Here is a 181718-nt window from a genome sequence, read left to right on the forward strand (position 1 = left end):
TAAGAAGATAAGAAGATAAAAAAGCCAGAAGTGAGGACCTCTGGCTTTGATGTGTTGGGTTTCTATTTACTGTGCGACTTCATCGACCAAATACAGAATAGACTGATAAGGAATACCGCTGTGGTGAGATAAGCCAATTTCACAGGTTCTACTATTACTAAACCCACGCGTGCAGTGTGCAGGCACTTGTTCTCTTAATGGATGAACCGCCGCTTGATTGAGCTCTGGAGTGGTAAACCCTTTATCTCCAGCCCAACCACAGCATTGAATATGCTCAGGAACAATAACATCAGAGGCACATGCGCTGGCAAGTTTGAACATATCAGATTCCAGTCCCATGCGACGAGAACTACAAGTCACATGCAACATCACCGTCTCTTCAATCGGGGCAAGGTTGAGATATGGCAGTAAGTATTGAGTGACAAATCCTGTGGGTTCTAAAATCGTCATCGGCTGGGTGAATTGCTCAATGCTACGTTTGGCGCAAGGGCTGGTATCCATCAATACTGGGTATTTCCCTTGCTGACTTGCTTGCCATAGCGACGCTTCTAACTGCTGAGATTTCTGCTGCGCGACATCATTCATCCCTTTGCTGTCATAGGGCATACCACAGCATTGATCATTAAGCTGGTTTGGAACGATAACCTCGAAGCCGGCTTTTTTAAGTAGTGACAGCGTAACCTCTGTGAGAGGGCGTTGATCACTCGCATCTTGTTGTTGCCCCATGGTTCGGCTCGCACAAGAGGGCATATAGACGACTTTCTTATCTTCGTTTTCTTCTGTCGTGTTTTTCTGCTGAAATGCTGATTTTGAAATATCATGAGAGTTAGATTGCGGATACTCTGGTAGCCAAACCGGTGTTTTACCGTTAGTCAGGGAGCGAACACCATTGGTTAGCTTACCAACGGCAGCTTTCCCGATGATTTTAGTCGCAATTTGATTACTCTTAAGACCCTCTTTAGTTAACGTGGTGGTGGTTTCAAAATGATCGGCTGTCCATTTTGCAATAGGCGTAAATTTTTGATATTTGGCGGTACGCAGTTGTTTGACTAAGTCACCAGTATTGATTCCTACTGGGCATCGCTCGGCACAAAGCCCAGTTGCTGCGCAGGTATCGATACCTTGGTACTCAAATATCTTTTCGAGCTCGCTGGCTTCAACTGTCTCTCCTGCCGCTCGTCTGCGCTGAAGCTCCCGATAAAGAACAATACGTTGGCGAGGAGAGAGAGTTAAAGTTCTTGATGGGCACACGGGTTCGCAGAAACCACATTCGATGCAGCGATCAACAAGTGGATCGGCTGCTGGCATGGGTTTAAGGTTTTGAATGTGCGAATGTGGGTCGTCATTGATGATAACGCCTGGGTTCAACAGACCTTGTGGATCAAATAAAGCTTTGATCTGCTGCATGAGCGCGTAACCATCTTTTCCCCACTCCAATTCTACATAAGGAGCCATGTTACGACCGGTGCCATGTTCTGCTTTCAGTGAGCCTTGATATTTCACGGCAACCAATTCAGCAACATCATCCATGAAACAACCATAGCGATCGATCTCTTCTTGTGAGTCAAAGCCTTGAGTGAACACAAAGTGTAGGTTTCCCTCTAGAGCATGACCAAAAATAATCGCCTCATTGTAATAGTACTTATCAAATAGAGCCTGTAGATCGCGCACACCATTGGCGAGGTTTTCAACTGGGAAGGCAACATCTTCAATGATAACGGTTGTGCCCACTTCTCGAACTGCACCCACCGCAGGGAACATGCCTTTTCTGATCCCCCACAAGGTAGCAACGGTTGAAGCTTGGGAGGTAAATGGAATCGATTCGATGATGCAAAATTCAGTCAGAGATTCCATGATGCATTTACATTGTAAATCCAACTCTGCTTGATCACTGGCATGAGACTCCACAAGAATAGAGGCCGCTTCTATATCTAGGTGTTGAATAAATGCTGGCATTCCCGGTTTGTCTGCTACCGAACGCATTGCTCGACCATCCATCATCTCAACTGCCGCGACAGGGGCGTGAGAAAGTTTGGTTACGGCTTGGCTTGCTTCTTCTATATTCGAAAATACCAATAAAGCTGATGCTTTGTGAGAGTGTTCGATGACGGTGTTATAAGTGATTTCGGCGATAAATCCGAGAGTGCCCTCTGAACCAATCATCAAATGTTCGATGACTTCAATCGGGTCGCTATAGTCGACTAATGCGTTAAGCGCATAACCCGTAGTATTTTTTAAACGATATTTATGACGAATGCGTTCTGTTAGCGCGGGATTATTTTCTGTCTCCGCACATAAGTTTTCTAGTCCTTCAATAAGCTCAGGACGAATCGCTTTAAATGCGGCAATACTCTCTTTGCAACCGGTATCTAGGATGGAGCCATCACTAAATACTATTTTCATACTATCGACCGTTCGGTAAGAGTTCTGTGCAGTACCGCAACACATACCACTGGCGTTGTTTGCTGCAATACCACCAATTTTACAGGTATTAATTGAGGCCGGATCAGGGCCTATTTTTCTCTGGTATGGCGCAAGGTATTTGTTTGCATCAGCACCGATAACGCCAGGTTGGAGGATAATTTTGTTTCCATTGTCGAGGATCTTGTGATCTCGCCAGTCGTCAGTTAGTGTGATTAAAACGGAATCGGATACAGCTTGGCCTGAGAGACTAGTGCCAGCGGCTCTAAATGTGCAACTGATGTCTAACTCACGGCAGCTTTGAATAGCAAAAATAACTTCATCTAAATGGGTTAACCGCAGAACAATTTTTGGGATGAGACGATAGAAACTGGCATCAGTGCCATAAGCGAGTCGCTTCGCTTCTTGAGTGATAATTCGTTTAGAGTCTATTTGCGTGGCAAGCAACGCTTCTAAAGTCAAATAGCGATCTCGTTGCTCATTCGTCTCTGGTTTGTTCATGCTAAGTTCCTGTGTATTGGTTTCTCAGTTTAAAGACTGATTGTTGTTTATTTATATTCTAGTAATAACACGGTCTGTGAGTTAAATCCGTGAGCCCCGCAAGTCGCCCCGATGATCGCGTGTCGTTATGTCCAAAAGGGGTGACATTAAGGCCTAAGGTCTGCCTTGTTTCTTCACTTGGTTAAAGCAAGAAACAAAACAAGTGTCGGGGTAAACAGGCCCTAATGTCATTTTCTCAGCTTATGTGTCAATTACTCGATTAGTTCATTAATGCATCGGTTAAGTGGACGCCATAAATAAGCACTAAACCAATTAACCCTGTTGCGATTAAATAGTAGAAGGTTGGGATGATGGTTTTGCGTAAAGTGGCACCTTCGCGACCAAGCAATCCAACGGTTGCCGATGCGGCTACCACATTGTGAATTGCAATCATGTTACCTGCTGCGGCACCTACGGCTTGCAATGAAACAACCACCGCACTTGAGATAGACAGGGTTTGAGCTACCTCGAACTGGAATTGGCTGAACATCATGTTAGAGACGGTATTCGAGCCTGCGATAAAGGCACCTAATGCACCAATGGTGGCACTGAGCATTGGGAATGCTTCGCCCACTAGCCCTGAAGCAAAGTTGGCGGTTGTGACAGGCATACTGGCTAAATCTGCGGCATTGACACCCGAGTTAATGAAGATTCGCACCATAGGAATGGTAAACACAAGAACGAAGCCGGCACCGATCAATGTCTTACTTGACTCGCCAAATGCTTTAGCCAGTGGCGCAGCACTACGAGCTTGGAATATCACCGCGACAAGAGCGACAAAGACGAGGATTCCACCGGGTAGATAGAGAGGCTGAATGGCTGCACTGATCCCTGTTTCACCAAGAATATTGCTAAAGGATAAACTGACACTTTTCAGTAATCCTTTGAACTCAGGGCTGACTCGGCTCGCGACTAACGTGACGGCTAGAAGAACATAAGGTGCCCATGCGACAGCAATGTTCATTGGCTTTGTTTTGTCATCATTAAGGTCGATTTTAAGTGATCCTAACCATTCTGCTGGCCATTTATCTTCGCTTTCAAAATCCCACTTTGTTTTAGGTACTAAGAAGCCTTTTTTAGCTGCGGTAACGACGATCGCAAGGCCGATCAATCCACCGATTAGAGAAGGGAACTCTGGCCCAAGAAAAACGCCCGTTAACGCATATGGAATCGTAAAGGCAAGACCAGCGAAAAGAGCAAACGGTAGAATGTCTAATCCTTCCGTCCAGCTTCTGTTTTTACCAAAGAATCGTGTCAGCATCATTGCCATGAGAACTGGCATTAATGTCCCGACGGTTGCGTGAATCATCGCGACATTAGAGGTGATTTGTTGCAGGTAAATGTCCCAAGTTGAGCCATTTGCAACCAGCACTTCCCCAATTCCATGAGTGTCTAACCCACGGTTTACCCCAACAATGATTGGTGTTCCTACCGCCCCAAATGAAACTGGGGTGGATTGGATCATCATGCCCATCAATACCGCTGCAAGGGCTGGAAAACCAATCGCGACAAGTAAAGGTGCTGCGATAGCCGCAGGGGTTCCAAAACCAGAAGCCCCTTCGATGAACGAACCAAAACACCAAGCAATGATGATGGCTTGAACACGTCGGTCGGTTGAGACATCAGTAAAACCGTTACGGATGGTGGTGATGGCTCCGGTGTGTTTTAAAGTGTTTAATAAAAAGATAGCGCCAAACACAATCCAGAGTACTGATACGGTGATACCTAAACCTTGAAAGACAGACGCTAACACACGGTTAACGGACATGTCCCAAAAGACGAGGGCAATGATAACCGTCAAACCAAAGGCGACGGGCATGGCTTTTTTGGCTGGCCAATTAAGACCAACAAGTAAAATTGCCGCAATGACAATTGGCGAAAAGGCGAGTAGTGCTAATATTGTTTCACTCATGGGTACTTCCTCGTACAACATTTCCTATCGGACTATTATTGTTTTTATCGTTATGGGTAGATCTAATTTTTGTCGTTATGGGCAAAATGTTTATTGTTGAATTATTTACACTTAATTTAACAAATGTGACTGGGTTGTTAATTTCAGGTGACATTACCCCTTTATTTTTTATTGATATAGGGAAATAATGAAAAAGATTGATTCCAAAAGTGATGTAATAGAATGAGAGCAGATGACTTAATCCTTTTCTCCCAAGTGGTAGAGATGGGCACTTTTAGTAGGGTGGCAGAGCAGAATAACCTTACAAATTCAGTAGTTAGCAAAAGAATTGCGCGGCTTGAAGAAGATTTAGGGGTTCAATTATTATATCGAACAACGCGTAAATTAACGCTTACCGAAGCGGGTAAAGCGCTGGCGCATGGTGCGAAAACTGTGAAGCTCGCCGCTGGTGAGGCTATGGAAGCAGTTTCAGGCTTTGGGGAGAATGTGACAGGGCATATTAAAATGTCTGTCCCGAGTATTTCGGGAGATTTGATCTTGGCGGATGCGGTAGCTGAATTCTGCAATATGCACCCAGGTTTGAGTGTAGACATGTCGTTAGATAATAAGTTTGTCGATCTTATTGATGGCGGCTTCGATTTAGTGATTCGAACGGGTTACTTGGAAGACTCAAGTTTAAAAGCAAGGCATATCATTGATTCTCAATGGGTGGTGTGTGCTTCACCTTCTTATATTGCGAAGAACCGAAAACCATTAAAGCCAGAAGATTTGGTGGAACATAATTGCCTTCAGTATGCTTATCAAACCACGGGAGCGTCAGAGTGGGAGTTTAAAGGGAAAAAGGGCAATTACATTGTGCATGTATCAGGGAGCTTTTCGACCGATAATGCGACTGCGCTAAGAAAAGCGGCACTTGGTGGCCATGGCGTGGCGTACGTACCTCGATGCTTGGTGTATCACGACATTCGTAACGGTCAGCTGGTGGATATTTTTCCTGATCTTGTCGGTAAAAAACTTGGGATTTACGCGGTATACCCTTTTACGCGACAACCGCCTAATAAGGTAAAGCTACTGATTGAGCATATACGGACACGATACCTCACCATTTCGCATTATTTCTAGAAATTAGGTGGTTTCTTATTGTTTATTGATCTTGTTGATAGTTATCATTTTGCATTCAGATGATAATTATACTCATTTACCCTTGTGTGTTGTGAGGGTATAAGGATTTGTCGAGAGCCGAAGGTGCTGAGATCCTCACTGACGTAATAATATAGGAACAGGAAATGAATGAATTTGACCGCTTTGTCATTGCTCGGGCGCTGCATGTGTTTGCGGTTGTGCTTTGGATTGGAGGCGTAGCATTTGTTACTACCGTTTTAATCCCTGCCCTTAGAAAGATGCCAGAGAAAGAGAGTCGACTTGCCTTGTTTGAACAGTTGGAAGGCAAGTTTAGCTTTCAAGCTAAGATAACCACATTGTTAACTGGGCTATCGGGTTACTACATGCTCGAAGTGATGGATGCGTGGGACCGATATTTGCACCTTCAATTTTGGTGGATGCATCTTATGACGTTTGTCTGGGCTATTTTCACTCTGGTGTTGTTTGTGTTGGAGCCTTTAGTGCTGCATAAGTGGTTTCATAAACAAGCAGAAACTGACAGCGACAAATCATTTTTCATGCTGCATTTAATGCATAAGGTACTGCTGACGTTGAGCTTAGTTGCGGTAGTTGGCGCGGTAGCGGGTGCTCACGGGTATGTGTTTACGTTTTGAGTTAAGTTTTTGTAAAAGAAAACCACCGCGTCCATGCGGTGGTTTGGTCGGCGGCCAAACCGAGTGTTAACAGAATAGTGGCGAGAATTCGGTAAGATCGAGATTCAAGAAATTTAGATTACGCAGCATCCTCATTCGTGCTTTCATCCAGATCAAATGACGCATCAATTAAACGCTTGGTGTAGTCATGCTGAGGTGTATTGAAAATATCTTCTGCTGTTCCTTGCTCCATGACCTCTCCTTTTTGCATCACCAATACACGATCGGACAGTGCTTTTACGACACTAAGATCATGGCTGATGAATAAGAAGCCAATATTGTGTTTCAATTGAATCTCTTTAAGTAGTTCGATCACGGTAAGTTGAACGGAACGATCCAAGGCTGATGTTGGTTCATCAAGTAAGATAAAAGAGGGTTCTAGAATGAGTGCGCGTGCGATGGCGATTCGTTGACGCTGCCCCCCAGAAAACTCATGTGGATAACGATTGATGGCACTCGTTTCGAGGCGAACTTCCTCAAGTGCTTTGCATGCTCTTAATAGACGCTCCGATTTTGATAGGTGTGGCTGGTGAACCATTAAACCTTCAGTGATGATTTCCCCTACAGTCATACGTGGAGACAGTGAACCATATGGATCTTGGAAAACCATTTGAATATCTTTTTTCAGAGAAAAACGCTCTTTGTCTGTTAATAAACTGACATCTTGACCCTTGAATTGAATCTTTCCTGAAGAGGGGAGTAAGCCAATGAGAGCTCGTCCTAGTGTTGATTTACCTGAACCCGATTCGCCAACAATGCCTAAAGTTTCGCCTTGCTTTAAATTTAACGAGATGCCTTTAACCGCTTCAAAATATTGATTTCTACTTTCGATGAAATGAGGTTTTATGAGAAATTTAACTCGAATGTTTTCAGCAGAAAGCAACATTGGAGCCCCTGTTTCTACTGGAGATTTATTTCCTTTTGGGATCGAGTTGATTAACATCTCCGTATATTCATGAGTGGGGTTTTGGAAGAGAGTTTGAGTGTGCCCTTCTTCAACCACATCCCCTTTACACATCACGATCACTCGATCGGCAAAGTGTTTAACTACGCCTAAATCATGGGTAATGAACAAAATCGCCATTCCCATTTTCTGCTGAATCTCTTTGATTAAATTAAGAACCTCAGCTTGCACCGTTACATCAAGTGCCGTTGTCGGTTCATCTGCAATGAGTAAATCAGGCTCGTTGATTAAGGCCATCGCAATCATGATTCGTTGCAGTTGCCCGCCAGAAAATTCGTGTGGATACTTACTGTAAGCTTGCTCGGGCCTAGGGAGGTGTACGAGTTCAAACAGTTCTAAGACCTTGATCTTTGCTTGGCGTTTATTGATTGAACGATGACACATGATCGCCTCTGCAACCTGAATACCAACGCGCATATACGGATTCAGTGATGTCATGGGTTCTTGAAAAATCATCCCAATTCGGTTTCCGCGTATCTTTTGCATCTGCTTATCATTTTTTGCAAGTAAAGGTTCACCTTCAAACATAAGGCTCGATTCAGGATCGACAATGGCATTACCTGGCAATAAACGCATAAGCGCACTGCTGGTCACCGATTTCCCCGATCCTGACTCCCCGACGATCGCGAGTGTTTCATTCTTATTGAGGTCGAAGCTGACCTGATTTACAGCGTTAACTACACCATCATTAGTCGTAAAACTTACGGAGAGATTACGAACTTCTAAGAGAGCATGAGACAGCATTGAATATCCTTATCAATTAATCACGCATGAGCGGGGTGGTAGGTCTGAGTAAATTTTGAGTTTATTAAATTGTTGATGTGTCTGTTCAATTTCGCCGAACGTCACTAACCATTGAGCATCTCGTTGAGCATGGCAGAACACGGCCATATGATGGAGTAGATCATCACAATGTTTAGAAAGGGCGGAGTGGACGCTGGCAATGATTCTCGAAGGCTCTATCGATAAAAACTGTAACAGAGCGTAGGATTGATTGAGTGATGTAAAGGCCTGATTAGGACGCCCAAGTTGATTATATATTTGGGATTGAGACACGGCGGCATCTTTTAAACCTGAAAGTAAACAAGCAAATTGACAAGGTTTAACATGGTGATCATTCACCGCAGTTTGAATATGAGTCGGCAGGTGGTGTAGGACATCTTCATACAAATAATGGGCTTCGGGCCAGTGTCCCTGTTCCATAAGTTGCTCGGCTTTTAAGTAGCGAGTCCAGCACTGTTGCAATTCCATATTGAGTCTCTCCATCGTTCATTCTGCGCTTATTAGAATGCAAATTAATCTCAATTGCAAATAGTTATCATTACATTTATTGAAAGTGAATTGTCTAATTAATGTCCAGTTAAACGCGAATGTTGCCTAAGTCACTAAAATACTTATGAATTGCATCTACACTGAACTTATATGAAGTATTTTTACAGGATGTAGGAGGCGGTAATGGCGATTAAACAATTATCTTCAGAGCAGTTATATCAAGTAGCAGATCTTGAAATGCTACCGTGTAAATCGACCAAAGAACTGGCCCCCATTGATGAAATCGTAGGACAAGAACGCGCCCAAAAAGCGGTTGAATTCGCGATGTCGATCAAAGAGAAAGGCTATAACATTTACGCAATTGGGCAAAATGGCCTCGGTAAACGCACCATGATTTTGCGTTACTTGAATCGTCATCCACATGAAACCGAGCAGCTGTTTGACTGGTGTTATGTCACTAATTTTGATGATGTGCGTACGCCGAAAGTATTGAAGCTTCCACAAGGCGTAGGGAAAAAGCTTAAACAAGATATTGAAAAGTTGATGACCAAATTGGTCAAGGCGATGCCTTTGGCTTTTGATAATGAAATGTACTTCAGTCGTGCGGATAAACTGAAAACACAACTTGATAAAAAACAACAAGTTGCTCTTGAAGGGATCAGCAATGAAGCCAAAAGCAAAGGTGTGAGTTTAACTCTGACGAACCAAGGGGACTACCAGTTTGTCGCTATGAATGGCGAGGAGTTACATACTGAAGAGAGCTTCGATGAGTTATCGCCTAAGCAGCAAAGTGAATTTGATAAGACCATTGATTTCCTTGAAGTCAGCTTACGCAATATGTCTCGTGATTTAACGGAGCTTGAAGAGACTTTCGCTGAAAAAATTCAAAAGCTGAATGACGATGTAACGCTCGATGTGATTACCCATTTTATTAAGCAGCTAAAAGCCGATTACAGTCAGTATCCAGAGATAAAAAAACACCTCACTGAACTGCAAAAAGACATTGTTGAAAATGCCGATATTTTCCTTGAAGAGGGGAATGAGCAAGATGAAATTGCCACCGCTTCTTTGGATAAGAAATTGCCTCGACGCTACAAGGTGAATGTTCTCGTGAGTCAGGCCGAAGGCAAGTATCCTATCGTGGTCGAAGAGAACCCAAATTATCATTCTCTGTTTGGTTATGTTGAGACCGCGACGTTTAAAGGGACGGTATTTACCGACTTTTCATTGATTCGTGCGGGGAGCCTGCATAAAGCAAACGGTGGCGTTCTGTTGATGGATGCGGTCAAAGTGCTTGAGCAACCTTATGTATGGGATGGGCTGAAACGCGCGCTACGTTCAAGACAGCTAAGCTTTACCTCATTAGAGAAAGAGGTCACGCTGACTGGAGCGGTCTCATTGGATCCTCAGCCTATTCCGCTTGATGTGAAAATTATTCTGTTTGGTGATTACCGCACTTATCAATTACTTCAACATTATGACGCAGAATTTGGTGAGCTATTCCGAGTGACGGCTGATTTTGAAGATGAAATGACGCGTACACCGGATTCTGAAATTCACTATGCGCGATTCATTTCGAGTATCGTTCATGACAACAATATGCTGCACTGTGACCGTAAAGCCATCGCAAGGATCATTGAACATAGCTCTCGCCAAGCGGGAGATCAAAGCAAGTTATCACTTCATTCTGCTCACATTGCCAATCTATTGCGCGAGTCTAATTATGTGGCTAAAACCGCTAAATCGAATTTAATCCGCTCTAGCCATGTAGAACAAGCACTGGATAACCAGCAGTTGCGAGTCGGTAGGTTGCAAGACAGTGTGATGGAAACATTTGTCAATGGCACAACGCTTATACGCACCTCCGGCGAGGCGATTGGGCAAGTGAATGCACTGTCGGTGTTAAGTACCAGCGATCATATGTTCGGCGCACCTAACCGAATAACCGCGACTACCGCTTATGGTGAGGGTGAAGTGATCGATATTGAGCGAAATGTTGATCTTGGAGGAAGTATCCACTCTAAAGGCGTGATGATTTTGTCGGCGTATCTTTCATCAGTATTCGGTAAAACGGCACGAATACCACTGACCACCAATATTACGTTTGAGCAGTCTTACGGTGGAGTCGATGGTGACAGTGCCAGCATGGCTGAATTTTGTGCGGTAGTGTCCGCCTTTTCAAAGCAGCCAAATCGGCAGGATATTGCGATCACGGGTTCGATGAATCAATTTGGTGAGTCTCAGCCCATTGGTGGCGTAAATGAAAAAATTGAAGGTTTCTTTGATGTTTGTGTCATCAAAGGGCGTTCAGCAGAGCAAGGGGTGATCATCCCTCAATCCAATATCCATAACTTGATGTTACGATCTGACATTGTGAAAGCGGTTGAGAAGGGGGAGTTCCATATTTGGGCAATTGAGCATGTGACGGAAGCGATTGAAATCTTCACTGGTAAAGAAGCGGGTATCGCAAGCGAAGAGGGAAGTTATCCGATCAATACTATTTTTGGTATCGCACAAGCTAAACTCAATGCACTGCGTAAGTAATCGAAGCTCAAGAAATGAAAGCAATAAGTTGCATATGTGGATCTATGAATTACATTATATGCGTATAGTGTGCTATAGATAATATTTGAGCAATCAAAAGGAATTGTAATGCTTCAAGATTCTATCAATGAAATTTTACCAAGCAGTCGTTTGGATGATCTCGATGTTTTTATGTTGAATCAAGCTTTCGCGCATATCAGTTCAGCGGTAGTTGTGGCGGATCTTTCTCGGAACATTGTAATGGTCAACGCAGCGGCAACGTCGCTTTTTGGCTATTCCGAGCAAGAACTGCTCAACCAAAGTACGCGAATGCTGTATGCCGATGAAAGTGATTTTTACAAAACCGGTAAAGATCGCTTTAATCCAAAAGCAAAGCTGGAAAATGAAGCATCTCATGTGCAGTACCGTTGTAAATCTGGGCGTATATTCCAAGGGCAAACAACGGGTGGTGCGATAAAGAACATTTCGGGGAATAATGCTTTTTACATTGGTATCATTTTAGATGAGTCTTATCGGCTTAGTGCAGAAGATACCTTGAATAAGTTGCATAAAGTGACCTCATCTCGGGAATTAAACTTTTCCGAAAGGGTTCAAGCTATTTTGGAATTAGGTTGTGCGCATTTCCAACTGCCCATTGGTATTGTGAGTAAGATTTCTGGCAACCATTACGAAGTGCAACATGCCACTCACCCCGATGACGCATTGTCGGCAGGTATGGTTTTCGATTTGACGGGAACCTATTGTTGCCACGTATTTAAGGCAAATGATGTCCAAGGCTTCCATCATGTCGCGCAGAGCTCAATTGCAAGACACCCTTGTTATGAAAATTTTGGATTAGAAGCGTATTTAGGGACTCCCATTTTTGTTGATGGGGAGCGCTACGGCACGCTGAATTTTTCTAGTGTGACAAAAACACGCTCGTTTATTCGCCAAGACTATGAACTCATCCGCCTTTTTTCTGAATGGATTGGGCATGAAATTGCACGAAATAAAGATCTATTTGCACTAGAAATTGCTAATACCAAATTAGTTAAAGTGGCAAGTACTGATGAACTGACGGGATTGGCAAATCGACGAAGTATCGAGCAAATACTGAATGAACAGTTATCATATTGTCAGTCACTTGGATCCAATATGTCGGTGGCATTGATTGATTTCGACGATTTTAAGGTAATTAATGATACATACGGTCATACCATCGGTGATGATTCCTTAAGGCTATTTTCTGACATTGCGAAAAGCCATTGTCGTAAAAATGACTGTTATGGACGATGGGGGGGAGAAGAGTTTCTAGCTGTTTTACCCCAAACTGATCTTTATGGGGCATCGCTACAGATTAAAAGAATACAAGACAGCTTGAAAAATAGTTGTCTCATTCAAACCGATTCCGCGATTAATCTGACTTTAAGTGTGGGGATTACGGAGTTTCATCCTAATGATCGCTTTGAAGATATTTTGATGCGAGTGGATAAGCTAATGTACCAAGCGAAGCGGCGAGGAAAAAATTGTATTGAAACGGGTTAATGATCTTTTGGAATTGCTATTTTTATAGGGGAGTTACGTCGTTATCACGATCAATCGTTAACGACGTTTAACTGAAGGTTATTTACGCAAGACTAATTTAGCCCCATCGAACTTGAGCTGGCTCAATAGGTTTTTGGCATTTACCTTGCCATTATCATCAAACTCTAGGCCATATTTCGAGTAGTGAGTCGATTTTTGTAAGTTACATACCCGCCCTTTTAATGGCGCAAATACTTGACCTCTGCGAGCACCTACCATGATTTCTATTGAGATGTCATCACCGATTTGAATTGGTCTTCCTACCGGTGGGGTTACAAACCGACAACCACTTTTCGACAGATCACGGACTTCACACTCAACTTTATGTCCACTTACAAACGCTTTAGCAGCAAGGTTAACGTCATATCGAATCTCTTTTCGTAACTGAGTTACTTGCATCGTATTCGGGATACTGAGCATAATGAGTGGGATAGGTTCTAATATCTTATGCAAGAGCTGACAGCGAAAATGAATGATCGCACCTTCACCACGATGAGAAAGAGCTCTTACGTTGACCCAAAATCCTGGTTGGAAAAAGAACTCTAAATCATCATCTGACACTTTGGGTATTTCAATAAGGATACACTGATCCGAATGCGTGCCTATGAAGCTGGTGGTCGTAAGAAACTTAGTCCCAACCGGGGTGGAAATATTAAGCGTTAATTCACTGCTATGTTCAACCATCCCAAGCGCATCGGTACTATTGAGTGTTGATACTGTCTTGTTGTGAACTTGCGGCTTCATTAGCGGTGAATTCATCTAGCCTGTCTCCATTTTAGCAATGCGCTTTAATTATCATTTTTATATACTCAAGCTAATTGATATTAAGTTTTGACATGAATATTTACAATAAGCGCATTCGATAAATTAGAAAACTTGGAGGTTTAGCATGCATAACGTGACACATGACATTGACGGTGAATGTTTTTTGGTCGATTTAGAGCAAGGAATGCACGCAACGGTTAAGTACAAACGAGACAATAGTGTCATCACGATCACGTCAACAAGAGTCCCTGATGAGCTACAAGGCAAGGGGTATGGCAAGGTGATGATGGAAAAGGCATTGGCTGAAATTGAACGCTTAGAGTTTACGGTGATACCGGAATGTAGCTATGTGGTTCATTATATGAATAAGCACACTCAGTGGTCTCATTTGCTAGCCAAGTAATAAGAACCGAAGTAATAAGAACTGAAGTAATAAAAATGAGTGCTCCCCCCGATAGGATGACCTACGGGGGGATAAAGTATGGCTAGAGTTTGTTCTTTACTCTTGCCATGAAGTAAGTATCAATATATTCCCCATGACGGAAGCAAGAATCGATAGCTTTTCCTTCTATCACAAAGCCTAATTTTTTATATAGGCCAATGGCTTTCTCGTTGTCAGTATTGACCTCAATCTGAATTCGATGAACATTGAGCCAGTTATCTGCCAGCTCAATGACGGTTTCAATGAGTTGTCGGCCAATGCCTAAGCCGTGATAATCATCATGCACACCAAGTCCAAAACTCGCACAATGCTTAGTCCTAGGTCTTTGGGAGTGTTGGAATCCAATATTACCTACTATCTTGCCATCAACTTCTGCAACGTAGCTGTAAACGCCTTCCGGTATATCGGTTAGCCTTTTTTGCCATGAACTCAGTGTTGGAAGTGGCAATTGTAAGGTTTGGCTCTGAGCAAGCGGTTGTGAGTAAAGTTCACATAGTCCAGATGCATCTTTGATGTCGCTAGGACGAATTATTATTTCCATATTCTTGCTCCAAAGTGATCAAATAACCAATAATGTAGCGGTAACTTGATGAAATGAATAGCGTTAAATAAGCATTGTTAATTATTCGTTACTGAGAGTATGATCATTTTTTTAAAGCAAGGAAGAGTCATGCATAGCCCTCCTCAACAGGCTACTTGGAAAACGCCACAAAATTTCCTCTTAATCATCTCAATTATTGTCCCTATCGCATTTGCTAGTTGGATGGCGCTGCTGAATAATTTTGTTATTGAACGTGCAAACTTTAGCGGCGCTGATATTGGTCTGTTGCAAAGTGTCAGGGAGATCCCAGGTTTTTTAGCTTTTACCGCAGTGTTTGTGCTGTTATTTCTACGTGAACAGAAATTTATGATCATCGCATTGATGATGTTAGCGGTTGGCGTTGCGATTACAGGGCTCTTTCCATCGGTGACCGGGTTGCTCTGTACGACACTACTGATGTCTGTGGGCTTTCACTATTTCGAAACATTGAAACAGTCGTTGTCGCTGCAATGGCTCTCGAAAGAGGAAGCTCCCGAAATGTTGGGTAAGCTCATCTCTATTGGGGCTTTGGCTTCGCTATGCACTTATGGTGCGCTATGGGTGATGCTTGAAGTATTTCAGCTAGATTTTAAGTGGGTTTATATGATCACTGGTGGCATCGCGTTCATTCTGGTGGTTGTGATTGCCGTTAGTTTTCCTGAGTTTAAAACAGAAACACCACAGAATAAGAAGTTGGTTTTGAGAAAGCGTTATTGGCTCTATTATGCATTAACCTTTATGAGTGGGGCTCGCCGCCAAATTTTCACCGTTTTTGCTGGGTTCTTGATGGTCGAAAAGTTTGGTTACTCCGCGGCTGATATTACGCTTCTATTTTTGATTAACTACCTGTTCAATTTTTTGTTTGCTAAGAAAATCGGCAAAATAATCGGTATTGTCGGCGAGCGAAAAGCGCTAATGTTTGAATACATTGGGCTGATTTTTGTGTTCATCGGCTATGGATTAGTTAAGAGCGCTGAGTGGGCTGCGGCCTTATATGTGGTCGATCACCTCTTTTTTGCTTTGGCTTTAGCGATTAAAACGTACTTCCAAAAAATTGCGGATCCGGCAGACATGGCTTCGACGGCTGGGGTGTCGTTTACGATAAACCATATTGCGGCCGTGGTGATTCCTGTCACTTTTGGCTTAATTTGGTTGGTATCGCCATCAAGTGTTTTTTATATCGGTGCGGTTATGGCTGGCTTGTCACTGGTTCTTTCTTTGAATATTCCTGTACACCCCAAAGCAGGTAATGAAGTAAGACGGTTTAGTTGGAATTAAATAGATCGGACGGCTGCGATTCAATTACTATTTGAGTAAAGAAAAACCAGTGACCTATGCCACTGGTTTTTTGTATCTAACAGTCAATGCATAGCGAAAATGAAACTATTCCGCGTGGTGACTGTATCGTTATTTAGCGCGATTGAACGTCACGGTTTCGTAGCTTAATGGCGTTAATGATTTGAGTGGTGTTAGGGTTTCAACAACCGATTGAGCATCGGTATTACACTTCACGTTCTCAGCTTTACAGTTAAGAGCTTGGCCTTGGTACACGACTGACTTTCTCATGACCATTTTGCCTTTTTTCATCTTCTCTTTAAGCTCTAGTTTGGAGACAGGGAAAGCAGTTAAGTTTCCGTCTACGTAAGCGAGGTCAACACGTCCTGATTTCTCTGTTTGAGAATCAAATACAATGCCCCATCCGTCATTACCCGTTGCATGGTAAGCATCCATCGCGACGTTATAGGTCTCTTTGTCTTGCACAGCGACCCATTTTGGTGAAGAAGGTGTACCGGTATTGATTTCAATTGAGCTCAGCTTTCCTTCAACACCAGAGATGGTTTCATCAAAGGTGTAACGAAGGTTACCGCCGTAAGGGAATTTACCAGCATGTGCACCTTCAGGAAGGGTTGCTGTAATGCTTGAGCTGATCAATGCCTTAATGTTCTCACCGCTCATTGGAACAATAGATAAAGCATTAGAGAAAGGAAGCAGCTCAAGAGAGATATTTCCTTCGCGTAAATCACCAAACGCGATATCTTGACGTACGCCACCTGCACCGACTAGTGATAGATCAGCTTTGATGCCAGCAACCTTAGCGACTTCATCAGAAGCAGCCCAAGCGTATTGACCCCACGCTACAATCGGTGCGACATCTGAACCATGAGCATCGGTTCCGCCATCATTTGGACGTCTTTCGTGGTTAATTGTATCTGGAACAAAAGTGATCACATCACCATAAGCTTCATTTAGGTGAGGTTGGTATTTTTGATCAATCAGCTTACGTAATTCGCTGTTCTCTTCTGTGATCGTAATGTTTTTGGTGTTATCGATGAATGTTTCAACTTTTTTCGTCTCTTTGGCCGCGAGTTTGTTGGTGCGATATTTATCGCCATAGAACTCATCGTTACTTAATAGAGTATTGTGGCCATTACAGCTGGTGATGGCACCTTGATCATTGAAGTTTGCCTTTACAAGACCGATAGCCTGCGCTGATTCACCCGCTTGAACGATACATGTTTTACCGCCATCAGGGTTAGCAACAAGGTTTGCGTATGTTCCGTTATCGGCTTTACCTAGGTTTGTGAAATCACCAAGTAAAGTATGAGAGTGACCACCGACAATTAAATCAATACCGTTAACTTTTGACGCTAATTCAACATCCTTTGCATTGCCAATATGAGTGACCGCGACGACTTTAGTAATGCCCATCGCTTTCAATTTATCGACACTTGCTTGAGCCGATATCACCATGTCTGAAAATTCAACGCCGCCCGTTTTGCTGGCGATATCTTTCATATCATCCAGAGCCAAGCCAATAACGCCAACTAAGTCGTCGCCTTTTTTAACGCTTGTCATGTCTGTGATTTGAGTTTTTTTGTTGCCGTCAAATTGGTAAATCAGGTACGGCTGGATATTTTTGTTGCCGTTTAAATACTCGTCACCTTCGATATCGATATTGGCTGCTAGCATTGGGAAATTGATAGATGAAACAAACTCAGCAAGCTTTTCAGTACCAAGATCAAATTCATGGTTACCCATAGCCATTGCATCGATGCCCATCTTGTTAAGCAAATCGGCATTCATCGCACCGTGGTTAAGCTTGAAGTAAGCGCTGCCTTGGAATGCATCACCACCATGAAGAAATAGGAAGCTATCGTTAGCGTCTTTTGCTTGTTGCTTATAAGCGAGTGACTCTTGGTAAACTCGTGGGTAACCACCAAATTCATTGTAAACAAGTTCTTCATTTACTTTGAAGCTTGATTTAACCGCATCAAATGCAGAGTGAGTATCGTTGACGTGCGCGACAGTGAGCTCAAAAGAGTCTTGGGCAATAGCTTGTGCGCCATGCAGGCAAAAGCCAACAGATAATGCAAGAAGAGTGTGATTGAGTTTCATCAGAGAACCTTATTGATTTAATAATGGCGTTTTTATAAATCAATTAGTTACATTAAAAAGTGATCGAGGTAGTAAAAATTTGATTGCTTACTCTATTTTTCATTTATAAATGCGATGAAAGTTTTGCTTTCAATAATAAGAGTAAGCATTGGATGATGTTTGAACAGTCTTAAAGGAGGCATGCAAAGTGAAGGCGTATGAAAAAGGCCGCATGTTTATACGGCCTGTTTTCGTTCTTATAAGGATGGAGCGAACGCCATTAGAATGGGTACCAAAATAGGGTTGGCTCGATAACTCGTTTGGTAATGGCTAACATAACGGTAATGCCGATTATAGCCAATAGAATATAGTCGGTTTTAGTCATAGCTTTCAGGCTATACCATGTCCGTGACTTGTGACGACCAAACCCACGTAGTGTCATCGCATTCGATATTTCATCTGCTCTGTCTAAACTAGAAAAAATCAGCGGACCCAGAATTTTGGCCACGTTTTTCATTCGAGTGAAAAAGGGGGCTTTTTTCGATAACTCCACTCCACGTGCTTGCTGAGCATGCATAATATTGACAAAGTCTTTCTTTACTTCTGGCAAATAACGCAGCGTTAAACTCACGGCATAAGCAATCTTGTATGGCACACCTAAGCGATTTAGGCTTGCCGCGAATTCCGTTGGGTGGGTTGTAAACACAAACACCAAAGCGATAGGGAACATGCTGAAGTATTTTAGAGTCACCGTTAACAAATAAAACAGTGTCTCTTGTGTCAGCGAATAACCGCCCGGTAGAGCAAGCAGTATGGTTTCACTGCCCATGAATTCAGTCCCTTGACTCGGTGCGAGCAAATACATAAATAGGGCGTTGAGTAGCAATACGCTCGCCGTGCCTATGAGAAGTGGTTTGTATACTTGTACTGGGACTTTGGTCATTTTTAATAGCCCCAATCCAACCACTAACAAGCCTGTGATCATACGCAAGTCAAATGTAGTGAGAACTACCGTTACCCATGCCAAAAATAGGATGAATTTAGTGATGCCATTTAGAGCATGCAAAGGGGAGTTGGTATTAATGTAGTTAATACCAAATTTCATTTTAGATGCTTTCATGCTGACCTCTTTCATGTTGAATGAAGTGCTGCATAAATGCGTCCGTTTGGGTGATACCCACCTTAAGTGCGAGTTCGTATAAGCTCGTTGTTGCTAAGTTTGCACTATCCAGTAGCGCTGGTTGGCTGAACACTTGTGTCATTGGAGCATCTGCTATCAGTTTGCTGTCAGAAAATACGATAGAGCGGGTGGTGTACTCCAAAACTAAATGCATATCATGAGAAATGATAACCACAGTAATACCCAACTCACGGTTTAGCTTTTGAATGAATGCCAGCATTGAGGTGTAATTTCGATAGTCTTGACCTGCGGTTGGCTCATCTAAAATCAGAAGTTCAGGCTCAAGAACCAAGATAGACGCGATAGTGACACGCTTTTTCTGCCCGTAACTCAGAGCTTCGATTGGCCAATTGCGATACTTGCTTAATCCACATAGTTCTAATATGTGCATGACTTTCTCTTGAACTTGCTCTTCACTCACTCCTCGGTTACGTAAACCGAAAGCAATCTCATCGACGATCATATGGTGCGAAATCATGTGATTTGGGTTTTGCATGACTACGCCAACTTTCTGGCTTCGCTCAAAAATAGATAGAGTATCTAGATTGATCCCATTAAGTGATATGTTGCCTTCATCAGGATCGATAACCCCCATGATAAGCTTAGTTATGGTGGACTTACCTGATCCATTTTTGCCTAAGATAGAGACAAACTCGCCTCTGTTGACTTGAAAGGAAACGTCTTGAAGGGCGTTCTTCTCACCATCATAAGAGTAAGTCAGATCTTGAATCGATAGAAGTGGCTCAGTGTAGGGCGTAGGTGTTGTTTCTGGGCGAGCATTAAACCAATTATTCAGTGTTTGCTGGTGTTTCTCGATATTGAATGACACGAGTGACGATAAGTTTTCGTCAGCACTAATTGAAGAGTTTGCCGCTTTTAGTGCTGATAAATAGAGCGGTTCACGGATACCATGTTGCCCTAAAAGAGGTGAAGCAAGCAGCTCATTCGGCGTGCAGTCAGCAACGATTTCACCTTGCTCCATCAATATAATTCTATCAACATGGCGATGTAAGACATCTTCTAAGCGATGTTCAATAATGATGATGGTTTTGTGAGTGCTCTTATGCAGTTGATCAATGATTTCAATCGTCGCTTTACCCGTTTTTGGATCTAAGCTTGCCAATGGTTCATCGAACAAAAGTGTGTCGACATCATCAACGAGAACACCACCAAGTGAAACTCGCTGCTTCTGCCCACCAGAAAGATCATGTGGAGAGTGATCGAGCATCTCATCAAGATCGACCATTTTCGCAGTATTGGTGACAATACTGTGCATTTCATTGGTCGCCATCTGCTGGTTTTCCAGAGCAAACGCGATATCTTCACCAATACTAAGCCCAACAAACTGACTATCCGTATCTTGTAATACGGTTCCAATTTGTTCGGTAAATTCATGCATGTCGAAATGACGAGTATCGTGATTATTGAGCGATAGTGTGCCCGATATTTCGCCTTTTATTGCATGTGGAATCAGACCATTTAAACATTGGCCAAGTGTTGATTTACCGCTACCACTTGGACCAATAATGACGATTTTCTCCCCTTGCTCTATCCGTAGATTGATATTTTTTAGCGTCGGTTTATCCAGCGACTCATATCTAAAAGAGAAGTTCGAAAATTCTATTGTCATTGCCGTTTACGCCTCAGTTAGGTTACGGCTTTGTTTGTTTCTTTTCGCCACAGATTTAAGTATGAAGTAACCAACGATAGCGATAAGAACGGTGTTCCCAGCAGCAATAATCGATAACTGAGTAAACACTTTAGTAAATGGTTCTGCATATAAAATGGTATCGAGGAACGCTGAACATCCGTAGCCTGCGATGTTACCGACTAGAGCAAGTAAAACAAATAGAATGAAATCTTTATGATTAAAGTCGCCTTTCTCAATGCGGTTTTGAGTCAATTTAGGGAAAAAGCCAATGACTAAACCAACAATGCCTGAGCCAAGAACCCAAGTGATCCAGACGCCCCAACCTGCAAAAAGGTCAGTGACCCAGTGACCGATGAACCCAACTAAAAAACCGACTAATGGCCCAAAAAGTACAGAGAAAAGGGCTAAAACTGCCATTGCTGGTTTAAGTGTAGTGTTGGCAAAGACTGGTACGCCAAACATTGGCAAGCCGCCAATACCGTAAAGGGCTGCGCCAATTGCGATAACAACCACGGTTTTTGCTGAAAGATTCATAGATAACCTTAATTACTAAAATGTTCTTTTTAAAGAGCGGAATGGATCTGCTTTTATTTGCATTTTTCTATTGAGATTAAATAATAAACAAATAGAAAAATAAGCCGCGCATTATACAGGACAACTGACACCCAAGGGAACCTATGTGTCTAGATGTCTAAAAATAAAAAAAGGCAGCTGAATGTCAGCTGCCGTATACATTTTTTCAGAATGTTTGTATTTAAACCGATTGAGTTACCGAGAGGCGTAGCAAGTAGTTTAGACATCGCTAGTGGTCTAGACGTCACTAATGTCTAAGTACAACTAATGGTTTAAATACAACTAATGCTTTAAATACAAGTAATGGTCTAAATGCAACTAATGGTCTAAATACAAATAGTTTTGCCAGCTTTTCATTCGTATTAACACTTTCCGCATGATGGAGACATGAGTAAAGCTATCGGAATAAACAGCCACTTCGACCGCGGTACCGAGCGGTAAATGGTAATCTGACAGGTCATCATTGACTTTCAATTTCACCAGTACACGACCATTGGTACGTAAAGCTTCCGTTCCAACCAAAGTTCCACGAGCTTGAAATTGGCTCTCACCTATAGCAGGGAGCACATCAATAATCTCACCCTGAAAGACTTTTCCAGGAAGCGCTCTGAATAGGAACTCAGCAGCAAAACCAGGTTGCAAGCGCTGTAATGAATTTTGTCTAAAGGCGGCAGTATAGATTTTTTCTTCAGTGTGGACAAAGGTCGCAACAGGTGCCAAAGGCAGGGGAACCGCCATTACACCAGGTCTTAGGGCCAGTTGAGTCACATAGCCATCAGTGGGTGCTCTGACAATCGTTTGATCTAAATTGAACTCTGCTTGCTGAAGGTCGGCCAGTAATTTTGCAACAGCGGTATTTTCACCACCAATCTCTGAGCTAAGCGCGATTTCAGCTTGATCAAGTTTCGCTTGTGTGACGTTTACAGTCGCTTCGGCCGCTTTATAAGCTTGGCGGCGGGTATCAAGTTGTTGTTCAGTGAATGCGCCTTTATCGTACCCTTTTTGATAACGTAAGAACTCCCGCTTGGCTTTGTCTTTTTCAGCAACGGCTTTGATCTTTGCTGATTCGGCTTCAAAGACATCAGACTTTAGCCCCAGAGCACCTTGGCTTGCTTGTTTTATCTGGGCTTCAATTTTCGCCACTTCAGCCTCAAAAGGAATGGGATCGATTCTAAATAGAACATCTCCTTGCTTAAGCTCTTGGTTCGGCAATACTGGCACTTCCACAACTCGCCCACGAACACCAGACACGACAGGTGTGGTGGTGAACACTTGGTTACCAACTTGGGTGAAAGGGTGATTGTAGTTCATCAACAAAATTAGAGTACCGATTAATACAACACCGCCGAGTACCGCGGTGGGTACCGTCCACTTGTTTAGTGGGATTTTAAATACTTTAAATATCGTGATACACAGAGCGGCATAGGTCATTATCAGAAGTAAGTCCATTATTTATCCTCCTGATTTTGTTGTGCGGTTTGAGATGATGCTAAGGTCGTTTGCCTAGAATCTTGGGCTCGCTCTTGCGAGTCAGGTTGCGAGGGTGCGAATTGGGCGATTTTGATATCAGAGAGCTCTTTTTCAAGTGCCGCAACTTGATCTATCAACACGTCTACACGGTGATGAATATCTTGTTGCTCTTCTTTTATTTTTGCAAATCCCCAGCCTCGATCTTTGCGCCATAATGTTGCCCAAATCCAAAGAAATGGCCAAATCGTATGTAGGGTAAATAGGCTTACCCAGCCTGATACATGAATCGCATCTTGGTGTGGGTGGTCTCGCTCTTTTGCAATCTCATATGGGATGTCATGTATGACGATGACACCATAAAAAATCACAAGAGCAACAAAAATCAAGAGCCCAAGGGCAAAATAGTCTAAAAACATACAGCATCCTTGTGTTTAGTGAAACAGTAAGAAAACGTCTCACATAATATTAGTTAAGTATTTGTTGTAAAATATAAATAATCAACAAAAAGAACTGTGACATATGCGCTAATTCATATTTTGGGTAGAAGAAAAACAGTAACGGTGATATGTCATTGGGTGCTTAGGGGGCGGAGTATGGAGATAATCAGTGAAACGGAGCAATGTGAATGAAAGGCCTAGAACCCAGTTGATCCTAGGCCCAGCCTTACTCTTCTAAACAGACTTGATTACGCCCATTCGCTTTCGCTCTGTATAGCGCTTTATCTGCTCGATAGAAGGTGCGTTGTGTATTTTCACCTTCACGGTGCGAGGTAATACCGATACTGACAGTGAGTCCTCGCTCACCTAGGATCTCATGCCATCCATACTGGAAAATACGTTCACGGTAGTTCTCGGCATGCATTTCGGCTTGTTGCATGTTGACGTTTTCTAAAATCACAAGGAACTCTTCTCCACCAAAACGAACGCATGATGCACCGCTGAATCTAAAGTAGGAGGAGAGTTCATTAGAAACACTGACGATCGCTTTATCTCCGACTAAGTGGCTCAACTCATCATTAATGGACTTAAAATGGTCAATATCGACAACCATTAATGAAAACGTAGTGTCGTGTAGGAGTAAATCTTTTAGTTTTACATCTAACCAACGGCGGTTGTGTAAATTTGTCAGAGGGTCTGTAAATACATCTTGCTGTAGTTGAGCAACGGCATTCTTTTGATTTTCAGTGGTTTCTTTTAACTCACGGTTTTCTTGCTCAGAAAGAATCAACTTGAGTTGTAATTCAAAGCGAGACAGCCTTCGTAACTGAGTCGCTCCCAGTTCACTGATAGGAATATGCTTCATTAAATCAGATTCAATGCGGTAGCCTTTTTTTTCATATTCAAGTGCTTCTTGATACTCATTTTGGCTGGCACTGATGTGGCTTAATGTGTCATAAAACTTCTTTACAACCGCCGATGAAGATTGAATTTTTATACGTTTATGAGTGGTATTCAATACGATAGTGGCCAGTTGTTGCTTACCATCTATGCAGTTTAAACATAATGCTAACTCTAAACGAATCATCAAGGATAACCAACTAGATGAAGCACTGCTAATCGAGTATTGGACTTTTGATAGGGCGAGCAATGCATCGTGATACTGTTTTTTCTGACGAAAGATTTTGGCTTGGTAGAGACGAATTTGGCCGGCTAAAATTTTGTCACTGACGAGAATACTGAGCTCTTCACACTCTAAGAGTAAGTCGTTGGCTGCGTTGATGCGTTTTAGGTTGATGTAACAGGCAACGATATGAAGTTTGTATCGAAGTCTCAATGACCGACTACTTATTGCATGATCAATACTGTCAATCTTTTGGTAATAACGTAGTGCGCGACTGTGGTCACCATAAGCATCGCACAAGTTCCCCATACCTAAAATTGATGCGACATAATCGTCAATAAAGCCATGTTCTACAGCAATGTTAGAGATGCTGATGTATTCAGATAGTGCTGAAGTGTAATCACCAATATCCATTAAACGTTCACTGAGACTCGCTTTTATTGTCAGAATATCATCGACGTCTTCGGGAATGTTTAGTAAGTTAAGCGCACGGCGAAGTTCATCAATACTGGTGCTATGTTGCTTTAACTTTGCGCGGTATTCTGCGCTGATTAAATAGCAATGAGCACGTTCTTTACCTGTCGTCGCGATATGTTTACAGATATGTTCCCAAAATATAATGGCATTTTCACCAGACACGGAAGAAGGATCTAAGCCAGCATCGGAAATTTTGTTGAGTAGCGTTTCCATGATAGTACCTTCTATTGGCTTTCTTCTAATTGCTCAAGGGTGAATGGAAAAGTGAGAATGTCTTGTAGTGTCAATTTTGGTAGTTCGCCTGTTAAACCTTTACGATGCCAAGGGTAGATTTCAATCATTTGACTGAGAACGAGAAATAGCTGGTGTGCCGCGTCACCTTTCTCCGAGACTAGCATCGCAATGCGCTTGCTACTTAAGCGAGAGAGCAGATCATTGTGGTTACACAGTGTATGAGCAATCTCTGTACATACGTCTAAATAAGCCGGATCAGAGTGTTGAAGCATAATTATGGCGTGATTGGAGTGTTTAAGTTCTGTTTTAAATAGAACCAATTGCTCCCACCAGAATGTTTCAGAAACAACGTTTGAATAATGTTTCTGTGGGTCATATTCGTATTGACCACGGATTCTGTTAATTAGCTTACGTGCACGCTGCTCAAGTTGGCGCTTCGAACCTCGAGCTTTATCTAAGCTGACTCGAATGGTTTGTTCATTGAGCATTTTAATAGAGTGCTGGCGGTATTTTTTAAAGGCGATCAGTGCGGCTTCAAAATCACCTTGTTTTTCAGCGACTAAAGATTGTTGAAAGCAAATTTGACTGAGAAGTTCACCATTATCAAAAAGAGAGGCCGATTGTTCAGCATCCAAAAGTAATTTTGTAGCTTCTTTTGGTTTTTTCTTTAATAGTTCAAGCCTTGCTCTGCTGATAAATGAGTGAGCTTTAATCCATGTTAAATTGTGTTTCAGAGCAAGGTCATGAGCTTTTTTCGTTGCAATTTCAGCATCATCTAGCCGCTCAAGACCAAGTAAAGCTAAGCCTCTAAAATCCCATACTTCAGCTTGCCATGTTTTGTCTTGATGACCTTCCAAAGCATCCTGGGCACCATCAAGTACTGATAGCATTTCAACGTAATTATTGAGTAGGTAATAGTCCCATGCGAGAAGAATGCGAGCCTTACCTTCAAGCCAGCCAATTCGAGCACTATTTGCAACGGTGACAGCAAGCTTGTGGGTTGAGCTGGCCAGTTTATGTTCGTTAGTGATTCGCCATACGTTGCCCAGCCCAATAAGACATTCAATTTGAATTTCGACTTCATCAACAAGGGCAGATTGCTCTAACGCATTAATCCAAAATTGTTGCGCAGAGTAGTATTTGGCTTGCCCCCAATATTGCAAGGCATGTACGTGTAGGATTTCAGGGAGGTAGTTATCAGTATCGAGGCGACTTTGCTTAGAATAAGCTTCTTTGATGGTTTTCAAGCCTTTCCTATAATCCATCAAAGACCAATAGCATCGCGCCATAATCATTAATGACTGGATAGCGCCTTCTTGAAAAAGAATCTGCTCTGAACGAACTAGGCACTGTTCAGCGATACGTAATGCATCTTTAGGCTCTGAATCAATGCGTGATTTCAGTTGTTCTATTTCGATTTCTAAAAGAGACTGATTTTTATCCAAAAGTAATATCCATGACTACCGAACATATTGATAATGTGATCATTATATTAGCGTGCTCCTCGATTAGCACTATTTATGGACTTATAAAGGTAAAGTTTGATGTCTAAGCAACAATAATTAGTGCCGACTCACACTTAATACAGCAAAGTGATGAATTGAGATAGCGACAAACTTTCGCCATATCATTAGATTCTAGCCTTAAAGTACTAAGACAGGAGCTGTTTTAATGTGAGAGGATGCTCTGTAAGCTCTAATCTTTGTGCCGCTGTAAGCCCATGCTTATCTTGGTAGCATAAATTGTGCCAAGCTCTGAATATATCGAGAAGAGGAAGTAATCCTCCAGGGCGCAGCTTGCGTCTTGGCTCGTTTATGAAGTTATCAAAAAGAAGTTGGAAGCGTTGCTGGTAAAACTCAGTCTGTTTTACTGACGCCTTGCTAAGCCAATGTTTTGGCGCATGGTTTTCACCTGCAAGATAGCAAATGCCTTTATGAGCAGAGCCTTGATTGGATATTGCCCAACGATCTCGCCACCATCCCATATGCACGATATCTGTTTTTTCAAATTCAGTATCGTTGCTCCAGCCGTTATCTTCTTCCACATACATTAAGTCAACGTTTTGACTCAATATTCGCGGTAAGCATACGCTAAGAGCGGCAGAACGAAGAACAGGATCTTGTGGCATATAAATCGAAACGCGCTTATTTTCGTTACACATATCTAGCACATGTAGAAAATGTGCATATGACGTATAAGGCGGTCGAATAAGTGCCCCTTTTGATGGATAGTTGAATATTGTGAGGTTCCCCATTGGGTCCTCGACATTTCCACGAGCCAAAATGGTTTGATACTGTTGGTCTATTCTTTCACGTAATAGAGGTGAAGGTGCCGGCGTTGGTAAATTCGCTTCTGAAGAGTGGTCTCGAGAGACAAACCGTGAAGGTGTGCTGTAAGGGTCATGATCGACTGAACCTTCAGGTTCTTCACCAGAAGAGTAGTTTACGTGTTGACATAAAATGTAGCCAGAGTGGGCTTCGCCTGTCGCAATCCATAATACGCCATTACTGCTTTTAGGTTGCAATGGCATATAGTGAGAAGCAAATTCAAATGATTCTGCATGATTTACCCAACGAGCATCGATCATCGCCAGTTTACGACGGCAGCGACTTGCAATATGGTCAACATGGTCGTAGAACGTCTTTGGGTTGATTGAGAGTTTTCGGCAGATTTCACGTACGGAGTAACTCATAAAGAGCAACCCAAGTAAGTTTTCTTGAAAGGCTAGTTTTTTATTGATACCAGACCATTTGTCAACAAACGTGGATTGGCACTGTTTGCAACGGTATCGCTGACGATCACCACTGAAACCAAAAGCATGGTAGAGGTGTTTGTGGGTGTGAACGGATAGACCAAAGTTCTCACACTCGCCGTTACGACAAGCGGGAAGGCCATCACTATGAAGTTGTCTTAACCTATGTAACTCGTTAAGAACTTCTTGGTTGTTAAGTAAGGGGGGGAAAGCTCCACACTCACGACAAACCATCGCCGGACGCTTAGGGTTCGCATGTTGCAAAACGTAACGTTTTGCGTCGCTCAATCCAAAGTTGTCACACGCCAATGTTTTACAAAAGTTGAGTTGTAAACCATCTGCGTCTTTTGGCAGTTTGCCGTTGGACACGATCGCCCCCTCGGGATATTCAGGCTGCCAAGTTTTACCTCAGCAGCAAAATGAATTTTTATTAGATGTTGATTGCTGTTTCTAGAGCAACTTTCATCATGTCATTGAATGACTTTTGACGATCTTCAGAGCTTAGTTTTTCGCCACGGATGATGTGGTCAGAAACGGTAAGGATTGTCAGTGCTTTTGCACCTAAGTCAGCAGCAACACCGTAGATACCCGCTGCTTCCATATCAACACCTAGGATACCTAGTTTTTCCATTTTGCCGAATAGGTCAGCTTCAGGAGTGTAGAAAAGGTCTGCAGAGAATACGTTACCAACTTTAACTGGAACTTCTTGTGCACGAGCTTGGCTTACTGCTTCTTCTAGAAGACCGTAATCAGCAATTGCAGCGAAATCGTGGTTGTTGAAACGAATACGGTTCACTTTAGAGTCTGTAGAAGCACCCATACCGATAACAACGTCCATTAGTTTAACGTCATCACGTACAGCGCCACAGCTACCTACACGGATTACATTTTTAACACCGAATTCTGCAATAAGTTCGTGAACATAGATGCAGCACGATGGGATACCCATACCGTGACCCATTACTGATACTTTTTTACCTTTATAAGTACCTGTGTAACCAAACATATTACGAACGTCACATACCTGTTTTACATCATCAAGAAAAGTTTCTGCGATGTATTTAGCGCGTAGTGGGTCACCTGGCATTAGTACTGTTTCAGCGAAATCACCAGCTTGAGCATTAATATGAGGGGTTGCCATAGTTGTATCTCCAAAGTTTTTATCGTGGTGACAAGGATTTAAAATTCAAATCACCAATTCTGTTGAATCTGTTTCTGTCTGTTGAAGCAATAATAGCTAGATATTACGGCCTACCTTGAGACATTCATCACAGAATAGTGCAAGGTGCACTACATTGCCAATATTGATAACTCTTTTTGTTGAAAGTTGTAAGGCAATCGATTTGCTGTGTGAATTACTAATAGTGGTTGTACGAAAATATTTTTTGTACAATCAGTTTTGGCATGCTATAAGTTATACGTAGGTTAATTTTGTATAGTTTTGGGGGTGTTTATGTCGCATATTGAGATCGGAGTGAGTGCATGTATCATTGGAAATCCAGTCAGATTTGATGGAGGAAGTAAATTAAATCATTTTCTTGCTCGGGATCTTGTTGACTATTTTTCTTTTGTGCCCGTTTGTCCTGAAGTTTCTATAGGTATGCCGACACCAAGACCGGCAATACGGTTGGTTTCTGACGAAGAGCGAATTCGCTTACTGCAAAGTCAAGACAGTTCGAAAGACCATACCGACAATATGATTCAGTTTTCGAAACAGAAAGTTCAAGATCTTGGTAAAAAAGAGCTGTGCGGTTATGTTGTATGCGCTAACTCTCCGACATGCGGCATGGAGCGTGTAAAAGTTTACCAAGGTAACCAAGCGCAAAAAAATGGTGTTGGCTTATTTACACAAGAGTTGATGGAGCAAATGCCGTGGTTGCCTGTAGAAGAAGATGGAAGGTTACAAGACCCTGTATTACGCGAGAATTTCATTACACGAGTCTATAGCTTGCGAGATTTCTATGATTCGATGGGGGGCGATCCAACGCCCGGAAAAATCGTTGCTTTTCATTCTCGCTATAAATTGAGCTTGATGGCTCACCATCCTGAGTCATATAAATCACTAGGTCGTTTGGTGGCACATATTAAAGATTACGATGAGAATGAGTTTTACCAACGTTATCGTACTGAATTCATGCAAGCGATAAGAAATCGAGCAAGCAGAAAAAACAATACTAATGTTCTGATGCATATCCAAGGCTATTTCAAAACACTGCTTACTGGGACGCAAAAAGCGGAACTGTGCCGTGTGATAGATCAATACCGAACCGGCTTGCTTCCGATCCTTGCACCGTTAACTCTAATTAATCACTACTTAGAGGCGTTTCCTGACTCGTATTTACTACAGCAAAAGTATCTCCAACCGTATCCGCAAGAACTAGGATTACGCTATGCACTATGAATCTGATCATGAAAAATGTGAGTCAGAAGATCATAAGTTGTATGCCATACGCGAAGTGTCTGAGTTAACAGGAGTTAAACCCGTGACACTTCGGGCGTGGCAGCGACGCTACAATTTAATTAAGCCCCAACGAACCGAAAAGGGGCATAGGCTTTATACGCAGGGTAACATAGAGACGATTAAGTCGATTCAAAGCTGGCTGGCGAAAGGCATCTCCATAGGGAAAGTTAAACCGCTGCTTGAATCTGAGCAGATAAATAGTGCCGGGGCCGGAACTCAAGCAAGTACCTCACCGGTTTTAGAAGACGTTGATACATTGATCTCAGCATTAGCCTCTTTAAATAATGGGAAGGCAGAATCGATCGTTAGCATGGTATTAAAAGAGTACCCGTTAGACATCGTGACCGAGCAATTTGTATTCCCTATTTTGGATGCGCTGGAGCTTGTCAAAGGCCCGCAGCGAACCATTCAAAAAAGCCTGTTTCAGTCAATTATGCTCACGCGATTGATCTCAATTATTGAGGCGGAGAGGAAAGCGGCACATAAAGGGAAATGTTTATTTGTCAATTTGGATCCGATTGGCAGTATACCGGCATGGCTTTCGTGCTTGAAATTGAGTGAAATGGGTTTTTACATGGTTATGCTAGATGGGGTAGAAAGTGTATCTGCTTTACTCAAGCATGAAACCGTTACCAGCTTTTCTCATGTACACTTTTTTTCTAATCGAGCATTGGCAGATAAACAAGTCGCAATATTGACAGCGTGGATGAGTCACGCTGAGCAGGAAGTCTCGGTATCTGACGTTATTGATAAGCTGTATCTGCCATCCGAAGAAATAGCGAGCAGTGACTGAATTTAAGCAGTATGGATGCAGGGAAGCACTTTGTAAGATCAACTATCTCGCCTCAATAGTTGATAAAACAGTCGAAAGAGAGATAACCTTGTAAAAGATAAAGTGCTAAGGAATAACGAAAAATGCTGCGATTCAAACCGTTAGGGCTACTACTAACACTCATTTTAGGCGTGACAAATGGAAGCCATGCTGCCACGTTTGAGTTACCTGAAGATGACAGCCATATCGTTGGTCGTTTGCAACTGCATGTTGTTGAAAAAGGCGAGACCTTAGCCAAAGTGGCCAAGCAATATGATGTTGGTTTTTTATCATTAATGGCTGCAAACAAAGGCGTTGATCCCTTCCTACCCCTTGAAGGGTATGTACTTACTATCCCCTCACAACTGATACTTCCTCAAGTTCCGCGAAAAGGTATTGTCATTAACCTTGCTGAATTGAGGCTTTACTATTTTGAACCTTCCCTGAATCAAGTCCATGTTTTCCCCGTTGGCATTGGCAGGGTTGGACGCGACACACCAGAAATGGAGACGAAAATTAGTCAAAAAAGAGCGAATCCGACTTGGACTCCTCCCACCTCAATCCGCAATGAGTACTTAGCAAAAGGCGTTGAGCTACCCGCGGTTGTGCCGGCAGGTCCCAACAATCCGTTAGGGGAGTTTGCTTTGAGACTTGGGTATGGCGCTGGAGATTATTTGATCCATGGAACTAATAAAGAGTTTGGTATTGGCTTGAGAGTGAGTTCTGGTTGTATTCGTATGGAACCTCAAGATATCAAGTGGCTTTTTGAAAAGGTAAGTAAAGGCGAGAAAGTGAAAGTGATTAATCAGCCGATTAAAATCGCCCTTGAACCGGATCGGAGCGTGTTTATTGAGGCTCATGAGCCATTAACTCGCAGTGATGGAACGCAACAACCTCTTACCCTTCCTATTGAGTTAAATTGGTGGTTGGAAGAGTTTCAACTGTCAGATAGTAAAGCGAAGGCTGTCATTTTGGCGCAAAACGGTTTGCCTGTAGAAATAGCAGCACCTACTGAATAGCAGGTGCTGGAACAAAATAAGGACGCTTATTTTGTGTAAGACTGCGCAATGTTATCGATACGCTCATTTGCACGAGCCGCTTCTTCTTGTGCAGACATTGCCGCGTCCGCTGCCATTTTTGACTTCATTTCAGCGTCAGCTTGCTCACCTTTAAGAGATGCCACTTCTTGGCTTAGTTGAGACACTTTGTTATTTAGTTCATCCATCTTTGCCATGCTCGCTTCATCTGGCCCTGAAGCACACCCAGCAAGAAGTAGTACTGATGTTGTTGCAGCAGCAAGTAACATTTTGTTCATAGGAACTCCTTGTTCAATAAGTATCGAATCGCGCGCTATACATTCTTCATCATATAGTCGCATCACCTTGATTGTAGCGACTAATTATCAATACACCTAGTTATCTGATGATAAAAAGTTCAATAGTTGAAGTAAGTATCGTTCAGATATTGAACATTCTTATATCTGAGAATCAACAGAGGGAGGCTGAAGGCGGTACTTTCAATTCCATATAATTTTTATGTGATCTCTATCTATAATGGCTGCTTTTGCGTTATCATATCGTGTTAACCAATTTTTATATCGAATCATTAAGACTGGAGAGTCCATTGCACTTTAAAGATTTAAGCCTAGACAATCGCTTACTTAAAAATCTGAAACACTACGACTTTAAAAAAGCGACAAAGATCCAACAACAAGCGATTCCTGTTGTTATTGCAGGAAAAGATTTGTTGGCTTCGTCAAAGACGGGATCAGGCAAAACCTTAGCATTTGTTTTACCTATGCTGCATAAGGCTCTCAAAAATAAAGCATTTTCTGCAAGAGATCCTCGTGGTGTGATTTTGGCTCCGACACGTGAACTGGCGAAACAAGTTTACGGTGAGTTGCGCTCAATGCTGGGTGGATTGTCTTATGATGCGACCCTAATTCTTGGTGGTGAAAACTTTAACGATCAAGTTAAAGCGTTACGCAAATACCCACGCTTTATTGTGGCTACTCCTGGTCGTCTTGCCGATCACCTTGAGCACCGCTCTTTGCATTTAGATGGTGTCGATACGCTTATTCTTGATGAAGCGGATCGTATGTTAGATTTAGGCTTTGCACCTGAATTACGACGCATTCATAAAGCGGCAAAACACCGTCGTCGTCAAACGTTAATGTTTTCAGCAACGTTGGATCACGCGGAAGTTAATGATATTGCATCTGAAATGCTTGATTCACCAAAACGTATTTCTGTTGGTGTTTCGAACGAAGAACATAAAGACATTACTCAAAAATTCTATCTTTGTGATCACTTAGATCATAAAGAAGCAATCCTCGACCGTATTATTGAAGAAGCTGAATACCGTCAGGTCATGATTTTTACAGCAACTCGTGTGGATACTGATCGTTTAACTGAAAAGCTAAACGAGAAGAAGCTTAAAGCCGTCGCTCTGAGTGGTAATTTAAACCAAACTCAACGTAATGCGATCATGAGCCAATTTGAGCGTGCAGTCTTTAAGATCCTTGTGACTACGGATGTCGCTTCTCGTGGTATCGATATTCCAAACGTGAGCCATGTTATCAACTTCGATATGCCAAAGCATACGGAAGAGTATGTTCACCGTGTAGGTCGTACTGGCCGTGCTGGTAATAAAGGGGATGCTATCTCTCTAGTTGGACCAAAAGATTGGGATAGCTTCAAGCGTGTAGAAACCTACCTACAACAAGATTTAGCTTTCTCTGTACTAGAAGGATTGAAAGGTAAATTCAAAGGTCTTCGCCCGCGTAAGCCTGCCTTTAAGAAAGGTGGCCCTGCAAAAGGTAAAGCGAAAGCGAAATCAGCACAGACTCCGAAAAAACCAACTCAACGTGATAAGAGCTTCCATAAGAATGTTGCAGTGGGTGATTCTGTCTTTATTCCAAAGAAAAAACCTGCGAAGCCTGCGGTAGATAAGCCAGCAGAAGAGTAGAGTTTGAATTAAAAAAAACCGCCAATTTGGCGGTTTTTTTGTTTCTAGTGTTTAGCTTTTTCTTATGTGTATTACTTAAACTTTAAAGTAATCAAGTTCCAGTTTTTGCTTCTCAGCAAGGTTGGATAGCTCATGGCTAGCCGCTGCTGCTTGAGTGACGCCAGTTACGTTTTGACTAACTAAATCGTAAATGTTTGAAATGTTGCGATTAATATCTGCTGTTACATGGCTTTGCTCTTCTGCTGCCGTTGCAACTTGAGTATTAATCGAAGCAATATCACCGACTGATTCGCTAATCTCAGATAGTGCGTGGTTCACTTGATTTGCAAGCTGTTGGTTCTCTTCTAACGTGGTTAAACTTGAAATCATGCTCTCGTTAGCTGAGCCAGACTGATGTTGGAGCTCTTCGATGATGGCCTGAATTTCTTGTGTTGATGATTGAGTTCTTGCTGCTAGTAAGCGAACTTCATCAGCAACGACAGCAAATCCACGGCCGCTTTCGCCTGCGCGAGCCGCTTCAATTGCCGCATTAAGCGCCAGTAAGTTCGTCTGTTCTGATATGCCTTGAATCACTTCAATCACATTGCCAATTTTTTCAGACTGTTCTTTCAATGAGCTAACAACACCCGCAGCGTCGCCCAACTGGTCTGCCATTTTCACATTTGCGCGGTTACTCTCTTCAAATAACTTCATGCTGTGTGAAGCACTTTCATCGGCTCGTTTTGATGCTGCATCGGCATCTACGGCATTGCTGTTTACGTTAGATGCCGTGCTTTCTAATTCATTGACCGCAGAAGCCACTTGTTCCACTTCTTGCTTTTCTTGATCTGAATTGGCACTTGATTGAGTCATGACCGCCGCCAATTCTGTTGATGCAGACGCTACTTCAACACTGATGCGGATAAGGGAGTCTACAGTATGACGCAGTTGTTCAACCGTTGAGTTTACGTCATGACAGAGATCGGTAATTTCATTCTTGCCTTCAATATCTGCTTTCACACGCAGGTTACCTTTGGCGATCTCTCGCATTGTACCTTGGAGTTTGCGAATTGGAGTCACAATGATGCCTGCTAATAACCAGCCGCTTATCAATGCAATGGTAAGAACAACAATCAAGCCAATAGTGATCGCGCTAAGAGTACTTGTGTGTTTTTCGGTATTGATGCGTAAATCATCAAGAGAGATCCTGTTTAACTTATTTGAAAGTGCGTCAATCGCGTTAACCATCTTCGCACCAGCATCGCGATATTCAGCCGATGCTCGATTGTATTGTTGTTGGAAACTGTCCGTTAAATTTGTCGCGGAATGCTTGGTTTTTAATAGAGGGATCATGGTGTTGCGTGAGTAGTCGACGTAGGCATTCATCGCTTCACGCATCGCTTTTACTTCAGGTTGTAATGATGGAACACGGTCCAGAACATCAAGCTGATCTAGGTTTGCTTGCTGATTTGTCTTCAATTTTCCTGAAAGCAACTCGACTTCATTTGGATCAAATAAGCTGTAAATTGCGCTGATACGCATGGCATAGGTATTGTCGACAATGGTGCTCAGCCCGTCTTTATACACGATGACATCTTCAGTCGATGTTGTAACGTCATTGAATGCTTCTTCTAATTTTTGACCACCAAACGTGATTCCAATAAGCAGAAGAACAACTGTGAAAAGGACAGGGACAATGACCTGCACCTTTATGGATAGATTACTGAGTAGTTGACGCATAAAAGCCTCTATTTAACGTTGTATAAATAATAGAAAATTATTCTGTAATGTTCGAAAACGAAAGTGTTATTGGCTCAATGATCTTTGCCTATGTAGTCGATAACACTGTGATGTTGCTTCCATTGAAAGATAAGTTTCAGACTAACACTATTTATCTTTCTACCCAATAAGTAGTAATCATTCATTTTCGTTATTTTTCGTATTGATCGATAAATTCAAAAAATAATTAAGGGAGTAAACGGTATTTACGCTGTCATAGAGGCTTCAACGAACTGAAACACAACTGTCACATAACCTGCCTAAAGTGAGCATCGTCAAATGAAACACAACGGCAATAAGGCCACTAAAGGAATTTGTGATGAAAAAAACAGTAATCGGCGCAATCGCTCTATTCGGTGCTTTAACAGTGACTTCAGTTTCAGCAAAAGAAACTATTTCTGCGGTAGGTTCCAGTAGCGTAACACCGCTTATGGAAGTGTTTTCTGAAACATACATGAAATCGAATTCAAATGTTTATATTGAAGTGCAGGGGCCGGGTTCTTCTGCAGGCGTTAAAGCGGCAAAAAATGGGTCAGCAGATTTAGGGATGTCATCTCGCAATCTAAAAAGCTCTGAAAAGGAACCTGAATTAAAAGAACTGGTCATTGCTCGTGACGGTATTGCGGTCGTAGTAAACCCTAAAAACGGCATTCAACAGTTGACGGCTGAACAGGTTACAGCAATCTATAAAGGCGAAGTGAGTAACTGGAAAGATGTTGGTGGTGCAGATAAGCCAATCGTTGCGATTACTCGTGATACCGCGTCAGGCACTCGTGGTGCATTTGAAGATATCATGAATTTGAAAAAGAAAATATCAGGTGTAAAAGTGTCAGCTATTTCGCAACGAGCACAAGTTGCTAATGGTAATGGCGCACTGAAAACAATGGTCGCTTCTAACCCATATGCAATTGGCTATATCTCTTTAGGTACAGTGGATAATTCAGTACATGCATTACCTATTGATGGTACTGCCGCGACAGTAAGTAATGTTAAGAATGGCTCATACAAAGTAGCTCGTCCATTCCTTGTTCTTTATAAAGAAGGCAAGCCTTCAGCTTCTACACAGCAGTTCCTTGACTGGATGGTTACCGATGAAGCTCAAGCATTGGTTGCTAAAAAAGGTTACATCTCAGTTAACTAGAATAAATCATTATTGCTCAGTCCACATTTCGGGCTGAGCCTTTTTTACCCATATCGAATTATCGACATATGAGTATTTGGTTATGACCATCGCAACAAATAGTGAAAAGCTTATGAATAGCTCATCGATCTCAGTTAAACGTGGATTACGGACGAAAAAGCGGGTTGATTGGAAAGAACGTATTTTTCACGGTTTATTTTTAACCAGCGCGATTATCGGCATTGTGTCATTGTCCGTTATTGCTTATTTCATTTTTAAAGAGAGTATCCCTGCATTTCAAGCGGTCGGTGTTTCAGGCATCGTTCTTGGACAAAACTGGCTTCCACCTGCGCTTTATGGTGTTGCAACAATGATTGTTGCCTCTGTGGTTTCAACGTTAGGTGCAGTGGTGGTTGGAGTCCCAATTGGCTTACTAACCGCGATCTTCATTGCTGAAATTGCACCAAAGCCACTGGCTAATATTATTCGTCCTGCGGTTGAGTTACTCGCGGGTATTCCTTCGGTGGTATACGGCTTTTTTGGTTTGGTGATCATCGTCCCTCTTATTCAGAATATATTCCAAGTTCCTGCGGGTAATACGATTTTGGCTGGAATTATTGTATTGGGTATCATGATTCTGCCAACGGTTATAACGGTATCAGAGACGTCAATACGCGCCGTTCCAAGTGCTTACAAAGAGGGTTCTTTGGCGCTAGGGGCATCAAAGATATTTACTATTTTTAAACTATTAGTTCCTGCCGCTCGTTCTGGGATCATGACGGGTGTGATTCTTGGTATTGGCCGTGCGCTAGGAGAAACGATGGCGATTATCATGGTGATGGGAAATGCGCCTGCAATGCCTGAAGGCATTTTAGACTCTGCTCGAACGTTGACGGCCAATATCGCAATCGAAATGTCTTATGCCAGCGGGATCCACGCGAATGCACTGTATGCGACTGGCGTTGTATTACTGGTTTTCATCATGTCACTAAACGCTGTTTTACTGTATTTAAATCGTGAAAAAGCGAGGTAACTATCATGACTTCACAAAATATGACCACCTCAGAGAAAAAAGCGATGTCGGCGTCAACAGCACCCGATAAATTGAAAAGTACAAAACTTAAAAAACAGCGTCAGTTCAAAGATAATGTATTAAGTGTCTTTATTTGGGGCGCTTCAGCATTAACAGTAGGCTTCCTGTTTTGGATCATGTGGTACATCCTTTCAAATGGTTTGCAGCATGTTGATTGGAATTTTGTTACCGATGACTACACACGAACAGGGGATGAACACGGAATTTTCCCGATGATTATCTCGACGATCTATATGGTGATCGCGTCGATTTCAGTCGCCGCACCGCTTGGGATCATGACGGCAATCTACTTAACGGAATACGCCAAAGTGGGCAGTAAATTGGTTAAGATTATCCGTTTCTGTACCGAATCATTAGCGGGAATTCCATCGATCATATTTGGTCTATTTGGTATGACTTTCTTCGTGGCAATACTTGGGTTAGGTTTTTCCATTTTGTCGGGAGCATTAACGCTGAGTATTTTGATTCTTCCTGTCATTATTCGAACAACGGAAGAGGCTCTAATGGCAGTGCCGCAAACGTATCGAGAAGGATCTTATGGGCTAGGCGCTCCAAAAATTTATACGATTTGGCGTTTAATTCTACCAAGTGCCATGCCTGGGATTTTGACTTCCGTCATTTTGAGTATTGGCCGTGTTATTGGAGAGTCGGCACCTGTATTTCTTACCGCAGGTATGGTGGCGCGTATCCCAGATAGTTTATTGGATTCAGGAAGAACGTTAACGGTTCACCTGTATAAGCTCACCACGGAACTATTTTCTATTGAAGAGTGGAACCAAGCCTATGGCACGGCAACTGTATTGATTGTAGTGGTGTTACTGATCAACACCCTGACCAAACTGATAGCCAGTCGCTTTAATACTGCAACGTATTAAACATTGAGTACTTCAAGTACATAGTCGCTATCAGCCACAACAGAATTTAAGAGAACTTAAAATATGAACAAATTTGATATTCAAGACCTCGATCTTTTTTACGGTGAAAATCAGGCACTAAAAACCATTAACTTACCTGTACCAGTGCGCCAAGTTACGGCATTGATTGGTCCGTCGGGCTGTGGAAAATCAACATTACTTCGGTGCTTAAATCGAATGAATGATTTAATTGAAGGTGTGAAGATCACTGGTCGACTTGAAATGGATGGTGAAGATATTTACGGCAATATTGATGTCGCCGATCTCCGCATCAAAGTCGGCATGGTATTTCAAAAACCGAACCCTTTTCCTATGAGTATTTACGAAAATGTTGCGTATGGATTACGAGCTCAAGGCATCAAAGATAAGAAGCATATCGATTCCGTGGTTGAGCGTTCGCTACGTGGTGCCGCGCTTTGGGATGAAGTAAAAGACCGATTGAAATCACATGCCTTTGGTTTATCTGGCGGTCAACAACAACGATTATGCATTGCTCGTACTATCGCAATGGAGCCTGATGTCATTTTAATGGATGAACCAACATCCGCGCTTGATCCTATTGCAACCCATAGAATTGAAGAGCTGATGGAGGAGCTGAAAAAAGAGTATACGATCGTTATCGTGACTCACTCAATGCAGCAAGCAAGACGTATCTCTGATCGTACGGCTTTCTTCTTAATGGGAGAACTAGTGGAACATGATGATACTGCCGTTATTTTCAGTGAACCTAAAGATGACAGAACAAAAGGCTATGTTAATGGTGATTTTGGTTGATATGCAATCATGCGCTAGTAGTAAATTCTAAGAAATCACTATAAAAATATATGCGATGAATTTTGCCTCACTTTATGTGGGGCTTTTTTTTGGAAACAAAATCCCAATAATGTCTAAGTACTCTAGGATGTTGCAAATAGAGTTTCAAAAATGCGGTGCATTTAACAATCGACATTTAACGCCATTGATTGCATATGGTTTTTTGAGCAATGATCCAGCCATTAGATGACATTATTGGGGTCCCTTGGTGTATATAAAAACGTTCTCAAAACAAGTTTCAGCAGTAAGAGATCATAGAGTGTTGGCTGAGGTGTTATTTGCTTACCTTCAAGAGGAGCTAAGTATCGAGGGCGCGCTCATTTTTCGTGATCCTATTTATAGTCCACGAACTGTCCCGTTATTCTCAATTGGTACTTTTTCATCACTCATCTCTTATCCATCTACTTTTTGGAAGTGGGCGGCACAGTTTGATACTGCGGAAGGATTCATACCTATCGCCATGAATAGCTGTATATGGGATGAGAAACCAAAGCATGAATGCTCTTATGTCATGATGCTGGATAATTCAACGGCTTCTCGAACTTACATTATCATTCAAGGTATTAAAGATGAGAGTGTCGAAAAAATATTTGAATCTACATTTGAGTTTTTACAAATTGCGGCGGCAAAATGGCAATGCGTGCGAGCTGAAAAAAATGCGGCTTTAGAGATTAAAAATCGAGATGTACGTGAAGCGCAATACCTCGATGAGATTAAAATGCGCGAACAGTTTGTAAACAACATGAAGTTGGTACAAAAGGTCGCCTTAGAGCTGTCTAATCCAAAATCCCTTGATGAATTATATAAAGCAGCAGTCGAAGCGGTACGTGATCAGCTTGGCTTTGATCGTGCGGTATTCATGTTACTTGATATGAAGAAGCGATGCTTCAGTGGGACTTATGGAACGGACGAATTTGGGAAAACAAACAGTGAACATCAGACCCAGTATGATATTCATCAGCTAGAAGAAGAGTACATTGAAGGGTTATTCAGTAAAAAAAAGAATCTGGTTGTGATCGAAAATGCCCCTCTCTACACGGCTGGTAAAGTGGTCGGGCAGGGGTGGAATGGCATGCTGATTTTAAGAGAAGCGGGAGAGGCTTTTGGTTGGATCGCAATGGATAATTTGGTTCATCGCAATGCAATTACTGATTATCAGAAACAGATGTTGGAGTCTTTTGGTTCGCTTCTGGCGCAAATATATATCCGTAAGCGCCAAGAGCAGAGCGTTCGTATGCTGCACTCTAGTATTGTCGAGCTTTCGAGGTGCGCGACGGTAAGTGAAGTTTGTAAGTCCGCCGTCACCTTTGCGATTCAACATTTAGGTATCGATCGTTTAGCCGTTTTTCTAACCGATGAAAAATGCTCTTATATGCAAGGTACATGGGGGACTGATACTCAAGGCAATGTGGTGGATGAATCCTACTATCGAAGTGAAACCACGAATAAATCGATCGTGAATCAAGCGAGATCGGTACCAAACGAAGTGGCTTTTGAAGAGTCAGTTCCTGTTTACCATGATTGTAAAATTGTAGGTTTTGGGTGGACATCAATGACGATGCTGACCAGTAATAGTGGTGTCCCTATCGCTTTTATCGCCGCAGATAATTTGCTAACTCGTAGTCCATTAACGTCCCAGTTGAGAGAAATGATCCGTATGTTTGCGTCAAGCTTAGCCGAAGTGCTTCAGCGAACGGAAGCGCAAGAGGCGATCCGAGAGTTGAACGAAAACTTGGAGCAAGAGGTCTCTAAACGAACTCATGAATTAGAACAAGTGAATAGGCAGCTTGAGGTGCTTTCAAAAATGGATCCTCTGACCCGCTTAGGCAACAGAAGAATGTTGGATTATCACTTGGAAAAATTATGTGAAATAGAGAGCGAGAGGGAACTCACTTTTGGGGTCATCATTCTTGATATCGATCATTTCGGGCTGTTCAATAATTATTATGGTCACCTTGAAGGGGATATCGCCTTGATTCGAATCGGCAATATCCTTGAGCGATATGCTTCAGGTGAAGATCAAACATTTTGCCGCATTGGTGGTGAAGAGTTTGCATTATTACTTGTAGATACCACCGAAAGAGAAGTGGAAGAGAAAGCGGAAGCGATACGTCAAGGTATCGAGAATGAGAACATTAGGCACATTGATAACCCTGACAATACATGCTTAACGGTATCCATCGGGTACACATGGACCACAATGACATCGGCGAACTTTAATTTTGACTCGCTATACAATAAAGCTGACGAAGCTCTATATCATGCCAAAAGGTCAGGACGAAATTGTGTGAGTTGTTTGGACCTATCGAGTGAAAATGCTTAGTTGAGTGGAATGCTTAGTTGAATGAAAATACTTAGTCGTGTGACGCTGACATAGAAACATTTGATTTATCTTAGTTGGAATGTCGAGAAGGTCAGAGTTTCGGGATGTAACGAGGTAGCTTGTTTTGCTTCTGCTATGTTTAATAAATATCAGGTTTATTAAATATCAAAAGCATAAGGGCATCAAAATGGAATTTGATTGGGTTGAATGGTTTGGTTATTTAGCTTCGCTTGTGGTACTCGTCTCATTAACCATGACGTCGATTATTAAATTACGGGTGATTAATTTTATTGGTTGTTTGTTATTTGCGGCCTTTGCCTATTTCATTGATTCATACCCCACCATGTTAATGAACCTTGGAATAGCGGGGATTAATGTGTATTACCTCTACAAAATTAGCCACACCAAAGAGAAGTTTAAACTGATTTCGGCGTCGGTTGGTTCTGAATATTTTGAGCACTTCATTACAGCAAACCGCGAAGATATAGAGCGGCAAATATCGACAGAAGAGTTACAGTCAGCAGACACCGCTTTTTATATGCTTCGTAATAACAGTATTGCAGGGTTGTTGGTGGGGAAGAGAGAGCAAGATGGAGTACTGAACGTCTTACTTGATTATGTCACGCTAGAGTATCGTGATTTCAAAATTGGCCAGTATTACTTTAAAACGCATCCTGATGTGATAAAAAGCCGAGGGTTCAATTCGTTACACGCGCACGCAAATAGTGATGAACACCGCACTTACTTAGAAGCGGTAGGGTTCCTGCCTTCGGACGCGGATGATCAGTTATTTATTAAGTATCTGTAATTTCAATTACCCTAATGAATCAGATAAAAGGGAGCCAAAAATTCATTTGGATCCCTTTTCTTCACTTTAACTGCTATCTCGTATTAATAACTATCTCACCTCAAAAGCGACCACCTCACACCAATCTGTCATGCCGCAGTTGTGATAGTTATCTTCATTTAAAGTTTCGCTAGCACTGATTTGTGTTTCGACTCTTGCGCTGTAGCGCTGGTTTTCATCACTTTTTTAATCAATTTAAGCAATGACTTGTTATTCCACTGAGACCGAATTTCCCCATAGTGGCTTTCATGCATTCGCTGAAGTTCATTCTCCATCGCATGGCGAACATCTATGTCTAAATTGACTTGGGAGTTCATCCAACTAGAGACAGCTTGTTGAATACGAATCGGATCACCGGCATCAATGGTTTGCAGTATGCCAAGGTCTTGAGGGGCGAGCTCGGCTTTGCTTGCTTGTGTTCCGACATTTTTTGGCTTGGTTCTCCAAATCTTGATGGCAATAAGCAAGGTGATTAGCCATAACGTGGCAAACATATAAGTCAGATATGGCCAAATGCCGGCATCAATAACCGTGATGGTTTGTGTTTCAACAGGCACAGCCTTAGTTGGCGCGTTTGGCAAAGTCAGAGCCGTTTCGTTACCCGGTTTTACCTCTAAGGTTAGTCCATTAATATTCGCTGTTTCCTGTTGTTTTAACTGAGTATTCCACCATGGGATTTTTACAGAAGGAAGTGTCACACTGCCTGTCGATTTCGGGATCAACACTTGCTTCACTGTCATTACGGTTTGACCCTGATCGGTGATGTCAAATTGAGGTTTTTCATCATAGACTCTAAGAGAGTCTGGATACGTTACATTCAAATTCGGCAATTGAGTTTCAGACAATCCATCAACGGTTAAAGAGATGGTTCGAGTGAGTGATTCACCAACTTTGGTATCGAAAGTCGAGGCAGGATCGAGATTTTTACCAGACTCATCTTGCCAAGTCTGTTTGAGTGTTAGCGATGGTGTTGGTAGCCAAAATCCACGGTAATTATCGGGTTTGGCTAATACTTTGATCGTGTAGGAATCGGCTTTGGTATTCAGTTGGATTAGACGTGTGGAGCCATTGCGGTTCCCTCCATAAACCACGGCACCTTTCAAACTTGGACCTAACAGTGTCGCGTTAGTGTGCCCATTATCATCAGCGGTTATGTGATAGCTCTGATCGACAATCGTCACTTCCATTCCATCGATAACGCTTTGATATTGCTTGGAGTCCCCAATTGCTTCGATACGGACTCCGGTTGCTTTCGGTTGGATTATTTGTGGGTTTTGTAAGCGTCGCGGATCCGCCTTAATAATCAGTCGGGCATGAAACCGTGTACTTTCATTCGGGTAGAGCTCATTTTTCTCTAGCTGAGTTTGAAATTCAACCATGTCGCTTTGGCTAGGAGCCGATGCGTCGATGCTTGATTGAATAACGATAGGCTGAGTTGATACACCCCCGACAGAAAAACTAGGGATTGTCAGTGTTCCTAATTTGAGTGCCGCGAGAGAGACCGTCCATTCACTGCGGACACTCCGATCACCATTGATGATATTAATCGCCGAACCGAAACTTGGGCGACCTAGATAGAAATCGGACTCTAGTGATGTAAAGTTAATATCTTCAGAGCTGAGCTTATGATCCGCGACAATTTTAAGCTGAAACACTTCATCTTTGGCGACTCTGTTTTTACTTACGCTTGCGACTAAGGACTCAGCATGAGCGATTGAGCTTAGGCCTAGCACTAGGCTAAAGAGCATCGTGGAGAGTACTCTTATGAAAAATGGATAGGTGCGTTTCATTCTATTTACCACTTTTTATTGTTTTGTTGAGGGGCGTTTCTTTGTTGCGCTTGTAACAACATTTGCGCTCGTAATAATCGACTAGGATCGCGAGCACTTTCGACTTGTTCTAATCGCCTAACATCTGGGTCAACCTGTTGTACTTTACTGTTCTCTTCTGGAGAGGAGTCAGTTGATGGACGGTTGGCTGTTTGGGGATCGTTCAGGTCTTTCTCTTCAGGCAATTGAGTACCTTCAGAGGGCTTATCCTGTGAAGGCTCAGTTTGTGACTGCTCCGCTTGTGGAGACTTAGCCTGTGGAGACTTAGCCTGTGGAGACTTAGCCTGTGGAGACCTAGCTTGTGAAGATCCAGCTTGTGTATCATTCTCATCACTAGGTTCCGGTTTAGGTTGCGAGCCCGAATGATCGCCTTTTTGTTCGCTGTCTGATTTCTCGCTTCCTTTATGAGGCTCAGAACGATCATTCTGTGCCGATTCGTTTTTTGAACCTTGCTGACCACTCTGTTTATTCTGTTGAGATGACTGGTCTTTGTCCGATCCTTGTGACTGAGAAGCGTTGTCATTCTGCTCTTGGTTCTGTTTAGAATCTTGTTGCTGTTGCTGTTGCTGTTGCTGTTGCTGTTGCTGTTTAGCTTGTTCAACAATGTCCAAGTTCTTCTTTGCAAGTGCATGGTTTGGATTGTTTTTTAGCAGCTTTTGATAGTGTGCAATAGCGTCATCTAGCTGACCGGATTGAGCATATGCATTGGCAAGGTTATATTGATCATCTTCACTGTTTAGAGGTGTTAACGTCTCTATCGCGGATTGATAATCTCCCGCTTTATACTGAGCTGCACCTTTCCAACTTTGATTTGAAAACTGCTGAGCGGCAGATTGGAAATCTTCATTTTTAAATGACTGGTAGGCTTGCTGATCATCCGTTTTCCAAGGGTTCGCTTGACTTGGTGTTGGGTAAGCAAGTGGTAAAAACAGTAATGCGACACTCCAGATGCCACCTTTTCTAAATAGAAATAAGCCAGGGATCAACAGTAGAGGAACTAGCCAGAAACCATTATTGACTCGTTCGGTCAGTTGTTGGTCACTGTGCTTTTTAGCGCGGCCTTGGTTGCTAAGTTTTTGATTTGCAATCAGCTCTACATCACTGTTTGAGTGCTGAAAAGGCGCAAAAACGCCACCTGTTGACTGGCTTAATGACTGCATATTACTCAGGTGAGATTTCGCGATAACGGTAGCCCCTGAGCTCTGTTTAAGCAGGCTTCCATCACTGAGTTTTATTGGTGCACCCTCTTCTGTTCCAATGGCTAGAAATGAGAGTTCCCACTGTTGGTTAGAAGTGAGAGCCTGAATCTCTTGATATTCACGGTCATCAATATCGTCACTGATGAGAATGATCTGACCTTGATGATTGCCTGCATTGGTTAACATCTCGATGGCGAGTTTCACTGCTGAAGCTGCATCGGCTCCTTGATATGGCATGATTTCAGGAGATAAGTTAGGAATGAGAGCATGCAATGTATTCGTATCGCTTGTCAGTGGGCTGACCGTATAAGCATCACCGGCATAAGCGATGAGCCCTGTTGTTCCCTCTTTCCAAAGCGGAAGTAGATCCAAAGCTTTATAGCGTGCTTGGGTTAGCCTATTGGGTTGAATGTCGGTGGCATAGAGAGACATCGACATATCCATGACGAGAACGCGTGCCGTCGCTAGGTCGAAACTCGGCTGCTCTGCTTTTTGAAAACTAGGGCCAGATAAAGCAACAATGGCCACAATACCGCTTAGTGCAAGACCAATAGAGAGTGGTTTGTGATTTTTAGTTTGATTGAAACCGAGCTGATTGGCTAAATGCGGTGCAATCAGCCCTGTTGAGTTTTTGCGTCGAAATAGCCAAAGGCAAAGTATGAAAAGTGGAATGATCGCCACTAGCCAGTAGGGATAGAGAAAAACGAAACTAGCCATGATTTCTCCTAAGAATGATTAATATCAGAGAAAGAAGCAGTGCGAATGACAAGGGGAAGCCAAACCATTCACTTTGAGGTCGCCAAGTTTGTACTGCGGCACTGATCGGCTCTAATTGGTTGATTGTGTCGTAGATGGTGGAGAGTTCTTGGCTATTGCGAGCTCGGAAATACTGCCCACCCGTCATGCTAGCAATCTCCATCAGCGTTTTCTCATCGAGATCCTGAGCAGTATTCACTTTGCGAGTCATGAAGAACTCTTTGACGACCATTTCACCTGCGCCTACGCCAATGGTGTAAATCGTGGTATTGAATTTCTTAGCAATGGTTGCCGCTTCAAGCGGGTCTAACACGCCAGCGGTGTTGCTGCCATCACTGAGTAAAATCATCACTCGTTGTGGCGCATCACTGTCTACAAAGGTTTTCGTTGCAAGCCCGATCCCATCACCAATGGCAGTTTTAGTCCCAATTAAGCGCAAAACGGCTTGATTCAGTTGTTGCGAAATGGTGTTTCTGTCTAGGGTGAGTGGGGTTTGTAAATAGGCGTGATCAGCAAAAAGAACTAAACCTAAGCGGTCGCCTTTACGTTTATCAATAAACTCAGACAGAACATTTTTTACCGCACTTAAACGATCGATAAAGTCGTCACCTTGCTTCATGTCTTGTTGGTTCATGGAGTAGGAGAGGTCAACCACTAGCATCATGTCACGATGCTTAGGTTGAAAATCGACAGGCTCACCATACCAAACTGGCCTAGCACTTGCGCACACAAGCAGTAGCCAGATGGCACAAGCAAGCACTCTTGCCAATAAAACATTTGGCGTTTTGGCTGTTGATTGTTCTGGCAAATAAGGCAGTTGAATGGCTGCTCGCTCTTTTACTGCGGGTGCAAAAAAATAGATTAAAAAAGGCAAGGGGAGGATGAAAAACGCTCCCCACCAAACGAATTCAAGACTAAACCAGTTACTCACGGCCACCTCTCTTTGGTGGTAGAGCTTGTTCGATCCAAATTTGGCAATCTTCAATCAAGTTTTGTTGTGTCTCTGAGGACGGTTTCTGATAAAGAGCTTGCTGCCATACTACGCTATTTGGGACAAAGCGAGGCTGGCTGATTTGAGAGTCCAAAAATGCATACCACTCTTCGCCAGACAGCATAGCAATGCGCTCTCTTGGGTAGTAACTGAGAGCCGCTTGACGCAAGAGTTCGATCGCTGCTGATGGGGTATGTTCCAGAGCTTGGTTGGTAATGATTTTCAGAGCCGCTTTTTTTGGTGCTAGTTTCTTCTTGCGCCAACGCAAATAAATAACAACAAGTAACACCGTAAAGCAGGCCAAAGCCATTAATGACCACCAACCCCATGCGAGCGGCCACCAACTTGGAGCGTCAGGCAGTAAAGCCGGGTTTAATGGTAACGTAGGGGGTTGGGCTGTTGTTGATTGTGTCATGAATGTGTTCCAGTAATTTGCTCAACTAAAGATGTTGCACTTGAGATAGAGGTGTAATTGATTGCGAGAGAGCAACATAAATCGTTCAATTTATTCTGTTCTTTTTGAAAAGCAGCTTCAATATTACGACGGGTATTCGGCGATGAAAAATCAAGCCATAACGCTTTGAAGCCGTTTGATACTTTTTCACTTCCGCGGTAATGGGTTTGACCTTTTTCTAAAGGATCGTAAATATGCACTAAGCGAAGTCGGTTGTGTTTTCGTAGTTGAGTGAGTAGTGCTCTATCTGATTCTTGATAGCGCATGAAGTCACTTAACAGGATGATTTCACTTCCTTTGGGGCAGAGCTGGTGCAATGTTTTTAAACCAGAAGCCATCGACGGCATGTCAGAACCGCGTTGATTCAGCTTGTTTTCCTGCAGCGATTCGCTATGTGCGGCGACTAATTGCTGCATGATTCGAAGAGGGCTACTGGTGCGAGAAGAGGGGCGAAATTCAAACCGTTTATTGCCAGTGTCTATAATGGCTCCGATACGGTCTTTCTGCGCTACGGTTAACCAACAAATTAGACTCGCGATATGAGCAAGTTGTACCGACTTTAGTACCAGTTGAGAGCCGAAAAATAGGCTTGGGTTGAGATCAATATATAGCACCACTGGCTGCTCGCGCTCTTCGCTAAACAGCTTGGTGTGAGGCTTACCTGTTCGTGCTGTCACCCGCCAATCAATACTGCGGATGTCGTCTCCAGGTTGATATTGGCGGACTTCAGAAAAATCCATCCCTCGACCTTTTTGGCGGCTTTGATGCTGGCCACTTAATTGAGACCATAAACTGTTCGCTGGGGGTAACCAGCGTACAGTTTGAGACTTATAGTGCAGGAGTTCATCTAAACAGAGATTCACACCATCACTATGTGGGGGTAATTGGTTATCCATAGAAATACTCAAATTCTTAAGCTCGACTTACTTCTTAAGCACTATCCACTTGTTAATCACTATCCAGCCACTTTTTAAGCACTACCGACAAGGGTCAGAAGTTGAGAAATGACAGTGTTTGGGTGAACGCCTTCTGCTTGAGCGTGATAGCTTAAAAGCAGGCGATGCCTTAAGACTGGAAATGCCATCGCTTGTACATCTTCTGGCGTCACAAAATCTCGATTTGACAGCCAAGCATGAGCGCGTGCACAGCGATCAAGGGCGATCGTTGCTCGTGGGCTAACCCCCATTTCTAACCACTGATCCAACTGTTCTGCGCCAGTGTTGTTGGAGTAAGCTTTAGGCTTTCTGGTCGCCATGACCAAGCGGATAATGTACTGCTCAACACTTTCCGCCATATGAATTTCCAACACCTCTTTACGGGCTTGGAAGATATCTTTCTGGCTCAGGTGTGCAGGTTGAACTGGCGTCGTACCAAGCGCTTCGCCTCGATTAAGACGTAAGATCTCTAGTTCACTTTGAGCATCAGGGTAGTTGACATCGAGATGCAGTAAAAAACGGTCGAGTTGGGCTTCAGGAAGTGGGTATGTCCCTTCTTGTTCAATTGGGTTTTGGGTGGCCATTACCAGAAAGAGTTCAGGCAATTTATAGGTACTTCTACCGACTGAAATTTGTTTTTCGGCCATCGCTTCAAGCATCGCAGCTTGTACTTTGGCTGGCGCTCGGTTTATCTCATCAGCAAGGACTAATGAGTTAAAGATCGGCCCAGGTTGAAAAATGAACTCGCCCGTTTCAGGTCTAAAGATATCAGTACCCGTTAAATCTGAAGGTAAGAGATCAGGTGTAAATTGAATGCGGTGAAAATCGCCCTCAATACAGTCAGCCAAAGACTTAACCGCACGAGTTTTAGCTAAGCCAGGTGGTCCTTCAACTAAAATGTGCCCGTCTGCTAGTAGAGCGACAAGCAGTTGTTTTACTAGCTCAGTTTGGCCGATGATTTGAGATTCTAAATATTGCTTAAGTTGAGTGAAGGCTTCGGACTGCATGAATGTTCTCTCTGTTATTTGTAGCATGAGCTACGTTGTGCTCGAAAATACATCTATTGGTTGATATTAAAAGGGAAAAGTTCCTTAAATCGGCCAACTTTTTCATGTCTATTATTATGGGGACAGATTTAAGCGATCCAACCATTCAGAATTGAAAGATTAAATTTAAAAAACAATTTCAAAATGTCGCAGACAAACTAAAGTTAGTTATACTTTTGCCGATAAAAAAAGATCAAGTGATTAATCCCCCAACAGAAGGGCATAATGATGTTCAAATTGAGCTCCATGAGTATCAAACAAAAAGTTGTTTTAGGCATGACATTTGCCGTACTTGCTTCCACTGTCATTGTCGGTGTTATGGCTCAGCGCCAAGCCCGTGAAGTTCTTACCCATCGTTTAATTGATATTGAATTACCAGCCATGTTGGAGAAGGTTAATTCTGAGATCGACCAAGAAGTATCAACCCTACTTTTTGCTGCTGAACAAACCGCTAATAACGAATTCATCAAAGAGGCTGTCTCATCAACCGATCGCGATCCAAGTACCGAAGCGATGCTGGTTAAGCAGCTGAATAATATCCGTAGCCAATATAAACTAAACGATGCGTCGGTGGCTAACCGCCAAACTGCTTATTATTGGAATCAAGGTGGCTTTTTGCGCCAATTGAACCAACAGCAAGATGGTTGGTTCTTTGGATTTACTCAATCTGGACAGCAAACAATGGTGAGCATGTTCCAAGAGGCGAGTGGCGAAGTGAAAATGTTTGCCAATTTCCAACAGGTCAATGGCACAACAATGTCTGGGCTATCGAAATCGATGGACGATATGGTGCGTCTACTTAATGGCTTCAAAATTGAATCGACAGGTTTTGTTTTCTTAACGGATTCAAAAGGTGCGGTTCAAATTCATCGTCAATCAGACAAAAGCCAGTCTAATTTAAATTCACTGTATGGCTCTGCATCCAATCAGTTACTGAATAAATCAGGCTTTAATTTGATTACGACGGAATACAATGGACAAGATGTGTTTATCGCAAGTAACTACGTACCTTCAATGGATTGGTTCGTGGTTGGCGTAGTACCAGTTGATGAAGTCTTTGCTGATTTGAATGCCACAGCACAAAAAATGCTGATGACGACCATTATTGTGGCGCTTATTTTCATTGCGATGGGTGTTCTACTCGCAAATAGCATCGCAAGCCCAATCAAACTGATATCGGAACGCTTCACTGATTTAGGCAAAGGTGATGGCGATCTGTCGCAAAGAATTGAAGTGAAAGGCAATGATGAAATCGCCCAGTTATCTCAAGGCTTTAATGGTTTTATAGAGAAAATTCACGAGTCGATGAAAGAGGTCGCTTCAACCAGTCGAGCATTGCAGTCTGCTTCTGAAGGCGTCTCGAATAAAGCACACATCACTCGTGATAACAGCCACGAGCAGCGTGATCAAACCATTCAAGTTGTTGCTGCTGTCAACCAGATGGGTGCGACGATCAGTGAAATCGCGTCTAATGCGGCGACGGCGGCAGAAACCGCGAACCATGCATCAGACAATACAGAGATGGGGCGTAGCGTTGTCACTCAAGCGAAAGATGCGATCAGCCGTTTGGCGGCCGATATTGAGAACACGGGCTTAGTGGTACAGCAATTAGCATCAACTACTCAAGATATCGGTTCTATTCTTGACGTTATTCGTGGGATCTCTGAACAGACTAACTTGTTGGCACTCAATGCGGCGATTGAAGCGGCACGTGCTGGTGAGCAAGGTCGTGGCTTTGCGGTGGTCGCGGATGAAGTGCGCAACTTAGCGAGTAGAACGGCTGATTCAACTGAAGAAATTCAGAAGATGATCAACCAACTGCAAAGCGATGCGAAAGATGCGGTTTCAGCGATGGAAGCAGGTAAAGCCATTACGTTAGAAGGTGTATCTTCGTCTGATGAAGCCGTTGGTGTATTGGTGACGATTTCAGAGCGAATTATTGATATTTCAGATAGAAACACTCAAGTTGCCACCGCAACAGAAGAGCAGTCAACGGTAGTACACACCATTAATCAGAATATCGAAGAGATTAACGCGATTAACGAAGTGACGACTGGGACGGCGGAGCAATTAGCCGAAGCGAGCCAAGAACTGCGTGAATTATCCGCTCGTCTAGATAATATGGTCGGTAGCTTTAAGCTATAAGTGATTTATAACCTTATTAAATTTTAGGTTATGAGTGGTAGAGGTGCGTAGGTCGCAGTGCCGCGCACTGTCACTCAATAAGACTCGATCAAATTTGTCACGAGTCATGTTGATTACAGTGATCAGTCGGTTTGGTTTAGAAAAACTATTATGTTCTAGAAACTAAAACTATAAATAGGTAAAATTCAAATCAGATATGATGATTAGGTAAGTAAAATGAGCGATTTTGAAAAAGAACTGGCTGAGTTTTCACAGCAAGCGAGTAACGAGCCAGAAGTAAAACTACCTTCTCTAGAAGAGCAAAAAGCGGTAGTTGCTGAACTAAAGAGATTGGAAGCGGAAGGTAAACTTACACCAGAAGTGCTAGAGCAGCATTTTGGTAAATTTCAGTCTGATAACGATGCACCGATTCACTAGTAAAGCGATTAAGTTATTCAATTTAAAGGCACCTTATTGGTGCCTTTTTTATTTGCACTATTTCGTGATAGAAATAATTACGCTGTCTTCTTAAATATAAGAATTATTAATCAAGCGTATGAAAGCGAAGTATATTCTTTATGACTTTTGTCTAGGTTGGCTATTACAAAACTTGACGATTTGAAAGAGTTAACCACATTATTAACTGCAAAAGACGTTGGCTATTGGAGTAAATTATGGAAAAGCACTCAAAAGTTAAAGGCTCAGCATTTTTTATTGCTGAAAACAGTTTACAGTCTGGGTTACTCAAAGACTCACTAGAAGAGAAACTAAATTTAGCGTTTAGGCTTGTTACAATAAGCAATCTGTTTGATATAAATCATAATGAAATATCAGAACCAGATTTTATGATTATTGATGTTTCTTCGTTGTCTGAGCAAGATATTATTCACTACTTTCAAGTTCGTAATGCTAAATTTCCTAATTGCTATGAAGTTTTGATTAATTGCAAAGATGAAATTGAATATAGAGAGCTAATCAAATGGAAAAATCTTGTGGGTGTTTTTTATACGAATGATACGTTAGAACTGTTAATTCAAGGTATTACGAAAGTTTTAGACGGTGAGATGTGGTTTAGTCGTAAATTAGCACATGAATATATTCGTTTCTACCGAGAAAGAGAATGTTCTAATACCAGTTCTAGCTATTCACTCCTTACAAACCGTGAGCAACAAATCATTAAACTATTGGGTAACGGTGCCTCAAATTCAGAAATTGCTGAAAGCTTATTTGTGAGTGAAAACACGGTTAAGACTCATCTACATAATGTGTTCAAGAAGATTAATGTGAAGAATCGTTTACAAGCACTTATTTGGGTCAAAGAGAATGTGGGCTCAGAAGAGTTTGTATGATAGATAAGAAAAAGGTACCTCATTGAAACTAGGTACCCGTTTACTGAATTCGATTTAACTGGTTAGTGTTAAGGTGGGTGGTGTTGTCTGATTTGGCATACCTGAACTGCTGGCCTGTTGTTTTTTGTTGTCTTGATTTTGTTGGCGTGCAAACCGGATAGCCTCTTTACGGCAGTTTACATTTATCTTTTTGTAGAGCTTGTAGATGTGTGTTTTGACGGTGCTTTCAGCAACAAAAAGTTCATTGGCGATTTGTAAATTAGATTGTCCACAAACCAACCTATCTAAGATCTGTTGCTCCCTTTTTGTGAGTTCACCTATGCTATTTTTAGTCGATGGGGCATAGGGTCTACAGCGTGTTAGCATCTGCGCCATTAGGTTGCGTGGTAGCCATAGATCGCCTTTAGCGACAACCTCAACGCAACGTGTGAGATGATCCACAGGCGCGTCTTCATATAAAATCCCTTTCAGACAGCACCATGAGACAATGGTGTCGCAGAGTAGATCGACAGGCACGTCATAAATGACAAGATTAAAATCAAAGGTAGTTGCTGAAAGCAAATCAGTGTAAAGCCCATCTTTTATATAGTGGTAACTCATTAAAATAACAGAAATATTTTCAACCGAATAAGGTTGAGAAAACTGTTTATCTGTTTTCTGCTGTATTACAAATTTATTAGATTTTTCTAACTCACGTTGGATTAATCGAGAATGTATATTTGTACGACTTAGTAATAATATTTTATTTTTTTCTAGTACTTTCCCTTCCATAGTAAACCTCAGCTGACACATATTAACGTTGGACTAATAACATAACTAACAGTTAGTTAGGTATAGCAGTTCTTTATAATTTGAGTTGTATCTAAAATGATACACTCATTAATATACATTTACTTATTCTCTATATTGTTGATAAGTATTAGTATTTACGTCCTATTTTTTCCTACAACTTATCTACTACTTTTTATTTTCTTCATGCTTGTTTAATACTCACAGGTTTTTTTTGAGCATTATAGTTACTTACAAGTTAACGGAACGAAGGGATGACTCATGAATAATATAATGAAAAGTATTCATGCTTTTTTATTATTTATAGCAGCATTATCTTTTTCCAGTTTGGCAACTCAAGGAAGTCAATTATCTGTTTCTATTTCAGGGCATATCGAAAGTTATTGTGAGATCGATTTTACTGATGGCGTGAAAATGGACTTTTCAAACGAAGCTCAGAAAGTGCTTCCTTTTGATATTCAATGTAACCAAGCGTTAAGTATGTCGGTTTACTCTCGGAATGGTGGTTTGCAGTTATTGAAAAGTAAACAGGAGATTCTAACCCCTTATGAAGTCAATATTGACATTACATCACTGGGGTTGAGCCAAACACTATTAAGCCGAGAAATATCGTCACCAAGAATTATTAACAGTTCAAATGTTATTCCATTCAACACTGATGGTGTGATGCGAGTGACGTTGGAAGAAAACCTGCTTTATGCGGGGTACTACGAAGATGTCATTGAGATTGATGTATTTCCGTCAATCCATGGCAGTGGAAAGTAAATCATCTGCTAGTTGCAGAGTGTGGCTCCAGTTTGGAACAGGGCCATGACAAGTACGTCTTAAACTATATAAAGGAATCTATTCATGAAAAAGCTAACAATATGTGCAGTTGCGGTATCGGGTCTATTTGCCGCTCAAGCGAACGCTGGTGATGTTCAATTAGTTGGGTTTGTTGCCCCAGTATGTGAAGTTTCTGGGCTATATACGCAGTTACTCGATTTTGGACAAGTCTCTAGTATCCAGTCTGTCTCAACTGACCTATCCATCCAATGTAATGATGCTGATGGGGCAACCGTAACACTGACGAGTGCCGAAGGTGGTCTTGAGTCTGATGATAAAGAAGACTATGCCATCGGTTATACCGCGACATTATCACCAGATAGTCATGCGGATCTCGTATTGACGACATTAGGCGGCCCTGGCGCGAATGATGTAAGTGCAAGTATGTCTTACTCTGGTTCGCTTGCTTTAGCTGGTGGTGTTCCTACTAGCTTGTCTGTAACGACTAATGAAACCATGGGTTGGTCTGGTGGTTACTCAGATACGCTTACCGTTCAAGTAACAGCGAACTAAAGAATAATAAAAACAAAAGATGGGAGGATAGTAATTGTCCTCCCATCTATTTTTGAGGGGTATAGAGATGAACACGTTTAGAAGGCTCTCTTTAATCTGTGTATGTTTAATCAGCTTTTCAGCCTTTGCTTATAAGGTTCAGCCGATGGTGGCTGAAATGGCACCGATTGGCAAAGGTTCCCAAATGTCGATGCGAATTGATAATACGAGTAATCAACCGCTAACGGTGGAGCTATTCCCACTGTCCATGGTGATGGATGAATTTGGTAATGAAACCACTTCGCCCGCTGAAGATGACCTGTTGGTGATTCCAGTTACTGCGATTATTCAACCAGGACGATCGCAATCGGTGATGGTGCGCTACTTAGGTGAGCCTTCAATTACTCAATCAAAAACCTATCGAATTTCGGTTAAACAAGTACAAGTTAAGAATGCAGAGAAAGATGCAGCAAGCTTAGGTATTCTTCTACAATTCAATACCTTGCTTAATGTTAGGCCTAAAAATACATACTCAGAGTTAAGTGTTCAGAATATAGAAAAGAAAGATGGGAAATGGATGATTGAGGTCGCCAATGATGGAGAAAGTTATGGTCGGTTAACGAATACTAATTGGACCGTTTCAGATCAAAGTCACTCTGTATTTCTTAAAGGTACCGACGTGAGCCAAAGAATTGCTGGGACTTTGGTGCTACCGAAATCTAAACGTATTTTTGTTATGGATCCACTGGATGGGTTTGACGCTAATTCACTCTCAATTGAGATTGTAGACACGGAGTGAACCATGATAACTCGTCGCATGCTCTTAATGGTGGTTGCCGTGTTGTTGAGCGGCGCAGAGGCTCAAGCTGTTATTATTTCCCCCACGGTTTTGGAAATCGATAGTCAATCAAGTGGGCAGTCTCAAGTTATCGTCTCCAATAACACCACTCAAATAACCCCCATCGAGGCCAGTTTGCGCCGTTTAGTATTTCAAGGCGGTGGTGAATTTGTCGCACAGGACGTGATAGACAGTCAGTTGATGGTATTCCCACCTGCGGCAATGATAAAACCTGGCCAATCTCAAGTATTTCGTTTGCAGTGGATTGGTGACGATAGCTCGGCTCAATCGGAGAGCTATTTCCTTCGTTTTAGCCAACCCTCTTTGGGGGCTACTCAGGGAAGCAAATCTGGGATTGCGGTTCAAATTCACTACAACGCCATTATTCATGTGTTCTCTCCAGATCAAGCTCCCAACGTTGAAATGCAAGTGACCAACAGTGGCGAGGCTGTGGTTAAGAATAGTGGTAATCGTTACACCTATTTAAGCTTAACCAAGTTTCTGCCCGCGGAAGAAAGTGCGACCGAATTTGGGCTTACCCGCGTTGAGATGATGACATCGCTAGGCGAGCATTTTCTTCCACCATTTAGCTCTATTGAATTGCCTTCGAATTCATTGCTGAAACCTGGTGTTTATCAAGGAGTCCAACAATGAAAATACACCAAGGATGGTTTCTAAGTTTTATTGTCTGTGTCATGTTCAGTTTTACAGCGGTCGTTGAAGCAACGCAGGAAACTATTCAAGAAATACAACAACCGAAAATAAACCCTACCGGTCGAGATATTGAGCTGATCTCCCTGCTAAAAATCAGTGATAGCGTCGTCGGTGAGGCCGAAGTGACGATCACCGCAGACGATGTGATCTTACTTCCCAAAGAGAGCACTCTTGCCTTGCTTATCCCTTTAATTACTGAGGACGCAATGGAAGTGTTAGAGGCAAGCAACCAGACTGAAAAGCTGTCGCAAGAGGATTTTCGTCGCGCAGGCTTAGATTTAAATTTTGACTTTTCGACACTAGAGTGTGTGGTGACGGTTCCTGCGCAATATCGACGGACTCAACAACTGTCTGCCGCTTCTTCCCCCTCATTTGGTCAAAATTATCTGTCACCAGCATGGATCAGTGGGTATTTGAATGTCTCTCTGTCGGGGACTCAGTCTCAGACGGTTGAGGATATCTCCGAAAATATCACAAGCTTTAATCACCGCTTTGAATCGGCATTAAACATAGGATCGGCGAACTTTGAGTATGAGTCTGCTTATGACGATGTTGAAGGGGACTCAGCCTACGTTCGGCGTGGGACTCGAATGAATCTTGATTTCCCATCTCAAGGCACGCGTTTGGTTGTGGGGGATATGTTCAACTCTGGAAAAAACTTGCAAGATGGCACGGATATTTTAGGTCTTGGTCTTACTCGTGATTTTACGTTGATACCAACCAGAAATGTGCGCCCAAAAGCCACTCAAACCTTTACATTACAGCGAACTTCAAATGTGGATGTGGTGGTAGACGGTGCGATTGTTCAGAGGCTTACATTGAATGCTGGTAGCTATAGTTTGAGTGATATCCCATTGGCGCAAGGCACGAACGATGTCGAATTGGTGATTACGGACTCTAGCGGTCAAGAGGAACGTATTCAATTCTCTGTGGCGACGGGGAATGACCTATTAGACAGCGGAGAGTTTGAGTATAGCGTTATGCTCGGGGTACCAAGTGAAACGGTAGCGAATGAGATCGATTATTTAACGGATCAACAGCTTATTCATGGTTATTTAGATGTGGGTGTCGCGCCTTGGCTAACTCTTGGTGTTAATGGCCAAGTGAGAGAAAAACTCTATCAATATGGCGTATCCAGCTTGCTGGCGAGTGATATTGGTGTGACGGAGTTTATTGTATCCCAGAGTCATCATCCTACGTTAGGTGATGGGCATGCGGTTCGTGTTGCTTACGATGCAGAGTTTTCTGATGAACTCGATTTTAACCCTCAGTTTAGTGTTATTTATGACTATCAATCGGAAAATTTTGCGGGTGTAAATGATGATATGGCTGCCACCCTGCCCCTGAACTCGGTCGAGCATTATGTGTCACTGTTTAGCTCTATGGATGTTACCCCTAGGTTGCGAACGGCTCTTTCTGGGACGTATAGCTCAGGAAGAGAAGATGCCGATAATTTTTGGTCATTAAGTCCCAGTTTCTCAGGCCCATTTTTTAGCACACCTGCTACTTGGAGTGCTCGCTTTAATTACCGTAATTACCAATATAGTGATGACGAGTACAATACGACCCTAACGCTCAGTTGGCCTTTGAGTAGAGCAACACGGGTGGTTGGTCGTTATCAGAGTGATAAGGATTTCGGCTCCCTTGATATGAGTTATAAGAAAGGAATTGGGAACACGGGAGGGATTTCTGCCTTTGCTACGCTGGAAACCGAAAGAGAGACAGACTCAAACATTGACGCGGGCGTGAATTATACCGCTAACCAATTTCAAGTGATTGCTGATCATACCACGCGCTATCAAGATCTCAGTGAAGACAAACGAAACCATAATACTCGACTTGAGATCTCCAGTGCGATTGCGTTCGCAGGTACTTCTGTCGCGGTTGGACGTAAGGTTGGCGAGGCCTTTGCCGTGGTTAAGAAACACCAAAGCTTAGCTGAGAATGAGATTGCGATTGACCCTGAACGAAACACTGATTATGCCCGCGTATTTAGCGTTTCCGATCATAATATGTTGGTTTCAGATCTCGTAGCTTATACCCCACAGTTGATTGGGTACGATGTGGAGGATTTACCTCCTGGTTATGATCTTGGGGATGGGGCATTCTCTATTTATCCAGGATACAAAAGAGGTTATCAGCTAGAAATAGGTTCAGATGCGGTACTCACCATACTGGGGAACCTATTTGATGCGCAGACTAAAGAGCCCATTTCCTTAATTTCAGGTGTGGCTCTGTACCTTGGCGATGAATCTAGCGGTGAGAGTAACAAAAGCAAGCCACTTGAGTTTTTTACCAATCGTACAGGGCGGTTTGCTATTTCCGGAATGCGTCCAGGAGCTTATCGATTGGAACTGAACATGAAACCAAAACGGTCGCTTGAGCTGGTGATCTCAGAAGATGGTGGTGTATTGATTCGAGTAGGAGATCTCTATGTTGAATAACCCTATTATTAGCGTGATGGGCTTGGCGCTTAGCGTGATGACAGGCTCTGCAAATGGCACGACAATGACTCATAGTTCTGGGGCGAATGAAGCGTGCGCCGCAAGCTTGATCAGCTTAGATCCTGTTTCCGCTCAGTCGACTTATGATGTTTTTTCTACTGCGACATCACCCTTGGTAAAAGGGTACCAAGTGAGAGCGGATGTTATGGGGCAAAACTGTTCCATTGTTGTGGAGATCGATGTCGACGACGGCTCGACAGTATTACGAGGAAGTTCTCAGCAAGCGCTTCGCTTTGAGTGGGCCGGTGGTAATGGATACCAAAAAGGAGGGCGCTGGTTTGTCACTTTAACGGATGCGACACCAAATGTGCAATTTCAGTTGAGGTTTCCTTCAGAGCAGTGGGCGACTGCGGGACAATTTAATGGCCAAATGACAGCTTCGATACAGCCGAATAATTCAAATGAGCCCATTTCAGAAGAAGAGGTTTTCCTAGAAGCAGAAGTCGATGTTTTACCCAGTGCGAAAATTCAATTTTATGGATTATCTCAGCGGCATTACGATTTGGACTTAGGGAAATTAGACTCGCATAAAGTTATTCAATCTGCGCCTAATTTATGGGTTCAAAGTACGGGTGAGTATGCCATTTCGATTGAATCAGAAAACCGTGGATACCTTCGTCATGAATCATTGAATACTCAATGGGATGTGGCTTACGATTTTTTGATCAATAATCAGGAAATATCGTTGGTGAATACAAGTAAACAGTGGCGATCTAGCCATGCTACTCAAGGGAAAGCATTACCAATGGCGTTTGTTATTGGAGATATAAGTCAAAGGCCCGGAGGCGATTATAGCGATATATTGCATATTACGATTGAGCCTGAATTGTCTCAAACACCGTAGTAAAAGATAAAAGATAAAAGATAAAAGATAAAAGATAGAAGATAGAAGAAAAAAATCCCTCTAACTTGCGTTGGAGGGATTGTTTATTGGGTTTGCTCAGTGGATTGGCTTAGTCTCTTACTACACCATGCTCATCGAACATACGGCGACAAGCGCGGCCATCACTGTGGAATAGGTGACAACGGTGCGCAGGGATACCAATCGCCAGTTTGTCACCAGGTTCAACTGTTAGAGTATCTGGTTGGCGGTAAATAACATCAGCATCCGCACCTTCAAGGTTTAGGTAAACTTGAGTTTCGTTACCCAGTTTCTCAACAATCATCACTTCACCTTCGATAGTCGCATCACCGGTTTCAGACGAAACCAAGTGCTCCGGACGAACACCTAAAGACATGCGGTCACCAACATTAACCGTTGTACCATCAACAGGAATCCAGAAAGTGAAACCATTTGAAAGTTGAACTTTTACTTGCTCAGATTCAGCTTCTACAATCATCACGCTCATGAAGTTCATTTTTGGCGAGCCGATGAAACCTGCAACAAAACGATTTTCAGGGTAGTGGTAAAGTTCCAGTGGGCGACCCACTTGAGAAACATAGCCGCCATCAAGAACAACAATTTTATCAGCCATTGTCATCGCTTCTACCTGATCGTGTGTAACGTAGATCATAGTACAACCAAGTTGACGTTGAAGCTTAGTGATTTGCGAACGCATTTGAACACGTAGCGCAGCATCTAAGTTAGACAGAGGCTCATCAAGTAGGAATAGGTTTGGTTGTGAAACAAGAGTACGACCAATGGCAACACGTTGACGTTGGCCACCAGAAAGCGCTTTTGGTTGACGGTCAAGTAGGTGACCTAATTGAAGAATTTCAGCCGCGTGCTCAACACGTTTGTCGATCTCTTTTTTGTCAGCTTTCGCTAATTTTAAGCCAAATGACATGTTGTCATATAAGTTTAAGTGAGGGTATAGAGCGTAAGATTGGAATACCATACCAACGCCACGTTTGGATGGCTCTACATCGTTCATGCGCTCGTCGCCAATGTATAAGTCACCTGACGTAATATCTTCTAAGCCAGCGATGCAACGTAAAAGTGTTGATTTACCACAGCCCGATGGGCCAACGAAGATAACAAATTCGCCTTCCTTGACATGCAGATCAACATTTTTAGAAATTAGTACGTCGCCATACGCTTTACAAACATTTTTTAACGTGACACTCGCCATTTAGCTCGTCCTCGAACAATATCAAATTTTTTATAAATCACTGCCTATCATTATATGAGTTTTCTTGCAGGCAATGACAGTAGGAATTGGTAAGTTTTAGAGAAAGAGAGTAAGAAAAAATGGGTGGTGTCTACGAAATGCGTAGAAATGCACCACCCATCAAAGCCAAGAACAAGTTTGTATCCCCCGACACCAATGAAATGCCTCCCCCGTGAGTAATAACTACCACTTGCAATTCAATTGGTGACAACAAACTAGTCCGGCAATGTAAACCAGTACTCTAGAAAAGGTAATACTGGAAAAGGGTTCTTACTATCCACTCTTGGATGACTAAAGTTTCTATTATTTGTCTTCTAGCGTCATCCTCCCATAGAAATATTTTAGAGGGGGAGTAGGAGGGGAGGAGCAAGAAAAGAGGAAATAAGGCGTAGTTGGATCAACTTCAAAAAAAATAGGCTGCAAAGAGTGAAATTGGTCACATAAAGATTCTTTTTTGTGATTGGCGTCTCTAACCTTAATCGATGGTGATCACGAAAATGCGCCATAATACCAAGGGCGTAGCCAGTAGGATGATGAGTAAATTATGATTTTCTTCGATGATATACATGAAATAACGGCTCATCCTCTGTGGTGACCCTACTCAAAAAAAATAAAAAGGATATGAACATGAAAAAAGCCCTAAGCACTGTTGCGCTAAGCACTCTTGTCGCTCTAGGTTCTTTTGGTGCACATGCTGCCATCGAAGAAGGACAACTTACCATTTGGATTAATGGTGATAAAGGTTATAACGGACTTGCAGAAGTAGGTAAACAGTTTGAAGCAGACACTGGCGTTAAAGTGACAGTGGCTCACCCAGACGGTCTTGAAGCTCGTTTCCCACAAGTTGCAGCGACTGGCGATGGTCCTGATATTATCTTTTGGGCTCACGACCGTTTCGGTGGTTATGCAGAAGCGGGTCTACTTGCAGAAATCAAACCTTCTAAAGAGATCAAAGAAGGCGTTGTTGATTTTGCATGGGATGCAGTTCAATTTGACGGCAAGTTAATTGGTTACCCAATTGCTGTTGAATCTCTATCTCTAATCTACAACAAAGACTTAGTACCTAACCCACCTAAAACATGGGAAGAAGTTGAAGCTTTAAATACTAAACTTCAAAAAGACGGTAAGTCTGCAATCATGTGGAACCTAAAAGAACCTTACTTCACATGGCCTCTAATGGCTGCTGATGGCGGTTACGCGTTCAAATACACTTCTGAAGGTTACGACATTAAAGACGCTGGTATCAACAAGCCAGGCGTTAAAGAGTCTATGAACTTCATTAAGAGCCTAATTGAAAAAGGCGTGATCTCTGCAGATATGGATTACTCAGTATCTGAAGCGGCATTCAACAAAGGCAACACGGCAATGACAATTAACGGTCCTTGGTCGTGGGGCAACATTGAGAAGTCTGGCATCAACTACGGTGTGGCTACGCTTCCTAAATTTAAAGGTAAAGCATCTAAACCATTCGTTGGCGTACTAACGGCGGGTATCAGCACTGCTTCACCAAACCAAGATCTAGCGGTTGAGTTCCTAGAGAACTACCTAATGACTAATGAAGGTCTACGTAAAGTAAACAATGATAAGCCACTAGGTGCTGTTGCGCTTAACTCGTTCCAACGTGAACTTGATAGCGATGCACGTATTGCTGCAACAATGGACAACGCAATGAACGGCGAAATTATGCCAAACATCCCACAAATGAATGCATTCTGGGGTGCTGCGAAAAACACTATCGTGAACGTTGTTGATGGTCGTCAAACTGTAGATGCAGCTCTTGCTGATGCAGAAAAGCAAATGGTTAAATAATTTCGGTTTTTCATAAACCTTTTTAAGGAGGGGGTAACCTCTCCTTACTTTTCAATTTTTTTATATATCGCTAGCAGGTTCTTCTATGCAGTCAGTTCAAGGTACAGATGCTGTGTCAGCACCACCAAGCCTACCAACAAGCAAAAATGTATTTATAAAATGGGCGCTTCTTGGCTCCGTTGGTATTATTAATGGCTATGCAACCATCCTAATGTATTCTCGCGGTGAGCTCGCATTTGCGATGCTTACGGTGATTTTAACCACTCTAGCGCTTTACATTTTCGGTAGTAAAAAGACATACGCGCACCGTTACATTTACCCTGGTATTGCAGGGATGATTCTTTTCATTCTTTTCCCTCTTGCATACACAGTCGGTCTTGCATTCACTAACTACAGTGCCAAAAACCAATTATCGCTTGAGCGAACTCAATCGGTTCTTTTAGATAGAACTTACCAAAGTGGCGAAAGTTTCCCTTTCACCCTTTATAAAACAGATAATGGGCACCGCCTATCTATTGATACCGGTGATCAAATCTTAGCAACGAAAGAGTTTGTACTTGAAGGCTTTACAGGTACGAATCTGGATCTTGCTCCAGTACCGTCGGTTTCTGGTAAGAAAGAGTCAATTAAGACGATCATCAAAAGTCGACCTATTCTAGGTGCGATTGATCTTCATACGCCTTCTGGTCAAGCAATTCGAATGAGTGGTCTGCGTAAATTCGCTGCTGTTAATTCGTTATATACAATGCAAGCCGATGGCGAAACATTGATTAACAACGAATCCGGCGAAACGCTTAAACCAAACATGGAAGTGGGCTACTACCAGCCAATTTCAGATACTGGTGAATTCATTGGTAGCACTGTTTCTCCAGGTTTTGTGGTTCAAATTGGTACTCATAACTTTGAGCGTGTATGGACTGATGACGGCATCAAAGAACCTTTCATCAACATCTTTATATGGACAGTGGTCTTCTCGGCAGTCAGTGTCGGCTTAACGCTTGTTATCGGTTTGATTCTAGCAAGTGTTGTGCAATGGGAAGAGTTAAAGGGTCGTGCTATTTACCGCGTACTTCTTATCCTTCCATATGCGGTACCAGCGTTCATTTCAATCCTGATCTTTAAAGGTTTGTTCAACCAAAGCTTTGGTGAAATTAACATGGTACTAGAGAGCATGTTTGGCTTTAGTCCAAACTGGTTCTCAGACCCTGTCATGGCTCGTGTCATGGTATTGATTGTTAACACATGGCTTGGTTTCCCTTACATGATGATTCTATGTATGGGCCTATTGAAAGCGATTCCAGAAGATTTATATGAAGCATCTGCCATTGATGGTGCTGGTCCGCTGATGAACTTTAAACGCATTACTGTGCCGCTAATGATTAAACCATTAACGCCACTTCTAATCGCAAGTTTTGCCTTTAACTTTAATAACTTTGTAATGATTCAGCTATTAACGAACGGCGGTCCAAACATGATTGGCACCTCTGAGCCGGCTGGTTACACAGACTTACTAGTGAGCTACACCTACCGTATCGCATTTGAAGGCGGCGGCGGTCAAGACTTTGGTTTGGCAAGTGCAATTGCAACGCTAATCTTCCTACTTGTTGGTGGCCTAGCACTACTCAACCTTCGTTTCACTAAGCTATCTCAGGATTAAGGAGCAATATAATGGCAATGGTACAAGGTCAATCACTTAAATACCGTGTATGGGCGACCCATATTGCGCTTTGGATATTCCTATCAATGATTATCTTCCCGTTATTGATGGTTATCGCGATTTCATTCCGTGAAGGTAACTTTGCGACAGGTAGCTTGATTCCAGAAAACCCATCATTGGAGCACTGGAAACTAGCGTTAGGCATTGCAGTCACCAATGCAGATGGCACAGTAACACCGCCTCCATTCCCAGTATTAACATGGTTATGGAACTCAGTGAAAGTCGCGGGTATTACTTCTATCTTAGTGGTGTCGCTGTCAACAACGTCAGCATATGCATTTGCTCGTATGCGCTTTAAAGGTAAAGACACCATCTTGAAAGCGATGATGATTTTCCAAATGTTCCCTGCTGTACTAGCGTTAGTTGCGCTATATGCACTGTTTGATAAATTGGGTCAGTACATTCCTTTCTTAGGGTTGAATACGCATGGCGGTCTGATTTTCTCTTACCTTGGTGGTATTGCACTGCATGTTTGGACAATTAAAGGTTACTTTGAGTCGATTGATAACTCGTTAGAAGAAGCGGCTGCTCTGGATGGCGCAAGCCCATGGCAAGCATTCCGTTTGGTTCTGCTTCCACTGTCAGTGCCAATTCTTGCGGTAGTGTTTATTCTGTCATTTATCGGTGTGGTAGGTGAAGTTCCTGTAGCGTCACTACTACTTTCTGATGTAAACTCTTATACATTAGCAGTAGGTATGCAGCAATACTTGTACCCTCAGAACTATCTTTGGGGCGACTTTGCGGCAGCAGCAGTGTTGTCAGCATTACCAATTACCGCAGTGTTCTTACTTGCACAACGTTGGCTTGTTGGTGGCCTGACAGCTGGTGGCGTGAAAGGTTAAGAACAGTTCGAATAATAATAGAGCGATCTTTAGATCGCTCATTTATCGATACTTCTATTACACTTTTGGTTTGGCCGCTGATCAGTAGTAGAAGACGAACACTGGCGTTACGCATAGCTGGCTGTTAGTGAGGTTCCTTACGCCGTTTACACTAACAGTTTTGTAACTCAAGCCTAAGCATCTGCTTAGGCTTTTTTGTATCGGTAACATGCCGTATTCGTTAGCCGTTGAGTATAGAGATTTTACGGTGTCTCAAAAGTGAGTGACTGAACGAGTGCGTGAGACCTCAAATAATAAACTGCAACCGTTCACGTTATTACATAAAACTTAGAGTTCGCGATTAGAAGGGGCGTAGCCTAAATATTGCAGTAACACGTAAATGCTTTCTTGCTTTAATGCGACTTTTCGAAAGAGGTTTGCAAACGTATTATCCCCACCGAAACAGGTCTGAATGTAATGGTCAATTTCCTCATTCGGATAACCTTCAACATACATGGTTCTTACCCACTGATATTCAACGGCACTGGTGTCGATAATGGTCGATTCACTAAGAGTGGGTTTATGTATGCCCAATTTTCATTCCGCCTGAAGATAAATAACTTTAGTTACAGCGAATTAGAACAAATCAAGATGAAAGAAAAATGACAAATCAGTAAGAATTGTTGGATTAAAAAGGCGTTGGAGCAAGGTTTACCACCGCAGAAAATAGAAAGCGGTGGATTTAGAGGGAAATGTTGTCTTAAATTGCGATTACTTGAGTAGCTTTACATGCGCTTCCATCTCTTCACCAATCTGTTTACGCATATTCATCAGTTTGATTGCGGATTCTCGTAACATAATATCTTCCTCTGTTACTGGAACCCACTCCGGGATCTTGGTTGGTTTTCCGTTTTCATCGACCGCAACCATAATCACAATGCAGTGCGTTGTCAGGCGTTTATCTAAATCTTTTGGATCACTGGCCTGCACATCAATCGCAATATGCATAGATGAAGAGCCGGTATAAATAACCTTCGCGCTGACCTCAACTAAATTGCCCACATGAATCGGCGCGACGAAACGGATACCACCAGCATAAGCGGTAATACAATATTTACCACTCCAACCTGCTGAACACGCATAGGCAGCTAAATCGATCCATTTCATGGCGGCACCACCATGTACTTTGCCCCCAAAGTTTACATCGCTAGGCTCTGCTAAAAAACGTAACGTAACATCTCGTTGACCACCACTCATTAGCCATCCTCACTTGAGCTATTTGCATTTAAACAATTTGCATTTAAGTAATTTGTATTTGAACTACTTGTGAATTGATAGTACGCGATATATCAACGCAACAAAAGTGTAAAGTTAATGCAACAAACAATGGCTTGGCAGGCCATAGCTTCGCTTTAATACGCAAATACAGATAATTAGATGAGTTGTGCTTTTATCTGGCCATCTAAGTTGGCACAATCATGCCATCTCCGCTCTAGTTTCATGACGATAACAGAGCTTTTTTATATTGGGATCTTTCTCGCTATGCGCATTCTTCATACTTCCGATTGGCATTTAGGGCAAAACTTTTTCACTAAGAGCCGTAAACAGGAACATCAACAGTTCATTGCTTGGTTATTACAATTAGTTCAAAGCCAAAATATTGATGCCATCATTATTGCTGGTGACGTGTTTGATACGGGTTCGCCTCCTAGTTATGCCCGAGAAATGTACAATCAGTTCGTGGTGGATCTCAGTCAGTTGAATTGTCAGTTGGTGGTTCTTGGTGGCAATCATGATTCCGTCTCAACCTTGAATGAATCCAAGCAATTATTAGCGTGCTTAAATACCCATGTTATCGCCAATACCAGTGATAACTTGTCTGAACAATTGATTGAATTGAAAGATGAGCATCAACAAGTTGGCGCTCTGTTATGTGCCGTCCCTTTTGTGCGGGCGCGAGATGTTGTTGTCAGCCAATCTGGAGCGAGCGGGACGGATAAACAGAAAGCATTGGGTCAGGCGATAGAATCACATTACCACCAACTCTTTGAGTACGCGGTTGAGCAACGATCAGCAAAACAGCTCGATGTTCCAATCATTACTACGGGCCACTTAACCGCCCTTGGTGTTACAACAAGTGACTCGGTTCGCGATATCTACATCGGAACCCTTGATGGCTTTGATGCTAAAGGTTTTCCGCCAGCCGATTACATTGCGCTTGGTCATATCCATCGCCCTCAACTCGTGGCTAAAAAAGAGCATATTCGTTACAGCGGATCGCCTATTCCTCTTAGCTTTGATGAACTGAAGTCTCAAAAACAGGTGGTTATAGTTGAATTTGACACTAGCCGCAATGCACTGGTCTCAACGGTTGAAGTACCCATGTTTCAAGCCATGGCGATGCTAAAAGGCAATCTCGTAGAAATTGAAACCCAATTGGATGACCTTGCGAACACTGCCGAGAATGCCAGCATGTGGATCTCTATCGAAGTGAAAGAGCAAGATTATCTCTCTGATCTACAAGCACGAGTACAAAGCATGGTTGAAGGTAAGCCTTTTGAAGTGCTGCAACTACGTCGAGCTCGTGGTCCAAAACAGGCGAGTTTAACCCAAGAGAAGAGTGAAACCTTAGCTGAACTCACGCCTTTTGATGTGTTTGGTAAACGAATTGAACTAGAGACGTTTGAAGGGGAAGAGGAGCAAGCAAGGTTGGTTCGAATGAAAGATAAATTCCGTCAAATTGTCTCCGAAGTAGAACATAAGGAGGCAGACTAATGAGAATCTTAAGTTTACGTTTTTGTAACCTCAACTCCCTTAAAGGTGAATGGAAGATCGATTTTACTCAGTCCCCATTTGTCGATAATGGCCTGTTCGCGATAACGGGGCCAACGGGTGCAGGAAAAACCACACTCTTAGATGCTATCTGTTTAGGCTTGTACCACAGCACTCCGAGGTTAGGAGCGTTATCGACATCGAACAATGAGGTCATGACTCGCGGCACTGCGGAATGTTTTTCAGAAGTAGAGTTTGAAGTAAAAGGCGTAGCTTACCGTTCGTTTTGGAGTATGCGTCGTTCACGCGGAAAAGCGGATGGTAACTTACAAGCCGCGCAAGTGGAGCTTTCTGAAGTTGAAAGTGGCAAAGTTCTGGCTAATCAGATTAAGAAAAAAACAGAGCTGGTAGAAACTATTACGGGGCTCGACTTCGCTCGATTCACAAAATCTATGATGCTATCTCAAGGTCAATTTGCCGCCTTCCTAAATGCTAAAGAGTCAGAAAGAGCTGAGCTATTAGAAGAGCTAACGGGAACTGAAATTTACGGACTGATATCAGAAAAAGTCCATGAACATTTCAGTACTGCCAAGCAAGAACTGGCTGAGTTAGAGTCACGAGCTCAAGGCGTACAGCTTCTGACTGAAGAACAGAAGAGCGAACTCCAGAAGTCACAGAGTCAGGTTCAAGCTTCAGTCACTCAAGCTCGTTTGCAAGTGGAAAACTGGCTAGCGCATAGAGCCTGGTGGGAGCAAGTTGAGAAAGAGAAAATCAATCTGACTAACGCAGAACTTGAGTTGAAGGGGGCAGAAAACGATAAGGTAGCAGCGCAGGCTGAATTGTTACGTTTGGCTCAAAGTGAACCAGCAGAAAAATTGCGAACGCCATTTACTCTTCTCCAAGACGCTCAATCGCAACAGAGCAAAATTGAGTTGCAACTTACGACCAAGCAGCTGCAATTAGAGCAGATCAATCAACAGAAAACGCTTGCTGAAAATAGACTCAATACGGTGAAAGCGAAACACGAAGAACTTCGATCTGCACATAAAACGCAAGAAAAACTGCTTAATGATCAAGTGATCCCTTTGGATAATCAACTGGCGACGTTGGCATCCCAACTCAGCAAGCTTGCAGAAGAGAAGGCGAAGTTAGAGCAGCAGTTGCAACACTTAACTCAAGGATCCACAGTATTAAACCAGCAGTTGATGGATTGTCAGAGCGCGTTAGAAGTGACAGCGCAGTACCAAGCGCAACATCAAAGTGATCGTGACGTAGCAGAGCAGCTCACTGGATGGAAGCAGCAACATAAGCAGTGGCAAGAGACAGAGAAACAAAAGCTGGAACAAGCGGCGCAAGAAGGAAAATTCGCAGCTGCGATTGCTTCAGAACAGGAAATTCTAGAGGGTAGCACAAAGGCTCAGTTGCAAGCCGATCTCGAATTGAAGCAGGCGAGTGAGCATCATGCTGCCCTGAATCAACAGTGGACGGTATTACTTCAATCGAGTGATAAAACATCTTTAGAGCGTCATTTAAGTCAAATTAATGAAAAGCTAACATCTCGCCATACGTTGACCAATTTAAACAGCCAATGGCAGCAGTACAATAAAGAACGCAACGACAAGCAAGCTGATAATCAAACACTAGAGGCGAAGCAACAGCAGTTAAATTCGACTCGTGAACATCTAAGAGTGCAATATCAGACTAAGAAGCAGCTAATCACTTCTCTTGAGCAACAGGTGGGGCAAGAAGAACATTTAGCTTACTACCGTTCATTACTTAAGCCGAACATGGAGTGTGCGTTATGCGGTTCTGTTGAGCACCCGAATGTGGATTATGCAAATCCGGATCAAACGTCGGATTTATTAGAGCAAAAGCGGAGCGTCGTTGCCGAGTTTGAAAAAGTTGAACAGCAAGGGAAAGAGGTAGCCGTTGAATTAGACTCCATTGCTAGGCAACTGAAAGACAACCTTGAACGCCTAGCATGGCTTAGTACTCAGTTGGATAATGTTCAGCGAGAGTGGCGGAGCCAAACGGCACGTTTAGAGCTTGAGTTAGACATTACACAGCTGGATAAAGTCGCAGAGTTAGGTTCGGTGTTAGAGCAAGAGCATAAGCAGGTAACCCAGCAGCTTGAGCAGCTATCACAATTAGAAAAGCAGTGTCATCAGGCTAACCAAGCTCAGTTAAAAGCGGAGAACGAACAAAATCGCTGTGTTAGCCAAGTACAATTACACCAGCAACTTCTTGCAAATCATCAGCAAGCGCAGGCAGATGCGAATGAATCGTTACAGAGATTCGACGCGACATCAAAAGAGCAAATCGCAGTGCTGCTAGAGGCTATAGAAAGTTTAGGCTACCGCATTGATGATGTATCGAAAATGACGGATTGGTTTGTGAACAAAGAGCAAGACGTCAAATCTTGGCAGGAAAACCAAGATAAGAAGCTTGAGTTAGAAAAGCAGATCGGCGCTATTCAGATGGAGCTGAAACATGGACAGCAGCGCAGTGTTGAATTGACATCTGAAACTCAACAACTGGTCAAAAAATCTGAAGCGCTGACACAGGAGCAGAATGTCGCGACGAAGCAGAGGTATACCCTATTTAGTGACAAATCGGTCTCTCAAGAGCGCTCTAGTTTGCAGCGCCATCTTTCTGAATCTGAAAGTCTGCTTTCGCAACATTTGGCGACAAATAGTGACTTATCGCAGCGTTTTTCAACTATTAGTGGTGAGGTGAACTCTCTAGATGAGTCTCATAAATTGTCCGTTGTGAGTGTCGAGAGTAAGCAGAAAGAGTGGGAGGCATTATTGCAACAGAGCCCATTTTCAACTCAAGCAGATTTGGAAAAATCCTTGTTAAGTGAAGATGAAGTCAAGCGTTTGACTGATCTCAAAGTGGGGTTAACAGCGCGATTTGACGGTGCTGGGGCACTGGTGAAAGCTGCACGAGAGAGATTGGATACCTTACAGCGTCATGAGCAAGCTACACAATGGAGCGCGATTGAGCTTGCTGTAGTCTTAACTGAATGCGAAGTCACTCAACAACAAGTGGAACAGTTGACTAAGCGTGAAGGTGAAATCAGCAATGAACTGCATTCAGACGCGCTTCGACGAGAAGGACAACAATCACTATTTGAACAGATTGACGCTTATCGAAAGCAGTATGATGATATCCAGTATTTACATTCGCTTATTGGTTCGCAGAAAGGGGATAAATTCCGCAAATTTGCTCAAGGGTTAACGCTGGATAACTTAGTGTACCTTGCTAATAAGCAATTGGATCGTTTACATGGTCGATACTTACTTCAACGCAAAGAGAGTGACGGTTTAGAACTTGCTGTTCTGGATACCTGGCAAGGTGATTTATCACGAGACACCAAAACCCTTTCTGGAGGAGAGAGCTTCTTGGTGAGCTTGGCACTTGCGTTGGCGCTGTCTGATTTGGTGAGCCATAAAACCAGTATTGATTCCCTCTTCTTAGATGAAGGCTTTGGTACTTTGGATGCAGAAACGCTCGATATTGCCTTGGACGCTTTAGATAACCTGAACGCATCTGGCAAGATGATTGGGGTGATTAGTCATATTGAAGCGATGAAAGAGCGAATTCCTACTCAATTAAAAGTAACGAAAAAAAGTGGCTTAGGGGTAAGTGTTTTGGATAACCAGTATAGAAATTAATAGTTTGATAAATAAACCATTTATTTTAAACATAAAAAAACACCTAGCTAATGCTAGGTGTTTTTTTAAGCCGATTCGGTACTGTATTTTATTTTAAGGTGTACCTTTTAAAAGCCAACTGACAGTTAGTTATTCTATCAATTTACATTCGATTTTAGTCTAGATATTGAGAATGCGGTACTGTCCGATCGGACAGGTTTGTAGAATGAGATTATTGCGCATTGTTGTATTTCCACATACAAGGAGATACAACAATGACAATACAAATCCATTCACACAACCTCAATGCAATACCAAAGCATGATTACATCAACTTACTGAAATTGCGCTACAAAGTTTTTTCTGCCCGTTTACACTGGGATTTAGAAACCAGCGAAGAGATGGAAACAGACCAGTATGATGTTGAATTAGCTCACTATTTATACGCAATGGAAGACGAAGGTAGTATGGTGGGATGCTGGCGGATCTTACCGACCACAACGGACTATATGTTGAAGAACACCTTTCCCGAACTGTTGGGGGGGATCAGTGCGCCTGTTGATGAGAAGGTGTATGAATTAAGCCGTTTCGCGGTTGATAAAGACTTCTCGCGCAAAGTTGGAGGTGTGAGTAATATCACGCTGAAGATGTTCCAATCTCTTTATTACCATGCACAAGACAAACAGATTGATTCTTATGTCACGGTGACATCTGCAGGAGTAGAAAAGCTGATTAAACGTATGGGGATCCCTTGTTCTCGAATTGGCGACCAAAAGGTTCATATGTTGGGTGACACAAAATCGGTCGCTTTGCATATACCAATGAATAATCACTACCGGGAGAGTGTAGGCGCTTAAACGACGTGTGTTTAGTCATCTAGATAGGTGAATGAATCGTCACTTTAGTTAGGTGATAAAGAAACAAAGCATGAGCACAAGTGATTAATCGCTTTGTGCTCATTTTTAAGGATAGTGTTAACAGAGGATATTGTTAAAGTAGTGGGTTGATATAACCACCTAAAATGGCTTTAGTGATGGCTTGATATCGGTTGGTCGCATTAAGTTTTTTGCAGGCATTACTGATATGGAATTTCGTCGTACGTTCAGAGCAACCAATTATGGTCGCAATTTCCCAAGCACTTTTCCCTTCCGCCGCCCATGTTAGGCACTGGGTTTCTCTAGCAGTGAGAACCGCTCTTGGTGCTGCATCATTATGACACTTAGCGATGTTGTGGATGTTATTAGACAGAAGGGGAACAATAAGCTGCGATATTTCGATGCTACGGTTTTGCAGTGAGTAGGATTTTACATCCGATGTTGCAAAACTAATCATACCAAACTCACCTCGTAGTCCATGAACAGGGATGCTGAAGCCTTTTTTGAGCCCGTTGCAGCGAGCTTCTTCAAATATCTCGTCGCCGCTATTGGTCAGTTCTTTGATTCTATCCCACTGGATTGGCAAGAAGTTATGAATGCTGTATTTCACAATAGGATCAACGTGCATAAAACCAGATTGATCGTATTGTTCGCGCCAGGCAGGAGGATAGTTGTCAGTGAGTAAGGTTTCAGAGGTAGTCAGCGTTGGTTTTAAGGATAACCCAAATAAAAAATACTCATGATCAATGATGTTATTTAGATCAAATAACACACTTTCCAGTTTCTCATGACTTGAGATCTCTCGATTCTCTTCTATTAATCGAAGTATTTTCTTCATCAATAAATAAGACCTTGTGCCAAATATCAGAACTGATTAAATATAAATATATCAGTAATATACAGTATATGCACCTGTTCTGATAAAAAATCATTCCATATTGACACTCACTGGCTCTTACTTGGTGACATCGATGAAGCATTAAGTGGTGTACTAGACGACTTCAATAGTAACGGAGTTCTCTTTTGCAAAGGCATCGATCTCTTCAGGGGGAGGTGTGTCCGTAATGATGATATCGACATCAGCTATTGTGCCCAGTTTTACCATCGCATTTCGGCCAAATTTAGTATGGTCAACCCCTAGTAATACACAGCGGCTATTTTCGATAATAGCTCGTTTGACTCTAACTTCATGATAATCAAAATCAAGCAACGAACCATCGTGGTCGATGCCACTTATTCCTAAAATACCGAAATCTAAGCGGAATTGAGAGATAAAATCCAGTGTCGCTTCACCAGTCACACCACCATCAATATTTCTGACTTCACCACCGGCGAGAATGACTTTAAAGTCGGGCTTGGTCATAAGAATTGTCGCCACATTAATATTATTGGTGACGATCCTTAACTGTTCATGGTTCACTAAAAGTGCTCTAGCGATAGCTTCCGGCGTTGTACCAATATCAATAAATAGAGTGGCGCAGTTGGGGATATGTTTAACCAAAGCGGCAGCGACTTTCTCTTTTTCTGGCTGTAAGGAGACTTGCCTAGATTGATAAGATGAGTTTTCAGAGCTTGATGCTAGTGTTGCACCACCGTGATTACGTCGTAGCTTATTGTCATCTGCGAGCTCATTAAGGTCTCTACGGATTGTCTGAGGACTTACGTTGAATCGTTCGACTAAATCATCGGTACTAACAAAACCATGAGTCTGAACGAGTTCAATAATTTCTTGATGGCGTTTAACTGCTTTCACTAACCAACTTCCTTATTGCGAATATTCATTTTAGTGTACGCTGTGAAGGCGCAATTTCAATAACTTCGAACAAATTCACAGGCTATTGTGCTCGTCTTTGACGTGGATTCACATAAACGAAAGCAAAAAAGAAAATTTACATTGATGTTAAGCTGCACTCTTGGCAATAACGGCAACCTGCTTAGATGTTTTAATTTGTGAAAGAATAACGCCAGATATCACCAAAATTCCTCCCATCAGATGATAGCTCTGGATTGTCTCTCCAAGCAGAGTCGAGGCTAACGTGACCGCAATGACAGGTAAAAGATTCATGAACATCGCAGTAGAATCAGCCCCGATGATTGCAATCGATTTGACCCACATCCAAGGTGCAATGACCGATGCCAGAATGGCGGCATAAGCGATCAAACTATAAGACGCTTGTGTGGGTAGTAACTGGTCACTGGTCAGCCAGAGTGGCGTCAGCATAATCACAGCACATAGCCCCTGCATGTAGATGAAAAGCCAGTTAGAGAAAGGCATTTTCCAACGCTTTAGAAGAACGCAATACACCGCATAAATGCATGCCGCGATCACCATTAAGCCGTCACCCTGAGTGATTTCTTGGCGGGTGAAAAACAGCATATCACCCTTCCCGAGCATGAAAGTTAGGCCTAAAAGCGACAAAACCCCACCTACAATGCTTAAGCCTGATACTTTTTTACCTAATAACGGGACGCTAATGAAGACACTAAGCAATGGAACCAAAGAGATAATAAGAGACATGTTTGATGCAGTTGTGGTAAGTCCTGCGTAGTAGCCTAGTGACTGATTCAATACCATGCCGAGTAGAGCAAGAAATGCGATCTTACGGATATAAGGTTTTATGGTTTTCCATTGGCGAATGAGCGATGGTAAGCAGAAAGGCGTTAAAAGAACCATGGCAAAAAACCAGCGGAAAAAGCTCATGGCACTAGGCTCTATTGCTGATGCCGCCAGTTTATTTACGATGGAATTGCCGCCCCAGATCACTACGGTAAAGAAAGGTAAGAGATAATTCATGTGATATCCATCGAGTAATTAATCGTTGGAGCTAGTGTATTTGGTCGCTATAATTATAAATATCTCCAGAAAGACATTCAGCGTGATAGGAAGACAATTTTGAAAAAAACGCCGAGAAAGCTGCATCGATCCTTATCAACGGAAAATGCACCATCAGATGTGTTTATGAATTTTGAAGCGTTTTTGTCGAATACTGAAACAAGAACTCACAGCCACGAATGGGGGCAAGTTCAGTTGATCAGTGGCGGGATTTTGGAAATGGAAGCTGAAGGAACCCGTTTCCTTGCTCCTCCCCATTTAGCGATTTGGGTTCCCGCAAATGTGATGCATTGCAGTTATAATCGTAAGCCCCTCGACTACTGTTCATTGAATATCGCTCATCAGCTAACCGCGTCGTTTCCAAACCAGACTAGTTTGATAAAAGTCACCCCAATTGTGTCTGCCATTATTGATGACTTACGAAGTCGAGATGTCAACATTGCACAATCGGAATCTGACAAGCGATTGGTTCAAGTTTTGCTTGATCAACTGGCAACGGAAGAGGTTGAACACCACTTTCTACCGTCTAGCAATCATAAATACTTAGCGCCTATTCTTGCAGCGATAGAGGAGAACCCAACCGATGATATGTCACTCGCAGATTGGGCAAGCAGAGTTCACACCACGGAAAGAACGCTTGCTCGTTATTGCCAAAGCGAATTAGGGATGAGTTATACCGAGTGGCGATTAAGGGTGCGATATCTACATTCGATGGAGCTACTGCGCAGCGGTCAGTCGGTTAAAGAGGTGGCCTTAACTCTAGGTTACAACCAAGCAAGCCCTTTTATCACAATGTTTAAGCGATATTCGGGGTTCACGCCGGAGCAATACAAAAACCGTTTGCTGTAAGGGATTACACCAACTGTCAGGTTATTAAGAGATCTGTTTAGAGAAAAAGCAATGGGTATTCTTGAGGCGTTGGCGGAGAAGAGCGTTCTTTTAGTCGTCCATGGAATTAGCGGCCTATGGGGGATCATGGCCGCTAATTTTTATTTTTCAGGCGTTTCTAGTGCTCTGATGGCGACGTTTAATGCATTGTCGAAATCTGCCCTTTTCTCTAGTTTTCCAGAGCTTGCTGGTCCGAGTGCGTTTGAATATAACGTTCTTTGTTTATCTAAAGGTAGATCTAATTGATTATATAAATTTTGTCGAATTTCGGCGTGTTGTTCTGGTTCATTATTCGAAAGGTCTATCAGGGTATCGTAAATTAGAGTGGAAATGGTGTTCATCGTAATCCCTTAATTACTGAATGGGTTGCATATTCGTTATATCTGTAAATTATCCGGACGTCTGCGATGTCAGTCACATAACAATGGGTCTCAGGTTGATGTGTGACTTATGACATTCTTAGCCCCATATTCGTCCAACGAACAAAGCAATTAAGGTTAGATGTAAGCACATGAGAGTGGTGCTTACTGCGTTTGCTTTAAACATTACCTTCTTGTACGGATTGAACTGGAACAAATAGGCTCGCTTATCTATAATGCCACTCCAAAATTTTATAACTCAGGAAATTGTCCTTGGTTGATGTCGTTATTTTAGCCATTGCTCTCAGTATGGATGCGTTTGCTGTATCTATTGGTCTTGGAGCAAAACATATTAAAAATTCTAGAGCTTTAGCGCTTATGTCGGGAGTCTATTTTGGTGCCTTTCAAGGCGCGATGCCGCTCTTGGGTTATCTAGGTGGAAAGGGTGTTCTAGGATTTGCTGAGTCATATGCACCTTGGGTTGCTTTTCTCCTTCTTGTCGTGATTGGTGGTAAAATGATTCACGAATCGATGTCGGACGGAGCAGAGAAAAATATCCGTGATATAACCCATAAAGTGATGTTTTTTCTCGCGATAGCAACCAGTATTGATGCCATTGCAGCAGGCTTCACTCTTTCGGTTCTTGATGTTAATCCGATGATAGCGTGTGCGATTATCGGGCTAATAACCTTCGGATTTAGTTGGGGGGGAATTTTTATCGGTTCTAAATGTGGAACTTGGCTGGAAAGTAAAATGGAATTACTTGGAGGCGTGACACTTATACTGATAGGTATAAAAATTGTTTGTACATAACCGCAGACCGCTCTTTGCCTAATATCGATTCAGTATCTAGAAACACGATTGGATCGCTTCGGCTTCGCTTACTGATAAGTGATAATAAATTATGCTTTTAGCGACGATGCAGCTAAAAGCATAATTAGTTAAATTGAATTACCCTACACTGAGTGCTCAATCAGGTAATTTAACCCACCCACAATGGCTGCGACTTGAGCTTTATTACACTCTTCATCTGTCACCTTCGGGCTATCAGGATAAACTTCTGTTGTTGAACCAAATTTGCAATTCGTCATTCCACCGCAAAGAGAAAGCTCAGTCATTGGGTAGTTGATGACTCCTTCTTGAGTGACTGGAGAGCCAATAATATTGCCGTCAGAATCTGGCGGAGCGATATGAGTCACTTTTCTTACTGAGTCTATGATTGCTTTTTGGAAGGCTTCAACAGGCTGTTCCGAATCTCCCACGGTATAAAACCCATCAGGCACCTCTTCTTCGATATACTCCACACCGTCGCGAGCAGCAAGTGCAGGCATAAATTCAGATTCATCCGTGTCTGTTGTTTCATGCAGGTCTATGTGCATGAGAAAATCTATGTTGAGAGCGTTAACAAATTGCATCACTGATGCGGATTCTTCTGCTGGGCTATTGGCATAAAACGAACGGTTAGGATCGATAGCAAGTGGGTTCCAACGGTTAATCGTTTCGTAACCCCAAGGGCTAATACATGGCGTTACGACAAAATTGAAGCGGTCTAAATAGTGGTGAACCTGAGTTTGTAGAAAGGTCAAAGCCCCTTGAACACCACTGGTTTCATATCCGTGAACGCCACCAGTGATTAAAATGGTCGGTTTTGAGGGATCCCAATTTTTAGTTTTAATCGCAAAAAGAGGGTAGCGGTCAGGGTCGTAGCTCAGTGCTCCGTATTGTTCGATGTCAAAATCAGCGTTTAGTGCTGTGATTTTTGAAACCACTTCTTCTTGGTAAGAGCGTTTGATTGTGACTTGTTCACGCCATGCGTCTTTCTCTTTCTGCGTCCATTTGACGCCAGCGGTTCCGATTGGATAAAAGTATGAGCTTTGCATTGCTGAGCCTTGTTTTTGAGATGCTTGTTTTATGAGAGTAACAGCGGAAATGAATCGAGCAAAAGATTTTTTAAAGTGAATAGATTTCAGGGGCGAATCGGTGCGTAGAGGTGATGAATCTTGATAGATGATAGATGATAGCTATTGATTGTTTCGCTCAGCTGAATGCTAAGTCAATAAAAACAGCAATGAACATTATCGCTCATTGCCGTTATGTCTGAGTTGAACTCTAGATTAATTTAGCACAACGAATATTTACTTAACCGTCCAAGAAATGGTCTCATCAGCTCGGATTGGCACAACAATATCTTGTCCAAAAGGCATGGTTGATGCAACGGTCCACTCTGCTTTAACGAGTGTGATTGTATCGGTATTACGCGCTTGCCCATAAAAATCAGGGCCATTGTGACTTGCAAATGCTTCTAAGTTTTCAAGCTTGCCTTCTTGTTCAAAAACTTCAGCATACAGTTCTAGTGCGGCATGAGCGGTATATGAACCAGCACAGCCACAAGCGGCCTCTTTTTTACCCTTACCATGAGGGGCAGAGTCGGTTCCTAGAAAGAACTTTTTGCTACCACTGGTTGCGGCTGCAATTAAAGCTTGCTGGTGGGTGTTGCGTTTTAAAATTGGCAAGCAGTAAAAGTGAGGTTTAATTCCGCCAACTAACATGTGGTTGCGGTTATACAATAAGTGGTGAGCAGTAATAGTTGCAGCAACGTTGTCGTTTGCACGGTTAACAAAATCGGCGGCATCGGCTGTTGTGATATGCTCTAACACGATTTTTAGGTTCGGAAAGTCATTCACAATTGGAGCGAGAACGGTATCTAAGAATGCCTTCTCGCGGTCAAAGATATCGACATCATGAGCCGTGACTTCGCCGTGAATGAGGAGCAGCATACCAACTTCTTGCATCGCTTCTAAAACCGGATAAATATTTTTAGCACAAGTGACGCCAGAATCTGAATTGGTTGTCGCGCCAGCAGGGTAGAGCTTTGCAGCAACAACAGCACCTGATGCTTTTGCAGCACGAATTTCATCGGTAGTGGTATTGTCTGTTAGGTAAAGCGCCATCAAAGGCTTAAATTGAGCACTTGGCTTTTCTGCCATGATACGCTCGCGGTACGCTAACGCCATTTCAGTATCAGTGACGGGTGGGATGGTATTTGGCATGATCAAAGCACGGCCATTGTAACGGCTAATGTCTCGAACGGTGTCCGCAAGAACGTCACCATCACGAAGGTGAACATGCCAGTCGTCTGGACGAGTGATCGTAAGTGTTGTCATTTATAAGCTCCCACCAATGAAAATAGTTATGTGATTGGAGCCTAAATAGAGCGAAAAGTGTGAATGCAATCGCTTCCGTTTAGGCGACAGGATGATAGAGGAAATACTATTTGATTTCATCTTCTTTCTGACTTTTCCTTCGTATTTCTGGGATGACGGTGAATTCTTTTGTAAGCAGAAGTTTGTTAGCATGGCAAAATAGAAATGTTAGATACTGAACACAAAGGATAGGGTTAGTAATGTCATCTCAAAATACAACACCTCGCAGCAAAGTCACTCAACACACAGACTCCACCCCAACACTTACTCAAATTAATGTTTACCCTGCTAAATCTGTTGGAGGGATCTCGCTTTCAAATTCATGGGTAGAGAAGCAAGGTTTAAGCTTCGATCGTCGATTTATGATTGCGCTGTCTGATGGAAGCATGGTGACCGCTAGAAAATACCCAAAGATGGTGAAAGTGAAATCTTGCTTAGTCGCGGATGGCGTTATGTTTACGTACCCCGGAATGCCTGCCCTAAAACTGGTGTATTCGGAATTCAAAATGCAAGAGTCACCAGCACAAGTATGGAAAGATACCTTTACTGCATATACCACGACGGATTGTGCTGATGATTGGTTTAGCCAAGTTCTCGGATTGCGAGTAGAGTTTCTATTTTGTGGGGAGCAGTCTAATCGAGTGCGCGAAAAACTTGGCCATAATGTCAGTTTTGCTGATGGTTACCCTGTGCTTATTATTAGCCAACAATCATTAGATGAGCTGAACAGACGTAGTCCTGAATTTCACTCAATGGATCAATTTAGAACCAATTTAGTGGTGTCTGGTTCTGAGCCATTCATTGAAGATAGTTGGAAGCGTATTCGTATCGGTGAAGTAGAGTTTGAAGCAGTAAAGCCTTGTGAACGCTGCATTCTGACTACAGTCGATGTGGAAAAAGGCGAATTCAGAACAACGAAAGAGCCGCTGAATACACTATCTCGTTTTCGCGCTAATGAGCGTGGCGGTGTTTTCTTTGGGCAAAACCTAGTGGCAAAAAATGAAGGATTGATCCAAGCCGGAGATGTAATCGAAGTTTTAGAAACCAAAGAGAAAGAGTTCTATCAAGATACTTCAAGCGGGAATGTTGGTGAAAATGAAGGCGTTGACGATCTTCAATTAGTCGCGGCAGAAGAAAAAGCGCTGCAATTGAGTGTGAATGGCTATCTGTTTGAAGGGAATAACCAAGATACATTACTGAAACAAGCCGAAAACGCTGGGTTGTCGATTATGAATAGTTGCCGTGCTGGCATCTGTGGTGCGTGTATGATGACGTTAGAGTCCGGCAAGGTCGATCATTTTGATGCTCCTGCTATACAAGATGAAGAGAGGAGTATGGGGAAAATTTTAGCCTGTTGCTGCGTCCCTAAAACGGATATCGAAGTGATTGATTAAGCTTCGTGTTCATATCTTGTGATTTAAAAAAGGCTAACAACGAGTGTTGTTAGCCTTTATGCTTTTTAGAGCTTAGAGCTTAGAGCTTAGAGCTTAGAGCTTAGAGCTAGTCATAGATCGTAGGAATTGGCTGACGCTTGTGTTGAGTCGCTTTATAAATATTTACTAGACGGTCGGTGACATCTTGTGAAACAGGCTTGCCTTCCAAAAAGTCGTCAATCTGTTCATAAGACAAATCCAGAGCATCTTCATCCGCTTTTTGTGGATCAAGTTCTTCTAAATCTGCGGTAGGCACTTTTTTTACTAACTGTTCAGGAGCACCTAAAGTTGCGGCTAACTCTCGGACTTGGCGCTTGTTTAATCCAAACAGTGGCGCCATATCGCAAGCGCCATCACCAAACTTGGTATAGAAGCCAGTAATGTTTTCAGCTGAATGGTCAGTACCAATTACTAAGCCGCCAACATAGCCAGCGATTTCATATTGCGCTGCCATCCGTGCTCGTGCTTTAACATTGCCTTTAACAAAGTCGATTTTTGCTGAGTCAGTTGGAAGAAGGTTCGTGCCTTCTAAAGCAATATGAGAAGCTGAATGTAACCCATCAACGCCTGCTTTAATGTTGACAGAAACAGAGTGACTCGGTTGAATAAAAGAGAGCGCTAGTTGTGCTTCATCTTCATCTTTTTGTTCACCGTACGGAAGGCGAACGGCAATAAATTGATAAGCCTGCGAGTTTGATTCTGTATTTAGGGCATCAATTGCCAATTGCGCAAGTCGGCCACAGGTTGTGGAGTCGACCCCACCGCTGATGCCAAGTACTAACGATTTACAACCCGATTGTTGTAGCTTGTTCTTGATGAATGCGACGCGGCGATCAATTTCAAAATGAGCATCAATTGATGGGAGAACACGCATTTCATCTCGGATGAGTTGTTCCATTAGAGTTCCTTTTCTGCAAGCAATATAAAAAATAGTGAAATTAGTAGTATCATACCGAATTCATTTGATTAAAAAACTCAATTTAATAGGCGAAAGTCAGGCATGAAGAAAATAGCAGTGTTTGGGAGTGCGTTTAATCCGCCAAGTTTAGGCCATAAGAGCGTTATTGATTCATTAACCCACTTTGATTGCACTTTATTGGTTCCTAGTATTGCCCATGCATGGGGCAAAACCATGCTGGACTATGATATACGTTGTGAACTTTTGGATGATTTTATCTCTGATCTCGCACTTCCAAATGTACTGCGTTCAACCGTTGAGCAAGAATTGTACCTACCGGGGGAAAGTGTCACCACTTTTGCAGTCTTAAATAGAATTCAAGAATTGTACCCACATGCCGATATAACTTTTGTTATAGGACCAGATAACTTTTTCAAGTTTTCAAAATTCTATAAAGCGGAACAAATAATGCATCGATGGTGTGTGATGGCGTGCCCTGAAACAGTCAATGTTCGCAGCACGGATATCCGTAATCGATTAATGGCTGGTGAGGCAATTGATGATCTAACCACGGTTTCGGTTAGTAAAAAGTTGCAACACAGCAATCTGTATTAGATAATTAAGCGCTAATCTAATGAGGTCCGATGACTATGCTAAAAAAGATGTTCATAGCTTCTATGCTAACTGTGGCTTATGCGCCATCGATTTATGCTGGGTGTGACTTTTTTAGTAATGAATCCGTCATGTTGGAGTCAAAATCCAGTTGGTGTGACTCAATAGCCAATGGCGTTGATATGATTAGCTCAAAAGTCTCGACATTAGGAGGCTTGCTTGAAGAAGAAAAAATGCCGAATACTTACTGGGCAGAGTGGGCATTAAGGCCAGAAGATGAGCCTATCTTAACGCAAAATATATCTAGTAATTACATTGGTCTAGGCATTTGGATGCCAGATGAGTTGGCTGAAAATGAAAACCAAATGACCACAGAAGAGTGGCTGACTAATCACGGTTTACAGATCAGTATTGGTCTGGGTGAGAAAAAAAGCGGTGAGCCTAGAATGCGTTTTGATTACCGTTGGCATGAAGTTTATCAAGGCGATGTCATGATGCAGATCGAACTGCCATTTTAGACTTTTAATGATCTAAAAAAGCCGCTAAGAGGAGAGCCTCTCAGCGGCTTTTTGCTATCTAAAGGAATGCTTAAACTAAAGGAATGTTTAAAGCTCACTTCCAAATACAAGCAGACATAACTGCTCAAACTCTTCTTCTTTACCGGAGAAAAGTTGCTCAATAATAAGTGCTTTCTTTTGACCAGATTGAAGACGCTTTTTGCTCTCGCGCATTGTCATGACTAAGATATTTATCTGCTCTAGATCAGAACTCTTTCCAGGCTCCCATTGATTAAACTCACGACTTAGCTGAGTTTCAATTAACGTTGGCTGAAGGGAGAGAACTTCCTCTTTAAGTACCGCTAATAGATCTTTCTCATGCTGTGGAGATAGCTTCTTTTGGGTTAGCTTATTTAATACGGCACGAGAGAGTTCTGATAAGCGAACTAAACCCGATTGGGTTGGGAACTTGTCAGTTAGCCGAATTGAAAAATCAACACGTTGAATATGAGTATTTGGAAAAAAAGTGATTGAAGTTAGGCAATCAAATGGCACCCAGATGGTTTCCCCTTGTTCAATAGCGTATTCAGTTTTTCCAAGCTTAATTAAGAGCAGGCCACTTTGGACGGTGATTAAACTATGCTTGAGCACTTTTTTTCTTGGGGTAATGACCAAGTAAGGGTAGCTAGTGTTCTGGTGTTCAATCGCGTAATTCATAGTGTAAACCTAAATTTATGGGGCGATAAGATTAACGGTTATGATCAAAAATTCCAACTATAAGTCTGATATTTGGAGATAATCTGGTCTGACCTTGTCAAAAGTATGGACTATGTAGCTGCGAGTGTCGTCAACAATGCGTAGAATGAAGAAGCTTTTTTATTTGATGTAGTGAAAAATGACTTCTAATACCGATCTTTATGCTGATATCCGTCCTTACAATGATGATGAGATCCCAGCTGCAATTAATCGTCTCATTAATGACGAAGAGTTTATCAATGCTATTCTAGAACATCGATTTTCAAATCATGCGACTTGGTTTAAAACTTTAATGAGTCCTGTTTTGCGTGTTTACCTGAAAGTTAAGTGGAGTAAATACCGTTCTGTTGATGCTATCCAACTTGAAGTAAAAAAGTATTTAAAAAATACTCTGAATACGACAACGGATGGGGTGACTTACTCTGGGCTTGATGCTTTAGATAAAGATACGGCTTATTTATTTGTGTCTAATCACCGAGATATCGCGATGGATCCCGCTTTGGTCAACTATGGTTTGTATCAAGAGGATCACAGAACAGTTCGTATTGCTATCGGTGATAATTTATTAAAAAAACCGTGCGCCGCAGACCTCATGAGGATCAATAAAAGTTTTATTGTGAAACGATCTGCAAAAGGACCTCGTGAAATGATGAAAATGCTTGGACAGCTTTCTTCATACATCAAGCACTCATTAGAAACTGGAAATTCTATTTGGATAGCGCAGAAAGAGGGGAGAGCAAAGGACGGGAATGATTTTACCGATCCTGCGATCCTGAAAATGTTTCATGTGGAAGGACGTAAGCAAAAGACGCCTTTTTCAGAATATGTAAAATCACTGAAAATTGTGCCAGTTTCAATATCGTACGAAAATGATCCGTGTGATATCGCTAAAGCCCGTGAGCTATATGAAAAAGCGACACATGGCGTTTATGAGAAAGGTGAGTTTGAAGATATCGAAAGTATCATTCAAGGGATCATTGGACGTAAATCTCGTGTACATGTCGCATTTGGCCAAGTGATCGAAGATGATTACGAAACGCCTGAAGCATTAGCAACGGAAATTGATCGTCAGATACACCGCAATTATAAATTATTCCCGATTAACCTTCTGGCTGAAGGTAGGGAAGATAGCTCAATAACAGAGGCGACCCGTAGAGATTTTGAATCAAAATTGGAGCAACTTCCATTGGGGGCGCATCAGTATTTGATTGATAGCTACGCAAACCCGGTGAAGAATCAAGCATAAGAAAGAGAGGAGCGATAAACGCTCCTTTTTTCATGTCTGAGACAGATTATTTTGCAACGGCGCCACCTAGATTGAGTTTTGATGGCCATTTTGAAATGCGATTGCCACCCAGAAATATGTTGCCTTTAACGGTCATAATATCTGGAAACTCGGTAAGACCAGATCCCCCAATATACAGGTCTCCATCTACCTCTAATCCGTTAGGTAATGCGGTCAAAGGCGTTCGGATTAGGCTTAAATCACCTTTTACTTTCAGTCGATTCGGTAATTTGGTTAGCGGTGTATCGGTTAGGTTGAGGTATCCGCCAACTTTAACGCCTTTGGGCCACGACTGAATTTGTGTTCCAATGAAATTGGCGTACCCTTTTATAGACGTACCAGCTTTAATTTGTTTTACCATGCTATTTGAAGCGTCTAAGCTACCAAGGACCTTTAAACCAGCAGGCAAGCGAGTGATACTGGTTTTTGCAATATTAAGATTACCCTTAACTAATAAATCATTTGGTAGCGAGGTGTAAGGTTTATTGCGCAGGTAAAGATTGCCATAGTTATCTAAATGGTTCAGCAGTTGGTAGGAATCTAAGGGTGCGGAATGGATCGCTTGTGATGCGAAAAGCAGAGTGCTGGCAAGTAATATCGTTTTGTACATCAGGGGAGCCTACTTTTCGGTTGCTATCGCTATTGGCTGTAAGCAATAAATATCTATATAGAGTAGTGTAATGAAGTTTTTAAACAAAATCATACTATTTACTGGGATCAGTTTATGTACCAATGCAGTGCAGGCCAAAACCGTTTCAACTCCCAGCGCCGCTCTCATCATAACTGAAGAGTTGGGACAAAGAGTCTGCTATTTCGAAAATAAAGCCTATACCATAGGTGCTGTTATTCAGGTTTCAGATATTTTACTTGAGTGTGTTGCTGAGAAGAGTTTTGAGACCAATGGAGCGTTGAAATGGGTGAAGTTAGACGTTAAAAACGAGCAATAGTGCTCGTTTTATTCGTGGATCTCAGAATTAACTAACGTCTTAAAGAACGAGTCTTTAATTCAAAAATAAGCTTTTCAGCACTGACTTCAAATTTAAAGCGGGCTGTTAGCTCTGTTGACTCATCAGTAGATTTCAAAATGTCATGCTGTACATTTTTGCATACACCTTGGGCTAAACTTAAGTACTTAGCAAACTCAGCGTCCAGTAGTTCTTGGCTAGTTGCGCTAATCATTACTTCAGATACATCATCGCCTTCTTTAATGATAAAACCGATTTCGCCCGCACAGCCACATGCTTCACATACTTCAGTTTCTTTTAGATCAATACTCATAACAAATCCTCTTACAAAATATGAGGCTATTCTAACGAGCAAATGGAGCGACATCTAGAGAAATGAATGATTCTTGTCTATTTAATGAATCGTATGCTATGTTATTTATTAAAGCGGTGGCTTTCTGTACATAGTCGGTTTGTGGTTAATACATGTGTGATCTTAGTCACATTACTGAATGGAGCTATGTCACCTAAAGGTTAGAATGTTAGACAGTTAGTTGCTTCATGAAGGATTTTATAAGATTATCTATGTGCAGAATAGTATTTCTAAAACGAATTAATATTATGGCTTTATATTGTGATCGATAATGTAATTTATTTATATGAAACTTATTGATTACATATTACTCTGTTACGAAGTTTGTTTTAAATGTTAATAATGTTATTGTTAACATCGCAGATAGAAATGTTTTTCTCATATTGATTCTAGGGTTTATTTGTAATACTGCTTAATGTTGTGCTGTTACTTTCTGAAAAGCAGGTAGTAAATTTAAGCTTGCAGTTTATTCTATAAAGAACATAATACGGATAATTACTTTCATGCTGGTTCAGGCAATTGAATTAGATGGATTTACAAAAAAGAAGAGCGTTAAACCATGCCAAAGCGTAGTAAAGAAGATACTGAAATCACAATTCAGAAGATTATGGATGCTGTTATCGACCAGCTATTGAGATTGGGTTATGACAAGATGTCTTACACAACTCTAAGTCAACAGACGGGCGTTTCTCGCACTGGTATTAGCCATCACTTTCCTAAGAAAACTGACTTTACCGCAGCATTAGACGGTCGCATTTTTAAAATGTTTATGGAACATATTGAGTTCGATAAAGATCTTGAAGGCTTTTCAAAAAGCTGGCTTGTTGCTTTGGAAAATGCAGAATTCTTAGCTATTTTACGCTTGCTTTTCCACCATGTAGTTGTATCAGAAAATGCTCATGAATTTGCAGCAAATGGTATTGACCGCTTATACAAACTTGCTGAATCACAATTTGGTTCTGAAAGCTCTAAAGAGCTAGAGTGGCTATTGGGTAAATCTCTGGTTCAAATGAGCAAATAAGCCTGATTACATATTAAAAAAGCCTCATATATTGAGGCTTTTTTTCTATTTAAAGAAAGTTATATTGAAATTAACTTGTTATCAATAAAATGAGTTGTTTGGATACTGGCTAGAAATTGTGAGTGTATGACTTATTTGTGTATGCATATACAATTTAAGTAGTTGGTTATTGTTATTATAGTCATTGAATTTTAAGTGAGTTCTTGAGGTGAAACCTGTAAGCCGTGATTGGGATGAATTCTGTTATCCATTTATTTACGAAGAGAGTCCTGTTTGTGATTTCGAAATAATCGCAGATGAACTATGCAGTCGTGTTGGTTTTGTGCTCTCTATGGAGCTTGATGATTATTCGCGTGATTTATTGAGCCGGGTTCAACCTAATATCTATCATTTGAATGGTTCTGTCCGTGGAAAACTGGCTATTTCTGTAAATGAGCTGGAAGAGTTGAAAAAAGATTATGTTCAACTGAGAGAAAAATTAGACGGAGGCTTTAAAGGCTTTGTGTTACCAGGTGGTCATCCAATCGCAAGCCAGTTGCACCTTTGCCGATGTCAGGCAAAAAAGATTGTTAGAGCTCTGGTTAAGATCGAGCATACTAGTAGTAAGAGCCCCGATCCTATTCTATTTAAATACGCTAACTTATTGGCGAATACAATGTATGCACTTGCCTCTTACACCAATCAGATTACAAAGTCGCCAGAAGTTGAGTTTGTTAGCCGTAGTTATAGCATGCCAAAAAAATAGCCTTAACAAAGGCTAAGGCTATTTTGTTGAACATTAAATCGAATGATTAGCTTGTCATTGCTGCGGACTCTAAGTTCTTAGCGCCTCGTAACATCGCTTCAATTAGTTCACCAGCATTAAACTTTTCTAACGCTTCATGTGCTCCTACTTGCTGCGCCCTATCGACACAAATTTCGCTAGAAAGGGATGTATGTAATATGCGGTAAGATTGGTTTAGAGAGGGATCATTTTGTACTTCGAAGGCTAGCTCATAGCCGTCTAAACCGGGCATCTCTATATCACTTACGAGAAGTTCAATAGGGGTATTGTTCTCAGCTTGCTCTTTCATGACTTTTAAAGCATCAAGGCCGTTATTACAAATTTTGTATGGAATATTAATACTATCTAAGGCATCGGAAAGCTGCTTGCGGGCGATGGATGAATCGTCTACCAGCAAAATATGCAGCGCTTTTAGTCTTTCTCGTTCAATATCGGTGAGCATTGGAATTCGAGCTGAGTCATACTGTGGGTAGATTTTAGATAGCAATAATTCTACATCTAACAGCTGGACGATGTTGTCTTCAAATCGGGTGATTCCGGTAACAAAGACATTATGTCCAGTTACGGTTGGTGGCGGCTCAATAGATTTCCAATCACACTCTATTATTTTGTCGATAGATCGCACCATAAATGCAACCACAGTTCGCAAACAGTCGGTGACAATTAGGAAGCAATTTTCATACTCTTCTGGCTCTATTGGACGAAAACCAATCGCCGCGGACATATCAATGACAGGCACGGTTAGCTCTCTGATGGTGATAGTGCCAATAACATGATGATGAGAGTATGGGATTTTTGTCGTTGGCATATAAGGGACAATTTCTCTTACCTTAAGCGTACCAATGGCAAAGCTTTGCTTTAATGATAGCTTAAACATTAGCATGCCTTGCGATTGGTTAGCCTTACTCTTTGGTCGAGCCATATATATCCACCTATATTAAAATATTCTTATGCAATCTTATCTGATCATAGCTTAACGGCAACTTAAGTCTTAATATTTATGCGTTTTTATTGCGTCTACTCAAATTGGCTAGGTAACGATGAGTGAAGATTTAGAATTGATGAGGTAAAATGGCGTATCGCAACACTTTGAGATTAATTATGGCTAGATCAGCAGCAGCGCTCCACATTTTGGTGAAGCATAAAGAACAAGCAGAAGACATTATCAAACAGTTAAAGAAAGGCGCAAAATTTCAGACGCTTGCAAAAAAATTCTCCACCTGTCCGTCAGGTAAAAAAGGAGGGGATTTAGGGGAATTTCAAAAAGGGCAGATGGTCCCTCAGTTTGATAAAGCCGTATTCACTGGTGAAATCTTAACGCCACTATTGGTAAAAACAAAATTTGGTTGGCATGTTATTAAGGTTTTATACCGAACGTAATTTGATTGAAGTCATCTATAACGAAAACTTAAGAGCATAGAGGTAATTCTATGCTCTTTTTTTTGCCGACGTGTTGTTTGATTGTTTATGTTTCCCCATTTATGACTACTGCTATGAGTGATAAAGATCACAGCTTTGGCTTTGGCTATTAACTGATCCCTAAAATACTTTACGTGGTAGTAAGAGGTTTTCATAAACATCATGAAAAGGAATGGGGTAAGGGCGTTTGTGCTGGCAATTAATTATTCTTTCAATATATCAGAGTGTTATGTCTATTTTTTTTAGAGTGTGCATAGGGGTAAGTTGAAAGCTGAAGCATGAATTATCCAGAATTTCATTCCGTTAACCTTCTACGCCCTAAGGTATCCTCCGGGGTCGCATTGCAAAAGGGGGAGGGAGATTTCATTGCTGATCATATAATCGTTGCATTGTTTGGGCTTGTATTCATTTTTAACCTTGTATGTATAGGTTGAAGCCCAAGAAGATAGGAGAGAAATTATGACGCATTCAGTAGTGCCGAAGCAGAAGAGTAGTGATGTGATTTTACATGCATTCGATTGGACTTATTCAAACATCGCCCTTCAAGCTAGTACCATCCATTCTTTGGGTTACAAATCAGTGTTGGTTTCACCGCCAATGAAATCAGCGAGAACGGCTGAAGGTACGAAATGGTGGCAACGATATCAGCCTCAAGATTACCGAATTATTGACAACCAACTTGGCAATACACATGACTTTAAGGCGATGGTTGATGCTTTAAAAGCACAAGGCATACGAACCTATGTAGATGTGGTCTTCAATCACATGGCTAACGAATCTAAGCAGCGATTAGATCTGCAATACCCTAATGCAGCGGATATGGCGGAGTATGAAGAGAGCAATGGACGGGTTGAGGAATTAAAACTATTTGGCGATCTCTCTAAGCCGCTGTTTGATGAAGATGATTTTGTTGAAGCGTTCGGTATTGAGAATTGGAAAGATAAGTGGGAAGTGCAAAATGGTCGTATATCAGGCGGACCACAAGATCCCGGCTTACCGACTTTGCGCGTGAGCGATTATGTTGTAACTCAACAGCAGAATTACCTTAAAGCTTTAAAAGCTATGGGTGTTAAAGGCTTCCGAATTGATGCGGCTAAGCACATGTCAATTGAGCATCTTAAAAGAGTATGGACTGAGGACATAACTAAAGATATTCATATTTTTGGTGAAATAATCACAGATGGTGGTGCGACAGAAGAAGAGTACGAGATTTTCTTAAAACCTTATTTAGAAGAGACTCGTTTAGGGGCGTATGATTTCCCTCTTTTTAAAACCATTCATGATGCGTTTGCTCCGAAAGGCAGTTTGAAAGCTTTGATTGACCCATACTGCTTTGGCCAGGCGTTGTCACACCGTCGAGCGATAACGTTTACGGTTACTCATGATATTCCAAACAACGATGTCTTCCTTGATTTGGTGATGGATGAAGCAAGTGAACACTTGGCTTATGCATACATTTTAGGTCGTGATGGGGGCGTCCCACTTGTCTACACAGATTTAGATACTAGTGGTATCGTAAATTCAGAAGGAAAACCACGTTGGCAGGATGCTTGGCGCTCAGAAGCAATGATGAATATGATCGGGTTTCATAACCAGGTTCATGGTGAAAAAATGTCAGTGATCGAAGCAAATGACGACATGATTGTATTTTCTAGAGGGAAGAAAGGCCTGGTGGTGATCAATAAGTCGGTTCGAAGCCAAAGTCTACTTGTTCCTTGGGGCGCTGATGTGACCGATTTAATGACTCGTAAAACATTAGAGAATATTGGAGGAAAGTTAAGCTTCGATATTCCAGCAAAATCCTGCATGATGCTAGTTAATAGTTAATAGTTAATAGTTAATAGTTAATAGTTAATAAAAAACGAGGCATTAAGCCTCGTTTTTGTGTATCTAACCAGCTAGCTTTACTTAAACAATGAACTTATTAAGAAGCTCGTCTTGCTGTCTTACATTGCTGATTTGTACTTGCATTGCAGCATTTGCTCCTTCTGCTGCATCTGCCACTAGAGTGGATAAATCTTTAATTTTCACTGTATTGTTGTTTATCTCTTCCGCAACTAAGCTTTGCTCTTCTGCTGCTGAGGCAATCTGGATATTCATGTCTGAAATCTGCTCGATTGCACCACGAATTCGCTCAAGAGAACCATTGGCTTGCTGTGCCTTCTCTACCGCTTCAATGGCTGTATTTTTACTTTGATTCATCGCGTTAGACACTGAACTTGCCCCTGCTTGAAGCTGTTCAATCATACTGCGAATTTCAGTGGTCGATTGTTGAGTTCGCTGAGCAAGAGTTCTCACTTCATCTGCTACAACAGCAAATCCACGGCCAGATTCTCCTGCCCGCGCGGCTTCAATGGCAGCGTTAAGTGCAAGTAAGTTTGTCTGGTCAGCAATGTCATTGATTACTTTAAGAATGGTTTCGATGTTATCTGTTGCTGATTCCAATACTTGTACTTCTGAAACGGCTTCATCAATACGAGCCGACAAGTTATCAATTGCGACCGTTGTGTCACCAACAATGGTATTGCCTTCAATGGTTGCTTCATCAGCGTCTTTCGCTGCGGCGGCGGCACCTTGAGCATTGTTTGCGACATCTGATGACGTTGTGGCCATTTCATGCATCGCTGTCGCAAGTTGTTCAAGCTCTTGAAGCTGGTTTTGCATTGCCGATACCGATTGTTCAGCACCGCTTGCTGTCATTTCCGTATTGCTCATTATCTCCTTACCGATCGTTTTAGATTGAGTAATTTGCATCTGCAGCGTTTCAGTGAAGGTGTTAAAACCTTGGGCAAGTTGAGAGAATTCTTGGTCAGTATTGGTATCTAGGCGTTTCGTTAAGTCACCTTGACCGGAAGCAACGTCTTGGATTGCATCATTCAGTACTTCTAATGGTTTCATTAATGATTTGATCAGTATTAGGAGTATTGCAATGCTGAGCACAAGCGCAATTAAAGTGTATAAAATGGAGCTATCACGTAAGTCGTAAACTGCTTGGAAAGCAATACCTTCATCTAAAATTGCTCCGACGTACCAATCTTCGCCGGGTACTTTAGAGAAATCGACAGCAAAGGTTTTGCCATCAAGATCGACATATTGCGGTGACTCCTTGATGCTCACATTTGGTAAATACTCGCTCATCGGTTTACCATTCATACTGGTTTCAGGGTGAGCAATGGTGGTTCCATTTTCGGATACTAAAAATAGGTAACCGGCATCAAATAGGGTCACTTTATTTACTATTTCTGCAAGTCCAGCCAAGCTTACGTCGTAAAAAATAGACCCGATGAAGTTACCATTCTCACGTACAGGAGTCGCAATCGATACGAGGATCTCATTGGTGGCGGAGTCTGCGTAAGGGGCGGTGATGATCAGTTTATTTGCTTGCTGTGCTGCTTTGTACCATGGGCGAGATCTTGGGTCCCAACTGCTACCAGGATTCCAGGAAGGATCATTATTAATATTGGAACCATCATTTTCAAATCCTAACCCAACAAGTAGAAATGTATCTTTGACTACTGGACGGGTAATCACATCGGAAATGTGCTGAGGTGACAAATCAACTTCAAGCATGCTTGTGGAATAGGCGGCGATCGCTTTACGGTTATTAATTTCGGAAGCTACGGTATTTTTAACGCCATCAATGATTTCTATTACACTTTCGTTCACTTGTGATTGAACTTCAGATTGCATAGTGAAGTATTGTTTTGCGGTTAATAACGATACGGTAACCAATAATAAGATGGATGAAGCGGCAACAATTTTGTGGCTGAATTTCATGTCATGTCCTTCTGAAATTTCATTCTCTATCAGTGTTATAGTTAGAAAACTCAAGAGTAGCCAGAAATAGTTACAACTTTAGTTGAGTTCTTTGATATGAGTAATGATTGGTTGTTGTTTCATATATTATTGTTATAAATACAAAAAGCGAGTGAATGACTCGCTTTTTGTGTGAGTTAGCCAATAAACTAAACGATGAATTTGTTCATGATTGAATCTTGCTCTCGAACATTTTCAGTTTGAACTTGCATCGCAAGATTGGCACCATCTGCGGCTTCTGAAACTTGTGTGGATAGATCTTTGATCTTCACTGTGTTGTTATTGATCTCTTCTGCCACCAAGCTTTGCTCTTCTGCTGCTGATGCTATTTGAATATTCATATCAGAGATTTGGTGAATCGCATCTCTAATCTTATCTAAAGCCCCATTGGCTTGCTGTGAACGCTCAACAGCCTCAAATGCCGTATCTTTACTTTGATTCATGGCATTGGAAACTGAACTAGCACCCGCTTGTAGCTGTTCGATCATACTTTTAATTTCAGTCGTCGATTGTTGAGTTTTTTGCGCTAATGTTCTGACTTCATCTGCGACAACGGCGAAGCCACGTCCGGATTCTCCTGCACGCGCAGCCTCAATTGCAGCGTTGAGTGCAAGTAGGTTGGTTTGATCGGCGATGTCATTAATGACTTTTAGAATTGTTTCAATGTTATCCGTCGCTGATTCCAGAACTTGTACTTCCGATACGGCTTCATCAATACGGCTTGATAAGGCGTCGATAGCCGTAGTCGTGTCTCTGACTACTGATGTCCCTTCCTGAGTTGCTTCACCTGCCACTTTGGCGGCTTCTGCTGCGCCTTGGGCGTTATTGGCTACATCTGATGAGGTTGTCGCCATTTCATGCATTGCGGTTGCAAGTTGTTCAAGCTCTTGAAGCTGAGTATTCATCGCTTCTGCTGAGGCTTTCGAACCTGCAACTGTCATTTCAGTACCGCGCATGATCTCTTCACCTATCGCTTTAGATTGAGTGATTTGGCGCTGAAGAGTTTCGGTGAAAGTATTGAAGCCTTGTGCAAGATCTGAAAATTCTTGATCCGTGTTGGTGTCTAGTCTCTTCGTTAGATCACCTTGACCTGACGCAACATCATTAATTGCAGCGTTTAGGGCATCCAATGGGCGCATAAGGAATCGGATAAGTAAGGTCAACGCGATGATACTTAGAATTAAACCGATAATAGTGAACAGAATTGAGCTGTCGCGCATCTCTTTGATTGATGCGAAAGCGATGTCTTGGTCTATGATTGCCCCAACATACCAATTTTCACTTGGGATAGATGTAAAACTTATCATGAAGGTTTTACCATCAATCTCAACGTTTTGAGGTTGCTCATTCAGTGTTGCCTGAGGAAGGTAACTTGATAGTTTTTCACCATTATTTTTAGCATCTGGGTGAGCAATGGTTGTGCCATCGTCTGTTACAAGGAATAGATACCCAGCGTCGAATAAATTGACTTGATTGACCAGAGTTGCAAGGTTTGTTAATTCTAGGTCATAGAACATGCCAGCAACAAGTTGACCATTTTTCTTAACAGGGGTCCCGACTGAAATGATTACGTTTTTACTTGATGCATCAACATAAGGTGCGGTGACAACAAGGTGCCCTTTTGATTTGGCGTCTTTATACCACGGTCTCTGGCGAGGATCGTAATCAGAGCCAGCGTCCCAGTTATCGTCGTTCTCTATTACAAAGCCATTCTCTTCATAGCCATAGCCGATGGCTAAAAAGCTGTTTTTTAACTTTGGTGTTTCAAGAATCGCCTGAACATAGTCGTGATCGTTTGGAGAGATCTCTAGAATTTCGGTTGTGCTCTGGGCTAGAGATTTTTTTGCTTCCATCTCTGATACAACCGTATTTTTGACCCCTGCCACCAGTTCATTGAGGCTGGAGCTAACACTTGACTCAACTTCCGCGCGAACGGTATATAACTGTTTTATTGACAGCAAGGAGACGGTAACGAGTAATAATGCCGATGAGGCCGCTACAACTTTGTGACTAAACTTCATAAAAATCCCTCTTTAAATAAGCCAGTAAGTAATCCGTTATTCTTCTTATTATGTAATTGTATCGGCAAGTATGAATGAAACTTGATTGGATATCGCTATCAATTCCACGAAATAACAGCATGTGTGAGCTACGCCTCTGAATGGAGTACTATTAATATGTGAATTTCGTTCGAATAAGATGTGATTGTTACGATAAATACCTAGTTAACTGAGATATTTATGCGTATATGCAGTTACTTAATTGAAATTTTAGATGTGTTTATAGCTCGCGAGAACTAGTCTTTATAGAACATTTTACGGATACTAGCCATTAGAGATGTGATTTGGTTTTTTTCGGCCATAAATTTGTTTTTTATAATAAAAAGCCCCGCATTAAGCGAGGCTCTAACTAACTAACTAACTAACTAACTAACTAACTAACTAACTAACTATTTATTTATTTATCTTACTTGCCATATTTCATTTAAAAGATGAAATGGGCTACACCAGCGATAACAGGAAGAGTTATCAACGTACGCAGGATAAAGATAATGAACAGTTCAAAGATATTGACTGGGATACGACTACCTAATAGCAGGGCACCAACTTCAGACATATAAATAAGTTGAGTTACTGACATTGCAGCGATGACAAATCGAGTCATTTCGTTGTCGATCGACGCCGCAAGAATCGCGGGAATAAACATATCAGCAAAACCAACGACGATGGTTTCAGATGCCGCAACCGCTTCTGGAATGCCTAACAGCTCTAAGAAGGGAATAAATGGTTGTCCAAGTACAGAGAAAATAGAAGTGTACTCAGCGATAACTAATGCAATCGTACCTAAACCCATCACCACAGGCAGTACGCCGAATACCATATCAGCAGCATTGCGTATGCCTTCACCGAATACAGATTTAACTGAAGTGACTTTACTTGCTTTATTCAATGCTTGCTCTAATCCCCAAGAGAAAGAGGTGTGGCCCGCAGGAATAGCGTCTGCGTCTTTATCTGGTACAGAGCCATCAATGAAAGTGTTCTTTTTCATTGATAATGGAGGCAGTCGAGGAATAATGATTGCAGCCACGAAACCCGCTAAGCAGATTGCCGCATAGAATGGTAAGAAAAGGTGCTCTAAGTTTACTTGAGCGATAACAACTAAGCTAAAAGTAATAGAAACCGCTGAGAATGTGGTACCGACAACCGCCGCTTCACGTTGAGTATAGAATTTGTTTTCGTACTGTTTACTAGTTAGAAGAATACCAACGCTGCCATCACCTAACCAAGAAGCCATACAGTCGATTGCACTTCGACCTGGAAGGTTAAACACAGGACGCATGATTTTGCTTAGTAGAGTACCGAACAGCTCTAGTAGACCAAAGTTAAGTAAAAGTGGAAGGAGCAAACCAGCAAAAATGAAGACTGAAAATAGAGTAGGTAGCAACCCTTCAAGAACCAACCCACCAGTGTTCTCTTCCCAGATCGCTTCAGGACCAAACTGGAAAAAAGTCATTAGAACCGCAACACCACCGATCACTCTAACTGCTAGCCATAATAGAGAAGGGTTAAATAGACCGTTTAAAAAGCTATGATTAACAATGAAGGATGGTTTAATCAGTTTGGTCAGTACAGAGGCAATAGACATGAAAACGATGATCATCGTTATCATCGGTACTAAGGCGTCACCAAATAGGGCTTGGATTGATTTGGCTAATACTGCAACAGGAATGGTGAGATCCCCATCATAACTAATTGGCGCCATGAAAAGGAACAAACCAATTAGTGAAGGGATGAAGAACATCCCAAAATTACTCTTTTTTACTGGTGCTTCCGTATTTTGCGTATCGTATATCATCATAATCTCAATTACTACTAGTCAACAAATGCCGAATCCTTGGCATAAATATTCACTAAACATCCGTATTTACTCAATGAAAGAGAGATTACCTAGCTTTGCATAGTATTGCAATACTATGCAGGAATATGGGCTAAATATTCAAGATTAAAGATTAAAGATTAATAGAGTTCGTATTTTGAGCGATTTGTTCTGTTTGTGTTACAAGTGTGTTTGTGGTGTTGTTTTTCGATGGTTTTGATGTGAGCTTGTTAACATACAGGAAGATGGAATAGCAAAATGCAATGATGAATGCAAAAGTAGCCGGAAAAGCAAGTGCATACAAATCAAAATGTTTGAATAATGCTGCTCCTAAGGTTCCTCCTGAAACAAAGCCAGCAATAATGAAAAGAAAAAGTGTTGCTTTTCTGCGATCAAAAGGACGACCTTTTAACCTCTCTCCGATCATTATCCCCAAATCCGTGATGAGACCTGTCATGTGTGTGGTTCTAATAATCGCACCACTGTAGGTTGTGATCATCGCATTTTGTAGTCCGCAAGCGGCTGAAGCAAAATAGTGCCCTGTTAATGAGCCATTGACCAATACATACAGAGCGGTAAATAGTAGTGCTCCTTCGGTACATAGAGCAATGCCATAACGACGCCCACGTTTTAAAGCGGTACTTTCAATGTAGAAACCACTAATGGCAGCACCAAGCATAAAGCTCAGTACGATAAACAGTAGATGTAGAGTTAGGTCGTTAGCGTTGTAAAGGCTTGAGCCCAAAAGTGTAACCGTTCCTGATAGGTGGGAGATGGATTGATGCTGGAATCCCATTAAGCCAATTGCATTGACGGTACCTGCAAGCGCTGCAAGTAAGAATGCACCATATTCAATCCAGCGAGGAAGTTTTGAAATCACGATGTTGCCCTCTGTATACCAAGGGCTGGATTATAACGAGGCTACGTAAAGAGACACAGATAAATTGTGCTATTGCGTTTGATCTTACTCAAAAGTAAGCGAAGAAAACGATTGGTTTATTCTTGAGCGTTTCAAAAAGATGCATATTACTCAAGATGTTCCATTTGGCAGTCAAATTTTACCCAGCCATGTTTTCTCTCTTCATATACTGAGAAACTGGGTTCAGGGAAATCTTGTTCTTTAAATAGGCCTAATGGAATGACACTTGATTCCGGTAACGCGCTCAAGGTGAGTTGCATTGTCGTGCCGCAGTGAGGACAAAATTGATAAGTCACTTTATGGTTACTATTGGCTATTCGCGTGTATTGTGAAGTTTCACCAAGAATTGAAACTTGCTCAGCGGGAAAACGCGCTTGCACACCAAATACGCTGCCTGTTCGCTTTTGACATTCAAAACAATGGCAAATAGAAGTACGAATGGGCTCTCCTGTGCAAATGAGGGTAACATTCCCGCATTCGCACTCTGTGGTTCGTATTTTTTTGCTCATAAACATCCCCTTTCTAACGGACAAATATAAATGTAAGGTTACTTAATGAATCTCAAGGTATTATTCATAGTTTAGCGCATATTATTACCCGTCATTTAGGATCCAAAATGAAGAAACGTATTTTACCCATACCTCTTATTTTACTTATTCCCATCCTCTTGTTGATCATCGTGGTCATTGGTGGTGTCTATCGCTTTAGTTTAAGCGATGAAGAGATCTTGGCGAAATATCCTTCGAGTGCAGTGAGTTTCGATCCTGTTGTTAAGGCTGTTTTTGATCTTAAGTCAGTCAACCCTTGGACGATAGAGGTCCCAGAAACGAGTGCGTTTTCGTTTATTGATGAGCTGGACAGCGAACAATATATTGCCTACGGCCACTATGATTCGGGTCTGGAAAGAGGAACCGTTCGAGTTGATATTGGTAAAGTGTTACCCGTTCCTCAAGTAGACTATGCCGCCTATTTAGCCCCTATGAGCGTGTCCAATCAAGGCTCTGGCGTATTCTATTATCTGGCGTTATTTAAGTTTGATACGCAAAGGAGCCGCGTTGTTTTAGCCGATAGCCTTTATGTAGGGGATCGTATTTCTATCACGAGTTTAACGGCTATCGAAGAGGGTTCTATTGAGCTTCAGTATCTCGATAGAACTGATGATAGCGCGATGGCAGATACTCCAACCGTGGAGAAAAAACAGCGAGTCGTAATTTCGGGGCAACTGAAGATTATCGCGAGCGAATGATCGGTTTGTGTTCGAATAATATGCAACTCAATATTGTTAATGTGAGCCAAATTACATATCATCGTCATTAGAAGTATAGAATTGTGAACTAAAACATAAACGTTGATAAATTTTAAACAAATGGAGCTTGCTATGATTAACAAACGTTTTTTCAAGACTAAAGATGAAGTTGAAGTGACTTTTGAACTTGCTGCCGCTGATGCTCAGTCCGTAGCGATTGTTGCCGATTTCCTTGATTGGGAAGCGACACCAATGAAAAAAGTAGTAAAAACAAAAACGTTCAAATTTAAAACGCGACTGCCGAAAGATAGCCAATTTGAGTTTCGTTATTTGGTAAATGAAAATCAGTGGGTAAATGATGGGCAAGCGGATAGCTATATTCCTAACGAATATGGTGAAGATAATTGCCTGGTATCAACAACACAAGTGTAGATAATTTCTTTTTCTAAGTTCTTGTCGTACTGGGTTTTTAAGCTTTTAAAGGGCACATTGTTGCCCTTTTTAAGTGTAAAGATGACAATGCCATGATGATTTCTGGCTCAGAAAAGCATATTCTCTTTCCTTTATTAGTTTAAGATATTGGTTAGATTGTGCCTTTAAAAATACTTACTTCCCGATTCTCTGAATGGTCACTTTACAAAAAATCGTTGGTTTTTTGTCTCCCTTTAGGTGCTGTTCTTGGGCTTTCCGCCTCTTTCCCTGATCATCAACTGCAACGGACGATCGAGCTGAACTTACCTGAATCTTCATTAGTTAGCTCTTTTTTTACCGAAACTAACACCGCAGCACTTCCGCCTGATTTCGAGTATGAAATTCAACCTGGCGATAATCTCAGTAGCATCTTCACTCAGCTTGATTTTACTTATCAAGAGATGATGAAAGTGATGGAGACAGATCTCAACTTCTTGGCATTAGATACCCTTAAGCCAGGGAACCAACTGCGTTTTTGGCGAGATGAATCAACGGGCGCACTAGACAAAATGGAGTTGGTTTTTAATATCGCAGAGAAAGTGGCTTACCAGAGGTTAGACGATGGTAGTTTTGAATATCAAGACATATCCATTCCTGGAGAGTGGAAAGTGATACCGCTAGTCGGAGAGGTTAACGGGAGCTTTTCAGCTTCAGCGAATCAACTGGGGCTGAGCAGTATAGAGATAGATCATGTTGTCGGGCTTTTAAAAGATAAGATCAATTTTTCACGAGACTTACGCGCTGGTGATAAATTTGAAGTTGTGCAGCGTCGTCAATTTGTTGGAGATATCGCAAGTGGCAATCGTGAGATCCAAGCGATCAAAATCTTTAATCGTGGCCGCGTCTTGAGTGCTTATTTACACAAAGATGGTCAATATTACGATAAAAATGGTGATAGTTTACAAAGAGCATTTCAGCGCTATCCGACAAGTCGAAAGTGGCGTTTAAGTTCAAACTTCAATCCCAAACGCCTGCATCCTGTTACTGGTCGAGTTAGCCCTCACAACGGAACGGACTTTGCTACACCTGTTGGGACACCAATATATTCTACTGGTGATGGTCAAGTTATCATGACTCGCAAGCACCCTTATGCTGGTAACTATATTGTTGTTAAACATGGCAGCACATACAAAACGAGATATTTGCACTTAAGCAAAATTTTAGTGCGTAAAGGGCAGAAAGTGTCTCGTGGTCAAAAAATAGGCCTTTCTGGAAAAACCGGACGAGTAACGGGTGCGCATTTGCATTATGAATTGATTGAGCGTGGTCGAGCTGTCGATGCAATGAAAGCGAACATTCCAATGGCAAGTTCTGTGGCAAAGAAAGATATAGCCGAATTTAAAGCGACAACGGATGAGCTTGATAATTTACTGGCAGCTCAAGAAGCAGAGCAGATAAGATCATCAACGCTAGCGAATCACTTATCACAACAGGAAAACGGATCTTAATGCTTTTGATTTAAAGCTGAGTGAATCGGTTGTTTTAAGTCAGCATGAGTATGTATAAAATTGAAGCCGTTAGTATGTAATCAAAGAGATTGCACACTAGCGGCTTTTTTATGCTCGACGTATCTGATTTAAGTTTTTCCACTGCTCAATAATCGTCAGTGGACGCTCTGGGCGGGAGAAATAGTACCCTTGAATTTGGTGGCACCCCATCGAATAGAGTTTATTCAGTGCTTCTAAATGCTCAACCCCTTCAGCGACAAGATCAACGTCTAGGTGCCGAGCAAGTTGAATGATGAGTGACACGACATGTTCAGAGGATTTATTGGTCATCATGTTACGGATGAAACTTGCATCAATCTTAATGCAGTCGATAGGGTAGCTATGAATGTAATTGAGACTGGAATAGCCTGTACCAAAATCATCGAGTGCAACCGTAAACCCAGAATGACGAATATCATTGAGAATCGGCTCAATTCCCCCACTTTGTGTGAGTAAGACGGTTTCAGTGAGCTCGATAGTGAATTCTGGCGGTGTGAAGTGATATTTTCGGATGGTGTGAAGCAAATTTGAGAGATACAGGCTGGAATCAGAAAGCTCGTTTGCAGAGCAATTGATCCCGAACTTTACTTTGTATCCTAGGCCTTGCTCTAAAATTTGCTTCGCCTGACAAGCTAACTCAATGATCCTTTGGCCCAATGGCACAATGAGTCCTGACTGTTCCGCCGCTTCAATAAATTCTATCGGCGAGATGGAACCGTATTCGGCACTATCCCAACGACATAACACTTCGAAGTAATTCCATTCTGTCCGGTTGTTGTTAACAATTGGCTGGACCACTACGTAGATCTCGCTGTTTTCCTCAATTGGCTTTTCTAGTTCGTTTCTCATCGCTTCGATGATCTGTGTTTTACGGTGATACTGAGCGCTCAGGTGGGTGTCGTAGCACTGGATATGTGTGTCTCGATATTGCTTGCAATCTTTGAGCGCGAGACTTGCATTTAGTATGAGTTGATCGGCACTTACTTGGTTATTTGATGTTCTGGCAATACCGATACTCACACTAAAGTTGATTTGGTGAGCAGAGTCTGTATAGCCTTGACTGATAGAGCTAATCAATTCTTCACTCATTTCGATAGGTGAATCTGAAAAGGTGATGAAAGCAAATTCGTCACCAGCAATACGAAATACTAGGTTGGGATCAGGCACGGAACGTAATAAATTCTTCGCGGTGAATTTTATGATTTGGTCTCCGATATAGTTCCCGTACAAATCATTGATTGCTTTGAAATTATCTATATCAACAAAGGCTAATGAAAAGGGTTGGTCTAGTTGTTGAGTCATCAACTCAAGTTTATCTGCTAAGCAACTTCGGTTTAAGAGACCAGTTAGGTTGTCATGCGAGACTTCGTGACTGAGTTGATTGAATAATTGGTTTGAGCGTTCTGAAAGCCAGCGTTCCCTGAGAGTATGAACAATAATATTGGCGTAAACGTGATGACAATAAAGAAGTTGAGCGGTGTCATCTAATGGTTCCTCAAAGGTTGAAAGTAAAATCCCCATGATCTCACCATTATGTGCTTTTAAAGGTACACCCAAATATGACTCGATACCGCACTCTCGTAGAAAGGCATCTTCTGGGAATAGGTCATACACTTTTTCAGTATACAGGCAGTGGTCATTTGTTGCCTGTCGCACGGTTTCGCAAGGCGTATTTTCTAAGGAATAGTTGAAGTTATTGATGACTTCGCCACCACAGGCGTAAGCAAGGGTATGGGCAATATTTTCGCTTTTGTTGATTTCCACAATACATGAACAATATGAATTGAAATTTTGGTGCAGTTGCAGTGAGACCTGCTCTAAAAGCTCAACATTATCTAGCATCAATGTTGAGGTGATCTGTTCTATATCGATAGTGTGATTAGCTAATGATCTTTTCATAATGATCACTTACCTTTACCTGAGCCAACTGATAATTATTATTCTTATATGCATGTATATTACTATTGACGATGTTTGCGCAAATTTCAAACTTTTGGACTAACTTTTATTGTGGTTTCCTCCACTAGGTTAGGGGGACAGAGGTTTGGCCTACACTCTTTGTTTTATGTCGTGGAATGAACACTATGCTTTTTATCATCTGAGTTGATGAGAGTAATAGAAAGCAATAGCGAAAGGCATTTAACCAATGTTTTTAAGCGGTGACGTGTTAGAAGCTCACTGATACAATGCGCTCAATTGAGAATCCTATAATCAGGAAAGTGAAATGCAACAGAATGAATTTGAAGTTTTAGTTAAAAACGTATGTGCGCAAGACGATTTACCAAAGGCGCTTGAGGTATTAATTGCTTGTGAAGATGAAGAAATTGCTGAAGCTGCAAAATCGCTAGTGGGTCAATTTGCGCTAGCCGACGTTGAAGGTGAGAAGCGAGTTTATCACGTAACGTTACAAGAAAATGATGCAGGTGAAGAAGAAGAGTTTGTTGAACACGTAATGAATGCGGGAGACGACGTTGTCAAATTTGCGGCTTGGTTCTTTGAATCAATGTTTGAATTGAAGCAAAAAGACACGTATCAAGCCGCAGGTAAAACCTATAAGCAACCTAAGCGCAGCTAATAAGAGAATAAACCTCGAACAGTAAAAGAAAATAGATGAGTCAAATACGACTGATTTTTATTAAATACTCATCATGAAAGTTAATTACAATAAAATGTGATGCAAGTCTTGTTTTTGGTTCTGTTTAATGTAAAATTGCCACATAAAGAAAGTTAATTACAAAACTATATTGATGTGGAGAGATAACATGGGTAACGAATTAGGCGGTGCTTATCTTGGTCAAATGATCGCTCAAGACATGATGCACCAAGCGCTTTATGGCAAGACTAAAGCAAAGAAAACATCTTTCATCAAAAAAATGATGAAGAAGATGTCTAAGTAATTAAGCTTTAGCATATATTTGAAGCCCCAGGCAGTCATGTCTGGGGCTTTTTCATTTTAAGTAATGAAAGAAAAATAACAGTTTGTAATTGGTGTCTAGCGAGACTAATTTACCGATGATTAGCTTGCCGATTGCTTTGCCAAATCGACGACGTTATCTGGTATGGAATCGAGACCATTCTCACCAATCCAAGCTTCAAGGTTGTCTGCGCCACCGATATATTTACCATTCATCCAGATTTGTGGAACCGTTACCGGTGTTTTTTCGCCAATGATGGCTTTTACTTCTGGAATCATGCGGTAAAGTGCGGCGCTCTCTTTGACAACATCATGGTATTGATACTGGATGCCAGCATCATCTAACATCTGTTTCGCTTTAACACAGTATGGACATGTCGCTTTGCCATAGACAATGTTTCCTTTAAGCGAGTCTCGCGTGGTCCACTCTTTGATGACCGATTGAACCAAAACACCACGATTAAGAGCTTCCCCTTGACTGATCACTTTACCTTCAACGACAAGAATCGGAGCATGCCAAGCGCCCAGTTTTAAAGGCTCCCACCAGTAAGAAAGCCAATCTTTCACTTCCAACTCTACTGGAACATCCGCTAATTCATTCTCAAAGGTATCTTTCAAAATATCTTTGGTCAAAGTGCATTCGCCACATGGAATGTTGACTTTAAATGGTCCCCAGCTTCCACCCCAGCGGTATAACGTGATTTTTATTGGGTTTGACATCGGCACTTCCTTTCATGATTCCGTTTAATAATAAGAACTAATGAACGAGCTTTTTATTTCAAATTAAATTTTTATTTTTTGTTTAGAAGGCTTTTTTGTTTCCCAGTGAGTGATAAAAGCAACAGAAGCGATAATGATGAATGCCCCAAGCCATAGTCTTCCAGGTGGAACCCAGCCAAATACCATCCAGCCAGCTAATACATTAAGAGGAAGCTTTGCATGGTCAAAAGGTTGTACAAACGAAGCATCAGCAACTGCATAAGCCTTAACAATTGCCCATTGAGCCAAAGCTGTCATCGCACCAGCAGCAAGTAATACAAGCCAGATTGTCCCACCTGTTGGCATATTAAAATCAGGAAGAGCGAGCAGAATATTGAATGGTGTGATTAAAACAAGAAGATAGACCACCATGGTTGACGGTGAGTCATCGGAAGATAATCGCTTCACCATTAATGAATAGCATGCCCAGAAAAAAGCCGCGCCAACAGGGAGTAACGTCGCCCAGTTAAAGGTATCACCCCATGGTTCCAAAATAATCATAGCACCGATAAAGCCAGTCAGCGTGGCTCCCCAGCGTGCCGTACCTACTTTCTCTTTTAGAAATAGACCAGAGCCGATCGTTGCAAACAAAGGGGATGTCATTAGCAATGCGATACCTTGCCAAATAGGTACAGGGTACGCGAGCGCCCACAACCACAGTTGAATCCCAATAACGGAAAGGAAAACACGTAAAAGGTGCATACCAAGGCGGTTGGTTCTGAGAGATTGACGGATCCCTAATGTTCTTAAGTAAGGCAAGATCACGACTAAAGCTATCGCATATTGTACAAGTGCGACAGTTGTGGAAGGGAGACCAAACTTAATACTGGCGACTTGTGCAAGGCTGTTCACAATGGCGAAAGCTAAGCCTGCTGTGAGCATCCAACTTGCCCCTTGGATTGGGTGATGATTTGATTGGGTCATTTAAAAGTGAATTTGTTAAAAGATGTTAGTAAATCATACGTTTTATCGCGGGCTAAGCCAATCATATCCTTTTGATGATGTTTTTAAAAAAATCTGAAGGAAAGAGATATCCCCCAATAAACACGAGGAAAGTGAAAAATATGTAGCGATTGATGATTGCTGTGATTACTCTGGTGTTAAATGTATGGTGACAAGCTTTGGACAACATGATCTCAGTAAGTATAGAAACCAGCAATCTGTGGGAGAAATGAATAAATGACAACTCAATTTCTTGATGACGTGATACAAGGTCATCGAGTCGTCCAATCATTAGATGTTGGTGATTTACCTTGTGGTGAACACCAACTTTGGTTTCAGGCTTCAACTTGTGGCATTGCTCAGCAACAGTTGCTTCCTGTGAGAGTGTTTAAAGGGACACAGTCGGGACCTCAATTAATGATCACTGCTGGTATCCATGGTGATGAACTCAATGGCGTTTTGGCCGCTCAGCAAGTGGCACGAGAATTGGTTGGAAAATCTGTTTTTGGGTGTGTGACGATTGTCCCTACGGTCAATTTAACGGGAATGCTGAATCATAGTCGAGATTTTATTACTTCGGCACCAGATGCTTCTTCCGTTAACTTGAATCGTTTTTTTCCGGGTAACCACGACGGTTCAACAGCAGAACGTTTCTTGGCTAATTTATGGGAAAAGCTATTGAAACCCAATGCTACGTTCGCGATTGATCTCCATACTCAAACCAGTGGAGCGATTTACCCATTGTATGCGTTCGCTGATTTTCGATTGCCTACGGCGGTGGAAATGGCGAGATTGATGGATCCTGACTGCATATTAGATGATCCTGGAGACCCAGGCATCTTGGAAACCGTGTGGAACCGTAATGGGATCCCAAGTATCACGGTTGAAGTGGGGATGGGGAAAGTGACCCAGCCTGACATGATTCAGCGTGCAGTCGATGGCGTAATCAATGTATTGAGTCACTATCAAATGATTACCGGTACGGTGAAACCACCAAGCAGAGTATGCGTGGAAGGGAGTAAAATCGTGACAGTCAGAGCGGAAAGCGGAGGGTTTATTATTCCGCAGGTTGCTCTTCTGGATGAGGTAAAACCAGATCAACTATTGGCTATTCAGTATGATGCGTTTGGGCAAGAATCGATGCGATACCTTTCACCATCATACGGTGTCGTGTTGAGTCATAATACTGATGCGATGCGCGAACCGGGTGGGCTAGTGGTGCGGTTGTTATCGTAACTATCTATATTCTGGATAGCTTGCTTTTGGTGTATTTGTTTTTGGTGAACATGCTTCTCCGTGAACTTGAGCCGGGATTAGCTTTAGCTCATAAAGACTCGAAACCAGAGTCCCATCGGTGATAAAACACCTGTGGTAATATTTTTAATTTCGCCATCTCGAATAATCACAACAGTGGGAGTGACTCGTACTCCCCAATTCTGACTTTGTGTGCCGGTGACATCATTTAAAACAGAGAATTGATACTCATTTTCTTGCATGTATTGGCGGATCTGAGCGTCATCTCCAGACGAGAGCGCCACGCTGACGACAGGGTTATCGTGTGAGTAACGTTCGATCGTTGGGCTCACAAGACTGCATGCGCCACACCAAGTCGCCCAAAAATAAACCACAACGGGTTGATTTTTACTGAGTTCGTTAACATCTAAGGTTTCGCCATTTAGTCCTGTTCCAACAATGTGTGGAGCCGATCCTGATGGCATATTTGCGCTGTAGTAGTAATCTAATGCGAACGAAAATAGGCTGACAATCAACAGAATAGAGAGCAGCTCTTTGGCCCATTTTTTGACTTTCCTGGGGTTTTTATCTTGTTCTGAATCGTGTTTGCTTTTATCTATATTCATTGTCTCAACGCCATTAAATCCACTTCCATCTATATTGACCTGTATTCTAGCGTTTTTCTTTCATATCGATGTTATTGCCTCGGCATATTTGCATAGTGTGCTCCCATTCGAGCAGTGCTCTGCACATTCGAAGTTAGGAATTTAAGGGCGGTTTAGTTCAGAATAGTTGAGCTAGAGATCTGATTTTTGATAGAAAAGTCAGCGTGATTCTTATCTCCACCTGGAATGATAGGTTAGACTCTGCGCTCATATTTAAACCAAGGAAAGGGACATGAACGCGGTTCGAGTCGGAGAAAGGGAAATTATACCCACTAAAATAGTGTGCATTGGGCGAAACTATGTCGATCACATTAAAGAGTTAAATAATCCGATACCAGAACAGATGGTCGTGTTCAATAAGCCTAATAACTGCGTAACGTCGACGCTCTCTTCGTTCCATCAAGAGCCATTACATTACGAGGCTGAAATCTGCTTTCTTGTTGAACAGGGACGATTATCAGCAGTAGGAATTGGTCTTGATCTGACCAAGCGTAATTTACAGTCTTATCTCAAAAACAAAGGTTTACCTTGGGAAAGGGCCAAAGCATTTGATGGCTCGGCGGTGATGAGTCGTTTTATTAGCCTTGATCACATTGATGTGAAAACATTGCAGATCGAACTCTATATTAATTGTGTTCGCGTACAGTGCGGGCAAGTCGAACAGATGCTCTATCCACCACTCGCTATTTTAGCTGAGCTTGAAACCTACACGACACTTTACGATGGCGACATCATCATGAGCGGTACCCCCAAAGGCGTTGGAGAAGTTCATGCTGGAGACGTTTTTCTTGGGCGTTTAAAGAGTGGAGACAAAACGCTGATAGAAATTGAATGGCAAGCAAAGTAAAGCTTTTAGTTGCTTAGTTGCCATTTCATTTAAGTCTACTTGTAATAGATAACGGAACCAGTGCTAAACGAAGACTAGTTTAGTATGAATACGTTAAGCACTAAGAACAGCAGCATACTCACAATGGTCGTGAGGAGAACATTTTTCGTCTTCCATGCAATAAAAACCGCAATGACAGCGCCCCATAAATAAGGGTTCTGAACGGAAAGGGACAAGGTGCTGTCGGGCATAAATACAATAGGCCCCCAAATAGCAGTCAGAACAGCAGGGCTTGAATAGCTGAGCAGCTTTTGCGCTTGCGCGTTGAGTCTTAATGGTAGTTTGGGCTCTAAAAATAGATACCGGCTAAGAAAGACTAAAGCGGTCATTGCGAAAATAGAGAGGATTACCATGACTGTTCCCCCCAATATTTTTCCGTTAGATAACCGAGCAGCATTCCACCCACACTTGCGAACATGAGACTGCCTTCAATTTCCCAATAAGTGAGGCCAACGGATAACACGAGTGCGCCTAGTACAGAGACTAAAATGGGAATGTTCTTGATGGTCGGGATCACGATTGCGATGAACGTTGCGGCAACCGCAAACTCTAACCCGAGTTCATTCAGTGCAGGAATGTAGCTTCCTGCGACAATACCAGCAAAGGTGGCAAGGTTCCAAAACAGATAGAAACTCAACCCTGCGCCAAGGGCATACCAACGGTTAAACTGTTTATCTGTCTGGTGCCCGCATACCGCAAATAGCTCGTCGGTTAATAGAAAACCTAGTGATAACCGCCACCGCAAGGGAAGAGGACTGATTTTACTTCGCATCGACACGCTATAAAGAAAGTGGCGTGAAGTAATGAAGAAGGTGGTCAACAGCATCGTCGTTAACCCTGCGCCAGCCTTAATCATGCCCATTGCGACCAATTGTGCCGAGCCAGCAAATAGAATGGCTGACAGCGCTTGCCCTTCTAAAGGGTGTAATCCAATATCAATCGCAAATGATCCTGCTAGTAACCCCCACGGTAAGACGGCAATGCTTAATGGGATCATGGCAACCGTGCCCTGTAAAAAAAGTCGAGTGTTAGAGTCTGTCATGGTGTCGGTCATTGTCTTTGTATGCATCATTTTTCTTCAATGAGTATTCGGTCTATTTATTTAGCCACTGTTGAAATAATGGTGATTGTATAAAATTGCTCAATAGAGCTTTAGATATTGCCCCGGGGTTATTCCCATGGCTTTTTTAAAGTGTCGATGCAAATGGCTTTGATCGTGAAACCCTGTCTCTTGCGCCGTATCAGATAACGAGTGCCCTTGCTTCATTAGCTTTCTAGCCATGCGTAATCGAGACTGAATTTGATACGCATGGGGAGGCAAACCAAACGTTTTTTGGAATGATCGGACTAAGTGGTATGGGCTAAGGCCACTTAGTTGTGAGAGATCACTAAGAGATACATCCGCTTGTGGAAAATCATCGAGAAACTCTTTGATCAGCAAAAGTGGCTTTTGCGCTTTACCTTCATGGTTTATTGAGTGTCTAGACTTACCATGCTTTCCCATCAATTTGACGAGAGAGGCATAAATCAAGGTTTCTCTTAATAAGCGATTCTCTGAGTGTTCGAGAGTGTTGAATACGAGTCTAAACTGGTTGGCTAGTTCTGGATCATAGACGACAGGTTCGGGAAAATATGGAGCACCAGCATGGGCTTGATTCAGCTCTCGGCTAATCTCTTCTAACTGCTGAGGAAGAGGATACATGGCTTTATATGCCCATCCACCTTCTGTTGCTGAGTGGCCACTATGCACCTCATCTGCATTAATTAAGATGATGCTATCTTGTGGTGCAATATGATTGCCTCCAGTTCGATAAAAACTCTGAGCTCCTCTCTCAATGACACCTACCGTGTAACCCTCATGACTGTGACGAGAGAAGTTTTGTTTCTCGTATTGAGCATCCAAAATTTCCAGCCCACCGAGTTCTTCCGCTATTTGGTAGTGAGCAATCTCTTTTTTGGTTTTCGCCTGAGCCACATGAGTTCCATTTGAGACTTGAATGAGTTTTATCAGTGTAACGCAATTAACAGGAAGAATTTTGTACAAAATTGCGCATGCTATGTTCTTGAACTGTTAAAAATATCGCTGCTTGATGTGCTTGTATTTTAATCTATCGCTATTTACTTTATTTGCAGTCTATCAGTCATGGTAATGGTTCTTATGTTGGTATAAAATTCGCCGCTGAATTTATAAGGCAAAATATAATAATGATAGATATTTCAATTCTTCCGGTTTATTTAACCGCTGTCGTTGCGTTGCTACTGCTGCCTGGGCCAGACATGCTTTTGATTGCAAGCTCAAGTATCAGTTACGGCCGTAAAGTGGGTGTTTTTGCAAGTTTGGGAAATGCGACATCGGGGATTATTTTAACCTTACTCGCATCGTTAGGGGTTTCAGCTCTTATCGCAATGAGCCCAATCGCATTGAAAGGTTTAACTCTTCTTGGCGGTGCGTACTTGCTGAAAATGGGGTGGGATAATGTTCGTGCTCAAGCTGATGTTGCTCCTGAACTGGATCAAACATCAAAAATGGCGACGACTTACTATCAGCGTGCTCTAGTCAGTAACTTGCTAAACCCAAAAGCGTTACTGTTCTTTGTTATGTTCTTGCCTCAATTTGTATCAACGAACATTGCCGCTTCTTCTGGTGAACAAATGCTGGCATTAGGTTTACTGCTTAATGTTTTGGGCTTGTTGTTCAACTTTATTATTGTCGCATTAGTGGGGACTCTGGGTAAGACGTTGGTAAATAATGTTCAATTCCGCACTTATCAGAATAAATTCATGGGCGCGATTTTTGTCTTCCTCGGTATCTGGTTATTGAGCTCATTTGTGACATCGTTGTAAGTCGTTAGATTCGACATTATTTTCAAGCTTTGAGTGATCATTGGAAAAGAAAAGTTAAAGCCAGCATTGGATTGCTGGCTTTTTTGTACCTATTTAAATGCTAAGACTTGATTGATGTAAGGCTATCAACTGCGCCATTGCATTATTGGCTTTCTCTTGTACAAACTGATAGTCATCGCCTTCTTTAAACTGCTCGATGACTTCGTAATAGCACTTCAATTTTGGCTCTGTTCCTGATGGGCGCACAATGATCCGCGCGTCATTGTCTAAGTGGTAAATGAGTACATCACTCGCGGGTAGGTTGATCTCTTCTGTCTTTCCATCTGCCGTAAATCTCAATGATGCTTTAAGATCTTCAGTGATCAGTACTTTAAAGCCCGCGATCTCTTTTGGTGGAGTCTCGCGTAATTTATCTCCCATTGATGGAGAGTTTGGCGCAAGAGCAATGCTGCGCTGAGCATTCACATAGACACCATGTTGACGATAGATACTTTCAAGTTGATCCCATATCGTTTTCCCTTGGCTGTATAGCTCAGCTGCGAGTTGCGCGAAAGCGACCAAGGCAGAAAGACCATCTTTGTCCCATACCTTGCTGCCAACTGTGTAGCCTAGCGCCTCCTCATAAGCAAAAAGGAACTGTTTCTCTTCACTCTGTCTTTGCATGGCGACATTGGTGAGCCATTTGAAACCCGTTAGAGTTTGGAAATATTCAGCGCCTTTGTCCTGAGCTATTTTTTGCAGCAGTCTTGACGATACAATGGTATTCCCTACCAGTTGCTTGGTGGCGTCAGTATGACGAAGCAGATATTCACCAAATAGAATCCCAACCTGATCGCCTGTTAACATTTTATAATCTCCCTCAGGTGTTCGAACCGCGAGGGCGAAACGATCGGCGTCAGGATCATTCGCACAGGCGAGTTCAGCACCCACAGAATCCGCTAGGGCAATTACCATGTCCATGGCTCCTGCTTCTTCAGGGTTAGGGAAGTTCACGGTTGGGAATGTACCATCGGGTTCCCGTTGTTCTGACACGCTGAGGACCTTTTTAAACCCGGCATCATGCAGCAGAGTTTCCGCCATTTCAGCGCCTACGCCATGCATTGCCGTATACGCAACAGAAATCGAGAGCGGGTCAGTATGATTAGAGAGCAGCTCGTTAGAATTCATGGTTTGGCGATAGCTTTGGTAGTAATCATCCTCTAGCCAAACGAGTAAGCCTTTTGCATGGGCGTCACTTAGTGACATTTGCGGAATAGGTTTTGTCGCAGCAATGTCGATCTCTGCGGCGATCCCTGAATCATGAGGAGGAATGATTTGAGCCCCGTTTTCCCAGTAAACTTTAAACCCGTTGTATTCAGGAGGATTGTGGCTTGCTGTAACGACCACAGCCGCGGCGGCATTAAAGTGTTCAATGCCATAAGCGACAATCGGTGTTGCGGCCACTTTACTGGTTAGGTAGACCTTAATTCCGAGAGAGGTTAATACGCTGGCGGTATCGTGAGCAAACTGCTTGGAATCGGTTCGCCCATCATAACCAATGACAACCCCGCGCTTGCAAGTGTCATTGGTGTGATCAATAAGGTAATGGCCAAGACCTGTCGCCGTTTCTTGGATCACTAAGCGATTCATCCTGTTGGGACCAGCCCCGACCATTCCCCTTAATCCTGCGGTTCCAAACTGAAGTCTAGAGTGGAAGCGATTCTCTAGTTCGTCGTGTTCGTGCGTATCGATGAGGTATTGAAGTTCTTCGCGAGTTTTAGGATCTGGATCTCTTTCTAACCAGTGAGTGATTGCTTGCATCATAGTCTGAACCCTGTACTTGTTCTTAATCATCATTAATAAGCTTAATGTAAACGATATTCATTATCAATTAGTTGAGCGCAATCGCTAAACCTAGATTTGTTATCGATTCTCATTTACTGGATGAGTTTTATATTCTGTCCCTTGAACAATTATAGATCTCTAACTAGCCTTTATTAACATAAATATAACAAATTGATTTTTAGTCATGTTACTAGGAAACAGATTGCACGGATGATCGGCATCGACCAACTATGGCGAGAGATGACCCAGGAGGGGCCTTTGAAAGAACTATTGATGATAGCAAAGCGACTAGTCCTTATCTTTATTGGGTCTCACTCCGCGCTCGCATTTTCAGGTGATTCTTCATTGAATATGACGAAAGGGGTCACTGACATTAGTGGCAAAGTCTATGACTTACATATGCTGATTTTTTATATCTGTTGTGCGATCGCTTTGATTGTTTTTGGTGTGATGTTCTATTCAATATTTCATCACCGAAAGTCAAAAGGTGCGGTTGCTGCGCATTTTCATGAAAGCACTAAGGTCGAAATTCTCTGGACCGTTATTCCCATCATCATTCTTATCGCAATGGCGATCCCTGCAACCAAAACATTGATCGCGATGGAAGATACGTCGCAGTCAGATTTGACGATTAAGATCACGGGATCACAGTGGAAGTGGCATTACAGCTATTTTGGACAAGATGTCGAATTTTTTAGTTTGTTGGCGACCAGTTCAAAGCAGATTGAAGGCGTAGAGGAGAAAGGAGCGCACTACTTACTCGAAGTCGATAACCCACTTGTTGTGCCTATTAACCGTAAAATCCGATTTTTACTGACTTCTGATGATGTTATTCACTCATGGTGGGTCCCTGACTTTGCAGTCAAAAAGGATACGATCCCGGGCTTTATCAACGAAGCATGGACAAAAATCGATAAGCCGGGCGTGTACCGAGGCCAGTGTGCCGAACTGTGTGGACGAGCTCATGGGTTTATGCCGATTGTGGTACATGCAATGGAAGAGGATAACTATGAAGCATGGTTGGCAGAGAAAAAAGAGGCATTAGTTAAGGCAAAACAGGCGGCCTTGAGTGCTTTAGACCAATCCCTTTCAATGGAGCAGTTAATGGCGACAGGCGAAGCGGTCTACTTGGCCCGATGTTCCGTCTGCCACCAAGTTTCGGGCGCGGGTATTCCTGGCGCTTTTCCAGCGATTAAAGGCAGCGCTGTTGCAACGGGAGATCGATCTGCCCATATCGATGTGATTGTGAACGGTCGAAGTGGTACCGCTATGCAGGCGTTTGTAAATCAGTTAACGGAAGAAGAGATCGCAGCCGTCGTGACTTACCAACGAAATGCATGGGGAAATGATACCGGTGATTTGGTTCAAGCTTCGGATGTGAATTCGTTTAAACAGCAGACAACGAAGGGTGATTTATGAAAACGTCAATAGAGTCGAAACAGAAACAATCTGCCGCTGTTGATGATGAGTTGAACCATTCTGCGAGTGGAAACATGAGTGATGATCATTCCGAGCATCACGCTCCAAGTGGTATAGCGCGATGGGTTTACTCTACTAATCATAAAGACATCGGCACTCTCTATTTATGGTTCAGCTTCATTATGTTTTTGACAGGTGGAGCCATGGCGATGGTGATCCGAGCGGAGCTATTCCAACCGGGTTTGCAGCTGATTGAGCCGGATTTTTTCAATCAAATGACTACAGTTCACGGGCTTATCATGGTGTTCGGTGCCGTAATGCCAGCCTTTACTGGGTTAGCGAACTGGATGATTCCGATGATGATTGGTGCGCCTGATATGGCGCTACCAAGGATGAATAATTTGAGTTTTTGGATCTTACCTTTTGCCTTTTTGATCTTGATTGCTTCCCTATTTACAGAAGGTGGTGGACCTAATTTCGGTTGGACATTTTATGCGCCACTATCGACAACTTACGGCCCTGACAGTACCGCTTTATTTGTATTTTCCGTTCATATCATGGGAATAAGCTCAATCATGGGGGCAATTAATGTCATCGTCACCATATTCAATATGCGAGCGCCGGGGATGACACTGATGAAAATGCCAATGTTCGTTTGGACTTGGCTGATTACTGCGTTTCTTTTGATTGCGGTGATGCCTGTTTTAGCCGGGGCGGTCACCATGGTTCTCACCGATAAATATTTTGGAACCAGCTTCTTTGATGCTGCTGGTGGTGGGGATCCGGTGATGTTTCAGCATATATTCTGGTTCTTTGGTCACCCCGAAGTTTACATCATGATTTTGCCATCTTTTGGGATTATTTCAGCGATAGTACCAGCCTTTAGCGGTAAGCGTTTGTTTGGGTATCACTCGATGGTGTATGCCACTTGCAGTATTGCACTGCTCTCTTTCTTAGTTTGGGCGCATCATATGTTTACTACTGGAATGCCCGTTTTTGCCGAACTCTTTTTCATGTATTGCACCATGTTAATTGCAGTGCCCACCGGAGTAAAAGTGTTCAACTGGGTGGCGACAATGTGGCGAGGTGCTCTGACGTTTGAAACTCCGATGTTGTTTGCTATTGCGTTTATTGTGCTCTTTACCATTGGTGGATTTTCAGGACTGATGCTGGCCATTGTGCCTGCGGATTTCCAATATCATGACACCTATTTTGTGGTGGCTCATTTCCATTATGTGCTGGTGACGGGGGCGGTATTCTCCATTATGGCGGCAGCTTATTATTGGCTACCGAAGTGGACAGGAAATATGTATGACCAAAGATTAAGTTTGTGGCATTTCTGGTGTTCGGTCATTTCGGTTAACGTTCTATTTTTCCCAATGCATTTCCTTGGTTTAGCTGGCATGCCAAGACGAATCCCTGACTATGCGATTCAGTTTGCCGATATTAATCAGGTCGTCTCAATCGGTGGTTTTGCATTTGGTTTATCTCAATTGATCTTCTTATGGTTAGTGATCAAATGCACTCGGGGCGGTGAAAAAGCGAGCGCAAAACCTTGGGATAGGGCTGAAGGGTTAGAGTGGACGGTGCCGAGTCCCGCGCCTCATCATACCTTTACCACACCTCCGAAAATTGATGATTAAGGTGATGTGATGGAGAAGAAAAGTGACATTTCAAACCTTAAGCAGTCTAACCGAAAGTTGGTTGTGATTCTGTGTGCAAGCGTGATTGGAATGTTTGGCTTTGGTTTCGCACTTGTCCCTTTGTACGACGTGATGTGTGATGTTTTAGGTATCAACGGAAAGACCAATACCGTTTCAGCTATTCAACCTCAAGGGATGCAACCTGACGTTTCTCGAACCATACGAGTCGAATTGATGGCACATATCTCACCAGACATGCCATGGACGTTTGTTCCGCAAAGTCGAGTGATTGATGTTCACCCGGGACAAGTCATTCAAACAGCATATTTGGCATCAAATCAATCACATTTTCCTTTAGTTGGACAGGCTGTACCGTCGGTATCTCCGGGCCTTGGGGCCAGTTATTTTAATAAAATAGAGTGTTTTTGCTTTAATCAACAACCGTTAGAAGCGAATGCGCAAGCTGAGATGCCATTGATATTTTACATTGAACCGGATATTCCCGATTCAATCCACACATTGACCTTGTCATACACCCTTTTCAACATCACCACGAAAGAAAATTCAGATTTAGAAAGTAACAATGTCGATGCAAATAAAGAGAGCACAGATACGCGTGATGCCAGCGAGTTGGCAAAGCTATCATTACCTGCCCAAATTGAGCTGAGTAATATTGGCAGCCGCGCTGCTCAAGGAGTCTCACCATGAGTTCAAAACATCAAACTTATTACGTTCCTGCCCAGAGTCACTGGCCGATTGTTGGTGCGATTGCTCTGTTCTTGGTCGCTGTCGGGGCTGGTCTAACGGTGCAAAGCCTTGATACTGACTCAAGTGGTATTGGTGGAAAAATCGTGCTGTTCATTGGCTTTGGGGTGTTGCTCTATATGCTCGCTGGCTGGTTCAGTAATGTCATTTCCGAATCATTATCAGGTCTCTATTCTGAGCAAATATCTCGCTCATTTCGGCAGGGGATGAGTTGGTTTATTTTTTCTGAAGTCATGTTCTTTGGTGCATTCTTTGGCGCTCTTTTTTACGCTCGGATGCTATCCATACCTTGGCTCGGTGGCGCTGATAATAACGCGATGACACATGAAGTATTGTGGCCTTCATTTGAAGCTATTTGGCCTTTGACTCAAACGCCAAGTGGTGAACAAACGGAGGCGATGTCTTGGCAAGGGATTCCACTTAAAAACACCATATTGCTATTACTCTCTTCGGTTACCTTGCACTTGGCGCATATCAGTTTAGAGAAGAATAAGCGTATGGCTCTGATTGTATGGTTGGAGCTGACAATCGTGCTAGCCGCTTTTTTTCTATATTTTCAAGTGGTTGAATACGTGCATGCTTACCAAGAGATGGGCTTAACGCTTCAGTCTGGAATTTACGGTAATACCTTTTTTATGCTCACGGGTTTTCATGGTCTCCATGTTTTTCTGGGAACGACTTTCTTGATCGTATTGCTGGCGAGGGTCGCCTTTGATCACTTTACCCCTCACGATCATTTCGCCTTTCAAGCCGGAAGTTGGTACTGGCACTTTGTTGATGTGGTTTGGTTAGGTTTGTTTGTTTTTGTTTATGTCTTGTAACCTAATAAGGGCGGGGGTTGGGCTCGATCCACCCGGACAGCAATGCAATTAAAAGGAGCACGACCACCAAGGCGGAAAAGAAAACTCGACGGCCTAAAAAATGGCTAACTGGTTTCTTTTGAGAGCTCGATTCAAGTGGTGTTTTTGAAATATGAAGTAGGGCACGCATAAGATTAAATATGATGAAGAATAACAGTAGCACTAAAGCAATTTTAAACAGCAGTGGGAGCAACATAGCTTCTCCTAATAAACGTCTAGCTGAATCTTATTATTTTTGGTTGGCACTGCTAATAACTGTGGTCGTATTTACTGTATTGGTCAAATTGGGTTTATGGCAGCAATCTCGTGGGGAAGAAAAACAACAGCTTGAAAGAGCAATTGCTGATCGCGCTAACCGAGATTACGTGCCTTTGGAATCTATTCTCGTTTCGGATGATGGCACCGCTTTTTTAGGCACAAGACGCGATTTAGGTACAAGAAATGAGTTAAGTACAGCAAATGAATTAGCTGCAAGAAACGATTTAGACATACATAAGCGTTCAGATGCGAAAAATATAGTTGGTACAAAAGTGGTGGTAACGGTGATCCCCAATAGTGATCAAGTTTTCCTACTTGATAATCAAACGTATCAAAACAGAGTGGGGTACTTGGGGTATCAACTTGCTCAGATCCAATCAAAGGATGCCTCGTTAAATGGAAAGTGGATTGCTATTGAATTAGGTTTTATCGCCGGCACATCATCGCGAGATAAACTTCCTTCGGTTCGGGTGTTGCCAGATACGATAAAAACGCTTGAGGGGAGGCTGTATTCCCCATCAATCAATCCATTAAGTGATCAGCTTTATCTTGAAGATACATTTCCTTATCGCATTCAAAATTGGAGTTTTTCACAATTGAGTGCATATACTGAATTAGACCTAATTAAATTGATTATCCAACCAATTCAACCGTTAGATGCGAAATCGTGGGCTTATCCTCAACCATGGAAACCGCTCCCCATGACATCGCAGAAACATTTTGGTTATGCGGTTCAGTGGTTTGTTATGGCGGCTGTGTTTTTAAGTTTATGTATTTGGTTATGGATAAAAATGCTTAATCCAAGGAGGGGTAAATGAGTACGAAGCTAAGAGGTCGATTAATGCTGATTGGGTTAGTGTTTGTATTTACCTTACCCGCCATAATGGCAAAAACGGTGCTGGGTAATCATTGGTATCAGTCAGGAGTGACAAATCAAGGGGTGTTGATTGAGCCTGCTACCTCTTTGGTTTCTCTGGGAATCGATAATCCGTTTGAGTCCCAAGCTTGGCATTTGGGATATGTCGTGCCTGCACGTTGTGATCTATTTTGCCAACGTCAAATCCATCTTCTGACTCAAAGCCATACCGCTCTTGGAAAGTATAAAGAGCGAGTAGTTCCTGTGTTTTATGTGCGCTCTGATGAGGACTTCGATCGAGTTTCTGCACTATCGGATTTCCAAGTGGTTAAAGTGGGACAAGCACTAGACGCTACAGCGAAAGCCTTTGATTATATGATTGTTGATCCACTTGGTCAGTTGGTGATGCGATACCCGAAAGCGGAGTCTGAAGAGGCGCTTGCTTCTCAAAGTAAAGGACTGCTTGCGGATTTAAGGAAACTATTGAAGCTTTCTCGAGTTGGGTAGTGACAACCTAAAGTTGAGACGTAGCAAGATTCAATGGTGAGTGTTCAAGGAGTAAGAACATGAAGTTGATTGTGTTAGTGAAATTTAGCCTGATACTGACTGCGGTTGTGATCATGTTGGGGGCATATACGCGGTTATCGGATGCCGGATTAGGTTGCCCTGATTGGCCCGGTTGTTATGGACAAATAGGTGCACCATCAAGTGAATCTCAGCTGCTTGATGCTAAAAATTTGTACCCTAATGAAGTTGTTGACTCTCACAAAGCTTGGCTTGAAATGATCCATCGCTATTTCGCTGGCACATTAGGGCTGGTTATTTTTGCCATCGCATTTCTATCTATTCGTAGCAAAGAGATTCCACCTAGTTTGCCAATGATGCTGTGTGGTGTTGTCATATTTCAGGCGCTGCTGGGAATGTGGACGGTGACGATGAAACTCATGCCAATTGTGGTGATGGGGCATCTGTTAGGGGGCTTCGCTCTTTTCAGTCTTCTTACTCTTCTTTATTGTCGACTGCGAAAAAGAGAGCGCTTGATCGATCACTATAATGTGAATCCAGCACTGCGCCCAATCGCAATCGTCGCGCTTATTGTGGTTATTCTTCAAATCATGCTTGGAGGCTGGACCTCATCTAATTACGCCGCTCTTATGTGTACCTCTCTGCCTATTTGTGAAGGAAATTGGCCAGAATTATTGAATTTTGATCGCGCATTCCAGCTCTATCAACCTGGTTTTGAAAGCTACGAATATGGTGTTCTCGACTATTCAGCAAGGATGACGATTCATGTTACTCACCGTATCGGCGCGATGATCACTGCACTCGTTGTGTTTACTTTGGCTTTTAAACTGGCCAGTCAGTCTGATTCTGTTTTGAACTTAGCAGGCCGCCGGCTCGGTTTGGTTTTGGCATTACAACTCGCATTAGGGATAAGTAATGTCGTGCTTCATTTACCTTTACCCATTGCTGTCGCACATAACATCGTGGCTGCATTGTTATTAGTCGGTGTCGTAAGTATCAACTATTTGCTTTGGAAGCCGCATTCGGTGGTGGATTTGTCAGGGAGTATTTCAAATGAATAAATCAGTGATGTTAGCCACAGGTAATATGGCCGAAAAATCGAATTGGAAGCTCTACTTGACCCTAACCAAACCGAAAGTCGTCGCTCTTATGTTGTTAACTGCACTGGTGGGGATGTGCCTTGCTGTTCCGGGGAGTTTGCCGCTTAAAGAGACGATTCTAGGGTTGTTAGGGATCGGGCTAATGGCGGGCTCTGCGGCGGCTTTTAATCACCTGATTGATCGCCGTATTGATGCCATTATGGCGCGGACACATAAGCGACCGTTACCATCAGGGGAGCTCGGAGTCGGGAAGGTGTTCTTTTTTGCATTGGGAATTGGCTGCCTTGGCTTCGCGATCCTATTTGCTGGCGTGAATGTACTGACGGCTTGGCTCACCTTTGCAAGTTTGCTTGGATATGCAGTGGTGTACACCATGTATCTAAAGCGAGCCACACCACAAAATATTGTTATTGCGGGGATCGCCGGAGCAATGCCTCCCTTGCTAGGTTGGACGGCGGTTACGAATGAACTGCACTCTCACGCTTGGTTGTTGGTCATGATTATATTCATTTGGACACCTCCGCACTTTTGGGCGTTGGCGATTCACAGAAAAGAGGATTACGCCAAAGCTGATATACCTATGCTTCCTGTGACTCATGGGGTTGAATACACCAAAACATCAATATTGTTGTATACCATTTTGCTGGCGCTAGTATGTGTTCTTCCTGTACTTGTTGGGATGAGTGGTTTGATTTACTTTGCGAGTTCGTCTCTCTTGAGTGGCGCATTTATCTACCATGCATGGCAGTTGAAATTTAGAGCGAATGATAAGTCTGCCATCGACACATTCAAATTTTCTATTTACCACTTGATGCTGTTGTTTGTCGCCTTGCTTCTAGACCACTATTTGTCGTAATGATGTCTATTGGTGACATGAAGCATCCTGGATAGGAATAAACTTGCGTTTGAGCCTGAGTGTTTGAAATAGGGAGCTATAGTTAAAAGGGTACTAACAATAAGAGTACATAAATGCGTAGATTTCTGGCTGTTTTGTCTGTTGTTTTCCTTTTAACTTTTTCACAGCGTAGCTATGCTCACTTAATTGAAGTGACAATATACGCTGATAATGCTTACCCTCCATATAGCTATGTTGAAGACGGAATGGCAAGGGGGGTGTATGTTGATGTTCTAAATATTGTATTTAAACGAATGGAACATTATCACGTGACCATTAAACCAGTCCCGTTTAAGCGTGGTTTGCGTCTGATTGAAGCTGGACGTGGTTTTGCTATATTCCCTCCATATTATTATGCCAATCGCCGACCTTATATTTCTCCTTACTCTATGCCTATTTTGGACGAAGATGTGGTGGTGTACTGCCATTCTGATGTCATAAAAGATCGCTCACGTCCAAATTGGCCTGATGATTTTTATGGTTTAACTATTGGTATAAATGAAGCATTTTCGATTGGTGGTGCGGCATTTTGGCAAGCAAAAGAGAGAGGCAAACTGCGAGTTGAAACCGCGAGCGATAATCGCGAAAATATACTTAAGTTACGTGCGAAAAGAATAGATTGTTACATTAATGACAGATTGTCTATTCAGTGGGAAATCGCAAAACTCAGAGAGGAGGGAGTAAAAATATCAAAAGATGCTTTTACTCTTGCGGTAGAGGTGAGCTCTGAGCGTGGATATATCGGATATACGAATCAGCAACTTGAATCGTATCCATTTAAAGATGATTTTGTTGCAGAGTTTGATCGTGTACTTATGGATATGCAGAACCGTGGGGAGGTTGACTCAATCCTTGGCAGTTATACCCCGAAGCTTTGATTATCCGAAGCTTTGATTATCCAAAGCGATGATGCTCTAAACTTATAGTTTTCTGGATTTATGGTTCTCTTAAAGCAATGGTTCTTATAAAGCGATCACTTTCTAAACAGCGACGGTTCTATAACTTCGCCGAATTTATTTACTGCCAATAAAAAGAGCATGCCAGTTAGCATGCTCTTTCTTATATTTCTGATTTACTCTTAATGAACCTCGATATAGGCGATTATTCGACGGCCTTTAAGTAGAAATATTACTTAGTTTCCGTATGCTCAAAGCTTGGGATTGTCACTTCAACACGACGGTTTTCACTACGTCCTTCAGCCGTTGCATTTGAAGCAATAGGATTATTTTCTCCTTTACCGCTCGCGGTTACTTGTTGAGGGTCAACACCTTCAGAAATTAAGTAGTCAGCAACAGATTCAGCACGTTTTTCTGACAGTTTCTGGTTGTAAGAGGCTGCACCTGAAGAGTCAGTATATCCGACGATCTCCGCTTTCGCTTGCGGGTAGGTGAGAAGCAAATTCAGAAGAGGTTTAAATGAATCTGCGGCTGCTGGAGTGAGCGTCGAGCTATTGTTAGAAAATAATTCAGCGTTAAAGCTCTCGCTGATCATCTGAGTGGTCGTAACGGGCTGCGGCGCGGGTTCCATCTCTTTCACTGGCTCAGGTTCAACTGCTTTAGGCTCTGCAACTACTGGTTCTTGATATACTGCTGGAGCAGATTGACCAAATCGATAGGTAAGACCGAGACTTAAGAAATTTGCATCCAGATCTTTCACATAATAGTCGGTCATATTTTGGAAGCGTTGATATTCAATGCGAACAGCAAAGTTATCTGTGTAGCTATATTCTGCACCCACACCACCGGTTAAAACGGTGTCATTATCGTCACCAAAATCCATGTAAGCGCCACCGATCTTGGCGAACAGATCAAACTTTTCATTGAGTGGTAATGAGAACTTAGGAGCAAGTGAAAGTGCCGTAAGTTTTTGTTCGGAGAAGTAATTAGCTCCTCCTTTGTTGATGTTGGTTTTGAATTCACCTAAATAGTCATAACCAAGCTCTAGAGCAACATAATCAGAGAAATCGTATCCGAGGTACAAACCAACACCGTAAGTATCGTCATCACAAGGAGAGCTTTGGTCACAGCCATCATCGATCCAAGTGGTACCAACTTTAGCGCCAACGTAGGTTTGCTGAGCGATTGCGTTAGAGGCCATGCCACCAGATAGTAGTGCGGCCGAAACAAGTAAAGCGAGCTTTTTCATAGTCATTCCTTTTTATTTAATATCTTTAGTAGGTCATGAAGCTAATGATGGGCTGATAGCATTAACTCCATTCTATGAGTTCAAGCACCACTGCTGAGACTCATGTTACTTGCCATGTGTATCTTTCCTTAAGTAATTATCATTGATGAAATTGGTCCCAGACAGATTTTTTACAACTGATTAAAGAATAGTCTTACAATTGAGAAACATAAAGTGAGTTTTGAGAGTTTATTCACGTCTAGAAAGTATAGGACAGCATTGTTGTAAATTTTTTATTACACCAGCTGTAAAGTGTAAATGTGCAAATTAATTGCCTTTTATCTTAAATAGTGATTGAAGTTCTACTTTTTAGTCGATAAGTTACAAGGAAGCAGAAATTAGTGTGCTGTATAAATAGTAATCAGCAACGGATAAACACAGCACAGGGATAAGAATAAGGAAGATGTAAGCAATGTATCAAACTGATGATGTAAGAATTAATAAAGTAAAAGAATTATTACCGCCAGTTGCGGTTTTAGAGAAGTTTCCAGCGACTGAAATTGCTTCTTCTACCACATTTCAGAGTCGTAAAGCGATCCACGATATTTTGGAAAATAAGGATGATCGCCTACTTGTTATTGTTGGGCCATGTTCAATTCATGATCCAGAAGCAGCCGTTGAATACGGCAAACGTTTAAAAGTTCTGCGTGATGAGCTTGGTGATCGTCTAGAAATTGTCATGCGAGTTTACTTTGAAAAACCACGTACTACGGTTGGTTGGAAAGGTCTTATTAATGACCCGTACCTGAACGATACTTACAAGTTGAATGACGGTTTGCGTATTGGTCGTAAGTTACTTCTTGATCTTACCGATATGGGAATGCCAACGGCGAGTGAATTTTTAGATATGATCACGCCTCAGTATGTTGCTGATTTAATTAGTTGGGGCGCAATTGGAGCGCGTACAACTGAATCTCAAGTTCACCGTGAGTTATCTTCTGGTCTTTCATGCCCAGTTGGTTTCAAAAATGGCACCGATGGCAATATCAAAATTGCAACGGATGCGATTCGCTCAGCAAGCGCGCCGCACCATTTCTTGTCTGTAACTAAGTATGGACATTCTGCGATTATCGAAACAAGTGGTAACCCTGACTGTCATATCATTTTGCGAGGTGGTAAAGAGCCAAACTACAGCGCTGAACATGTTGGTGCGATTAAAGAAGAGCTAGAAGCATCAGGCTTATCGAAAAAAATTATGATTGATTTCAGCCATGCAAATAGCTCTAAGCAGTTTAAACGCCAAATGGCTGTTTCAGATGATATCAGTGCTCAGCTTGCTGCGGGTGAACAATCTATTTTTGGTGTAATGATTGAATCTCATTTAGTCGAAGGTCGCCAAGATCTTGTTGATGGCAATGTTGCGACATACGGTCAATCTATCACTGATGCTTGTATCGGTTGGGAAGACTCCGAAACCGTTCTGCGCCAATTAGCGGATGCTGTGACTGCAAGGCGTCAAGCGTAAAATAGGAAGACTTTCTGTTATAGACGGTTAGAAAAATGCCCAGAATTAACTGGGCATTTTTTTTATAAGTCGGCTTCTACTCTCGGTAGGCGGCTATCTTGAAAGGTACCTTCCATCTTAAGCGTTTGTGTTGGGAACGCGACATCACCGCCATGCTGGTGGATTATATTCAGAACTTTCAGTAACACATCTTGTTTGACTTGTTGGTAACGTACCCAGTTCACTGTCTTAGTAAATGTATAGATAATAAAGTCTAATGATGATGGGCCAAAGGCATTGAAATTGACAAACAACGTCTGCTTGGTATCAATATCAGGATGGTTCTCTAGCATGGTCTGAATATCAGTAATAATAACTTCAAGTTTGCTGGCATCATCATATCGAATGCCGATAGTCTCTTTAATGCGTCGATTGAGCATCCGAGAAGGGTTTTCCACAACAATATTACTAAAAACAGAGTTTGGCACATAAAGCGGCCTTTTATCAAAGGTGCGGATAATGGTCATTCTCCAACCAATTCTCTCCACGGTGCCTTCAATCGTACGGTCGGGGGAGCGGATCCAATCGCCAACTTTAAACGGGCGATCGAAATAAATCATCATTCCGCCGAAGAAGTTAGACAGTAGATCTTTGGCAGCCAAACCGACAATCAAGCCACCGACGCCACCAAAAGTAAGCAGGCCAGATAAACTTAAGCCAAAGGTTTGCATTACCGTCAGTAGACCAATGGTAATAAAGAATAGACGCGCTACTTTAGCAATGGCTTGAACCGTCGTTTCGTCACGCTTCTTTTGTGACAAAATATACTCTTCTACATTACTGATAAGACGCAGCGTGACCCATACAAAAACAACAATGAGCAAAATAAGCTTAAGATTGCTTAACCAATTGATCTTATTACCGAACTGCTGCGCAAAAATTAACCCTGTAGAAACGGTGGCTGGCCAGCACCAAATCAAAGTGCTGATGGGTGTCTTGAGAGCATGCAGTAAAAGGTCGTCCCAATGAAAGGCGGTTTTCTCTACAAGGGTTGCTAACCGGCTGTACAAAATACGCCAAGTGATCCAGAGGAAAAAACTGGCGGCAGTGATGAGTAAAACACTGTTACTCCAATCTTGATGATAAGCGGAGAGCTGAGTCTGTATCTGTGCTAAAAGTTCATTCATTACGACGACTTAAGTCAATATAGTTAATTTTAATTAGCTGAATTATAGGTGCTTATGTCGTAAATGAACATCCATCATGCAGTAGGTTAGTGGGCTAAATGAGAGGTAAACCTTATCGGTGTGCCTATTTCAACATGAATGTCATCATAGTCAGGACAAAAGTTGAAAGAAAAAAGCCACGACCAATAAGAGGAGGTGGCTTGTACTTGCTAGCAGAATGGATGGATCCTGTAGACTGCCTTGCTATTAATTAGTGTTATCTATTAGCTATCAAACAAACTGACATATTCGGCATACCCTTCTTCAATTAGCTGCTCTTTTGGGATAAATCGCATTGCTGCAGAGTTCATACAGTAACGTAAGCCCGTTGGCGCTGGGCCATCTTTAAACACATGCCCTAAATGAGAGTCAGCAAAACGGCTGCGCACTTCTGTTCGGGTAGAAAACAGTTTATGGTCAGGTTTAGTGACAATGTAAGCTTCGTTAATCGGTTTAGTAAAACTCGGCCATCCTGTACCTGATTTGTATTTGTCTGTTGATGAGAATAGAGGTTCGCCTGTGACAATATCTACATAAATACCTTGAGCTTTGTTGTTCCAATACTCATTGCTGAATGAACGTTCAGTTGCATCATTCTGTGTCACATCGTATTGAAGGTTCGTCAGTTTTTCTTTGATCTCTGCATCTGATGGCTTTGTATATGCCTTTACGCTTGAGGCGATATTTTTACTATCAATCAGCTGTCTGAGCGTTTTTGGGTTCTCTTTTCTATCATCACCGAATACACCATCTAGATACTGATCTCGGCCAGATGCGTAACGGTAGTAGTTATAACGGACTTTACTCTTCTTATAGTAATCTTGGTGGTACTCTTCTGCAGGCCAAAATTTTTCGAATTTAATCAGCTCAGTGGCGAGTGGTTTGTCGTATATCTTAGCTTCATCGATTTCGGCAATAAATCTTTTGGCGGTATTGAACTGCTGTTGGTTAGTATAGAAAATAGCTGGACGATAATGTGCCCCACGATCTACGAATGATCCCTTAGCATCCGTTGGGTCAATATGGCGGAAAAAATAATCCAATACTTGCTCATAATCGACTGATTTAGGGTCATATGTCACTTCGATGACTTCAATGTGACCTGACTTTCCTGACGATACTTGCTTATACGTTGGGTTTTCTAGAGAGCCTCCAGAGTAACCAGAAACAACATCAACCACGCCATCAAGTTTTTCTAAATCTGACTCAGTACACCAGAAACAACCACCCGCTAAAGTGATGACTTCAAATTGGCCATTTTTTGCGATTTTGTCCATGGTATCAGCAGAACCGGATTGGCTAATAAATAGTGAAAACAGCGGCAGTGCAACCGCTATAGAAACCAATATCTTAGATAACTTTTTCATAAACACCTCTTTATGTGGGATCAACATAGTTAATGAACGTGTTGTCGTGTGGATATGTTGTTTAATGTTGATATAAAGACAGGATTGCCCCAAAAAAAATTTCAAAAATAGAGATAATAATTTCCGAAGCACCTTAAGGAAAGTGACTTCGGGGCGGGGAGCTGAAGGTATTGAAAGCTATAATACGTGTGTTACAGAGGTCTCTTCGAGCAATTTTTATTGCGCAAAAATAGCCACAGTAGTACCTTGTGAGCATCGAAATTGATTAAATCATAGGTAGTAAAATGCAAGCTGAAGTTAAGTGGGTTGAAGACTTTAAATTCCTTGGTCAATCGCAATCTGGCCATGCCGTGGCAATGGATGGTAATGGTGGAGAAACAGCACCAAGTCCAATGGAAATGGTACTGATGGCGGCTGGTGGCTGTAGCTCGGTTGATGTGGTAGATGGCTTAAAAGAAGCAAAGCAAAAAGTGTCGGCTTGTAATGCAAAACTGACTACAGAACGTCGTGATACTGCTCCACGTATTTTTACAGCGGTTAACATTCACTTTGAAGTGTCAGGTGAAGATCTTGACGGTGATATTGTCGCGAAAGTTGCTGCAAACTCGCTTGAGAAATACTGCTCTGTCTGCCTGATGTTAGGTGAGGGCGTTAAGATGACCCACTCTTGGGAAATCGTATAAATATTGCATGAGAGTAACTTGGTAATGATTGCTAAGTTACTTGCCATGGCTTAATGAGTTAAGCGAAAGGAATTGTCGTGCAATATGTGAAAATTAAAGAGGCAATAGCAGAACAGATCGACTCTGGAATGCTGGCGGCTCGTCAAAAGTTGCCATCAGAGCGTAAGCTTGCGGAATCTTTTAATACCACTCGTGTCACCCTACGTGAAGCCCTTTCTTTACTGGAATCAGAAGGCAAAATTTTTCGAGAAGATCGCCGTGGCTGGTTTATCTCGCCTGCGCCGCTTCGTTACGACCCAGTTCAAACATCAAACTTCACCAACATAGCTCAAGCTCAAGGGCGAAAACCGAAAACCGAACTGTTAGCCGCCAAAAGTATACTTGCAACGAAAAGAGCGACAGCATTACTCAACCTTGCGCCGTTCTCTGATATTTATCGAGTTGATAGAGTTAGATACTTAGAAGATAGACCTGTAGTGTATGTGACGCACTTTATTCGCCCTGAGTTATTTCCTAATCTTTTAGACTTTGATCTGTCGTCATCATTAACTGATATTTACCGAGAGCATTTTGGTGTGGTATACCAAAAAACGAAACTTCGCGTGAGTACATCGTCTTTGTTGGGGGAGTCCGCTCAAACGTTACGTGCGACTTCAGGAACACCCGCGATGGTGGTTGAAAAGGTTAATTATAACCAGAACGGTGACTTGATCGATTGCAGTATTGAGCATTGGCGACACGATGCAATCAGCATTGAATCTATCGTAGAGCTTGAAGCTAGTGAAGGGTAAAACCTCCTGACTTGTATCAAACGGTTTCATTGAGGCTTCCATAATGGGAGCTTTTTTATTTGCTGTCGGTGCTAGAGATAATAAAAAGCCCTTATTGAGTAACTCAGTAAGGGCTTTGTTTTATCGATGTTTAAAAACTATTGTATTGAACCTTGTTCTAAGCGAAAACTTAGAGTGAGGTTTAAGCTTCAGTTTTTGCTTCAACTAGTTCAGCTTCATCTTCCGCTTTTGCCGCTTCAAGCATCTTACGAACAACAACAGATGCACCAAGTGCAATCACAACCATAACTACCGCTAGGATAGTAAGAAGTTGGAAGTAGTCACCGTAAACTGTTTTAACGATTTCTTGAGTGATCTCTTGGCCTTTCTCTAGCGCGATAGAAGTAGAGAATACTGCACCAACAATACCACTTAGAGCGATAGCAACAGAGAATAGACTTACAGAGAAGTTCTCAATGTGCTTAGGCGCTACTGAAAGGATGAATGCCACTACTAGGCTACCTACGATTACTTCAGCAAATGCTTGGAAGAAGTGGATAGCGAGGAAGATTTCCGGACGGATGATAACGTCTTCGCCAATGTTCATCACTGCTAGAGTAAGGATACCAAATGCGATTGCTGTACAAACGAATGAGAAACCAACTTTAGTTGCAGTAGAGAAGTTAATGCCACGTTTTTCAAGAGAAGAGAACGTCATCGCAATAACAGGACCAGCAACGATACACCATAGTGGGTTCATCGCCATAGATGCTTCAGGAGCAATTGGGATAAGACCGAATAGATCGCCACGCATTGTGTTGATCGTAACCATAGTCATTGAAGTCATCATTTGACCGTAGTAAACGAAGAAACAAGTCGTCAGCAGTGTCATGATAAGGATCGTACCCATTTTTAGAGCGTCAGATTTCTTAGACTTAATCATCAAAGAGATGAAGTATAAGATTGCTGCAGCACCAATTGCGTAAACGATGTTTTGGCCGATATCCATGTTTGAGAACATGAAGAATACTAAGCCAACCATACCTAGAGAAAGTGCGAAGAACGCAGCCCAGTTTTTAGCACTTACTGGCTTCTGGTCAATTTCTGCACCAACAGATAGAAGTGGTTTGTGGAAAATGATCAGTGTAACGAAAGCCAGTGCAGCAAGAGCAGCAGATAGACCGAAACTACCATTGAAGCCGATTGCTAGTACGAACATTGGGAATAGGTATTGACCTAATAGTGCGCCAACGTTGTTCACTGAGTAGTTTACAGGGTAGCCGTTCTCAAAATCTTCTTCAGTAGCAAAAGTACGTTTATATAAACTTGGGTAAGAAGGAGACATTAGACCACGAGCGTAACTTGCTAACGCGATACCAACCAGTGCCATCGGAACGTTAGTTGCAGATGCGCCAAGTACAAGAAGTGCGTAACCCGTTGCAAAAGTGCCGTATGCAATAGTGAGTGAACGGTATGCACCTAAAAATTTGTCTGCAATGAAACCACCAGCAATAGCAAACAGTGGACCAATTGAAGAGAAAGCACCAACAACCATCATAGTGTCAGCTTCGCTATAACCCAGATCTTCTAAGAAGAAACGAGTCAGAATTACCATTACGCCGTAAAATGACAAGCCAAACATCATTTGGCAGAACATCATCGATTTATTCAGTTTATTCCACATTATATTAATCTCATAGTTGTGGGTGAGGTGTAGTTTAAAAACGCGATTATACTATCATTTTTAGATAGACATAAATTGAAACATTTATCGCAAAAATAAATCTTAAAGCAATACATTTTCTAATGCATCGGGATGGTAATTCTAATGGGTATAAAATGTAGCCAATGCAAATGATTGCGTGATTAAATAGTATGCAGTGTTTTTAGTTTGCTAGTTGTGGTCGGCAGTAAATGATGTGGATTCCCAGTGCTCCCAGAGTTTTTGTTAACAAACTAACTACATGGATTACTGGTTTTAGACGTGTTTTTAGAGCTGGTGGATGTATAGATAATGAATTGACTGGTATGTAATCACGTGCATATCTGTTAGAGGTTGCATTAGAAAAAATAACCCTTATTAATGTATTTTTAATCTTAATTGAGCATTTGTGCTGTCAAAATATGCTTATTCATATCAGTACTTTATTTGGATATTTAATAAAAAATTAACATTTAATAAACGCTAGTATTGAGGCATAGTTTGCGTATTGGAGTACGCGGGGCTGGTGATTATTTTTGCAACCAATTCATTCTGGCGACGAGTGTTTGTTTTTTTCATTGCTCGTTTGATATAGGTTCTAACAGTCTCGTACGATAGGTGGTGCATTTTTGCAATCTCTGCGGGGGAGTGTCCGTTGAGCAATTCACGGCATATCACTGCTTCTTTATCAGTCAGTCCAAACGCATGGCAAAGAGCGTTTAAGTTGACTTTAGGGGGCTGATCTAGTGAATAGATAAAAATGGCGACTCCACCTTCGATGCAAGGCCGGCTTGAGGCTGGTTCTTGAATTGAATTTTTATTATCGTAGTAACTATCTGATATTAATGGTGCGATCGTTATCGTATACCCAAAGTGGTTTGGTTTTTCCAAAGATATGGTTTCGACAGTACGGTTATTTAAACAATTAGATAGTGCTTGGCTGAATAGTAGTTTGTTATACGGAGGGCATAAATGAAGGCTCTGGTTCACTTGTCGAAATATTTTTCCGTTATCAAGCAACGCGAATCCTTGGGTATTTGCATGGCAGACCTGACCTTGTTCATTAATTAAAATGACAGGTAATTGGATTTGATTAAATAGTAATTCGGTAAGGTGTGCTTGTTGCTGTTGCTTAAGCTGTTGATGATAAAGTTGCATTGCGTGTTGAATATGCGGGATTAACCGCTTTAGCAGTAGGCATTCTTGTTGATTGAATTCATGTTGATTTCTACTTCGATGAAAGAAAATCAAACTACGCCAGGTGCCGTCTTGGGATAAAACAGCGCCCGTCGCATAGTAGATATCCAGGTCATCATTAAGTTGAGAAAAAAACTCAGGATGCTGCACTCGCATCTTATCTGCATCAACATCCCCCATGGTAATTAGGCTCCCAGAAGGGCTGAGGTTTAATTGTGAGATCAATGGATCACTTTGGCTGTTGAGATCGATAAAAGCAGAGGCATCTTCAATATCGAGCCCGGCAGCCCATACCAAGCGTGACTTTTTGCTAATGTCATTCGTCATGACTACAGCGCCGGATAATAAGTTCAATTGCTTAACTAAAAGGTTTAAAAAAAAACTAAAGCCATCTTTAGACACTAAAGACTCATATAGAGATCGAATTAACGTATCAAGACAGTAATGGCTCATATTATGAAATCTCTTAATTATCTTTATTATTAATAACGGTAGCAGATCTATTTCCTTCTTTACTGTTTGATTTTATTTGGATTGACCTATATCAAATTTATAAAATAATTTCTTTTCATAGTGATTTATAGCTCTCAGTGTTGATATAAATCTTTTTATGCATCAATAAATATAAAATGTCCCCAATTGGGGATAGTTTAATACCTCCTTTTGATTAGTTTATGAAGTAGTAGTGCAAATGTACTAGATGCTCAGAATATGATTAATGAAAGGAGCTGTATATGAAACTTTCCCCTTTGGTAATAGCAATGAGTGCTATTGCCTTACCTTTATCGGGGTGTGGTGGAGACTCTTCAAATACGTCGAGTGATTCGTCGACCTATACGATAAAAGCCATTGATGGCTATCTGCGCGATGCTTTTGTGTGGTTAGACATTAACGGGAACTTCAAACATGACCAAGGAGAACCTTCTGCTATATCACTTAAAAATGGAGTGGCCAATTTAGATGTATCAAGCGTCGCTGATTATCTCGATCATGCGGTTATCGTAAAAGCGATTCCCCACGTAACTATTGATGAAGATACTCAATCGGAATCCAACCCAAATGGCGTTCTTATTCAATATGCATTCATGATGTCTGCCCCTGCGGGCGAAGCTATGGTCACCCCTCTTTCGACACTTGTTCACCTGAAGTTGGATGCTGGAAATATTGAGAAAGATGAAGCGGTTCAACAAGTATCGAACCAACTTGGGATCGACCCTGGAGATGTACTGGGTGATTACAAGCAAGAGAATAAAGAAGACATTTTAGCAAAGGCAAATGCGATTGTTGAACTTGAGCTGCTTCCGACAACAGAAGATGAGTTGGCGACGGCTTCTAAAGATACATCGATCTTGGATCAAGGATTAACTGCCCATAAAGATCTGATACAAAACCTGACTCCAGACCAACGAATTACTAAAGATGAATCTGGAGATTTTGTTGCGATAGAAAATGTTGATAAAGACGGTGATGGTGTCATCGATGGGCGAGACTCCTTTCCGGATGATGGAAAAGAGTGGTTGGACTATGACCAAGATGGAACGGGTAATAATGCCGACTTAGATGATGACGATGATGGGGTAGAAGACAGTAATGATGCTTTTCCATTTGATAAATCGGAGTCAGTTGATACCGATGGAGACGGTATTGGAAACGTAGCGGATACCGACGACGATGGTGATGGTTACCTTGATGCACAAGATGGTTTTCCGTTAGATAAAACCCGAGCAGGTGATCACGATAAAGATGGCTACGACAGCCTGAATGATGCCTATCCAAATGACGCAACAAAAGCAGGCGATCATGATGAGGATGGTGTTGATAGCATCGATGACCGATTCCCTAATGATAAAAGCGAATCTGTTGATACCGATAATGATGGGTATGGCGATAACTTAGCCGATAAGTTTCCAAACAATGGGGATGAGTGGGCGGATACCGATGGTGATGGCTACGGAGATAATAAAGCGGACCTTGCCCCAGATGATAAAGACCGTGCTGGAGATCATGATAACGACGGCATCGATACACTGATAGACAACTGCCCACATACGAGCAATGAGAACCAAGCTGATTCTGATAAGGATGGCATTGGTGATGCGTGCGATACCAGCGGTAGCATGAATGCTGTATGGAATACAACTAACTGGAATGACTCAAACTGGCAATAAATTCGCCTAAGGATTAGAACATGAATAAATACAATATGAGCTTACTTGCTAGCATTATTACCGTTGGACTTACGGCAAATGCAGTCGCAGCAGACAGTTTGGTTGAGTTTACTGCAGGAACTCCGGCAAAGGCGGAAGAAGTTAATGGCAACTTTGCATATTTAGATTCGAAGATTGATGCGATAAAGGCGACCACATCCTTAGATATTGATTGCAGCAGTTCTCCTGAATTATTGAAGACAACATTAGATGCCGCGACTTATGCAGGCCCGCTCACTTTGAATGTCACAGGGGCTTGTAATGGCCCAATTAATATCAAGAAAAATGATGTCATTATCAGCGGCGGTGAAATTACAGGGATGGAGGTCGATGGTGAATTAGAAGCGATGTTTGTTTCGGGTAGGACGAACATTAAGCTTGTTGATGTGAAGATCAATTCAGGTTCGGTGAGCATAGTAAGAGAGTCGTATGTGCGTTTTGAGAACGTGACGTTACCAACACCAACCCTTGAAGATGCGGATGATGGATGGTACGCCCCGAACGTATCCATGCGTTCATCATCATTGCGCATTAATTCGGGTAGCCTTGATAACTTATCATTGGCGAATACATTTAACTCTTACGTACGGCTCAACAGCGGCTTAACTGGCAGTCCACAGCAAATCAATATTGATCTTAATTCATCGCTTCATAGTAAAGTAGCAAACCTCAATATAAAAGGTGTGCTATCCCTGTTTGGTAATGGTTCATTTATAGGTAAAAAAGTAAGTGCGGGTAGCTTTGAAATGGGCAATTCATCAGCATTTGAAGCGAGTGAATATACTTCAACAGGCTTTGTTGCATTAAATGAAGGTGCTGTTTTTGCTATTGAAAATAACGATGGCGTAACGACTCCTCTCTCCGTTCTGGCGATGGAATGTCATGCTGCAGATATATACGTTGATGGTGGCGTATCCTTCACTGGTACTCATGAAGAAGCGGGAAACACATCCTTTGAAGCGCATCATGGTTGTCGCGGTGAGATCAGTGGACAAGTTACCTTTCAAGGCACTGTCGACGATTGGACTAAAGCGAACTACAGCCACATAATGCTGTCTTATAAAGATGCAAACAATCAATTCCAATACCGTGATTAAGTTTTGCTGATAATAATTCGATGTTAGAAATGAAGGTTAGATAGTTAAAGTGATCGCACTGTATGCGATCACTTTTTTATCAGAGATTAGCGACTAGTAATTCGTTTCAAGCTACTCGTTTTAAGCTACTCGTTTCAAGCTACTCGTTTTAAGTTATTCGCAAGGTGGTGCCATGTGTATCAGCGCAAGCCCGCCAAGAGAGGTTTCGCGATATTTGCGGTTCATATCTTTGCCGGTTTGATACATGGTATCGATAACCTTATCTAAAGAAATGAGGCATTTGCTGGTTCGTTTGAGCGCCATTCTTGAAGCATTAATTGCTTTCATGGAGCCCATCGCATTTCGCTCAATACAAGGGACTTGAACTAAGCCGCCAATCGGATCACAAGTCATGCCTAAAGAGTGCTCCATCGCAATTTCTGCTGCCATGCAGATCTGCTCGTTACTTCCACCTCGAAGGGCGGTTAAGCCTGCCGCCGCCATGGAGGAGGAGACGCCAACTTCTCCTTGGCAACCTACTTCGGCACCTGAAATGGATGCGTTTGTTTTATATAAAATGCCAATGGCGCCAGAGACAGCTAAAAAGTCTTTTAACTGCTTAGTGTCGAGCTCTTTAATGAAGCGGTGGTAATACATCAGCACTCCCGGAATCACGCCTGCCGCTCCGTTTGTAGGAGAAGTCACCACTTGGCCTCCTGCGGCATTTTCTTCACTCACCGCAAAAGCAAATAGGTTAATCCAATCCATGATCTCCATAGGATCGTTTTCAATGGATGCATTGGCTTCGAGCTTTTTGAGCAAAGCAGGGGCGCGGCGAGTCACTTCAAGTCCCCCTTCTAAAATCCCTTCGGTTTCAAAACCTCTTTGCATGCACAGCGACATCACTTTCCAGATTTGGTCCGCTCGGCTATCAATGGTTTCCATCGATTGGAATGCTTGCTCATTTCTGAGGACAAGCCCACCCAAACTGAGGCCATTTTTGTCGGCAAGGTTGAGTAACTCTTCTGCCGATTTAAAAGGAAACTCGACCTGAGTATCGCTCTCGGCAATACCATTCTCTAATTGTGCCGCCGTAGCAATAAAGCCTCCGCCAATAGAGTAGTAGGTTTCAATGACGAGCTGTGTGCCCGTTGCATCAAACGCGGAGATCGTCATGCCATTTTCATGCAGGGGTAAATTGGAGGTATGGAAAAGCATATCCGTTTCAGTATCGAAGCTAATCTCGTGGCTACCAGATAGGCTTAAACGTTTATCATTCACTGCTTTTTTCATCGCAGCATTAGCGCTGGAGATTTTAATCGTGTCAGGTTTATTGCCAAGCAAGCCTAAAATCGTAGCGCGGTCAGTGTGGTGGCCTTTACCAGTCAAAGATAAAGATCCGTAGAGATCAATCTGTACCCGTGTGACATTCTCTAGGTAGGGGGCGATTATCTGGGTAAAATTGTACCCGGCAATCATAGGTCCATTCGTATGTGAGCTAGAAGGGCCCACTCCAATTTTATATATGTCAAAGATAGACAGCATAGAAACTTCCTGTGAGGCTTTGGCTTGATAAAACAAGCTCTTGTCGTGTAGATCATTTCAGTGTATTGAATGTCATTCCAATTTTAAAATGGATGCTATAAATATAGCTCACACTGTCTCATACGCTTCTTTGCATTTGTGAGCATAAATGCGACGCATGTAGCCAGTGAGGTTTAGTAAAGCTACGGGTAACCGATATGATTGTATACAGAATTCACTATATCCCATTTCAAAAACGAGACTTGAGCAATAAATGAACAATAAACGCGTAGTGATTGTGCTAGGAAAGCGGCTAAATAAAAATACATTGACTGCTGAAGGTAAAAGCCGAGTTGAAGGTTTGGTGGAACATTTGGAGACATCCAGCCGCCAAAACATTGTGGTTGCTTTCTGTGGGGGAATCACTTCTGGGCAGACGCGTTCTGAGGCGGAAGCCATGCATGAGTATTTTGCTGCGCTGCAAAGTAATGGGAGCATAGATTTATCAGGGCTAGATATTTTGCTTGAAAAAGAGTCAGTGAATACCATCGAAAATATTCAAAATGTGGCAAAGAAGATGGTTGATGAGAACATTCTATCCTCTGGTGAGTGCATAAAAGTAACGTTTGTTTCCAATGACTACCACTTAAAGCGGATTTTCGAAATTCAACAATTGATGGATGAGCAAGGCTTACTCAGAGTCCTAAAGCGACGCTGTTCTGAATTTGGGGCTGAATTAGATATTTCATATGAGCTTGACGATCATCTTGCGATCCCTTATCCGCACCGTAATATTCGAAGCCAATTGTTTTTGCTCATGGATGAGTTGACGACTTATCGGGTGTATTTAGAGGGGGTAGTCAGTGGTGTTTTTTTGAGAGACTTGAAACAAGTTCGAAAAGAACCCTACCGCATTGCCGCTAATGCCTTGGTCGAAATTAAGCAGTTATTAGCGATTCAGACGGAAGAGTCATCGGTCAATGTACAATTGGTGAGTGAGCTGTTAGGGGTTTTAGAGTCAAGTGTGCAGAATACGGTCGTTGATTCGAGTGTAGAACAGGTAAGATCGTATTTAGCGTTGCTAGATACCAATCTTACCTTACTTAATCGCTATTTAGACCCAGAGCAAGAGATCACGTTTCGCTGGTGGCGCTAGAAGGTGAATAAAGCTAGTCGATGCTGTATCGGCTAGCCTTATAATCTTTTGTAAATCGATTATTGAGATGCTTCACCCGAGCCAGAACCAGAGCGAGAGGTCAAGTCCCAATCTCCACCTAGTGCTTTATATAATCCAACAGTGACTTGTGCCGTTTGGAGCTTGGCTGCTATTTGACGATCTTGCATCAGCTTCTGTTGCCTTTGAGCATCCAGTACAGCTAAATGATTGATGAGCCCCGCTCGATAGAGTGATTTTGCTTTCATGACTGCATTGTCAGTAGAGCGGTTCGCTTCATCAATACGCCTTTGGTTCTCTTGGCTACGACCATAAGTGAATAGCATTGAGTCAACTTCGGCAAAAGCACCATCAACAGTATGCTGGTAGCGCAAAGCTGCGGATTTAAAGCGAGATTCATTGATGTCGACCATCGCTTCTCCACGTCCCCCGTCAAACACATTCCAACTGATGCCTGCACTCCCTACCCAAGAGAAGGAATCACTGCTAAATAGATCACTAAAGTCACCTGCAACGAGACCCGGCGAGCCCGTCAAGAAAAACTTAGGGTAGCGGTTGGCAATGCTTACCCCTAATTCTTGGTTAATGGCCGCCATTTCACGCTCTGCGATACGAATATCAGGGCGACGAGTGAGCAAATCAGAAGGCAATCCGACAGGAATGATGCCTTCAACCTTTGGCAAACCGCCTTCACCTGATAAGCGTATATCCACCTTGGTGAGTGGTTCGCCAAGTAAAATGGCGAGTCGGTGTTTATGGACCTGCTTTGCAATGTCCAGTTGTGGGATGACAGATTCGGTGGCCGCAAGCATCGCTTCTGCTTGGGCAAGATCTAATTCTGAACCATAACCGCTGCTGACCATCTTTTCGACTAAATTTAATGTCTCTCTTTGATCTGCAATGTTGTCGAGGGCTAACTGAGTTCTCTCTTGAGCGCCTCGATATTGAAGGTAGTTATGAATGACATCTGCAGTGATCAGAGTATTCAAACCGCTTTGATAGATCTCAGCTTGAGTTTTGCGAATTTGTGCAGCGTTTGTTTGTTTGTCGATACGTCCAAAAAGATCAACTTCCCACGCTATTGTTGCTCCTAAGAATCCACCGCTTTGTTGCTTGTCGGCGATAGTGACGCTTTGACCTAACATGGGTTGTGCGCCAACGGGTACTCCGATGGGAGACACTGCAGTGCCAAGGAGTGGGTCATTCTGGCTGATCTGATAGTTGAAATAACCAGCCCCAAGATTAACCGTTGGCACTTTGAATGACTCAACCATATCTTGATAAGATTGTGCCATCTTGATTCGTTCAGAAGCGAGTTTTAGCGGTATATTTTGCTTCTGAGCATCATGGACTAATTGATTGAGTGTTTCATCATTCAGTTGAAGCCACCAGTAAGGCGTTTGAGTCATGCTGATTTCTGTGTCGTGATCAACAGCATTCAAATAAACATCGGCCATGGCGGTTTGTGGTTCGTTGTAATCTGGGCCAATAGCACAGCCTCCTAGCAGCATCGTGGTAGCTAATACAATTGGAGTGAATGACGTAGATAGATTGAAAACGTTCATTTTAGACACCTTGTTCTGCTAGTGAATGATTTTCGCACTTGCTAATGCCATTCTCGCGATAGAACAAACGATAGAGTGCTGGCATGACGAATAGAGATAAAACGGTTGCGGCAGCTAACCCGCCAATAATAGTGGCGGCCATTTGGTCAAATAGGAGATCGGTTAGAAGTGGAATCATCCCTAATGCTGTTGTTAGGGCTCCCATAGAAATCGCCATCGTGCGGTTAACGGTTGCTTCTTTTATCGCATCCGATAGCTCGCGACCATTTTTGCGTTCAAGCTCAATTTGATCCATAAGTACAATGCCATTTTTAATGATCATCCCAGTTAAGGTGATCGCACCTATCAGTGCCATGAACCCAAATGGTTTATCGAAAGCCAGCAAGCTGAATGTTGCGCCAGTAGCGGCTAACGGCAGGATAGTGAAAATGATGACTGGCTGTTTAAAGCCGTTGAACATGCCAACTAAAATGATAAGCATCAGTAGCATGGCTTTTGGCAGTTGTTTGAATATATCTGACACGGCTTTATGTTCGTCATAGTATTCACCTCCCCATTCCAAGGAATAACCTGCAGGTAATTGAATGGCTTCAATATCTTGTAGGGTTGCGTTTCTTACTGCTGCTGGAGTGGTATGTCGGCCTACGCCTGCTTGCGCTGTGATGGTTTTGACTCGATCGCGTCGCCAGATCATGCTCTCTTCAGATTTGAGATCAAACCCATCTACAACTTGTCCTAGAGGTACGCTATGTGCGCCAAGCAAAGAGCGAACTGAAAGCGTTTCTAATGAAGCCATTGAGCGTTCGGTGCCACGTAATTGAATTGGAATCAGCTCATCATTCAGGTTCATTTGACCTAATGGCATACCTTCTGATGCTCTCTTCATTGCAAAAGCGATGTCTGCGCGGTTAATTCCTGCTTGTCTTGCTTTCTCTTGATTGATCATCGGTACCAGAGCTTTGCTTTGTTGACGCCAATCATCACGTACGTATTTTGTATCAGGGTGATCTTTGAATATGGCTTTTGCTTGGTTTGCTAAATCATGAAGTACTGCTTCATCTGGCCCTGAAAAACGAGCTTCGACGCTGTATTTATCCGATGTTGCGAGTTTCAAAGCTCTGAAACGAGGCTCTGCATTTGGAAACTCTTTTGCTAACCATTCGTCGCCTCGGGCGATAAGTGTCGTTATTGAAGAGTAATCGATAGCGTTAATCAGAATCTGACCATATGCAGGATCAATCGGTTCAGGTTCAACAGTGACAGAAAATCGAGGTGCACTGTTTCCAACGTAAGATGAAATATTCTTCACTTCAGGCTGTTTGAGTAGCCAAGCCTCAATTTTCTTCATATCTTGCGAGGTTTGCTCGATGGCCGCCCCATTTGGTAGCCAGTAATCTAGGAAGAAAATAGGTCTATCCGCTTGTGGGATAAAGTTAATCGCGACTTTAGGTACGGCAAACGAGGTCGCCAAAATTAATGGGATCAAACACAAAAGCGCTTTGATTGGATTGTCCACCGTCCAACAAACTGCTTTCTTGTATAATGAAATTTTATCTTCGGCTTTTGTTTTGTTTGGTTTAATGAATAACCAGCACATCAATGCGGTTAACGTTACGGCAACTAACCAAGATAAAAGCAGGGATGCCGCGATAATTAAAAATACAGAGCTGGCAAATTCAGCCGCATCTGTTTTTGAGAAAATAACCGGACTTGCCCCCATAATGGCAATAACCGTCGCTCCAAATAAAGGTAACCCCGTCTCTTTTACGGATTCGATTGCGGCTTGTGTTCGTTCAACGCCTTTATTGAGTTTTACGATCATCATATCGGTAATAACAATGGCGTTATCTACTAGCATTCCTAATGCGAGAATAAAGGTGCCTAGAGACACACGGTGCAAATCAATGTCTGCAATATTCATGTAAATTAGCGTAAGAAGAATCGTAATGAGAAGGCTGCTGCCAACAATGCTGGCACTTTTAAAGCCCATAAACACAAGAAGCACGACGAATACGATAGCCACACTTTCTAAAAGGTTACTAACGAAGTTATCAATCGATTTTTGAACTTCTTCAGGTTGATAAGCAACAGTGGATACCTTGACGCCTAAAGGTAGCGAAGCTTCAAACTCGTCAATAACTCGACGAATGTCATCCCCTAAGGAAACAACATTAATACCACTGACTGGGCTAACAGCAAGAGTGACTGCTGGAATGCCGTTATAGCGATTTTCTGACATTGAAGGCTGTTGGTAGCCCATCGTCACATCGGCAATATCCCCTAATCGAATCAAACTGGTTCCAAACTTACTGATGCCACCTTTAATGACTAAATTTTTAATGTCATCCAAAGATTGAAGAGCACTGCTCTGCTCTACTCGAATGCGCTCTTGACCTGCAACGAATTTTCCTGCTTCAAAAGTCGTATTTTGAGTGGTGAGTTGATTCCAAACTTGGGCTACAGAAAGGCCATATTGAGCGAGCCTTTCATCTGGCATATCAATATAAACAGTGCGATGTTGCACTCCGTGTAGCTCGATTTTCTTAATACCATCAACGGTTTTTATTCTTCTTTGTAACTCTTCTGCATATTGCTTTAATTCAACAGGTTGGGCATCTTGGCTATGGATTGAAAATAGCATGCCATAGACCTCAGAGAATTCATCTTGAACGATACTGATTTGAGCCGTGCTTGGGAGCAGTAGCTTCATATCATCCACTTTTCGGCGTACTAGATCCCACTCTTGCGGCAATGCTTTTGAATTCAACGACTCTTTAAGATCAACGAATACCATGGATACGCCGGGTTTTGAGAGTGAGCGTAAGCGGTTAAGTGAAGCCATCTCTTGCAACTTTGTTTCGACGGTATCTGTCACTTGTTTTTCCACTTCTTCAGCTGAAGCTCCGGGGTATAACGTAACGACAACTGCCGTTTTTACGGTGAAACTCGGGTCTTCTAGTTTGCCTAGATCAAAGTAAGAGACTAAGCCCGCAATGATACTAATTATCGTAAAAAAGATAATGAAGGTACGTTGGCGTATGGCAAATTCAGCTAGATTCATTTTTGGGCCCTATAACGCTTTTACTTGAATTGAAGTGACGATGTCACCTTTTGTTAGATATGCGGCTCCACTGATAACAATCTGATCACCGGTATTCAAATCTCCAGAAACGCAGGCTTGTTCTGCATCCACTGAAATGAGCTCAACGGGAATCGTTGTGATCTTTTGAGTGTTCACTTTTAGAATATGTTGTGTCTCTTTTATCCCGACAAGAGAAGAATATGGAACACAATATTCTTGTTTTTTATCTGAAGAGTGGGTCGTTACTGTGACGGTTTTCCCCGGCAGCAACTGTTCATCGAAGCCATTGAGATAAAACGTTACGCTATAGGTCTGTTTTATGAGGTGAGGAACTGAGCTGATTTCTGATGCTTCTGCCGAGATGGCTTCATGAGAGCCATACCATTTTACTTGCGCTTTTTGTCCAATCTTAAACTCATGGATGAGATTTTCAGGGACATCAATTGTGACTTCCAATTGATCGGGTTTATGCAGGGTCACCACAGGGATTCCGGGCAAGACTTGCTCATATTGGTCGATTTTAGTCGCGCCAATAACGCCATCAAAAGGAGCGACTAGTTTTGTATAACGTAGTGAGTCTTGTGAGCGTTGAATATTTTTCTCAACCACTTTTACCATAGCGGCACTGCGCTCATAGCCACTAATTGCTCTATCTAAATTAACATCGGCGATTGCGTTGTCTTTCGTCGCTTGGGTTATACGTTTTAATTCTGATTGTGCAAGTTTATGTGCTGATTGAGCTTCAAGCAGTCGGGCCTCTAGCTCTTGGAGAGCCACTTGGTAATCGTGAGGATCAAGCTCTGCAATAACTTGTCCTTTCTTCACTAGTTCCCCCGTTTTTACAAGGATCGCATCAATGGTTCCAGGGACTCGGAAGGCTATCTCTGCCGTTTCTACCGATTGTAATTCGCCGGTGAAATGCTTAGCATTGATAGACTGATTTGGGCTTAATTCAATCACCTGAATAGGACGAGTGTGCTTTACAGGTCTTGATTCAAATGTGAATGGTGAAGATGCAGTTTGGTCATCTTCTGCGCTGTTGGTGTCTGTCTGGTTACAGCCGACTAGTAGAAAAATGCAGCTAGCAAGTAAAGATAATTTGAATGTGTCTTTCATAGAATTCTCCTTTGATATGCGAGTATTCTACAATCGAACAGTGTTCAAATAATCAGGCGTTGTCGAAACACTTTGTCACGATAAATATGACAATCAAACAAGTTTTGGCATTTCATCTAGAAGAAAATCGATCAATAGATGAGTGGCGTGACTGATGGTTTTTCGCTGAGGGTAAAGTAACCAAACGTCTTCAGTCTCTGATTTATAACCCGGTAAAATCTTCATCAGTGAGCCATCTTCAAGTTCTTTAGATATTAGAATTGTTGGAAGAAAACCAATGCCACGTCCTAAAATAACGGAGCGTTTAACAAACCCAATGTTGTTGCTGCTGAGTTTTGATTTAACGACCAGTTCATGCTCAGCGATCTGCCATCGATTATCAAGCTCGCCACCAGGCCAACGAAAGCAGATCGTTTGGTGGTTCATCACATCAGGAAGATCAGTGGGTGAGCCATATTTAGTAAGATATTCAGGGCTCGCTACAAGATGTCGTTCTAATTCCAGAACTTTACGAGCGACAATATTGGCATCGTGAATTTTACCGCCGTGTATGGCGACATCCAAACCTTGCTGCTGAAGATCAATGAAGCCATTGTTGATACTTCTGATATCCAACTCAATATCTTGATATTTATCTTGGAATGAAAGCAGCAACGGCTGAAGGGTTTCATCGGATTCAGGCAATAAACCAATTTTGATGACACCCTTTGGAGATACAGTGGAATCAATGGCAATTTGGTTGGCTTTTTCAAGTGCTTCAAGTGCTTTCAACAGTTCGGAGTAGTATGCCTCGCCATGTTGTGTGAGGGAAATTTTGCGTGTGGTACGAAAGAAAAGTTGTACGTTAAGCGTGGATTCTAATTCACTGATCCTGCGGCTAACATTCGCTCTAGGGAGTTCAAGTGCATTGGCGGCAGCGGTAAAGCTCCCGAGTTCAACGATGCGAATAAACAATTTTAGATCATCAATTTTCATAAAAGCTAGCTTGGAATTAGGTGGAAAAATGAGTATATCAAGTTAGCTGCATGTAGCTTCAGATAAATGTAAAAAAGAAGATAGGTTCAATATCAGGCGGGTTCAATATCGTGGATAAATAGAGGGTTGATTGGGGGCTGTAAACGTACAAGTTATCAGTGTGAGTTTAGGTTATGTTTAAGTGTGAGGCTGGTTCAAAAGTTTAAATAGGGCTTCTATTATTAAAACCGAACTATAATTATCACTAAATAAGCAACCGAGCTCAAAATTATTCTTTAAGACTATGCACTTGAGCGAGATAATTGGTATTTTGTACCAATATAAAATCTCGATATTGTAGATAGCACGCAGTAGCAAAAGGAAGACAGATGTCAGAACAAAAATTTAGATTAGTAACTCGAAGTGATTTTGATGGGCTGGTGTGTGCTGTATTGCTAAAACAGCAAAACCTCATTGATGATATTAAATTTGTGCACCCTAAAGATATGCAAGATGGCAAAGTAGCGATCACTAGCAATGACATCGTGACTAACCTTCCTTATGTGAAAGATTCTCACCTCACTTTCGATCACCACTTATCAGAAACCATCCGTAATACAGGTGAAAAGCCTAATCACATTATCGATCCTGACGCGCCTTCAGCCGCTCGTGTTGTATGGGACTATTATGGCGGTCTAGAGACGTTCCCAGCCGATTGGCTAGAAATGATGGAAGCGGTAGATAAAGGCGATTCCGCGCAGTTTAATCGTGATGAAGTGTTGGACTCTCAAGATTGGAACCTGCTGAATTTCTTGATGGATGCTCGAACAGGGCTAGGTCGTTTTCGTGAGTTCCGAATCTCCAACTATGCACTGATGATGGACCTTATCGACTACTGTAAAAATCATACGATAACTGAGATCTTGGCTCTGCCTGATGTACAGGAACGAATCGATTTGTACCGTGAGCATGAGACGATGTTCAAAGAACAAATTCAACGCTGTGCAACCGTACACCAAAATCTTGTGGTGCTTGATTTAACCAATGAAGAGACCATTTACGCGGGTAACCGATTCATTATTTACGCGCTATTTCCACAATGTAATATTTCGATTCATAAAATGTGGGGCTTCCAGAAGCAAAATATTGTGTTTGCAACTGGTAAGTCTATTTTTGATCGTGCATCAAAAACCAATGTGGGTGAGCTAATGCTTAAGTATGGTGGTGGTGGTCATATCGCAGCAGGCACGTGTCAGATAGATGTTGATAAAGCGGAATCTGTTCAACAAGAACTGATTAATGCGATCACTGCTGATGGTTAATTTCTCATTAGCCGTCGTGATGGTTAACAATTAAGATTCAGAAGCCTCGCCGTTGCGGGGCTTTTTAGTATTTACATCAAGGTGTGGTATATTCGCGCCAAATTCCTTAGTTCCAAGATCATTATGAGACACTTAAAAACGACAACGCATCCTGATATCGATCATCTGGATGGGAAAGTCATCTATCAGCGCAATGCTGCGCGTGCCATTGTTATTGATGGTGAAAATATCCTAATGCTTTATACCGCTCGTTATCATGATTACACCATTCCTGGTGGCGGTTTAGATGAAGGTGAAGATGTTATTGCAGGAATGGTTCGTGAGTTAGAAGAAGAGACAGGCGCACAGAATATTCACAGCATTAAGCCATTTGGCATTTTTGAAGAGTTCCGCCCTTGGTATAAAGATGATGCGGACATCATGCATATGATTTCTTACTGCTATACCTGTAAAATTGATCGAGAATTGGGGGAGACCTCATTTGAAGATTACGAAATCAAGAATGGAATGAAGCCGGTGTGGATTAACATTCACGACGCCATCGCCCACAATGAAAAGACCATGGCTGAGAGCTCGAAGAAGGGCATGAGTATTGAGCGGGAAACATTTTTGCTGCACTTAGTGGCGAAAGAGATGTTGTGATTTTTTCGTAATGATGCATTAAAAAATAGAAAGCTTAACTCAAGGTTGAGCTTTCTATTTCATTACAGTTAGGGGAATTAAACCTCCGAAACACAGCGAGAGTTAAATCCACAACTTCTTTTCGATATGAGCCAACTAGGCATTAAGTACTAATTATTAAGTACTAACTATCAAGCACGAGCTATTAAGCATTAGCTATTCAGTAACTAGTGATTAGGCGTTAAGCGACGACAACCGCAGTACCACTGGCTGATACCATCAACATGCCATTGTTTTGCCCTAACACTTCATAATCAATATCAACACCGACGACGGCATTTGCGCCTAAATCACGGGCTTTCTGCTCTAATTCTTGAAATGCGATGGTGCGAGCTTTTTCAAGCTCACGTTCGTAAGTGCCTGAACGTCCGCCGACTAAATCTCGAATACCAGCAAACATATCCTTAAAGAGGTTCGCGCCCAAAATCGCTTCGCCAGCAATTACGCCTTTGTAATCAACGATTCGTTTTCCTTCAACACTTTGAGTGGTGGTGACTATCATTGCACTGTCCTATTTTTACATTTCAAACGTTAGCTTTAGTTATAAGTCGTCGCGGTGCTCGCTTCAATCATTTATTTGTATGAACGAGCGATCTGTGAGCCACATTTTGATAAATAAATTACCGCTGCTGGTCATTGTCTAAAATAGGTCCGCTGAACCATTAGCGGGTGAACTCTTCACGTAGCCAAGTTCTAAGAGTTAATACACTCTCATGCTTGAGTTTTTCTGGCGAGCAAGTGAAATAGAAGTCTTGCTTTGGATTTGGAACCGGTTTTTCTATTTCAGTCAGTAAGCCGTGTTTAATGTCATCTCGGACAAATAGGCGATGCGTCACAAGCACTCCAAGTTTACGAATAGTGGCGTGTACTGCTTGAACAGAGGCATTAAACGTTAAGTTATTGCGGTAGGTCGGCAGTTTATTATCTGTTGCATCGCACCATATGTGCCAATCCTCTTTTCGTCTTTCATTGGCAACAAGAATTGCAGGATATTTGGCCATTAGTTGAGCAGGGGTTGCGTCAGGGATGGACTTGATCAGCTCAGGGCTACAGACCATAACCAGTTCATCATCTGAGAGTTTTTCACAGTAATAGTCTTGCCATTCATCTGTTTTTCCGTGGATCAGAGCCACATCAACGCCTTCTTGGTTGAGGTTGAAACTGCCAACGCGATTGGAGATCCGAACATCCAGTTGTGGCGCAAAATCTTGCAAGCTTTGCACTCTTGGGATCCACCAATGCAAAGCAAGCGAATTCACCATATTTAAAGTGATTCGGTTATCTTGAGGTTGGCTAATCATTGACTCGGTGGCCTCGACAATTAACTCCAGCGCCGGAGCCACTTGTTTATAATATTTCTTACCCGCTGAGTTGAGTTCAACTCTGCGACCAACACGGTGAAACAGGGGAGTGTTGATTAATGACTCAAGAGATTTCACCGATTGGCTGATTGCAGAGTGGCTGACATTTAGCATTCGCGCAGCGTCTGTCATGCTTCCGGTTTCTGCTACCGCAACAAACGCGTAAATGGATTTAAGTGGGACAAGTTTGCGCATAATCAATATCGCCTGAGTTATTAATTAAAAACCATACAATTGGCTAAAGTATTGGTAAGTTTTTCTTACAAGACTGGTTAATAATACTCGTTATTTCTTTGCTTGTCAGATCGCTAAACTAGCGGCAGGTAGAGGAGAGTAGTATGCCGAATCAATTTAAGCCCGTAATATTTATGTTGTTGTCCACATTTAGCTTATCTATTACAGGGTTATTAGCTAAGCACTTATCTGAACAAATTAGCCCAGCAGTGCTCAGTTTTTTACGTTTTTCCATTCCATGTATCTTGCTGTTTATATTTGTCATAGTGACGAGTCTTGTGGGTCGGAATGCACTAGATCAACACTCAAAAGAGCATCAACGATCAGGCTCTAAACAGTGGCTTCCTCCGAAATCGATGCACTTTCCTATCGTGATTCGAGCGCTGTGTATTGCAGCGTGTCAGATCTGTTTTCTTATCTCATTACAGTCTCTGTCACTTGTTGAGAGTGTAGTGTTATTTAGCACGGGTCCCTTGTTTATTCCTTTGTTAGAAAAGTTAATATTTGGTGTGAAAGTTTCGATCGTAACTGTTTTTGGCTTAACGATCACATTTAGTGGCGTGTTGCTGTTGGCAGGAGATGTGTCGGGTATTCACTTTAAACCGGAGCTTTTGCTTGGGCTTATGGCTGGTGTGTTTAACTCTGGTTCACAGCTAAGTCTGTATCGAGCGACAAAAGGCAATATGACGCCAATCGAGTTAAACGCTTGGACATTCTTGATTGCGAGCCTTTGTTTGATTCCAGCAATGATGATGCAAGGGCAAGGGGTGTTAGCTCAGGATGTTCTGTCATTGACGAGTGCCGATACTCATGTATTTCATTGGCTGGTGATTGTTAGTTTGGCTCTGCTAGTGATTAATACCCAAGTGTTTAGAGCAAAAGCTTACAAGCTGGTGGACTCCGGCTCGCAATTGGCACCATTGATCTTCACTAATTTACTTTTCACTTCTGTTTGGCAGTGGCAATTTTTGGAACACACATTTAGCACTCACCAATTGCAAGGTATTGGACTCATTATCACCGCAAGTATTATCAATACATTTATGCCTAGAGTGCAGGCTCATTACATTCGTTATAAGGCAGCTAAGGTTGTGAGCTTGTCACCAGAAGGTGGCTCGCCGCTTTTAAAACTGTGAGCGAATGTACTCCTTGACCAATTTTAAATGGTGTTCTCTGTCTACCTTAGAGTGCTGTTTCGGGTCAAGGAAGTCGTCGGCATATTGCTGATCAATTTCTTGCTCTAGAAAGATGACATACAATTTAGGGTCGATATGCCCGGAGGTTGCCATCTCCGTCATGATGGATAAGGAATCCGACAGTGTTTTTGATTTCTTATAAGGTCGGTCACTAGACGTTAAGGCTTCAAACACATCGGCGATTGCCATCACTCGTGCTTGGAGCGGAAGTTGCTCTTCGTTTAAGCCTCTCGGATAGCCTTTACCATCCATTCTTTCGTGGTGTCCGCTGGCGATATCAGGAATATTTTTTAGATTATCAGGGTATGGCAATCGCTTAAGCATCGAGAGTGTTTGCACAATATGGTCATTGATCATGAAGCGTTCTTCATCTGTCAGAGTGCCGCGACGAATGGTTAAATTATGCAGTTCACCACGATCATAACGTAGCTCTGGCGGCTCAAGAACGAAGTCTTCTTGCCAAATATCTTGTGGGCGATTGCCTTCTTGCCATGGGATTTTGTGGGTCACCTTATCATCGAGTAAGTTCTCCATGGTTGGAAGAGGCGCGCTATTTCCACATCGCTCTCTTTCGATCCACGAAATACCGACTTGATCGTCAAGCGTTCGCTTCCATTGGCGTTGAGCTATCTTATGCAGACGCTCAATACTGCTGTCTTCCATAAACTCACCGCCTACATTGCACTCGGCAACAAAGAGGAATTCATCATCAAGTTCTCTATGCTTCTGATGCAATTTTAACTTGAGTTGATCAGCATTCTCACCGCGACTTATGCCTTGCCAATACTCAATTTCAGCCTGCATTTTGATCAGCTCGAAACGCATGCGCACTTCATGTATTCGATCGTAAATGGTCTCAAGTTTTGTCGCTTTATCAACAATGTATTCTGGGGTCGTGACTTTGCCGCAGTCATGTAGCCATGCGGCAAGGTTCAGCTCTTCCCACTCTTTGGCATCCATCGAAAAATGAGGGAAATATTGGTTATCTTTTTCGGCAGCTTCCGTTAACCATTTAGTTAGCTCAGGCACTCTTTGGCAGTGCCCGCCAGTATAAGGGGACTTAGTATCTATCGCAGAGGCAATGAGTTCGATAAACGCATTTAGCATGTCCTTTTGCTGTTGCATTTGGTCGATATTGTCTTTGGCTATTTCAGCAAAACTCAGCAACTCGCGTAGAAACGCGTGTTTATCTGCCTGGCTGGTGGTGATTGAACGTTCGTAACCAAGAACAAGAATGCCAACAAGTTGCTTTTCACGATTCAATAATGGGAAAAGATAAAGGTCACTATTGAATATGGTGTCTTGGTGTTGTTTCAGAGCGTTGTCCTCACGATTGATATGGATGATTTCCCCTTCTTTGAGTTTTGCATGTAGCCATGGTGTCTCCTTAATAAACTCGTTGATATCCGCTTTAAAAGGAATAATGGCATGGTTCGCAGCGGTTAAAAATTGATCTTCTTCATCCGATTGAATAAAAAGAACGATCGTTTCTGCTTTGGTGACTAAGTAACTTTGGTGAGCGATGGTTTTTGCGAGCAGACCAAAATCTTGATTACTGGCAGTATCACGTAACAAGTTCAGGAGATCATGCAGGGTATGCTCCATGAGTTCGATTGATTGAGTGAGGTTGGCGACCTCTTTGATCATACTTTTCGGATAACGGGTTTTCTTAAAATTAAAACGGGCAATGTTATCGGTGAGTAATACCAAGTTCTGCAATGGACGCGCCAGACGGTTGGCAACTAACCAGACAATGCAGAAACAGACGATGAGCATTGAAATGGCAACGGTGACCTGTTTGTCTCGCATTGAGAGCAGATCAGCTAAGAGATCGTCTTGCGGTGTCGCTTCGGCAAGCAGTAAAGTGACATGATCGGTTAGTTTTACTGGGGTGACGGTTAAAGACCATTTATTAACATTGTAAGTGACGGTTTTAATGATAGATGCCTCTGTAGGCTCTCCTAATATTGACGAGAAAACACTACGACTTAAGCTTTGCTGCTGATTGGTCATACCCGTTTCGTGATCAATATTCAGTTGATGGCTAGCAAGTAGGTTAAATTGATCATCAAATAGTGCCAATTTGGAATTATCAGAATAGGCCAAATCACTTATCTGTTCGGAGATAGAGTCTAAAGTGAAATCAGCACCAACGACATTTACACCATTTGCTGAGCGTCTAGAAAGTGTGATGCCATTCGTTTTTAAGAAATAAAAAGAGTAGGGCTGTGAGAGTCTGATTTCTCCATCGATATGAGCATTGGTAAACCAAGGTCTTATCCGAGGGTCAAAGGTATTGTCTTCGGTGTTGCTGTAACCAATCTGATTATGGTTCCCGTCTAGATAAATAAATTCATTTTTACCTGAAAGTGAGGCGTTATTAATTAACATGGTTGCTTTTGCAGGCGCGTTGAATTGGGTACGAATTTTATGGGTAGGCAAAGGGCGAAAGAGGGTGAAATCGCCATTCTCATGGGTATAAAACAGAGCCACTAGCCCTTTATTTTGTTTGAATACTAGATCAATCGACTCCAACCACGGTTTTTGTTCTTCAGTATCATCTTGATGGCTTATAAACGAAGTCAGTGCCATAAAATTCATAGTGGTGAGCACTGGTGCGATATTCTGTTTGAATATCGAACGTAGTTTTTGACTATGCTCTTGGCTCACATCATGAGCGGTACCTGACAAAAGCTCTTGAGAGTGTCGGTAACTCATTGATATTAAGACTATGCCTACAATAGTCGTCAGCACCAAAAACAGACTAGTAATATGGATGCTCAAAGGGTAGCGATGTTTTTTCATAAGAAATCCGTATCTAATGACAATTTTAATTATTGACCAATATACGAATGATGCAAAAAAAGCTTCCAATTTAGAGTCTTGAAAATGGATTATTGTGAGGCGCTGACGTTTTTAAAGCCTGAAAAACTATTTTGCACTTGTGACAAAAAGGTGAAAGCTAAGTTTGAATACTGTCAATTTATGGCTTCGCTGTTAAACTAGTTTTAACTATCACTTCTACTTACTTAGAACGGCAGGGCAATGATCTTACAAGTTGACACACACACTCATACCTATGCAAGCGGTCACGCATACAGCACACTGATTGAAAATGCTAAGTCGGCAAGTGAACATGGACTTAAGATGTTTTGCACCACCGACCATTCAGAATCGATGCCTGGAGCGCCACACTATTGGTTTTTCAGCAATCAGAGAGTGTTGCCACGCTTTATTGAAGACGTTGCGATTATTCGTGGTGTAGAGTCGAATATTATGAACACTCAGGGCGAGATCGACGTCCATCCTTCTGTAGATGCAAATTTAGATTGGGCGATAGCCAGTTTTCATGAACCTGTATTTCGACCAGCAGATAAAGCAACGCATACCAAAGCCTTGCTCAATGTCATCAAGGGCGGCAGAGTCGATGCTTTAGGCCACTTAGGAAACCCTAATTTTGATTTTGACTTTGAAGCCGTCATCCAATGTGCCAAAGAGTACAATGTGGCGATAGAAATCAATAACACCACGCTGAAAGGTAATAGCCGCGTTGGCAGTGTGGATCGTTGCTTTGACATTGCGACAGTGGCGAAAGAGGTCGGTGCCTATATTACCAGTGGAAGTGATGCGCATTTCTGTCAAGACGTGGGGCGGTTAGATTTAGTCAGCGAGCTTTTGGATAGAGTCGGTGTGGATAGCCGAAAAGTGATCACTCATACGCCTCAGCAATTCCTTTCATTTTTAGCGTTACGTGGTCGCAGCCAGATTGAAGAGTACGCCTCTTTGGCGAGTTTTGATTAGAGATTGAAAGCCAACAGAACCACAGTGGAAAGAGGTCAACGAATAGGTTGGCCTCTTTTTTATTTTGAGAGGTCGACATAAATTGTCACGGATAAAGAGTGTCTATTTAGGCTCAAATTGCTATACACTCGCAGCACAGAAATGAATTTGAAACTGTCTATTAATGAATCGGAGATAAAAATGAAGCAATTGTCTTTGCTATTGGCTTGCTTATTGTTTGCGGGAAATGTTGCGGCAGAAGGTATCGACCTCACCGCCACAATGAAAAAGATGCGTCTAGCGTTTAATCAAGCAGCAGAAGCGGAAAGCATTGAAGAGATGAAAGCGCCCCTTGCAAGGTTAGATGAGTTGGTTCAAATCTCCCAAAATGGCAGTTATCCAAAAGAGAAAGAGGCGCTCTATATGAGTGGCTTCAATAAACTGTCTTCCGTGGTGAGTGATGTGGAGTTACAAGTCGAGCAAGGTCAGTTTGAAGAAGCTAAAAAAACGCTACGCCAGATTGACGAGTTAAGAATTGAATATCATGATAAGCGAAACCCAAGCATTTGGAGTCGATTGTTTGGTTAAATTGAGCTAGGGGTAATTGAGCAAGCAAGTAAGCAATGTACCGCTTTACTCACCTCTGGATATCCTAAGCCTTTGCCTATTTAAAGCACTCTGCTTCTACAGCAGAGTGTTTTTGTATGTGGTTCACAAAGATACAACTTCGTGAACTGGGTTAAAATAGTGTTATGATTTTTTGATAAGTTTTGTTTGATTGTATACTCTTGCTCTGAAACTATAGAGTGAACCAATGAAACGCTTATCCATCTTTAATCGATCAATGTTGCTAGCGACTGCCCTGAGTTGGGTTTTAGTTGCGCTGATGCCTGTTATCAATGCTCACGGTAATAGTGCTGGCGTGTGGGCAACATTGTGTACACTCAATGGTTTTGAGTTAGTACAAATTGAAGAGGGAACCGCGGACACTCACAACGGCAAACCATGCCCATTTAGTCATTTTTCCCCTTTCCATCAAATTGATCTTTCAACCACACCTTTACTCCAACGATTGAGTTTCGCTATTGAAAGTCGATACACTTTTTTGGCTCTAAGTGTTCGTTATCAATGGCAAGTTCCTCGCGCCCCTCCGACGATACTTTCTTAGAAAATTTGTTGAACACTATAAAAATAATGAACCAATCAAGCCTTATGTTTGAATTGGTATGAAGTAAAGTCAAAGTAAGCAAGGAATGAACTCGCCATTGATGTGGACGGGTTTCTTTGCTTGGAAGAAAGGAAAAACAATGCAAAGCGATAAAGCTTCGGCTGCGCCCATGGATGCATCACGTGCGAAAAATGATTCAAAATCCCGTTACTTTTTAACTTGGCGTTGGCATTTTTACGCTGGCCTTTTTGTGATCCCATTTATGTTGATTTTGAGCCTGACTGGCTTAGTCATGCTTTTTGATGATGAAATAGAATTTAATCGTTATCAAACACAACTTGAAGTGACACCGCAAGAGACAAGATTGAAGGTATCGACCCAGTTAGACAAGGTGGTTTCGGCCTATCCAGAGGCCGTCGTCACGCAATTTATTCCCGCCCCAACGCCTGATCTCGCTAACCGTTTCTCTATTAAATTTGATTCAGGAGAGACACGATTTATTACGGTTGATCCATTCAATGGGCAACTTTTAGGAAGTATAGATCGAAGTGATAGCTGGTATCAGCTTGCCAATGATATTCATGGCACCTTATTAATAGGAGATTGGGGAGATTACTTGATCGAAATTGCTGCGAGTTTGAGTGTGGTTCTACTTGTCAGTGGTATTTATCTTTGGTTACCACGAGATGCCGCGAGCAAAGCCGGATTTCTGACCTTAAGGTGGGCAAGTGGTACTCGTATCTTTATGCGTGATCTTCATGCGAACCTTGGTGGTGTCTTGTCCATTGTGATGTTGCTTTTTCTAATTTCGGGATTAGCTTGGGCGGGCGTGTGGGGAAGTAAATTTGTTCAGCCATGGAGCAGTTTTCCTGCACAGAAGTGGGATGATGTACCACTGTCAACGTTAACTCATGCTTCCATGAATCATGGTAGTGAAGAGGAGGTGCCATGGAATTTGGAACAGACATTGTTGCCTGAATCTCACGATCACAGTGCGATGTTAGCCCAGAATGACAGTAATGAATTGGGCTCGCATGCGGAATTACAAGCAGTGAATATCGATCAACTGTTGAGCCAAGCCAAAGCGTTAGGTTTTACGCAGTTTAAATTGAATTTCCCGCGCTCAGAAACCGGAGTTTACACCTTAACAGCAAACACCATGAGCGGAGATGTTACTGATCCAAGGCTCGATAGAACGACTCATATCGATCAATATTCAGGAAAAATCTTAGCGGATGTGACTTGGGATGATTATAGCGTAGTCGCGAAATTAATGGCGGCAGGTATTGCACTTCATCAAGGTGACATCAGTATATTGAATAAAATTTTGAATGTGGTTTTCTGCTTAGCTTTTATTGTCATTGCTGTTACGGGTGGTGTCATGTGGTGGATCCGTCGACCGACAGGACAAATGAGAATCGGTGCGCCACCTCGTTTTGAGAGTGATGGCTTATGGAAGGCAGGTATTGTGACCATCATTATTTTGGGGTTGGTAATGCCAATGGCGGGCGGAACGATTGCTGTTGTGCTCATTATTGACTGGCTTATCTTTCAGCGTGTAAGCCAGTTAAAGTCGGCACTTAACTAGCGGATTCGATTAAATCTAAGGCATCAAACCTGAGTTTACCGCTGCAACGTGAACTCAGGTTTTTATCATAATCTGAACGAGAGATTACTGTTGGTCGATGTAAAGCTTGTGAGTTAAGTTATTGATTGCGTAGTCAATGAAGACTCGCAAACGAGCAGGCATATATTTAGTTTGAGCATATTGCATTGCGATCGCACCGTGGTAGTTACTCTTAATCGTCCAGTCATCAAGAACCTGAACTACGCTCCCTTCAGAAATCGCATCTTTAATGACAAAATCATGAAAAATACCGATCCCTAAACCATTCTTGACACCATTTAAGCGCATTTGAGAGTGATTCACCGCGTAACGGCCAGTGACTGATACTGTGTGGAATTCATCATCTTTTAAAAAGTCCCAAATATGATCTTTATCGGTTTCAGCAAGATACAGGCAGTCATGAGTTGCAAGTTCTGTTGGGTGATCCGGAATCCCTTTTTGAGATAAGTAATCCGGGCTGGCACAGAGCACTAGATTCGTCTTTCCGATCTCTTTTAATACCAAATTTTCATCAGGTTTATCTGTCAATTTGAACGCTACATCGACATTGTGCTTAAACAGATCAATGTTGCCATCAGCGGCTCGTAGCTTGAGTTGGATTTCCGGGTACTGTTTGAGAAAAGGTACAACGAAAGGTTGGAGAACTGAATTGAGAAAGGCTTCCGGGGCTGCAACCGTGAGTGAACCTGCGGGCTCAGCATGATCTTCCGTTGAAAGTTCAACCGCTTGCTGAGCGGCATTAACCATCAATACACTTTGGTCATACACCTTCTGCCCTGCTTGCGTAATGATCAACTTTCGAGTGGTGCGCTCAAATAATTTAACGGATAACGCATTTTCTAAGCGTGTAATCAGCTTACTAAGAGCTGAAGGGGTTGCTCCGAGTTTTTTGGCCGCGGCAGTAAAACTACCTTCATTCACTACCAATATAAATGAAGCAAGATCGGGTAATAAAGAAATCAGTTTGGGGTTAATCATAATTTATCATTTTGGTTGGTGAATTCAGTGGTTTACGCATATCACTTTCATGTGAAAACATAAGTGTATTGCTACTTGCGGTTCTATGTATAACAAAATACAGGCATTTAATTCTTCTCGCTAGGATAAAGCGTGGTCAGCTGTCGAGTTTTAAATAAATTGATAATAACGCATGCTTGATGCCGTGCTGTAAATTAGTTTGGCAAAATTGATAATTTTTTCATGCATAAGTACCAGATAAAGTATCGAACTGATGGTAATCGCTATTAAATAAATGAAATAAAAACAAGGGCTTTATTTATGATATTAATGATTAATACTGTTTTGATAGCATGAGTAAATTTATCCTTTATTTTTAACGTTACTTTTCTATACTGGCTAAATAGCATGCAAATGTGATGCATGTTGCACAATGCGGAATGGTTAGGTCGTTAAAGGGAGATTCTATGAGCAAAAGTGAGGACAGTTTATTTCAGCTTGAAAGAGTACAAAGGTTTAATTTTTCAGTGTGGACGGTATTGGTCGGGACATTAATCGCACGCACTAGCTTTTTTATGGCATGGCCATTTTTGATTGTCTTCTTGTATAAAGATTATGGGGCAACCGCAGTTGAAGTGGGTGGAATGTTGGCATCATCTGCCGTTGTAGGGGCGGTGACAGGGCTTTATTCAGGCTATATTTCTGACAAGTTTGGTCGGAAGTGGGTCATGGTGTGCGGAAGTTGGATCGCAGCCGTCGCTTATAGCGGAATTGGCTTGGCCAGTGAGGTTTGGCAATTTTATGTATTGATCATCATTACGGGACTGATGCGCCCAATGATTGAAGCGCCAGCCAAAGCCGTCATCGGTGATAATTTAGATAATGTAAAAGACCGAGAGTTGGCGTTGAACGTTCGGTATTTTTTGTTAAATCTGGGTGGTGCGATTGGGCCGCTGATCGGTATTACCATTGGGCTGAGCCAGCCGCAAAATTTATTCTTTATTGCTGGGGCGACTTACGTTGTGTACGGATTTTGGCTTTTGTTTGGAATAGAGAGGCGAGGAGTGCATACCAAGCCTGATTCATCGATGTTGCCCAATTTCTCCGCAACGCTCAAGGTGATCCGCAAAGACAATATTTTCGTTAAATTGATGGTTGCGAACTTCATCATGATGTTCGTTTATGCTCAAGTTGAATCATCAATTCCTCAGGTTATTGTACGAGCATCGACATCGGATGCTGCGCAAATCATTGCAGGCTTAGTACTCGTTAATACGCTTACGATTATTATTTTCCAATTCCCGATGTTGAAATGGTTAGAACACATTCCACTGTTTGTTCGAACTCGAATAGGTATGGCTCTGATGGCTGCAGCTCAAATCGGCTTTCTAATGACACCTGCGGATTGGCCAATTGGATGGGGAATTGCCTGTTTTGTGTTGAGCATGGGGGAGGTGATTGCATTCCCGACGCTAAATGTTCAGATCGACCGTTTGGCTCCTGCACATTTAAGGGGTTCCTACTTTGGAGCTGCCGCCTTGTATTCCCTTGGCTTTGCCATTGCACCTCTTGTCGGTGGGGTGGTGATTGAATCACTCAGTTCAAACTGGCTGTTTGGGGTCTGCTTCTTCCTCTGCTTAGTGATGATCTGGCTATATTGGCTAGCAGAACACAGTGAAGATAACGTAGAGAGAGAACCCATTACAACCTAGTACAGCTTATGGTTAGCAAGAAGTATTATGTAGAGCCACGATTACGGATAGTGATTGTGGCTTTATTATATTATTGGCATGTTAGAGGGTTTCTAAAATATAAATTGATGAATTTTAAATCATGATTCGTGTAAAGATTCACGGCTTAAACGAATTAAGTTAACGTAGAACGGAATAATGAAGTAGTTAATAAATTACTTATAAAGCATGTGCTTATATATGGTGTCGACATTTTTGCTCTTGAGTGTAGGTGTTCTTGTTTGTTTTATAAATGCCAAGAGTACAGGTTATGATTGATAAATTGATCTTGATACCAGAACCAGATCAATTGCATACGTTTTGTATTGACTCACTAGAGTAATTGCTCAAAATTGAATCGTTACAAATATAAGGTTGTCTTATATTTGGTTTGTCATTTAATCATAAGAAGAAAGATACGATGAAAAAATTGACTATTCTACTTAGCGCAATATTGCCTTTTACTGTTACGGCGGCAGCAGAAACCGTCGTTGTTCCTGAATCGATTACTGCGGCACAAGTCAGTGGCGTTCAAGGTAAAGAAACCTATACCTATGTGCGTTGTTGGTACCGCACTAGTAATTCACATGACGACTCTGCTTCTGATTGGGAGTGGGCGAAGAATTCCGAAGGTAACTACCTAAAAGTTGATGGATATTGGTGGTCGTCGACCTCTTTTAAAAACCTTTTTTATACCGATACACCTCAAGAACTAATTAAGCAAAGCTGTAGCGAAACATTAGGCATGGATAGAGAAAATGTCGATATGACCTATTTTGCGGCAGATAATCGTTTTTCATATAACCATTCGATATGGACCAATGATGCGGTGATGCAACCAAATCAGATTAATCGCATGGTCGCTTTTGGAGATAGTCTCTCTGATACCGGTAATATCTTTAATGCTGCCCAGTGGCGTTTCCCCAATCCGAACTCGTGGTTCTTAGGCCATTTCTCTAATGGTTTTGTATGGACGGAATACATTGCGAACGCAAAAAACTTGCCCCTCTACAATTGGGCGGTCGGTGGTGCTGCAGGGACCAATCAGTATGTTGCTTTGACTGGTGTTTATGATCAAGTGACGTCATATCTTACTTATATGAAGATGGCAAAGAACTATAACCCAGAAAATACTCTATTTACTTTAGAGTTTGGCCTCAATGACTTTATGAATTACAACCGTGAGGTTGGAGACGTAAAAGCGGATTATAGCAGCGCACTTGTTCGCTTGACCGATGCTGGGGCAAAAAATATTCTATTGATGACTCTGCCTGATGCAACAAAAGCACCGCAATTTAAGTATTCAACGACAGAAGAGATTACTAAAGTTCGTGCAAAAATAATCGCTTTTAATAGTTTCATTCAAGAGCAAGCGGCTTACTATATTCTGCAAGGGTATAATGTGACGCTGTATGATACATACACACTGTTTGAAGAGTTGACGGGTAATCCGACTCAGCATGGCTTTGCAAATGCTAGTGACGCCTGTTTGAATATTAATCGAAGCTCTTCTATTGATTATTTACTGAGTCATAGCCTAACGAATGATTGTGCGGCAAATGGTTCTGATAAATATGTATTTTGGGGGGTTACGCACCCAACTACGGCAGCGCATAGATACATAGCTGATCAAATGCTAGCGAAGGGATTAGATCGATTTAATTTCTAATCTTTACTCTATTGCCAGTATCGCAGTTTAGATTTTGACCTCTTTTCTAGTGATTATGGATGTAAGCGATCTAGTTTTTAAATTAGGTCGCTTTTTTATTGGGTCTAGCCGGACATTATCTTCTCTATAGTTCACAATAAAATACGTCAGTAATGGTAAGAGGGAATGACCGTTATATTTGTGCCTTGAATTCACTAATGTTTTTCCACCTTGAGGGATAATCGAAATCAAATGGATGAACTACAATGATGACAACGGTTTTAGAGCAAAAGTGATTCAGCTCACACTATGGTTTTTTAGTAAATGAAAGCCATATAGCGAATGATTTTTGTCCCCCTACGAAAAAGTGACTCTAAAGTTACTATTCATAATAACTAGGAAGGAATTGGATAATGTCTTCAGCATTTTACCAACAGATTCAAAATCAAATTGAAGAAGTGAAAAATGATGGTTTATACAAATCAGAACGTATCATCACTTCAGCACAAAAAGCGTCAGTTTCTATCTCAACAGGCCAAGAAGTACTGAACTTTTGTGCTAATAACTACCTTGGTTTAGCTAATCACCCAACCCTCATCGAAGCAGCAAAAGGCGGCATGGATGAGCACGGTTTCGGTATGGCTTCTGTTCGCTTTATCTGTGGTACTCAAGACTCACATAAAGTGCTAGAAGAAAAACTGTCTACTTTCCTAGGCAAAGAAGACACGATCCTATACACATCTTGTTTTGATGCTAACGCGGGTCTATTTGAGACTATTTTAGGTAAAGAAGATGCAATCATCTCAGATGCACTAAACCACGCTTCTATCATTGATGGCGTTCGTCTTTGTAAAGCGATGCGTTTCCGTTACGCGAACAACAACATGGAAGAACTTGAAGCGCAATTAATTGCAGCAAAAGAAGCGGGTGCTCGCCATACACTTATCGTAACTGATGGTGTGTTCTCTATGGACGGTGTGGTTGCGAACCTTCCAGCTATCTGTGACCTAGCGGATAAATACGAAGCACTTGTGATGGTTGATGACTCTCACGCAGTTGGCTTCATGGGCGAAAATGGCGCGGGTACTCACGAACACCACGACGTTATCGACCGTATCGATATCATTACTGGTACGCTAGGAAAAGCAATGGGTGGCGCATCAGGCGGTTACACATCAGGTAAGAAAGAGGTGATCGACTGGTTACGTCAGCGTTCTCGTCCGTACCTATTCTCAAACTCTGTTGCTCCTGCAATTGTTTCTGCTTCAATTCGTGTGCTTGATCTGCTTGCTGAATCTGGCGACCTACGCACTCAACTGTGGGAAAATTCTGCACACTTCCGTACTCGTATGGAAGCAGCTGGTTTCACTATGGGCGGTGCTGATCACGCTATCATTCCAATCATGTTAGGCGACGCAAAATTAGCAGCTGAATTCGCAGAGCGTGCGTTAGAAAAAGATATCTACGTTGTCGCGTTCTCTTTCCCTGTTGTGCCAAAAGGCCAAGCTCGTATTCGTACACAAATGTCGGCTGCTCATACTCGTGAACAGTTAGATCGTGCCATTGATGCCTTTATCCAAGTAGGTAAAGACATGGAGATCATCGCTTAATCAGGCGAGAGGAATAATTATGAAAATTAAAGCACTATCAAAACTAAAGCCTGAAGAAGGCATTTGGATGACCGAGGTTGAGAAACCTGAAATGGGTCATAATGATATTCTTATCCGTATTAAGAAAACGGCAATTTGTGGTACAGACGTACATATTTACAACTGGGATGAATGGTCACAGAAGACGATTCCTGTACCTATGGTTGTGGGTCATGAATACGTAGGTGAAGTGGTCGGCATTGGCCAAGAAGTTCGCGGTTTCGAAATTGGTGATCGTGTATCTGGCGAAGGTCATATTACATGTGGTCACTGTCGTAACTGCCGTGGCGGTCGTACTCACCTTTGTCGTAATACTACGGGTGTTGGTGTGAACCGTACTGGTGCGTTCTCTGAATTCCTTGTGATCCCTGCATTCAATGCATTTAAGATCCCGGCTGAAATTTCAGATGATCTAGCGTCTATTTTTGACCCGTTTGGTAACGCAGTACACACTGCATTGTCATTCGATTTGGTTGGTGAAGATGTGCTGATCACCGGTGCTGGCCCAATTGGTATTATGGCAGCAGCGGTTGCGAAACACGCAGGTGCTCGTCATGTGGTGATCACAGATGTGAACGAATACCGCTTAGAGTTGGCTCAAAAAATGGGTGTCACTCGCGCAGTAAACGTTATGAACGAAAAACTTGAAGATGTGATGGCTGATCTAGGCATGACGGAAGGTTTTGATGTTGGTATGGAAATGTCAGGTAACCCATCTGCATTTAACAGCATGCTGACGAACATGAATCACGGCGGTAAGATTGCGTTGCTAGGTATTCCACCATCAGATATGTGCATCGATTGGAACCAAGTGATTTTCAAAGGCTTGGTGATCAAAGGCATTTACGGTCGTGAAATGTTCGAAACGTGGTACAAAATGGCTTCTTTGATTCAATCTGGCCTAGACTTAACACCAATCATCACGCACCACTTCAAAGTTGATGACTTCCAAAAAGGCTTTGACGCTATGCGTAGCGGGCTTTCAGGAAAAGTTATCCTTGATTGGGAATAGATGATTTCCAACTTTAAATAGTAAAAGGCGACAGGTAAAACTGTCGCCTTTTTTGCGTTTTAACCGAGGAAAACTGACTGAAAATGGCAAGTGCCGCCACTTTGTCGCCACTAATTTTCAAGAGGGTTAAGGTGAACCGCTTGTATTAAATGTTTCAGGACCACTTACAGTAATGTCTAAAACCTCTTGATGTAAAGCAGAGGAAATAGGCACACTTCGATTTTTCTTACCTTTTGTCTCCGCGTAGGTCAGTTTGAATTGTAGTGATCAACTGAAATTGGCCACGTGCTTAGAGTTTAACCAGAGCAATCGTTCTGACTCGTTGGGTGTCAGCCCTCCATTATATTGATGGGGCCTGACCTGACAGTAATACTGAATTACGGAGCGAGTAATTTCTTGTTGAGCTTCATAAAGCCATTTTGTCTTCAAACTTCTAAAGAAACGCTCCATTAGTGCATATCCCCGCAATTTCCTCGTCGAAATAAGCTTTGCTTCATCTGGAAACACCACAGTAATTGGCGGCATTTTCTGTCTGTATCGTGAGTTGCAGGATCAAAGTAGGGGAGGAACGCTAAGCTAACTCATTTTAGAACGGTTGTTCATAAATTGAGTGGAAATAGTGTTTTGGTAAAGATTAACAGTATAAAACATGAAAAATAATATTCATTAAAATCAAATGGATAGTTTTTGTACGTATCAATATTGAACGAGTGTTCAAATAAGTTATTGAACGATCGTTCTTTATTGTTTATAGTTCATTCCATCAACGAGGGCGCAGTGCTCCTCAGCAGAGTTCTTCTCTAATGGAGATGAGCCTTACTTTTTAAATAGTTAATCTTCGGAGTTATAATAATGAGCGATTTTAAATTTCACACAGTCGAAACAGCACCAGAAAAAAGTAAATCAATGTTAGAAGGTGCGGTTAAGCAAATGGGCTCAATTCCCGGTTTATACGCAGTGATGGCTGAATCCCCGGAGACTCTGAAGGCATACCAGCAACTTCATCAGCAGTTCACTAACACTTCATTTGATGCAGAAGAGTTAACGGTTGTGTGGCAAACCATCAATGTAGAACATGAATGTAAGTTTTGTGTTCCGGCGCATACTGCTATCGCACACTCAATGAAAGTTGATCCGGCATTGACAGAAGCGCTACGTAATCAAGAAGCAATGCCAACTGAAAAACTGCAAGCGCTGCATGATTTTACACTGTCTGTAGTTCGTGAGCGCGGTAATGTCTCGGATGAAGAGATGAACGCATTCTTTGCTGCTGGTTACGGTCAGCAACAAGTGCTTGAAGTGATCCTTGGTTTATCTCAAAAAGTGATCAGCAATTACGTGAACCACGTAGCGAAAACACCGGTAGACCCAATGTTTGAGCAATTTACTTGGACTAAATAAGGTAATAACACTAGGGCTTGTTGACTTTTCGTAGGGTAAATCACTAGGCGTTGATATGGCGTTTGGTTTTAGTTGATGGGTTCATTGGAATAATGATAAGACGGAATGCAGGTAGACTGTGTTCCGTTTTTTTATTGCGTTTTAGTAAGATAAATCAACGATAAAAACAATCGAGCCCAACATGAAGGCCAGGCTAATATTATGTAAGTAAAATCGGCTTTATTTAAAAGGACCACTGACAAAAATGTCATCAATGAACCGTTCAACAACGTCGAACTCATTGGTCGCACGAGCAAAGGTTCTTAGGCCGATAATTTGTACCTGAATATAACAAGCAAGTTCAACAGGATCTTTATCCGAATGGATTTCGCCATTGTGGATAGCCGTTTTCATACTTTCTACCAAGGTTGTTTGAATACGACCGAGTAATTCAGTTACCACCGCGAATAGTTCTGGGTTATCCGCTTCAGTCAATTCTGACACGGACTTTACTAACATACACATCCCACTTGGTGCGGAATCGCGGTTGCTAAGAATAATTTTGCGGATAAACGTTTTCAAGCCATCAATTTGAGAATCGCTGTTCGCCATACTTTCTGCGAGTGTTTTACCATCATCTTGCGCATAGCGTTGGATCGCCTCAATGAAGAGGTTATCTTTACTTCCGAATGCGGCGTAAATACTGCCAGAGCGCATGTCGAGTGCTTCTTGAAGCGTGCGCATGGATGTGCCGTGATACCCTTTTGCCCAATAGAGATCTTTTGCCTTTGTGATTACATCGTCACGATCAAATTGTGCTTTTCTACTCATGGTGCTGCCTCATGGATTCGTTGATGCTTGCTGATTTGCGCAAACCAGTAAGCTCGCGCTAATTGTTAATCAAGTTGATTGACTAATTCACTTAAGAATTGTTTGTAGTTCTCAACTGGGTGTGCACCTGTGACGGCCGACTCACGATTAAAAACAACCGTAGGAACGCCAGATACACCATTTTGTTGCCAAATTGCTTCTTGCGTGCGTATTTCTTCTTCAAGCTCTGGTTTAGTTAGCCAAGTCATTCCCTCTTCAGCATCTAAACCGACAGCAATCAACTCTGCTCTTAAGACTGAGTGATCAGATACGTCTTTTTGTTCACTGAAAAACGCATGAAATAGTCGCAGTTTGAGTTCCGTTTGTTTGCCTTTGGTTTTTGCATAGTCGAGTAATACATGGGCTTCTAATGTATTGACCATTTTCATGTCATCAAAATAATTAAATTCGAAACCGTGTTCTGCTCCCGCCTGTGCAATACGAGTGCGCGCTTGAGTGCTCTCTTCTGGGCTCGATCCGTATTTTCTTTTTACGTGATCGCGCAAGTTTTCACCTTCTTCGGGCATATCAGGATTGAGTTCAAAGGGAAGCCATTCAATATCGACTTTATCCGCAATATTTAACTCTTGGATAGCCGCTTGTAGGTTGTTGTAGCCAATGATACACCAAGGGCAAACCACGTCAGAGATAATGTCTAGTTTAATTTTATTGTTCATAACACATCACTTAATTCTTTACAGTTCAAATATGAACGATCGTTCAATTTTGGGGTTATCATGTCACTTTTTAATCCAAAAGAGAAGTAATAATGTGACCGAAAGATTAGCTGCGCTTAATGCTGCGTCTGCTGATTTCGGGCTTAAGTAGGATAAGCAATAATGCCATTTTAAACTATGCGCTTGATGCATAGTATTATCCTAAATATATCATTAGTACCCTATTCCTATCCTCTTTAGACTGCGCGCTCTATTTTTAGCAAAGATTGGGCAGCCCCTTGTTAACACAACACTTTATAAAGAAGAGCTTAACGTCACAGGCTCTTTTCGCTCAATTGGCCCGTATGGTTATGGTGCTTGCTATTATTCTAGTCGCCGTTCATCAATGCCAACCGTTAATGGACGTATTGGTTGATCAAGCCGTTAATGCGGGATGTCACCAAGGCGTAATAGAAAGTGAGCACCATAACCATGATCATAGCCGACTTATTCAATCAAACAAATTGAGTAGAACCAGCCAAAGCACGCAGAACGGTGAACCAAACTCGAACTTACCACATAACGGATTGGTGACAACGTTCAGTTCTATTGTGTTCAAGTCGAATACCGCGCATATATTCCATGTCGGGGATAGCCGAATTTATAGGTTCAGGGGAGGAGACTCACGCTATTAACTGGTGATCACCAACGTATGAGCTTAGGAACTTCGGGGTATCTAACGCGTGCGTTGGGCATCGATAATAGGCTTGCCGTGGATTACCAATCCCTCAGCTTAGAGGCCGGTGATCTTTTCCTTCTGACTACTGATGGTGTGCATGGCTACCTACCTCAAGATCAAATAGCAGCACGGCTTGAAAAAGGAGATCACAACCCAGAAAAAACGGCTCAAACCTTATGCCAAGAAGCGCTCAATTCAAATAGCCAAGATAATGCGACGAGTCTGATTGTCAGCGTAACTGAACTCCCAATGAAGTCGGCTCTCGATATACATAAAAAGACGCTTGATTGTGCGATTCCCCCAGCGTTGAAAGTGAATAACACCATCGATGGTTTCAAGGTGGTCAATATTTTGAATGAGAGCAGTCGAAGCTATGTGTACGAGGTCATCGAGAAGGGAACTGGTGATCGGTTGTGGAATGGCTATTACTCGTTGGATAATTTTTGATATGGATATGAACTTGGTACGGAGAGTGCGGGGGATAAATGACTAATCTGGTCGATCTTTTCGATGGGTAATTAGAGATAAATATACGGAAAACCTTAAGCAGTCATCCCATTAGTTTTAACGTGACAATGTTATTACATTTTTGAGATAGATCACGTAAACTACGCGCTTATTTTTTCGTCCAATTATCAGGTGAATTATGATTCGTCTCAACCAAGTAAAATTACCGCTGGATCACAGTGAAAATGCACTACAAGATTATGTATTAAAAGCATTATCTTTAACTGAACAACAACTGGTTGATATCCATGTATTCAAACGTGGTTATGATGCACGAAAAAAGAACCAAATTACGCTGATCTACACGCTAGATGTTACTTTGCAAAATGTGGATGAAGACAAACTGTTAGAAGGGTTTGCTGAAGATCCAAATGTACGTGTCTCTCCAGATACAGAATACAAATACGTTGCGAATGCACCAGCGAACTTGACTGAGCGTCCAATCGTGATTGGTATGGGACCATGTGGATTATTTGTGGCACTAATTTTAGCGCAAATGGGTTTCAAACCGATTGTATTAGAACGCGGAAAATCAGTACATGAACGCGCAAAAGATACATTCCGTTTTTGGCGTACTAGCAAACTGAATACAGAGTCTAACGTTCAGTTTGGTGAAGGCGGTGCGGGTACATTCTCTGACGGTAAGTTATACAGCCAAGTGAAAGATCCAGGCTTTTTAGGCTTAAAAGTGAAGCAAGAGTTTGTACTTGCGGGTGCGCCTTCTGAAATTATCTATGTAAGCAAACCACATATTGGTACTTACAAGTTAGTGACTATGGTTGAGAAAATGCGCCGTAAAATCATCGAACTTGGTGGTGAAATCCGTTTTGAAACTCGTGTGGAAGAGATCAACATCGAAGGTTCGGGCGATGCAAGAAAAGTAACAGGCGTGACTTTAAACGGTGGCGAAGTGATAAGCAGTAACCATGTCGTGGCTGCCATCGGGCACAGTGCTCGTGATACTTTCCAAATGCTGCACGACAAAGAAGTTCACTTAGAAGCGCAATCTTTCTCGATCGGTTTCCGTATTGAACATAAGCAAGAGATGATCGACCAAGCTCGCTTTGGTAAAAACGCAGGTCACCCATTGTTAGGCGCGGCAGACTATAAACTTGTTCACCACTGTAAAAATGGTCGTTCAGTATATAGCTTCTGTATGTGTCCGGGCGGTGTAGTTGTTGCTGCGACCTCTGAAGAGCATGCGGTTGTAACTAATGGCATGAGCCAATATTCACGTAGTGAACGTAATGCGAACAGTGCGATTGTGGTGGGTATTTCTCCTGAAGATTTTGATAACGATCCACTACAAGGCGTAGCACTACAGCGTAAACTTGAGCGAAACGCTTACATCATGGGTGGCAGTAACTACGATGCACCTGCACAAATGGTTGGTGATTTCTTAGCAGCGGGTAAAGGTAAACCTTTTGAAGCGGTGGAGCCATCTTACAAGCCAAACGTGAAAATGACCGATCTAACGGATTCATTACCAGATTTTGCAATTGAAGCTATTCGTGAAGCATTGCCTGCATTCGCTAAGAAAATTCGTGGCTTCGACAGTAAAGATGCAATGCTGACTGGAGTAGAAACACGTACTTCATCTCCAGTGCAGATCAAACGAGGCAAAGATTTCCAAAGTATTAATACTCAAGGTCTTTATCCTGGTGGTGAAGGTGCTGGTTACGCTGGTGGTATTTTATCCGCTGGCATTGACGGTATTAAGATTGCAGAAGCTGTGGCTCTAGATATGTTGAAAGGTGTAGAAGCTTAAGACCTTAATAGAGGCTTAAGATAACAATCGAAGCCAAAAAACAGCCGATAATATCAATGATGATAGTATCGACCTGCATCAAAGGGATCCTTGTCTAGGATCCCTTTTTAATGAATTTTAAACATGACTGGTGATTTGCTCTTGTGGTTCTTCACACACGTATATCCCGTCGCGACCTGAGTGTTTTACCTGAAACAGAGCGTCGTCTGCGATACGTAGTAAATCTTCAAAATCGTGACTGGTCGAGGCGTTTACAATGCCAATACTGATGGTCGTAGATAGTTTATCTGCTACTGTTGAGTAGTCTAAATGCTTAATTAACTGGTTGAGTTGTTGGCAAAAATCGTAAACCTCTGAAGGTTTCCAACCAATCGTGCCAATGACAAACTCTTCGCCGCCCCAACGAGCAATGAAACAATCTTCCTGTATATATGGTTTGAGAGATTGACCAATTTTTCTTAACACTTCATCGCCTATGATGTGGCCGAAGTTGTCATTAATCCTTTTAAAGTGATCGATATCGAGCATCACGATAGAGAAGTTCTTTTCGATGCTATTAGTTTTGATGTTATTAGCTTTGGTGCTAGGTGATTCGATACCACTTGGGTCGATTGTATTTCGAATCCAGTCATCAAATGCACGGCGATTAGGTAAGGTCGTTAGTTGATCCTCTTCTGCCTGTTTCTTAAATGCAGTCGCTTGCACTTGTAGCGCTTTTGTTTTTTGCTCTATTTCATAGGTGAGTCTCATTTCAGATTTCTGTAATAGGCTAACACGCCATTGGAATGAGAGAGCAATCATAAGAATAAACCCGGCAAAAATAGATAATTGAATACTCGCTCTTTGCCACCAGTGAGGCAGGATAGTAAATGAATAACTGGCTTCGTTTAGCATACTTTGGTGGTAGGAATAGTAGGCGTTGACAACAAACCTGTACTCGCCCGGAGCTAAGTTTGTATACTCAGATATTCCTTGGGAGCCACGTTCTATCCAATCAGAATCGAGCCCTTCGAGTTTTGTTTTGTAGCGAATATGCTGAGATGATTGAAAACCTAGTCCAACAAAGTTAAAGACGACTCTCTGTGTGCCTGCTGGCAAGATAGAGGCTTTTTCATCTGATAGATCAAGTTCATGTTGATCACTGATGACGCTTTCGATAACCGTTGGAAACGTAGGCGTAACTAACTGCTTGAATCGTTGTGGGTGAGTCACTGTCACGCCAAGCGCAGAAGCAAACCAAAGTTGACCAGAAGAGTCGATCGTAGCTGCTGGGTTTGAGCCACCATTGAGCTGCGCACTTGCCATACCATCTAGTTCGTTGTAATGCTCAAATGTCAGTGTCTCAGCCGTTCCATCCGCGATTGCGTTGGCATCATGTTGGGATATTCGCCAAATTCCTCGATTTGACGTTAACCAAAAATAATCGTTGGAGTCAGCGAGAACTTGGAAGAGTTTATCGATGGGCAGTCCATGTCTTTTACCGACTAAGCTTAAATCTTTATCAGAGAATCGATAGCGAATTAAACCACGATCTGTTGTCATCCACATTTGGTTTTCTTCTGCATAGAAACCGAAAACGTATTGGGCTTTATCAAGAGGGTCGAGGTCTAAAGTAGCGACGATGTTATTCTCGATAATGGCGACTCCAACCCCAGTACCAACCCATACTCGACCAAGAGTATCGGTGGATAATGCCATGATATAGTTGTCAGGTAGACCATCTTGAGTAGTAAATAGTTTATAGCTTCCATCAGGGGAGTATTTAACTAGCCCTGCTGTAGTTCCTACCCATAGTTCGTCTTCTGAAGTTTCCAGAACGGAACGGATCTGTTTCGTCGGTAAAGAAGGTAAGAAGTGAGGTTGTAATATTCCTTGATCAAAGAGATATAGACCTTTTGAGTAAGTCCCTACCCAAGCTCCACCTGCTGATCTTGACGCTAGGCTCAGTACTGATAGTTGTTTTTGAGCAGTTTGGCTGCTTGAATTAGGACTGTATTTGGTAACTTTGTCACCTTCAATCACGCTGAGGCCATTGCTCGTTCCCGCAATGATTTTACCAGAACCGTTTGCGAGTACGGTACGAACGTAATTGCCAGATAACCCCTTGGACTGATCCCAAGTGTTGAATGGAGCTTTCCGTAAACGAGTTAACCCACCGTTTGTCCCAATCCAAATGGACTTCTCACGATCCTGATAAAGTGAAAGAACATGGTTATGGGATAAACCTTGTTGTTCAGAAAAAGATGATATTTGCTGGTTGAAGTAGTGAAAAACGCCCTGGCTGCGAGTACCAAACCACAGCTCTTTTTGCTCGTCGATCATGACTTTAGTTACGATCGAACGATTCAATGCTTCATGTATTCGGGAAAGGTGGCCATCTTTATATTGCCATGCGCCATTTTTTCCGCCCAAGATAATAGCACCTTGATCATCTTCAACGGCGGAGTAAACGGTGGTATTGCCGAGCCCACTAGACTCACTGACATTTTCGACTGCCTTGCCAGAGATGATATACAACCCGCGACTTGTTGAGGCTAGCAGATCCCCATTTTTACGAAAGGACAGTTGGTAAACGGTGAGGTTAGGGAGGATGAGTTGATTATCAGCATTAGCCTCTGATCTGAAAATAAGTCCTTCAGAACTAAGACCAATCCATATTCCACCGTCGGGTTGTTTAATGACGGCGTTGATTAGATTTTTAATAGTTGGTAGTGAAGACCAGTGATAAGCCTCTCGATAGACGAGCCCTCCACGAGCGCCTCCTGCCAATAATCCTCCAGACGTATCTGAATATAATGCTCGTACGCCAGAATCGACTAATCCACTTTCAGAACCGCGGGTGAAATGTTTGAACTCTTGTCCGTTAAATCGAGCGATGCCTTCCCATGTGGCAAACCATAAATAGCCATCATCAGTCTGAGTGATTGCGTTGATACTGTTATGGGGTAATCCATCTCGACTTGTCCAATTTTCGTATTGGTACTCATCAAGAATCATCGCGGATGAAGAAAACACACTGCCGAGAGAAAACGCGACAAACATCATCATCGAAAGAGTGCGAGCAGTCAGTAAACGAATAAGCATATAATCTATCAATGTATTAATTCTCTAATCCCACAGAATAGAGTAATGCTTATAGTCACTCAATTATTGGTGCTCTTTTTTTTTATAAAATAGTAATAAGGTGAAGTAGCACACTGTTTTGGTGTGTTACTGATGAGTAGTCTCATTTATAAGAAAGTCAATAAACGTTATGCTGTCCAATGTGTGACTCTGGTTCAATCCTTGGTTGTAACATCGCAGTTTTCTAATGGGTTATTGAGTGTGAGTGATTGAATGTTAATGATGCAAATTATTCGTCAATAAAGAAGTTCATCTTTGAAATGCTTAAAAGGTCGCGCGGTCAGTCATACATAGGGTGAATGAATACTGGAAAGTAATTAGACAAAAATAAAGCCTGCCAAATAGGCAGGCTCTAAAAAATTGGGTTAAATCTCAGTGTATGCGGTCACCGCTTAAATTGTTCGGTTACTCTTCACTCAGTTCACTGATGGGTAGCCAAATAACTTTCACTCCGGACTGCAGAAACATATCTTGGCTAATCTTGATTTTATCACCCCAGCGAGATAGAAAGTCTTCTGACTGCTCAGGACAATAAACTGCAGTAATGCCTGTTTGAATGATTTTCGCCGCGCAGTTTGGGCATGGAAAGTGCGTTACCCATATATCACACATGTCTAAATCACGTTTAGCAAAAAGGATGGCATTCTCTTCTGCGTGTAGTGTTTTCAGCAATTTCATTTCACGATCGTCTGTTTCAGCACTGTCTGAAATGCCATGAGGGTATCCATTAAAGCCGACAGAGACGATACGATTGTGTTTTGTGATCACAGCGCCCACTTGTGTTGATGGATCTTTACTCCATGAACCAACGAGTTCAGCCATCTGAAAAAAACGTTTTGCCCATTTCGATATCATTGTGTTTGCCTTTATTGTTGCGTGAATACGCTTCTAACTTATTGAATCATCATACATCAAAGTTAGACTATTCTCAGCTTTGACCCAAATAATTCTGTCACATGATATTGAATGAGTTGGGCAAAGTTCAATTTTGGCTGATTAATATAATTAGGCCTTCGATCACTTATGTGTTTTGAAGACCGCGACGGCATTATCCATCTCTGTTGCTTGAGATGACACCGTGTTTACCTCGGTGAGACACTGTTGGGCAGAGTGCATGTTGTTATCTGAGATAGTGTTGAGCTCTGTAATGGATTCGCTCACTTGATTCATCACAATCCCTTGCTCTTCAATCGCAGAGGCAATACGTTCAGAGTTGGCTTGTATCGAGCCCATATCATTGATGATTTGTTGCAAACTATTGTCTAATTGCTCTGACGCGGCGAGGGTTTCGTGCCCTTGGGTATTGCATTGTTCGATATCGGCAACAACTGTCGACATCTGACTCTGAATAGCAGAGACCACATTGGTTATCTCTTCCGTTGATTGATGAGTTCGGCTGGCCAACGCTCGCACTTCATCAGCGACCACGGCAAAGCCGCGCCCTTGTTCGCCCGCTCGTGCGGCTTCAATCGCGGCATTTAAGGCTAATAGGTTAGTTTGCTCTGCAATTTCTTGGATGATGTGAACCGCTCCACCGATTTTATCGACATGACTATTGAGTGAACCGATGGATTGTTGACTGCTCGATAGTGTTGAAGAGAGTTGCCCAATGTTCGTAACGGTTGATTCAACCACTACACGTCCATTTTCGGCATTACTTGCTGCCTGTTGTACCCCTTCTACGGCGATCGTTGTACTTTCTGAAATCTCATTGATGGTTGCGACCATCTCTTGTACTGCCGTTGCCATGGTTGTGGTGTGATCGGCTTGAACATTGAATTGCTCAATGACCTCTTCTAATTGGCCTTGCATGTTATTCGTGCTGCTGGTCAATTGGTGAGATTTTTCTTGAGAGCCAGAGACCAGGTCCTCGATCTTGTCGAGTAGGGTATTGAAGTGAAGTCCGACTGAAACCAATTCATCTTTTCCTTTTAAATCGGCTCTCATTCCAATGTCGTTGGTTTCAGATATACGTCGAATAACCAATAGTAACCGTTGAACCTGGGTATTAATCGAGCGAGATATTTGCCAGATAAATAGGATGATAATGAGTAAGACTGAACCGCTAATGATATTTTTTATGATGTTAAGAGAGTTGGTTTGAGAGTTAGATTCAGTCGTTAACGCTTTCGAAAACGCTTTAAATTGCTCCTCAACAGCATGTGAGAGTGCACGAGTGTCTCCAAGTAAACCTGTATTGTATTTTAGGCCGACCACTATTTTTTGAGCGATTAATTGTTGTGCGTTTTTACGTAGTTGCGCTGAGTTAATACCAACTAGGAAAGAGCCATCAAACTCTCCGTGCAGTACCTTAGTATTAAAATGGATCAGATTTAGCAATTGATCTCCAGTTGCTTGGCTCTCTACGCTTTCTAGTTCTTGTGAAAATTGACCAAGTAGGCCCGTATCTTCCTGTAATCCAAGAACTGTTTGTGCATGGACTAACTTTTCAAATCCTGCTTGGTATTTGAGAATATCTTGGCGTAATTGACTACTCGAAGGGAGGTTTTGCTGAGTTAAAATTGAGGTGAGATCGTCTTCCAAACTCAGGAATATATTAATATTCTTTGAAAACTTATCGAGGTATTTGAGATCGTGTCGAAGTAAAAAATCTTTTTCATTTCGCCTTAAGTTGAGTAAGCGAATTTCTAGCTTATCAACAAGCTTAGCGGCTTGGGTTAACTCATTGGAAGTCCGAACGAAACTGTTGGTTGCAAAAAGTAAGGAAAGAACGCCTAAAATAGCGATAACACCTAACAGGTATAGCTTTTGCTTTATGCTCATCATACTTCCTTGCTCTTATAAATTCATATTTAATGCATCGCACTCATAGGTCTCACCATATAGTAAGATTAATTGAGTTTATTATTATTAATGTTACAAATTTATGACAAACAAACGTCACAATAATGACAGTTGTAACTAACAGTATGATAGATAAGAATAAAACTAGATTAACTTTCCTCTTAATTTTTTTGTTGCGCCTTTTTGTGCTTTTTTATCGAGTCGCTTCCGTTGTGAAGATCGAGTTGGTTTGGTTTCTCGTCGGTTTTTTTGAACGGTGGTTGCAGAGATGACTAATGCTTTTAAGCGAGCTAGGGCATCGTCACGATTTTGTTCTTGTGTTCTATATTGCTGCGCTTTAATGATGATGACACCTTCTTTAGTGATGCGTTGATCTTTTAAAGCTAACAACCTCTGTTTGTAAAAATCAGGAAGCGTTGAATGGTGGATATCAAACCTAAGATGGATGGCGCTCGACACTTTATTGACATTTTGTCCGCCAGCACCTTGGGCTCGTATCGCTGTGAGTTGGATTTCCCAGCTTTGAATTGTGACGGCGTTAGATATTTGAAGCATAGATAGAGAGGGCCTTAGTAAAAATCCCATACATTCTACTTAATCTTCGCTAAGGTAGTACAACTTTGTTTTTAATAGGTGTAAATATGAGTATTGATCTTAGTAGTTATCAAGGTTTGATCTTTGATATGGATGGCACACTCATTGATACTATGCCTGCGCACCTTGATGCGTGGGAGAAAACAGCCAATCAGTTTGAATTTCCATTTGATACGGATTGGTTGCATAGCCTAGGGGGAATGCCCAGCTTTAAAATTATCGGACAAGTGAACCAAAAGTATGGTCTGAATTTAGATGCTAAGCAGGTTTCTAAATTTAAAATGCAGAGTTTTGCTGCCTTGGAGCATCATGGTGAAGTGATTGAATGTACATACCAGATATTGTTAGACAATCTTGGTAAGAAAAAGCTAGCGGTAGGAACGGGAAGTCAAAGAGAAAGCGCGACTCGTTTACTCAAAAAAGCACAGCTGTTAGATAGGTTAGACGCCATGGTTTCCGCTACTGATGTCGACAATCATAAGCCCGCGCCTGATACTTTCTTGCAAGCGGCAAAAGAGTTAGCGCTAGAATCGACACAGTGCGCGGTCTTTGAGGATACTCACCTTGGCAAAATGGCCGCGCATGCCGCAGGAATGGATTGTTACTTAGTGGTGGATGGACGCTTAGAGTTTCATCCGGTTTCACAAGCGACAGACTAAGTTATTATGGAATTTTCGATTCAAATCGACACTATTCATAGTTAAGGGTGAATGGTGTTTACTAAGGATTATCGTGACCTGGATATTTTTTACGTTATTAGCCGCATTTAGCCAGTCTTGGCGCAATGCCTTTCAAAGTCAGCTCAGTAAAGAGATGAATGTGATTGGTGTGACGCTATCGCGATTCTTGTGGGCAAGCCCGCTTGCCGCTTTTTATTTAGTGTGCCTATATTGGTTTGAGCCAGTTGCATTGCCCTACCTTAATATCCGCTCGTATCTATTTATCTTTGGTGCATCAGTGATGCAAATTTTAGCGACTGCGCTAATGGTGGTTCTATTCAAACAGAAGAATTTTGCCATTGGCGCTGGTCTTGCAAAAAGTGAAGCGCCAGTTGCGGCAATTTTAGGCGTATTATTTTTTGGGACGTCTCTTTCGATGTTTGGTTGGGCGGGTGTTATCGTTGGGGGCATAGCCGTGTTTATGCTTAGTTGCTCGAATGGTATACGTACTATTTCATTGAAAACGGCACTTATAGGCTTAGCATGCAGTACCTCTTTTGCGTTGACCTCTTTATGGATTAGAGAGGCAAGCCTCACTCTTGATTTGCCTTTTCCTCATCGTGCTGCTTGGGTCCTATTCTTCGTTATCTCCTTTCAAACTCTTATCTTATTAGCTTATATGTTGTTAAAAGATAGACGGACCCTAAGTTTAATGTTCATTAAGTCTAAACTCGTCATCATGACCAGTGTTGCTAGCTTTGTTGGCTCATTAGGCTGGTTTAGCGCAATGTCACTTCAAACGGTTCCATTAGTGAAAACATTGGGGCAGGTTGAAGTCTTTTTCACCATGCTTATTTCATTCTTCTGGCTGAAAGAGGGCATTCGCAGAAAAGACATGCTCGCACTGATTTTAATCGCTATTGCCGCTATTTTGGTTATGTGGCAGTAGGTTAATATCGCCCACCGGATCATTAACAGATGACCTACATAGTTAGCCTAATAATCACATCCAGCATTTCATCAAAGCATGGCCCTAGAGCTCCTTCATCGACCGCATGACAATAAACACCTTGTAACTGATCAGAGTGAAAATCGCCACTTAAGTCCGGATCATTTAAAAGTGCAGGGGAGTTTGCCATTCGCAATAATAGATCTTCCCCGAATTCACTATCTGGCCCTGATGATGATGTGAGTGACGACCCTAAACCGAGTGTAAATACATAAATGTCTTCATTTCGAGCTGCGGTTGCCATGTCTTCAACTAGATTCCTAGCAACACGATTTACTCGTTGATACAGATTATTCGCAGAGTGAGCATAGCGGTTGTATTGGCTTACAGGTCGTACTGGGTGATCTGGGTTTAGGATGTTGAATTCAGTTGCGGTTGAATCATGGGCGGTATAGTAATCAGGTAGTTCAACCAAGTGATCATCAATATTACTCCCTTCGTAGCCATTTCCAGATAGCTTAGTTGCAATCGAATCATGTTTCCACAAGCCCCTAGGAGTCCCTCTCGACCCATCACTAGAGCGAATCGATCCTATGTAGTCATTTCCATCGGTAAGAGAAAATTGCGAGGCAAAAGTATTAGGCGCACCATCGGTGAAGAAGACAATGACTTTAAGGTTTGCAGGATTGGAAACATTACGTAGTTCATTCAGTGCTGCATAGAATCCCTCGGATGCGTTGGTGTATTGTGCATTAGAACTACTGCCGAAATTAAACGCATCAATTTGGGTTTGTATGCTTGTACGGTTATGACCACGAGCGGCAGTAAAAGGAACAGGGACTTCAGCACCAAAAGCAAATTTTACCAGCGAAATTCGATCAAAAGACTCATGAAAATTTTCCACAAATGATTTGGAGCGGTCGACAACATCTTGGGTGACATCTCCGATGCTGCCGAGCCTCAATGATGTTGTGTTATCAATAACAAGCACTAAATCTACAGGACGACGAATGACCTGAGCCACTGCCGTTGGTTTAAATGAATTAAATCCGATAAAAGATAAGAAAGCATTCGAGATCTCTGATGACGCGTCTACATCAATGGATATATTACCGAAAGTGTCATAGGCATAACTTACCCCATCAAATCGGGATGTTGCACCATAGAAGTCGGGCGGCATGTTAGCGGTAAAATATTTGTTTGCTGCGGTTGTTCCTGCTTGCTCCCCATTTGCGACGGCCCTAGCTGCAGCAATACTGGCAGCATCGACAGCCGCGAGCAGTTTTGATCTCACCACATAGGCTTTACCTGTATCGATCGCCAGACCGACGATAAGCAATATAAAAGGTAAAGAAATGACGGTTAAAATAGCGACAAGTCCTTTGCTATAGCGCTTATTAGTTGTTTTTTTTCGGTTAATCATCGCACCAAGCCCTACATATAAGTGACATCACTAAGTGTGAAATTAGCATCTAATACCAGATTAAAGAGGGGAGTGTAATTGTAGAAAACCTCCACCACATAAACCGATTCTCCATCATCTAAATTTAACGAAAAGTTATTAAGCGTAGGAGGATTGGCTTGAGAAATATCACAAGCCCCATCCGCTTCCCAATCGCCGCAATTACTCCAAATATCACTACTTTTATTAAAACCAGCTTGATTCCATTTATACTGACTGCTGACATAGGGTAATTCATTCTGCTTGCCTGTTACTGATGTTATATAAATTGCTCCATCACTACTTAAATCTAATGGACCAGCGGTGATGGCAATGGTATCCATTATTTTTTGAGGTGTTTCGGTACTACTTCTAGATACGATGTTGCCACCTTCACGGCTGATACTGATGATAATGTGATCGGCTTGGATTATTTGAGTGAGTTCGACCGCCCCTGCAATTAATAAAATAAACACAGGTGTCACTAGAGTCATTTCAATAGATGCAAATCCAGTTTGTTTTTGTGGATACTTTGGTAATGTCATCATATATACACCTAAAATGCTTCATTTTTCATAGCGGCGCTAACGGTGAATTTGTATTTCCCGTCATCGAGGAAAGGATAGATATAGGGACTGGTTGTAGGCCACTCACAATCCAAATGAATGGCAATAATCTCTCCGGAACTTCCAAACCCAGTGACTGCATTGCCAGAAGTATCTTCGACTCTAATATCATCCACATTCATTACTTTCGATAAGAGGCCATCGGATGATGTGGATATTTTTTGCAAGATAGCCGCTTCTCGATTGCCTAGAAGATCAGGGTCTAGATTGGATTGCCCTGTCACGGCATACCTCGCCCCTTCCCTTACAGAATGTTGCATGGTGAGCTTTACGTAGCCATAGATACCTAAATCAATCACTGTAAAAATAAGTAAGAAGAAAAAGCTAGCAACAATTGAGAATTCAACGATGGCAAGTCCACGGCTTCTTTTCATTGCTCGATAGGTACCGCCTTTCCCGAAGTGATGATTCACTTGTGCAGTGCCTCTTATTTGTGTTTCTTTAGGTCTATTTAAATTATATTTAACCATGATGTAAGCGCTTCTTATTGTATTTGTAATGATGAGATTGCTTTATTTATAACATTGCCCTGACATTCTTTAATAATGGTATAGGTGATATAGAAACCCATATCAATATTTCAGATTCTAAGTGTGAATTAAATATAATTTGAAGTCTACGAGAAGGTTTTGCAATTTATGTATCTATCTTTATG

Annotated in this window: 157 protein-coding genes and 2 pseudogenes; 82 read left to right on the forward strand and 77 right to left on the reverse strand. The window is 42.2% G+C overall.

The window, feature by feature from the left end; all coding sequences use genetic code 11:
* Positions 1–66: 66 nt before the first annotated feature.
* Positions 67–2922, reverse strand: coding sequence for an FAD-binding and (Fe-S)-binding domain-containing protein (locus tag FCV43_RS09880; RefSeq protein ID WP_136995061.1), 2856 nt, complete (start codon positions 2920–2922; stop codon positions 67–69).
* 259 nt (positions 2923–3181) lie between these two features.
* Positions 3182–4873 carry an L-lactate permease gene (locus FCV43_RS09885; RefSeq protein WP_136995062.1) on the reverse strand — a complete coding sequence of 564 codons (1692 nt, stop codon included), beginning with the start codon at positions 4871–4873 and terminating at the stop codon, positions 3182–3184.
* A gap of 222 nt (positions 4874–5095) precedes the next feature.
* On the opposite strand from FCV43_RS09885, the gene FCV43_RS09890 reads away from it, so the two are divergent.
* Positions 5096–5995, forward strand: coding sequence for a LysR family transcriptional regulator (locus FCV43_RS09890; protein ID WP_017054361.1), 900 nt, complete (start codon positions 5096–5098; stop codon positions 5993–5995).
* Between the two features lie 164 nt (positions 5996–6159).
* On the forward strand, positions 6160–6648 hold the full coding sequence (locus tag FCV43_RS09895) for a hypothetical protein (protein WP_136995063.1): 489 nt from the start codon (positions 6160–6162) through the stop codon (positions 6646–6648).
* Positions 6649–6766: 118 nt separating this feature from the next.
* Here FCV43_RS09895 and FCV43_RS09900 read toward each other — a convergent pair whose 3' ends face one another.
* Positions 6767–8395, reverse strand: a complete 1629-nt coding sequence (locus FCV43_RS09900; protein WP_136995064.1) for an ABC transporter ATP-binding protein — start codon at positions 8393–8395, stop codon at positions 6767–6769.
* Positions 8396–8407: 12 nt separating this feature from the next.
* Positions 8408–8902 carry a hypothetical protein gene (locus tag FCV43_RS09905; RefSeq protein WP_017054364.1) on the reverse strand — a complete coding sequence of 165 codons (495 nt, stop codon included), beginning with the start codon at positions 8900–8902 and terminating at the stop codon, positions 8408–8410.
* Positions 8903–9106: 204 nt separating this feature from the next.
* Between FCV43_RS09905 and FCV43_RS09910 the strand changes: the two genes are divergently transcribed.
* A complete protein-coding gene (locus tag FCV43_RS09910; protein ID WP_136995065.1) occupies positions 9107–11467 on the forward strand; it encodes a Lon protease family protein in 2361 nt (786 codons plus the stop codon).
* Between the two features lie 108 nt (positions 11468–11575).
* Positions 11576–12991: a sensor domain-containing diguanylate cyclase gene (locus FCV43_RS09915; RefSeq protein WP_136995066.1), complete on the forward strand. Its 1416-nt coding sequence runs from the start codon at positions 11576–11578 to the stop codon at positions 12989–12991.
* Between the two features lie 78 nt (positions 12992–13069).
* On the opposite strand, the gene FCV43_RS09920 is transcribed toward FCV43_RS09915, so the two are convergent.
* Positions 13070–13789 (reverse strand): flagellar brake protein, encoded by a 720-nt coding sequence (locus FCV43_RS09920; RefSeq protein WP_136995067.1) that lies wholly within the window; start codon positions 13787–13789, stop codon positions 13070–13072.
* Between the two features lie 130 nt (positions 13790–13919).
* On the opposite strand from FCV43_RS09920, the gene FCV43_RS09925 reads away from it, so the two are divergent.
* The gene (locus FCV43_RS09925; protein WP_136995068.1) at positions 13920–14198 is read left to right on the forward strand and encodes a GNAT family N-acetyltransferase; all 279 of its coding nucleotides are present in this window, start codon (positions 13920–13922) and stop codon (positions 14196–14198) included.
* 82 nt (positions 14199–14280) lie between these two features.
* Here the strand turns inward: FCV43_RS09925 and FCV43_RS09930 are convergent, their stop codons facing one another.
* Positions 14281–14778 carry a GNAT family N-acetyltransferase gene (locus FCV43_RS09930; protein ID WP_136995069.1) on the reverse strand — a complete coding sequence of 166 codons (498 nt, stop codon included), beginning with the start codon at positions 14776–14778 and terminating at the stop codon, positions 14281–14283.
* Positions 14779–14907: 129 nt separating this feature from the next.
* On the opposite strand from FCV43_RS09930, the gene FCV43_RS09935 reads away from it, so the two are divergent.
* Complete coding sequence (locus FCV43_RS09935) at positions 14908–16095, forward strand: MFS transporter (RefSeq protein WP_136995070.1); 1188 nt, start codon at positions 14908–14910, stop codon at positions 16093–16095.
* Between the two features lie 129 nt (positions 16096–16224).
* On the opposite strand, the gene FCV43_RS09940 is transcribed toward FCV43_RS09935, so the two are convergent.
* The 10 genes from FCV43_RS09940 to deoD form a co-directional block, all read right to left on the reverse strand.
* Positions 16225–18213 carry a bifunctional metallophosphatase/5'-nucleotidase gene (locus FCV43_RS09940; protein WP_136995071.1) on the reverse strand — a complete coding sequence of 663 codons (1989 nt, stop codon included), beginning with the start codon at positions 18211–18213 and terminating at the stop codon, positions 16225–16227.
* A gap of 259 nt (positions 18214–18472) precedes the next feature.
* Positions 18473–19312 carry an energy-coupling factor transporter transmembrane component T family protein gene (locus FCV43_RS09945; RefSeq protein WP_017054372.1) on the reverse strand — a complete coding sequence of 280 codons (840 nt, stop codon included), beginning with the start codon at positions 19310–19312 and terminating at the stop codon, positions 18473–18475.
* Entirely contained in the window at positions 19299–21002 is a 1704-nt protein-coding gene (locus FCV43_RS09950) for an ABC transporter ATP-binding protein (RefSeq protein WP_136995072.1), read from the reverse strand. Before FCV43_RS09950 ends, FCV43_RS09945 begins: the two co-directional genes overlap by 14 nt.
* Positions 21003–21008: 6 nt before the next feature.
* A complete protein-coding gene (locus FCV43_RS09955; RefSeq protein WP_017054374.1) occupies positions 21009–21557 on the reverse strand; it encodes an ECF-type riboflavin transporter substrate-binding protein in 549 nt (182 codons plus the stop codon).
* Between the two features lie 357 nt (positions 21558–21914).
* On the reverse strand, positions 21915–23045 hold the full coding sequence (locus tag FCV43_RS09960) for an HlyD family secretion protein (RefSeq protein WP_136995073.1): 1131 nt from the start codon (positions 23043–23045) through the stop codon (positions 21915–21917).
* Positions 23045–23482, reverse strand: coding sequence for a DUF3302 domain-containing protein (locus FCV43_RS09965; RefSeq protein ID WP_113798483.1), 438 nt, complete (start codon positions 23480–23482; stop codon positions 23045–23047). Before FCV43_RS09965 ends, FCV43_RS09960 begins: the two co-directional genes overlap by 1 nt.
* Before the next feature lie 247 nt (positions 23483–23729).
* The gene (locus FCV43_RS09970; protein ID WP_136995074.1) at positions 23730–25316 is read right to left on the reverse strand and encodes a GGDEF domain-containing protein; all 1587 of its coding nucleotides are present in this window, start codon (positions 25314–25316) and stop codon (positions 23730–23732) included.
* A gap of 11 nt (positions 25317–25327) precedes the next feature.
* Positions 25328–26782, reverse strand: coding sequence for a hypothetical protein (locus FCV43_RS09975; protein WP_113798479.1), 1455 nt, complete (start codon positions 26780–26782; stop codon positions 25328–25330).
* A gap of 206 nt (positions 26783–26988) precedes the next feature.
* Complete coding sequence (locus FCV43_RS09980) at positions 26989–28458, reverse strand: IS1 family transposase (protein ID WP_113798477.1); 1470 nt, start codon at positions 28456–28458, stop codon at positions 26989–26991.
* A gap of 61 nt (positions 28459–28519) precedes the next feature.
* Positions 28520–29230: a purine-nucleoside phosphorylase gene (deoD, locus tag FCV43_RS09985; RefSeq protein WP_017054380.1), complete on the reverse strand. Its 711-nt coding sequence runs from the start codon at positions 29228–29230 to the stop codon at positions 28520–28522.
* A gap of 312 nt (positions 29231–29542) precedes the next feature.
* Here deoD and FCV43_RS09990 point away from each other — a divergent pair, with 312 nt between their 5' ends.
* The 3 genes from FCV43_RS09990 to FCV43_RS10000 all read left to right on the forward strand — a co-directional run bounded on the left by FCV43_RS09990 (position 29543) and on the right by FCV43_RS10000 (position 32380).
* Positions 29543–30490, forward strand: a complete 948-nt coding sequence (locus FCV43_RS09990; protein ID WP_113798475.1) for a YbgA family protein — start codon at positions 29543–29545, stop codon at positions 30488–30490.
* Positions 30480–31343 (forward strand): MerR family transcriptional regulator, encoded by an 864-nt coding sequence (locus FCV43_RS09995; protein ID WP_136995075.1) that lies wholly within the window; start codon positions 30480–30482, stop codon positions 31341–31343. The genes FCV43_RS09990 and FCV43_RS09995 overlap by 11 nt, the downstream gene beginning before the upstream one ends.
* Positions 31344–31465: 122 nt before the next feature.
* Complete coding sequence (locus tag FCV43_RS10000) at positions 31466–32380, forward strand: L,D-transpeptidase family protein (protein WP_136995076.1); 915 nt, start codon at positions 31466–31468, stop codon at positions 32378–32380.
* Between the two features lie 26 nt (positions 32381–32406).
* Here FCV43_RS10000 and FCV43_RS10005 read toward each other — a convergent pair whose 3' ends face one another.
* A complete protein-coding gene (locus FCV43_RS10005) occupies positions 32407–32676 on the reverse strand; it encodes an Lpp/OprI family alanine-zipper lipoprotein (protein ID WP_017054384.1) in 270 nt (89 codons plus the stop codon).
* A gap of 308 nt (positions 32677–32984) precedes the next feature.
* Between FCV43_RS10005 and FCV43_RS10010 the strand changes: the two genes are divergently transcribed.
* A complete protein-coding gene (locus FCV43_RS10010) occupies positions 32985–34328 on the forward strand; it encodes a DEAD/DEAH box helicase (RefSeq protein WP_113798469.1) in 1344 nt (447 codons plus the stop codon).
* A gap of 75 nt (positions 34329–34403) precedes the next feature.
* Here FCV43_RS10010 and FCV43_RS10015 read toward each other — a convergent pair whose 3' ends face one another.
* The gene (locus FCV43_RS10015; RefSeq protein ID WP_136995077.1) at positions 34404–36047 is read right to left on the reverse strand and encodes a methyl-accepting chemotaxis protein; all 1644 of its coding nucleotides are present in this window, start codon (positions 36045–36047) and stop codon (positions 34404–34406) included.
* 358 nt (positions 36048–36405) lie between these two features.
* Between FCV43_RS10015 and FCV43_RS10020 the strand changes: the two genes are divergently transcribed.
* The 6 genes from FCV43_RS10020 (at position 36406) to FCV43_RS10045 (ending at position 43157) form a co-directional block, all read left to right on the forward strand.
* Entirely contained in the window at positions 36406–37227 is an 822-nt protein-coding gene (locus FCV43_RS10020; protein ID WP_017053518.1) for a phosphate ABC transporter substrate-binding protein, read from the forward strand.
* A gap of 82 nt (positions 37228–37309) precedes the next feature.
* Complete coding sequence (gene pstC / locus FCV43_RS10025; protein ID WP_136995078.1) at positions 37310–38239, forward strand: phosphate ABC transporter permease subunit PstC; 930 nt, start codon at positions 37310–37312, stop codon at positions 38237–38239.
* A 44-nt stretch (positions 38240–38283) separates the two neighbouring features.
* Positions 38284–39174, forward strand: coding sequence for a phosphate ABC transporter permease PstA (gene pstA / locus FCV43_RS10030; RefSeq protein WP_050988747.1), 891 nt, complete (start codon positions 38284–38286; stop codon positions 39172–39174).
* A gap of 63 nt (positions 39175–39237) precedes the next feature.
* Complete coding sequence (gene pstB / locus FCV43_RS10035) at positions 39238–39987, forward strand: phosphate ABC transporter ATP-binding protein PstB (RefSeq protein ID WP_017053521.1); 750 nt, start codon at positions 39238–39240, stop codon at positions 39985–39987.
* A 247-nt stretch (positions 39988–40234) separates the two neighbouring features.
* Complete coding sequence (locus FCV43_RS10040) at positions 40235–42349, forward strand: sensor domain-containing diguanylate cyclase (protein WP_113798461.1); 2115 nt, start codon at positions 40235–40237, stop codon at positions 42347–42349.
* Positions 42350–42536: 187 nt separating this feature from the next.
* A complete protein-coding gene (locus FCV43_RS10045; protein WP_136995079.1) occupies positions 42537–43157 on the forward strand; it encodes a YgjV family protein in 621 nt (206 codons plus the stop codon).
* Between the two features lie 158 nt (positions 43158–43315).
* On the opposite strand, the gene FCV43_RS10050 is transcribed toward FCV43_RS10045, so the two are convergent.
* The 6 genes from FCV43_RS10050 to FCV43_RS10075 all read right to left on the reverse strand — a co-directional run bounded on the left by FCV43_RS10050 (position 43316) and on the right by FCV43_RS10075 (position 50367).
* A complete protein-coding gene (locus FCV43_RS10050) occupies positions 43316–44986 on the reverse strand; it encodes a BatD family protein (RefSeq protein WP_136995080.1) in 1671 nt (556 codons plus the stop codon).
* Positions 44987–44991: 5 nt separating this feature from the next.
* The gene (locus tag FCV43_RS10055) at positions 44992–46941 is read right to left on the reverse strand and encodes a VWA domain-containing protein (RefSeq protein WP_136995081.1); all 1950 of its coding nucleotides are present in this window, start codon (positions 46939–46941) and stop codon (positions 44992–44994) included.
* Positions 46934–47911: a vWA domain-containing protein gene (locus FCV43_RS10060; protein ID WP_136995082.1), complete on the reverse strand. Its 978-nt coding sequence runs from the start codon at positions 47909–47911 to the stop codon at positions 46934–46936. Before FCV43_RS10060 ends, FCV43_RS10055 begins: the two co-directional genes overlap by 8 nt.
* On the reverse strand, positions 47904–48386 hold the full coding sequence (locus FCV43_RS10065) for a DUF4381 domain-containing protein (protein ID WP_136995083.1): 483 nt from the start codon (positions 48384–48386) through the stop codon (positions 47904–47906). The genes FCV43_RS10060 and FCV43_RS10065 overlap by 8 nt, the downstream gene beginning before the upstream one ends.
* Complete coding sequence (locus FCV43_RS10070; RefSeq protein ID WP_136995084.1) at positions 48383–49321, reverse strand: DUF58 domain-containing protein; 939 nt, start codon at positions 49319–49321, stop codon at positions 48383–48385. Before FCV43_RS10070 ends, FCV43_RS10065 begins: the two co-directional genes overlap by 4 nt.
* A 74-nt stretch (positions 49322–49395) precedes the next feature.
* Positions 49396–50367, reverse strand: a complete 972-nt coding sequence (locus tag FCV43_RS10075; RefSeq protein WP_136995085.1) for an AAA family ATPase — start codon at positions 50365–50367, stop codon at positions 49396–49398.
* A gap of 267 nt (positions 50368–50634) precedes the next feature.
* Between FCV43_RS10075 and FCV43_RS10080 the strand changes: the two genes are divergently transcribed.
* From FCV43_RS10080 to FCV43_RS10090, 3 genes are all read left to right on the forward strand, one after another.
* Positions 50635–52551, forward strand: a complete 1917-nt coding sequence (locus FCV43_RS10080; RefSeq protein ID WP_113798764.1) for a methyl-accepting chemotaxis protein — start codon at positions 50635–50637, stop codon at positions 52549–52551.
* Positions 52552–52767: 216 nt separating this feature from the next.
* Positions 52768–52968, forward strand: coding sequence for a hypothetical protein (locus FCV43_RS10085; protein ID WP_017051643.1), 201 nt, complete (start codon positions 52768–52770; stop codon positions 52966–52968).
* 236 nt (positions 52969–53204) lie between these two features.
* Positions 53205–53879: a LuxR C-terminal-related transcriptional regulator gene (locus FCV43_RS10090; protein ID WP_017051644.1), complete on the forward strand. Its 675-nt coding sequence runs from the start codon at positions 53205–53207 to the stop codon at positions 53877–53879.
* A 54-nt stretch (positions 53880–53933) separates the two neighbouring features.
* Here the strand turns inward: FCV43_RS10090 and FCV43_RS10095 are convergent, their stop codons facing one another.
* Positions 53934–54650 (reverse strand): response regulator transcription factor, encoded by a 717-nt coding sequence (locus FCV43_RS10095; protein ID WP_170961637.1) that lies wholly within the window; start codon positions 54648–54650, stop codon positions 53934–53936.
* A gap of 279 nt (positions 54651–54929) precedes the next feature.
* Here FCV43_RS10095 and FCV43_RS10100 point away from each other — a divergent pair, with 279 nt between their 5' ends.
* From FCV43_RS10100 to FCV43_RS10125, 6 genes are all read left to right on the forward strand, one after another.
* Positions 54930–55433, forward strand: a complete 504-nt coding sequence (locus tag FCV43_RS10100) for a hypothetical protein (RefSeq protein WP_240697149.1) — start codon at positions 54930–54932, stop codon at positions 55431–55433.
* Between the two features lie 84 nt (positions 55434–55517).
* Complete coding sequence (locus tag FCV43_RS10105; RefSeq protein WP_017051647.1) at positions 55518–56006, forward strand: hypothetical protein; 489 nt, start codon at positions 55518–55520, stop codon at positions 56004–56006.
* Positions 56007–56073: 67 nt separating this feature from the next.
* Entirely contained in the window at positions 56074–56784 is a 711-nt protein-coding gene (locus FCV43_RS10110) for a fimbrial biogenesis chaperone (protein WP_136995086.1), read from the forward strand.
* A 3-nt stretch (positions 56785–56787) separates the two neighbouring features.
* Entirely contained in the window at positions 56788–57477 is a 690-nt protein-coding gene (locus tag FCV43_RS10115) for a fimbrial biogenesis chaperone (RefSeq protein ID WP_136995087.1), read from the forward strand.
* Positions 57478–57518: 41 nt separating this feature from the next.
* A complete protein-coding gene (locus FCV43_RS10120) occupies positions 57519–59981 on the forward strand; it encodes a fimbria/pilus outer membrane usher protein (RefSeq protein ID WP_240697152.1) in 2463 nt (820 codons plus the stop codon).
* Positions 59971–60885: a hypothetical protein gene (locus FCV43_RS10125; RefSeq protein ID WP_136995089.1), complete on the forward strand. Its 915-nt coding sequence runs from the start codon at positions 59971–59973 to the stop codon at positions 60883–60885. The genes FCV43_RS10120 and FCV43_RS10125 overlap by 11 nt, the downstream gene beginning before the upstream one ends.
* A gap of 109 nt (positions 60886–60994) precedes the next feature.
* Here the strand turns inward: FCV43_RS10125 and malK are convergent, their stop codons facing one another.
* The gene (gene malK / locus FCV43_RS10130; protein ID WP_017051652.1) at positions 60995–62113 is read right to left on the reverse strand and encodes a maltose/maltodextrin ABC transporter ATP-binding protein MalK; all 1119 of its coding nucleotides are present in this window, start codon (positions 62111–62113) and stop codon (positions 60995–60997) included.
* Positions 62114–62779: 666 nt separating this feature from the next.
* Between malK and malE the strand changes: the two genes are divergently transcribed.
* The 3 genes from malE (at position 62780) to malG (ending at position 66520) form a co-directional block, all read left to right on the forward strand.
* The gene (gene malE / locus FCV43_RS10135; RefSeq protein ID WP_017051653.1) at positions 62780–63961 is read left to right on the forward strand and encodes a maltose/maltodextrin ABC transporter substrate-binding protein MalE; all 1182 of its coding nucleotides are present in this window, start codon (positions 62780–62782) and stop codon (positions 63959–63961) included.
* Between the two features lie 85 nt (positions 63962–64046).
* Complete coding sequence (gene malF / locus FCV43_RS10140; protein ID WP_136995090.1) at positions 64047–65618, forward strand: maltose ABC transporter permease MalF; 1572 nt, start codon at positions 64047–64049, stop codon at positions 65616–65618.
* 11 nt (positions 65619–65629) lie between these two features.
* Positions 65630–66520 (forward strand): maltose ABC transporter permease MalG, encoded by an 891-nt coding sequence (gene malG, locus FCV43_RS10145; RefSeq protein WP_017051655.1) that lies wholly within the window; start codon positions 65630–65632, stop codon positions 66518–66520.
* A gap of 327 nt (positions 66521–66847) precedes the next feature.
* Here malG and FCV43_RS10150 read toward each other — a convergent pair whose 3' ends face one another.
* Both FCV43_RS10150 and FCV43_RS10155 read right to left on the reverse strand, forming a co-directional pair.
* Positions 66848–67093 carry a hypothetical protein gene (locus tag FCV43_RS10150; protein ID WP_029203259.1) on the reverse strand — a complete coding sequence of 82 codons (246 nt, stop codon included), beginning with the start codon at positions 67091–67093 and terminating at the stop codon, positions 66848–66850.
* Between the two features lie 177 nt (positions 67094–67270).
* Positions 67271–67756, reverse strand: coding sequence for an acyl-CoA thioesterase (locus tag FCV43_RS10155; protein ID WP_017051657.1), 486 nt, complete (start codon positions 67754–67756; stop codon positions 67271–67273).
* 285 nt (positions 67757–68041) lie between these two features.
* Between FCV43_RS10155 and sbcD the strand changes: the two genes are divergently transcribed.
* The 3 genes from sbcD to FCV43_RS10170 all read left to right on the forward strand — a co-directional run bounded on the left by sbcD (position 68042) and on the right by FCV43_RS10170 (position 73784).
* Positions 68042–69274, forward strand: a complete 1233-nt coding sequence (gene sbcD, locus FCV43_RS10160) for an exonuclease subunit SbcD (protein WP_136995091.1) — start codon at positions 68042–68044, stop codon at positions 69272–69274.
* Positions 69274–72948 (forward strand): AAA family ATPase, encoded by a 3675-nt coding sequence (locus tag FCV43_RS10165; RefSeq protein ID WP_136995092.1) that lies wholly within the window; start codon positions 69274–69276, stop codon positions 72946–72948. Before sbcD ends, FCV43_RS10165 begins: the two co-directional genes overlap by 1 nt.
* Positions 72949–73202: 254 nt before the next feature.
* Positions 73203–73784, forward strand: a complete 582-nt coding sequence (locus tag FCV43_RS10170) for an acyl-homoserine-lactone synthase (RefSeq protein ID WP_136995093.1) — start codon at positions 73203–73205, stop codon at positions 73782–73784.
* 133 nt (positions 73785–73917) lie between these two features.
* Here FCV43_RS10170 and FCV43_RS10175 read toward each other — a convergent pair whose 3' ends face one another.
* From FCV43_RS10175 to FCV43_RS10185, 3 genes are all read right to left on the reverse strand, one after another.
* Positions 73918–74640 carry an autoinducer binding domain-containing protein gene (locus FCV43_RS10175; protein WP_017051661.1) on the reverse strand — a complete coding sequence of 241 codons (723 nt, stop codon included), beginning with the start codon at positions 74638–74640 and terminating at the stop codon, positions 73918–73920.
* Positions 74641–74793: 153 nt separating this feature from the next.
* On the reverse strand, positions 74794–75555 hold the full coding sequence (locus FCV43_RS10180) for a DeoR/GlpR family transcriptional regulator (RefSeq protein WP_017051662.1): 762 nt from the start codon (positions 75553–75555) through the stop codon (positions 74794–74796).
* A 147-nt stretch (positions 75556–75702) separates the two neighbouring features.
* Complete coding sequence (locus tag FCV43_RS10185) at positions 75703–76596, reverse strand: DMT family transporter (protein WP_136995094.1); 894 nt, start codon at positions 76594–76596, stop codon at positions 75703–75705.
* 99 nt (positions 76597–76695) lie between these two features.
* Here FCV43_RS10185 and FCV43_RS10190 point away from each other — a divergent pair, with 99 nt between their 5' ends.
* Complete coding sequence (locus tag FCV43_RS10190) at positions 76696–77484, forward strand: AraC family transcriptional regulator (protein WP_136995095.1); 789 nt, start codon at positions 76696–76698, stop codon at positions 77482–77484.
* Between the two features lie 140 nt (positions 77485–77624).
* On the opposite strand, the gene FCV43_RS10195 is transcribed toward FCV43_RS10190, so the two are convergent.
* Positions 77625–77855 carry a PAS factor family protein gene (locus FCV43_RS10195; protein ID WP_029203261.1) on the reverse strand — a complete coding sequence of 77 codons (231 nt, stop codon included), beginning with the start codon at positions 77853–77855 and terminating at the stop codon, positions 77625–77627.
* A gap of 300 nt (positions 77856–78155) precedes the next feature.
* On the opposite strand from FCV43_RS10195, the gene FCV43_RS10200 reads away from it, so the two are divergent.
* The gene (locus FCV43_RS10200; RefSeq protein WP_136995096.1) at positions 78156–78695 is read left to right on the forward strand and encodes a manganese efflux pump MntP; all 540 of its coding nucleotides are present in this window, start codon (positions 78156–78158) and stop codon (positions 78693–78695) included.
* A gap of 143 nt (positions 78696–78838) precedes the next feature.
* Here the strand turns inward: FCV43_RS10200 and FCV43_RS10205 are convergent, their stop codons facing one another.
* Positions 78839–79762: a M14 family metallopeptidase gene (locus tag FCV43_RS10205; RefSeq protein WP_017051667.1), complete on the reverse strand. Its 924-nt coding sequence runs from the start codon at positions 79760–79762 to the stop codon at positions 78839–78841.
* A gap of 255 nt (positions 79763–80017) precedes the next feature.
* On the reverse strand, positions 80018–81046 hold the full coding sequence (gene pyrC, locus FCV43_RS10210; protein ID WP_136995097.1) for a dihydroorotase: 1029 nt from the start codon (positions 81044–81046) through the stop codon (positions 80018–80020).
* A gap of 239 nt (positions 81047–81285) precedes the next feature.
* On the opposite strand from pyrC, the gene FCV43_RS10215 reads away from it, so the two are divergent.
* Positions 81286–82479 (forward strand): YcbX family protein, encoded by a 1194-nt coding sequence (locus tag FCV43_RS10215; protein ID WP_136995098.1) that lies wholly within the window; start codon positions 81286–81288, stop codon positions 82477–82479.
* Positions 82480–82585: 106 nt separating this feature from the next.
* Here FCV43_RS10215 and nadE read toward each other — a convergent pair whose 3' ends face one another.
* Positions 82586–83416, reverse strand: a complete 831-nt coding sequence (gene nadE / locus FCV43_RS10220; protein WP_136995099.1) for an ammonia-dependent NAD(+) synthetase — start codon at positions 83414–83416, stop codon at positions 82586–82588.
* Positions 83417–83518: 102 nt separating this feature from the next.
* Here nadE and FCV43_RS10225 point away from each other — a divergent pair, with 102 nt between their 5' ends.
* Positions 83519–84031, forward strand: coding sequence for a nicotinate-nicotinamide nucleotide adenylyltransferase (locus FCV43_RS10225; protein WP_017051672.1), 513 nt, complete (start codon positions 83519–83521; stop codon positions 84029–84031).
* Between the two features lie 29 nt (positions 84032–84060).
* Complete coding sequence (locus tag FCV43_RS10230) at positions 84061–84546, forward strand: hypothetical protein (protein ID WP_136995100.1); 486 nt, start codon at positions 84061–84063, stop codon at positions 84544–84546.
* An 87-nt stretch (positions 84547–84633) separates the two neighbouring features.
* On the opposite strand, the gene FCV43_RS10235 is transcribed toward FCV43_RS10230, so the two are convergent.
* Positions 84634–85242 carry a hypothetical protein gene (locus tag FCV43_RS10235; RefSeq protein ID WP_017052987.1) on the reverse strand — a complete coding sequence of 203 codons (609 nt, stop codon included), beginning with the start codon at positions 85240–85242 and terminating at the stop codon, positions 84634–84636.
* A gap of 178 nt (positions 85243–85420) precedes the next feature.
* Here FCV43_RS10235 and FCV43_RS10240 point away from each other — a divergent pair, with 178 nt between their 5' ends.
* A complete protein-coding gene (locus FCV43_RS10240; protein ID WP_136995101.1) occupies positions 85421–86527 on the forward strand; it encodes a 1-acyl-sn-glycerol-3-phosphate acyltransferase in 1107 nt (368 codons plus the stop codon).
* Between the two features lie 46 nt (positions 86528–86573).
* Here FCV43_RS10240 and FCV43_RS10245 read toward each other — a convergent pair whose 3' ends face one another.
* Positions 86574–87176, reverse strand: a complete 603-nt coding sequence (locus FCV43_RS10245; protein ID WP_017052985.1) for a hypothetical protein — start codon at positions 87174–87176, stop codon at positions 86574–86576.
* 70 nt (positions 87177–87246) lie between these two features.
* Between FCV43_RS10245 and FCV43_RS10250 the strand changes: the two genes are divergently transcribed.
* Positions 87247–87513, forward strand: a complete 267-nt coding sequence (locus FCV43_RS10250) for a DUF1496 domain-containing protein (protein WP_136995102.1) — start codon at positions 87247–87249, stop codon at positions 87511–87513.
* Positions 87514–87544: 31 nt separating this feature from the next.
* Here FCV43_RS10250 and FCV43_RS10255 read toward each other — a convergent pair whose 3' ends face one another.
* Complete coding sequence (locus FCV43_RS10255) at positions 87545–87844, reverse strand: DUF406 family protein (RefSeq protein WP_017052983.1); 300 nt, start codon at positions 87842–87844, stop codon at positions 87545–87547.
* 598 nt (positions 87845–88442) lie between these two features.
* Between FCV43_RS10255 and FCV43_RS10260 the strand changes: the two genes are divergently transcribed.
* Together FCV43_RS10260 and FCV43_RS10265 are read left to right on the forward strand one after the other, a co-directional pair.
* A complete protein-coding gene (locus FCV43_RS10260; RefSeq protein WP_017052982.1) occupies positions 88443–88904 on the forward strand; it encodes a TetR/AcrR family transcriptional regulator in 462 nt (153 codons plus the stop codon).
* A 208-nt stretch (positions 88905–89112) separates the two neighbouring features.
* Positions 89113–89649, forward strand: coding sequence for an ATP:cob(I)alamin adenosyltransferase (locus tag FCV43_RS10265; protein WP_113798409.1), 537 nt, complete (start codon positions 89113–89115; stop codon positions 89647–89649).
* Between the two features lie 46 nt (positions 89650–89695).
* Here the strand turns inward: FCV43_RS10265 and FCV43_RS10270 are convergent, their stop codons facing one another.
* A complete protein-coding gene (locus FCV43_RS10270) occupies positions 89696–90610 on the reverse strand; it encodes a chemotaxis protein (protein WP_017052980.1) in 915 nt (304 codons plus the stop codon).
* Positions 90611–90789: 179 nt separating this feature from the next.
* On the opposite strand from FCV43_RS10270, the gene ppiC reads away from it, so the two are divergent.
* Both ppiC and FCV43_RS10280 read left to right on the forward strand, forming a co-directional pair.
* Positions 90790–91068, forward strand: a complete 279-nt coding sequence (ppiC, locus tag FCV43_RS10275) for a peptidylprolyl isomerase PpiC (protein WP_017052979.1) — start codon at positions 90790–90792, stop codon at positions 91066–91068.
* 498 nt (positions 91069–91566) lie between these two features.
* Positions 91567–92934, forward strand: a complete 1368-nt coding sequence (locus FCV43_RS10280; protein ID WP_113798407.1) for an alpha-amylase family protein — start codon at positions 91567–91569, stop codon at positions 92932–92934.
* Between the two features lie 81 nt (positions 92935–93015).
* On the opposite strand, the gene FCV43_RS10285 is transcribed toward FCV43_RS10280, so the two are convergent.
* The 5 genes from FCV43_RS10285 to FCV43_RS10305 form a co-directional block, all read right to left on the reverse strand.
* Entirely contained in the window at positions 93016–94884 is a 1869-nt protein-coding gene (locus FCV43_RS10285; protein ID WP_136995103.1) for a methyl-accepting chemotaxis protein, read from the reverse strand.
* 188 nt (positions 94885–95072) lie between these two features.
* Positions 95073–96944 carry a methyl-accepting chemotaxis protein gene (locus FCV43_RS10290; RefSeq protein ID WP_136995104.1) on the reverse strand — a complete coding sequence of 624 codons (1872 nt, stop codon included), beginning with the start codon at positions 96942–96944 and terminating at the stop codon, positions 95073–95075.
* A gap of 463 nt (positions 96945–97407) precedes the next feature.
* Positions 97408–98778, reverse strand: coding sequence for a YjiH family protein (locus FCV43_RS10295; protein WP_136995105.1), 1371 nt, complete (start codon positions 98776–98778; stop codon positions 97408–97410).
* 154 nt (positions 98779–98932) lie between these two features.
* A complete protein-coding gene (locus FCV43_RS10300; protein ID WP_017052974.1) occupies positions 98933–99679 on the reverse strand; it encodes a YoaK family protein in 747 nt (248 codons plus the stop codon).
* Between the two features lie 146 nt (positions 99680–99825).
* Positions 99826–100233 (reverse strand): GFA family protein, encoded by a 408-nt coding sequence (locus FCV43_RS10305; RefSeq protein WP_136995106.1) that lies wholly within the window; start codon positions 100231–100233, stop codon positions 99826–99828.
* A gap of 101 nt (positions 100234–100334) precedes the next feature.
* Between FCV43_RS10305 and FCV43_RS10310 the strand changes: the two genes are divergently transcribed.
* The 3 genes from FCV43_RS10310 to FCV43_RS10320 all read left to right on the forward strand — a co-directional run bounded on the left by FCV43_RS10310 (position 100335) and on the right by FCV43_RS10320 (position 102883).
* Complete coding sequence (locus FCV43_RS10310) at positions 100335–100964, forward strand: hypothetical protein (RefSeq protein WP_017052972.1); 630 nt, start codon at positions 100335–100337, stop codon at positions 100962–100964.
* Positions 100965–101096: 132 nt separating this feature from the next.
* Positions 101097–101396, forward strand: coding sequence for an isoamylase early set domain-containing protein (locus FCV43_RS10315; protein ID WP_017052971.1), 300 nt, complete (start codon positions 101097–101099; stop codon positions 101394–101396).
* Between the two features lie 158 nt (positions 101397–101554).
* A complete protein-coding gene (locus FCV43_RS10320) occupies positions 101555–102883 on the forward strand; it encodes a peptidoglycan DD-metalloendopeptidase family protein (RefSeq protein WP_017052970.1) in 1329 nt (442 codons plus the stop codon).
* 108 nt (positions 102884–102991) lie between these two features.
* Here FCV43_RS10320 and FCV43_RS10325 read toward each other — a convergent pair whose 3' ends face one another.
* Complete coding sequence (locus FCV43_RS10325) at positions 102992–104821, reverse strand: putative bifunctional diguanylate cyclase/phosphodiesterase (RefSeq protein ID WP_136995107.1); 1830 nt, start codon at positions 104819–104821, stop codon at positions 102992–102994.
* Between the two features lie 325 nt (positions 104822–105146).
* Here FCV43_RS10325 and FCV43_RS10330 point away from each other — a divergent pair, with 325 nt between their 5' ends.
* On the forward strand, positions 105147–105497 hold the full coding sequence (locus FCV43_RS10330) for a hypothetical protein (protein WP_017052968.1): 351 nt from the start codon (positions 105147–105149) through the stop codon (positions 105495–105497).
* 187 nt (positions 105498–105684) lie between these two features.
* Positions 105685–105819, forward strand: coding sequence for a hypothetical protein (locus tag FCV43_RS20760; RefSeq protein WP_017052967.1), 135 nt, complete (start codon positions 105685–105687; stop codon positions 105817–105819).
* A gap of 119 nt (positions 105820–105938) precedes the next feature.
* Here FCV43_RS20760 and FCV43_RS10335 read toward each other — a convergent pair whose 3' ends face one another.
* Complete coding sequence (locus tag FCV43_RS10335; RefSeq protein ID WP_136995108.1) at positions 105939–106556, reverse strand: glutaredoxin domain-containing protein; 618 nt, start codon at positions 106554–106556, stop codon at positions 105939–105941.
* Between the two features lie 63 nt (positions 106557–106619).
* Complete coding sequence (locus tag FCV43_RS10340; RefSeq protein ID WP_029203412.1) at positions 106620–107519, reverse strand: DMT family transporter; 900 nt, start codon at positions 107517–107519, stop codon at positions 106620–106622.
* 255 nt (positions 107520–107774) lie between these two features.
* Between FCV43_RS10340 and FCV43_RS10345 the strand changes: the two genes are divergently transcribed.
* Positions 107775–108773, forward strand: a complete 999-nt coding sequence (locus tag FCV43_RS10345; protein ID WP_136995109.1) for a succinylglutamate desuccinylase/aspartoacylase family protein — start codon at positions 107775–107777, stop codon at positions 108771–108773.
* A gap of 83 nt (positions 108774–108856) precedes the next feature.
* Here the strand turns inward: FCV43_RS10345 and FCV43_RS10350 are convergent, their stop codons facing one another.
* A complete protein-coding gene (locus tag FCV43_RS10350) occupies positions 108857–109396 on the reverse strand; it encodes a protein disulfide oxidoreductase (protein ID WP_136995110.1) in 540 nt (179 codons plus the stop codon).
* Between the two features lie 271 nt (positions 109397–109667).
* Between FCV43_RS10350 and FCV43_RS10355 the strand changes: the two genes are divergently transcribed.
* A complete protein-coding gene (locus FCV43_RS10355; RefSeq protein ID WP_017052962.1) occupies positions 109668–110282 on the forward strand; it encodes a fumarylacetoacetate hydrolase family protein in 615 nt (204 codons plus the stop codon).
* A 74-nt stretch (positions 110283–110356) separates the two neighbouring features.
* Here FCV43_RS10355 and FCV43_RS10360 read toward each other — a convergent pair whose 3' ends face one another.
* The 3 genes from FCV43_RS10360 to FCV43_RS10370 form a co-directional block, all read right to left on the reverse strand.
* Positions 110357–110674, reverse strand: coding sequence for an AzlD domain-containing protein (locus tag FCV43_RS10360; protein WP_136995111.1), 318 nt, complete (start codon positions 110672–110674; stop codon positions 110357–110359).
* Positions 110668–111393, reverse strand: a complete 726-nt coding sequence (locus FCV43_RS10365) for an AzlC family ABC transporter permease (protein WP_431188288.1) — start codon at positions 111391–111393, stop codon at positions 110668–110670. The genes FCV43_RS10360 and FCV43_RS10365 overlap by 7 nt, the downstream gene beginning before the upstream one ends.
* Before the next feature lie 69 nt (positions 111394–111462).
* Complete coding sequence (locus FCV43_RS10370) at positions 111463–112296, reverse strand: AraC family transcriptional regulator (protein WP_136995112.1); 834 nt, start codon at positions 112294–112296, stop codon at positions 111463–111465.
* Positions 112297–112526: 230 nt separating this feature from the next.
* Between FCV43_RS10370 and FCV43_RS10375 the strand changes: the two genes are divergently transcribed.
* A complete protein-coding gene (locus FCV43_RS10375) occupies positions 112527–113165 on the forward strand; it encodes a LysE family translocator (RefSeq protein WP_017052958.1) in 639 nt (212 codons plus the stop codon).
* Positions 113166–113258: 93 nt separating this feature from the next.
* On the opposite strand, the gene FCV43_RS10380 is transcribed toward FCV43_RS10375, so the two are convergent.
* A complete protein-coding gene (locus FCV43_RS10380) occupies positions 113259–114968 on the reverse strand; it encodes a phospho-sugar mutase (RefSeq protein WP_136995113.1) in 1710 nt (569 codons plus the stop codon).
* A gap of 360 nt (positions 114969–115328) precedes the next feature.
* On the opposite strand from FCV43_RS10380, the pseudogene coxB reads away from it, so the two are divergent.
* The 4 genes and pseudogenes from coxB to FCV43_RS10400 all read left to right on the forward strand — a co-directional run.
* A pseudogene (gene coxB / locus FCV43_RS10385) lies at positions 115329–116408 on the forward strand (cytochrome c oxidase subunit II); the annotation flags it as partial.
* On the forward strand, positions 116405–118051 hold the full coding sequence (gene ctaD / locus FCV43_RS10390) for a cytochrome c oxidase subunit I (protein ID WP_113798380.1): 1647 nt from the start codon (positions 116405–116407) through the stop codon (positions 118049–118051). The pseudogene coxB and the gene ctaD, both read left to right, overlap by 4 nt.
* 6 nt (positions 118052–118057) lie before the next feature.
* Entirely contained in the window at positions 118058–118759 is a 702-nt protein-coding gene (locus tag FCV43_RS10395; protein ID WP_431188289.1) for a cytochrome c oxidase assembly protein, read from the forward strand.
* Positions 118756–119637: a cytochrome c oxidase subunit 3 gene (locus FCV43_RS10400; protein WP_017052953.1), complete on the forward strand. Its 882-nt coding sequence runs from the start codon at positions 118756–118758 to the stop codon at positions 119635–119637. The genes FCV43_RS10395 and FCV43_RS10400 overlap by 4 nt, the downstream gene beginning before the upstream one ends.
* Before the next feature lies 1 nt (position 119638).
* On the opposite strand, the gene FCV43_RS10405 is transcribed toward FCV43_RS10400, so the two are convergent.
* Positions 119639–119872: a DUF2909 domain-containing protein gene (locus FCV43_RS10405; protein WP_113798374.1), complete on the reverse strand. Its 234-nt coding sequence runs from the start codon at positions 119870–119872 to the stop codon at positions 119639–119641.
* Here FCV43_RS10405 and FCV43_RS10410 point away from each other — a divergent pair.
* From FCV43_RS10410 to FCV43_RS10430, 5 genes are all read left to right on the forward strand, one after another.
* Entirely contained in the window at positions 119817–120752 is a 936-nt protein-coding gene (locus tag FCV43_RS10410) for an SURF1 family protein (protein WP_136995115.1), read from the forward strand. The two genes, FCV43_RS10405 and FCV43_RS10410, sit on opposite strands and share 56 nt — an antisense overlap.
* Entirely contained in the window at positions 120749–121297 is a 549-nt protein-coding gene (locus tag FCV43_RS10415; RefSeq protein ID WP_136995116.1) for a hypothetical protein, read from the forward strand. The genes FCV43_RS10410 and FCV43_RS10415 overlap by 4 nt, the downstream gene beginning before the upstream one ends.
* Before the next feature lie 59 nt (positions 121298–121356).
* Complete coding sequence (locus FCV43_RS10420) at positions 121357–122376, forward strand: COX15/CtaA family protein (RefSeq protein WP_113798369.1); 1020 nt, start codon at positions 121357–121359, stop codon at positions 122374–122376.
* Entirely contained in the window at positions 122369–123271 is a 903-nt protein-coding gene (gene cyoE / locus FCV43_RS10425) for a heme o synthase (protein WP_017052949.1), read from the forward strand. The genes FCV43_RS10420 and cyoE overlap by 8 nt, the downstream gene beginning before the upstream one ends.
* Before the next feature lie 113 nt (positions 123272–123384).
* Entirely contained in the window at positions 123385–124188 is an 804-nt protein-coding gene (locus FCV43_RS10430) for a substrate-binding periplasmic protein (RefSeq protein WP_136995117.1), read from the forward strand.
* 250 nt (positions 124189–124438) lie between these two features.
* On the opposite strand, the gene FCV43_RS10435 is transcribed toward FCV43_RS10430, so the two are convergent.
* The gene (locus tag FCV43_RS10435; protein WP_136995118.1) at positions 124439–125455 is read right to left on the reverse strand and encodes an OmpA family protein; all 1017 of its coding nucleotides are present in this window, start codon (positions 125453–125455) and stop codon (positions 124439–124441) included.
* A 451-nt stretch (positions 125456–125906) separates the two neighbouring features.
* On the opposite strand from FCV43_RS10435, the gene aroG reads away from it, so the two are divergent.
* Positions 125907–126959 carry a 3-deoxy-7-phosphoheptulonate synthase AroG gene (aroG, locus tag FCV43_RS10440; RefSeq protein WP_136995119.1) on the forward strand — a complete coding sequence of 351 codons (1053 nt, stop codon included), beginning with the start codon at positions 125907–125909 and terminating at the stop codon, positions 126957–126959.
* 62 nt (positions 126960–127021) lie between these two features.
* Here aroG and FCV43_RS10445 read toward each other — a convergent pair whose 3' ends face one another.
* Both FCV43_RS10445 and msrB read right to left on the reverse strand, forming a co-directional pair.
* Entirely contained in the window at positions 127022–128125 is a 1104-nt protein-coding gene (locus tag FCV43_RS10445) for a mechanosensitive ion channel family protein (protein ID WP_136995120.1), read from the reverse strand.
* A gap of 263 nt (positions 128126–128388) precedes the next feature.
* Positions 128389–129531 (reverse strand): peptide-methionine (R)-S-oxide reductase MsrB, encoded by a 1143-nt coding sequence (gene msrB, locus FCV43_RS10450; RefSeq protein ID WP_136995121.1) that lies wholly within the window; start codon positions 129529–129531, stop codon positions 128389–128391.
* A gap of 284 nt (positions 129532–129815) precedes the next feature.
* Between msrB and FCV43_RS10455 the strand changes: the two genes are divergently transcribed.
* The gene (locus FCV43_RS10455; RefSeq protein WP_113798355.1) at positions 129816–130214 is read left to right on the forward strand and encodes an OsmC family protein; all 399 of its coding nucleotides are present in this window, start codon (positions 129816–129818) and stop codon (positions 130212–130214) included.
* 77 nt (positions 130215–130291) lie between these two features.
* Complete coding sequence (gene phnR, locus FCV43_RS10460) at positions 130292–131005, forward strand: phosphonate utilization transcriptional regulator PhnR (RefSeq protein ID WP_136995122.1); 714 nt, start codon at positions 130292–130294, stop codon at positions 131003–131005.
* 181 nt (positions 131006–131186) lie between these two features.
* On the opposite strand, the gene FCV43_RS10465 is transcribed toward phnR, so the two are convergent.
* Together FCV43_RS10465 and FCV43_RS10470 are read right to left on the reverse strand one after the other, a co-directional pair.
* A complete protein-coding gene (locus FCV43_RS10465) occupies positions 131187–132668 on the reverse strand; it encodes a peptide MFS transporter (RefSeq protein WP_017052940.1) in 1482 nt (493 codons plus the stop codon).
* A 501-nt stretch (positions 132669–133169) separates the two neighbouring features.
* Positions 133170–134336, reverse strand: a complete 1167-nt coding sequence (locus tag FCV43_RS10470; RefSeq protein WP_136995123.1) for a helix-turn-helix transcriptional regulator — start codon at positions 134334–134336, stop codon at positions 133170–133172.
* Between the two features lie 281 nt (positions 134337–134617).
* Between FCV43_RS10470 and FCV43_RS10475 the strand changes: the two genes are divergently transcribed.
* Positions 134618–136051 (forward strand): hypothetical protein, encoded by a 1434-nt coding sequence (locus FCV43_RS10475; RefSeq protein WP_136995124.1) that lies wholly within the window; start codon positions 134618–134620, stop codon positions 136049–136051.
* Between the two features lie 20 nt (positions 136052–136071).
* On the forward strand, positions 136072–137187 hold the full coding sequence (locus FCV43_RS10480; RefSeq protein WP_136995125.1) for a hypothetical protein: 1116 nt from the start codon (positions 136072–136074) through the stop codon (positions 137185–137187).
* Positions 137188–137340: 153 nt separating this feature from the next.
* Here the strand turns inward: FCV43_RS10480 and FCV43_RS10485 are convergent, their stop codons facing one another.
* Positions 137341–138711, reverse strand: a complete 1371-nt coding sequence (locus FCV43_RS10485; RefSeq protein ID WP_136995126.1) for an L-serine ammonia-lyase — start codon at positions 138709–138711, stop codon at positions 137341–137343.
* Positions 138712–138964: 253 nt separating this feature from the next.
* Here FCV43_RS10485 and FCV43_RS10490 point away from each other — a divergent pair, with 253 nt between their 5' ends.
* A complete protein-coding gene (locus tag FCV43_RS10490) occupies positions 138965–139846 on the forward strand; it encodes a YdcF family protein (protein WP_136995127.1) in 882 nt (293 codons plus the stop codon).
* A gap of 59 nt (positions 139847–139905) precedes the next feature.
* On the opposite strand, the gene FCV43_RS10495 is transcribed toward FCV43_RS10490, so the two are convergent.
* The 4 genes from FCV43_RS10495 to FCV43_RS10510 form a co-directional block, all read right to left on the reverse strand.
* On the reverse strand, positions 139906–141429 hold the full coding sequence (locus tag FCV43_RS10495) for an efflux transporter outer membrane subunit (RefSeq protein WP_136995128.1): 1524 nt from the start codon (positions 141427–141429) through the stop codon (positions 139906–139908).
* 1 nt (position 141430) lies between these two features.
* Complete coding sequence (locus FCV43_RS10500; RefSeq protein ID WP_136995129.1) at positions 141431–144490, reverse strand: efflux RND transporter permease subunit; 3060 nt, start codon at positions 144488–144490, stop codon at positions 141431–141433.
* 9 nt (positions 144491–144499) lie between these two features.
* Positions 144500–145627 carry an efflux RND transporter periplasmic adaptor subunit gene (locus FCV43_RS10505; protein ID WP_136995130.1) on the reverse strand — a complete coding sequence of 376 codons (1128 nt, stop codon included), beginning with the start codon at positions 145625–145627 and terminating at the stop codon, positions 144500–144502.
* Between the two features lie 93 nt (positions 145628–145720).
* Positions 145721–146602: a LysR family transcriptional regulator gene (locus FCV43_RS10510; RefSeq protein WP_113798332.1), complete on the reverse strand. Its 882-nt coding sequence runs from the start codon at positions 146600–146602 to the stop codon at positions 145721–145723.
* A 368-nt stretch (positions 146603–146970) separates the two neighbouring features.
* On the opposite strand from FCV43_RS10510, the gene FCV43_RS10515 reads away from it, so the two are divergent.
* Both FCV43_RS10515 and FCV43_RS10520 read left to right on the forward strand, forming a co-directional pair.
* Entirely contained in the window at positions 146971–147903 is a 933-nt protein-coding gene (locus tag FCV43_RS10515; RefSeq protein WP_113798330.1) for an exopolyphosphatase, read from the forward strand.
* Between the two features lie 123 nt (positions 147904–148026).
* Complete coding sequence (locus FCV43_RS10520) at positions 148027–148545, forward strand: NUDIX hydrolase (protein ID WP_136995131.1); 519 nt, start codon at positions 148027–148029, stop codon at positions 148543–148545.
* Between the two features lie 220 nt (positions 148546–148765).
* On the opposite strand, the gene FCV43_RS10525 is transcribed toward FCV43_RS10520, so the two are convergent.
* A complete protein-coding gene (locus tag FCV43_RS10525) occupies positions 148766–149086 on the reverse strand; it encodes a heavy metal-binding domain-containing protein (protein ID WP_017052932.1) in 321 nt (106 codons plus the stop codon).
* A 160-nt stretch (positions 149087–149246) separates the two neighbouring features.
* Positions 149247–150140 carry a LysR substrate-binding domain-containing protein gene (locus FCV43_RS10530; RefSeq protein WP_017052931.1) on the reverse strand — a complete coding sequence of 298 codons (894 nt, stop codon included), beginning with the start codon at positions 150138–150140 and terminating at the stop codon, positions 149247–149249.
* A 143-nt stretch (positions 150141–150283) separates the two neighbouring features.
* On the opposite strand from FCV43_RS10530, the gene FCV43_RS10535 reads away from it, so the two are divergent.
* Positions 150284–151315 (forward strand): DMT family transporter, encoded by a 1032-nt coding sequence (locus FCV43_RS10535; RefSeq protein WP_136995132.1) that lies wholly within the window; start codon positions 150284–150286, stop codon positions 151313–151315.
* Here FCV43_RS10535 and FCV43_RS10540 read toward each other — a convergent pair.
* A complete protein-coding gene (locus FCV43_RS10540; protein ID WP_136995133.1) occupies positions 151304–154180 on the reverse strand; it encodes an HD domain-containing phosphohydrolase in 2877 nt (958 codons plus the stop codon). The genes FCV43_RS10535 and FCV43_RS10540 overlap by 12 nt on opposite strands.
* Positions 154181–154420: 240 nt before the next feature.
* On the opposite strand from FCV43_RS10540, the gene FCV43_RS10545 reads away from it, so the two are divergent.
* The 4 genes from FCV43_RS10545 (at position 154421) to FCV43_RS10560 (ending at position 157911) form a co-directional block, all read left to right on the forward strand.
* Positions 154421–155176, forward strand: coding sequence for a phosphatase (locus FCV43_RS10545; protein WP_136995134.1), 756 nt, complete (start codon positions 154421–154423; stop codon positions 155174–155176).
* 180 nt (positions 155177–155356) lie between these two features.
* The gene (locus FCV43_RS10550; protein WP_136995135.1) at positions 155357–155743 is read left to right on the forward strand and encodes a cytochrome b562; all 387 of its coding nucleotides are present in this window, start codon (positions 155357–155359) and stop codon (positions 155741–155743) included.
* A gap of 226 nt (positions 155744–155969) precedes the next feature.
* Entirely contained in the window at positions 155970–156323 is a 354-nt protein-coding gene (locus FCV43_RS10555; protein WP_017052926.1) for a hypothetical protein, read from the forward strand.
* 139 nt (positions 156324–156462) lie between these two features.
* The gene (locus tag FCV43_RS10560) at positions 156463–157911 is read left to right on the forward strand and encodes a PepSY-associated TM helix domain-containing protein (RefSeq protein ID WP_136995180.1); all 1449 of its coding nucleotides are present in this window, start codon (positions 156463–156465) and stop codon (positions 157909–157911) included.
* Between the two features lie 84 nt (positions 157912–157995).
* Here FCV43_RS10560 and FCV43_RS10565 read toward each other — a convergent pair whose 3' ends face one another.
* Entirely contained in the window at positions 157996–158928 is a 933-nt protein-coding gene (locus tag FCV43_RS10565; RefSeq protein ID WP_136995136.1) for a LysR family transcriptional regulator, read from the reverse strand.
* A gap of 446 nt (positions 158929–159374) precedes the next feature.
* On the opposite strand from FCV43_RS10565, the gene FCV43_RS10570 reads away from it, so the two are divergent.
* The 4 genes from FCV43_RS10570 (at position 159375) to tdh (ending at position 164946) form a co-directional block, all read left to right on the forward strand.
* Entirely contained in the window at positions 159375–160619 is a 1245-nt protein-coding gene (locus tag FCV43_RS10570) for an MDR family MFS transporter (protein ID WP_136995137.1), read from the forward strand.
* Positions 160620–161058: 439 nt separating this feature from the next.
* Positions 161059–162306, forward strand: coding sequence for an SGNH/GDSL hydrolase family protein (locus FCV43_RS10575; protein WP_136995138.1), 1248 nt, complete (start codon positions 161059–161061; stop codon positions 162304–162306).
* Positions 162307–162698: 392 nt separating this feature from the next.
* Complete coding sequence (locus tag FCV43_RS10580) at positions 162699–163895, forward strand: glycine C-acetyltransferase (protein ID WP_017052921.1); 1197 nt, start codon at positions 162699–162701, stop codon at positions 163893–163895.
* 19 nt (positions 163896–163914) lie between these two features.
* Positions 163915–164946 carry an L-threonine 3-dehydrogenase gene (gene tdh, locus FCV43_RS10585; RefSeq protein ID WP_136995139.1) on the forward strand — a complete coding sequence of 344 codons (1032 nt, stop codon included), beginning with the start codon at positions 163915–163917 and terminating at the stop codon, positions 164944–164946.
* A gap of 267 nt (positions 164947–165213) precedes the next feature.
* On the opposite strand, the pseudogene FCV43_RS10595 reads toward tdh, so the two are convergent.
* A pseudogene (locus FCV43_RS10595) lies at positions 165214–165500 on the reverse strand (integrase core domain-containing protein); the annotation flags it as partial.
* A 298-nt stretch (positions 165501–165798) separates the two neighbouring features.
* Here FCV43_RS10595 and FCV43_RS10600 point away from each other — a divergent pair.
* Positions 165799–166347, forward strand: coding sequence for a carboxymuconolactone decarboxylase family protein (locus FCV43_RS10600; protein ID WP_136995140.1), 549 nt, complete (start codon positions 165799–165801; stop codon positions 166345–166347).
* Between the two features lie 219 nt (positions 166348–166566).
* On the opposite strand, the gene FCV43_RS10605 is transcribed toward FCV43_RS10600, so the two are convergent.
* Both FCV43_RS10605 and FCV43_RS10610 read right to left on the reverse strand, forming a co-directional pair.
* Positions 166567–167157: a TetR/AcrR family transcriptional regulator gene (locus FCV43_RS10605; protein WP_113798296.1), complete on the reverse strand. Its 591-nt coding sequence runs from the start codon at positions 167155–167157 to the stop codon at positions 166567–166569.
* A gap of 65 nt (positions 167158–167222) precedes the next feature.
* On the reverse strand, positions 167223–167873 hold the full coding sequence (locus FCV43_RS10610; RefSeq protein WP_136995141.1) for a DsbA family oxidoreductase: 651 nt from the start codon (positions 167871–167873) through the stop codon (positions 167223–167225).
* A gap of 278 nt (positions 167874–168151) precedes the next feature.
* Here FCV43_RS10610 and FCV43_RS10615 point away from each other — a divergent pair, with 278 nt between their 5' ends.
* The 3 genes from FCV43_RS10615 (at position 168152) to FCV43_RS10625 (ending at position 170866) form a co-directional block, all read left to right on the forward strand.
* Positions 168152–168547: a hypothetical protein gene (locus FCV43_RS10615; RefSeq protein ID WP_113798292.1), complete on the forward strand. Its 396-nt coding sequence runs from the start codon at positions 168152–168154 to the stop codon at positions 168545–168547.
* Positions 168548–168564: 17 nt separating this feature from the next.
* Complete coding sequence (locus FCV43_RS10620) at positions 168565–169038, forward strand: PP2C family protein-serine/threonine phosphatase (protein WP_136995142.1); 474 nt, start codon at positions 168565–168567, stop codon at positions 169036–169038.
* A gap of 199 nt (positions 169039–169237) precedes the next feature.
* A complete protein-coding gene (locus tag FCV43_RS10625) occupies positions 169238–170866 on the forward strand; it encodes an NAD(P)/FAD-dependent oxidoreductase (RefSeq protein ID WP_136995143.1) in 1629 nt (542 codons plus the stop codon).
* Between the two features lie 117 nt (positions 170867–170983).
* On the opposite strand, the gene FCV43_RS10630 is transcribed toward FCV43_RS10625, so the two are convergent.
* The 4 genes from FCV43_RS10630 to arfB all read right to left on the reverse strand — a co-directional run bounded on the left by FCV43_RS10630 (position 170984) and on the right by arfB (position 177349).
* Entirely contained in the window at positions 170984–173950 is a 2967-nt protein-coding gene (locus tag FCV43_RS10630) for a ligand-binding sensor domain-containing protein (RefSeq protein ID WP_136995144.1), read from the reverse strand.
* Between the two features lie 444 nt (positions 173951–174394).
* Positions 174395–174844 (reverse strand): dCMP deaminase family protein, encoded by a 450-nt coding sequence (locus FCV43_RS10635; RefSeq protein ID WP_017053469.1) that lies wholly within the window; start codon positions 174842–174844, stop codon positions 174395–174397.
* Positions 174845–175006: 162 nt separating this feature from the next.
* A complete protein-coding gene (locus FCV43_RS10640; RefSeq protein ID WP_136995145.1) occupies positions 175007–176773 on the reverse strand; it encodes a methyl-accepting chemotaxis protein in 1767 nt (588 codons plus the stop codon).
* 165 nt (positions 176774–176938) lie between these two features.
* Positions 176939–177349: an alternative ribosome rescue aminoacyl-tRNA hydrolase ArfB gene (gene arfB, locus FCV43_RS10645; RefSeq protein ID WP_017053467.1), complete on the reverse strand. Its 411-nt coding sequence runs from the start codon at positions 177347–177349 to the stop codon at positions 176939–176941.
* 86 nt (positions 177350–177435) lie between these two features.
* Between arfB and FCV43_RS10650 the strand changes: the two genes are divergently transcribed.
* Positions 177436–178047 (forward strand): beta-phosphoglucomutase family hydrolase, encoded by a 612-nt coding sequence (locus tag FCV43_RS10650; protein ID WP_136995146.1) that lies wholly within the window; start codon positions 177436–177438, stop codon positions 178045–178047.
* Between the two features lie 73 nt (positions 178048–178120).
* Positions 178121–178996 carry a DMT family transporter gene (locus FCV43_RS10655; RefSeq protein WP_136995147.1) on the forward strand — a complete coding sequence of 292 codons (876 nt, stop codon included), beginning with the start codon at positions 178121–178123 and terminating at the stop codon, positions 178994–178996.
* Between the two features lie 34 nt (positions 178997–179030).
* Here FCV43_RS10655 and FCV43_RS10660 read toward each other — a convergent pair whose 3' ends face one another.
* The 3 genes from FCV43_RS10660 to FCV43_RS10670 are packed head-to-tail and all read right to left on the reverse strand — an operon-like array spanning position 179031 to position 181437.
* A complete protein-coding gene (locus FCV43_RS10660) occupies positions 179031–180416 on the reverse strand; it encodes a vWA domain-containing protein (protein ID WP_431188291.1) in 1386 nt (461 codons plus the stop codon).
* Positions 180417–180430: 14 nt separating this feature from the next.
* Positions 180431–180985 (reverse strand): TadE/TadG family type IV pilus assembly protein, encoded by a 555-nt coding sequence (locus FCV43_RS10665; RefSeq protein ID WP_136995149.1) that lies wholly within the window; start codon positions 180983–180985, stop codon positions 180431–180433.
* Positions 180986–180993: 8 nt separating this feature from the next.
* On the reverse strand, positions 180994–181437 hold the full coding sequence (locus FCV43_RS10670) for a TadE/TadG family type IV pilus assembly protein (protein ID WP_040887258.1): 444 nt from the start codon (positions 181435–181437) through the stop codon (positions 180994–180996).
* Positions 181438–181718 lie beyond the last annotated feature (281 nt).

This window comes from Vibrio genomosp. F6 (assembly GCF_005146325.1).
Taxonomy (GTDB): domain Bacteria; phylum Pseudomonadota; class Gammaproteobacteria; order Enterobacterales; family Vibrionaceae; genus Vibrio; species Vibrio cortegadensis.

Bases quoted from the DNA above. Each gene is read 5' to 3' on its own strand.
- FCV43_RS09880 (WP_136995061.1), bottom strand. From the start codon at position 2,922: ATGAACAAACCAGAGACGAATGAGCAACGAGATCGCTATTTGACTTTA.
- FCV43_RS09885 (WP_136995062.1), bottom strand. From the start codon at position 4,873: ATGAGTGAAACAATATTAGCACTACTCGCCTTTTCGCCAATTGTCATT.
- FCV43_RS09890 (WP_017054361.1), top strand. From the start codon at position 5,096: ATGAGAGCAGATGACTTAATCCTTTTCTCCCAAGTGGTAGAGATGGGC.
- FCV43_RS09895 (WP_136995063.1), top strand. From the start codon at position 6,160: ATGAATGAATTTGACCGCTTTGTCATTGCTCGGGCGCTGCATGTGTTT.
- FCV43_RS09900 (WP_136995064.1), bottom strand. From the start codon at position 8,395: ATGCTGTCTCATGCTCTCTTAGAAGTTCGTAATCTCTCCGTAAGTTTT.
- FCV43_RS09905 (WP_017054364.1), bottom strand. From the start codon at position 8,902: ATGGAATTGCAACAGTGCTGGACTCGCTACTTAAAAGCCGAGCAACTT.
- FCV43_RS09910 (WP_136995065.1), top strand. From the start codon at position 9,107: ATGGCGATTAAACAATTATCTTCAGAGCAGTTATATCAAGTAGCAGAT.
- FCV43_RS09915 (WP_136995066.1), top strand. From the start codon at position 11,576: ATGCTTCAAGATTCTATCAATGAAATTTTACCAAGCAGTCGTTTGGAT.
- FCV43_RS09920 (WP_136995067.1), bottom strand. From the start codon at position 13,789: ATGAATTCACCGCTAATGAAGCCGCAAGTTCACAACAAGACAGTATCA.
- FCV43_RS09925 (WP_136995068.1), top strand. From the start codon at position 13,920: ATGCATAACGTGACACATGACATTGACGGTGAATGTTTTTTGGTCGAT.
- FCV43_RS09930 (WP_136995069.1), bottom strand. From the start codon at position 14,778: ATGGAAATAATAATTCGTCCTAGCGACATCAAAGATGCATCTGGACTA.
- FCV43_RS09935 (WP_136995070.1), top strand. From the start codon at position 14,908: ATGCATAGCCCTCCTCAACAGGCTACTTGGAAAACGCCACAAAATTTC.
- FCV43_RS09940 (WP_136995071.1), bottom strand. From the start codon at position 18,213: ATGAAACTCAATCACACTCTTCTTGCATTATCTGTTGGCTTTTGCCTG.
- FCV43_RS09945 (WP_017054372.1), bottom strand. From the start codon at position 19,312: ATGAAAGCATCTAAAATGAAATTTGGTATTAACTACATTAATACCAAC.
- FCV43_RS09950 (WP_136995072.1), bottom strand. From the start codon at position 21,002: ATGACAATAGAATTTTCGAACTTCTCTTTTAGATATGAGTCGCTGGAT.
- FCV43_RS09955 (WP_017054374.1), bottom strand. From the start codon at position 21,557: ATGAATCTTTCAGCAAAAACCGTGGTTGTTATCGCAATTGGCGCAGCC.
- FCV43_RS09960 (WP_136995073.1), bottom strand. From the start codon at position 23,045: ATGGACTTACTTCTGATAATGACCTATGCCGCTCTGTGTATCACGATA.
- FCV43_RS09965 (WP_113798483.1), bottom strand. From the start codon at position 23,482: ATGTTTTTAGACTATTTTGCCCTTGGGCTCTTGATTTTTGTTGCTCTT.
- FCV43_RS09970 (WP_136995074.1), bottom strand. From the start codon at position 25,316: ATGGAAACGCTACTCAACAAAATTTCCGATGCTGGCTTAGATCCTTCT.
- deoD (WP_017054380.1), bottom strand. From the start codon at position 29,230: ATGGCAACCCCTCATATTAATGCTCAAGCTGGTGATTTCGCTGAAACA.
- FCV43_RS09990 (WP_113798475.1), top strand. From the start codon at position 29,543: ATGTCGCATATTGAGATCGGAGTGAGTGCATGTATCATTGGAAATCCA.
- FCV43_RS09995 (WP_136995075.1), top strand. From the start codon at position 30,480: ATGCACTATGAATCTGATCATGAAAAATGTGAGTCAGAAGATCATAAG.
- FCV43_RS10000 (WP_136995076.1), top strand. From the start codon at position 31,466: ATGCTGCGATTCAAACCGTTAGGGCTACTACTAACACTCATTTTAGGC.
- FCV43_RS10005 (WP_017054384.1), bottom strand. From the start codon at position 32,676: ATGAACAAAATGTTACTTGCTGCTGCAACAACATCAGTACTACTTCTT.
- FCV43_RS10015 (WP_136995077.1), bottom strand. From the start codon at position 36,047: ATGCGTCAACTACTCAGTAATCTATCCATAAAGGTGCAGGTCATTGTC.
- FCV43_RS10020 (WP_017053518.1), top strand. From the start codon at position 36,406: ATGAAAAAAACAGTAATCGGCGCAATCGCTCTATTCGGTGCTTTAACA.
- pstC (WP_136995078.1), top strand. From the start codon at position 37,310: ATGACCATCGCAACAAATAGTGAAAAGCTTATGAATAGCTCATCGATC.
- pstA (WP_050988747.1), top strand. From the start codon at position 38,284: ATGTCGGCGTCAACAGCACCCGATAAATTGAAAAGTACAAAACTTAAA.
- pstB (WP_017053521.1), top strand. From the start codon at position 39,238: ATGAACAAATTTGATATTCAAGACCTCGATCTTTTTTACGGTGAAAAT.
- FCV43_RS10045 (WP_136995079.1), top strand. From the start codon at position 42,537: ATGGAATTTGATTGGGTTGAATGGTTTGGTTATTTAGCTTCGCTTGTG.
- FCV43_RS10050 (WP_136995080.1), bottom strand. From the start codon at position 44,986: ATGAAACGCACCTATCCATTTTTCATAAGAGTACTCTCCACGATGCTC.
- FCV43_RS10055 (WP_136995081.1), bottom strand. From the start codon at position 46,941: ATGGCTAGTTTCGTTTTTCTCTATCCCTACTGGCTAGTGGCGATCATT.
- FCV43_RS10065 (WP_136995083.1), bottom strand. From the start codon at position 48,386: ATGACACAATCAACAACAGCCCAACCCCCTACGTTACCATTAAACCCG.
- FCV43_RS10070 (WP_136995084.1), bottom strand. From the start codon at position 49,321: ATGGATAACCAATTACCCCCACATAGTGATGGTGTGAATCTCTGTTTA.
- FCV43_RS10075 (WP_136995085.1), bottom strand. From the start codon at position 50,367: ATGCAGTCCGAAGCCTTCACTCAACTTAAGCAATATTTAGAATCTCAA.
- FCV43_RS10080 (WP_113798764.1), top strand. From the start codon at position 50,635: ATGTTCAAATTGAGCTCCATGAGTATCAAACAAAAAGTTGTTTTAGGC.
- FCV43_RS10085 (WP_017051643.1), top strand. From the start codon at position 52,768: ATGAGCGATTTTGAAAAAGAACTGGCTGAGTTTTCACAGCAAGCGAGT.
- FCV43_RS10090 (WP_017051644.1), top strand. From the start codon at position 53,205: ATGGAAAAGCACTCAAAAGTTAAAGGCTCAGCATTTTTTATTGCTGAA.
- FCV43_RS10095 (WP_170961637.1), bottom strand. From the start codon at position 54,650: ATGGAAGGGAAAGTACTAGAAAAAAATAAAATATTATTACTAAGTCGT.
- FCV43_RS10100 (WP_240697149.1), top strand. From the start codon at position 54,930: ATGAATAATATAATGAAAAGTATTCATGCTTTTTTATTATTTATAGCA.
- FCV43_RS10105 (WP_017051647.1), top strand. From the start codon at position 55,518: ATGAAAAAGCTAACAATATGTGCAGTTGCGGTATCGGGTCTATTTGCC.
- FCV43_RS10110 (WP_136995086.1), top strand. From the start codon at position 56,074: ATGAACACGTTTAGAAGGCTCTCTTTAATCTGTGTATGTTTAATCAGC.
- FCV43_RS10115 (WP_136995087.1), top strand. From the start codon at position 56,788: ATGATAACTCGTCGCATGCTCTTAATGGTGGTTGCCGTGTTGTTGAGC.
- FCV43_RS10120 (WP_240697152.1), top strand. From the start codon at position 57,519: ATGTTCAGTTTTACAGCGGTCGTTGAAGCAACGCAGGAAACTATTCAA.
- FCV43_RS10125 (WP_136995089.1), top strand. From the start codon at position 59,971: ATGTTGAATAACCCTATTATTAGCGTGATGGGCTTGGCGCTTAGCGTG.
- malK (WP_017051652.1), bottom strand. From the start codon at position 62,113: ATGGCGAGTGTCACGTTAAAAAATGTTTGTAAAGCGTATGGCGACGTA.
- malE (WP_017051653.1), top strand. From the start codon at position 62,780: ATGAAAAAAGCCCTAAGCACTGTTGCGCTAAGCACTCTTGTCGCTCTA.
- malF (WP_136995090.1), top strand. From the start codon at position 64,047: ATGCAGTCAGTTCAAGGTACAGATGCTGTGTCAGCACCACCAAGCCTA.
- malG (WP_017051655.1), top strand. From the start codon at position 65,630: ATGGCAATGGTACAAGGTCAATCACTTAAATACCGTGTATGGGCGACC.
- FCV43_RS10155 (WP_017051657.1), bottom strand. From the start codon at position 67,756: ATGAGTGGTGGTCAACGAGATGTTACGTTACGTTTTTTAGCAGAGCCT.
- sbcD (WP_136995091.1), top strand. From the start codon at position 68,042: ATGCGCATTCTTCATACTTCCGATTGGCATTTAGGGCAAAACTTTTTC.
- FCV43_RS10165 (WP_136995092.1), top strand. From the start codon at position 69,274: ATGAGAATCTTAAGTTTACGTTTTTGTAACCTCAACTCCCTTAAAGGT.
- FCV43_RS10170 (WP_136995093.1), top strand. From the start codon at position 73,203: ATGACAATACAAATCCATTCACACAACCTCAATGCAATACCAAAGCAT.
- FCV43_RS10175 (WP_017051661.1), bottom strand. From the start codon at position 74,640: ATGAAGAAAATACTTCGATTAATAGAAGAGAATCGAGAGATCTCAAGT.
- FCV43_RS10185 (WP_136995094.1), bottom strand. From the start codon at position 76,596: ATGAATTATCTCTTACCTTTCTTTACCGTAGTGATCTGGGGCGGCAAT.
- FCV43_RS10205 (WP_017051667.1), bottom strand. From the start codon at position 79,762: ATGCAAAGCTCATACTTTTATCCAATCGGAACCGCTGGCGTCAAATGG.
- pyrC (WP_136995097.1), bottom strand. From the start codon at position 81,046: ATGACAACACTTACGATCACTCGTCCAGACGACTGGCATGTTCACCTT.
- FCV43_RS10215 (WP_136995098.1), top strand. From the start codon at position 81,286: ATGTCATCTCAAAATACAACACCTCGCAGCAAAGTCACTCAACACACA.
- nadE (WP_136995099.1), bottom strand. From the start codon at position 83,416: ATGGAACAACTCATCCGAGATGAAATGCGTGTTCTCCCATCAATTGAT.
- FCV43_RS10225 (WP_017051672.1), top strand. From the start codon at position 83,519: ATGAAGAAAATAGCAGTGTTTGGGAGTGCGTTTAATCCGCCAAGTTTA.
- FCV43_RS10230 (WP_136995100.1), top strand. From the start codon at position 84,061: ATGACTATGCTAAAAAAGATGTTCATAGCTTCTATGCTAACTGTGGCT.
- FCV43_RS10235 (WP_017052987.1), bottom strand. From the start codon at position 85,242: ATGAATTACGCGATTGAACACCAGAACACTAGCTACCCTTACTTGGTC.
- FCV43_RS10240 (WP_136995101.1), top strand. From the start codon at position 85,421: ATGACTTCTAATACCGATCTTTATGCTGATATCCGTCCTTACAATGAT.
- FCV43_RS10245 (WP_017052985.1), bottom strand. From the start codon at position 87,176: ATGTACAAAACGATATTACTTGCCAGCACTCTGCTTTTCGCATCACAA.
- FCV43_RS10250 (WP_136995102.1), top strand. From the start codon at position 87,247: ATGAAGTTTTTAAACAAAATCATACTATTTACTGGGATCAGTTTATGT.
- FCV43_RS10255 (WP_017052983.1), bottom strand. From the start codon at position 87,844: ATGAGTATTGATCTAAAAGAAACTGAAGTATGTGAAGCATGTGGCTGT.
- FCV43_RS10260 (WP_017052982.1), top strand. From the start codon at position 88,443: ATGCCAAAGCGTAGTAAAGAAGATACTGAAATCACAATTCAGAAGATT.
- FCV43_RS10270 (WP_017052980.1), bottom strand. From the start codon at position 90,610: ATGGCTCGACCAAAGAGTAAGGCTAACCAATCGCAAGGCATGCTAATG.
- ppiC (WP_017052979.1), top strand. From the start codon at position 90,790: ATGGCTAGATCAGCAGCAGCGCTCCACATTTTGGTGAAGCATAAAGAA.
- FCV43_RS10280 (WP_113798407.1), top strand. From the start codon at position 91,567: ATGACGCATTCAGTAGTGCCGAAGCAGAAGAGTAGTGATGTGATTTTA.
- FCV43_RS10285 (WP_136995103.1), bottom strand. From the start codon at position 94,884: ATGAAATTCAGCCACAAAATTGTTGCCGCTTCATCCATCTTATTATTG.
- FCV43_RS10290 (WP_136995104.1), bottom strand. From the start codon at position 96,944: ATGAAGTTTAGTCACAAAGTTGTAGCGGCCTCATCGGCATTATTACTC.
- FCV43_RS10295 (WP_136995105.1), bottom strand. From the start codon at position 98,778: ATGATATACGATACGCAAAATACGGAAGCACCAGTAAAAAAGAGTAAT.
- FCV43_RS10305 (WP_136995106.1), bottom strand. From the start codon at position 100,233: ATGTTTATGAGCAAAAAAATACGAACCACAGAGTGCGAATGCGGGAAT.
- FCV43_RS10310 (WP_017052972.1), top strand. From the start codon at position 100,335: ATGAAGAAACGTATTTTACCCATACCTCTTATTTTACTTATTCCCATC.
- FCV43_RS10315 (WP_017052971.1), top strand. From the start codon at position 101,097: ATGATTAACAAACGTTTTTTCAAGACTAAAGATGAAGTTGAAGTGACT.
- FCV43_RS10325 (WP_136995107.1), bottom strand. From the start codon at position 104,821: ATGAAAAGATCATTAGCTAATCACACTATCGATATAGAACAGATCACC.
- FCV43_RS10330 (WP_017052968.1), top strand. From the start codon at position 105,147: ATGCAACAGAATGAATTTGAAGTTTTAGTTAAAAACGTATGTGCGCAA.
- FCV43_RS20760 (WP_017052967.1), top strand. From the start codon at position 105,685: ATGGGTAACGAATTAGGCGGTGCTTATCTTGGTCAAATGATCGCTCAA.
- FCV43_RS10335 (WP_136995108.1), bottom strand. From the start codon at position 106,556: ATGTCAAACCCAATAAAAATCACGTTATACCGCTGGGGTGGAAGCTGG.
- FCV43_RS10340 (WP_029203412.1), bottom strand. From the start codon at position 107,519: ATGACCCAATCAAATCATCACCCAATCCAAGGGGCAAGTTGGATGCTC.
- FCV43_RS10345 (WP_136995109.1), top strand. From the start codon at position 107,775: ATGACAACTCAATTTCTTGATGACGTGATACAAGGTCATCGAGTCGTC.
- FCV43_RS10350 (WP_136995110.1), bottom strand. From the start codon at position 109,396: ATGAATATAGATAAAAGCAAACACGATTCAGAACAAGATAAAAACCCC.
- FCV43_RS10355 (WP_017052962.1), top strand. From the start codon at position 109,668: ATGAACGCGGTTCGAGTCGGAGAAAGGGAAATTATACCCACTAAAATA.
- FCV43_RS10360 (WP_136995111.1), bottom strand. From the start codon at position 110,674: ATGGTAATCCTCTCTATTTTCGCAATGACCGCTTTAGTCTTTCTTAGC.
- FCV43_RS10365 (WP_431188288.1), bottom strand. From the start codon at position 111,393: ATGATGCATACAAAGACAATGACCGACACCATGACAGACTCTAACACT.
- FCV43_RS10375 (WP_017052958.1), top strand. From the start codon at position 112,527: ATGATAGATATTTCAATTCTTCCGGTTTATTTAACCGCTGTCGTTGCG.
- FCV43_RS10380 (WP_136995113.1), bottom strand. From the start codon at position 114,968: ATGATGCAAGCAATCACTCACTGGTTAGAAAGAGATCCAGATCCTAAA.
- ctaD (WP_113798380.1), top strand. From the start codon at position 116,405: ATGAAAACGTCAATAGAGTCGAAACAGAAACAATCTGCCGCTGTTGAT.
- FCV43_RS10400 (WP_017052953.1), top strand. From the start codon at position 118,756: ATGAGTTCAAAACATCAAACTTATTACGTTCCTGCCCAGAGTCACTGG.
- FCV43_RS10410 (WP_136995115.1), top strand. From the start codon at position 119,817: ATGATGAAGAATAACAGTAGCACTAAAGCAATTTTAAACAGCAGTGGG.
- FCV43_RS10405 (WP_113798374.1), bottom strand. From the start codon at position 119,872: ATGTTGCTCCCACTGCTGTTTAAAATTGCTTTAGTGCTACTGTTATTC.
- FCV43_RS10415 (WP_136995116.1), top strand. From the start codon at position 120,749: ATGAGTACGAAGCTAAGAGGTCGATTAATGCTGATTGGGTTAGTGTTT.
- FCV43_RS10420 (WP_113798369.1), top strand. From the start codon at position 121,357: ATGAAGTTGATTGTGTTAGTGAAATTTAGCCTGATACTGACTGCGGTT.
- cyoE (WP_017052949.1), top strand. From the start codon at position 122,369: ATGAATAAATCAGTGATGTTAGCCACAGGTAATATGGCCGAAAAATCG.
- FCV43_RS10430 (WP_136995117.1), top strand. From the start codon at position 123,385: ATGCGTAGATTTCTGGCTGTTTTGTCTGTTGTTTTCCTTTTAACTTTT.
- FCV43_RS10435 (WP_136995118.1), bottom strand. From the start codon at position 125,455: ATGAAAAAGCTCGCTTTACTTGTTTCGGCCGCACTACTATCTGGTGGC.
- aroG (WP_136995119.1), top strand. From the start codon at position 125,907: ATGTATCAAACTGATGATGTAAGAATTAATAAAGTAAAAGAATTATTA.
- FCV43_RS10445 (WP_136995120.1), bottom strand. From the start codon at position 128,125: ATGAATGAACTTTTAGCACAGATACAGACTCAGCTCTCCGCTTATCAT.
- msrB (WP_136995121.1), bottom strand. From the start codon at position 129,531: ATGAAAAAGTTATCTAAGATATTGGTTTCTATAGCGGTTGCACTGCCG.
- FCV43_RS10455 (WP_113798355.1), top strand. From the start codon at position 129,816: ATGCAAGCTGAAGTTAAGTGGGTTGAAGACTTTAAATTCCTTGGTCAA.
- FCV43_RS10465 (WP_017052940.1), bottom strand. From the start codon at position 132,668: ATGTGGAATAAACTGAATAAATCGATGATGTTCTGCCAAATGATGTTT.
- FCV43_RS10470 (WP_136995123.1), bottom strand. From the start codon at position 134,336: ATGAGCCATTACTGTCTTGATACGTTAATTCGATCTCTATATGAGTCT.
- FCV43_RS10475 (WP_136995124.1), top strand. From the start codon at position 134,618: ATGAAACTTTCCCCTTTGGTAATAGCAATGAGTGCTATTGCCTTACCT.
- FCV43_RS10480 (WP_136995125.1), top strand. From the start codon at position 136,072: ATGAATAAATACAATATGAGCTTACTTGCTAGCATTATTACCGTTGGA.
- FCV43_RS10485 (WP_136995126.1), bottom strand. From the start codon at position 138,711: ATGCTGTCTATCTTTGACATATATAAAATTGGAGTGGGCCCTTCTAGC.
- FCV43_RS10490 (WP_136995127.1), top strand. From the start codon at position 138,965: ATGAACAATAAACGCGTAGTGATTGTGCTAGGAAAGCGGCTAAATAAA.
- FCV43_RS10495 (WP_136995128.1), bottom strand. From the start codon at position 141,429: ATGAACGTTTTCAATCTATCTACGTCATTCACTCCAATTGTATTAGCT.
- FCV43_RS10500 (WP_136995129.1), bottom strand. From the start codon at position 144,490: ATGAATCTAGCTGAATTTGCCATACGCCAACGTACCTTCATTATCTTT.
- FCV43_RS10505 (WP_136995130.1), bottom strand. From the start codon at position 145,627: ATGAAAGACACATTCAAATTATCTTTACTTGCTAGCTGCATTTTTCTA.
- FCV43_RS10510 (WP_113798332.1), bottom strand. From the start codon at position 146,602: ATGAAAATTGATGATCTAAAATTGTTTATTCGCATCGTTGAACTCGGG.
- FCV43_RS10515 (WP_113798330.1), top strand. From the start codon at position 146,971: ATGTCAGAACAAAAATTTAGATTAGTAACTCGAAGTGATTTTGATGGG.
- FCV43_RS10520 (WP_136995131.1), top strand. From the start codon at position 148,027: ATGAGACACTTAAAAACGACAACGCATCCTGATATCGATCATCTGGAT.
- FCV43_RS10525 (WP_017052932.1), bottom strand. From the start codon at position 149,086: ATGATAGTCACCACCACTCAAAGTGTTGAAGGAAAACGAATCGTTGAT.
- FCV43_RS10530 (WP_017052931.1), bottom strand. From the start codon at position 150,140: ATGCGCAAACTTGTCCCACTTAAATCCATTTACGCGTTTGTTGCGGTA.
- FCV43_RS10535 (WP_136995132.1), top strand. From the start codon at position 150,284: ATGCCGAATCAATTTAAGCCCGTAATATTTATGTTGTTGTCCACATTT.
- FCV43_RS10540 (WP_136995133.1), bottom strand. From the start codon at position 154,180: ATGAAAAAACATCGCTACCCTTTGAGCATCCATATTACTAGTCTGTTT.
- FCV43_RS10545 (WP_136995134.1), top strand. From the start codon at position 154,421: ATGATCTTACAAGTTGACACACACACTCATACCTATGCAAGCGGTCAC.
- FCV43_RS10550 (WP_136995135.1), top strand. From the start codon at position 155,357: ATGAAGCAATTGTCTTTGCTATTGGCTTGCTTATTGTTTGCGGGAAAT.
- FCV43_RS10555 (WP_017052926.1), top strand. From the start codon at position 155,970: ATGAAACGCTTATCCATCTTTAATCGATCAATGTTGCTAGCGACTGCC.
- FCV43_RS10560 (WP_136995180.1), top strand. From the start codon at position 156,463: ATGCAAAGCGATAAAGCTTCGGCTGCGCCCATGGATGCATCACGTGCG.
- FCV43_RS10565 (WP_136995136.1), bottom strand. From the start codon at position 158,928: ATGATTAACCCCAAACTGATTTCTTTATTACCCGATCTTGCTTCATTT.
- FCV43_RS10570 (WP_136995137.1), top strand. From the start codon at position 159,375: ATGAGCAAAAGTGAGGACAGTTTATTTCAGCTTGAAAGAGTACAAAGG.
- FCV43_RS10575 (WP_136995138.1), top strand. From the start codon at position 161,059: ATGAAAAAATTGACTATTCTACTTAGCGCAATATTGCCTTTTACTGTT.
- FCV43_RS10580 (WP_017052921.1), top strand. From the start codon at position 162,699: ATGTCTTCAGCATTTTACCAACAGATTCAAAATCAAATTGAAGAAGTG.
- tdh (WP_136995139.1), top strand. From the start codon at position 163,915: ATGAAAATTAAAGCACTATCAAAACTAAAGCCTGAAGAAGGCATTTGG.
- FCV43_RS10600 (WP_136995140.1), top strand. From the start codon at position 165,799: ATGAGCGATTTTAAATTTCACACAGTCGAAACAGCACCAGAAAAAAGT.
- FCV43_RS10605 (WP_113798296.1), bottom strand. From the start codon at position 167,157: ATGAGTAGAAAAGCACAATTTGATCGTGACGATGTAATCACAAAGGCA.
- FCV43_RS10610 (WP_136995141.1), bottom strand. From the start codon at position 167,873: ATGAACAATAAAATTAAACTAGACATTATCTCTGACGTGGTTTGCCCT.
- FCV43_RS10620 (WP_136995142.1), top strand. From the start codon at position 168,565: ATGAGCTTAGGAACTTCGGGGTATCTAACGCGTGCGTTGGGCATCGAT.
- FCV43_RS10625 (WP_136995143.1), top strand. From the start codon at position 169,238: ATGATTCGTCTCAACCAAGTAAAATTACCGCTGGATCACAGTGAAAAT.
- FCV43_RS10630 (WP_136995144.1), bottom strand. From the start codon at position 173,950: ATGCTTATTCGTTTACTGACTGCTCGCACTCTTTCGATGATGATGTTT.
- FCV43_RS10635 (WP_017053469.1), bottom strand. From the start codon at position 174,844: ATGATATCGAAATGGGCAAAACGTTTTTTTCAGATGGCTGAACTCGTT.
- FCV43_RS10640 (WP_136995145.1), bottom strand. From the start codon at position 176,773: ATGAGCATAAAGCAAAAGCTATACCTGTTAGGTGTTATCGCTATTTTA.
- arfB (WP_017053467.1), bottom strand. From the start codon at position 177,349: ATGCTTCAAATATCTAACGCCGTCACAATTCAAAGCTGGGAAATCCAA.
- FCV43_RS10650 (WP_136995146.1), top strand. From the start codon at position 177,436: ATGAGTATTGATCTTAGTAGTTATCAAGGTTTGATCTTTGATATGGAT.
- FCV43_RS10665 (WP_136995149.1), bottom strand. From the start codon at position 180,985: ATGATGACATTACCAAAGTATCCACAAAAACAAACTGGATTTGCATCT.
- FCV43_RS10670 (WP_040887258.1), bottom strand. From the start codon at position 181,437: ATGAAAAGAAGCCGTGGACTTGCCATCGTTGAATTCTCAATTGTTGCT.